This window comes from Streptomyces camponoticapitis (genome assembly GCF_014646115.1).
Taxonomy (GTDB): Bacteria; Actinomycetota; Actinomycetes; order Streptomycetales; family Streptomycetaceae; genus Streptomyces; species Streptomyces camponoticapitis.
Map to the genome: position 1 here is coordinate 1 of NZ_BMMV01000013.1, position 222,658 is coordinate 222,658.

Genomic DNA, 222,658 nt, shown 5'->3' on the forward strand with positions numbered 1-222,658 from the left:
GCCGAGGGCTTGTCCTCAGTTGCTCGCGTCCACTGTGTTAGTTCTGAGACAACGAACATCCGTGAAGTCATCCGGCTGTTCCAGTGTTTCATAGTGTTTCGGTGGTCATTGCGTTAGGGAAACGCCCGGTTACATTCCGAACCCGGAAGCTAAGCCTTTCAGCGCCGATGGTACTGCAGGGGGGACCCTGTGGGAGAGTAGGACGCCGCCGAACAATCTTTGTGGGAGTGCCCCGCACCGTTTATGGTGCGGGGCATTTCTGCGTTCAAGACCCTTGTGTCGACGGTTTCCAGCGCCCGGCACTTCGGGTATGATCTCTCTCGTTGCCGCGCCCCAATAGCTCAGTCGGTAGAGCGTCTCCATGGTAAGGAGAAGGTCTACGGTTCGATTCCGTATTGGGGCTCCAGCACAAAAGAAGGGCCCCGCCAGCCGGCGGGGCCCTTCTTTCGTTCAGTTCTTCTGCGGCTCGGGCACCCGCATCGCCAGAATCGCCATGTCGTCCGACGCCGGCTCCGCCGCGAACCTCTCCACCGCCCGTAGCACCCGCGACGCCACCGCTCCGGCCGTGAGGCCCGTACAGCCCGTCAGAACGTCCACGAGGCCGTCGTCGCCCAACATCCGTGTTCCCTCCCGGCGTTCGGTGACGCCGTCGGTGACACAGAGGAGGACGTCGCCCGGGTCGAGCGTGACCATCTGCTCGTACAGCTCCAGGTCGTCCATCACGCCGAGCAGCGGCTGCGGGTCCGCCGCGGCCTCCACCGTGCCGTCCTGGCGCAGACGAAGCGGCAGCGGGTGTCCGGCGCAGACGACCTTGAGGACGGCACTCCCGTCCTCCTGGGGCCACAACTCCCCGTACAGCAGCGTCAGGAAGCGGCTGCGGGCGCCCTCGTCGAGGATCGCCGCGTTCAGGCGCTCCAGCACCGCCGGGCCGCTGAAGCCCTCGCGGGCGAGGAGGCGGAGCGCGTGCCGGGCGAGTCCCGTCACCGCCGCGGCTTCCGGGCCCGTGCCGCAGACGTCGCCGATGGCGAAGCCGTACGCGCCGTCGCGGATCGGGAAGAGGTCGTAGAAGTCACCGCCCACCTCGTTGCCCTCGCCGGCCGCGCGGTAGATGACCTCGACCTCGACGTTGGGCACCTGGGGCAGTTCCGGCGGCAGCAGGCTGCGCTGGAGGGACTGGCTGATCGCCATGCGCTCCGAGTAGAGGCGCGCGTTGTCGAGGGCGAGTGCCGCACGGCGGGACAGGTCCTCGGCCAACTCCAGGATCTCCTGGCGGAAGTGGTCGTCCGACGGCTTGCCGAGGGTGAGCATCCCGATCACGCGGTTACGGGCGACCAGAGGCAGTACGACGGTCTCTCCGCCGACGGCGGCGGCCGTGGCGAGCGTTGTGCCGATTCCGGAGGAGACGGGCGTGGAGGCCCCTCCCAGCTCCCTCATGGACGTACGGAGCGCCGCCTGGTGCGCGGCGTCCGCCGGGCCGGTCCAGACGCGGGCGCCCGGGGTGGGGACCGGGTCGGGCGGATCGATCTTGGAGAGCAGGGCCTTCAGACCGTCGATGCGCTCCTCGTCCTCGTGCAGTACGTAGGAGAGGTACGGGTCCGACGTCTGGTCGGCGATGGTGTAGACGGCGCACCAGGTGGCGAGCGTCGGCACCGTCATCTGTGCCATGAGTGCGAGCGTCTGGTCCCGGTCGAGGGTGCCGGCCAGCAGGTCGGAGGCTTCGACGAGGAAGGAGAGCGAGCCACGGCGGAGGCGTTCGAGCTCGCCGAGTCGGGCCGACTCGACGGCCAGCGCGATCCGGTCGGCGGCGAACTGGAGGCGCAGCGCCTCCTCGTTGGAATACCGGCCCGCCGATTCGGCCGCGACGCCGAGTGAACCGGTCAGCCGGCCCTCGACCTTGAGCGGGACGGTGACGACGGAGCGCATACCGGTGCCGTTGAGCAGCGGGACGGCGCCGGGGACGATGGCCAAGTCTTCGTGGACCGCGGGCATACGGGCGGAGCCGTACCGCCCCGTGCCGGCCTCCACCGGGACGCGGGCGAAGCGCTGCCGGGCCGACGGGAGGCCGGTGGTGGCCCGTACCTCCAGCTCCGTCTCGTCGTCCGTGGCGAGCAGGAGGAACGCGGAGTCGCCTTCGAGCATGTCGCGGGCGCGCTCCACGGTGCGCTGGAGCAGGCCGTCGAGGTCCTCGGGGGCCGGTGAGCCGATGAAGACCTCGAAGGGGTCCACGGTTCGGCTCTCGGCGCCGGCCTCGGTCACGGGGGCGCGCTGCGGGGTCTGGATCACGGCGCGTTCGTCGTCACGTACGAGAAGGCACACGGTGGACGGTTCGCCGTTGGTGTCCCGTACGCGGAGGTGGGAGGCGTACACGGGGATGACCCGGCCGTCGCTGCCCCGGATCCCGTAGCTGCCCTCCCAGCGCGACAGCAGCAGCGCCTCGACGATGCCCGTGCCGATGCCCGGGGTGTGCGGCCAGGCCGCGAAGTCGGTGAGGGGCTTGCCGATGACCTGGTCGGCGGGGTAGCCGAAGAGGTGCTCCGCGTCCTCGTTCCATGTCGAGACCGCGCCGGATCTGTCGATCTGTACGACGGCGACCCTGACGCGTTCGTCGGTGACGGGGAGGAGCGCGTTCGGGATGACGGGGCCCGCGGACCGGGCGCCCACGGCGCGGTCGGGCAGGTCGAGCTGGAACCAGACCTGCTTGTGCGTCGGGGTGTAGTCGACTCCCCAGCGCGAGGCCAGGGCCGCGCAGAGGAGCAGTCCGCGGCCGTTCTCCCGGTCGGGGCTGCCCAGCGACAGGCCCGTGCCCTGCATGGGGATCTCACGCTCGGGATAGCGGTCGGACACCTCGACGCGGACGCCGCCCTCCGTACGGAGGCAGAGCACGTCCGCCGATGTGCCGGCGTGGATCACGGCATTGGTGACGAGTTCGCTGGTCAGGACCACGGCGTCGTCGACGACGTCGGCGTAGCCCCAGCCCTGGAGCGTGTCACGGACAAAGGCGCGGGCGGTCGCGACGGACCGCCCGACAGGGTCGAAGCTGGCAGCCGCCCGCGCGGTGATCACAGAACTCCTCGTACGCGTCTCGACGCCCGGCTCTGCCATGATGCGGCCCCGCCCTCCAGGTGCCCGGTGGTAGTACGTTCGCCACACCGCCCCTGCCGGGCAGACCGGGACGGTTGGACAGCCGGATGCCAGGTTACTTACCTTCGCTGCGATGGCGGATGCAGGTCACCACTGTTTCCGCCTACTGGGGGTGGGGACGCTATGCGAAGCTGCCGAACTGTTATCGCCAGGTTCGGCCGTGGTGAAACACTGGGCAGGATTCCAGAGACAGTCTGAGTAACTTCTGAGCAGTACGGTCAACCCCCGCGGGAGGGACACGGTGGAGTCTGGCGTGGCGGCGCGTGGCAACAGCACGCGCGCGAAGGGCGGACGGTCCCGGAACAACGGGGCCACCGAGGTCGATGCGGCGGCTCTGAACAGACTGCTGACGGCCCTGGTGGCGATGCGGGACGGCAACTTCCGTAAACGCCTGACCGTCTCTGGTGACGATGTGATGGCGGAGATTGCCGCCGTGTTCAACGAGGTGGCGGACCGGAATCTGCACCTCACGGGCGAGCTGGCCCGCGTACGGCGCATGGTCGGGCGCGAGGGAAAGCTCACGGAGCGGCTGGAGACGGGCGCCTGCGAGGGGTCCTGGGCCGCGGCCATCGACGCGTCGAACGCGCTGGTGGACGACTTGGCGCGCCCCGTGTCCGAGGTCGGACGGGTGCTGTCGGCGGTCGCCGAGGGTGACCTGGAGCAGCGGATGGAGCTGCGTTCGCACTTCGCCGAGGGTTCGGCGGGGACCGAGCGCCCGCTGCGCGGCGAGTTCCTGAAGGTCGCGAGGACCGTCAACAACCTGGTCGACCAGCTGTCCGCGTTCACCGACGAGGTGACGCGTGTGGCGCTTGAGGTCGGTACCGAGGGCAAGCTCGGCGGCCAGGCCAAAGTGCGTGGAATGTCGGGTTCGTGGAAAGATCTCACGGATTCCGTCAACACGATGGCGTACCGGCTCACCGCTCAGGTACGTGATATTGCTCTCGTTACGACGGCCGTCGCCAAGGGTGATCTGTCGCGCAAGGTCACCGTCCATGTGGCCGGCGAGATGCTTCAGCTGAAGAACACCGTGAACACGATGGTGGACCAGCTGTCGTCGTTCTCGTCAGAGGTGACGAGGGTGGCCCGCGAGGTCGGCACCGAGGGTGAACTGGGCGGCCAGGCGACCGTGCCGGGCGTGGCCGGTGTGTGGAAGGACCTCACCGACTCGGTGAACACGATGGCCGGCAACCTGACCAGTCAGGTGCGTGGCATCGCGGAGGTCACCACCGCCGTCGCCAACGGCGATCTTTCCCAGAAGGTCACGGTGAGCGCGCGCGGCGAGGTCGCGCAGCTCGCCGAGACGATCAACCAGATGACCGAGACGCTGCGTACGTTCGCCGACGAGGTCACGCGTGTGGCGAGCGAGGTCGGCGGCTCCGGTGTGCTGGGCGGCCAGGCGCAGGTGCCCGGCGCCGCGGGCACCTGGAAGGACCTGACGGACTCGGTCAACACCGTCTTCCGCAATCTGACCACCCAGGTGCGGGACATCGCCCAGGTGACGACGGCCGTCGCGAACGGTGACCTTTCCCAGAAGGTCACCGTCGACGTGGCCGGCGAGATGCTCGAACTGAAGAACACCGTCAACACGATGGTGCGGCAGCTCAATTCGTTCGGTTCCGAGGTGACGCGCGTCGCCCGCGAGGTCGGTGTCGAGGGTCAACTGGGCGGCCAGGCCGAGGTGCCCGGCGCCGCGGGTACGTGGAAGGACCTCACCGACTCGGTCAACACCGCTTTCCGTAACCTCACCGGCCAGGTGCGGGACATCGCGCAGGTGACGACTGCGGTCGCGAACGGCGATCTCTCCCAGAAGGTCACTGTCGACGTCGCGGGCGAGATGCTCGAACTGAAGAACACGGTCAACACGATGGTGGCGCAGCTGTCGTCGTTCGCCGACCAGGTGACGCGGATGGCGCGTGACGTGGGTACGGAGGGCAGGCTGGGCGGCCAGGCGCGGGTCGACGGCGTCTCCGGTACGTGGAAGGAACTGACCGACTCCGTCAACTTCATGGCCGGCAACCTGACGGACCAGGTGCGGCAGATCGCCCAGGTGACCACGGCCGTGGCGCGCGGTGACCTGTCGCAGAAGATCGACGTGGACGCGCGCGGCGAGATCCTGGAGCTGAAGAACACCATCAACACGATGGTCGACCAGCTCTCGGCCTTCGCCGAGCAGGTGACGCGGGTCGCCCGCGAGGTGGGCACGGACGGCAGGCTCGGCGGTCAGGCCCAGGTGCCGGGCGTCGCCGGTGTCTGGCGCGATCTGACCGACTCCGTGAACGGCATGGCGGGGAACCTGACCTCCCAGGTCCGGAACATCGCCCAGGTCGCCACGGCCGTGGCGCGCGGTGACCTGTCGCAGAAGATCGACGTGGACGCGCGCGGCGAGATCCTGGAGCTGAAGAACACCCTCAACACGATGGTGGACCAGCTGTCGAACTTCGCGGAGCAGGTCACCAGGGTCGCCCGCGAGGTCGGTACGGAGGGCATGCTCGGCGGTCAGGCCGAGGTGCAGGGTGTCTCGGGCACCTGGAAGGACCTCACCCAGTCCGTCAACTTCATGGCGAACAACCTGACCTCCCAGGTGCGCAACATCGCCGAGGTCACGACGGCGGTCGCCAAGGGCGATCTGTCGAAGAAGATCACCGTCGACGCCAAGGGCGAGATCCTCGACCTCGTCACGACCGTGAACACGATGGTCGACCAGCTGTCGAACTTCGCCGACGAGGTGACCCGTGTGGCCCGCGAGGTGGGCACCGAGGGCATCCTCGGCGGCCAGGCGCGGGTGCGCGGCGTCACCGGCATCTGGAAGGACCTCAGCGACAACGTCAACACGATGGCCAACAACCTGACCAGTCAGGTGCGGAACATCTCCCGTGTCTCGTCGGCCGTCGCCAACGGCGACCTGACGAAGAAGGTCACCGTCGAGGCGCGCGGTGAGGTCGCCGAGCTCGCCGACACCGTCAACATCATGGTGACGACGCTGTCGTCCTTCGCGGACGAGGTGACGCGAGTCGCCCGCGAGGTGGGCACCGAGGGCGAGTTGGGCGGCCAGGCGCGTGTCCCGGGGGTCTCCGGTACGTGGAAGGACCTCACCGAGTCGGTGAACTCGATGGCGTCCAACCTGACCGGTCAGGTGCGCCAGATCGCCACGGTCACCACCGCCATCGCCAAGGGCGATCTCACCAAGAAGATCGACATCGACGCCCGCGGTGAGATCCAGGAGCTCAAGAACACCATCAACACGATGGTCGACCAGCTCTCCTCGTTCGCCGAGCAGGTCACGCGAGTGGCCCGCGAGGTGGGCACGGACGGGCAGCTGGGCGGCCAGGCGCGGGTCAGGGACGTCGACGGCACCTGGCGCGACCTCACCGAGTCGGTGAATGAGATGGCCGGCAACCTGACGCGTCAGGTGCGGGCGATCGCCGCCGTCGCCACCGCGGTGACCCGCGGCGATCTGAACCTGAAGATCGACGTCGACGCCGCAGGCGAGATCCAGGTCCTCCAGGACAACATCAACACCATGATCGCCAACCTGCGCGACACCACCCTCGCCAATGAGGAGCAGGACTGGCTCAAGGGCAACCTGGCCCGTATCTCCGGTCTGATGCAGGGCCGCCGCGATCTGGACGACGTGGCCTCGCTGATCATGAGCGAGCTCACGCCGGTGGTCTCGGCCCAGCACGGCGCCTTCTTCCTCGCGATGCCGACGGGCACCGTCTCCGAGCTGGGGACGGCCGGCGGCCGGGACGGCTCGTACGAGCTGTGCATGCGGGGCAGTTACGGGTACTCGGCGGGCTCGATGCCGACCTCCTTCCGGCCGGGTGAGACCCTCATCGGAACGGCCGCCGAGGAGAAGCGCACGATCCAGGTCAATGTGCCGCCGGGTTATCTGAAGATCTCCTCGGGGCTCGGCGAGGCGTCACCGGCGTACGTGATCGTGCTGCCGGTGCTGTTCGAGGGCAAGGTCCTCGGTGTGATCGAGCTGGCGTCGTTCCAGCCCTTCACCCAGATCCAGCGGGACTTCCTCAACCAGATCGCCGAGATGATCGCGACGAGTGTCAACACGATCAGCGTCAACACCAAGACCGAGGTGCTGCTCAAGCAGTCGCAGGAGCTCACGGAACAGCTGCGGGAGCGCTCGGCGGAGCTGGAGAACCGGCAGAAGGCCCTTCAGTCCTCCAACGCGGAGCTGGAGGAGAAGGCGGAGCTGCTGGCCCGTCAGAACCGCGACATCGAGGTGAAGAACACCGAGATCGAAGAGGCGCGGCAGGTGCTGGAGGAGCGCGCCGAGCAGCTCGCGGTGTCGATGCGCTACAAGTCCGAGTTCCTGGCGAACATGTCGCACGAGTTGCGTACGCCGCTGAACTCGCTGCTCATCCTGGCGAAGCTGCTCGCCGACAACGCGGAGATGAATCTCTCGCCGAAGCAGGTGGAGTTCGCCGAGACGATCCACGGTGCGGGCTCCGACCTGCTCCAGCTCATCAACGACATCCTCGACCTGTCGAAGGTCGAGGCGGGCAAGATGGACGTCAGCCCGACGCGCATCGCGCTCGTACAGCTCGTCGACTATGTCGAGGCGACCTTCCGCCCGCTGACGGCGGAGAAGGGGCTCGACTTCTCCGTACGGGTCTCGCCGGAGCTGCCGGCGACCCTGCACACCGACGAGCAGCGGCTGCTCCAGGTGCTGCGCAACCTGCTGTCCAACGCGGTGAAGTTCACCGACACCGGCGCCGTGGAGCTGGTGATCCGGCCGGCCGGGGCGGATGTGCCCAACGCGATCAGGGAGCAGCTTCTGGAGGCCGGTTCGCTGCGTGACGCGGACGCGGATCTGATCGCCTTCTCGGTCACCGACACCGGTATCGGGATCGCGGCCAGTAAGATGCGGGTGATCTTCGAGGCGTTCAAGCAGGCGGACGGTACGACGAGCCGTAAGTACGGAGGTACGGGTCTGGGCCTGTCCATCAGCCGGGAGATCGCCCGGCTGCTCGGCGGCGAGATCCACGCGGCGAGCGAGCCGGGCCGCGGCTCGACGTTCACGCTGTACCTGCCGCTGCACGCCAGCGAGCTGCCCCCGCAGGGCTATCCGCAGTTGACGCCCGGCATCGAGCCGCAGCGCGCCGGCAGCGGCTCCGCGGGGCTGTCGCCGGAGCAGGCGCGGCGGGACCGGCCCGCGGGCGCGTCGGAGGCCCGTACGGGGCCCGCCGCGCTCTTCAGGCGCCGTCGCAAGGCCCTGGGCGGCCCCGAGCAGATGAACTCGCTGTCCGGGCGCACCGGTGGCTCGTCGGGCCCGTCGGCGGGGACGCCGACGAGCGGGAACGGTTCCGCGGGCGCGGCCAACGGGTCGCGGCTGGCGGGTGGTTCGGGGGCCGAGGAGTCCTGGACGGGGGAGATGCCCGAGGCTCCGGAGGAGCGGCGTACGTTCTCGTTCGGCGGCGAGAAGGTGCTGATCGTGGACGACGACATCCGGAACGTCTTCGCGCTGACCAGCGTCCTCGAACAGCACGGTCTGTCGGTGCTGTACGCGGAGAACGGCCGTGAGGGCATCGAGGTGCTGGAGCAGCACGACGATGTGACGCTGGTTCTGATGGACATCATGATGCCGGAGATGGACGGATACGCGACGACGACGGCGATCCGCAGGATGCCGCAGTTCGCCGGGCTGCCGATCATCGCGCTCACCGCGAAGGCGATGAAGGGCGACCGGGAGAAGGCGATCGACTCCGGCGCATCGGACTATGTGACAAAGCCGGTCGATCCCGATCATCTGCTGTCGGTGATGGAGCAGTGGATGCACCAGAAGTGACATGAAAGGGACATCGGGCGGCTGCTTCAGAAGTGACCGGCGGCTGTGCGAACCTGTAGGAGAAGGTGAGTTCCTGTGGCGGAAGACGTGTGAGCCACAGGTAATCGGGGAACTTTCCGAGCTCCTGTGACGTTTTTGCTACGTGCACAGTGACATCGCGGTGACAGGGTGTGGCGACAGGCGGGGTGCGGCTACCATGACCGGCACAAGGACGGACGGCGTAAGGGAGTCGTCCCCTGGGGCGGCGCCCGGTGCACAGCCGGGGCGAGGAGGGCGGGCCATGGTGCAGAAGGCCAAGATCCTCCTGGTCGATGACCGGCCGGAGAATCTGCTGGCGCTGGAGGCCATCCTCTCCGCGCTCGATCAGACGCTGGTGCGGGCATCGTCAGGGGAGGAAGCGCTGAAGGCGCTGCTGACGGACGACTTCGCGGTCATTCTGCTGGACGTCCAGATGCCGGGGATGGACGGTTTCGAGACCGCCGCGCACATCAAGAGGCGCGAGCGGACACGCGACATCCCGATCATCTTCCTCACGGCCATCAACCACGGTCCGCACCACACCTTCCGGGGATACGCCGCCGGCGCGGTGGACTACATCTCCAAGCCGTTCGACCCCTGGGTGCTGCGTGCGAAGGTCTCGGTCTTCGTCGAGCTGTACATGAAGAACTGTCAGTTGAAGGAGCAGGCCGAAGCGCTCTCCAAACAGCTGGACGACGAGTCCGCGGACGCGGCGGCGGTCGCCACGGCCGCACATCTGGAGCGCAAACTGACCGGGCTCCGCAGAGCGCTGGACGCCCTGGAGCCGGGCAGCGGAGGCGGCTCCCCGCTTCCCTCGCCGAACTGACGGGCACGCCCCGGGCTCCAACAGGCCCGTGGGCGGCCCGTATCCGTCTGCCCGGAGGCCTGCGGAACGCCCCGTGGAGGGCACTGACGGCACGTCAGTTCCGCGCCCGGGACGGGCGACACGAACGGGTGAAGCGGTGGGCACACGTGTCCGCCGCCGTTCACACCGGTAACCTCACCCCCATGGCCTCACGTACGTCCGGCAAGGGTTCCCAGGGCACGGCGGGCACCGCGAAACCGCGTGCCGGCCGTGCGAGCGGTGCCGCGAAGAAGGCGGCCCCCGCCGCCAAGGCCGCGGCGAAGAAGACAGCACCCACGAAGAAGGCGCCAGCCAAGAAGGCCCCCGCGAAGAAGTCCGCGGCCAAACCGGCACCCAGGCCCGCACCGTCGCCGACGAACGGCGTCTACCGCCTCGTACGCCTCATGTGGCTGGGACTCGCCCACGCGGTCGGCGCGACGTTCCGCGGTATAGGACGGGGCGCGAAGGGGCTCGACCCGGCGCACCGCAAGGACGGCAGCGCTCTCCTGCTGCTCGCCCTCGGTCTGATCGTCGCCGCCGGCACGTGGTCGAATCTGCGGGGGCCCGTCGGCGACCTCGTCGAGATGCTCATCACCGGCGCCTTCGGCCGGCTCGACCTGCTCGTCCCCATACTGCTGGCCGTCATCGCCGTCCGGCTCATCCTCTATCCGCAGCGCCCCGACGCCAACGGACGCATCGTGATCGGCCTCTCGGCGCTGGTGATCGGTGTCCTCGGACTCGTACACATCGCGTGCGGCTCCCCGGGCAGGGACGCGGGCACCGAGGCCATGCAGGACGCCGGCGGGCTCATCGGCTGGGCCGCCTCCAAGCCGCTGATCTTCACCATGGGCGAGGTCCTGGCCGTACCGCTGCTGGTCCTGCTCACCGTCTTCGGGCTGCTCGTCGTCACCGCGACGCCCGTCAACGCCATCCCGCAGCGGCTGCGTGGGCTCGGTGTCCGGCTCGGCATCCTCGACCCTGCCCCGGCAGGGCGCGAGGAGGAGGACGGGGAGCGGGAGTACGACAGCGACGACGAACGGTACGACGACCAGTGGCGTGAGGCCCTGCCCCCGCGGGGGCGCCGCTCGTCCGCACGGCGCGGCGAGGCGCCCGACGACTACGACCCCGACCAGGCCGAGGTGGAGGCGCTGGCCCGCCGTCGGCGCCCGCGCCGGCGGTCGGTGCAGCCCGAGGCCGGCCGGCCCATGGACGCCGTCGACGTGGCCGCCGCGGCTGCCGCCGCCCTGGACGGAGCCGTACTCAACGGTATGCCGCCCTCGCCCATCGTCGCCGACCTCACCCAGGGCGTCTCGGCGGACCGTACGCGGGACGCGGCGAAGGCACGGCCGGGGGAGCGCTCCGTACCCCCGGCGCGCGAGCCCGAGCCGCACGGCACCACCGCCGCGCAGTCCCTGTCCGGCGCCGTGGCCGACCTGACCAAGCCCCCGCCCGCGCAGGACCGCCCGCTGCCCCCGCGGGCCGAGCAGCTTCAGCTCTCCGGCGACATCACCTACTCCCTGCCGTCGCTGGACCTGCTGGAACGGGGCGGCCCCGGCAAGACCCGCAGTGCCGCCAACGACGCGGTCGTCGACTCGCTGACCAACGTCTTCATGGAGTTCAAGGTCGACGCGACCGTCACCGGGTTCACCCGGGGGCCCACCGTCACCCGCTACGAGGTGCAGCTCGGCCCCGCCGTGAAGGTCGAGCGCATCACCGCGCTCACCAAGAACATCGCCTACGCGGTGGCCAGCCCCGACGTCCGGATCATCAGCCCCATCCCCGGCAAGTCCGCCGTCGGCATCGAGATCCCGAACTCCGACCGCGAGATGGTCGTGCTCGGGGACGTCCTGCGGCTGGCCGACGCCGCCGAGGACGACCACCCGATGCTGGTCGCGCTCGGCAAGAACGTCGAGGGCGGCTACGAGATGGCCAACCTCGCCAAGATGCCGCACCTGCTGGTCGCCGGCGCCACCGGATCCGGCAAGTCCTCCTGCATCAACTGCCTGATCACCTCGGTGATGGTCAGGGCGACCCCGGAGGACGTCCGGATGGTCCTCGTCGACCCCAAGCGGGTCGAGCTCACGGCGTACGAGGGCATCCCGCACCTGATCACGCCCATCATCACCAACCCCAAGCGGGCCGCCGAGGCGCTCCAGTGGGTCGTGCGGGAGATGGACCTGCGCTACGACGACCTCGCGGCGTACGGCTACCGCCACATCGACGACTTCAACCGGGCCGTACGCAAGGGCAAGGTCAAGGCCCCCGAGGGCAGCGAGCGCGAGCTGACGCCCTATCCGTATCTGCTGGTGATCGTGGACGAGCTGGCCGACCTGATGATGGTCGCGCCGCGCGACGTCGAGGACGCGATCGTGCGCATCACCCAGTTGGCCCGCGCCGCCGGTATCCATCTGGTGCTCGCCACCCAGCGACCGTCGGTCGACGTCGTCACCGGTCTGATCAAGGCGAACGTGCCGTCCAGGCTCGCCTTCGCGACCTCCTCGCTCGCCGACAGCCGGGTCATCCTCGACCAGCCGGGCGCCGAGAAGCTGATCGGCAAGGGCGACGGGCTCTTCCTCCCCATGGGGGCCAGCAAGCCGACCCGTATGCAGGGCGCCTTCGTCACGGAGGAGGAGGTCGCGGCCGTCGTCCAGCACTGCAAGGATCAGATGGCGCCGGTCTTCCGGGAGGACGTCGTCGTCGGCACGGCCAAGAAGAAGGAGATCGACGAGGACATCGGCGACGATCTCGATCTGCTGTGCCAGGCCGCCGAGTTGGTGGTCTCCACGCAATTCGGCTCGACATCGATGCTTCAACGGAAGTTGCGCGTGGGTTTCGCCAAAGCGGGCAGGCTTATGGACCTGATGGAATCACGGAACATCGTCGGTCCGAGCGAGGGTTCCAAGGCGCGTGATGTGCTGGTGAAGGCAGACGAGCTTGACGGAGTGCTCGCTGTGATCCGCGGTGTGCCCGCTCCCGAAGGAGCTGACGGAAATTGACGGAGCCTGAGGCGATCCGACGGATACCCGGAGCAACTTTTCCCCTCGGTCGGGCGTCAACGTGGAAGGGGAGACACGCCGTGTCCCGCCGACACGCCGTCCGGCCATTCTGATGGCGTACAAAGTCCATCCGCCCGGTTGCCCCACCCTTTCGTACCACCCATAGACTGAACGTCCAGCAGGTGGCTACACGCTCGAAAGGCACTCCCGTGTCCATCGGCAACTCTCCCGAAGACGACCAGCCTTCCGCCGTCGAACCCGCTGAGGACGTGCGGGCCGCGCCCGAAGACGACAAGCCTTCGGTCGGTCACGTCCTCCAGCAAGCACGCTCCGCCGCAGGTCTGACGCTCGAAGACGTCAGTGCATCCACTCGGGTGCGTCTTCCCATCGTGCAGGCGATCGAGGAGGACGACTTCTCGCGCTCCGGCGGTGACGTCTACGCCCGCGGCCATATCCGCATGATCGCGCGCGTCGTCGGCATCGACCCCGAACCGCTTGTCACGCAGTACGACTCCGAGCACGGCGGGCGCCCGTCGCCGACGCCCGCGGCCCCGCTGTTCGAGGCCGAACGGATCCGCCCGGAGCGTCGCCGTCCCAACTGGACGGCGGCCATGGTCGCCGCGATCGTCGCGGTGATCGGCTTCGTCGGCTTCACCATGTTCAACAGTGGTGACGAGGACGGCCCGGGCAAGCAGGTCGCCGAGGGCCCGGCGCCGGAGAAGACGACGTCCGAGCCGAGCACCACCAAGCCCGCCGACCCGAAGCCCGACCCCTCGGACAGCGCCATCGCCGCGGCTCCTGCCGACAAGGTGACGGTCAAGCTCTCCGCGGTCGAGGACAAGAGCTGGATCTCCGCCAAGTCCCCCAACGGTGAACTGATCTTCGACGGACTGCTCCTCAAGGGGGAGTCCAAGACCTTCCAGGACGACGAGCAGATCGACTTCATCCTCGGCAACGCCGGAGTGATCGACATCTTCGTCAACGGCAAGCAGGTCGACGAGGACTTCAAGCCGGGCCAGGTCGAGCGGCCTTCGTACACGAAGGGCGACCCGGAGGCGGGCTGATACCGAGCCGGCGCCCAGGGTCTGTTCGCGAGGCGGAACCCGGCGGCGCCGGCGGTATCGGGGAGAGCGACCGGGCGGTGTGCTGGAGCCGCCCCGGGAGCGGCCCGTACTCACCTGACCGGCCTGACAGCCCTGCACGGCGGGAGGGCGGCCAGGACAAAGTAGTCTTGAGCCCATGCCCGAACGCCGTACCGTCGCCCTTGTCACGCTTGGCTGCGCCCGTAACGAGGTGGACTCGGAGGAGCTTGCAGGCCGCTTGGCAGCGGACGGCTGGGAGCTCGTCGAGGAAGCCGCCGACGCGGACGTCGCCGTCGTCAATACCTGTGGCTTCGTCGAAGCCGCCAAGAAGGACTCCGTCGACGCCCTGCTGGAAGCCAACGATCTGAAGGATCACGGCCGGACGCAGGCCGTCGTCGCCGTCGGCTGCATGGCCGAGCGCTACGGCAAGGAACTCGCGGAATCGCTCCCCGAAGCGGACGGTGTGCTCGGGTTCGACGACTACGCCGACATCTCCGACCGCCTTCAGACCATCCTCAACGGCGGTATCCACGCCTCGCACACGCCCCGCGACCGGCGCAAGCTGCTCCCGCTCAGCCCTGCGGACCGGCAGGGCGCCACCGGTGTGGCGCTGCCCGGACACGGCTCCGAGGCCGCGTCGGCGCACTCTCCCGCAGAGGCCGTCATTCCCGCCCCCGCGGACCTGCCGAAGGGACTCGCGCCGGCCTCCGGCCCGCGCGCCCCGCTGCGCCGGCGTCTCGACAACAGCCCCGTCGCCTCGGTGAAGCTGGCCTCCGGCTGCGACCGGCGCTGCTCCTTCTGCGCCATCCCCTCCTTCAGAGGCTCCTTCATCTCGCGCCGCCCGTCGGATGTACTGGGCGAGACGCGCTGGCTGGCCGAGCAGGGCGTCAAGGAGGTCATGCTCGTCTCCGAGAACAACACCTCCTACGGCAAGGACCTCGGCGACATCCGCCTCCTGGAGACGCTGCTGCCCGAACTCGCCGCGGTCGACGGGATCGAGCGGGTGAGAGTCAGCTATCTCCAGCCCGCCGAGATGCGCCCCGGGCTCATCGACGTACTGACGTCCACGCCGGGAGTCGCCCCGTACTTCGATCTGTCCTTCCAGCACTCCGCACCGACCGTGCTACGCGCGATGCGCCGCTTCGGGGACACCGACCGCTTCCTCGATCTCCTCGAGACGATCCGGGGCAAGGCCCCGCAGGCCGGTGTGCGCTCCAACTTCATCGTGGGCTTCCCCGGCGAGACGGAGGCCGACTTCGCCGAGCTGGAACGCTTCCTCACGAGCGCGCGGCTCGACGCCATCGGTGTGTTCGGCTACTCGGACGAGGACGGCACCGAGGCGGCGACGTACGACCACAAGCTGGACGAGGACGTCGTGGCCGAGCGGCTGGCGCATCTGTCGCGGCTGGCCGACGAACTGACGGCGCAGCGGGCCGAGGAGCGCCTGGGGGAGACCCTCACGGTGCTCGTGGAGTCCCTTGAGTCGGAGGACGCCGAGGACGGCGCCGGGGAGGCTGCCGTGGGCCGGGCGGCACACCAGGCGCCCGAGACCGACGGCCAGGTGATCTTCACATCGGGCGAGGGTCTGCGTCCCGGCCGTATGGTCGAGGCGAAGGTGGTCGGTACACAGGGTGTCGACCTGGTGGCCGAGTACTGCGGCTTCACCGGGGACGAGCCCCGGAGCCCCGGCGAGGAGGCAGCCAGATGACCGGAGTCCCGGCATCGGCCGAGGGCGGCCAGGGTAGGCCGGCGCCCGGTGGCAAGCTGGGGGCTGCGGCCGTCAATCAGGCCAGCGTGTGGAACATCGCCAACATCCTCACCATGATGCGGCTGGTGCTCGTGCCGGCCTTCGTGGTGCTGCTGTTCCAGGACGGCGGGTTCGACCCGGCCTGGCGCGCCTGGGCGTGGGCCGCGTTCGCCGTGGCCATGATCACCGACATCTTCGACGGGCATCTGGCCCGTACGTACAACCTGGTCACCGACTTCGGGAAGATCGCCGACCCGATCGCCGACAAGGCGATCATGGCGGCGGGGCTGATCAGCCTCTCCGTCCTCGGAGATCTTCCGTGGTGGGTGACCGGGGTCATCCTCTTCCGTGAGCTCGGGATCACGCTGATGCGGTTCTGGGTGATCAGGCACGGGGTGATTCCGGCCAGCCGCGGCGGCAAGATGAAGACGCTCGCGCAGGGAGTGGCCGTCGGCATGTATGTGCTGGCGCTGACGGGGCCGCTCGCGACGCTGCGGTTCTGGGTGATGGCGCTCGCCGTCGTACTGACCGTGCTGACCGGCCTGGACTACGTACGCCAGGCGATCGTCCTGCGCAGGGCGGGTATCACCGCGGAACGTGAGCGGGCGGGGAGCGCTCCGTGACGGCCGCGGGGAAGGACGCGGCGGCCGGAGACGTTCTTCCTGGTGACCTGCCACTGAGGGATCTGGCGGCCCGGGTACTGGACCTGCTCGTGCGGGACGGTACGACGCTGGCCGTCGCCGAGTCCCTGACCGGCGGTCTCGTGGCCGCGGAACTCACTTCGGTCCCCGGCGCCTCCCGGGCGCTCCGCGGGGGCGTCACGGCCTACGCGACGGACGTCAAGCGCGATGTCCTGGGCGTGGACGGAACACTTCTGGCCGAGCGGGGCGCGGTGGATCCCGACGTCGCACGGCAGATGGCCACCGGCATACGGCGCGTACTGGCCGCCGGCTGGGGCATCGCGACCACGGGGGTCGCGGGTCCGGACCCGCAGGACGGGCAGCCCGTGGGCACCGTCTACGTGGCGGTGAGCGGTCCGCACGGTGCCGGGAAAGTGGCCGCACTGCGGTTGAACGGTGACCGGGAGGAAATCCGTAGAGAGAGTGTACGGAGCGTGCTGGAACTGCTCTCCGGCGAACTGACCGGGAACGGGCGGACACAGGATACGGAACGGAACGGGGGGACTTGATGTTTGCAGCCCTGAGTGAACACGACATCGCTCCCCGCACGGCCGCAGCGCGAGGCGGTACGGTGGGGCGAGAAGGATGCGGCTACGCGGTCCGAGGAGGGAGCCACCGATGATTCTGCTCCGTCGCCTGCTTGGTGACGTGCTGCGTCGGCAGCGCCAGCGCCAGGGCCGTACTCTGCGCGAAGTCTCCTCGTCCGCCCGAGTCTCGCTCGGCTATCTCTCCGAGGTGGAGCGGGGGCAGAAGGAGGCTTCTTCCGAGCTGCTCTCCGCTATCTGCGACGCGCTTGACGTACGGATGTCCGAGCTCATGCGCGAAGTGAGCGACGAACTGTCGCTGGCCGAGCTGGCTGCGTCCGCAGCGGCGAGCGAGCCTGTGCCCGCAGCGGTACGTCCGATGCTCAATTCCGTCTCCGTGACGTCGGTGGCAGGTGTGCCGACCGAGCGGGTGACCATCAAGGCGCCAACGGAAGCGGTGGATGTCGTCGCCGCTTGATCTGTACGGCGTGACCGAGGCCTGAGCCCCGGACGGTCCTGAGGACCGGCCGGGGCTTCTGCTTTGCCGTCCTGGGGGCTGGGGGGGTGTGAGGGCGTCGGGCTCGGGTGGTGAGGGCGCCGGGCTCAGGTCGCGCATTCTTCCGAAATGACCCTTTTGGAGTCTTGTGCCATGGTGGGCGTACGTGTGAATGAGTATCTGTACGTACGTGCGAACCGGAACTGGAGAACCGCCATGGCTGTTGTCAAGAGCTCACTGCCCGAGGCGGATCTGAAGCTGGTCGGCGAAGCCCTGCAGGGCGCGCTCGTCGAACTGCTCGATCTTTCGCTGGTGGCCAAGCAGGTGCACTGGAACATCGTCGGGCCGCGCTTCCGCTCCGTCCACCTCCAGCTGGACGAGGTCGTCGCCACCGCCCGGAAGCACGCGGACACGGTGGCGGAACGCGCCTCGGCGCTCGGCGTGACCCCGGACGGCCGTGCGGCGACGGTGGCGACGCAGAGCTCGATCGCCAACGTCCCCGACGGCTGGATCAAGGACACGGACGCCGTACGGACGCTGGTGGACGCCCTCGGTGTGGTGATCGTCCGTATGCGGGAGCGGATCGTCGCGACCGACGAACCCGACCCGGTCACGCAGGACCTCCTCATCGGCCTGACGGCCGAGCTCGAGAAGCACGCGTGGATGTTCCAGGCGGAGAGCGCGTAGGGCGCGCCGGTGAGCCAGATGCGGGTGCTTCGGGGCGTGTGCCTCCTCCGAGGTCGGCCGTGCGCCTCGCACGCCTCCGATGCGCCCTTTTGCCGGATACGCGGGCCGGTTTAGCTTCGGTCTGAGGAGGCGGCCATGGCACGGCGACGGATCCTTCTGCCGGTTCTCGCTCTGGGCGGGCTCTGGTGGTGGGCCGTACTGCGGCTCGCCTTGGCGCCCGAGCACGCCGGGGTCATCGAGGGGGCGGTGGCCGCAGGTGGCTGGGGGCTGAGCCTGCTGCCGGTCCATGCGGCGGCCCGTCCGTCCGCGCGGCCAGGGAAGGGCGCCGACGTGGCCGTGGAGGCGGAGGAGCCGGTGGGGGGTCACTGGCCGGTGGCAGGCCACTCGGAAGGCCGTGAGGGGTGGGACGACGGGGGCGGGCGGGGTTACCCGGGTCGCCGGCACGGGCCGGACGGCCACTGGGACGGGCCCGACGGTCCTCAGGGGACGGGGCCGAGCTGGCAGCGTGGACACCAGTAGACGGGGCGCTCGTTGTCACTCGTCTTGCTGATGGGGGTGCCGCAGCGCCGGCAGGGGAGGCCGGAGCGGCCGTATACGAACAAATGACGGCGCGAGCGCTCCCGGTTGGCCTCCAGGAGCTTCTTCGCGGCCGTCACGAGCCGCTCGGGCGCCGGCAGGTCCCCGATGGGCAGCCAGGAGGTGGTGCGGGTGAGGAAACAGATCTCGCACCGGAAGACGTTGCCGACGCCCGCGAGATTCCGCTGGTCCAGCAGCGCCTCCCCGACAGTGAGCGCCGGGTCGGTGAGCAGATTGCGCAGGGCGGTGGCCGGGTCCCAGTCGGGCCCGAGGATGTCCGGACCCAGATGGCCCACCACGCTGTGCTCGTCCGCGGTGCGGATGAGTTCGAGCACGGGGAGCCGGTAGCCCACGGCGGTGCGCTGTGCGTTGCCGAGGATCGCCCGGATCTGGTGGCCGGGGCCGCCGCGCCAGCGCTCGTCGGCGCCGTACACCCGCCAGGCCCCGTCCATCCGCAGATGGGAGTGGAGGGTGAGACCGCCCTCCACGCGGGTCAGGAGATGCTTGCCGCGCGGAGTGACGTCGAGGACCGTCCGGCCGGTGAGGTCGGAGGTCGCGAACCGGGGGACGCGGAGGTCGGACCGGGTCAGGGGCCGCCCGGCAAGGGCGGTGTGCAGGCGCCGGGCGGTCTGCAGGACGGTGTCACCTTCGGGCATGCCTCCATCATGCGCGAGAGGGCCCCCGTGACGGGCGGCGTACGGGGTGTGGCGTGCGGAGATGTACGGCGACGGGGTCCGGGGTCCGAGGGCGGGCAGAGGTACGGGCCTTTGTGGGGCGGGGGCGCAGGCGGGTCCCGGGCCCTGAGGCCGGGCGGCGGTTCAGGCTCGCAGGCGCAGCCCTCTCGGGGTGGCGTGGAAGCCCGCCGACTCAAGGACACGGCCCACGGGTGAGGACAGCGCCTGCTCCCCGTTGGCACGCTCCACGGTGACCGTGCCGAGCGCGCCCGCGCGGGCGGCGGCCGCGAGGGCCTCGGCCGCCGCACGCAGCGACGCGTCGTCGGCGGGGTCCGGATGCGCCGGGTCGGACTGGGCGGCCGGGTCGCCGGGCCAGGCGAGGAGGGTCTTGCCGCCGCGCTCCATGTAGAGCGTCAGCGCGCCGTCGACCAGGACGACGAGGGAGCCCGCCTTGCGACCCGGTTTGTGGCCGGCGCCCGTCGGCGGGTCCGGCCAGGGGAGGGCCGCCCCGTAGGCGTTGGCGGGGTCGGCGGCGGCCAGGACCACGGCGCGGGGCGAGGGGTCGGACGCGGCGCGGTCGCGGGCCGTGGAGGCCGCGCGGAGGCGGTCCACCGCGCCGTCCATGGCGAACTGGGCGGCGCCGAGGCCCTCGACGACATAGCCGCGGCGTGCTTGTCCGCTGTCCTCGAAGACCGACAGCACCCGGTAGACGGCTGAGAAGCCGCCCTCGATGCCTTCGGAGGCGACGGCACCACGGGTCACCACTCCGTGCCGGTCGAGGAGGGTGCGGGCCAGGGCGTGGGCGCGGCGCGTGGTGTCCGGGTCGGCGGCCGGGAGCAGGGACCAGCGTCCGCTCACGGTCGGCGGCCCCGTACGGGAGGCGGGCCGGGCGGCGGCGGTGAGGGTGCCGTAACGCCCCCGTGGGACGGCCCGTTTGGCGCGGTGGGCCGTCGAGCCCGCCGTACGTCCGGAGCCGAGGAGGGAGCGCAGCGGTGCCAGGGTGTCGTTGGTCAGCCGCCCCGACCAGGCCAGATCCCAGACGGCGTCGGCCAGTTGGGGATCGGTGACGTCGGGGTGGGTGGTGGCCCGTACCTGGTCGGCGATCTGACGGAAGAACAGGCCGTACCCGCCGGAGAGGGTGGTGAGCACCGATTGGTGCAGCGCCGTCAGCTCCAGGGGATGCGGCGGCGGGAGCAACAGCGGCGCGGAGTCGGCCAGATAGAGCGAGACCCAGCCGTCCTTGCCGGGGAGGGAGCCCGCGCCGGCCCAGAGGACCTCGCCGGTGGTGGTCAGTTCGTCCAGGAGCGTCGGGGCGTACCCCGTGACCCGGGAGGGGAGCGCCAGCTTCTCCAGGGCGGAGGCGGGGATGGGCGCGCCCTGCAACTGCTCGATCGCGCGGGCCAGTCCGTCGATGCCGCGCAGGCTGTGATTGCCCAGATGCTGCCACTGGGGCAGGAACGTGGCGAGCGCGGCGGGCGGTACGGGCTCCAGCTCGTGGCGCAGCGCGGCGAGCGACCTGCGGCGCAGTCGGCGAAGGACGGTGGCGTCGCACCACTCCTGGCCGATCCCGGACGGATGGAACTCGCCCTGCACGACACGGCCGCTCGCGGCGAGGCGCTGCAGGGCTCCTTCGGTGACGGCGGGGCCGAGACCGAATCGCCCGGCCGCCGCGGACGAGGTGAACGGGCCGTGCGTGCGCCCGTAACGCGCCAGGAGATCACCGAGGGGGTCCTTGACGGGCTCGGTGAACGCCTCGGGGACCCCGACGGGCAGGGCCGTGCCGAGCGCGTCACGCAACCGCCCCGCGTCCTCGATCGCGGCCCAGTACTCGGCGCCGCCGATCCGCACCTGGATGGCGCGGCGGGACGCGGCGAGGTCGGCCGGCCACCGCGGCTCGGACCCACGCGCCGTCAACTCGGCGTCGGTGAGCGGCCCGAGGACGCGCAGCAGGTCGGCGACGCCCTCCACGTCCTTGATGCGGCGGTCGTCGGTGAGCCACTGGAGCTCGCGCTCCAGCTCCTCCAGGACGTCGGCGTCCAGCAGCTCGCGCAGTTCCGCCTGGCCGAGCAGCTCGGCCAGCAGGCGGGAGTCGAGGGAGAGGGCCGCGGCGCGTCGCTCGGCGAGCGGGGAGTCGCCCTCGTACAGGAACTGCGCGACATACCCGAAGAGGAGCGAGCGGGCGAACGGGGACGGCTCGGTGGTCGTGACCTCGACCAGCCGGACCCTGCGGGATTCGATGTCGCCCATCAGCTCGGTGAGACCGGGCACGTCGAAGACGTCCTGAAGACACTCCCTCACGGCCTCCAGGACGATGGGGAAGGAGCCGAACTCGCTCGCCACCTGGAGCAGTTGGGAGGCCCGCTGGCGCTGCTGCCAGAGCGGTGTGCGCTTGCCCGGACTGCGCCGGGGCAGCAGCAGGGCGCGCGCCGCGCACTCACGGAAGCGGGCGGCGAACAGCGCGGAGCCGCCGACCTGGTCGGTGACGATCTGTCCGATCTCGCCCTTGTCGAACGCGACATCACCGGCGCCGACCGGTGCCTGCTCGTTGTCGTACGTCGTGCCGAGCGACACCGGGTCCTGGTCGAGGAGGTCCATGCTCATCAGATCGGCGTCGGGCAGCCGGAGCACTATGCCGTCGTCGGCGTGCATGACCTGGGCGTCCATGCCGTACCGCTCGGACAGACGGGCGCCGAGGGCAAGCGCCCACGGTGCGTGCACCTGGGCGCCGAACGGGGAGTGGATGACGACCCGCCAGTCGCCCAGCTCGTCCCGGAACCTCTCCACGAGGATTGTCCGGTCGTCCGGGACATGACCGCACGCGCGGCGCTGCTCGTCCAGATACGCCAGGACGTTGTTCGCCGCCCAGGCGTCGAGCCCGGCGGCCACCAGCCGCAGCCGGCCGTCCTCCGGGGACAGGGCACCCACCTCGCGCAGGAACGCCCCCACCGCGCGCCCCAGTTCGAGCGGACGCCCCAACTGGTCGCCCTTCCAGAAGGGGAGCCGGCCGGGGACCCCGGGGGCGGGGGTGACGAGCACCTGGTCGCGGGTGATGTCCTCGATACGCCACGAGGTCGTGCCGAGCGTGAAGACGTCGCCGACCCGCGACTCGTACACCATCTCCTCGTCCAGCTCGCCCACCCGGCCGCCGCCCCTGCGGCCCTTGCTCTCGTCCGAGCCGGCACCGGAGGACCCGGCGAGGAACACACCGAAGAGGCCGCGGTCGGGGATCGTGCCGCCCGAGGTGACGGCCAGACGCTGGGCGCCGGGGCGGCCCGTGACCGTCCCCGTCACCCGGTCCCAGACCACACGGGGCCGCAGCTCGGCGAACGCGTCGGACGGATAGCGGCCCGCGAGCATGTCGAGGACGGCGGTGAACGCGGACTCGGGGAGCGAGGCGAACGGCGCCGCGCGGCGGACCAGGGCGAGCAGGTCGTCCGCCTGCCAGGTGTCGAGCGCGACCGTCGCGACGAGCTGCTGGGCCAGGACGTCCAGGGGGTTGGCGGGGACCCGCAGAGCCTCGATGGAGCCGGAGCGCATCCGTTCGGTGACGACGGCGGCCTGCACCAGATCACCCCGGTACTTGGGGAAGACGACGCCTGTGGAGACCGCGCCCACCTGGTGGCCGGCCCGGCCCACGCGCTGGAGGCCGGAGGCCACCGACGGGGGTGACTCGACCTGGATGACGAGATCCACCGCGCCCATGTCGATGCCCAGCTCCAGGCTGGAGGTGGCCACGACGGCGGGCAGGCGGCCCGCCTTGAGGTCCTCCTCGACCTGGGCGCGCTGCTCCTTGGAGACCGAACCGTGGTGGGCACGGGCGAGGAGCGGCGGGGCGCCCTTGGCGGCGCCCGACTCGGCCATGATCTCGGCGGGGGAGTGGGCCTCGGGCATGGCCTCACCCGTGGCCCGTTCGTACGCGATCTCGTTGAGCCTGTTGCACAGGCGCTCCGCGAGGCGGCGGGAGTTGGCGAAGACGATCGTCGAACGGTGCGCCTGGACGAGATCGGCGATCCGCTCCTCGACGTGCGGCCAGATGGAGGGCCTGTCGCCGTCACCGGCGTCGCTCCCGGTGTCGGCCGCCGGGGAGCCTCCCAGCTCGCCCAGATCCTCGACGGGGACGACGACGGAGAGATCGAACTCCTTCCCGGAAGGAGGCTGCACGATCTCGACCCGGCGCTGGGGGGAGAGATAGCGGGCGACCTCGTCCACCGGGCGCACCGTGGCCGAGAGGCCGATACGGCGGGCCGGACGCGGCAGCAGCTCGTCGAGCCGTTCCAGGGAGACCGCGAGATGCGCACCGCGCTTGGTGCCCGCCACGGCGTGCACCTCGTCCAGGATCACCGTCTCGATCCCGGCCAGCGCGTCCCGCGCCGAGGACGTGAGCATCAGGAAGAGCGACTCGGGGGTCGTGATCAGGATGTCCGGCGGTCTGGTCGCCATCGAGCGGCGCTCGGCGGCCGGGGTGTCGCCGGAACGGATGCCGACCCGGATCTCCGGCTCGGGCTGTCCCAGGCGCACGGACTCCTGCCGGATGCCCGTGAGCGGGCTGCGCAGATTGCGCTCCACGTCGACCGCCAGGGCCTTGAGCGGAGACACGTACAGCACCCGGCAGCGCTTCCTGGCCTCGGCCGGCGGGGGCACGGAGGCCAGCCGGTCGAGCGCGGCGAGAAAGGCGGCCAGGGTCTTGCCGGAGCCGGTCGGGGCCACGACCAGCACGTCCGAACCCTGGGCGATGGCGTTCCAGGCCCCCTCCTGCGCGGCGGTGGGCGCGGAGAAGGCCCCGGAGAACCAGCTGCGGGTCGCGGGGGAGAACGAGTCGAGTGCACTGCCGGACATCTCCCCATCGTGCACCCCGCCACTGACAATCGCCCGGACCTGCGGAAACGGGAGAGCCGACGTGGCGGGAAAGGCGCCGGCGGGCCGGGGGCGCACGACGGTGCCCGGGGAGGAAAGGGGAGGTCGGGCGCTGAGCGGCCGGTGCAAACTGGGGCCCATGGCGGCTCGGGAGCAGGCACGGCACTGGCGCTACCCGGAGCTGCCCGGCGTCGACCTCCTGCGGGCCCGGTACATCAGCAAGACGTTCATCAGGCACACCCACGAGACGTTCGTCATCGCCGCGATCACCGACGGCGTGGAGGTGTTCCACCACGGCGGCAGCGACCGGTACGCGGGCCCCGGCTCCCTGGCACTGGTCAACCCCGACACCCCGCACACCGGCCACGCGCAGGGGCCCGAGGGCTGGCGGTACGGGGCCGTCTATCCCTCCCCCGGCCTCGTCGCGGAGATCGCGGCCGAGACGACGCGGATCAGCGGTACGCCGGGCTTCGTCGAGCCCGTCGTCGACGACCCGTACGCCGTCCGCCTCGTCCACCGGGTCCTGCGCGCCGCCGACGAGGGGAACGCCCTCGCCGCCGACACGCTGCTGCGGGTCGCCGTCACCCGCCTCCTGCGGCTGAACGGGGCCGCGCTGCCGCGACGGACGGCGCGGGGCGCAGGCGCCAGGACGGCGGCACGCGCGCGTGCCGTGCTGGAGCGGCGGCTCGCCGACCCGCCGTCGCTGGAGCGGCTCGCGGCCGAACTGGGCACCGGCCCGTTCGCCCTGCTGCGGGCATTCAAGGACGCGTACGGCATGCCTCCGCACACCTGGCTCACCGACGCGCGCGTGCGCAGGGCCCGCCATCTGCTGGACGCGGGGACGGCCCCCGCCGAGGTGGCCGGCCTCGTCGGTTTCACCGACCAGCCGCACCTGAACCGGCATTTCACCCGGATCGTGGGGGTGCCGCCCGGCGCGTACCGCAAGGAGCGGGCGCCGGGCGGCAGCTGAGTACGCGGGAGAGGCGCGGGGCCGTTACGAGGGCCACCACGGGCTGCGCGCGCGCAGCTTCTCCTGGGCCGTGCTGATGACGCCCGGGTAGCTCTTGCCCGGGTACCACGGCACCGTGGCGATGCGGCCGAAGGCGGGGATCGTCTCCATATGGCGCACCATCCGCTCACGGGTGTCCGGGTCGGGCAGCGGTCCGCGCATGGCCGCGTGGTTCTCCAGGACATGTTCACGATTGGACGTCGCGGGCAGAGCGACGGTGACGGCGGGGTGCGAGACGACCCACTTCAGGAAGAAGGCCGACCAGGTCTCGATCCCGAAGTCCGCGGCGAACGCGGGCAGCCGGTGCCCCTCCACGGCATGGTGCAGCCGCGCCTTCTCAAGAGGCATGTTCACCAGGACCGCCACGCCGCGCTCGGCGGCGGCCCGCAGGACGGTGTTCTCGGCAGCCCTGGTGTGGATGGAGTAGTGCACCTGGACGAAGTCCGGTTCGCCGCGCTCGACCCCAGCTCGTCATGAGGTCGTAGTAGGCGGGGTCGTGATGCGAGATCCCGAGGTGGCGGATCGTGCCCTCCTTCTTCAGGGCGTGCAGGAGGGGCAGCACGACATCGATGTTGACCAGGCTGTGGCACTGGAGGACGTCGATCGGCCGCTCGCGGCGCAGGCGCCGCTGGGAGCGCTTGAGGATGTCCTCGGCCTGGCGGGTCTCCCAGAGGTACTCGCCCGTCGTCCAGATCTTGTCCGTGATGAACATCCGCTCGCCGATACCGAGCGACTCGGTGGCGCCACCGAGGGTCGACTCGGCCATGCCGTACAGCGGGGAGCAGTCGAAGACCCGGCCGCCGCCCTCCCAGTGCGTACGGACCACGTCGCGCACCGCGCGGGGTGTGCGCGGCGTGTGGGAGTCGAACGTCATGAAGGAGCCGAGCCCGATCGCCGGCAGCCGCTCGCCCGTGCGGGGCACCGTCTTGAGAACGAGGTCGCCGGGGGCCGAATCGGGGGACGGGCCGGGAGGCGTACCGGCGGCTGTGCCCGGCGACGTACCGGCGCCCTTCCCGCGTCCGTGCGCGGCGGCGGTGGCCGACGGCCCGGTCGCCGACAGGAGGCCCGCCGCGCCGGCCACGGCCCCCGCGACGACGGTGCGGCGGCTCGGCGCCGACGGTGAGCCCTTCGAGTGCTGGTGGTCCATGGAGAACTCCGTCCTGCTCGGCGCGTGCCGCTTCGGCCGCGCTTCTTCACGGATGCGGTCTTTCCGGTTCATTTCGGGTGCGCCGATGGGTCGTCGGCAGGCGCGTCGGCGCGCGTGGGCACCGACGCGTTCGTCTGTCCATGGGGGCGTGGGGGCACGTGAGCCGTGGCTGGTGCGAGACCGGCCCGGGGCCCTTGATCACACCCTGACAGCCGGGCCCCGGGGATGTCGACGGACTGCCCTCACCCGTTGGGAATGCTCGGATACCCTCCGGGTATGTCCGTCGACCTGCGGCTCATGCGGTACGTGATCGCGATCGCCGACGCGGGGGGTTTCGAGGGCGCGGCCGAGGCGCTCCATATGACGCAGCCGCCGTTGAGCCGTCAGATCAGCTCTCTCGAAAGGGAGTTGGGGGTTCAGCTGTTCCACCGGCGGCCCACCAGGCCGACCGAGGCGGGCCTGGTGTTCGTCGAGTCGTGCCGCCGGATCCTGCGGGAGACGGAACAGGCCGTCGAGCGGGTACGGCTGATCGGCGGCGTCGGCAAGGGCACCGTCAGGATCGGCTACACGGTCACGACGGCGTTCGACGAGATGCCCAAGCTCTTCGCCGCGATGCGCGAGCACCACCCCGGGATCGACGTGGACGCCAGAGAAGCCTGGGACACCGAGCTCACCGCCGCCCTGCGCGACCGCGAGATCGATGTGCTTCTCGGCCGACTGGTGCAGATACCGTCCGGTCACCGCACCGCGACGATCCGGCGCGATCCGCTGACCGCCGTGCTCGACGTCGGACATCCCCTCGCGGGCCGACCCGCGGTGGCCCTCCGGGAACTACGGGGCGAGACACTCCGGTTCTTCCCACGCGCCGTCGCGCCGCGCTACTACGACGGGGTCCTGGCCGCCCTGGGCACGTCGGGGGAGACCTTCGACGTCTGGGAGAACCGGCTGCCGGGGCTGCGCACTCTGGGGTCGGCCCTCAGCGGGCGGGACTTCATGATCCTGCCGAGCCCGCTGCGCGAGCATCTGCCCCCGAGCATGGTCGCCGTGCCGCTGCTCGACGAACTGCCGGCCGTCGAACTCCAACTGGCCTGGCCGTGCGACGCCCCGGAGGCGGTGGCCGCGCTCGTACACATGGCACGTCGGCTCGCCCGGGACGAAGGCTGGCTGCCGGCGCGCGGGACGGGGCGCGGGACGGCGCGTGGAACGGCAACGGGGCGCGCAAGAACGTACAAGACGGGGCCCGCGCCCGCCCCGTAGCGTCCGTGACGTGGCAGAAGACGTGGCAGAACAGACAGCATCGGCGCCGGGTCCGGAACCGACGGGGACATCCGCCGGGCCGGGCCCGGAGGCGAGCGGCGAAGCCGCGAACGACAGTGGGAGCGGTACGGGGGCAGGTGTCGCGGGCGGCACGGTTGCCCGTACGGCGCCGGAGGCCGGGCCCAGCGGTGAGCCGAGGGACGATCCGCGCGGGGAGCCGAAGCCGGATTCGGCCGTCGTCCGCGACGCGCTCGGCGTCGGCATCGCCGTCGGCCTCTCCGGCTTCGCCTTCGGCGTGACCTCCGCCGGGGCGGGCCTCACCCTCCTACAGAGCTGCGCGCTCAGCCTGCTGGTCTTCACCGGGGCCTCGCAGTTCGCGCTCGTCGGCGCGCTGGCGGCGGGCGGCAATCCCCTCACCGCCGCCGCCGGTGCCTTCTTCCTCGGCGTACGCAACACCTTCTACGGACTGCGTCTGTCTCAACTGCTGGCACTGCCACGGTTCATACGCCCCTTCGCCGCCCAGTGGGTCATCGACGAGACGGCGGCCGTCGCACTCGCGCAGCCCACCCGGCGCGGCGCGCGACTCGGCTTCACCGTCACCGGCCTCACCCTCTACGTGCTGTGGAACCTCACCACCCTGCTCGGGGCGCTCGGGGCCGAGGCCATCGGTGACACCGACGCGTGGGGGCTCGACGCGGCCGGGCCCGCCGTCTTCCTGGCCCTGCTCGCCCCCATGCTGCGGACGACGACGGAGCGCGCCGTCGCGGCCGTCGCCGTCGTCCTCGGGCTCGGTTTCCTGCCGCTGCTCCCCGCCGGCGTGCCGGTGCTCGTCGCCGCGCTCGCCGCCCCCGCCGTGCTCTGGTTCGAGGGCCGCGGGACCACCGACCGGAAGGGGACGGACCGTTGAGTATCTGGATCGCCGTCGCACTGACCGCTGTCGGCTGCTACCTCGTCAAACTGCTCGGGCTGCTCGTACCGGCGGGCGTCCTGGAGCGCCCAATCGTCCAGCGGCTCTCCGCACTGCTGCCCGTGGCGCTGCTGGCGGCTCTCACGGCGCAGCAGGCCTTCGGCGGCCCCGACGGCGCCCTGGTCGTGGACGCCAGGGTGGCCGGGCTCACGGCGGCGGGGCTCGCGCTGGTGCTGCGTGCCCCGTTCCTGGTCGTCATCGCGGCGGCGGTCGCGGTGACGGCCGCTGTACGCGCTCTCGGCGGCTGACCGGGAGCCGCGCGGCCACCGGGCGCGTTTCACCGACCGTGGGACGCCCGGCGCCCCGTGCGGGGCGGACGGCCCCGGCCGCACTCTCGGGAGCGGGATAATGGAGGCATGCGGTTGACGATTTTCTGGGAACGGATGGCGGACCACTTCGGCCCCGCGTACGCGGACTCCTTCGCCCGCGACCATGTGATGGCGGAGCTGGGCGGCCGTACGGTGCACGAGGCGCTCGACGCCGGCTGGGAGGCCAAGGACGTCTGGAGGGCGGTCTGCGCCGCCATGGGAGTGCCCGCCGAGAAACGGTGACGTACGCGTACGCGACACTGACCCTGTGCCGCTGACCGACGAAACAGCCCAGGACCCCCAGCCGTCATCTCCGCCCCCGCCCCCGCCCGCGGCGGGAGGTGTGGACGGGGCGGCCCGCATGCCCCGCTGGCTGCCTCGGGCCATGGTGCTCGCGCTGACCCTCGTCGCCTGTTTCCAGCTGGGCAGTTGGGCCTTCCACCAGCTCCTCTCGCTGCTGATCAACATCCTGATCGCCTTCTTCCTGGCGCTGGCGGTCGAGCCGGCCGTCAGCCGGATGGCTTCGCACGGTGTGCGGCGCGGACTCGCCACGTTCCTGGTGTTCTTCGCCGTACTGATCGCCAGCGTCGGCTTCGTCGTCCTGCTCGGCTCGATGCTCGCCGGGCAGATCATCGAGATCGTCGAGGACTTCCCCAAGTACCTCGACTCCCTCATCAACTGGACCAACCAGAACTTCCGCACCGAGCTGTCGCGCGTGGCCGTCCAGGACAGCCTGCTCCACTCCGACTGGCTGCAGAGATACGTCCAGAACAGCGCGAGCGGTGTTCTCGACATCTCGACCACCGTGCTCGGCGGTCTCTTCCGGCTCCTGACGATCTTCCTGTTCTCGTTCTACTTCGCCGCCGACGGGCCGCGGCTGCGACGCACCGTGTGCTCCGTCCTGCCGCCGGCCAAGCAGGCCGAGGTGCTGCGCGCCTGGGAGATCGCTGTCGACAAGACCGGCGGCTACATCTACTCGCGCGGGCTGATGGCCCTCATCTCCGGCGTCGCGCACTACATCCTGCTGGAGATCCTCGGGATCCCGTACGCGCCGGTGCTCGCGGTCTGGGTGGGCCTCGTCTCGCAGTTCCTGCCGACCATCGGCACCTATCTGGCCGGCGCCCTGCCGTTCCTGATCGCCTTCACGGTGGCCCCGTGGTACGCGCTGTGGGTGCTCGGATTCGTCGTGATCTACCAGCAGTTCGAGAACTACGTCCTCCAGCCCAAACTCACCGCCAGGACCGTCGACATCCACCCCGCCGTGGCCTTCGGCTCGGTCGTCGCCGGTACGGCGCTGCTCGGCGCGGTCGGCGCGCTGATCGCCATCCCCGCCGTGGCGACGCTGCAGGCCTTCCTCGGGGCGTACGTGAAGCGTTACGACGTGACGGACGACCCGCGTGTGCACGGGCACCGGCGCCGTGGCGCCGGGCGCACACTGGCGCGGATGCGCCGGGCACTGCGCCGCGGCCCGCTGCGACGTGGCGGCCCGCGCGTGCCGCCGCCCCGCGCGGACAGCGGCGCCTGAGCCCCCAGGAGGCCTTCGGCCTCTCCCGGCGGGGCTCAGCCGCGCAGATAGGCGAGCACGGCCAGGACGCGGCGGTTCGTCGCGTCCGTCAGTGAGAGGTCGAGTTTGGTGAGGATGCTGCCGAAGTGCTTGCTCACCGTTCCCTCGCTGACGTGCAGCGCCGCGCCGACAGCCGCGTTGGACCTGCCCTCCGCCATCAGCGCCAGTACTTCCTGTTCGCGCGGCGTCAGCCTCGACAGAGGGGCGCGCCGGTGCCTGAGCAGCTGTCGTACGACCTCGGGGTCAACCACCGTGGCCCCCTCGGCGACACGGCGGACGGCGTCGACGAACTCCTCGACGTGCCCGATCCGTTCCTTGAGGAGATAGCCGACACTGGTGCCGTCCGAGGAGTCGAGCAACTCCTCGGCGTACGCGCGCTGCACGTACTGGCTCAGTACGAGGATGGGCAGCTCCGGCTGCCGCTCACGCAACTCCAGCGCCGCGCGAAGCCCTTCGTCGGAGAACCCCGGCGGCATGCGTACGTCCGTCACCACGATGTCGGGCCGGTGCTCCGCCACCGCGGCGGTCAGCTCGCCGGCGGTCCCGGCCTCGGCGACGACCTGGTGCCCGAAGCGTTCGAGCAGGCCCTTCAGGCCGTCCCGCAGGAGCACGCTGTCCTCGGCCAGCACGATGCGCGACATCAGGTCCTCGTCCGGGTGGGAGTGGTGGTGGGGGTGGCCGGTTCGGCGGTCGCGGCGGTGTGGGCGAGTATGCAGGGGATCCGTACACGGAACACGGTGGGGCCGCCGGCGGGGCTGGAGATCCGCAGCCGGCCGTCGAGCACCGAGATGCGGTCCGCGACCCCCTGGAGGCCGCTGCCGCCGGAGAAGTCCGCGCCGCCCGCCCCGTCGTCCTTGACCTCCACGACCAGTTCGCCGTCGGCGATTTCGCCACGTACCTCCGCGCGGGCGGCCCCGCTGTGCTTCGCGACGTTCGCGAGCGCCTCGGAGACCGCGAAGTACGCCGCCGTCTCGACCGGTTCGGGCAACCGCCCCGGCAGCTCGAACCGTACGTCGACCGGCACCGTCGACCGGTCGGCGACGTCCTCGACGGCGTCCTTCAGCCCCCGGTCGGTGAGTACTTGGGGATGGATGCCCCGGATCAGCTCCCTGATCTCCACCAGCGCGGTGCCCGCCTCGTCGTGTGCTTTGGCCAGGAGGCCGCCCAGCGGCTCACCGGGGTTCTCCAGCCTCGCCAGGCCGAGCGTCATCGACAGGGCCACCAGGCGCTGCTGCGCGCCGTCGTGGAGGTCGCGCTCGATCCGGCGGCGCTCCGCCTCGAAGGCGTCCACCAGCCGCATCCGGGAACGGCCCAGCTCCTGGATCCGGGAATCCACGGCGGCCTCACGGGGCGACAGCAGCTGTCTGGTCAGCGCCGCACGCCCGGCGGCCACCACACCCAGCGGATAGGCGAGCAGGGGCAGCACGAGCGCACCGACCAGCGCCGCCGCGAACGCCTGCGGGTACGAGTGGGCCAGCCAGATCTTCAGTACGCGGACTTCCTCGCCCCCGCCGACCGTGGCCATGACGACCGGCGTGGCCAGCAGGCCGCCGCAGACGACGAGCACCGTTCCGACGACCAGCGCCTCCAGCGGCCACAGCACGAAGGCGAACAGCAGGGCGTAGCCCAACTCCCGCCACGTGGCCCGCTCCTTGAGGCGGACCCGTACCCACGCGGCGAGGCCGGGGCCGTCCGGCTCGCGGTGCGGATCGGCCAGTACGGCGGGGTCGATCAGCCGCAGCCGGCGACGCTCCAGCGCGGCCAGCGGGATGCCCGCGAGGGCGAACATCAGCAGCAGCGGAAGTCCGATCAGGACCACCGCCAGCGCGCCGCCGGTGACCGCCAGCAGGAGCAGCGAGACCAGGGTCGCGACACCGACGAGCACGCCGCTCAGCAGGTACGCCGCGGAGCGCCACGGCCACCCGCCGAGGAGGTAACGGGGCGCCCGGAGCGCCCGCCAGAGGCTGGGGGAGTGCATGGACGCACGGTAGGCGGGTGCCGGACGGGGCGACCACCCAGCTGGCTCCACCTTTCGCCCCGTACGTAGCCCCACCTGCCTCGCGTGGCGCCTCGCGGGGGCGTCGCGCGGGTTGGAGCGCGGGTGGAGACAGCTCCACCACCGGCGTGGCGTCCTGCTGTGATGTGCCCGGCGCCCGGCGCGGCTTGAGTGATCGCCATGAACGACATGACCAACACCGCCGCCCACGACAACGCCCGGGACGGCATCCTTACGAAGGACGTCACGAAGGACGTCGCGGTCCGGCTCCGTTCGCTCACGCGGTCCTACGGGAAGGGCGCCGCGGCGGTGACGGCGCTCGACCGGGTCACCCTCGACATACCCAAGGGCACCTTCACCGCCGTCATGGGACCTTCCGGCTCCGGCAAGTCCACCCTGCTCCAGTGCACGGCCGGACTGGACCGGCCCACCAGCGGGACCGTGCTTCTCGGGGGCCGCGACCTGACCTCGCTCAGCGAGAACAAGCTGACCCTGCTGCGGCGCGAACGCGTCGGCTTCGTCTTCCAGGCGTTCAACCTGCTCCCCTCGCTGACCGCCGAACAGAATGTCGCGCTCCCGCTGCGCCTGGCCGGCCGGCGGCCGAAACGGGGCGCCGTTCTCGACGTGCTGGAGCGGGTGGGGCTGCGCGACCGCGCGGGGCACCGGCCGAGCGAGCTCTCCGGCGGCCAGCAGCAGCGGGTGGCGCTCGCCAGGGCGCTCGTCACCCGCCCCGACGTCCTCTTCGGCGACGAGCCGACGGGGGCGCTGGACTCCCGGACGGGCCAGGAGGTCCTCGCCCTGCTGCGCGGCATGGTCGACGGCGGCCAGACGGTGATCATGGTGACGCACGACCCGATGGCCGCGTCGTACGCGGACCGGGTGCTCTTCCTGGCGGACGGCCGCGTGCGGGGCGCTCTCGACTCCCCGACCGCGGACCGGATCGCCGAGCGGATGACCGCCCTGGCGGTGGCCCCGTGCTGAGGCTGACGCTCCAGGGCATGAGGGCCCGCTGGGTCACCTTCACCGGGTCGTTCGTCGCGCTCGCCCTCGGCGTGGGGCTCATCGCCGCCACCGGGCTCGCGCTTGCGGCCACGTTCCAGGCACCGCACCGGGGACCTGAGCGCTTCGCCGCCGCCCCGGTGGTCGTCAGGGCATCCGACACCCTGCGGGTCTCCACGCCGGCCGGCGAGCGCACGCAGCGACTCACCGATCCGCGGCCGGTGCCGGACGGTCTGGCCGCAGCACTCGCACGGCTCGGCCCTACCGTCGAGGACCGGACGTTCCCGGTGTCCCTCGCCGACGCCTCCCTGGGAGGTGGCATAGACAGCGGGGACGGGGCGGGCGCGGTCGGGCATCCGTGGTCGGTCGCGGCGGCCACGCCGTACCGGCTCACGGACGGACGCGCGCCCGCGACGGCCGAGGAGATCGTCGTCGCCGTTGCGCCGGCCACGCGGGCCCGCTCCGGCGGTGGCGTGGAGGTCGGCGACCGCGTGCGAGTCAGGACCCCGGCCGGGACCGGCAGCCGCACCGTCGTCGGCACCGTCGGCGCGACGGACTTCGAGAACCCCATGTTCTTCACCGACGCGGAGGCGGCCCAACTCTCGCCCCGTATAGACGCGTTGGTGGTGCACGTGGACGCGACGGCGGTACGGAAGGCCGTACGGGCGACCGCCGGCACCCAGGCGTCCGACACTCCGGCCGGCAGCGGGCCCGGGTTCGAGGTCCTGACCGGTGGCGAACGGCGCAGGGCCGACCCCGACCCGGACCGCGACAGCGAGGCCCTGGTCGCCGTCAACGCCCTGCTGGGCACGGCGGCGGGCATCACCTGCTTCGTCTCCGTCTTCGTGGTCGCGTCGACCTTCGCCTTCGCCGTGGCCCAGCGCAGACGCGAGTTCGGTCTGCTCCGTACGGCGGGCGCCACTCCCCGGCAGATACGGCGGACGGTGTTCGCCGAGGCGGTCCTCGTCGCCGTACCGGCCTCGGCCGCGGGCTGCCTGCTCGGCGACATGGGCGCGCCGCCGCTCGCCGCGTGGCTGGTCGACAACGCTATCGCACCGCCTTGGTTCGCGATCGGCGACCAGACCTGGCCGCTGCACACAGCCTTCTGGACGGGCCTGTGCGTGGCGATGGCCGGCGTGCTGACGTCCTCCTGGCGGGCGGGACGGATCAAGCCCACCGAGGCGCTGCGGGAGGCCGCGGTCGACAGCGGGGCGATGCCCCCGAGCCGCCGGCTGCTCGGAGCCCTCGTCCTGCTGGCGGGCCTGGGACTGCTCGTATGGTCGCTGGCCACCGATCCCGGCGAGGCCCTCAAAAGGAAGACCTACATCACCCGGCCGATGCTGCTGATCGTCGGCTTCGCCCTGTACGCGCCCGTGCTCGTGCCGCCGGTGGTCAGGCTCGTCACGTGGCTGCCGGCCCGGCTGCCCGGCGCCACCGGTCTGCTGGCGCGGCAGAACGCGGCCACCGGGGTGCGCCGCACAGCGGCCGTCGCCGCTCCCGTACTGATCACCGTCGCGCTCGCCGCCTCCCTCCTGGGTACGACGGCGACGATCAGCGAGGCCAAGTCCACCGAGGCCGCGGCTCAGACGAGCGCCGACTACGTGGTGACGGCGCCGGGCGAGGAGGGCGCACTGCCCGACGCGTTCGTGACGCGCGCGCGGAGCATCCCCGGCACGGCCGTGAGCGCCTCCCGGGCCACCGCCGTGACCGTCCTCGAAGAGGACGTGGCTCTCGTGACGACCGAGGCCAGAGCCGTGGACCCGGCCGATCTCGCCGCGGTGGCCCGGCTGCCGGTGGCATCAGGCCGGGTGGCCGATCTCGACGACGGCGGCATCGTCGTCAACGAGGAGTGGCTGGAGGGGACCGTCGGGCAGCGGGTCAGGGTCTGGCTGGGCGACGGCCGCGAGGCGACCCTGCGGATCGTGGCGGTGCTCCGTACCGGCACCGGCGACAACGGGGTGTACGTGACCCCGCGCAACGCCCCCGGCGCCACGGTCGACCGCGTCGACATCAAGCTGCGGGACGGCGCGGACGGCGCGGACGGCGCGGACGTCGCCGCCGTCGACGCCGCGCTGCGCGAGGCTGGCAGGGCGACGGGAACGGCCGTCCTCACGAAGGACGCGTGGGTGCAGCGGAGCCACCCCCGCTCCAGCGAGAGCACCCGTCTGGGGATGCTGCTGATTCTGGGGATCGCCCTGCTCTACACCGGGATCGCGCTGGTGAACACCCTGGTCATGGCGACCTCCGACCGGGTCGGCGACCTCGCGGTTCTCCGGCTGACCGGCGCGACCAAGCCTCAGGTGCTCCGGCTCGTCGCGGCCGAGGCCCTGGTGGTCGTGGCTGTGGGCTCTCTCCTCGGCGCCGCCGTGGCCGGACTGAATCTCCTCGGCCTGCGAGGCGCCCTCGCGCTGCTCTCCGTCCGGTCGCCCCTGGTCGTGCCCTGGGGGAGTCTGGGAGCGATGGTGGCGGCGAGCGCCGTACTGGCGGTGGTGGCCGCCGTCGTACCGGCACTGGCGGCGCTGCGCACGAGGCCGGTCGAGGTCGCGGGGACGCGCGAGTAGCCGCACCGTCGCGACGAGTTCGGCCGGGTGCGGGGGTCGTCCGTGACCGACGGCAACCGACGAGGCGGAGGTCCGTGCGTGCGCGATTCTCTCATTACCGAGAACATCACCGTCGACGGTGTCATCGACGCGGCGGGCGGCTGGTTCGCCCCGGCGGAGGGGACGGAGGACCAGTCCGACATCAACGAGGAACTCCGGAGGCAGATGACCGCCGCCGACGCCTTCCTCGTCGGGCGGGTGACCTTCGAGGAGATGCGGGGCTACTGGCCCCGGCGGACCGACGACACCACCGGCGTCGGCGACTACCTCAACTCCGTGTCGCAATACGTGATCTCCCGCACGCTGGGCGACCCCGGCTGGGAGCACACCACCGTGCTGCGGGGTGACGTCCGCGCCGAGGTCCGGGAGTTGAAGGCCGGGGCGGGCGGAGACATCGTGACCACGGGCAGCGTGAGGCTGGCCCGGGAACTCGTCGCGGCCGGACTGGTCGACGAGTACCGGCTGTTCGTGTATCCGGTGGTCCTCGGGCACGGCCGGCGGCTGTTCGCCGGCGCCGGCGCCGCCGACGTGCCGGGGCTGCGGCTGGTCCAGAGCCTGCCGTTCACCTCGGGTGTCGTGCTGCTGCGCTACCGGACGGTGTAGGTCACGGAGCGGCGGCGCGGTCGGTTGCGGCCCGTGCCGGTCTCTCCGTGCCCGTACTCGTGCGCCCGCCCCGGCTCCGGCCGCTCCGCGACACGCCCGCGAGAGGTGCTTGACACCAAAATCGAACAGACGTTCTCATGGGTTGTGGCCGGTTGGTCGGGGTTCCGGGAGCCGGGAGTTATCCACAGGCCGGGAGGACGTCGAGGCCCATTGTCAGTGGCAGGGGATAGCGTCTTCGATGTGAAGCGATCAACACAAGCAAATCGGGTGGAACCCATGGCAGGATCCGACCGCGAGAAGGCGCTGGACGCCGCTCTCGCCCAAATTGAACGGCAATTCGGCAAGGGCGCGGTAATGCGCCTCGGCGAGCGGCCGAACGAGCCCATCGAGGTCATCCCCACCGGGTCGACCGCACTCGACGTCGCGCTCGGCGTCGGCGGCATCCCGCGTGGCCGAGTGGTGGAGGTGTACGGGCCGGAGTCCTCCGGCAAGACGACGCTGACGCTGCACGCGGTGGCGAACGCCCAGCGGGCGGGCGGCACGGTCGCCTTCGTGGACGCGGAGCACGCTCTCGACCCGGAGTACGCGAAGAAGCTCGGCGTCGACATCGACAGCCTGCTGCTGTCCCAGCCGGACAACGGCGAGCAGGCCCTGGAGATCGTGGACATGCTGGTCCGCTCAGGGGCGCTCGATCTCATCGTCATCGACTCCGTCGCGGCCCTCGTGCCGCGCGCGGAGATCGAGGGCGAGATGGGCGACTCGCACGTGGGTCTGCAGGCGCGGCTGATGAGCCAGGCGCTCCGGAAGATCACCAGTGCGCTCAACCAGTCCAAGACCACGGCCATCTTCATCAACCAGCTCCGCGAGAAGATCGGCGTGATGTTCGGCTCGCCGGAGACCACCACGGGTGGCCGGGCGCTGAAGTTCTACGCCTCGGTGCGGCTCGACATCCGTCGTATCGAGACGCTGAAGGACGGCACCGACGCCGTCGGCAACCGCACCCGCGTCAAGGTCGTCAAGAACAAGGTCGCGCCGCCCTTCAAGCAGGCCGAGTTCGACATCCTGTACGGCCACGGGATCAGCCGTGAGGGCGGTCTGATCGACATGGGCGTGGAGGAGGGCTTCGTCCGCAAGGCCGGTGCCTGGTACACGTACGAGGGCGACCAGCTCGGCCAGGGCAAGGAGAACGCCCGCAACTTCCTCAAGGACAACCCCGATCTCGCCGACGAGATCGAGAAGAAGATCCTGGAGAAGCTGGGTGTCGGCGTCAAGCCGGAGGAGCCGGCGGCCGAGCCCGGAGCTGCCGCGGCCGGTGGCCCTGCCGCCGCCGGAGCCCCGGCCGGCGACACGGCCAAGACGGTGCCCGCTCCCGCCACCAAGGCCAAGTCGGCCAAGGCGGCGGCGGTAAAGAGCTAGTTCGGCGCAGTGCCTTATGCGAAGAGGCGGCGAACTGAACAGCCGGGCGGCAGCCCCGACTCGTCGAGGGCCGAGAAGGAGCTGCCGCCCCAGGATCCGGCGGAGCGGGCGCGGGGGATCTGTCTGCGCCTGCTCACCGGGACCCCTCGCACCCGGAAACAGCTGGCGGACGCGTTGGAGAAGCGCGACATCCCCGCGGATGTCGCGGCGGAGGTCCTCTCCCGCTTCGAAGACGTGGGACTGATCAACGACGCGGCGTTCGCCGACGCGTGGGTGGAGTCCCGGCACCACGGCCGGGGCCTGGCCCGGCGTGCCCTGGCGCGTGAACTGCGCACCAAGGGGGTGGACTCCGACCTGATCGACGAGGCGGTGGGACAGCTCGACTCCGACCAGGAGGAGGCGACCGCACGGGAGTTGGTCGCCCGCAGACTCCGCTCCACCCGCTGCATGGAGCGGGACAGGAGGGTGCGCAGACTCGCGGGCATGCTGGCCCGCAAGGGATACCCGCAGGGTCTCGCGCTGCGGGTGGTCAAGCAGGCGCTGGAGGCGGAGGGTGAGGACACCGAGGGACTGGACGAGGAGAGCATCTACTGAGGTTTACGGGGGGCCCGCAGCACAGGGCAGCCGGACGAACGATGAACACCAGACCCGGTCCGCACGGGGGCGGCCGGGGCCCGGCCCAGACCCGCTCAGTGCGAGACCGGCATGCCTTCCGCCTTCCACGCCTGGAAGCCGCCGACGAGGTCCGTCGCGCGGTGCAGCCCCAGCTGGCGCAGTGAGACAGCCGCGAGACTCGACGCGTAACCCTCGTCGCAGATCACCACGACGCGCAGATCGTGACTGGTGGCCTGCGCCGCCCGGTGGCTTCCCTGCGGGTCGAGGCGCCACTCCAGCTCGTTGCGCTCCACGACCAGCGCACCGGGGATCAGCCCGTCGCGCTCCCGCAGCTCCGCGTACCTGATGTCGACCAGCAGCGCGCCGTCCTCGGCGGCGGCGAAGGCCTCGCGCGGTTCGACCCGGTCGAGTCCCTCACGGACCCGGTCGAGCAGTTCGTCGATCCCCACCGGCGCCGCGGGTATGCCTGCCCCGCCCCGCGCCGGCTGCTCGCTCGGCCCGCCGCTCACTGCCACTCCTGCGGACGCTCGACCTGCTCAAGACGGAGCACCGCGCCGGTGCGGCTGTAGCGGCGCATCAGCGGCAACGGCGGGTAGTAGGCGTGCACCGAAACGGCGTGCTCCGAGTCCGACTCGTTGCGCACCTCGTGCACATGATGGCTGCCGAAAGCGCGGGCGTCGCCCTTCGTCAACTTCCGCGCCCGGTCGACCCCTTCGGCCAGCTCCAGCGTCTTCCAGCCCTCGGTCGGCAGCCGGGCGGCCAGCGAGTCCTCCTGGAGCGCTCCTCCCGCCGTGGCGAAGGCGCCGAACGAGCCGCCGTGGTCGTGCCAGCCGGTCCCCGTGCCGGGCGGCCAGCCGATGATCCACGCCTCGCTGCCGGCGGGGCCTTCGAGGCGGATCCAGGTACGGCCCTCGGGGTCGAGGGGGAGGGTGGAGACGAGCTCGGCGTCGGCCGCCGTACGCCGGACGAAGGCCAGCAGTTCGGCCTGCGTGGGAGCGCCCGGGGCCGCGGGCACCGGAGCGGGGGAGCCGGCCGGGGAGGCGACTGCCCTTGGAGCTACGGCAGTTGACGCCGGGGCAGCGGACGCGGGGATGTCGGGAGAGGGAGACATGATGACCGTCCTGGAAGTTCGCGGATGCGCGACGTCGTGTACCGATGCACGACGAGCGCCATGAGAGGGGGCGAATTCAGCAGGACGGACGACACACACAGCCCGCATAGCGGACCAGGTCCATATGGACCCTCCGCCACAGGCGCACATCGGTGTCAGTCACGCTCCGGAGTACACCATGTGATCACGACGACGGTCAATTGATGTTCGCGGTCCGGTCCGTACGGGCGGAGTGATCTTTCGCCGGAGAGGGCTCAGGCACACCCCCACGTGCGGCGTCGGCCGCCGCGTACAGCTCGCCGGGACGCACTCCGCCGAAGGCCGCGACCAGATGCCCGTCGGGCCGTACGAGCAGCACGGAGTGCGCGGACGCCCCGGGATAGCTCTCGGTGACCAGCAGCTCGGCCGGTGCCGGCAGCGCCGCCACGGCCTCGGCGAGCCGCGGCATCACCCCCGCCGTCAGCCAGTGCCGCCGGTCCCACACACCCGTTCCCGGTGCGACCAGCACCACCAGCATGCTGCCCCTGCCGAGCCGGTCCCGCAGTCGTACCGTCATGCCGTCGGGCGCCGTCACCAGCACGTCGTCGACGGGCGCCCCCGTCCGGGTGTCGACCGTCGTGTGCGCCTCGGCGTACGGAGGCGCCAGGGGGGAGTGCGGGTACGCGGGGGGCGCGCCCAGCGGCCCGTGCCCCAGATGCCCGTCGGCGAGCAGGGCGTCGTGGCCGCGCGAGCTGCCCAGATACGTACGCAGCCCTCCGCCGCCGCGAAGTATCGTCAGCGACTGGTCCGCCGCGCGCAGCCGGGCGGCGACCGCGGTCCGGCGTTCCGCCTGGTAGCTGTCCAGCAGCGTCTCCGACGCCCCGTGGTGCCAGGCGTGCGCCAGCTTCCAGGCCAGGTTGTCGGCGTCCCGCAGCCCCTCGTCGAGCCCCTGCGTGCCGAGCGCGCCCAGCAGATGCGCGGCGTCACCCGCGAGGAAGGCCCTCCCGACGCGCCAGCGCCGGGCGAGCCGGTGGTGCAGCGTGTACACACCGGTGTCGAGCAGGTCGTACGGCGGCGTCTCGCCGCACCACCCGGCCAGGGTGTCCCGTACCCGCGTCACCAGCGCCTCCGGCGTGACCAGCTCGCCCCGGGCGGGCAGCAGCCAGTCCAGCCGCCACACACCGCCCGCGAGCGGCCTGGCGGACACCTCCTGGCCACCGCCCCGCCACGGCGGCTGACGGTGCAGCACGGCCTCGCCGGGCCAGGGCAGTTCGACGCGGAGCGCGGCGACCGCGTGCCGCTCCACCGCTGTACGGCCCGGGAAACGGACGCCCAGGAGCTTGCGGACGGTCGACCTGGCGCCGTCGCAGCCCACCACATGGCTTCCCCGCCACCAGGTCGCCCCGGGGCCACGCGTGTGCACCGTGACGCCCCGCGCGTCCTGCTCCAGCGAGTCGAGCCGGCTGTCCGCCACCAGCCGTACGAGGTCGTGGCGCGCCACGGCGTCCCTGAGGCCGCGCGTGAGGGCGTGCTGGGGGAGGTGTAACGGGGAGGGGAACACCGCGTCGGCGCGTTCTCCGTCACCGGCGCCGGCCGAACCGGCGCCGCCCGGGCCGGCACCCGCAACAGCCGCCCCGCTCGCGCCACCCACCTCGTCCGCGTCACCGAGCGGCAGCTGCCGCATCTGCTGCTTGCGCCTCAACTGGCGCCAACCGACCCACCAGGCGCCTTCGTCACGGAGCGTGGAACAGCCCAGCCGCGCCATCAGCGCGGCGGTGTCGGGCCGCAGCACCGCCGTACGGGCCGGACGCGGATCGTCCTTGCCCGTCCCCTCGTCCAGCACGACGACGGGAACGCCCTGGGTGGCGAGGCAGAGCGAGAGCGCGAGCCCCACGGGGCCCGCGCCGACAACGATCACCGGGTCCACGGCGCGACCCCTCCGGCCCGTACGGTCAGGTGGCGATTGGCGGTTGGAACCCGGAGAGCGATCACAGAACGTATGCAACCTACTGCGGGTGCTTGCGTCAAGTGACGGAGGCAGCGACGCCGCGCGCCGCTGCCTCCGTCGAGTCCGTCGGCCCCGTTTCCGGGGACCGTCACGGCTAGGGAACCGCGCCGCCGCCACCCGGGCCGCTCCCGCCGTCCGTCTTGCGGATGTCCGAGAGCCTTTCCGGTGTACCCGTGGCGGTCAGGTCCTCCATCGCCTCGCCGGTCAGCACCGCACCGGTGCTCCTCTTGGCCCGGCGCAGCCGCTTCTCCAGCCAGGACGCGAACGTCGTCAGCAGGAGGTTCAGCACGATGAAGATCACCGCGACGACGATGAAGCTCGGGATGACGTTCGAGTAGTTCGCGGCGAGCGTCTTCCGGGCATTGAGCAGCTCCGTGAAGCTGAGCAGCGCGCCGCCGAGCGCGGTGTCCTTCACGATCACGACGAGCTGGCTCACGAGCGCGGGCAGCATCGCGGTCACCGACTGCGGCAGCAGGATGCTCCGCATCGTCTGGCCCTTGCGCAGACCGATCGCCTTGGCGGCCTCCGTCTGCCCCTTGGGCAGCGACAGGATGCCCGCGCGGACGACCTCGGCCAGGACGGACGCGTTGTACAGCACGAGGCCCGTGACGACCGCGTACAGCGGACGCATCTCCGTACTGATGTCGGTGGACGTCGCGTAGAACTGGTTCGCGAACACCATGAGGATCAGCACCGGGATCGCGCGGAAGAACTCGACGACCACACCGGCCGGGACCCTGACCCACCGGTGGTCGGAGAGCCGGGCGATACCGAAGAGAGCGCCGAGCGGCAGTGCGATGACCAGAGCGAGGGCCGCGGCTTTGACGGTGTTGGCGAGCCCCGGCAGCAGGTACGTCGTCCACGCCTGGGACTCGGTGAAGGGGCTCCACTTCGCCCACTCCAGCTGCCCCTTGTCGTCCATGGCGGAGTAGATCCACCAGACGCCGAGGCCCAGGACTATCAGGAACAGCACCGTGTACACGATGTTGCGCCGCTTGGCTCCGGGGCCCGGCGCGTCGTACAGAACGGAAGTCATCGCTTAACCGCCACTCGCTTGGCGACCCAGCCGAGGATGAGACCGGTCGGCAGAGTCAGGACCACGAACCCGAAGGCGAAGATCGCCGAGATGAGGATGAGTTGCGACTCGTTCTCGATCATCTCCTTCATCAGGAGGGCCGCTTCGGCCACACCGATGGCCGCGGCCACGGTCGTGTTCTTCGTCAGGGCGATCAGTACGTTCGTGAGGGGCCCGATGACGGAGCGGAACGCCTGGGGAAGGACTATGAGCGACAGGACCTGGGTGAAGTTCAGCCCGATGGCCCGCGCGGCCTCCGCCTGCCCGACCGGCACCGTGTTGATGCCCGACCGGATGGCCTCACAGACGAACGCGGCCGTATAGACGGTCAGTCCGAGAATGGCCAGCCGGAAACTCAGGGCGTCGAAGTCGTCGGCCGCCCCCAGCGTGATGCCGAAGATGTCGGCGAGACCGAGGGAGGAGAAGACGATGATGACGGTGAGCGGAATGTTCCGGACGACGTTGACGTACACCGTGCCGAATCCGCGCATCAGCGGAACCGGGCTCACCCGCATCGCGGCAAGTATGGTGCCCAGGACGAGGGAGCCGATTCCGGAGAAGACGGCGAGCTGCACCGTTACCCAGAACGCCCCGAGCAGGTCGTAACCTTCAAGAAAGTCGAACACGATCTCCCGCGCTCTCGCGTTTGTTGATGGCGTGGCGCGCCACCCTCAGGGGGCGGCGCGCCACATCTGCGCCGTACGAGCTGACGGCCGTGCCGATTCAGCTGACGATGTTGCCGATCTTCGGGGCGGGCTCGTTCTTGTACTCGGCCGGGCCGAAGTTGTCCGTCACGGCCTTGTCCCAGGCCTTGTCGGTCACCATCTTCTCGAGGGCGGCGTTGATGTCGTCGACCATCTTGGCGTCGCCCTTCTTGACGCCGATGCCGTAGTTCTCGTTGCTCAGGCTCAGGCCGGCGAGCTTGAACTTGCCCTTGTTCTGGTCCTGCGAGGCGTAGCCGGCGAGGATCGAGTCGTCCGTGGTCAGCGCGTCGACGGCGCCGCTGGCGAGTGCGTCGATGCACTCCGAGTACGTGCCGTACTCCTTCAGCTGAGCCTTGGGAGCCAGCTCGTCACTCACGTTCTGCGCGGAGGTGGAGCCCGCCACGGAGCAGAGCTTCTTGCCGTTCAGGTCCGCGCCCTTGGCGATGTTGTCGTCGGAGCGGATCAACAGGTCCTGGTGGGCCAGGAGATACGGCCCGGCGAAGTCGACCTTCGCCTTGCGCTCGTCGGTGATCGAGTAGGAGGCCACGATGAAGTCGACGTCGCCGCGCTCAAGAGCGGTCTCGCGGTCGGCGCTCGGGGTCTCCTTCCACGTGATGTCCTTCTCGGCGTAACCGAGTTCCTTCGCCACGTACGTCGCGACATCGACGTCGAAGCCGGTGTAGGAGCCGTCCGGGGTCTTCAGGCCGATACCGGGCTGGTCGAACTTGATACCGACGGTGATCTTCTTGCCACCACCTTCGCCCTCGCTCGACGAGTCGCTGTCGTCGGAACCGCAGGCGGTCGCGGTCAGGGAAAGGGCCAGTACGGCGGCGGCAGCAGCGCTAGCTTTACGGAGATTCATGGTCAACATCCTTCGTTGTCTCGAAAGTTACGGGCAGCTCAGTGGTGCAGGATCTTCGAAAGGAAGTCCTTGGCCCGGTCGCTGCGAGGGTTGGTGAAGAACTGCTCCGGCGTCGCCTCTTCGACGATCTGGCCGTCCGCCATGAAGACGACCCGATTCGCGGCGGACCGCGCGAAGCCCATCTCGTGGGTGACTACGACCATGGTCATGCCGTCACGTGCGAGCTGCTGCATGACTTCGAGCACCTCGTTGATCATTTCCGGGTCGAGCGCCGAGGTCGGCTCGTCGAAGAGCATGACCTTGGGCTCCATGGCCAGCGCGCGGGCGATCGCGACGCGCTGCTGCTGACCACCGGAGAGCTGCGCGGGGTACTTGTCCGCCTGGTTGGCCACACCGACGCGGTCCAGCAGGGTCCGTGCGAACTCGTCCGCGGCCCGCTTGTCCTTCTTGCGGACCTTGATCTGCCCCAGAGTGACGTTCTCCAGGACGGTCTTGTGCGCGAAGAGGTTGAAGGACTGGAAGACCATGCCGACGTCGGCGCGCAGTCGGGCCAGCTCCTTGCCTTCGGCGGGCAGCGGCTTCCCGTCGAGCGAAATGCTGCCGGAGTCGATCGGCTCCAGACGGTTGATGGCGCGGCACAGTGTGGACTTGCCGGACCCCGAGGGCCCGATCACGACGACGACCTCGCCACGGGCGATGGTCAGATCGATGTCCTGGAGCACATGCAGCGCGCCGAAGTGCTTGTTGACGTTGCTCAGCACGACCAGGTCGCCCGACGCCGGCCCGGCGCCCTCGGTTTCCTTGGTCACTGAAACTCCGCTCATCGGCTTCTTGCTCCGTCCTCCTCGGTTGGGAGGACCTTAGTCACGCACTGCGACCAGCGTCATTACATCTGAGGGGAAATTGAGCATAACGATCCGGCCGCAACCGGACACACCGTGTGAAGCTGGCCGGTTCGGAGTACCGGGTGGGTAACGGAAACCGTCCCTTAACGGGAAGTGGCTTGACTGGTGAGGCAGCCATGGGCGTGGATGCCCTGGTACGTACTGTGACCGCCACACCACGGAGGAGGGCCATGAGGCTGCTGCTCGTCGAGGACGACGATCATGTCGCCGCGGCCCTCGCCGCGGTACTGGCGAGGCACGGCTTCGACGTCACGCACGCGCGCAGCGGCGAAGAGGCGTTGCAGGCACTGCTCCCGGTGACCGACGGGACGAAGTCTCCTTACGGAGTCGTACTCCTCGACCTGGGCCTGCCCGACCAGGACGGCTACGCGGTCTGCGGCAAGATCCGCAAACTCTGCTCGACCCCGGTGATCATGGTGACGGCGCGGGCCGATGTCCGTTCCCGGATCCACGGGTTGAACCTCGGCGCGGACGACTACGTCACCAAGCCCTACGACACCGGGGAGTTGCTGGCCCGGATCCACGCCGTCAGCCGGCGCAGCGTCGGCGGCGAGGAGGCCGGGACGGGCGGCGGGGACTCGCTGCGCCTCGGGCCGGTCAGCATCGAACTGTCCACGCGCCGCGTCACCGTGGACGAGGCCTCCATCCAGCTGACCCGCAAGGAGTTCGACCTCCTCGCGCTCCTCGCGCAACGTCCCGGCGTCGTCTTCCGGCGGGAGCAGATCATCAGCGAGGTGTGGCGCACGAGCTGGGAGGGGACCGGCCGCACCCTCGAAGTGCATGTGGCGTCCCTGCGCTCCAAGCTCCGGATGCCGGCACTGATCGAGACCGTGCGCGGCGTCGGCTACCGCCTCGTCGCCCCCGCCGCTCATCAAGGACCGTAGAATCCGGTGAGTACCCGACTTCTCCCCCTGCTGATCGTCCTCATGGCGGGCGTGCTCCTCGCGCTCGGCTTTCCGCTGGCCGTGAGTCTGGCGTCGGCGCAGCAGCAGGACGTCGTCGTCGACCGGATCGACGACACCGCTCGCGTCGCGGCCCTCGCTCAGTTCGTCAGCGAGGGCGACGTGGGGGTCGCGGGATCCGGCGCGGCGACCGGTTCCGACGAGCGCGGCACGATGCTGGAGGAGGAGCTCAGGCGCTACTTCGAGGTGTACGGCATCCGGGCGGGCGTCTTCTACCGCGACGGAGAGGCCATGGCGCGGGCTCCTGAGGGCTGGACGGTGCCCCGGACGGGGGAGGGCCGCCTGGCCTTCCAGGAGGCCCTCCTGGGGCGGCGCAGCGATGATCCGCAGCAGGTCTGGCCCTGGCAGCGGCACGGCCGGCTGATAGTCGCGTCGCCGGTGGTGCGGGACGGGGACGTCGTCGCCGTCGTCGTGACCGATTCGCCCACGGGGCAGATGCGGTCCCGGATCCTCGAGGGCTGGACGTACATCGCCGCCGGCGAGGCCGCGGCGATGCTGCTGGCCGTGGGGGCGGCGTTCCGGCTGACGGGCTGGGTGCTGCGTCCGGTACGTGTCCTGGACGCCGCCACGCACGACATCGCCACCGGGCGGATGAAATCCCGCGTCGCCGCCGCCGGCGGCCCGCCCGAACTGCGGCGGCTCGCCCACTCCTTCAACGAGATGGCGGACAACGTCGAGGACGTGCTCGAACAGCAGCGTGCCTTCGTCGCCGACGCCTCCCACCAGTTGCGCAACCCGCTTGCCGCGCTGCTGCTGCGGATCGAGCTGCTCGCCCTCGAACTGCCCGCGGGGAACGAGGAGATCGCCTCCGTCCGTACGGAGGGCAAGCGGCTGGGGCAGGTCCTCGACGACCTGCTGGACCTGGCGCTCGCCGAACACGCCCCGGCCGATCTTCGGCTCACCGACGTCGGGGCGCTGGTGTCCGAGCGCGTGGCGGCATGGCGGGCGTACGCGGAGGAGAAGGGCGTACGGCTGACCGAGAGCACCGGCGCCCTCACCGGCTGGGCGGACCCGGTCGCGCTCTCCAGCGCGCTCGACGCGGTCGTGGACAACGCCCTGAAGTTCACGCCGGAGGGCGGCGAGGTGGACGTCACCGTGGCACGCGCCGGCAGCGACCGCACCACGATCACCGTCACCGACGGCGGGCCCGGACTGTCCGACGACGAGATGGACCGGATCGGCGACCGCTTCTGGCGCAGCAACCGGCACCAGAACGTCAAGGGGTCGGGGCTCGGGCTGTCCATCTCGCGGGCGCTGCTCGCGGCGGGCGGCGGGACGATCGCGTACGAGCAGGCGGAGCCGCGCGGGCTGCGGGTGACGCTCGCGGTGCCGAGGTCGTCACCGGGCTCTTCCTGATCTCTCCCGCGTGGGTCGCTCCTCGGTGACCGGCGCGTGACGAGGTGACGGCGTGAACGACAGACCCTAGGGCTTGACCGACCGGTAGTAGCGCAGCGCGCCGTCGTGCAGCCTCAGCGGATCGGTGTAGATCGCCGTCCGCAGATCCACGAGCTGGGCCGGGTGGACCTTCTTGCCGATCCGGTCGCGGCTCTTGATCACGGTGCGGGTGAAACCCTCGGTCAGCTCCGCATCGATCCGGTCCGTGGTGACCAGCAGATTCGCCACGGCCACCGTCGGCACCGCCGTACCGTCCTGCGCCTTCTTGTACGCGTCGGCCGGCATCATCGCCGAGCGGTAGTAGCGGGTGTCCACCGGAGCCGTGTCGTGCAGCTTGTCGACGAGGGGATCGTCGAGGGGCACCAGCTTGATGTCGAAACGCTCCGACAGCTGCTGTACGGCGAGGGTGGGCAGCCCGCCGGACCAGAAGAAGGCGTCGAGTTCCCCCGACTCCAGAAGGCCGGGCATGGTGTCGATGCCTGCCGAGACCGGCGTGACGTCCTTCTTGGGATGCAGCCCGGCGGCGGACAGCAGGCGGTCGGCTATCAGCCGCACACCCGAGCCTTCCTGACCGACGCCGACCCGCTTGCCGCGCAGCCCCTGGGCCGACTCGATGCCCGAATCCTTCGCCGCTATCAGCTGTACGTAGTCGTCGTAGAGCCGTGCGCAACCCCGCAGCCGGTCCGCGCCGGGTCCGTCGTCCCGCCGGTACTTCGCGACCGCGTCGGCCGTGGCGATCGTGAAGTCGGCCTTCCCGGCGGCCACACGCGAGATGTTCTCCTGCGAGCCCTCGCTGGTCAGCAGCTCTATCGACACGTTGGGCAGATCTTTGGCGAGATCCTCTTTCAGGAGGTACCCGTAGCGTTCGTAGACGCCGCTCGTCGCACCCGTACTGAACTTGACGGAGCCGCTCGGTGACTTCTCCCCGAGCGGCACGAGCCACCACGCCAGCAGTCCGGCCATCACCAGCGCGGCCACGCCTCCTACGAAGGCGGTGCGACGGCTCATACGGGGCGGAAGCGGGAACATGCGGCGATCCTGCCAGCTCACTCGCCGTAAAGGCACAGACCTGATGTCCCGGCTTGATTACGGCCCGACGAGGAGCTGACGGGGAGCCGACGAGGCGATGGCCGGGATGGACTGCGCCCCGGTCCACGTCCTTCGCAGGTCCGAGGACCGGGTTGACCAGCGCCTCAGACCTCCCCAGGCCCGGCGCCGGGCGCAGCCCAGAGCCGGTACCCACGACCACGGAGGTCAAACCACTCCGGACCCGGCTGACTTGATCAGGCCGGACCCGAGGCGGTGCGCGTCAGGCGCGCTCGTCCCACGCGTTGCTGCGCGTGTAGTGGTTGTCGTACCTCTCGGAGGAGTCCTTGATGTCCTGCACGGTCGCCTCCCCGGCGTGTACGCGGCCGAGCAGCCGGTAGTAGTCGAACCGGTCCATGCCCGGTGTGAAGCCGACCAGAACCTCGGCGGTCGCGTCCGGGGCGGGAGCGAAGGCGTGCGGCGTGTGCGGCGGCACGGCGAGGAAGTCGCCCCTCCTCAGAAGGTGTATCTCCTCGCCGGCCAGCACCTGGAGCGTCCCGTCGAGCACGAAGAAGAACTCGGTGGCCCGGGTGTGGAAGTGCACGGGAGCCCCGGCAGCGCCCTTCTTGAAGCGCGCGGTGTTGACCGTGAGCGCGCCGCCCGTCGTGTCCGAGTCGGCGAACAGCGTGATGAGGCTGCCCGGGGCGTCGCTCAGGGCCTCGGCGGCGCCCCCACGGGTGAGAAGCGGCTGGTGGGTGGGGTTCGCGGGGTTCGTCGTCGTGTTCATGAGGACGAATCTACGTAGATGAGTGACCGCTCGGCGGGTGCATTCCGTGACCGATTCGATGGGCCAATGCGCTCCTCACCGGTCCTTGGAGAGGGCGAGGAGCTCGGCGAAGGTGCCGCCCGCGTGAACGAGGTCGCCGTAACAGCCCTGTTCGGTGATGCGGCCCCCGTCCATCACCACGATGTGGTCGGCGATCCTCGTGTTCTCCAGACGGTGCGTCACCACGATGGTGATGCGGTCCGCGGCGATCGCCTTGATCTCCTCGAAGATCTGGTGCTCGCCGCGCGGATCCATCTGCGAGGTGGGCTCGTCCAGGATCAGCAGCGACGGCCGCCGGTACAGAGCCCTGGAACAGGCCAGGCGCTGCCACTGCCCACCGGACAGCTCCGCCCCGCCGAACACCTCCCGGGCGAGGAGGGTGTCGAGACCGTTCGACAGATCCTCGACGGCGTCCCGCATGCCGACCGCGTCGACCGCCTCCCACACCGGTCCGTCGTCGAAGGTACGGGGCTGACCCAACGTCACGTTCTCGCGCACCCGCAGCGGCCACTGCGCGAAGATCTGCGGCACCAGTCCCGTGCACCGCCACACCGTGGTCCGGTCCACGGAGGCGAGGTCCGAGCCGTTCCACAGCACCCTGCCCTTGTCGGCCAGATAGATCCCGGTGATCAGGCGGGTCAGGGTCGATTTGCCGGAGCCGTTCACGCCGACGATCGCCAGGATCTCCCCGCGCCGCATCGTCAAGGAGAGGGCCTCCACGGCCGGCTTCTCCTTGCCCGGGTACTGATAGCTGACCTCCTCCAGCCGGATCTCGTCCACCGGAGCACTCACCGACAGCCCGCGGCGCTGCGGCGCCCGCTTCTCCGCGTCATCGAGGAAGGCCTGCATGTCGCTCAGATACAGGCTCGTGTGGAAAACCGCCGCGCCGTTGACGATCACCTGTGACAGGGCCGCCAGCGTGGTCTGTACGGCGACGACGGCCGTGGCCGCGACGGCGAGCGGGACCCGGCCCGTCCCGGCCAGCCAGGCGAGGGCGGCCCAGGTGGCGACCAGGAACACCCCGCCCACGAGTGAGGACAGCAGCGCGATGCGCAGCGTTCGCGGGGCTCCGGCGAGCGTACGACGGTCGACCCGTTCGGAGAGGGAGCGGTACCAGAACAGCAGGTAGTCGGTCATTCCGTTGGCGCGGACCTCGTCGCCGTACTTGGGCGTCGTCGACCACCACCGCATCATCCCGCGCACGTTGCGGTCGGCGACGTTCGCGTAGTGGATCTCGTAGTCGACCCGGGCGGTGAGCACCGCCCCGACACCCGCCGGGAGCACCGCGAGGAGCAGCAGCGGCAGCATCAGAACGTTCAGCAGCGACAGGACCGCGGTCGCGGTGACCATCCTTACGAGGGCCGACATGAACCGCTGGGCGTCGGTGACCATCACATGCGTACGTGCCACGCCCATCTCCGCGGCCTCCTGGCGGTCCGCGAAGCCGTCCACCGCGTACGCCGCCGCCTCGACGCGGCACACCGCCTCCACCAGGGCGGTGTCCGTCGCGGTCGTCAGCCTGGGTGTGAGACGCCGCGACGCGTACATTCCCACGGAGGACGCACCACGGGTCAGGGCCGTCGCGGTCCCCACGACGAGCAGGGCAGGCAGGGCCTGCTCCAGCCGGTCGGCGACCGCGCCGCCGCCGAGGATCGGGCGCATGGCGGCGGCCGTCGCGGTCAGCAGGACCGCGGCGGCCGCGCCCGTCACCAGCTGACAGGCCAGGAGAAGCACGACGGCCCGCCGGTCCATGGCCCAGGACATCGCGGCGATGCGTCGCAGCACCGAGGGGAGCTGCGCGCACAGCTTGCCGAAGGAGACCTCACCGAGCGGATTCACGGAGTACTCGCCCGAGTAGACGATCTCGGCGGGAGGTGGCGGCGGAGGTGTCACGGATCGCTTGTACCGGCTGTCTGTCGAGGTCAACTGGTCTCCCCCTGCGGGTGCGTCGCCTACGTCCGGGTGTCGTGTCCGGTCGATGTCACCCGGGTCAACGACGGCTGCCGCCATATCGAACACACGTGTTTGAGACGGAGCGGATTCCGTACGGGGCCGGGTGGGCGCGGGGTGCGGAACTCGTCCGGCCTTGGGGCGCGCGGAGAGGCTCCCGGCCCGGCGGTGGCCGAAACGCCGAGGGCGATACGCCAGTGACGGACGTGATTTGCCGGGCCCAGGGCTCCGGAGGGGGCCACGGGATGCCGCTGGCGGGGCCACCTCGGGCACCCCCTTACCCTTGACGGGTGACCATCAGCAGTGACCTGGCCGAAGCAGTGGGCGAAGTGGGCGTCGAGCGGACGTACGAGGTACGCACCTACGGGTGTCAGATGAACGTCCACGATTCCGAACGATTGTCCGGTCTGCTGGAGGACGCGGGCTACGTCCGGGCCCCCGAGGGCGCCGACGGCGACGCCGACGTCGTCGTCTTCAACACCTGCGCCGTACGCGAGAACGCCGACAACAAGCTGTACGGCAATCTCGGCCGGCTCGCCCCGATGAAGACCCGGCGCCCCGGCATGCAGATCGCCGTCGGCGGCTGCCTGGCCCAGAAGGACCGCGACACCATCGTCAAGAAGGCGCCCTGGGTCGACGTCGTCTTCGGTACGCACAACATCGGCAAGCTCCCCGTACTGCTGGAGCGTGCCCGCGTACAGGAGGAGGCGCAGGTCGAGATCGCCGAGTCGCTGGAGGCGTTCCCCTCCACACTGCCGACGCGCCGCGAGTCCGCCTACGCCGCGTGGGTCTCGATCTCCGTGGGCTGCAACAACACCTGCACCTTCTGCATCGTCCCGGCCCTGCGCGGCAAGGAGAAGGACCGCCGGCCCGGCGACGTACTCGCCGAGGTCGAGGCGCTCGTCGCGGAAGGCGTCTCGGAGATCACACTCCTCGGTCAGAACGTCAACGCGTACGGCTCCGACATCGGCGACCGCGAGGCCTTCTCCAAGCTCCTGCGCGCCTGCGGGAAGATCGAGGGCCTGGAGCGCGTCCGCTTCACCTCGCCGCACCCGCGCGACTTCACCGACGACGTCATCGCCGCGATGGCCGAGACGCCCAACGTCATGCCGCAACTGCACATGCCCCTCCAGTCCGGCTCGGACACCGTCCTGAAGGCGATGCGCCGCTCGTACCGGCAGGAGCGATTCCTCGGAATCATCGACAAGGTCCGCGCGGCCATCCCGCACGCCGCCATCTCCACCGACATCATCGTGGGCTTCCCCGGCGAGACCGAGGAGGACTTCCAGCAGACGCTGCACACGGTGCGCGAGGCGCGCTTCGCGAACGCCTTCACCTTCCAGTACTCCAAGCGCCCCGGAACGCCCGCCGCCGACATGGACGGGCAGATTCCCAAGGAGGTCGTGCAGGAGCGCTACCTGCGCCTCGTCGCCCTTCAGGAGGAGATCTCCTGGGACGAGAACAAGACGCAGGTCGGCCGCACGCTCGATGTCATGGTCGCCGAAGGCGAAGGCCGCAAGGACGGGGCCACCCACCGGCTCTCCGGGCGCGCGCCCGACAACCGCCTGGTGCACTTCACCGCGCCCTCCGAGGAGGTGCGGCCCGGCGACGTGGTGACAGTCGACATCACCTACGCGGCTCCGCACCATCTGCTCGCCGAGGGACCCACGACGCGGATACGGCGTACCCGCGCGGGCGACGCGTGGGAGAGGCGCAACGCGGCCCCGCCCGAGCCCGCCGGTGTCCTGCTCGGCCTGCCCTCCATCGGCGTCCCGCCGCCACTGCCGGCGCCGACAGGCGGCTGCTCGGCGCCGTGACGCGCCGGTCCTGAGCCTGGCCAGGCCCTCAGGGCTGTCCCGTTGATCCCCTGCGGGCGCGCGACGTCGACTATTGCACCTCGCGATGCACCGCGTCCGACGCCGTGTGCTGATCCACCGGGGATTACGGGACAGCCCTTAGTCTGCGCAGCATGCTCGTATCCGCTGCCGTGTGCCCCTGTCCGCCCATGCTCGTTCCCGCCGTGGCCGCCGGTGCCGCGGCGGAACTCGACGCCGCGCGGGACGCGTGCGCCGACGCTCTCGGCGTCCTCGCCGCATCCCGGCCCGACCGGCTGATCGTCGTCGGCCCGGCAGCGGGCCCACAGGACGTGCGGCCCTACCCACAAGGTGCGTACGGCTCCTTCCGGGGCTACGGGGTCGACGTCGACGTGACGCTCGACGGAACGCCGACGGTGCCCGGTGACCGTGCGGCGCGATCCCCGGACGACGAACTGCCCACCTCGCTGGCCGTCGCCGCCTGGCTCCTCGCACAGGTCGCCTGGTCCGCCTCCCCGATCGAGGGTCTGGGCGTTCGGGAACCGCTCGACGCCGACCGGTGTATCAAAACCGGTAAGGACATCACGACGGGCGACGACCGGGTGGCACTGCTGGTGATGGGCGACGCCAGCGCGTGCCGCACGCTCAAGGCCCCCGGCTACCTGGACGAGCGCGCCGCCGCGTTCGACGCCGAGGTCGCACGGGCGCTTGCCACGGCGGACGTCGCGACGCTCGCGGGCCTGGACGCGGCGCTCGCGACCGACCTGAAGGCAGCGGGCCGCCCCTGCTGGCAGGTGCTCGCGGGAGCGGCCGAGGGGGCAGGCCTGAACGGCGCCCTGCTCTACGAGGACGCCCCGTACGGCGTGGGCTACCTGGTGGCGGCCTGGTCATAACGGGGGCAGGAAGGACGGGGCGGGGGAGGGGGGAGGGGGCCCCACCCACACTCCCACGCACAGCGACGGCCCACGCCGAGCCGGCGCGGCGGGCTCATGCCTCAGGAGGCCGCCGGCGGCTGTGGGGGAGGGGAGGAAGGCGGAGTGCCCGTGTCGTCACCGTCCTTGTGGGACAGGCGCTCCAGAGCGTTCTTGGCCTTGCCCGTCCCGGACTCGATCTTGTCGCTGTACTTGCCCTTGGTCTTCTGATCGACCGTTTTCGCGGCCTTGTCCAGGCCGTCCCCGATCTTTCCCCCGTGCTGCTGCGCGAGGTCGGAGACTTTGTCCTTGGCCGGGGAGAGCTTGGCCTTCAGTGAGTCACGGAAGCTCATGGGTCACCTTCCCTCGGGCCCCGATGGGGCGATCGGCTCTGAGCCGCTGTTACTTGTGGGCGTCTTCGCCGGCTTCGTTGTCGGCCGCCTCGTCGGCAGTCTGCTGCTTCGGGATGTCCACGGCCCGCTCGACGGTCGCGCCATCCCCATCAACGCTGTCCGCACTCGCGCAACCCCCGGGCGCGGCCTCCGCCCCGCCTGGATCGCCGTCCGCGGCGACAACGTCCTCCGGAGAAGCCGACCCGGCCTCCTCCGCCATCCCCTTGGGCTTCCGCCGAAGCCGTGCAAAAACACCCATATCCACTCCATATGCTACTCGTGCGGGCGAAATTCCGCGCCGCCCGCAGCGTCCCGCTGCCCCGCGCACTGGCACCGGCCCGAAACCGGCAGCCGGAATCTCGCAACGGCCAACGACCCCGCACAGGCGCCGTCACCTAACTCGTTCGGGAACCTGCCACCGGGTTTGCGAGACTGGGGCCGTGAGAGATGCAGCGAGCGCACCGCGGGTCATCGCCGTCGTCGGTCCCACCGCGGCCGGCAAGTCCGACCTGGGCGTCTTTCTCGCCCGGCAACTCGACGGCGAGGTCGTCAACGCCGACTCCATGCAGCTCTACCGGGGGATGGACATCGGAACCGCCAAGCTGACGACCGAGGAGCGCCGCGGCGTCCCGCACCGCCTCCTCGACATCTGGGAGGTCACCGAGGCGGCCAACGTCGCGGAGTACCAGCGGCTGGCCAGGATCGAGATCGACCGGTTGCTCGCCGAAGGCCGTACTCCCGTCCTCGTCGGCGGTTCCGGTCTCTACGTACGGGGCGCCATCGACGCCCTCGAATTCCCCGGCACCGACCCCGAGGTACGCGCCCGGCTGGAGGACGAACTCAAGCTGCGCGGCTCCGGCGCCCTGCACGCCAGGCTCGCCGCGGCCGACCCGCCGGCCGGCCGCGCGATCCTCCCCAGCAACGGCCGCCGTATCGTCCGCGCGCTTGAGGTGTTCGAGATCACGGGGAAGCCGTTCACCGCCAATCTGCCGGGTCATGACGCCGTGTACGAAACGGTGCAGATCGGCGTCGACGTGGAGCGCCCCGAACTCGACGAGCGCATCGCGCTGCGCGTGGACCGTATGTGGGAGGCCGGCCTCGTTGACGAGGTGCGTGAGTTGGAGGCGCGCGGCCTTCGCGAGGGGCGCACCGCCTCGCGTGCGCTCGGCTACCAGCAGGTGCTCTCTGCCCTCGCCGGAGACCGCACCGAGGAGGAGGCGCGCGCCGAGACCGTACGCGCCACGAAGCGCTTCGCGCGCCGCCAGGACTCGTGGTTCCGCCGCGACCCGCGCGTGCACTGGCTGAGCGGCGCGGCCACCGACCGGGAGGAACTCCCGCACCTCGCGCTGAGGTTGGTCGAACGAGCGGTCACAGCCTGATCACGTGATGGCATCGGGACGCTCAGGCCGTCAATCCGGTGCCCGGGGCCGTGCCATCATCGAGCATCGATCGACCAGTGGAGTCCGAGTTGGGAGGGCGCGTGGCGATGGAGGCCGGCCCTCGCAACACGGATCAGGGGACGCAGGACCCACAGGACGAAGCTCCGCGGCTGAGTCCTGACGGACCCGACGAAGACGCGGTCACTCCCGAGGTGGAGGTCGAGCTGCGTCCGCAGCGACGTCTGCGGATCTGGCAGCTCGCGCCCATCGTGATGCTCGCCGCGATCGGCTCGCTGATGTTCGCCTTCCCCCTCGCCTTCGGGACCGGTGACGGCGGCGCCGTCGTCGCCATGCTGGGCCTGCTGATCAGCTGCTGCGCCGCGGGCTGGGGCATGATGGCCGCGCGCCGCGTGGGCCACACCTGGCCCGGTCTGCCGGCCCGTGGGTCGGGCGAGCGCCCGGACTGGCGGGTGCTCGCGCTGTACGTGGCCGGGGGTGCCGCGCTCGTGGCGCTGGCCGTCTGGCGCGTCGCCCGCCTCCGCTGAGTCGACGCCGCCCCGGCTCTGCCCCGCCCGATCCGCCCGTCCCGCCCCGATCCACTCACGGAGCACGCTCGCGCCCGGCATCCCGCCCCGCCCGCGCCCCGGCCGCCTCCGCGTTCGCGCTGTCGGTCCCACCTCGTACGATTGACCTCGTGAGTACCTACCGGCCCGCCGCGCAGTCGTCACCGATCCCTTTCCTCAAGGGCCACGGGACCGAGAACGACTTCGTGATCATTCCCGACCCGGACAACGCCCTCGCCCTGTCCGCCTCCGCCGTCGTGAAGCTGTGCGACCGCCGGGCCGGCATCGGTGGCGACGGGCTGCTGCACGTCGTCAGGTCCGCCGCGCACCCCGACGCCCGGTCCATGGCCGACCGCGCCGAGTGGTTCATGGACTACCGCAACGCGGACGGATCCGTGGCCGAGATGTGCGGCAACGGCCTCCGGGTCTTCGCGCGGTATCTCCGCCGCGCCGGTCTGGTGGACGCGGGTGACCTCGCCGTGGCCACGCGGGGCGGCGTCAAGCGGGTGCACATCGCCAAGGACTCCGAGACCGGCGGCGGCACGGCAGGCCCGGGAGCGATCACGAGCCACATGGGACGCGCCGTCCTTCCCGAAGACGACGTCACCGTCATTGTGGGGGAGCGAGGTTGGCCCGCCCGCAACGTCAACATGGGCAATCCGCACGCCGTCGCCTTCGTGGACGATCTCGACCACGCGGGGAAGTTGTCCACCGCTCCGTCCGTCACCCCCGAGTCGGTCTATCCGGAGGGTGTGAACGTCGAGTTCGTCGTCGGTCGCGGCCCGCGCCACGTCGCCATGCGCGTCCACGAGCGCGGCTCCGGCGAGACACGCTCCTGCGGTACGGGCGCGTGCGCCGTCGCCGTCGCGGCGGCCCGCAGGGACGGTGTCGACCCCGCCGTCACCGGAGAGCCCGTCACCTACACGGTGGACGTGCCCGGCGGACGGCTCGTCATCACCGAACGTCCCGACGGCGAGATCGAGATGACCGGCCCGGCCGTCATCGTCGCCGAGGGCGTGCTCGACGCCGAGTGGGCGGAGCGGCTCGACACGCTCTGAACTCCTCCGAACTCCCCCTCAGGTTCGCTCGAATGGGTGATCCGCTTCACGCTGGGGGAGAGGTGGACCGAGGCACGTGGTGGGGTCGGTAGCATCAAGCACCGGCCGGGAGGGCGCTCCTGTCCCTCCCACCGCCGGTCGAAGATGCCGGAGGTGCCCCATGAGCCCGGAGGCGAACAGCCCTGGTGCCCGGAGCCGCAGGCGCGGCCGTACAAGTATCGACCTGCGCCGGCTCGGCAAGGCCGCGCTGCTGGGGCCCGCGGCCAGAGACCGGCTGCCGGACGCGATCGGCCACGTCGCCGAGGCCCACCGCGCGCACCACCCCGACGCCGACCTGCTCGTGCTGGGCAAGGCGTACGTGCTGGCCGAGATGTCGCACCGCGGCCAGTTCCGCAAGAGCGGCGAGCCGTACATCACGCATCCGCTGGCAGTGACCCTGATCCTCGCCGAACTCGGCGCGGAGACCACGACATTGACGGCCTCTCTCCTCCACGACACCGTCGAGGACACGGACGTGACGCTCGATCAGGTGCGCGCGGAGTTCGGCGACGAGGTCTGCTATCTGGTCGACGGTGTGACGAAGCTGGAGAAGGTGGACTACGGCGCCGCCGCCGAGCCCGAGACCTTCCGCAAGATGCTGGTCGCCACCGGCAACGACGTCCGGGTGATGTCGATCAAACTCGCCGACCGGCTGCACAACATGCGCACGCTCGGTGTGATGAGGCCGGAGAAACAGGTCCGTATCGCCAAGGTCACCCACGACGTGCTCATCCCCCTCGCGGAACGGCTCGGCGTTCAGGCGCTCAAGACCGAGCTGGAGGATCTGGTCTTCGCGATCCTCCAGCCGGAGGAGTACGAGCGCACGCGCGCCGTCATCGCCGACAAGGCCGCCACGGGGCCGAGCCTGGACACCATCGCCGTGGAGGTGCGCAGGACACTCCGGGAGGCCGGCATCACGGCCGAGGTCGTCATCAGGCCACGGCACTTCGTCTCCGTGCACCGCGCCCGTCTGAAACGCGGGGAGATGCGCGGCACGGACTTCGGACGCCTCCTCGTCCTGGTCGGGGAGGACGCGGACTGCTACGCCGTACTGGGGGAGTTGCACACCTGCTTCACCCCGGTGATCTCCGAGTTCAAGGACTTCATCGCCGCCCCCAAGTACAACCTGTACCAGTCGCTGCACACGGCGGTCGCGGGCCCCGACGGGGCGGTTGTCGAAGTCCTCATCCGTACGCGCCAGATGCACAAGGTCGCCGAAGCGGGGGTCGTCGCGCTGGGCAACCCGTACGCGCCCGTCGACGGGGCCGAACCGGCCGACGGCGAACGCGCCGACCCGACCAGGCCCGGCTGGCTGTCCCGCCTCCTGGAGTGGCAGGAGTCGGCCACGGACCCCGACACGTTCTGGACGACGCTGCGCGCCGATCTCGCCCAGGACCGCGAGATCAGTGTCTTCCTCGCCGACGGGGGGATGCTGGGGCTGCCGGCGGGCGCGACCTGTGTGGACGCGGCGTACGCGCAGTACGGCGACGGCGCGCACGGCTGCATCGGGGCACGCGTCAACGGCCGTCTGGCAACGCTGAGTACGGTCCTGGTGGACGGCGACACGGTGCAACTGCTCCTGGCCGACGGACCCGTACAGGCGAAGGGCGACGACCTCACGGGGGCGTCGGCCCACCAGACACAGGAGGCCGCTCCCGGGCCGTCTCCGGAGTGGCTGGACCACGCCCGTACCCCCGCGGCGCGGATCGCGATCGCCGGGTGGCTCGCCGCCAACCCCGAGAGTCTGACGGTGCCCGAGTCCGAGCCCCGCGCGCCCGGCGCCGTGACAGCGGGACGGCGTGGGGTCGCCAACGTGGTCGTGGACGCGCCGGAGGCGAGCGTACGGCTCGCGGGCTGCTGCACGCCGGTACCGCCCGACGCCGTCACCGGCTTCACGGTGCGCGGCGGCACGGTCACGGTGCACCGCGCCGAGTGTTCCGCCGTCGGCAGGATGACCGCGCTCGGCCGCGCGCCGGTGGCCGTGAGCTGGGGCGACGAGGCGGAGTGCCGGGTCACCCTGTACGCGGAGTCCTTCGGCCGCCCCCGGCTGCTCGCCGATCTGACCGAAGCCATCGCCACGGCGGGCGCGGCGATCGTCTCGGCCAACGTGGAGCCGCCGAGTGAGCAGCGGGTGCGTCACACGTACACGCTTCAGCTGCCCGACGCGGCGGGGCTGCCCGGTCTGATGCGCGCGATGCGGGACGTGCCGGGCGTCTTCGACGTACGCCGCGCCCAGCACGAGCCGGCCTCCTGAAAACGGACGCGTCGAACGGCGCCCGGCGCCCCCGCCCCGCCCGTCTCTTTCGGGTGGGCGTGAAGCGCGCCGCCGCCGTAGGCCCATGGCGCCCTGGTAGCGGTGGTTCATGCTGCTCACCTCCCGCCGGCTGCGCGCCGCCCTGCTGGCCACCGCGTCGGCCACCCTCGTCGCCGCGACGCTCCCCGCCTCCGCCCCGGAACCGCTCGGTATCGGCGATCCGCTCTTCCCGCACCTGGGCAACCCCGGATACGACGTCCTCGCCTACGACATCGGCTTCACCTATCGCGGTGACAACACCAAGCCCCTCGACGCCGTCACCAAGATCGACGCGCGCTCGACCCGGCGCCTGGACCGGATCAACCTGGACTTCACCCAGGGCGTCGTCCGCTCTGTCGAGGTCGACGGCGCACGCGCCGCCTTCGCGACCGCCGGTGAGGACCTCGTGGTCACGCCGCGCGAGTCCCTCGGGGCGGGCTCACCCGTCCGCGTCACCGTCACCCACACGAGCGACCCGACAGGCGGTAAGGGCGGCTGGGTACGGACCAAGGACGGTCTCGCGATGGCCAACCAGGCCGACGCCGCGCACCGTGTCTTCCCGGGCAACGACCACCCCGCCGACAAGGCCGCCTTCACCTTCCGGGTCACCGCCCCCAGCAGGCTGACCGTCGTCGCCAACGGTCTGCCGGTGGCGAAGTCCCGCGCCGGTGCCACCACCACCTGGACGTACCGCACCCGTCACCCCATGGCCACCGAACTGGCACAGGTGTCCATCGGTGACTCGGCAATGGTGCACCGGAAGGGGCCGCACGGCCTGCCCGTACGCGACGTGGTCCCGAAGGCCGACCGTACGAGGCTCGAGCCGTGGCTGGCGAAGACGCCGGGGCAGTTGGAGTGGATGGAGCGGCAGGTCGGGCGGTATCCGTTCGAGACGTACGGCGTCCTGATCGCCGGCGCGGACACCGGCTTCGAGCTGGAGACGCAGACGCTGTCGCTCTTCGAGCGGTCGCTGTTCACGCGGCCCGAGTACCCCGAGTGGTACGTCGACTCGGTCATGGTCCACGAGCTGGCGCATCAGTGGTTCGGCGACAGCGTCTCGCCTCTTCTCTGGTCCGACCTGTGGCTGAGCGAGGGCCACGCGAGCTGGTACGAGGCCCTGTACGCGCAGGAGCACGCCGACAAGCCGCTGGAGAAGCGGATGCGCGAGGCCTACCGGCTGTCCGACGGCTGGCGCGCGGCGGGCGGCCCCCCGGCCGCGCCGGAGCCGCCTGCGCCCGGCAAGCAGCTCAGCCTCTTCCGGCCGGTGGTGTACGACGGCAGCGCGCTGGTGCTGTACGCGCTGCGCCAGGAGATCGGCGCGGGGGAGTTCCGGCGGCTGCAGCGTGACTGGGTGCGGGACCACCGGGACGGGACGGCGGGCACGGCGGACTTCACCCGGCTGGCGTCGGCCGTCGCGGGGCGTGATCTGTCGGACTTCTTCGAGGCGTGGCTGTACGGGCGTAGGACGCCGCCCATGCCCGGTCACCCGGACTGGAAGAGCGAGGCCGCGAAGTAGCGCGGGGACGGGCGGGGGACAACCGGCCGGGGAAAACCGGCGGGGAAACCATATGACGGTCCCGGCGGTGACGTGCCACCATCAAGGGGTCGACGGCGCTGCCGGGACCGGGACTCCGGGACCCGGGGGCAGGGGCCTGTGACGTCGGGAATCAATCCGGGCCGTCACGCGTTGTGACCGATGTGGATGGGCAGTCTGTCCATCGGCAGAACTTTCTCTTCGACGTAAGGATCCAATGACCTCCTCTTCTTCCCCTTCCCAGGACGAGCAGATCTTCGCGGACCCCCGCACGGAAAGCCTTCGGGCCGATGCCCTGATGGAAGAGGACGTCGCCTGGAGCCAAGAGATCGACGGAGCACGGGACGGCGACCAGTTCGACCGCTCCGACCGCGCGGCGCTACGGCGCGTGGCGGGCCTCTCCACCGAGCTCGAAGACGTCACCGAGGTCGAGTACCGGCAGCTGCGCCTGGAGCGCGTGGTCCTGGTCGGCGTCTGGGTCTCGGGGACCGTGCAGGAAGCCGAGAATTCGCTCGCGGAGCTCGCGGCGCTGGCCGAAACGGCCGGCGCGCTCGTGCTGGACGGTGTGATCCAGCGCCGTGACAAGCCCGACCCGGCCACGTACATCGGCTCGGGCAAGGCACGCGAGCTGTACGACCTGGTGCTGGAGACCGGTGCGGACACGGTCGTCTGCGACGGTGAGCTCAGCCCCGGCCAGCTGATCCATCTTGAGGACGTCGTCAAGGTCAAGGTCGTGGACCGTACGGCCCTGATCCTCGACATCTTCGCCCAGCACGCCAAGTCCCGGGAGGGCAAGGCGCAGGTCGCGCTGGCCCAGATGCAGTACATGCTGCCGAGGCTGCGCGGCTGGGGTCAGTCGCTGTCCCGGCAGATGGGTGGCGGCGGCGGTGGCGGCATGGCCACGCGTGGTCCTGGTGAGACCAAGATCGAGACGGACCGGCGCCGGATCCGCGAGAAGATGGCGAAGATGCGCCGGGAGATCGCGGAGATGAAGACCGGCCGCGAGATCAAGCGGCAGGAGCGCAGGCGCCACAGGGTGCCGTCGGTCGCGATCGCGGGATATACGAACGCGGGGAAGTCCTCGCTGCTCAACCGCCTCACCGGCGCCGGAGTCCTGGTGGAGAACGCGCTCTTCGCCACTCTGGACCCGACCGTGCGCCGGGCCGAGACACCGAGCGGCAGGATCTACACGCTGGCGGACACCGTCGGATTCGTCCGGCATCTGCCGCACCACCTCGTGGAGGCGTTCCGCTCGACCATGGAGGAGGTCGGGGACTCCGATCTGATCCTGCATGTGGTCGACGGGTCGCACCCCGCTCCGGAGGAGCAGCTGGCCGCCGTGCGTGAGGTGATCCGCGACGTGGGCGCGGTGGACGTCCGCGAGATCGTGGTGATCAACAAGGCCGACGCGGCGGACCCCGAGGTCCTCCAGCGGCTGCTGCGGATGGAGCGGCACGCGATCGCCGTGTCGGCGCGTACCGGCGCCGGTATGGCCGAGCTGCTGGCGCTCATCGACACCGAGCTGCCCAGGCCCGAGATCACGGTCGAGGCCCTGGTGCCGTACACCTCCGGCGGCCTGGTCTCGCGGGTGCACGCCGAGGGTGAGGTGCTGTCCGAGGAGCACACCCCGGAGGGCACGCTGCTGAAGGCGCAGGTCCACGAGGAACTGGCCGCGGCGCTCGCCGTGTACGTGCCGGTTCCCGCGGTCGGCTGACCGAGGCACCACGGCACGCGCACCGCTCGCCCACCGCGATGTGGCCGGCGTCAGGTGCGGACGTAGTACGGCGGAAGGCCCGCCCCCTCTTCCCGAGGGGGCGGGCCTTCCGGCGTACCGACTGCTTAACGCGATTGCCTACTGGCCCGCGAACTTGTCACTCATCATCGTGTAGAGCTGCTCGGCGCCCTCACCGAACCGGGGACCGGCCAGCCAGCCCGCGGTGACCGGGCCGATCGAGGTGTTGGAGACCAGCACCGACTCACCGTCAGGCCCGGCCGCGATCCAGCCGCCGCCGGAGGAACCACCGGTCATGGTGCAGCCGATGCGCCACATCGTGGGCGTACCGGGGGCGATCGAGAGCCGGCCGGCCGCGTCCACGCACTTGTGCATGATCAGCCCGTCGTACGGCGGGGCAGCGGGGTAACCCCACGCGCCCAGATTGCCGATGCCGCTCGCCTCCGGGGCGTCGAAGTCCACGTCCAGGGCCGCGCCGACGGTCTCCTCCAGCGACTTGCCGCCGTTCTCCGGGGTGACGTGCATGACCGAGTAGTCGTACGCCGCTCCGTCGCCGCCGGTCGGGCCACCCTGGCTGATCCACTCGTTGGAGGTCGCGACCCAGTCGGCCCAGTATTGCCCGTACGGCGCGACCTCCTGCGGCTGCGCGTTCTGCAGCGCGTCGGCGGACTTGCCCGTGTTGTTGTAGGCGGGGACGAACATGATGTTCCGGTACCAGCCGCCGCCGGCGCCTGCGTGCACGCAGTGGCCGGCGGTCCACACCAGGTTGGACTTGCCGGGGTTCTTCGGGTCCTTGACGACGGTGGCCGAGCAGACCATGGAGCCCTGGGGGGAGTCGAAGAAGACCTTGCCGACCGGCGCCGCGTGGTCGGTGTACGGGGTCTTCTCGGGCTCGGCCTGGACGGGCTGCGGCTCGGGGTCGGTGACGTCCTGGTCGCCGGAGATGTCACCGGCGGCGAGGGTCTTCGTCGGCGACTTCGCCGCCTTCATCCGCTCGGGCTTCCACAGGTCCTTGATGACCGGGTTGACGAAGTCCTTCGCGCTGCGCAGCCACTTGTCCTTGTCCCAGTTCTTCCACTCACCGTCCTTCCACTTCTCCGGGTCGACACCGTGCTCCTTGAGCCGGTCGGCCAGATCCGCGGGAATCCCGCCGCCTGCCTCGTCGGCGGGAGTTGACGCGGCGGGCTTGTCGGACGCGCTGTCGTCGGTGTCACCGCCGCAGGCCGTCGCCGTCAGCGCGAGGGCCGCGACGAGGCTGGTGGCAGCCAGCAGCGGACGTATCGATCGCATGAAAAACGTTCCCCCTGAAAGTACTTGAGTCACTTGCCATGAGCGTGTCACGCAAAAAGGTGGCCCTCAGGCGGACCACCTTGCGGTGACCTCACTCTATGCGGCCCGTTTCCGGGCTCGCCAAGGAGGGATTGCCTGCGGGCGGTCCGCGTGTCCCGGGTGTGCGTCGGGCACCCGGACCGCCCGCCGGATCCCGCTTACCGGTCGGCGTACTTCTTGCTGACCGCCTCGTAGATGCCCTTGGCCTCGTCACCGAGACGCGGGCCCGCGAGCCAGCCCGCGGTCACCGGGCCGATGGAGGTGTTCGACACCAGGGCGGGCTGACCGTCCTGGCCGTTCGCGATCCAGCCGCCCCCGGACGAACCGCCGGTCATCGTGCATCCGATGCGGTGCATCGTCGGGTCCTGGGCGTTGATGGACAGTCGGCCGGGCTTGTCCTCGCACCGGAAGAGCTTCTGGCCGTCGTAAGGCGGCGCCGCCGGATAGCCGGTCGCCGTCATGGAATCGATCTCCGGCGTGGCCGGTGCGTTGAACTCGACCGGCAGCGCGGCACCGACGGTCTCCTCCAGCGACTTGCCGTCACTGCCCTTCTCGGGCGTCACATGGATCACCGCGAAGTCGAACGGAGCACCCAGACCGCCCGTCGGCGCTCCCTCCGAGATCCACTCCTCGGAGGTCTGCGCCCACTCGCCCCACCAGATGCCGTGTGGTGCGATCTCCTCCTTGGGCGCGCTCTCCAACTCCGAGATCGCCATGGCGCCGTTGTTGTACGAGGGGACGAAGGCGATGTTCCGGTACCAGCCGCCGCTCTTGCCCGCGTGCACACAATGGCCCGCAGTCCACACCATGTTGGACTTACCGGGGTTGGCGGGGTCCCTCACCACCGTCGCCGAGCAGACCATCGAACCTTCCGGCCCGTCGAAGAACAGCTTGCCCGCCTCGGGCGCGTCCCCGTCGTACGGCGCGTTCACCGCCGCCGCGTCGACCGCCCGCGGAGTCGGGTCGGTGACACCCGCGTCGCCGGAGATGTCCTCCTCCTCGACCGGCCTGTCGGGCTCTTCGGCGTCCCGCATCCGGTCGGGGTCCCAGAGGTCCTCGATGATCGGGTTGACGTAGTCCCGTGCCTCACGGAGCCACTTGTCCTTGTCCCAGTTCTTCCACTCGCCGTCCTTCCACTTGTCCAGGTCGATCCCGCGCTCCTTGAGGCGGTCCTGAAGATCGGCCGGGACGGTGATCCTGTCGTCGGAGGACTCCCCGGCCGAACCGCTCGGCTTGTCCGCCGAGTTCGTCTCCTCGGTGGGCCCGCAGGCGGTGGCCGTGAGTGCCAGGATCGCCGCGAACGAGGCGACCGCGACCGCGGAAGAGCTTCTACGCCGCGCGCTCCTCCCACGGCGAGTGGTGAACGGTGGGCGAATGGCTCGCATGTCGGGATCCCCCTGGGACTTCGGAACTGTTCCGCACTGACGAATCAACTGGACCGAACCGGATGAATCGACCCGGTCCTGGGGACCGGCACGGGAATTCGGCCCCACTATGCCGGTGCCGTTGGGGACGGCGCGGAGCAGGGCCGTGGTTCCGCCGCCGAAGGATCTTCCGATCGGCCGTGCTCCCGGACGCCTCCCGTCGTTGGTACCTTCGGGGGACTCGACGCCGGCGTTCACCACGCGCACCGCGGCGCTCGACCCGCCGCGTCGACGCGTGACGTAACCGTTCCGGCGGGAGGACCGACAGCTGTGGCCGTGACCGAACTCCTTGCACCGATGCCACTCGTCGCACCCGCCGGCGACGCCTCCACCCGGTCCGGGGACCACCGCTGTGACGACCAGCGGAAAGACCACCGACACCACCGGCCGGCGACCGCACCGGTCCGCTGACCCGGCCCCCCTCACAAGGAAGTCCTCCCGTGAACTCCACCCCCACGCCCGACGCACCCGAGATCGTCGGCCACCCCGCCATCCAGGACCCCCGCCCGGGCGATCCGAACCACACGGTGACCGCCGCGCCCGTGACGATCGCCGCCGCCACGGTGCCCCGCCAAGTGCCCGCCGTCGAAGGGGCGGACGCCGATCTCCGCACTCCGGCCGCACCCGCCGCGGATCCGGCCGCCGCCCGGACGACGGCGGCAACGGTCGCCGGCCCCCCGGACCACCTCGACGACCCCGACGCGGGGAAGGCCGCCGACGCCGCGTCCGTGGAGAACCTGCTGCGGTGCTGGGTCAGGGAGAGCGAGGTCGCCCGGCCCGACGGAGACATCCTCAGGATCCCGCTCGACGCGAGCGGCACCGCCCTGCTCGTCCCCGTGCGCTACTGGTCGGCCACCGGCTGGCACCGCTTCGGCATGCCGCTCCTGGAGAGCGCGGGGCCCCACTCCGCTCCCGTCGACGCCGTCACCGTCGCCGCGCTCCTCAGCCGCGAGTCGGGTGGGAGCGAAGGCGCCCAACTGGTCGCCAGGGTCGCCGACTCCGTCCGTCGCACGGCCGACTTCCTCACCGACCGACGAGCAACCCCCGGCCCCACGGGCACCGACCTCTTCCTCACCGGCGAACAGTCCCTCGTCCTCGGTCACCCCCTCCACCCCACACCCAAGAGCCGCGAAGGGCTCTCCGACACCGAACACCGCCACTTCTCACCCGAGTTGCGAGGCTCCTTCCCCCTCCACTGGTTCGCCGTCGACCGGTCCGTGCTCGCCACCGACTCGGCCTGGACCGAACAGGGCCGCGCCGTCCACGCGGAGCAGCTCACCACCCGTCTCGCGGGAGATCTGGCACTGCCCGACCACACCGTCCCGCTGCCTCTCCACCCCTGGCAGGCACGTGAGTTGACGCACCGCCCCGCCGTACGTGCGCTCCTCGACGCCGGCCTCCTCCACGATCTCGGGCCGCACGGCGACCCCTGGCACCCCACCTCCTCCGTCCGGACGGTGCACCGGACCGGCGCACCCGCCATGCTCAAGCTGTCCCTCGGCGTACGCATCACCAACTCCCGCCGGGAGAACCTCCGCAAGGAACTCCACCGCGGGGTCGAGGTCCACCGGCTGCTGCGCGGCGGCCTCGCCCAGCAGTGGCGCGCCGAGCACCCCGGGTTCGACATCGTGCGCGACCCCGCCTGGCTCGCCGTCGACACTCCCGACGGCGAACCGGTCGCCGGGCTCGACGTGATGCTGCGCCACAACCCGTTCCGCCCCGAGAACGACGCCGTATGCGTCGCCGGACTCGTCACCCCCCGCCCCTGGCCCGGCCGCCCGGACACGCACTCCCGTCTCGCCGACATCGTGAACCGCCTGGTCGCCCGCACCGGCCGGCCCGCCGGCGCCGTCTCGGCGGAGTGGTTCCTTCGCTATCTCGACCAGGTCGTACGCCCGGTGCTCTGGCTCGACGGCACGGCGGGCGTCGCGCTGGAAGCCCACCAGCAGAACACTCTGGTGGTCCTCGACCCCGACGGCTGGCCCGTCGGCGGTCGCTACCGCGACAACCAGGGCTACTACTTCCGCGAGTCCCACCGCGAAGCGCTCGACCGCCGCCTCCCCGACATCGGCAAGGTCAGCGACACCTTCGTCCCCGACCACATCACCGACGAACGTTTCGCCTACTACCTCGGCATCAACAACGTCCTCGGTCTCATCGGGGCTTTCGGCTCCCAGCGTCTCGCCGACGAACGCGTACTCATCGCCGCCTTCCGTCAGTTCCTCACCCGCGCCGCGGCACTCGGCTCACCTCTGCCCGGTCAACTCCTAGAGGCGGCAACCCTGAGCTGCAAGGCCAACCTGCTGACCCGACTGCACGGCCTGGACGAACTCGTCGGCCCGGTCGACACCCAGTCCGTCTACGTCACCATCGCCAACCCCCTTCGCTCCTGACCGAACACATCCGCCGGAACTGCCGAGAGGAGACCGCCACCGTGCCTCCCAGCGACGCGAGCCCCGGCACCGGGACCAGCACCGGAGCCGGAGCCGGTCCGGGACCGCAGCCGGCCGCGGACGCCCAGGACACCCTCGACCTGCGGCTGACCGAGGACCTCGTCGCGGTGTTCGGAGAGGATGAACAGGTGCCCGCCGAGACACCGCCGTCGGCCGGTGCCGGCGAGTCCGCGCTGCTCGATTTCCCCTCCAGGTGGGGCGCGGCGGGCACCGCCGCCGGTGTCTTCCAGCTCGTCCCCGTACGGCTTGAACGCGATCTGACCATCATCAGCCGCTGGATGAACGACCCCGCCGTCGCCGCCTTCTGGGAACTGGCAGGACCCGAAGCCGTCACCGCCGACCACCTGCGCACCCAACTGCGCGGCGACGGACGCAGCGTCCCCTGCCTGGGCGTGCTCGACGGCGTCCCCATGAGCTATTGGGAGCTCTACCGCGCCGATCTCGATCCCCTCGCCCGCCATTACCCCGCCCGCCTCCATGACACAGGAATCCACCTGCTTATCGGTGGTGTGGCCAACCGCGGCCGCGGTGTCGGCACCACCCTCCTCAGAGCCGTCTCCGACCTTGTTCTCGACCACCGCCCGCACTGCGGCCGCGTCATCGCCGAACCGGACATGCGCAACACCCCCTCCGTCTCCGCCCTTCTCACCGCAGGCTTCCGCTTCTCGGCAGAGCTCGACCTCCCCGACAAACGAGCCGCGCTCATGATTCGCGAACGAGCGCTGCGGGACCTGCTGTGAACGACCCGCTGCTTTCCATACACCGCACGATCCACATCGGTTCCGTCCCGAGGAGTCCCCTTGCCGACATCCCCGACCGCACGCGCCTCCGCGACCACCGGCAGCGGTTCCGCGACCAGCCCGATATCCGGTGACCCCGGTACGGACATCACCAGCACCACCGGCAACTCCATACCCTCCGCCCCCGGCAACCCCCTCACCACCACCCCGCTTTTCACCCCGCCCGAGCTGACCCCGCAGCTCTGGGCCGGGGCCGCCGCCCGCCTCCTCGCCAAGCTCCTCGGCGAATTCGCGTACGAGGAGATCATCGAGCCGGTCGCACGGGCCGGCGCCAACGGCGAAGCCCCCGACCGGTACACGCTCGCCCTCGACGACGGCACCCCCCTCACCTTCACCGCCCGACGCGGCGCCTACGGCAGCTGGCGCGTCGACCCCGACTCCGTCGAACACGCCGGAGAGCCCTTCCGGGACCCCCTCCGCTTCCTCGTCCTCGCGCGCCGCACCCTCGCGATCGACGGGGCCACTCTCGGCCATCTCGTCCGCGAACTGAACGCCACCCTCGTCGCCGACGCCAGGATCGACGGCACCGCGTTCACCGCGGCCCAGCTCGCCGACCTCGACTACGCGGAACTCGAAGGCCACCAGACCGGCCACCCCTGGCTCATCCTCAACAAGGGCCGCACGGGCTTCTCGGCCACCGACGCCACCCGCTGGGCACCCGAGTCCCGCACCCCCTCCAGGCTCCCCTGGATAGCGGTCAGCACCGACCTCGCGGCCTACCGGGGCGTCCCCTCGCTCGCCTCTCCCGAGCAGCTCTACGGCTCCGAACTCGACCCCGCGACACGTGACGGCTTCGCCTCCGTGCTCCGCTCCCGCGGCCTCGACCCGGACACGTACCTCTATCTCCCCGTACACCCCTGGCAGTGGGACGAAGTGCTCCTGCCGCTCTACGCCGCCGAGATAGCCGGCGGAGCGATCGTCCCGCTCCCCGCCGACGGGGACGTCAGACTGCCGCAGCAGTCCATCCGTACGTTCCTCAACACCACCCGGCCGGACCGGCACACGGTGAAACTGCCGCTGTCCATCCTGAACACCCTCGTCTGGCGCGGACTGCCCACCGAACGCACACTCGCCGCTCCGGCCGTCACCGCCTGGATGCGAGGGCTGTACGAGTCGGACCCCTTCCTCCACGACGAATGCGGAGTGATCCTGCTCGGCGAAGTGGCGTCGGTGACGGTGACCCACCCGCTCTACGACCACCTTCCGGAAGTCCCCTACCAGTACAAGGAACTGCTCGGCGCGATCTGGCGGGAGCCCCTTTCCACCCGTCTCGCCCCCGGCGAGCGCGCGCGGACTCTCGCGTCCCTCCTGCACACCGACCCGCAGGGCCGCGCCTTCACCGCCGAGCTCGTCGAACGGTCCGGGCTCCCCGCCGAGGTCTGGCTCCGCCACCTCTTCGCGGCGCTGCTGCCGCCCCTGCTGCGCTTCCTCTACCGCTACGGCACCGTCTTCTCGCCGCACGGGGAGAACGCCGTCGTCGTCTTCGACGAGAGGGACGTTCCGGTGCGCCTCGCGATCAAGGACTTCGTGGACGACGTGAACGTCAGCGCCCAGCCGCTGCCGGAGCACGACGCGATGCCCCAGGAGGTGAGAGACACCCTCCTTACCGAAGAGCCGGGGTTCCTGACCCAGTTCATCCACTCCGGGCTCTTCATCGGCGTCTTCCGCTTTCTCGCACCGTTGTGCCAGGAGCAACTGGACGTACCGGAGCGGACGTTCTGGTCACTCGTACGGGCCGAGATCCTCCGGCACCAGGCCCGGTTCCCGGAACTCAAGGACCGCTTCGACACGTTCGACCTGCTCACGCCCCGTATCGCGCGGCTCTGCCTCAACCGCAACCGGCTGCATGTCGACGGATACCGCGACCGCGCGGAGCGCCCGCACGCAGCCGTGCACGGGACGGTGCCCAACCCCCTCGCCCGCCCGGCGGGCGATGCGGGCGGGACGTGATCGTCGTTGTCAGTGGCGAGCCGTAGGGTGGTCGAGCTATGACGAAGCCATCTCTCTCCGAGCTCCTCCATGCCGCCGTCACCGCAGTCGGCGGTGTGGAACGCCCAGGCCAGGTCACCATGGCCGAGGCCGTCGCGGAGGTCATCGACGACAACTCCCATCTGCTCGTGCAGGCCGGCACCGGCACCGGAAAGTCACTCGGCTATCTGGTGCCCGCGCTGGCGCACGGCGAGCGTGTCGTGGTGGCCACCGCGACCCTGGCCCTGCAGCGCCAGCTCGTGGAGCGTGACCTTCCGCGCACGGTCGACGCGCTGAGCCCCCTGCTGGGGCGGCGGCCCGAGTACGCCATGCTCAAGGGCCGCTCCAACTACCTCTGTCTGCACCGTCTCAACGAGGGTGTGCCGCAGGAGGAGGAGGACGGGCTCTTCGACCAGTTCGAGGCGGCGGCGCCCACGAGCAAGCTCGGCCAGGACCTGCTGAGGATGCGGGACTGGGCGGACAAGACGGAGACGGGTGACCGGGACAATCTCACGCCGGGTGTCTCGGACCGGGCGTGGGCGCAGATCTCCGTGTCGTCCCGTGAGTGTCTGGGTGCGGCGAAGTGCGCGTACGGCGCGGAGTGCTTCGCCGAGATGGCACGCGAGCGGGCCAAGCTCGCCGATGTCGTGATCACCAACCACGCGCTCCTCGCCATCGACGCGATCGAGGGCGCACCCGTCGTCCCGAAGCACGAGGTGCTGATCGTCGACGAGGCCCACGAGCTGGTGTCACGGGTGACCGGGGTCGCCACCGGCGAGCTCACCCCCGGCCAGGTGAACCGCGCGGTGCGCCGAGCGGCCAAGCTGGTCAACGAGAAGGCGGCCGACTCGCTCCAGACGGCCGCCGAGACCTTCGAGCGGCTGATGGAGCTGGCGCTCCCCGGCCGGCTCGAAGAGATCCCCGAAGACCTCGGCTACGCGCTGATGGCCTTGCGTGACGCCGCGCGTACGGTGATCTCGGCGATGGGAGCCACCCGCGACAAGTCCGTGCAGGACGAGGACGCCGTACGCAAGCAGGCTCTGGCGTCCGTCGAGTCCGTCCACAGCGTCGCGGAGCGGATCGCCAACGGCAGTGAATGGGACGTGGTCTGGTACGAACGCCACGACCGTTTCGGGGCGTCTCTGCGGGTCGCCCCGCTCTCGGTCTCCGGCCTGCTGAGGGAGAAGCTTTTCAACGAGCGTTCGGTGGTCCTGACCTCGGCCACGCTGAAGCTCGGCGGCGACTTCAACGGCGTCGGCGCGTCGCTGGGGCTGGCACCGGAGGGGACGGAGGGGGAAGACGTCCCGCAGTGGAAGGGCATCGACGTCGGCTCGCCCTTCGACTATCCCAAGCAGGGCATCCTCTATGTCGCGCGTCATCTCTCCCCTCCCAGCCGGGAGCCGTCGCGCGGCGACATGATGGACGAGCTCGCCGAGCTGGTCGAGGCGGCCGGCGGCCGTACGCTCGGACTGTTCTCGTCCATGCGGGCCGCCCAGGCGGCCGCCGAGGAGCTGCGCGGCCGGCTCGACACACCGATCCTCCTCCAAGGGGAGGAAACCCTGGGCGAGTTGATCAAGGCTTTCGCGGCCGACCCCGCGACATGTCTGTTCGGCACGCTGTCGCTCTGGCAGGGCGTGGACGTCCCCGGGCCGAGTTCACAGCTGGTGGTGATGGACCGGATTCCGTTCCCGCGCCCGGACGATCCGCTGATGAGCGCGCGCCAGAAGGCGGTGGAAGAGGCAGGTGGCAACGGCTTCATGGCCGTGGCGGCCACCCATGCCGCCCTGCTGATGGCGCAGGGCGCGGGCCGCCTCGTGCGGGCCTCGGGGGACCGTGGTGTCGTGGCCGTACTGGACTCGCGGCTGGCGAACGCGCGGTACAGCAGCTATCTACGGGCCTCGATGCCCGATTTCTGGTACACGACGGACCGCAACCAGGCCCGTCGCTCGCTGGCCGCGATCGACGCGCGGGCCAAGGCGGACGGCCGGTAGCCGGAAGGCCTGAAGGACCCAGAAGAGCCGGAGCGGGCCCGGATCACGGAACGGGCCCGACCGGCCGCGGGCCCGCGACGTACCTGGGGCGGGCACAGCGAGGCCCCGGGACCGGCGCAGTAGGTCCCGGGGCCGGCCTGAGCCGGCGAGCCCTCACACCCGCCGCAGGACCGCCACGACCTTGCCGAGGATCGTCGCGTCGTCGCCGGGAATCGGCTGGTACGCCGCGTTGTGCGGGAGCAGCCAGACATGGCCGTCCTCGCGCCGGAAGCGCTTGACGGTGGCCTCACCGTCCAGCATGGCGGCCACGATGTCCCCGTTCTCCGCCACCGGCTGGCGGCGGACCGTCACCCAGTCGCCGTCACAGATCGCCGCTTCGATCATCGAGTCTCCGACGACCTTGAGGACGAACAGCTCACCGTCACCGACCAGTTGGCGGGGGAGCGGGAACACGTCCTCGACCGACTCCTCGGCGAGGATCGGCCCGCCCGCCGCGATCCGGCCCACCAACGGCACGTACGACGCGGCGGGTTTGCCGGTGGTGTCCGTCTGCTGGGTACTCGGCTGGTCCGACCCCCGGACCTCGTACGCCCTCGGCCGGTGCGGATCCCTGCGCAGGAATCCCTTGCGCTCCAGAGCCATCAACTGATGGGCGACGGAGGATGTGCTGGACAGGCCGACGGCCTGGCCGATCTCCCGCATCGACGGGGGATATCCCCGCCGCTGCACGGAGTCGCGGATGACTTCGATGACCCGCCGCTGCCGGTCCGTGAGACCGGAGCTGTCCGCCCGGATTCCAGGAGGTCGGCCGGGCAGCGAACGGGTGGGCTTTACGCCCTCCGGATTTGCGGCTGCGTCATTCATGGCATGCACCGGCTCGAGTCGGCTCTGGGAGCGGTCCTGGGCGGTAATGGTGGCGCTGTCTGCTGCGGTGGTCACGTCGGCCCCTCTCGAAATGTTCTCCCTAGCTGGACAACGGTAGTTGCTTTCGAAAGGTTGCGCCAAACACACGTTCGAGTGAAAATCCCCGGAAGCGCTGACGCGGCAATTTCAGCGGTGTATGTGGCGCCTATTCGACACCCCTCCGCACCGCCCGCGGACCGCCCGTCCAAGGCCCGTCCACGACGTGTCCATGGGTCGCCGAGGGCCCGAAGCGGTCATGCCCGACGCCCTGGCGGCACGGCCGACGGCGCCCCCAGTGTCTCATCGGGCGGCCCGGGACCACGGGACCTTCCGGGCTCCCGTACTCTCGTGCCGGGCATCCTCGCGCCGAGCGCCGCAGGGCCGCCGATCCCTCGTCCACCGCGACACGCGCGATCGCTCCGAAGCGTGCGCGATCCCCACATGTAGTGGTTGGATTGGCTCAGTCGCCCAGAAGTAGTGGTCCCGGGTCTTTCCTCGCCGAGGCCATCGCCTATGCTGGAGACCGCTTCGTACGGCCCGTCCAGGGCCCGTCGGGGCTTCTCAGTCGTGCTGTGAAGGAGGGTCGGAAGCCATGCACTGCCCCTTCTGCAGGCATCCCGACAGCCGTGTCGTCGACAGTCGCACCACCGACGACGGGACGTCCATCCGACGCCGCCGTCAGTGTCCCGACTGCTCGCGCCGTTTCACGACGGTGGAGACCGCCTCGCTGATGGTGATCAAGCGCAGCGGAGTCACGGAGCCTTTCAGCCGCACCAAGGTCATCTCCGGTGTGCGCAAGGCATGTCAGGGACGACCGGTCACCGAGGACGCTCTCGCCCAACTCGGCCAGCGGGTCGAGGAGGCGCTGCGCGCCACCGGCAGCGCCGAACTGACCACCCACGATGTAGGGCTGGCCATACTCGGCCCCTTGCAGGAACTCGACCTCGTCGCGTACCTGCGCTTCGCATCCGTATACAGGGCGTTCGACTCGCCCGAAGACTTCGAGGCCGCCGTGGCGGAGCTCCGCAAGCGGCCTCCTGGAGAGAAAGGCGGGTCCGGCGCGACCCCCGGGGTCCCCGAGCCCGTCACCGCTGCCGACTGACCGGACACCGGCAGCGGCACCGGCACCGGTCACACCGACGTGTCGGTGACGACCGATCGGTCATCGATGGATCATCGATCGGTTACCGACCTATCGCGACAGCTCAGCGACCGATTATTGTCGATCGGGCGCCCGGCGGCGATGAGACCCGCCACGAGCGCCCCACGAGGCGCCCGTGGCATCGGACACATCACTGTGCCAAGGGAAGAACGTGGCACTTCAGGGCGTTTTCGCCTGTATATGGGAGGCGGCATGACAGAGACGGCGAGCGGTCCGACGGCGCGAGGTTCCCGGAGCAAGGGAGCCAAGACCGGCAAGGGCCTGCGTATCGAGCGAATCCACACGACCCCCGGCGTGCATCCGTACGACGAGGTGGTCTGGGAGCGCCGGGACGTCGTCATGACCAATTGGCGCGACGGGTCGGTCAACTTCGACCAGCGTGGCGTCGAGTTCCCCGGCTTCTGGTCGGTGAACGCGGTCAACATCGTCACCAGCAAGTACTTCCGCGGGGCCGTCGGCACGCCCCAGCGTGAGACGAGCCTCAGGCAGCTCATCGACCGGATCGTGAAGACGTACCGCAAGGCGGGCGAGGAGAACGCCTACTTCGCCTCGCCCGCGGACGCCGAGATCTTCGAGCACGAGCTGGCGTACGCCCTCCTGCACCAGATCTTCAGCTTCAACTCGCCGGTGTGGTTCAACGTCGGGACGCCTCAGCCCCAGCAGGTCTCGGCCTGCTTCATCCTGGCCGTCGACGACTCCATGGAGTCGATCCTCGACTGGTACAAGGAAGAGGGCATGATCTTCAAGGGCGGCTCCGGCGCCGGCCTGAACCTCTCGCGGATCCGTTCTTCCAAGGAGCTTCTCTCCTCGGGCGGCAACGCCTCGGGTCCCGTCTCCTTCATGCGCGGTGCCGACGCCTCCGCCGGGACGATCAAGTCCGGCGGCGCCACGCGCCGTGCGGCCAAGATGGTCATCCTCGACGTCGACCACCCCGACATCGAGAACTTCATCGAGACCAAGGTGAAGGAAGAGGAGAAGATTCGCGCCCTTCGTGACGCGGGCTTCGACATGGACCTGGGCGGCGACGACATCACGTCCGTCCAGTACCAGAACGCCAACAACTCGGTCCGGGTGAACGACGAGTTCATGAAGGCCGTCGAGGCGGGGGGGAAGTTCGGACTTCGCGCCCGGATGACCGGTGAAGTCATCGAAGAGGTCGAGGCGAAGTCCCTCTTCCGCAAGATGGCCGAGGCCGCCTGGGCCTGCGCCGACCCCGGCATTCAGTACGACGACACGATCAACCAGTGGCACACCTGCCCGGAATCCGGCCGGATCAACGGCTCGAACCCGTGCAGCGAGTACATGCACCTGGACAACACGTCATGCAATCTCGCCTCGTTGAACCTCATGAAGTTCCTCAAGGACGACACCAAGGGAAACCAGTCCTTCGAGATCGACCGTTTCTCCAAGGTCGTCGAACTGGTCATCACGGCGATGGACATCTCCATCTGCTTCGCGGACTTCCCGACCCAGAAGATCGGCGAGAACACCCGCGCCTTCCGTCAGTTGGGTATCGGCTACGCCAACCTCGGCGCCCTGCTGATGGCGACCGGTCACGCGTACGACAGTGACGGCGGGCGCGCGCTCGCCGGCGCGATCACCTCCCTGATGACGAGCACCTCGTACAAGCGCTCCGCCGAACTGGCCGCGGTCGTCGGTCCGTACGACGGCTACGCGCGCAACGCCGTGCCGCACCAGCGCGTCATGAAGCAGCACGCGGACGCCAACGGCGCGGCCGTGCACGTCGACGACCTGGACAGCCCGATCTGGGCCGCGGCCACGGAGGCCTGGCAGGACGTCATCCGTCTCGGCGCCAAGAACGGCTTCCGCAACGCGCAGGCCTCGGTCATCGCGCCCACCGGCACCATCGGTCTCGCGATGTCCTGCGACACGACGGGCCTTGAGCCCGACCTCGCGCTGGTCAAGTTCAAGAAGCTCGTCGGCGGCGGCTCGATGCAGATCGTGAACGGCACGGTGCCGCAGGCCCTGCGCCGCCTGGGCTACCAGGAGGAGCAGATCGAGGCGGTCGTCGCCCACATCGCCGAGAACGGCAACGTGATCGACGCGCCCGGCCTCAAGCCCGAGCACTACTCGGTCTTCGACTGCGCGATGGGCGAGCGTTCCATCTCCGCGATGGGCCACGTCCGGATGATGGCGGCGATCCAGCCGTGGATCTCCGGCGCGCTCTCCAAGACGGTGAACCTGCCGGAGACGGCCACCGTCGAGGACGTCGAGGAGGTCTACTTCCAGGCGTGGAAGCTCGGCGTCAAGGCGCTGGCGATCTACCGCGACAACTGCAAGGTCGGCCAGCCGCTCTCCGCGAAGAAGAAGGAACAGGTCGCGGAGAAGGCCGAGGACACGATCCGCCAGGCGGTCGAGAAGGTCGTCGAGTACCGCCCCGTACGGATGCGCCTGCCCAAGGGGCGCCCCGGCATCACCACGTCCTTCACGGTGGGCGGCGCCGAGGGTTACATGACGGCGAACTCCTACCCGGACGACGGGCTCGGCGAGGTCTTCCTGAAGATGTCCAAGCAGGGGTCGACCCTCGCGGGCATGATGGACGCCTTCTCGATCGCGGTGTCGGTGGGACTTCAGTACGGCGTCCCGCTGGAGACGTACGTCTCGAAGTTCACGAACATGCGCTTCGAGCCGGCCGGTATGACGGACGACCCGGACGTGCGGCTCGCCCAGTCGATCGTGGACTACATTTTCCGTCGGCTGGCGCTGGACTTCCTCCCGTTCGAGACGCGTTCGGCCCTCGGGATCCACTCGGCGGACGAGCGCCAGCGTCACCTGGAGACCGGCTCGTACGAGCCCTCCCTGGAGGACGAGGGACTGGACGCGGACAGCCTGGTGCAGTCCACCCCGCGCCCGGTGGAGCCGCTGAAGTCGGTGGGCCCGAGGGTGACGTCGAACGCGGGGGAGGCGCCGGCTCCCAAGCAGGCGCACACCTCGGCCGAACTGGTCGAGATGCAACTCGGTATCAGCGCCGACGCGCCGCTCTGCTTCTCGTGCGGCACCAAGATGCAGCGGGCGGGGTCCTGCTACATCTGCGAGGGCTGCGGGTCGACGAGCGGCTGCAGCTGAGACTGAGCGCAATCGCGTCGAGTGCACCACTCGGCAGACGCTCATCTGACGAGTAACCCCTGATGGAAAGGGCGTCGGCTTCGCGCCGGCGCCCTTTTCGCGTAGCGGCCCGCGCGTCACCGGCGCTTCCCGGCCGGCGGGTCCGGTCCGGAGCGGCCCAGAATGCCCCCACTCGGAGAAGGGCTTCGGCCTGACCGCGAAAAGGTGTATTTTAGTGTTGACTATAAAAATAGGGGCGGGGATCGGAGGCGATCATGGCTGGGGGAAGGCCGCGCAGTTTCGACAGTGACACGGCCCTTGACCGGGCCCTGGAGGTGTTCTGGCGCCAGGGTTATGAAGGCACCGGGATCACCGAGCTGACAAAGGTGATGGGCATCAACAACGCCCCCAGCCTGTACAACGCCTTCGGAAGCAAGGAGCAGCTGTTCCGGAAGGTGCTGGACCGGTACGCCGAGGGGCCGGCGCGGTATATCGGTGAGGCATTCGACCAGCCGACGGCTCGGGCGACCGTGGAGGCGCTCCTGCACGGCGCGGCGGACGCCACGACGCGGCCCGACAGTCCACGTGGCTGCATCACGGTGCAGGGGGCCCTGGCGTGCTCGCCGGACGCGGAGCCCGCACGCGAGGAGCTGACCGCACGCCGGGCCGCCGGTGAGGTCGCCCTGCGCGGACGCCTGGAGCAGGCGGCCAGTGGCGGGGAGCTTCCGGCAGGTGCTGACGCCGATGTTCTCGCGCGCTACTTCACCACCATTTACCAGGGCATCGCCGTACAGGCCGCCGGTGGAGCGACCCGGGAGCAGCTGCATCAGGTCGTGGACACGGCCATGACCGTCTGGCCGCGACCGACCGACGCCTGACCGCGCACTCCGCGCCCGCCCCACCCCGCGCGCGCCGGGGTGGGGCCCGCCTGTCCGGTCGGCGGCGCCTTCGACCGGGGACCCGCAACTCGATTCAGTTGACATGGGCCCTCTGGCGTCATAGTTTTTTAGTGACCACTAAAAAACGCGTAGGCGGGTCTGCGTGGACGGCTGTCGGCCGTCCGCCGGACCTCGCCCGCATCTCACCGAGGAGCACACCCGCCATGGGACAACTGGAAGGCAAGACAGCCGTCGTGACCGGAGGCACCAGCGGGATCGGCCTGGCCGCCGCTGAGCGTTTCGCCGCGGAGGGCGCGCACGTCTTCGTCACCGGCCGCCGCCAGGACGCGCTCGACGCCGCGGTGGCCAGGATCGGCCCCAACGCCACAGGCGTCCGCGGCGACGTGGCCGTCCTGGCCGACCTGGACCGGCTCTACGAGGCCGTGGAGCGGCAGAACCGACGTATAGACGTGCTGTACGCCAACGCGGGCGGCGGCGAGTTCGCCACCCTGGAGCAGGTCACCGAGAAGCACTTCGACGAGACCTTCGCCGGCAACACCAAGGGCATGCTGTTCACGGTCCAGAAGGCTCTGCCACTGCTCAACGACGGCGCCTCCGTCATCCTGCAGTCCTCCAACGCCGCCACCCTCGGCAACGAGGCGTTCGGCGTCTACGCGGCCTCCAAAGCGGCCGTGCGTTCCTTCGCCCGCACCTGGGCCGCCGAACTCAAGGGCCGCTCGATCCGGGTCAACGCCATCAGCCCCGGCACCATCGACACCCCCGGCATCGACGGCCTCGCCCCCGACCAGGAGCAGGCCGACCAGCTCAAGTCCTTCATGGCGGGCACCATCCCGATGGGACGCATCGGGGCCCCCGACGAGGTGGCAAGCGCCGCGCTTTTCCTCGCCTCGGACCAGAGCACCTACATCACCGGCATCGACCTCTTCGTCGACGGCGGCCGCAACCAGATCTAGGCACCGCGCGCCCCCTCCCCGGACCGGAAGCCGAGCACCCGGCCAGGGAGGGGGGCGGGCGGCCCCGACCTCACCGACAGGACACACGCAATGCAGCTGGGACAGACGGGCGTCTGGAGCATCGAACTGCGGACGGCGGACCCGCACGAGATCACCGACGCCGCGACCGAACTCGACGAACTGGGCTGGGGAGCCCTGTGGATCCCGGGTCTGGGAGGCGGCGACATCCTCGCCGACTCGCAACGGCTCCTGCGGGCCACGCGCGTGGCGAAGGTGGCCGTGGGCGTCGCGAGCATCTGGCGCCACCGGGCGGCGGACATGGCAGCAGGCCATACGCGCCTCCAGAACACCTACGGCCGCAGGCACATGCCGGGTCTCGGTGTCAGTGACCCCGCCGCCGCGCGAGATGCCGGGCGCCCGTACCGTCCGCTGGCCGACATGGGCGCGTACCTCGACCAACTCGACACCGCGCCCGCACCGGTACCGCCGACGGAACGGCTGATGGCCGCACTCGGCCCCAGGATGACCGACCTCGCGGGACGACGCACCGCCGGCGTCCATCCCTTCATGGTCACCCCGGAATACACCGCCGCGGCGCGGGACCAACTGGGCGAGGGCCCTCTCATCGCGCCCTACCAGGCGGTCGTCCTCGAACGCGACCCCGACAAGGCGCGCACAGCGGCACGCGAGTTCCTCCAGGTGTTCCTCGGCATGGACCACTACGCCCGGAGCCTGCTCCGCCAGGGGTTCACCGAGGAAGACCTCACCCACGGGGGAAGCGACCGCCTCATCGACACCGTCGTGGCCTGGGGAGACACGGAGGCCATCGGCGCACGCGTACGCGCCCACCACCGGGCCGGCGCCGACCACGTCTGCCTGCACGTCGTGGGAGCGGGCCCGGCCATGCCCCTCGCGCAATGGCGAGAGCTCGCCACGCTCAACTCCTGACGCCAGGGGCAGCTCCACCGGACGAGGCCGGGGCGGGGCCCGCCCCGCCCCGGCGCCCACCGTCGCCCTCAGATTCCGCCCATCTCTTCGGTGAACTCCTGCGGGTCGGCGTCGAAGGCCCGGAACGCCGGATGGAAGTCCCACTTCCCCAGCTCGTCCCTGGTGAACTCGGCGATCGTCGCCGCCGTCGAGCCGGGGGCCTCGGTGAAGTCGCTCGCCGTCAGCTCCGCGAGACCTTCGAGGACGCGGACCGTCGGGCGCGATATGTCGGCGAATGTGCGGCGCCCCTCGCGCTGCTGGATGACGACTCCGACGATCACGCGTACGTAGTCCGCGTTCAGCCGGTCGAGCTCCAGCTTCATCACCTCGTCGGCGCCGAAGCCCTGGCCCGTGCGGCTCTCCCTCTCCAGGATGATCGTCCCGTCGGGGGAGCGGCTGTCGAAGTGCACCAGATACGCAGGTCGGTTGCTCGGGCTGTCCGCCTTGTACGTGGCGGCCACGATGTCCAGGTCGTGCGGTGGCCGGCCCAGTTCGCTGGGATCCCATTTGAGGACGACCTCGATTTTCTGGACCCCCCTGTTGAGACTTCTGCTCACTGGTCATCCCTCCGTACGTCCAACATCACTGGCCGCAAGGCTAGTCGGCGGGACCGACAACGCACCTCCGGTAATGGCGAGTTGACGCCACTTGGCCATGATTCGCCACCCGGCACCCGCCGACGGTCCTCGGCCTGCGGACTCAGTGAGGGATGCGGCGGGGCGCCCGCGTGCGGACCTCCTCGCGGAAGAGCTCGATGGCACTGCTCACCTGACGGATCAGATGCGTGTTCTCGATACGGTCGAGATACAGGCAGCGACGCGCGACGCCCTCCAGTTCGAAGGCGAAACAGAGCGACATCAGCGGATTGACGAACAGCTCGCTGCCCCGGGTGCGGGAGGTGAACTGGACGTTCCCGAAAGAGCCCTGGACCGCCGCCGCTATGGACCCGTTCACGATGCTCGGATGCTCCGGCGTGCACTCCTGCGCGTGCGCCACCGCGTCCACGAACAGCGCGCCCTCGCGCGTCGATCGGGGCACGGAGAAGGCGCCGAGATACGCGCCGTCCCGTTCGAGCGCGGCGATGTTCTCCAGTACGAGCCCATGGCTCACCCCGTGATACGCGTCGACCCCGAAGCCCACCGAGACGATCAGCCGCTCCGGTCCGTCGATCCCGGCCAGCGCGGCGACGCTGGTCAGATCCTCCTCCGGCGTCCCCAGCCCCGACTCGTCTCCGCGCATGAGGATGTCCGTGCCGCCGTCGACCAGCACCACGGCGTCGACGTCGTACCGCTCGATCAGCGCCCGGTAGGCCGCCCGCAGCGGCTGCACGCCGACACGGCCGAAAGCGTGCACCGTGCTCGGGTACCGGTGCAGCGCCAGCCACTGCGCGAGGGTGCGCTCGGGGAAGTACGCCTGGTGCGGCGCCGTCTCCGGCGTGACGACCGCGACGTCGGGGGCGAGCCAGGAGTCCGGCGGCAGCCCTTCGACGGCGCTGAACGACAGGTTGGCGAGCTGTACCCGCTTGCCCTGGTGGAGGAGGGACAGCGCCACCGGCAGCCCCGCGTAGATGTCGAATCCGCCGCCCGCCCCCGCCACGAGCACGCTCTCGGCGGACTCCAGACGGGTGAAGAGCGGGTTGGCGTGCAGGGCTGTCATGTCGATCATTGTGCGGCTCGGACCAGGCTGCCCGGAGCGTGACCTGGGCCACGTTCGGCCCCGTACGATGGCGCGGTGCTGGTCAAGTGGATTCGCTGCACGGTGACAGACCGACGTGGTTTCGAACGGGGGCAGCGCAAGTGGGCGGGGCTGCTCGGTGAGCCGGGATTCCGGGGGCAGGGCGGGGGGTGGAGCAGAGGGCGGCCGGGGGTGGCGCACATCTTCGCCTTCTGGGAGAGCCGGGCCTTCTACGACTCCTTCATGGCGCGCTCCCACGACCGGCTGGCGGCGGCACAGTCGGGCACGTTCAGGGACGCCCAGGCCAAGCTCTTCGACTACCGCTTCGATGTGAAGACGGGTTTCGAGCCGAAGTTCACCGACGCCGACGTGGTCCGGATCGCGCACTGCAAGGTGCGCGAGGAGCGTGTCGAGCACTTCGCGCTGATGCAGGAGAAGGTCTGGAATCCGGCGATGGCCGGCTCGCCGGGGATGGTGCGCGGGGTGTTCGGGGACGCCCCGGGCAACGAGTTCCTGGTGCTCTCGATGTGGCAGTCGGCCGCCGAACACGGCAAGTACCGGATCGAGCGCGTCGAGCGGCTGTCGCTCCGCGCTCAGACCGCCGCCGACGTCGCGGCGCTGGCGGGCGATGTCGTCCAGCTCGAACCTGGCTGGACGGTCTAGGTGTATTGACCCGGAGGGTTGTTGACGCGGGCGGCCGGTGCCCGCACGGCGCGCGTACGGCGTGACGCAGGGGGTCGTCGCCCCGTCCGGAACCGCGCGATCTAGGGTCGAGCCATGGTGAGACCGCGACGTATCGTCCTAGTCCGGCACGGCGAGTCGGAAGGCAACTCCGACGACACGGTGTACGAACGGGAGCCCGACCACTCCCTGAGGCTCACCGACAACGGACGGCGCCAGGCCGAGGAGGCGGGCGCACGGCTGCGCGAGGAGTTCGGCCAGGAGCGGGTGAGCGTGTACGTGTCGCCCTACCGCCGAACCCACGAGACGTTCCGCGCCTTCGGCCTCGACCCGGATCTGGTGCGGGTACGCGAGGAGCCCCGGCTGCGCGAACAGGACTGGGGCAACTGGCAGGACCCCGAGGACGTACGGCTCCAGAAGGCGTACCGCGACGCGTACGGGCACTTCTTCTACCGCTTCGCCCAGGGCGAGTCCGGCGCCGACGTGTACGACCGGGTCGACGCCTTCCTGGAGAGCCTGCACCGCAGCTTCGAGGCCGCCGACCATCCCCCCAACGTTCTGCTGATCACCCACGGTCTGACCATGCGCCTCTTCTGCATGCGCTGGTTCCACTGGTCCGTCGCCGAGTTCGAGTCGCTGTCCAATCCCGGCAACGGGGAGTCCCGGACACTGCTGCTCGGCGAGGACGGGCGGTACACCCTGGACCGCCCTTTCGAGCGCTGGCGGACCCCGAAGCCGTACGGCGTCACCGGTTAGAGTGAGGGGGCGATGACCGCTGACACCACACCCCCTCCCCCCGACCCGCGCTTCCGGCGCGCAATGGCAAGCCTGCGCGGGCTCTCCGTAGGAGACGCGCTCGGCTCACAGTTCTTCGTCCCCGTGAACCATCCGCTGCTCAAGCGGCGCGAACTGCCGCCCGGCCCGTGGCAGTGGACGGACGACGCCGAGATGGCCACCTCGGTCCTGGCCGTCCTCGCCGTCCACGGACGCGTCGACCAGGACGCGCTCGCGCACTCCTTCGCCACGCACCACGACTTCGACCGTGGTTACGGCCCCGCGGTGAACCGCATGCTCCGGCTGGTCAGGGAGGGCGGCGACTGGCGGGAACTGGCCGCCGGACTCTTCAACGGCCAGGGCTCCTGGGGCAACGGCGCCGCCATGCGGATCGCGCCGCTCGGTGCCTGGTACGCCGGCGACCCCGAGCAGGCCACGCACCAGGCCGAGATCTCCGCGTACACGACACATCAGCACCGCGAGGCCGTGGCCGGTGCGATGGCGGTGGCCGCGGCGACCGCCATCGCCGCCGGGCCGGCCGGACCGCCCGCCCCGGGGGACCTGCTCGACGGCGTCATCGCGCTCGTGCCCCGCAGCGCCGTCGGCGCCGGGCTCCGACGGGCGCGGGACATGCTCGACTACGAGGACGCCGGTACGGTCGCCGCGGTGCTCGGCAGCGGACGGCGTACGACAGCGCACGACACCGTCCCCTTCGCGCTCTGGTCGGCGGCCCGTTCGCTCGGCGACTTCGAGCAGGCCTTCTGGAACACGGCGCAGGTGGGCGGCGACGTCGACACGAACTGCGCCATCGTCGGGGGAGTGGTCGCGGCGGTGGACGCCGGCGCCCCACCGGACCTGTGGGTCCAGCAGACGGAAGCGCTGCCCGACTGGCTGCCGGCAGGGCCGCGCTGACGACGTCGCCCGAGGGTGTCCTCCACCGTAGGAGGCGCTCCCTGAAGAGGCAGTTCCGCGCGTCCTCTTGAAGAGGCGCACTCGGCGCGACTGTCACGGTCCCGCCACAGACTCCCTCCGGAACGGGCGCTGCCGCCGCCTGGCGCTAGCCTCGGCCCATCGCCGCCTCGTTGATCATCCACGGGGTGTGCGCCTACGTGAGCCCGGGACCCACGCACCGACCTGTCGGCCTGCGCATGGCACCCGGGCGGGGAGGGGGGCCAGTGTCAGACACGCCATCGAATGCGAACGAGGCATCGGAACCGGCAGCGGGTGGGGAGCCGGGGGAGCGGCGGGAGTCGCCGCGGCCGCGTGAGGCCGCCGCGGAGCAGGACATCCAGGACGCGGTGCCGCGCGCGCGGACCGTACCGGCGACGACGGGCGCCCCGGCGCGGGCCGGCGCCGAGGCGGGAACCCGCACCGCGCCCCACCGGCCCGCCTCGACGCACAGCGGACGCCGGCCGCAGTCGCCGCATCCCACCAACTGGCAGCAGTGGCAGCCCACCAGAAACGATCCTCCCGCCTGGATCGGCGAGATCAGCTCCGACGAACCCGCCCGCGTCGGCGTCGCCACCCTCTGGTGCGTCGCCGTCACCGGCCTGCTCAGCGCGCTGCTTCTCGGTGAAGGGCTCGGGCTCAACCTGCTGATCGTGAGCGTGCCCGCCGCGCTCGCCGCGTACTTCGCCGCCCGGGAGGCCGGACGGCGGCTGCGCCCCTGGACCCTGGTCTGGGCCGTCGGCGGCGTCGCGCTGCTCTCGGTCCCCGCCCTGCGCGACGCGGGCTGGCCGACGTTCCTCGCCGTGACGTCGGCGCTCGCGCTCGGTTCCCTCGCCCTGCACGGCTGCCGCACCTGGCCGGGCGTCGTCCTCGGCCCGTTCGGGCTGTTCGGCTCGCTCGGCACCGGCCTGTTCTGGGGTGTCAAGGGCGTGCGCGAGCGCGCCGAGGGCTCGCGGGGCCGGTGGGCACCCGTCGTCCGTACGGCGGCGGCCGCGGTCCTCCTGCTCATCGTCTTCGGCGCGCTCTTCGCGAGCGCCGACGCCGCTTTCGCCGATCTGCTCGGCGGGCTCACGCCCGATGTCTCCGTCGCCGACGGACCGTGGCGCACGCTGCTCTTCGTCCTCGGCGTCGTGGGCGCCCTGGCTGCCGCGCACACGGCGGCGGCGCCACTGCGCTGGGACCGGATCACCGTACGGCCGGGGACCGCGCGGAACCGGATCGAGTGGGCCCTGCCGCTGATCGTGCTCAACCTGCTCTTCGCCGTCTTCATCGGCGTGCAGCTCACCGTGCTGTTCGGCGGCTACGACAAGGTCCTGAGCGAGACCGGTCTGACCTACTCCGAGTACGCCACGCAGGGCTTCTGGCAACTGCTCGGCGCCACCCTGCTCACCCTGCTGGTGATAGGTCTCGCGCGGCGCTGGGCACCGCGCGACGGAGCCAGGGACCGCACGCTCGTGAACGCCGTCCTCGGGGTTCTGTGCGCTCTCACACTGGTCGTCGTCGCGTCCGCGCTGCGCCGCATGGACCTGTACGTGGACGCGTACGGGCTGACGCGACTGCGTGTCTCGGTGGCCGCGATGGAGCTCTGGCTCGGGGTCGTGATCGTCCTGATCATGGCCGCCGGTGTGTTCGGCGGGCGCTGGCTGCCGCGTGCCGTCGCCGTCAGCGGTGCGGCGGGCGTTCTGATCTTCGGACTGATGTCGCCGGACGCGCTCGTCGCCGAGCGGAACGTCGACCGCTACCGGACCGCCGACAAGATCGACATCGGATACTTCCAGCAGCTCTCGGCCGACGCCGTACCGGCACTCGACACCCTTCCCGAGCCGCTGCGCTCCTGCGCGCTGGAGGGCATCGCGCGAGGACTGGGCGGGTCGGACGAGCCGTGGTACGCGACGAGTTGGGGCGAGTCGAAGGCGAGGGAGATCCTTCGCGACCGGCCGATCGAGCCTCGTTGGGAGGACTGCTCGGCGCTGAGCGCGACGAACGATTCGGTCGGCGGGCGCGACTCGTACGTGGACGGACACACCGGCGACGGTTACTGAGGGCGCTTCGCCCGGCGGGCCTCGCGGGCCGGCCGGGCGCCGTCACCTCCTGCGTACGGGACGTCCTCCCCCTCGGGACGTCCCGTACGGTTCTACGCGACCGGCCCGGCGGCACCCGCCTTGCCGCTCAGCGCCTCCAGGTCGCTCTTGCGTACGCGTACCACCAGCGTCGCCGTCAGCAGCGCCAGGAGCACCATGCCCACGGCGGCCATGAAGGCGGTCGAGATGCCCTGCGTCAGTACCTCGTGACCCCAGCGCCCCGGCATCTCGTGGGTCTGGGCGAACTGCGCCTTCTCGGCCGGTGACGCCTCCGCCATGAACGACGGCAGCTGCTTCTCGGCCTCGTTGCGGCTCGCCGTGCCGAAGACGGTGACCAGGATGGACAGTCCGAGCGAACCGCCCACCTGCTGGCTCGCGTTGAGCAGGCCCGACGCGGCGCCGGCCTCGTGCTGCGCGACCCCGGAGACGGCGGTCAGCGTGAGGGTCACGAAGTTGAGCCCCATGCCGAAGCCGAAGAGGACCATCGGACCGAGCACACCGCTCGCGTACGAACTCTCGGGAGTGATCAGCGTCTGCCAGAAGAGTCCGAGACCCGTGATCGTCGAGCCGACGACCATGAACGGCTTCGGGCCGAGCACCGGCAGCAGCCGCTGCGAGAGTCCGGCTCCCAGGCCGATCGCGAGGGTCACGGGCAGGAACGCGAGGCCGGACTCGATCGGGCTGTAGTCGAGCACGTTCTGCACGAACAGCACGATGAAGAAGAACATCCCGAACATGGCCGCGGCCAGGCTCAGCATGATGACGTAGGTGCCCGATCTGTTCCGGTCGGCGAACATCCTCAGTGGAGTGATCGGTTCCTTCGCCCGCGACTCGACGAGGGCGAAGGCGGCGAGCAGGATGACGGCCGCCGCGAACGACCCGATGGTGACCGAGTCGCGCCAGCCCTCCTCCGAGGCCCGGATGAATCCGTAGACGAGCGAGGCCATGCCGAGGGTGGACGTCGCGGCGCCGGAGAGGTCGAAACGGCCCGGATGCCGCTTGGACTCGCTGATGTACATGGGCGCCAGTACGGCGATCAGCACGCCGATCGGCACGTTGACGAAGAACACCCAGCGCCAGTCGAGCCACTCGGTGAGCATGCCGCCGGCCAGCAGGCCGAGCGCGCCACCGCCCGCCGAGACCGCGGCGAAGACTCCGAAGGCCCTGTTCCGTGCGGGTCCTTCGGGGAACGTGGTGGTGATGAGGGCGAGCGAGGTGGGTGAGGCGATGGCGCCGCCGACCCCCTGGAGCGCCCGGGCGGCGAGGAGCTGCCACGGCTCCTGGGCGAAACCGCCGAGGAGCGAGGCGAAGGTGAAGAGCAGGATGCCGGTCATGAAGACGCGGCGGCGGCCGAGGATGTCGCCGGCGCGGCCGCCGAGCAGCAGCAGACCACCGAAGGTGAGCGTGTAGGCGCTCAGGACCCAGGAGAGGTCCGTGGTGGAGAAACTGAGGGCATCCTGGATGTGCGGGAGCGCGATATTCACAATCGTCGCGTCGAGTACGACCATGAGTTGGCAGGCCGCGATGACGGTCAGCGCGATCCCGGGCCGCCCTTCCCGGCGGGCCGCACCCGGCTCGCGTTCTGCTTCGAGTTGAGAGGTTGTCACTACGAGTCCCCCAAGTGAATTAGTGAACGGATGCGTTCACTGTGTCGTCCACGGTAGTGAGTCCCCATCAGTGAACGCAACCGTTCACTGAAGCTGCCGTCTGAATCTTTGCCTCATGGAGATCTGCTGATGGTTACTTCACGCTCGTCGACCACCGCTCGGTCGCGGACAGTGGTGCCACGACGTCGCGGACCGGTGCTTGAACGCGCGATCCTCGACGCCGCGTTGGAGCAATTGAGCACGGTGGGCTGGAACGGGCTGACCATGGAGGGCGTCGCCGCCGAGGCGCAGACCGGCAAGGCCGCGGTCTACCGGCGCTGGCCTTCCAAGGAGGACCTCGTCGCCGACGCGCTGGCGTCCGGGCTCCCTTCGCTCGACGACGCCCCCGACCTCGGCGGAATCCGCGACGACCTCTACGAGTTGACGCGGCTGGTGCGGGAGGCGATGTACTCGCGGCCGGGCTGGGCGCTCCGCGCCGTCCTCCACGAGTGCGACCAGTCGGCGTCCGAGCGTTTCCACGCGCTGATCATGAGCGGCGTGATCGAACCGTCGGCCAAGCTGTTCGGGGAAGTCGTCCACCGGGGTATCCGGCGGGGTGACGTACGGCCCGACGCCACCGGCTCGCTGGTCTTCGACGTCATCCCGGCCGTACTGATGTACCGGTCGAAGGTGTGCGCCAGCGAGTGGCCCGACACGGAGATCGCGGAGCTCATCGACCAGGTCATGCTGCCGCTGCTGCGGTCGTCGTCGGACTGAGGCCCGGCTCCACCGCGAGCCCGGCGGTGCGGCGAAGTCCCGTGCGGCCGGGCCCGCGTCGTACGGCCCCGCGCCGAGGGCGTGTTGGGGCGTACGGCGCTTCGCGGCGAGGAGTGGGGCAGGTGGCCGCGTGCGGCCGGGGGAACCCGGGGTGACGCGCGGGCGGGCCGCGGCGTAACCTTGCAGACGTCATGCCGTACGAACCACCCACCCACGCCGTAGAGCGATCGCTCCGCGCCACCACCGGTGCCAAGATCATCGCTGGTGTCGACGAGGTCGGACGCGGAGCGTGGGCGGGACCGGTGACGGTCTGCGCGGCCGTCACGGGCCTGCGCCGGGCCCCCGTCGGACTCACCGACTCCAAACTGATCACTCCCAAGCGCCGTGCCGACATGGCGCTGGAGCTCCAGTCGTGGGTGACCTCCCACGCGATAGGGCACGCCTCGCCGGAGGAGATCGACGAGCGGGGGATGACGGCGGCGCTGCGGCTCGCCGCCGAACGCGCCCTGAACGCACTGCCGGTGCGGCCCGACGCCGTGATCCTGGACGGCAAACACGACTACCTCGGCAAGCCCTGGCAGGTCCGGACGGTCATCAAGGGTGACATCTCCTGTGTCTCGGTGGCCGCCGCCTCGGTGCTGGCCAAGGTCCGCAGGGACACGATGATGGCCGAACTGGCCGCCACGTCGGAGGAATGCGAGGGTTTCGCCTTCCACGACAACGCCGGATATCCCTCGCCGGTGCACAAGGCGGCGCTGCTGGAACGGGGGCCGACCTCGCACCACCGGCTCTCGTGGGCGTATCTCGACGCGCTGCCCCGGTGGCGCCATCTCAAGAAGGTCAGGATCTCCGCCGAGGCGGAGCTGCTGGAGAGCGAGGGTCAGCTCGGCTTCGACTTCTGACCCGGACGACCTGACGTCGAGCGCCCCGGCGCTGTCCGGTTCCGGCGAGTACGGCCGTCGCACCGCCCCGGCCCTGCTCGGCGAGCGATACATATGGCGCGGATGTGCCCACCCGCCGGTGACTTGCGCGTCTGCGTTTGATAGACATCCACTCATGCCTCTCATCCCCGAGGAGCCTCAGATTCACGAGAGTGCCCAGGGTCCGCGCGCCACTCCGGCCACCGGCCGCACCGCGTCGAACCCCCGTCCCGTTCCCGGTCCGCGTCCCGTACCCGGCCCGCGTGCCGTCCCGGGGCCGCGGTCCGCGTCCACACCGCGTCCCGGACATCCCGGTCGCGGTCCCGCGAGGCCCGCGCCGCCGGAGCGCTCGCAGACTCCCGCCGAACGGCCCGCCGCCGTCCCGCAGGAGACCCGTTCCGAACCTCAGATCCAACTGATCCCCGCCTCGGTGGACGGTGCGCTGGACGCCGCCGAGGAGGCGGTCGACCTGCTGCTGGACTCCGGCCGCGCGCCGGGCGACATCCTCGTGCTCACCACGGGCGAACAGCACCCGTGGGCCGCCCACGAGCTGTCCTTCGGTGAGAGCTCCTACTGGGAGCAGCACGACACGGGCGGGGACGTCTTCTTCGCCGACGCGTCGGCGCTGGACCGCGCGAAGGCGCGGCCCGTGGTCGTCGTGGCGCTCAACGGCGGCGACGACACCGCCGCGCGCGTACTGCCGGCGGCCAGGGAGCGGGCCGCCGCGCTGCTCGTCGTGTGCGGTGACCCCCAGCGGGTCAACTCCGCGCTCGGCGCCGGCGTCTGACGGCGATCCCACCCGGCCGAGGGCCGAGGCCGGAGCACGCGGCCCCGGTCCGGGCCGGGCACGACCCGGCTGCCCGCGTGGGCGGCCGGGCCTGAGGCGATGACGCGAGCGGTCAGCGGGCCGCCGCGTGGCGTAGCGCCTCCACCGCGCCTCCACCGGAACGTACCGGTGCGGGAGACGCGTCGGACACCGTCTCGGCGAGACTCTCGGGCACCGACTCGGAGCTGGGCCGTCGGCCGCCCCGTCCCTCGCCCAGCACCTGCCAGCCGCCACGCGTCAGGGTGATGTACGCGCCGCAGCGCAGGCCATGCAGGGTGCAGGCGTCCCGCAGCCCCCACATCCACGCGCCGTCCTCCTCGGTCCAACGCTCGTCGCCGTCGCGGCAGTAGAGGAGTACGGCGGTGCGCACCGGTGTGCGGCGGCGCAGATCGTGCGGGATGACCCGGCGCAGGTGCGCCAGCAGGGAGTTCCGGAACTCCCAGCCGTCGACCGGCACCGCCCGCGGGGCGAACGAGGCGCTGGCCGAGAGACGTTCCTCATGGTCGAGCACGGCGACGATCGCGGTCGCGGGGGTCGGCCGGTGCCGGGAGTGCAGGCCGCTGACGACCTCGCGGGGGTTACGGAGCAGGGGTATGCCGGCGGCCGCCCACTCGGCGGGCTCCAGCATCCTGGCGAGGCGGGTGACGGAATCGGCTGTCGTGATCGATGAGGCTGCGGACGGAGCGAATCCGAAGGTCACGTTCCTCCCTTCGCATACGCGCCCACAGTGCGGGCAGGGTCGGGTGAGGCACGCCGCGGCACAGTCCCTCCGGACCGCGAACAGTCCGACCGTGCGGGGGGCTTCTCCAATTCTTGCGGGCACTTGGGCGGGCGGCAACGAGCAATTGGCGCCGCTGACCGGAATGGGCGGGAATGGCGCTCATATCCCTGCCTTGAACCTTCCCCTTCGGGGGCCTTCTGATACGTGGTCACGTCTGGACCGCGAGGACCAGCGGGAACACTCCTTCGGCTCCGGCCCTGCGCAGCAGTCGTGTGGCCACCGCCAACGTCCATCCTGTGTCGGAGAGATCGTCGACGAGAAGAACCGGACCCGCCGCCGAGGTGAGGGCCTCGGCCAACTCCGGTGACACGGTGAACGCCTCGTGCAGCGCCCGTACCCGCTGGGCGCTGTTGGTGCGGGAGATGTGGGTGTCCTGCGCGCCCGGCGCGTACTCGACGGTGCCCAGCAGCGGCATCCGGCCCACCTCGGAGATCCGGCTGCCCAGCGACCCCACGAGCTGCGGCTTGCTCCGCGAGGCAACGGTCACGACACCCACGGGACGCGGCGGTGCGTCGTCGAGCCCGGACGCCCAACCGCCGGGCCCCTTCGCCCAGTCGGCGAGGACGCTCACCACGGCGTCCACCACGTCGTCGGGGACCGGGCCGTCCGGCGACTGCGGCGCCAGCATCGGGCGCAGTCTGTTGCCCCACCCGATGTCCGAGAGCCGGCCGAGCGCCCGGCCGGGGAGACTCCGCTCGTCGGCGGGGACACGGCCCCTCAGGTCGACGCCCACCGCGGTCAGCCCGGTCGGCCACATCTTGCGCGGCTCCACATCCACGCCGGGCCTGCCCAACTCGCCCCGGGCCGCGTCCAGGGCGGCGCCGGAGACCTTGTCCGCGAACCGCGCCCCCGCGCAGTTGTCGCAGCGCCCGCAGGGAGCCGCGTCCTCGTCGTCCAACTGGAGCCGCAGGAACTCCATCCGGCAGGCCGTCGTCGTCGCGTAGTCCCGCATCGCCTGCTGCTCGCTCTGCCGCTGGCGCGCCACCCACGCGTACCGCTCCGCGTCGTACACCCAGGGCCGGCCGGTGCTGGTCCAGCCGCCCTTGACCCGGTGCACCGCGCCGTCCACGTCGAGCACCTTGAGCATCGTCTCCAGCCGGGTCCGCCGCAGCTCGACCAGCGGTTCGAGAGCGGGCAGGGACAGGGGCCTGTCCGCATGCGCCAGGACGTCGAGGGTGCGCCGGACGAGCTCCTCCGGCGGGAAGGCCACCGAGGCGAAGTACTGCCAGATCGCCTCGTCCTCCTTGCCGGGGAGCAGCAGCACCTCCGCGTGCTCCACCCCGCGCCCGGCACGGCCCACCTGCTGGTAGTAGGCGATGGGGGAGGAGGGAGAGCCGAGATGGACGACGAAGCCGAGGTCGGGCTTGTCGAATCCCATGCCCAGCGCGGACGTGGCGACCAGCGCCTTGACGCGGTTGGCGAGCAGGTCCTCCTCGGCCTGCTGGCGGTCCGCGTTCTCCGTACGGCCCGTGTACGAGGTGACGGTGTGGCCGCACTGGCGGAGATAAGCGGTGACCTCCTCGGCCGCCGCGACGGTGAGGGTGTAGATGATCCCGGAGCCCGGAAGCTCGGCCAGATGATCGGCGAGCCAGCCCAGACGGTGCGCGGCGTCCGGCAGTCTGAGCACGCTGAGACTCAGGCTCTCCCTGTCCAGCGCACCGCGCAGCACGAGCGCGTCCGTGCCCGCTCCCGTGCCCAGCTGCTCCGCGACGTCGGCCGTCACGCGTGCGTTCGCCGTGGCGGTGGTGGCCAGCACCGGGACGCCCGACGGCAGCTCGGCGAGCATCGTGCGCAGCCGGCGGTAGTCGGGGCGGAAGTCGTGCCCCCAGTCGGAGATGCAGTGCGCCTCGTCCACCACCAGCAGGCCCGTGGCCGCCGACAGGGCGGGCAGGACCTGGTCGCGGAAGTCGGGATTGTTGAGCCGCTCGGGGCTGACCAGCAGGACGTCGACCTCGCCGGCCGCCACCTCGGCCTGGATCGTCTCCCACTCCTCCGAATTGGACGAGTTGATCGTGCGCGCGCTGATCCCGGCGCGGGCGGCGGCCTCCACCTGGTTGCGCATGAGCGCCAGCAGCGGGGAGACGATCACGGTCGGGCCGCTGCCCCGGGCGCGAAGCAGGGACGTGGCGACGAAATACACCGCGGACTTGCCCCAGCCCGTCCGCTGCACGACCAGCGCCCTGCGTTTGTCGGCGACGAGCGCTTCGATCGCCCGCCACTGGTCCTCGCGCAGGCGGGCAGCGCCGGTGGCGTCACCGACAAGACGGGCGAGGACGGAGTCGGCCGAGGCCCGGAGAGCTGCGCGTTCTGCGTTGGTCATGCCCCCATGCAACCTGATGGCGCGGACAAAGCGCGAATGCCGGAGCCCGCCTGTGGATAACGTTATCCACAGGGGTCGCGGGATTCTGGCTTCCGCGGGACCGTCGAGTCATGAACAAGCACAGCGAACCGACCCGTCCCGCCGACGAGCAGCAGGTCACCCTGCGCAGCCCTGCCGAACTCGCCGATGCCCTGCCATTTCTGATGGGCTTCCATCCCTCCGACTCGATCGTGCTCGTCGCGCTGCACGGCGACGAGGGCCGCTTCGGCGGGCGGCTGAGGCTCGGCATCCCGCGCTCGCCCCGCGAATGGGCGCCCGTCTCCGAGCAGTTGGCCGCGTGCCTGGTGGAGGGGAGTTATCGGCGGGGGTCCCGGCCGGACGGGATTGTGGCCTTCCTCTGCCAGGACCCGGAGGACGGTGCCACGGGCCGTCGCGTACGCGACCGCCTGCATCCCCTCGCGCAGCTGATCCGCACGAGCTTCGGCAGCCTCGACATCCCCGTGCACGAGGTGCTGTGCATCTCCGACGGCCGGTTCTGGTCCTACTGCTGCCCGGACACGCGCTGCTGCCCACCGGAAGGCACCCCGCTGGCGCTGCCCGGCACATCCGTGATGGCCGCGGCGTCCATCTACGCGGGGATCCAAGTGCGCGGATCCCTGCGGGAGATGGAGGCGCGACTGGAGCCGTGGCGCGGTTCGGCCGCCCGGACGGTGAAGCAGGAAGAGGCGCTGGACGAGGCCGCGGGCGCGCTGGTGCCGATGATTCTGGGCGGTGGGAATCGCGAGGAGGTCGGCGCGTCGACGCTCCGGGCGGCCCGCGGACTGATGGACCGCCTGGCCCGGACACCACCCGCGCCGCCGAGCAGGCCGGACAGCGGGCGGGCCGCCGGGGGTATCGGCGAGGGCCCCGACACCGCGGACGACCGGCTCATCGCGGACGATGAAGCGGCGGCGGTCATCATCGGCCTGCAGGACAGGGAGGTCCGCGACCGGGCGGCGCAGTGGATGGAGGGCCCGGACGCCGAGCCGGCGCTGCGGCTCTGGCGGGCCCTGGCACGTCGATGCGTCGGCTCCTATGCCGAGCACGCGGTCGCACCGCTCACCCTGGCCGGGTGGGTGGCCTGGTCCTGCGGAGACGAACCGTCGGCCCGGGTCGCCCTCGGACTGGCCCTGCGCCTCGACCCCTCGTACACCTTCGCCCAGCTCCTTCATCAGGCCTTCAACGAAGGGCTCGACCCGGAGACCCTGCGGCGCTGCATGTGCGCCGAGCGCATCGCCACCGCGAGCCCAGAGCCTCGCCAGGTGCGGCAGTCCCCGACGAAGCAGGCCAGGAAGACGATGAAGAGGGTGGTGAAGAGAGCGACGATCAAGAAGGCGGCGAGCAGGAAGGAGGCACCCGGGACGGTGCCGTCACCGAGGTCCCGTCCCGGCGCGCCGGCGGCACGCGGCCGGGCCGCCGGCCGCGGTGGGCGGCGGGACACGAAGAGCGGCAGGTGAGGGCGGGGCCCGCCGCACGCGCCGCGTGCCCGGTGAGGTGAGCGGGGGTGTGACAGCGCCCCGCACCCCAGCCCCTCACCCGACGCCCCTCACGGGCCGTACGGACGTCGCTTCCGACGCCCTGCCGGAAGCCGAACGGACGAGTGGGCGGCCACCGGGTCCGGGCGCCGTGGAGCCCGGCACAGGGGCGGCGAAGAAGTCGGCGGACCTGAGCGGAACGGGTGTTTATCGTCAGGCAGACGACTAAGATCACCGCCATGTCGCCCTACGACCCGTCGGCTTACCCCCCATTCGCAGTCACCGTCGACCTGGTCGTGCTCACCGTGCGCCGCCACGCCCTGTGTGCCCTGGTCGTGCGGCGTGGTGAGGCCCCTTTCCAGGGGCGCTGGGCGCTGCCCGGCGGCTTCGTCAAGGGCGATGAGGATCTTGGTGCGGCGGCCGCGCGCGAGCTGGCGGAGGAGACGGGGCTGTGCGCCCACGACCCGGCGTCGCCCGCGGCGAACGGAGCCCATCTCGAACAGCTCGCCACCTACGGCGCCCCGGAGCGCGACCCGCGGATGAGGGTCGTCAGCGTGGCCCATCTGGCACTCGCGCCCGACCTTCCCGCGCCCCGCGCGGGCGGTGACGCCAACAGCGCCCGCTGGGCACCCGTGGACGCGCTGCTTGACCACGACGGCGGCTTCGGCCGCGACGGCGAACAGCCCGCGCCACTCGCCTTCGACCACGCGCGCATCCTCGGGGACGGGGTGGAGCGGGCCCGTTCCAAGATCGAGTACTCCTCCCTGGCCACCGCCTTCTGCCCGGCGGAGTTCACGGTCGGCGAGCTGCGCAGGGTGTACGAGGCGGTGTGGGGTGTCGCGCTCGATCCCCGGAACTTCCACCGCAAGGTGACCGGCACCCCCGGTTTCCTGGTGCCTTCCGGCGGCACCACCACACGGCAGGGCGGGCGGCCCGCCCAGCTGTTCCGGGCCGGCGGGGCCACGGTCCTCAACCCGCCGATGCTGCGTCCCGAGGTCTGAGCCCGCCGCCCGACACCCCTGGGGTCGGTCTTCCGGATCCTGCCGGGCAGCGCGCCCAGTCATGCCCGCTGCCTGATCCGGCCTGATCCAAAAGACAGACCCTGGTCGCCACCCTGCGCAACAAGTCGGACATGTCGCGTTATCGTGCTGCGGTACCCATACTGCCGCCGAGCGGTCTCACCTCCCCGCGAGAGAAGCGATGCTCCAGGCCATCGGACTCACCAGCACCCCCCACCGCGACCTTCCGCCCGCCGTGGACGATCTGACCTTCGAGGCCGCGTCCGGCAGCGTCACGGCGCTGCTCGGCGCCGAGGGCGCCGGCAAGACCACCGCGCTGCGGCTGATGCTCGAACTCGAATCCGGCCGCGGAATCACATACTTCCGTGGTCGCCCCCTCCACCGCATCGCCCACCCGGCCCGTGAGGTCGGCGTCCTGCTCGGCGACGTGCCCGGCCACCCCGCGCGCACCACCAAGGGCCAGCTCCGTATGCTCTGCGCCGCCGCCGGCGTGCCCGCCGCGCGTGCCGACGCCCTGCTCGACCTGGTCGGTATCGGCGCGCTGCGCGACGAACCGCTGGGCACCCTCTCCCTCGGCATGGACCGCCGACTCGGCCTCGCCGCCGCCCTGTTGGGCGACCCGCACACGCTCGTCCTCGACGAACCGGCCGCCGGTCTCTCCCCCCGCGAGATCAACTGGCTGCACGGACTGCTGCGGACGCACGCGGCCCAGGGCGGCACTGTTCTCTACACGACCAGTGATCCCAAGGAGGCGGCCCGCACCGCCGATCGCGTCGTCACCGTCCACGAAGGCCGGCTCGTCGCCGACCAGGAGGCCGCCGACTTCGCACGGACCCGGCTGCGCCCGCGCGTCGTCATCCGTACCCCGCACGCGGCCAGGCTCGCCGACGCCGTGAACCGCGAGGCGCGCGCAGACCGGCGCTCCGTCGAGGTCGTCACCGACTCCGGCGGGCGGCTGACCGTCTTCGGCAGCAACTGCGCCGAGTTGGGTGAGACGGCCTTCCGGCACCACATCCTCGTCCACCAACTCGCCGACGAGACAGGAGACACCGGCCCGGCGCCCCCGGTGGTCCCGGTGCAGGCCTCAGAGGTACGGCGGACACCCGCGGAGCCCGGTACCGGCCCCCTGTCGCCTCCGCTGCCCGCGCGGCCCGTGCGCAGCCCTCTGCGCCCCTTCCGCTACGAGCTCCGCCGCTTCCTCGGCGTACGGACCCCCTGGCTGGTCGCCGCCGCCGTCCTGGTCGCCTCCGTCGCCCTGACCCTGCCGCTCGCCCGTACCGGCAACACGCCGCTGCCCGGCCTCCTCGCGGCCTGGCCATCGTTCCTCCCGCTGCCACCCGCCGCCCTGGGGGCGGGTCTGCTCGGCGCGTTCGCCTTCGGCGACGAATACCGCTACCCGGCGCTCGCCGCGGGACGGGGCACGGTTCCGCGCCGCATCGGCCTGCTGCTGGCCAAACTCACCGTCACCGGCGCGGCGGCCCTGCTGCTCGCCGCCCTCACCGTCGTCGTCGACTCGGGGGCCATGAGACTGGTGTACGGCGGCGGAACGGACGTTGTGCCCCCGGACTGGCCCCCGCTCGCGGCGAGTTGGGCGGGACTGACCGTCGGCTGCGCCTGGGCGGGTCTGCTGGGGGCCGGCATCTTCCGGGTCACCGGCGCGGGAGTCGCCGCCGTGCTCGCCGTCCCCGTCGTGGTCGTCCCCCTCCTGCAGAAGGGGCTTGCCGTCCCGTCAGCGCGTTCGATCGTCGGACTGCCGGCCAGGCTGCGTGAACTGGCGTGGCCCCAATGGCCGGAGGCCGCCGACCGTTGGCTGGTGGCGACCGGCCGGGTGCTTTCCCAGCCCGTCGGGGCGGCGCTGACGCTGTCGTTGTCCGCCCTGCTCTGCGCGTATCTGTTCACGAGCCTTCGCCGCAGGGCCCGTTGGTGATCGCCGGGTGACCGGAGCTGTCGCACCTGCCCATAACTCCCTGATTCCGCCCGCTTCTTTACGATAAGTCGTCAATCGAAGGGCGGGCGCCGATCACCCTTTCGTGTGCTTTTCACCAAAGACCTCAAGGGGCCGACGAGCGGAGCCGACAAAGGATGCGTGAGTACCCTTGCGCACACCATGATGACCGCCGCCCGCTCCGTCGACTCCGGCCTCCCGGCCCCGGGCGGAATCGACCGCTACCCCTACGCGGAGGCGCCCGGCGCCGACCGCGTTCCCACCCCCGCCTGGGAAGGCGCGGACAACGAGTTGGGCCGGGTGGGCCGACGCTCGGCGGGCAGCCGGGGCCGTGGACTGCACGGCCAACTCGTCCAGCAGCTCGGCCAGATGATCGTCTCCGGCGATCTGGGCGCCGACCGGCCGCTCGTGCCGGAGGAGATCGGCCAGCGCTTCGAGGTCTCCCGCACGGTGGTCCGCGAGTCGCTGCGCGTCCTGGAGGCCAAGGGCCTCGTCAGCGCCCGCCCCAACGTCGGCACCCGCGTCCGGCCGGTCAGCGACTGGAATCTGCTGGACGCCGACATCATCGAGTGGCGGGCGTTCGGGCCGCAACGTGACGACCAGCGCCGCGAGCTGACCGAGCTGCGCTGGACGATCGAGCCGCTCGCGGCCCGTCTCGCCGCCGGCCACGGCCGGGAGGACGTCCAGCAGCGGCTGGGCGACATGGTCGAGATCATGGGCCACGCCATCGCCCAGGGCGACTCGATCACGTTCTCGCGCGCCGACGCCGAGTTCCACTCCCTGCTGATCCAGCTCGCGGGCAACCGGATGCTGGAGCACCTCTCGGGGATCGTCTCGGCGGCCCTCCAGGTCTCCGGCGGCCCCGTCACCGGCTGTGACCGCCCCACCGACGCGTCTCTCGCGCACCACGCGCGGATCGTCGAGGCCCTCGCGGCGGGCGACTCCCAGGGGGCCGAAGCCGCCATGCGGCAGCTTCTGATGGTCCACCCTGAAGTGGAACGAGTCGTTCCCGCGCCGCGCGAGCACTGACCGCGTCACCGGGGTACCGAGGGCGAGTCCCGCGGTGCCGAGCAGGAAGAGAGAGGTCAGGACGGACGGGGGCGTACGCGTCACGTGCCGCCGGACCCCAGGGCCCGGCGGCACGAATGCGCGATAAATTCCTTCTGGCTGCTTTGCCGTAAATGAGGTGTGACTCGGGCCACGTGGATTGGGCGTAACACTCCGCGAGGCAGGGCGATGACCTAAGAGGTGACAGCCACGGAGGGAACAGCGCCACGAGGAGTGGCGTTGTACGCAGCCTCCGAGGTCCAGCCCGCGCCGTCGGCGCATCCCCAGTCGACGGTCGTCGGCTCCGCCCCGATCCTTGGGGGGAGCCGGAAGCCGTTTCCATCGTTCCGAGAGGTTGTTCGTGTCGGCCAGCACATCCCGTACGCTCCCGCCGGAGATCGCCGAGTCCGAGTCTGTGATGGCGCTCATCGAGCGGGGAAAGGCTGATGGGCAGATCGCCGGCGACGACGTGCGTCGGGCCTTCGAGGCTGACCAGATTCCGCCAACCCAGTGGAAGAATGTTCTGCGCAGCCTCAACCAGATCCTCGAGGAAGAGGGTGTGACGCTGATGGTCAGTGCCGCGGAGTCGCCGAAGCGCGCCCGCAAGAGCGTCGCTGCGAAGAGCCCGGCGAAGCGCACCGCCACCAAGACAGTCGCCGCCAAGACCGTTCATACGAAGACCGTCGCGGCCACCGCCGCCCCGGTCGCCGAGACCGTCGAGACGCCCGCCGACGAGAGTGCCGCGCCCGCCAAGAAGGCGGCCGCGAAGAAGACCGTGGCCAAGAAGGCGGCGGCCAAGAAGACCGCCGTCAAGAAGGTCGCGGCGAAGAAGACCGCGGGCAAGAAGGACGCCGACGAGGCCGCCGAGGGCGAGGAGACCGCCGAGGAGGTCCAGGCGGGCAAGGGCGAGGAGGAGGAGACCGAGGGCGAGAGCAAGGGCTTCGTCCTCTCCGACGACGACGAGGACGACGCGCCCGCCCAGCAGGTCGCCGTCGCGGGCGCCACCGCCGACCCGGTCAAGGACTACCTCAAGCAGATCGGCAAGGTCCCCCTCCTCAACGCCGAGCAGGAGGTCGAGCTCGCCAAGCGCATCGAGGCGGGTCTGTTCGCCGAGGACAAGCTGGCGAACGCCGACAAGCTCGCCCCCAAGCTCAAGCGCGAGCTGGAGATCATCGCCGAGGACGGGCGCCGCGCCAAGAACCACCTGCTGGAGGCCAACCTCCGTCTGGTGGTCTCGCTGGCCAAGCGCTACACCGGCCGCGGCATGCTCTTCCTGGACCTGATCCAGGAGGGCAACCTGGGTCTGATCCGCGCGGTCGAGAAGTTCGACTACACCAAGGGCTACAAGTTCTCCACGTACGCCACCTGGTGGATCCGGCAGGCGATCACCCGTGCCATGGCCGACCAGGCCCGCACCATCCGTATCCCGGTGCACATGGTCGAGGTCATCAACAAGCTCGCGCGCGTGCAGCGCCAGATGCTCCAGGACCTGGGCCGCGAGCCCACCCCGGAGGAGCTGGCCAAGGAGCTCGACATGACCCCTGAGAAGGTCATCGAGGTCCAGAAGTACGGTCGCGAGCCGATCTCCCTGCACACCCCGCTGGGTGAGGACGGGGACAGCGAGTTCGGTGACCTCATCGAGGACTCCGAGGCGGTCGTCCCGGCCGACGCGGTCAGCTTCACGCTTCTCCAGGAGCAGCTGCACTCGGTGCTCGACACGCTCTCCGAGCGTGAGGCCGGTGTGGTCTCCATGCGCTTCGGTCTCACCGACGGCCAGCCCAAGACGCTGGACGAGATCGGCAAGGTCTACGGCGTGACGCGTGAGCGCATTCGTCAGATCGAGTCCAAGACGATGTCCAAGCTCCGCCACCCGTCGCGTTCGCAGGTTCTGCGCGACTACCTGGACTAGGCCGGTTCTCCGTACCCGGCACAGCCCCTTCTGAGGGCCCGCGATCCCGACCGGGATGCGGGCCCTCAGGTGTTGCGGGGATGCGTTTGTCGGCTCAATGGGTGACTCTGTGTCAGTAGGAGTCACCGGAGAGTCAGGAGCCAGTATGCGTCGCCCTATTGCCCGAGTGCTCACGGGAGGACTGGCCACGATCGCCGCGGGGGCGGTGCTGCCGCTCGTGTCCCCCACGCCGGCCGCCGCGGACCGGGTGGTCGTGGGAGGGGAGCCGGCGCCGGCCGCGGAGAGTCCCTGGGTCGTGGCCCTGTCCAGCCGCGAGAGGTTCGGGGACACCCGCGCGGGCCAGTTCTGCGGTGGCGCGGTCGTGGCGCCGACGAAGGTGCTCACGGCCGCGCACTGCATGGGCAGGGACGTGCTCGGGGTGAAGCCCGAGGACGTGAGCGATCTGCGGGTCATCGCGGGCCGGGAGGAGCTGCGGGGCAAGGGCGGCAGGGAGGTCCGGGTCGGTTCCGTACGGATCGACCCGGCGTACGACCCGGCGAGCCACGCCTCGGACCTCGCGGTGCTGACGCTGGCGGAGCCGCTGCCCGCGCGGTACACCGTCCGTCCGGCCGATCCGGGCTCGGAGGCGTTGGCTCCGGGCACCCCGGCGAAGGTGTTCGGCTGGGGCGACACGACCGGTCAGGGCAGATACGCCTCCGCGCTGCGCTCCGCCCCGGTGACGGTCCTGACCGACTCCGAGTGCCGGCGGGCCTACCCCGGGGGCTCAGGGGGCCGCTACGAGGCCGCCACGATGCTCTGCGCCGGCGATCCCAGGGGCGGGCACGACGCCTGCCAGGGCGACAGCGGAGGGCCGCTGGTGGCCCGTGGGCGCCTCATCGGGCTGGTCTCGTGGGGCAGCGGCTGTGGGAAGGCCGGAAGCCCGGGGGTCTACACCCGGATCACCTCGGCGGTGGAGCAGGTGGCCGGGGCCGTCGGCACACGCCGTAAGGGCTGAGGAGGCGGGCCTGAGGGGCCGCGGCCCCGCTGATTCAACGAGAACGGACCGCCTTCCCGGTGTCTACCGGGGTGGCGGCCCGTCGGCCGGTCCTGGATCGGCCCTTGGCTCGTCGTGGATGCGAGGGATCAGTGTTCCTCTTCACCGGCGGCGGCCTGTACGGCCGTCAGTCGGTCTGTCTCATCCTGTATTTCCGCGGCGATCTTCTTGAGTTCCGGCTCGAACTTGCGTCCGTGGTGGGCGCAGAAGAGCAGTTCACCACCGCTGGTCAGGACGACGCGCAGATATGCCTGGGCGCCGCAGCGGTCGCAGCGGTCAGCGGCCGTCAGCGGGCTCGCGGGGGTCAGAACAGTAGTCACGTCGCCTCTTCTCTAGCTCGACGAGCTGTCGTACCAGGGTCAACATCCAACCAGGCCGAAAACGTTCCCGCTCGCGGCCTTTCCTCGAAACTTCTTCCCGAGGCGGCTGTCTGTTGCCGGTTGGCGGCGAATGAGCCGTATTGCTTAGCTTTACGGTTTCGCGTTGCTTGTCAGGGGGTCGATCCTCCCGGCCGGCTTGCCGGTTGTTGATGAGGACGTGCCCGGAGCCTAAATGGTTCATGCCTGGAAGGGAACGTGATGTGTGCTTCACTCCATCGAGGGATCGAACACCCATGCGAGCCTCGGCTAGCATGAGAATTCAATAGGGTGGCGCTACAACGGCTCTACCAGGCCTCTGTACCCTCTGAGCGGCGACCGATGCCGGGCCCTTACCCATCGGGCCACATTTCAAATTCAGCGAGGAGCGAACCGCGTGACCGCCGAGACGTCCGTGCCGTCCAGTGCGCTGCTGACCGCAGATCGTGACGGTTCCAACTACACCGCGCGGCACCTGCTCGTCCTTGAGGGGCTCGAAGCGGTCCGGAAGCGACCCGGTATGTACATCGGGTCCACCGACAGCCGCGGCCTGATGCATTGCCTGTGGGAAATCATCGACAACTCCGTCGACGAGGCCCTGGGGGGCTACTGCGACCGTATCGACGTCACTCTGCACGAGGACGGCTCCGTCGAGGTCAAGGACAACGGCCGGGGCATCCCCGTCGACGTCGAGCCCAAGACCGGCCTCTCCGGCATCGAGGTCGTCCTGACGAAGCTGCACGCGGGCGGAAAGTTCGGCGGCGGCTCGTACGCGGCCTCCGGCGGTCTGCATGGCGTGGGCGCCTCCGTCGTCAACGCGCTCTCCGCCCGGCTGGACGTCGAGGTCGACCGCAACAGCGCCACGCACGCGATCAGCTTCCGCCGCGGCGTCCCCGGCATGTTCACCGAATCGGGCCCCGACGCGCCCTTCGACCCCGCGAACGGACTCCTCAAGGGCAAGCGGGTGCCCAAGACGCGCACCGGCACCCGTATCCGGTACTGGGCCGACCGGCAGATCTTCCTCAAGGACGCCAGGCTCTCGCTGGAGACGCTGCACCAGCGGGCCCGGCAGACCGCCTTCCTCGTGCCGGGCCTCACCATCGTCGTACGCGACGAGCGGGCGGCCGGCGAGAGCGAGGGCGGCGACACGATAGAGGAGACGTTCCGCTACGACGGCGGGATCAGCGAGTTCTGCGAGTACCTGGCGCAGGACAAGGCCGTCTGCGACGTGCTGCGGCTGACCGGCCAGGGCGTCTTCAAGGAGACCGTGCCCGTTCTGGACGACCGCGGTCACATGACGCCCACCGAGGTCACCCGCGAGCTGGGCGTCGACATCGCGCTGCGCTGGGGCACCGGCTACGACACCACGATGCGCTCGTACGTCAACATCATCGCCACGCCCAAGGGCGGCACGCACATGACCGGCTTCGAGCGCTCGGTGACCAAGACGGTCAACGAGGCGCTGCGCTCGTCGAAGCTCCTGCGCGTCGCCGAGGACGACGTCGTCAAGGACGACGCCCTGGAGGGCCTCACCGCCGTGGTCACGGTGCGTCTGGCCGAGCCGCAGTTCGAGGGACAGACCAAGGAGATCCTGGGGACGTCGGCGGCCAACCGGATCGTCGCCAATGTCGTCTCCAAGGAGCTCAAGGAGTTCCTGACGTCGACCAAGCGCGATGCCAAGGCGCAGGCGCGGTCCGTGCTGGAGAAGGTCGTCGCCGCCGCCCGTACGCGTATCGCCGCCCGTCAGCACAAGGAGGCACAGCGCAGGAAGACGGCGCTGGAGACCTCCTCGCTGCCGGCCAAGCTGGCCGACTGCCGCAGCGACGACGTGGAGCGCAGCGAGCTGTTCATCGTCGAGGGGGACTCGGCGCTCGGTACGGCCAAGCTCGCCCGGAACAGTGAGTTCCAGGCACTGCTGCCGATCCGGGGCAAGATCCTCAACGTTCAGAAGTCCTCGGTGTCCGACATGCTGAAGAACACCGAGTGCGGCGCGATCATCCAGGTCATAGGGGCCGGGTCGGGCAGGACCTTCGACATCGACGCCGCGCGCTACGGCAAGATCGTGCTGCTGGTCGACGCCGATGTCGACGGGGCCCACATCCGCTGTCTGCTGCTGACGCTGTTCCAGCGCTACATGCGGCCGATGGTCGAGGCGGGGCGGGTGTTCGCGGCGGTTCCGCCCCTGCACCGGGTGGAGCTCGTGCAGCCCAAGAAGGGCCAGGACAAGTACGTCTACACGTACTCGGACAACGAGCTGCGGCAGACGCTCCTGGAGTTCCAGCGCAAGAACGTGCGCTACAAGGACTCCATCCAGCGCTACAAGGGCCTCGGCGAGATGGACGCCGACCAGCTCGCGGAGACCACGATGGACCCGCGCCACCGCACCCTGCGACGGATCAACATCGGGGACCTCGAATCGTCCGAGCAGGTCTTCGATCTGCTCATGGGCAACGAGGTCGCGCCGCGCAAGGAGTTCATCACCAGCTCGGCCGCGACGCTGGACCGCGCGCGGATCGACGTCTGACCCGGGCGGCTCCACCCACGGGTGGAGCCCGCCGCCCCTCCCCGCTCCACCCCGGAGAGGATTCCGCGAGCCGTCGCGCTCCGTAGCATCGGAGCCGAGAGAGAGGGCTTCGGGATGCCGATCGGTGCGGGGACCGCATGGCCGAGCAGGGAGGCGCTGACCCGGGTGGGGGTGCCTCCCATCAGGACGGCGCTGGACTATCTGCTGGCCGGTGCGATGGCCTGCTGGCTGGTCGTGACCGCGTACGCCGCGGATGTCTTCCACGGCTGGCAGGCGGTGCTGCCCGTGCTGGGCCTGCTCTGCTTCGTGGCGGCCGTGCTGCTCTTCTACCGGTGGACCGTCGCGGGGCGGCTGCTCCCCTCGCTGGGCCTCCTTCTCCTGGTCGCGCTCCTCGGGGTCGGCGCGGACGCGGCGGGGGCCGAGGCGACGGCCGGGCTGCTCTGGATCCTGGGCGCCGTCCTCGCGATGGACCGACTGCCCCTCGCGCCGGCCCTCGGTGTCTGGACGGCGCTGTTCGTGACCGTCGCGGTGGCGAACAGCGAGGGGCTCCCGGCCGTGGTGGCGACCATGAGCGCCGTCCTGCTCGGCGGCTACACGCTGCGGCTCGACGCACAGGCGCACGCCGCCGGATTCCGGCTGCTGGCGGAGGAGCGTGCCGCGCGGGCCGCCGAGGCCGAGTCGGCCGCGCTCGCCGAGCGGGCCAGGATCGCCCGCGAGATCCATGACGTGCTGGCCCACAGTCTCTCCGCCCAGCTCGTGCATCTTGAGGCGGCCCGGCTCCAGATCGAGGGCGGATACGACCGTGAACAGGTGCTGCGCAGGGTCGTCGAGGCGCGGGGCATGGCGAGGCAGGGACTGGCCGAGACGCGTCAGGCGCTCTCGGCGCTCCGCGGCCAGATGGTGCCCGTCGAGGACTACCTGCGCGAGCTGGCGGTCGACGGGGTGCGGACCGAGGTCGTGGGGGAGCCCCGGCTGCTGCCCGTGGAGGCCTCGCAGGCGGTACGCCGCGTCGCGCAGGAGGCCGTCACGAACGCGCGCAAGCACGCTCCGGGGGCCGACGTGACGATGCGGCTGGAGTACGGGGAGGGCGTGGTGACGCTGGAGGTACGGGACGACGGAACGGACGTGGCGGGCAGCGAACTGGCCGCCTCCGGCTCCGGGTTCGGTCTCCTGGGGATGCGGGAGCGGGCCGAACTGCTCGGCGGCAGTCTGGAGGCCGGACCCTCGGCCTCCGTAGGAGGCGGAGCCGGGGCGCGCGATTCCGCGTCCGGCGGCGATTCCGGCGGCGGGGACGCGAACGGCTCCGCCCGGCGTACCCGGTCCGAGGGCGCGGGCGAGGGCTTCACCGTGCGCCTGCGGGTGCCCGCATGACGGCCCGGGTGATCGTCGTCGACGACCAGGCCGTGGTGCGCGAGGGCATCGTCATGCTGCTCGGGCTGATGCCGGGCATCGATGTCGTCGGCGCCGCGAAGGACGGCCTGGAGGCGGTGACCCTTGTCGGTGAACTCGCAACGGACGTCGTCCTGATGGACCTGCGCATGCCCCGCTGCGACGGGGTCGAGGCGACCCGCTTGATCCGCGAGCGGTACCCGGCGACCCAGGTCGTGGTGCTCACCACCTACGACGACGACGATTCGCTGTTCCCCGCCCTCCGGGCCGGCGCGCGCGGCTATCTGACGAAGGACGCCGGCGGTGACGAGATCGTCAAGGCCGTCCAGGACGTGATGGCCGGGGACGCCGGGCTCGCCCCGGGGGCCCAGCGGCGGCTGCTGGAGCGGGTCAGCGCGGTCCCCGCCGTGACGGAGCGCGAGGCGGCCCCCGACGGGCTCACCGCCCGCGAGACCGAGGTGCTGTCCCTGGTCGCCGAGGGGCTCTCCAACCATGACATCGCCCGGCGGCTGCACATCGGCGCGGCCACGGTGAAGACCCATATCAACAACATCTTCGCCAAGGCGGGGGTACGCGACCGCGCGCAGGCGGTGCGTTACGCCTATCAGCACGGTCTTATCCGGCCACCCGGGACAAACGTCACCTGATGGGGTGAAGTCGGGGAGAGAAGAGTCCGGGATCTTCCCGATCTGCCCATCCTTGGGGCGCGGCCGAAACGGCTCGCTGACAAGGAGAGTTGACCGGTGGAGAAGCAGGAAGGGCGCGACGCCGCAGCAGTGCGGACCGACGACCCCTGGTACGACGCACTGGCCTCCGGCTGGGGCGAACTGGACGGTACGGGCACGCCGACGACGCCCGTCGCACCGGCTCCCGTCGCGGCGACGGAGCACGAACCCCGCGCGGCCGAGATCTATCTGGAGGTCCAGCGGAGCGCGGCTTTTCAGGAGGTACGCAGCCGCTACCGCCGGTTCGTCGTGCCGGCCACGCTCGCCTTCCTGGCCTGGTACCTGGCGTATGTCGTCGCCGCGACCACGGCGCCCGAGCTGATGGCGCGCCCGGTGGCGGGGGCCGTGAACGTGGCGATGGTCGCCGGGCTCGGCCAGTTCCTCAGCACCTTCCTGCTGACCTGGGCGTACTCGCGCCATGCCCGGCTGCACCGGGACCGGGACGCGCTCGACCTGCGCTGGAGCGTCTTCGACCGCACGAGGGCACAGGAACAGCACAGGACGCGGGAACACGACAGGACGCGGGAACAGCACGGGCCCCCGGAGCGCCGCGAGACACAGCACCGGCACACGGCGCGGGCGGGGGAGCGGCGATGAGCGGCGACCACCAGACCCTGGCACTACTGCTGTTCAGCGCCTTCGTCGCCGTCACCCTCGGCATCACCACATGGGTGGGCCGCGACCGGCACGGCTCGGCGGAGGAGTTCTACACCGGCGGACGGCTCTTCTCTCCCATGGAGAATGGTTTCGCCATCGCCGGTGACTACATGTCCGCCGCCTCCTTCCTCGGTATCTCCGGCCTCATCGCCCTCTTCGGCTACGACGGCATGCTCTACTCTGTCGGCTTCCTCGTCGCCTGGCTCGTCGTCCTGCTGCTCGTGGCCGAACTCGTACGCAACTGCGGCCGGTTCACGCTGGCCGACGTCGTCGCCGCGCGGATGCGGGAGCGCCCGGTCAGGATCGCGGCGGGAACTTCCTCCGTCGCCGTCTCCGTTCTGTATCTGGTCGCGCAGATGGTCGGGGCGGGCAGCCTGGTCGCGCTGCTGCTGGGCGGTACGAGCGAGGCGGCGCGCTCGTGGACGGTGATCGGCGTGGGCGCGCTGATGGTCGTCTACGTGACGCTGGGCGGGATGCGGGCCACCACCTGGATCCAGATCGTCAAGGCCGTGCTGCTGATGGCCGGCACGGTCGCGCTGACAGTTTTCGTACTGCTCCGTTTCCACGGCGACTTCAACGCGCTGCTCACCACCGCGGCCGAACGGAGCGGCCACGGAAAGGAGTTCCTGTCGCCGGGGCTCGCCTACGGCGGGGGCTGGACCGCGCGCTTCGACTTCATCAGTCTGGGGCTCGCCCTGGTGCTCGGTACGGCCGGACTGCCGCACATCCTCTCCCGCTTCTACACCGTGCCGACCGCCCGCGCCGCGCGCCGCTCGGTCGTCTGGTCCATCGGGCTGATCGGCGGCTTCTATCTGATGACGATCGTGCTCGGCTTCGGCGCCGCCGCCGTGGTCGGCACCGACGAGGTGCGCGCGTCCAGCGCGGCGGGGAACACGGCGGTGCCGCTGCTCGCGCTGGACCTCGGCGGCGGCGCGGGTTCCACCGGCGGCACGGTCCTCTTCGCGGTGGTCGCGGCGGTCGCCTTCGCGACGATCCTCGCCGTCGTCGCGGGCATCACGCTCGCCTCGTCGGCCTCCGTCGCGCACGACCTCTACGCCTCGCTCAAGCGGCCCCGGCGCGCGGGAAAGCCGCACGCCAGGTCCCACGCCACGCCTCATCCCAAGCCCAGCGCGAAGTCCCGCGCCAAGCCGCGCGGCGAGGTCGCCGTGGCCAGGTTCGCGGCGGCCGGAATCGGTGCCGTGGCCATCGCGCTCGGGCTGCTCGCCCGCGACCTCAATGTGGCTTTCCTCGTCGGACTCGCCTTCGCCGTCGCGGCCTCGGCCAATCTGCCCGTCCTGCTCTACTCGCTGTTCTGGCGGAACTTCACCACGCGCGGTGCCGTCTGGTCGGTCTACGGAGGCCTGGTGCCGGCCGTGCTGCTCGTGGTGTTCTCACCGGTCGTCTCCGGGAGCCCCGGGGCGATGTTCCCCGGCGTGGACTTCCATGTCTTCCCGCTCCAGAATCCGGGCCTGGTCTCGATCCCGCTAGGCTTCCTGGCGGGCTGGATCGGCACGGTCCTCTCCCGCGAACCCGCGGACGAGGCCAAGCACGCGGAGTCCGAGGTGCGTTCGCTCACCGGTGCGGGCGCCGTCTGACGGGCGCCCCGGGTCAGCCGCTCGCCGCCCACGCGTACCGGTGCTCGGGGCGGCCCGTCTCGCCGTACCGGAGGCTGAGCCGTACCCGCCCCGCCCGCTCCAGCAGTTTGAGATACCGCTGCGCCGTCTGCCGGCTCATGCCCGCGCTCTCGGCGATCTCGTGCGCCGAGAGCGGGCCTTCGGCGCCGAGCAGCACCTGGCGTACCACCTCGGCGGTGCTCGGCGAGTGGCCCTTGGGCAGTTGGGGCGGCGCCGCGGACGCCGACAGTGCCCCGAACATCCGGTCCACATCGGCCTGTTCGGCCTCACCGCCGCCCTCCACCGCGCGTCGCAGCGTCGCGTACGCCTCCAGTTTGGTGCGCAGCCCGGCGAAGCCGAACGGTTTGACCAGGTACTGGAGCGCCCCGTGGCGCATCGCCGACTGGACCGTGGCGACGTCGCGCGCCGCCGTCACCATGATCACGTCGGTCCGGTGGCCGAGCCCGCGCAGTTCGCGTACCACCGAGAGGCCGTTGCGGTCGGGCAGATAATGGTCGAGAAGGATCAGGTCGACGGGCCGCTCGGCGAGCCGGGTGAGCGCCTCCGTCCCCGAATGCGCCTTGGCGACGACCCGGAATCCGGCAACTTTCGCCACATAGGCGGTGTTGATGTCGGCGACCCGGATGTCGTCGTCCACGACCAGTACGTCGATCATCGTGTCTCTCCTGTGGTGACGGGCCCGCCCGGATCGCGCAGGGGACCACCGTCCGGCGGCGCGCCGTCCCCCGCCGCGTCGCGTACGTCGCCCCCCGCCGCACCCGTCTCCTCGGCCAGTGCCTCGGGCAGTACGACGGTGAACTCCGCTCCGCCGTCGGCGGATTCGGTGACCCGCGCGCTGCCGCCCTGACGCTCGGCGAGCCGGCGCACCATGGCGAGGCCGAGCCCGCGCCTCCCGTGGGAGGGCGGGTCCTTCGTCGTCCAGCCCTCGGTGAAGACCAGTTCGCGCCGGTCCGGCGGGACCCCGGGGCCGCTGTCGGAGATCCGCAGGACGACCGTACGGCCCTCGGCCCGTACCTCCACCTCGATGCGCGCGTCCTCGGAGCCGGCCGCCGCGTCCAGCGCGTTGTCCACGAGATTGCCCAGCACGGTGACCAGCCCCTGCGGGTCGACGACCCGGTCCGGCAGCAGGGTGGCGGGCGAGATGCGCAGCGAGACACCCCGCTCGGCGGCGACGGTGGCCTTGCCGACCAGCAGCGCCGCCGGCAGCGGGTCGTGGATCCGCTCGGTGACCTGCTCGGCGGTGGCCCGGTGGACCCCGACGACCTCGGTCACGAACTCCACCGCCTCCTCGTGCATCTCCAGCTCCAGCAGCCCCATCAGTGTGTGCATCCGGTTGGCGTGCTCGTGGTCCTGGGCCCGCAGCGCGTCGATGAGACCACGTGTGGCGTCCAGCTCCCGGCCCAGCTGTTCCAGCTCCGTACGGTCACGGAGTGTGGCGACCGCGCCGCCGTCGTCCGTCGGCATCCGGTTGGCGATGAGGACCCGTCCGCCGCTCACGGTCAGCAGGTCCTCGCCGGCCACCCGGCCCGCCAGCACGTCGGTGGTACGGCCGGGGCCGAGCACCGCGTCGAGGGGTTGTCCGGTGGCCTCGGACCCGAGGCCCAGCAGCCGCTGCGCCTCGTCGTTCATCAGCCGGATCCGGCCGGTCCCGTCGAGGGCGATCACTCCCTCGCGCAGGCTGTGCAGCATGGCCTCACGTTCCGCGAGCAGCGCCGAGATGTCGGAGAAGGCCAGGTCGTGGGTCTGGCGCTGAAGCCGTCTGGAGATCAGATAGGCGGCCAGCGCGCCGACGGCCAGGGCCCCGCCCGCGTACGCGAGGAGTCCGGGGATCGTCGCCAGCAGACGCGTCCGGACGCTGTCGTAGGCGATGCCCACCGAGACGGCGCCGATGATCTTCCCCGACTCGTCGCGGAGCGGGACCTTGCCGCGCGCCGAGCGGCCGAGGGTGCCGCTGTCGATCTCCATGACGTCCTTGCCGGCGATCGCCTCGCTGGGGTCCGTGGAGACGACCCGGCCGATCTGCCCGGTGTCGGTGTGTGACCAGCGGACGCCGCGTCTGTCCATGATCACGACATACTCGGCGCCGGTGGCCCGCCTGATGCGCTCGGCCTCCGCCTGCACCGGCCCGTCGACCGAGGGCCGCGACCCCAGCAGCGCGTCCGCGACCGGTTCGGACGCGGTCGTCTCGGCGATCGCCAGCGCCCTGCGCATGGCCTGGTCGTCGAGCTGATCGCTCAGCGGTCTGAGGAAGAGTCCCGTGGCGAGCACGGCGGTGCCGGCGGCGATGGCCAGCTGCATCAGCAGCACCTGCGAGAAGACGCGCCGTGGCCAGCCGAATCGCCGCCGTCGCTGCGGGGTCGTCGGTCCGGCGCTCATGCGTAGGAACGGTAGACCGCGCAGGTGCCTTTCTGAAATTTTCAGAATCACGCAAATGACTTACGTGTTTTGCGGCTCGCTTGCGGCCTGTCGAAACTTCCCTGGAAAGCTGACTGATAGGGCCTGGTGGGTCCGTCTTGGGCGTTTTCGAGCCAGAGAACGGCCGACTTGGTTCTGTCGGACTGGTGGACGCTCTCGCATTTCTCTGCAACTCTCTGACCGCACAACGCAAAAGATCCCTCTCGTCAGTGCAGAAACGCTTGTCGCACCAGCCAGGTGGCACCAGCCATGCAGACAGAGCCGCGCCTCGCCGCCCCCGCGCCGAGGCCGAAGATCGGGGATACATGAGATCTCACCGATGGAGATGGCGGGCGATCGCCGCCGCCGTCAGCACCAGTCTCCTGATGGTCGGCGTGCCGTCACTCACCGCTTCGGCGGCCGACGGCCCCAACATCGCCGCGGGCAGTACCGCGGCGGCGAGCAGCGCATCGAGCGACCACTCCGCCCGGATGGCCGCGGACGGCAACCAGTCGACGTACTGGCAGGGCTCCGGCAAGAGCCTCCCCCAGTGGGTCCAGACCGATCTGGGCTCCGCCGCCCGGATCGACCAGGTCACCCTGAAGCTCCCCGCGGACTGGAAGACCAGAAGGCAGACCCTCGCCGTCCAGGGCAGCGCCGACGGCACCAGCTTCGCGACCCTGAAGACCTCCGCCTCGTACACATTCAGTCCGGGCGAGGCCAACGAGGTCAGCATCTCGTTCCCCGCCACCCGGGCGCGTTTCGTCCGCGTGAACATCACCAAGAACTCCGTGGCGTCCGCGGGCCAGCTCGCCGAGCTCCAGGTCCACAAGGCCGCCGCGGCTTCGGTGAATCTGGCCGCCGGCCGGACGCTCACCGAGAGCAGCCACACCGAGGTGTACGCGGCGGCCAACGCCAACGACGGCAACAAGGGAAGCTACTGGGAGAGCCGTAACGGCGCCTTCCCGCAGTGGCTCCAGGCCGACCTCGGCTCCTCCGTGCGCGTCAACAGCGTCGTCCTGAAGCTCCCCGACGGCTGGGGCGCCAGAAGCCAGACCCTCAAGCTCCAGGGCAGCGCCAACGGCACGACGTTCACCGACCTGACCTCCTCGCAGGCGTACCAGTTCGCGCCCGGCTCCGGAAACACGGTGACGATCCCCTTCGACGCCACCACCACGCGCTACGTACGGGTCCTGGTCACCGCCAACTCCGTGCAGCCCGCCGCCCAGGTGTCCGAGCTGGAGATCTACGGCCCCGAGACGGGTGACACCCAGGCACCGACGGCGCCCGCCGAACTGGCGTACACCGAGCCCGCCTCCGGCCAGATCAGGCTGACCTGGAAGGCGTCGACCGACGACACCGCGGTCACCGGCTACGACATCTACGCCAACAACGTGCTGCGCACCAGCGTCGCCGGGAACGTCACCACCTTCACCGACACCCAGCCCGGCAACGCCGAGGTCTCGTACTACGTACGGGCCAAGGACGCGGCGGGCAACCAGTCGGGCAACAGCAACACCGTCACCCGCGGGCCGGCGGGCGGTGACACCCAGGCACCGACGGCGCCCACCGGTCTCGCCCACACCTCGCCCTCGCCCACCCAGGTCAGGCTGACCTGGCAGGCGTCGAGCGACAACACGGCGGTCACCGGGTACGAGATCTACGCCAACAACGTGCTGCGCGACACCGTCGCGGGCAACGTCCTGACCTTCACCGACACCCAGCCGGCCAGCACCACGGTCTCGTACTTCGTACGGGCCAGGGACGCGGCGGGCAACCGGTCGGGCAACAGCAACACGGTCGTACGCACCGGCAGCACCGGCTCGGTCTCCAACCTCGCCGTCGGCAAGCCGATCAGCGCCTCCTCCGTGGTCCACACGTTCGTCGCGGCCAACGCCAACGACAACTCGACGTCGACCTACTGGGAAGGCGCCGGGGGCAGTTACCCCAACACGCTGACCGTGAAGCTGGGCTCCAACGCCTCCACCGAGAGCGTCGTCGTCAAGCTCAACCCGGACAGCAGCTGGGGACCGCGTACCCAGAACATCCAGGTGCTGGGGCGCGAGCAGAGCGCCACGGGCTTCACCAGCCTGGCCGCCGCGAAGGACTACGCGTTCAGCCCGGCCTCCGGGAACCAGGTGACGATCCCGGTCTCCGGCAACGTCGCGGACGTCCAGCTCAGGTTCACCTCCAACACCGGTTCCGGTGCGGGCCAGGTGGCGGAGTTCCAGGTGCTCGGTGAGCCGGCACCCAACCCGGACCTCCAGGTCACGGCCGTGACCGCGGCCCCCGCCGAGCCGGTCGAGTCCAACCCGATCACGCTGTCGGCGACGGTACGCAACAACGGCACGGTCGCCGCCGCGGCGAGCTCGCTGGAATTCCGCCTCGGTGACTCCAAGGTCGGCACGGCGGCGGTGGGCACCCTCGCCCCCGGCGCGTCGGCGAACGTCAGCGCCGCGATCGGTCCGCGCGACGCCGGCAGCTACGAACTCAGCGCGGTCGCCGACGTGGCGGAAGCGGTCATCGAGCAGAACGAGACCAACAACACCTTCACCGCCGCGTCCCCGCTGGTGGTGAAGCCGGTCGCCAGCTCCGACCTGGTGGCGACCCTGGGCTCGTCCCCGTCCGCCCCGGCGGCCGGTGACACGGTCAACTTCTCCGTCACGGTCAAGAACCAGGGCACCGTCGCCTCCGCGGGCGGCAGCCACGGCATCACCCTGACCGTGCTCAACTCCGAGGGCGCCACGGTACGGACCCTCACCGGCGCGCACACCGGAGCCATCGCGGCGGGTGCCACCGCGGCGCCGGTCTCGCTCGGGACCTGGACCGCCGCCAACGGCTCGTACACCGTGAGGGTCGTCCTCGCGGACGACGCCAACGAGGTGCCGGTCAAGCGCGAGAACAACACCAGCACCCAGCCGCTCTTCGTCGGCCGAGGCGCCAACATGCCGTTCGACATGTACGAGGCCGAGGACGGCACGACCGGCGGCGGCGCGACGAAGGTCGGTCCCAACCGGACGATCGGCGACATCGCGGGCGAGGCATCGGGCCGCAGGGCCGTCAACCTCGACGCGACCGGCGAGTTCGTGGAGTTCACCACCCGGGCCAGCACCAACACCCTGGTGACCCGGTTCTCCATCCCCGACTCGGCGGGCGGCGGGGGCATCAACTCCACGCTCAACGTCTATGTGGACGGCGTCTTCCTCAAGGCGATCGACCTCACGTCCAAGTACGCCTGGCTGTACGGCGCCGAGGCGGGACCGGGCAACTCCCCGGGCCAGGGCGCGCCCCGTCACATCTACGACGAGGCGAACGTGATGCTGGGCAAGACCGTCCCGGCGGGCAGCAAGATCAAGCTGCAGAAGGACGCGGCCAACAACACCACCTACGCGATCGACTTCATCAACCTGGAGCAGGTCGCGCCGACCGCCAACCCGGACCCCGCCACGTACACGGTCCCGGCCGGCTTCACCCACCAGGACGTGCAGAACGCCCTGGACCGGGTCCGGATGGACAACACGGGCACCCTGAAGGGTGTCTACCTGCCCGCCGGTGACTACCAGACGGCCAGCAAGTTCCAGGTGTACGGCAAGCCCGTGCAGGTGATCGGCGCCGGTCCCTGGTACACCAAGTTCCACGCCCCGTCGACGCAGGACAACACCGACATCGGCTTCCGGGCCGAGGCCGCGGCCGCGGGTTCCTCGTTCAAGAACTTCGCGTACTTCGGCAACTACACCTCGCGCATCGACGGTCCGGGCAAGGTGTTCGACTTCTCGAACGTGCGCGACATCGAGATCGACAACATCTGGAACGAGCACATGGTGTGCCTCTACTGGGGCGCGAACACCGATGACATGACCATCAAGAACTCCCGTATCCGCAACATGTTCGCCGACGGCATCAACATGACCAACGGCAGCACCGGCAACCTCGTGACCAACAACGAGGCCCGGGCCACGGGAGACGACAGCTTCGCGCTCTTCTCGGCGATCGACGCCGGCGGCGCGGACATGAAGGACAACGTCTACGAGAATCTGACGTCGATCCTGACCTGGCGCGCGGCGGGTGTGGCCGTCTACGGCGGCTTCAACAACACCTTCCGCAACATCCACATCGCGGACACGCTCGTGTACTCGGGCATCACGGTCAGCTCCCTGGACTTCGGCTACCCGATGAACGGCTTCGGGACCGAGCCCACGACGATCGAGAACGTGTCGATCGTCAGAGCCGGCGGCCACTTCTGGGGCGGGCAGACATTCCCCGGAATCTGGCTGTTCTCCGCGTCCAAGGTGTTCCAGGGCATCCGGATCAACAACGTGGACATCGTCGACCCGACGTACAGCGGGGTCATGTTCCAGACCAACTACGTAGGAGGACAGCCGCAGTTCCCGATCAAGGACACCATCCTCAGTGACATCTCGATCACCGGTGCGAAGAAGAGCGGTGACGCCTACGATGCCAAGTCGGGCTTCGGGCTGTGGGCGAACGAGATGCCGGAGGCGGGGCAGGGTCCCGCGGTCGGTGAGGTCACGTTCAACGGTCTGAGGCTGAGCGGCAACGCTCTGGACGTGAAGAACACCACGCCCAACTTCAAGATCCATATCAACCCGTAGGACAGCGGCACACGGCGCGCGGCACCGCGCATCACAGGTGCGGGCGTCGGCATGGTGCCGCCCGGGGCTCCCGGGTGGCACCATGGCTGTGCTGGGACTTTACGCTGAGAAGTAAGTAGCTTGCATTGTTTGCGCTAGTCTTGCGTGTATGACGCGACGACTTGCTCAGGTGGCGAAGAAGGTTGGGGTCAGCGAGGCCACGGTCAGCCGGGTGCTCAACGGTAAGCCGGGAGTTTCCCAGGCCACACGCCAGTCCGTGCTGACCGCCCTGGACGTGCTGGGGTACGAGCGGCCCACGCAGCTGCGCGGCGAGCGTGCCAGACTGGTCGGCCTGGTCCTGCCCGAGCTGCAGAACCCGATCTTTCCCGCCTTCGCCGAGGTGATCGGCGGCGCGCTGGCGCAGCAGGGCCTGACGCCGGTCCTGTGCACACAGACCAAGGGCGGCGTCTCCGAGGCGGACTACGTCGAGCTGCTGCTCCAGCAGCAGGTGTCCGGGGTCGTCTTCGCCGGTGGTCTCTTCGCCCAGGCCGACGCTCCCCACGAGCACTACCGCCAGCTCCACGAGCGCAAGATCCCGGTCGTGCTCATCAACGCGCCCATAGAGAACCTGGACTTCCCCACGATCTCCTGCGACGACGCCGTCGCCGTCGAGCAGGCGTGGCGGCATCTGGCATCACTGGGCCACAAGCGCATCGGGCTCGTCCTCGGCCCTGCCGACCACGTCCCGTCGCGGCGCAAGCTCGCCGCCGCCCTCGCGGCCGTGAAGGCGGCGGGGGAGTCCCTGCCGGACGAGTTCATCGAGCGGTCGATGTTCTCCCTGGAAGGCGGACAGGCCGCCGCCGCGCGGCTGTTGGACCGCGGCGTCACCGGCATCATCTGCGCGAGTGACCCGCTGGCGCTCGGAGCCGTACGGGCGGCCCGCCGGCGCGGTCTGGACGTCCCGGGGGAGGTCTCCGTCGTCGGGTACGACGACTCGGCCTTCATGAACTGCACCGAGCCCCCGCTGACGACGGTCCGTCAGCCCATCGAGGCCATGGGGCGGGCGGCGGTCGAGTTGCTGTGCGCCCAGATCCAGGGTGGCGCCGTGCCGCCCGGCGAGCTGCTGTTCGAGCCGGAGCTGGTCGTACGCGGCTCCACGGCGCAGTCGCCGCGTTAGGCCTCCTCCACGTGCCCGGCGGGCGCCGCACCGGCCCCGTACGGCCCTTGCAAGCCCCTTCCAGGGCCCCCTCGGGGGCCCTGTGGCAGTCCTGAGGGCCCTGTCTGACAAATCCCGCCCTGTCCAACTCCGGGCCCCCGCACGGGTCGTGGCCGATGCGGAAGGCTGTCAAACTTTTACGAAAACGGCGCGAGATCTTGCGGTCCCCTGTCGACGGTGGTTGAGTGTGCCGCGCCCCGGCAGAGTTTCAGCCGTGGGCCTTCCACGCTCATGCCCGAAGGGGACCATCGATGAGAAGTGCTGGGTTCCGCCGTAATCGCCGTATCGACCGCACCGCCGCGGCCGCCATTGTCACCGTGCTCGCCCTGACTCTCGCCGCCTGCGGCACGAGCAGCAGCAGCAGCGACGACGACGGCGACTCCGGCGGCGGGTCGTCAGACCCGTCAGCGCCGTTGGACCCGAAGGCGAAGGTGACGCTCTCGATCGACTGCATGCCGCCCGCCGCGAAAGCCGCGGAGCTGAAGGAGTGGAACGAGGACGTCAAGGAGTTCAACAAGACGTACCCGAACGTCAAGATCAACGGGAAGTCCACGCCGGGCCAGTGTCTGGAGCCGCCGCGCTTCACCGCGATGCTCAAGGCGAAGTCCCAGCCCGACGTCTACTACACCTACTTCACCGACCTCCAGCAGGTGCTCGACAACGACGGCGCCGAGGACATCTCGGCCTACGTCAACGACAAGTCCGTGCCCGCGCTGAAGGACATCGACCCCAACGTCCTGGACGTGCTGAAGCAGGACGGCAAGCTCTACGGTCTGCCGACCAGCAACTACACCATGGGTCTGCTGATCAACCGGAAGCTCTTCGAGGAGGCCGGGCTGGACCCCAACTCGCCTCCCACCACCTGGGAAGAGGTCCGTACGGCCTCCGACAAGATCGCCGAGCTCGGCGGCGGGGTCTCCGGCTTCGGCGAGTACAGCGCCGGCAACAACGGCGGCTGGCACTTCACCGCCTCGATCTACGGCCTCGGCGGCGATGTCGTCGACTCCACCGGCAAGAAGGCGGCGTTCAACACCCCGCTGGGCAAGCAGGTCCTGGAGAACCTCCGCGCGATGCGCTGGGACGACGACAGCATGGGCAAGACCCAGCTGCTCAAGTGGGGCGACCTGCAGAAGCAGATAGCCACCGACAAGCTGGGCATGTTCCTCGCGGCGCCCGACGACATCACGTACATGGTCCAGCAACTCGGCGCCAAGTACGAGAACTTCGGCATGGGCCCGATCCCCGGCGCCAAGGCGACCCTCTTCGGCGGCAACAACTACATGATCAAGAAGGGCAGTTCGCCCGACAAGATCAAGGCCGGCATCGCCTGGCAGAACTTCAAGTTCCTCACGCCGGGCAAGGGCCAGTTCGAGTGGGAGCGCAGCAAGGCCGACAAGCTCCCCGTCGGACTGCCGCAGCCGAACTTCTGGCTCGGTGAGTCCAAGGCCAAGGACGACGCGCAGCGCAGCGAGCACGCCACGATGCCGGTCGAGAACTTCAAGCCCTTCATGGACAACCCGGTCAAGGGCAAGGCCGAGCCGCCGAAGGCGCAGGAGATCTACAAGATCCTCGACGTCGCGATGTCGGGAGTGCTGACCAACGAGGACGCGGACATCGACAAGCTCCTGTCGACCGCCGAGCAGCAGGTCAACCAAGTCCTGGCGACTCAGTAACGGACGTGCGGGGCCGGGTCACGCGGACCCGGTCCCGCGACGGGCCTGCCCTTCCGGCCGGCCCCGTACCCCAACTCCGTCCGTCTGCGAGCCAACGAGTCTGCGCACCGGCACCGAGGAGAGACCATGTCGGCCCCCACCCTGTCCAAGAGCGAGGCGACCCCGTCCCGCACCGGACGCCCCGGCTCCAACCGGACGGACTCCGCCCGCGAGGAGTTCATGCGGTCCGTACGCCGCAATCTCTCGGCGCACGGGTTCCTGATCGGAGCCGTACTCTGCTTCTCGTTCTTCTCCTGGTATCCGATGGTCAGGGAATTCATCCTGGCCTTCCAGAAGAACGAGAACGGAAAGACCACCTGGGCCGGCTGGTCCAACCTCACGTACATCTTCAACGACCCCGCCTTCTGGCAGGCCTGGCGCAACACGCTGCTCTTCACCGCACTCGCGCTGCTCCTCGGATTCGTCGTCCCGTTCGTCATCGCCGTCGTACTCAACGAATTCCGGCACGGCCAGGGATATCTGCGGCTGCTCGTCTATCTCCCGGTGATGCTTCCGCCGGTCGCCTCCGTGCTGCTCTTCAAGTACTTCTACGACCCCGGATACGGCCTGTTCAACCGCATCCTGGAAGTCTTCGGCCTGCCCGCCCAACAGTGGCTCCAGGACACCGACACGGCCATGCTCTCCGTGGTCATCGCGGCGACCTGGATGAACATGGGCGGCGCGACCCTGATCTATCTCGCCGCTCTCCAGGGAATTCCGGGTGAGCTGTACGAGGCGGCCGAACTCGACGGCGCGGGAATCCTCCGCAAGATCTGGCACGTCACCATCCCGCAGACCAAGCTCATCCTCTCGCTGATGCTGCTCATGCAGATCATCGCGACGATGCAGGTCTTCACCGAACCGTTCCTGCTCACCAACGGGGCGGGGCCGGAGGGATCGACGACGACGGTCGTCTATCTCATCTACCAGTACGCGTTCAACTTCAACAACTACGGCAGTGCGGCGGCACTGGGACTCGTCCTGCTCGTACTCCTCGCGGGTTTCTCCGCGGTGTACGTACGGCTCAGCCGCAGCAGCGAAGACTAGGAGGGGAGAGTAGGCATGACAGCGAACACGCTCATACCCCGGCGCAAGCGGGAAGCCACCGTCGAAGTGGCCCGCCCGCGGACCCTGATCTCACCGGCCCAACTCGGCAGATCGCGCGGCAGGACGGTCTACTGGATCGTCTTCGCCCTGGTGGTCCTCCTCTTCACCCTGGTCTTCCTCGGGCCGCTCTACTGGATGGTCACCGGCGGACTCAAGACCACCCAGGAAGTGGTGCAGAGCCCGCCGACGGCCTTCCCCACCTCCATGCATCCGGAGAACTACGAGCAGGCCTGGAAGGTCATGGACCTGGCCAAACTGCTCTTCAACACCCTGTACTACGCGTTCGGCGCGCTCGCCTTCCAGCTGATCTTCGACGTGGCCGCCGCCTACTCGCTCTCCAAGCTGCGGCCGATCTTCGGCAAGGCCATCCTCGGGCTGATGCTGATGACGCTGATGATCCCGGCCACCGTCCTCGTCGTACCCCAGTACCTGACGGTGCTCGACGTACCGATCGTCGAACGGAATCTGCTCAACTCGCCCTGGGCGATCTGGCTGCCGTCCGTCACCAACGCCTTCAACATCTTCCTGCTCAAGAGATTCTTCGACTCGATCCCGCGGGAGCTGCTGGACGCGGCGGCCATCGACGGGGCGTCGGCGATGCGCACCCTGAGATCCGTGGTGCTGCCGATCTCCCGGCCGATCCTCGGAGTCGTGTCGATCTTCGCGGTCGTGGGCGTCTGGAAGGACTTCCTCTGGCCCATGCTCACGCTGCCCGACCCGAGCAAACAGACCCTGAACGTGGGCATCTACTCGCTCGCGAGCGGGGTACCGGAGAACGTCCTGATCGCCGCGCTCACCATCGCGTCGGTCCCGACGCTGCTCATCTTCCTGCTGTTCCAGCGCAACATCATGAGCGGTCTGACCGCGGGCGGCCTCAAGGGCTGATCGTCCTCTCCGCTCCCTGTCTCACTCCCCACCAGCACTCCGCCGCCGGCCCACTCACCCAGCGCCCCGTTGTCCGGGGGCCGGCGGCGGAGTCCCACCTGCCCGAAAGGACCGTCACGTGGCAGCCAACCAGCCGGCCGAGGCCACCGTCGAATGGTGGCGCGACGCCGCCATCTACCAGGTCTATGTACGCAGCTTCGCCGACGGCGACGGCGACGGCACCGGTGATCTCGCCGGCGTGCGGTCCAGGCTGCCGTATCTCGTGGAACTGGGCGTGGACGCACTGTGGTTCACGCCCTGGTATCTCTCGCCCCTCGCCGACGGCGGCTACGACGTGGCCGACTACCGGACCATCGACCCGGCCTTCGGTACCCTCGCCGAGGCGGAGAAACTGATCGCCGAGGCCCGTGAGCTGGGCATCCGCACGATCGTCGACATCGTTCCCAACCATGTGTCCGACCAGCACGTCTGGTTCAAGGCCGCGCTGGCCGCCGGTCCCGGCAGCCCCGAGCGCGAGCTCTTCCACTTCCGGAAGGGACGCGGGGCGGACGGCGAACTCCCCCCGAACAACTGGGTGTCCGAGTTCGGCGGCGTCCCCTGGACCCGGCTGGACGACGGCGACTGGTATCTCCACCTCTTCGCCACCGGGCAGCCCGACCTCAACTGGGCCCACCCGGCGGTGCGCCAGGAGCACGAGGACGTGCTGCGCTTCTGGTTCGACCGGGGTGTGACCGGTGTACGGATCGACTCGGCCGTCCTGCCCGCCAAGGACCCAGGACTGCCCGACTTCACGCCGGGCGTCGACGCCCACCCGTTCGTGGACCGCGACGAACTCCACGACATCTACCGCTCCTGGCGCGCCATCGCCGACGAGTACGGCGGCATCTTCGTCGGCGAGGTCTGGCTCCCCGACGCCGAGCGCTTCGCCCGCTATCTGCGCCCCGACGAGCTGCACACCGCCTTCAACCTCAGCTTCATGTCCTGTCCCTGGGACGCGGACCTGCTGCGGACCGCCATCGACGACACCCTCGCCGAGCACGCCCCGGTCGGCGCGCCGGCCACCTGGGTGCTCTGCAACCACGACGTCACCCGCACGGTGACCCGCTACGGGCGCGAGGACACCGGATTCGACTTCGCGGCGAAGGCCTTCGGCACCCCGACCGACCTGGAGCTGGGCACCAGACGGGCCCGCGCGGCGGCGCTGCTCTCGCTGGCGCTCCCCGGCGCCGTCTACGTCTACCAGGGCGAGGAACTCGGCCTGCCCGAGGCCGAGATCCCGCGTGACCGCATCGAGGATCCGATGCACTTCCGCTCCGGCGGGACGGATCCGGGCCGCGACGGCTGCCGCGTACCGCTGCCCTGGACGGCCGACGCGCCGTACGCCGGCTTCGGGGGAGACACCGAGCCGTGGCTGCCGCAGCCGGAGTCCTGGCCGAAGTACGCCGCCGACCTCCAGGCGGGTGACCCGCGGTCGATGCTCAGCCTCTACCGGCAGGCCCTGCGGCTGCGCCGTACGGAGCCCGGATTCGCGGTGGTCCGGGGGTCCGGGGACGCGGGCGTGCGGGACGCCGCCGGCGCGCAGCTGACCTGGCTGCCGTCCGGTCCCGGCGTGCTGTCCTTCACCCGTACCGACGGTCTGATCTGCGTCGTCAATCTCGCCGGGCCCCCCACGGAGCTCCCCGGCCACACAAGCGTTCTGCTGACCAGCGGCCCCCTGGACGACGAGGGGAGGCTGCCGCAGGACACCGCGGCCTGGCTGCGGAGCTGACTCCGCGGCCGAACCGTCCGCCCCTGTCCGTCCGCGAAGTGCCGCGGCCGGACGGGGTGGGCGGGAGGCGTAGGCCACCTGTCATCCCTCCGCCCCACAGGAAGGTGCAGGACCCGCACATGAACGCATATGTCAAGAACATGACAGCAAGGAACGCGGTGGTATCCGTCGCCACCGCCGTGGCCGTCGCGGCCACCGGACTCACCCTCGTCGCCCCCACGGCGACGGCCGAGCCCGCGGCCGGCCCCGCCCCGGCGGCCGTCGCCGCGGCCGGCGCGGCGCTCCCCTTCACCTCCGTCGAGGCGGAGAGCGCCACCACGAACGGAACGGCGATCGGCCCCGATTACACCCAGGGCACGCTCGCCTCGGAGTCGTCCGGCCGGCGCGCCGTCCAACTGGCCGCGGGCCAGAGCGTGGAGTTCACGCTCCCCGCCGCCGCGAACGCGGTGAACCTCGCGTACAGCGTCCCGGACGGCCGGTCCGGCACCCTTGCCGTGTACGTCGACGGCGAGAAGACCGACACGACGCTCGCGGTCACGTCCAAGTACTCCTACATCGACACCCCCTGGATCGCCGGCTCCAAGACGCACCACCTCCTCGACAACACCCGCGCGCTGCTCGGCCGGGACCTGTCCGCGGGCGCGAAGGTGAGGTTCGAGGCGAGCGTCCCGACCACGATCGACGTCGCCGACTTCGAGCAGGTCGCCGGGCCCGCCGGGGCCCCGTCCGGCGCGGTCTCGGTCGTCGACAAGGGCGCGGACCCGAGCGGTCAGGGGGACTCCACCCAGGCGTTCCGCGAGGCGATCGCCGCCGCGAGGGGAGGCGTCGTGTGGATCCCGCCGGGCGAGTTCAAGCTGACCCAGTCGCTCAGCGGCGTGGACGACGTCGAGCTACGGGGCGCGGGCAACTGGCACTCCGTGGTGCGCAGTTCGCGCTTCATCGACCAGTCGAGCGCCCCGGCCGGCAACGTGGGGCTGCACGACTTCGCCGTCATCGGCGAGGTCACCGAGCGCGTCGACAGCAACCCGGACAACTTCGTCAACGGCTCGCTCGGCCCGAACTCCCGTGTCTCCGGGATGTGGCTCCAGCACCTCAAGGTCGGCCTCTGGCTCACCGGGAACAACGACAACCTCGTCGTGGAGAGGAACCGCGTCCTGGACATGACGGCCGACGGGCTCAACCTGAACGGCACGGCCAACGGCGTACAGGTACGCGAGAACTTCCTGCGCAACACCGGCGACGACTCGCTCGCGATGTGGTCGCTCAACACCACCAACAGCTCCAGCACCTTCGCCAACAACACCATCTCGCAGCCCAACCTGGCGAACGGCATCGCGATCTACGGTGGCCGCGACATCACCGTCAAGGACAACCTGGTGCTCGACACCAACGCCCTGGGCAGCGGGATCGCGATCTCCAACCAGAAGTTCATGGACCCGTTCTTCCCGCTGGCCGGCACCATCACGGTCGCCGGGAACACCCTCGTACGCACCGGAGCGATGAACCCCAACTGGCAGCACCCCATGGGTGCGCTCCGGGTCGACGCGTACGACAGCGCCATCGAGGCGAATGTCAGCATCACCGGCACCACCGTCACCGACAGCCCCTACAGCGCCTTCGAGTTCGTCTCCGGCAGCGGAACGGGCAAGGCCGTCCGTAACGTGACCGTCGACGGCGCGACCGTCGACGGCGTCGGCACGGTCGTGGTACAGGCCGAGACACCCGGCGCGGTCACCTTCCGCGGCGTCACGGCGACGGACGTGGGCGCCGCCGGTAGTTACAACTGCCCGTACCCGGCGGGCAGCGGCACCTTCGAGATCACCGACGGCGGTGGCAACTCCGGCTGGGACACGGTCTGGGACGACTGCGCCACCTGGCCCGAGCCCGCCGAGTAGAGGACACCGCCGAACGCCCCGTGGCGGAGGCGCGCCTGCCCGCTCCTATCCTGGAGGGGGCAGGCGCACCGCTCTGCCCGGACCTCCCGAGGAAGACGGAGCGCGGTCTTGGATCCGAGCACGGCCGGCAGACAGATTCCGGTGGTCGTCCTCGCGGGCTTCCTCGGCTCCGGCAAGACGACCCTGCTCAACCACCTCCTGCGGCGCCGGGCCGGCAACCGCGTCGCGGTCGTCGTCAACGACTTCGGGGCCGTCGAGATCGACGCCATGACCGTCGCGGGCCAGGTCGGGTCCACGGTCTCCTTGGGCAACGGGTGTCTGTGCTGCGCCGTGGACGCGAGCGAACTGGACGGCTATCTGGAGCGGCTCAGCCGCCCCGCCGCCCGGATCGACATCATCGTCATCGAGGCGAGCGGCCTCGCCGAGCCGCAGGAACTCGTCCGGATGATCCTCGCCGGCGACAGCCCCCGCACGGTGTACGGCGGGCTCGTCGAGGTCGTGGACGCGGCCGAGTTCGACGCCACCCGCGAGCGCCACCCCGAGACCGACCGGCACCTCGCCATCGCCGACCTGGTCGTCCTGAACAAGACCGACCGCGTGACACCGGCCGAACACGAGCGCGTCCTCGGGGTGATCGGGGAGCTCGGGCCGGGGGCCGCGGTCGTCTCCGCGTCGTACGGGAGGATCGACCCGGGGCTGCTCTTCGACCCGGCCACGCGCCCCGCGGAGGAGGAGAAGGTCCGCCAGCTCTCCTTCGAGGACCTGTCGGCGGACGACGAGCCGGACCCCGCGCACCGTGCCGACCACGCGCACCATCCGCACGCCGCCTACGAGAGCGTGTCGTTCGACGAACCGGCCGCCATGGATCCGCGCCGGCTCATGACCTTCCTCGACTCACGGCCGGAAGGGCTCTACCGCGTCAAGGGCTTCGTGGACTTCGGCGCGGCCGACCCGGACAACCGGTACGCCGTCCACGCTGTCGGCCGCTTCCTGCGCTTCTACCCGGAGCCCTGGCCACGCGGCGCCGAGCGCCGCACACAGCTCGTGCTCATCGGGACAGGTATCGACCCCGACGCCCTGGCCAAGGAGCTGGCGGTCTGCGCCGTCAGCGGCACCGACGCCGGGACGGATCCGGGCGAGACCGCCATGTGGGGCGTCCTGCGTTACGTACGGTCGGAGCCGGCGGCCGATGAGGCCGCCGACCCGTTCTGACCCGCCGCGCTCCCGCGTCAGCTCGCCGGCCCCGCCAGGGACGCGACGACCGACGGCGGCGGCGTGCCCGAACCGTCCCTGCGCGGATCCGGCTCCGGCAGCTCGGCCGGTGAACCGTTCTTCAGCGCCGCCCGCGCCGGGGCCGCGCCCGCCCAGGCGAAGACCAGCACGTCCTCGCCCTTGAGGAAGCGCTGGCAGCGCACCCCGCCGGTGGCCCGGCCCTTGCGCGGGTACTGGTCGAACGGGGTGAGCTTCGCCGTCGTCTCCGAGTCGTCCAGCGTGCCCTGCGAACCCGCGACCGTGTAGACGACCCCGTCGCCCGCCGGGTCGACCGCCGTGAAGGAGATCACCGAGGCGCCGTCGGCCAGCTTGACGCCCGCCATGCCTCCGGCGGGCCGGCCCTGCGGCCTGACCTGCGAAGCCTGGTAGCGCAGCAGCTGGGCGTCGGAGGTGATGAAGACCAGATCCTCCTCGCCCGTACGCAGCTCGGCCGCGCCCACCACCCGGTCACCCTCCTTGAGGCTGATGACCTCCAACTCGTCCTTGTTGGACGGGTAGTCGGGGACGACGCGCTTGACGACACCCTGGAGCGTGCCCAGCGCGAGACCCGGCGAGGACTCGTCCAGCGTCGTCAGCGTGACCAGGTCCTCGTCCGGCTCCAGCGTCAGGAACTCCGCGAGCGGCGCCCCGCCCGCCAGATTCGGCGCCGACGCGGTGTCCGGCAGCTGCGGCAGGTCGATCACGTTGATCCGCAGCAGCCGTCCGGTCGAGGTGACCGCTCCGACCTCGCCGCGCGCCGTCGCCGGCACCGCCGAGATGATCACGTCGTGCTTGACCCGCCTGCCGTCGCCGCTGCCCAGCGGCCCGCCGTTGGCCGTACGCGCCAGCAGCCCCGTGGACGACATCAGCACCCGGCACGGGTCGTCGGCCACCTCCAGCGGCACCGCGGCGACCGGCGAACTGCCCGACTCCAGCAGGACCGTGCGCCGGTCGGTGCCGAACTTCTTGGCGACCGTGGCCAGTTCGGAGGAGACGAGCTTGCGCAGCTCGCCGTCCGACTCCAGGATCCCGGTCAGCTCGTCGATCTCGCCGTTCAGCCGGTCGCGCTCGCTCTCCAGCTCGATCCGGTCGAAGCGGGTGAGCCGGCGCAGCGGCGTGTCCAGGATGTACTGCGTCTGCACGTCGCTCAGCGAGAAGCGCTCGATCAGCCGCTCCTTGGCCTGCGCCGAGTTGTCGCTGGAGCGGATGAGGCGGATGACCTCGTCGATGTCGAGGAGCGCGACGAGCAGACCCTCGACCAGATGCAGCCGGTCGCGCCGCTTGGTCCTGCGGAACTCGCTGCGCCTTCGTACGACGGTGAACCGGTGGTCGAGATAGACCTCCAGCAGCTCCTTGAGCCCCAGCGTCAGCGGCTGGCCGTCCACCAGCGCCACGTTGTTGATGCCGAAGGTCTCCTCCATCGGCGTCAGCTTGTAGAGCTGCTCCAGCACGGCCTCGGGGATGAACCCGTTCTTGATCTCGATGACCAGGCGCAGCCCGTGCGCCCGGTCCGTGAGGTCCTTGACGTCGGCGATCCCCATGAGCTTCTTCGCCGAGACCAGGTCCTTGATCTTGGCGATCACCTTCTCCGGGCCGACCGTGAACGGCAGTTCCGTGACGACCAGGCCCTTGCGCCGCGCGGTGACGTCCTCCACGGCGACCGTCGCGCGGATCTTGAACGTCCCGCGCCCGTTCTCGTACGCGTCCTTGATGCCCTGGAGACCCACGATCCGGCCACCGGTGGGCAGGTCGGGCCCCGGCACGTACCGCATCAGCGTTTCCAGGTCGGCGCCCGGGTGCTTGATCAGATGCCGCGCGGCGGCGATGACCTCGCCCAGATTGTGCGGCGCCATGTTCGTCGCCATGCCGACGGCGATGCCGGAGGCGCCGTTGACCAGAAGATTCGGATACGCGGCCGGCAGCGTGACCGGTTCCTGCTCCTGGCCGTCGTAATTCGACTGGAAATCGACGGTGTCCTCGTCGATCGACTCCGTCATCAGTGACGTGGCGTCAGCCATCCGGCACTCCGTGTACCGCATGGCGGCCGGCGGGTCGTCGTTGCCGAGGGAGCCGAAGTTCCCGTGGCCGTCGACCAGCGGCAGCCGCATCGAGAACGGCTGCGCCATCCGGACGAGGGCGTCGTAGATCGACGCGTCCCCGTGCGGGTGCAATTTACCCATCACCTCGCCGACGACCCGGGCGCACTTCACATAGCCGCGGTCGGGGCGCAGGCCCATCTCGTTCATCTGGTACACGATGCGGCGGTGCACCGGCTTCATGCCGTCGCGGGCGTCCGGCAGGGCCCGGGAGTAGATCACCGAATACGCGTACTCAAGGAAGGAGCCCTGCATTTCATCGACCACGTCGATGTCGAGGATCTTCTCCTCGAAGTCCTCCGGCGGCGGGGTCTTCGTGCTGCGGCGGGCCATCGCTGCTGCGGCTCCTTCACAGGTCTGTGCGGGTCTGGGCGGGCAACTTCAGGAACTGACGCGGACCATTGTGGCCCGCCGGACCGACAACGCGGACCTCGACCCGTCGTTGAACCCTCCGGGACGCCCGTTCCGGCGGCGTCGGGTGAGTCGGCGAGGAGGCGGCGGTGAGCGGCGGACGGGCAGGTGGCGAGCCCTTTCGCAAGCCGTTGGCGAGTCGACGCCGCCTCCCCGGACACGGGAACTTCGCCACGGGTCGGCACGCTTGCATACAGTGGCAGGACTTCTCCACATCGCGATCGAAGGGACGTACATGCCCATGGGTCACACGGCCACAGCGCAGGCCGGTTCCGGCGGCCTGACAGCGACCGAGCACCGGCTCGCCAACGGACTGCGCGTGGTGCTCTCCGAGGACCACCTGACCCCGGTCGCCGCGGTCTGCCTCTGGTACGACGTCGGCTCACGCCACGAGGTCAAGGGCCGTACGGGCCTCGCCCACCTCTTCGAGCACCTGATGTTCCAGGGCTCGGAGCAGGTCAAGGGCAACGGTCACTTCGAGCTGGTGCAGGGCGCCGGCGGCTCCCTCAACGGCACCACCAGCTTCGAGCGCACCAACTACTTCGAGACCATGCCCACCCACCAGCTGGAGCTCGCCCTCTGGCTGGAGGCCGACCGCATGGGCTCGCTGCTCTCCTCCCTGGACGACGAGGGGATGGAGAATCAGCGCGACGTGGTGAAGAACGAACGCCGCCAGCGTTACGACAACGTGCCCTACGGCACCGCCTTCGAGCGCCTGACCGCGCTCTCCTACCCCGAGGGCCACCCCTACCACCACACCCCGATCGGCTCGATGGCCGATCTGGACGCGGCGACCCTCGACGACGCGCGGCAGTTCTTCCGTACGTACTACGCGCCGAACAACGCGGTGCTCTCCGTCGTCGGCGACATCGACCCCGAGCAGACCCTCGCCTGGGTGGAGAAGTACTTCGGCTCGATCCCCGGGCACGACGGCAAGCAGGCGCCGCGCGACGGCTCGCTGCCCGACATCATCGGGGAGCAGCTGCGCGAGGAGATCCACGAGGAGGTCCCGGCGCGCGCGCTGATGGCCGCCTACCGGCTGCCGCAGGACGGCACCCGCGAGGCCGACGCCGCCGACCTGGCGCTCACCGTCCTCGGCGGGGGCGAGTCCTCCCGTCTCCACAACCGCCTGGTGCGCCGCGACCGTACGGCCGTCGCCGCCGGATTCGGACTGCTGCGCCTGGCGGGCGCGCCCTCGCTCGGCTGGCTGGACGTGAAGACGTCCGGTGGCGTCGAGGTGCCCCAGATCGAGGCCGCGGTCGACGAGGAGCTGGCCCGGTTCGCGGCCGAAGGCCCCACGGGCGAGGAAATGGAGCGCGCCCAGGCCCAGTTGGAGCGCGAATGGCTCGACCGGCTCGGTACGGTCGCGGGCCGCGCGGACGAACTGTGCCGGTACGCGGTGCTGTTCGGCGACCCGCAGCTGGCACTGACCGCCGTCCAGCGGGTGCTGGACGTCACGGCCGACGAGGTACGCGCGGTGGCCGAGGCCCGGCTGCGCCCGGACAACAGGGCGGTGCTGGTCTACGAGCCGATCACCTCCGACGACGAGGACGCCGCCGACGAGACCACCGACGAGCACGAGGGGGCGGACCAGTGACCGACGCTGCCGTGACCATGGAGTTCCACCCGCAGCCGACGGCCGGAGAGGCCAGGCCCTGGGCGTTCCCCGCGCCCGAGCGCGGCGCGTTGCCCAACGGCCTGACGGTGCTGCGCTGTCACCGCCCCGGCCAGCAGGTGGTGGCCGTCGAGATCTCCCTCGCCGCCCCGCTGGAGGCCGAGCCCGAAGGCCTGGACGGCGTGGCCACGATCATGGCCCGCGCCCTGTCCGAGGGAACCGACAAGCACACCGCCGAGGAGTTCGCCGCCGAGCTGGAGCGCTGCGGCGCCACGCTCGACGCGCACGCCGACCACCCCGGCGTCCGGGTCTCCTTGGAGGTCCCGGTCTCCCGGCTGCCCAAGGCGCTCGGCCTGCTCGCCGACGCCCTGCGCGCACCGCTGTTCTCGGAGAGCGAGGTCGGCCGGCTCGTCACCAACAGGCTGGACGAGATCCCGCACGAGCAGGCCAACCCGGCCCGCCGCGCGGCGAAGCAGCTCTCCAAGGAGCTGTTCCCGGCCACCTCGCGCATGTCGCGCCCCCGCCAGGGCACCGAGGAGACCGTCGGACGCATCGACGCCAAGGGCGTCCGCGCCTTCTACGACGCGCATGTCCGCCCCGCCACCGCCACCGCGGTGATCGTCGGCGACCTCACCGGTGTCGACGTCGACGCCCTGCTCGCCGAGACCCTCGGCGACTGGACGGGCGACACCTCCGAGCCGCGTCCCGTGCCGCCGGTGACCGCCGACGACACCGGCCGTGTGGTGATCGTGGACCGGCCCGGAGCCGTACAGACCCAGCTCCTGATCGGCCGCGTCGGCCCCGACCGGCACGACCGCGTCTGGCCGGCCCAGGTGCTCGGCACGTACTGCCTGGGCGGCACGCTCACCTCCCGGCTCGACCGGGTGCTGCGCGAGGAGAAGGGCTACACGTACGGCGTGCGGGCCTTCGCGCAGGTGCTGCGCTCCGACCCGGACGGCACGGGTGCCTCCATGCTCGCCATCAGCGGCTCCGTGGACACGGAGTCGACCGGGCCCGCGCTGGACGACCTGTGGAAGGTCCTGCGTACGCTCGCGGCCGAAGGCCTGACGGACGCCGAGCGCGAGACGGCCGTGCAGAATCTGGTCGGGGTCGCCCCGCTGAAGTACGAGACGGCCGCGTCCGTCGCGGACACGCTCGCCGACCAGGTCGAGCAGCACCTCCCCGACGACTTCCAGGCGCGGCTGTACGCGCGCCTGGCCGAGACCGGCACGGTCGAGGCGACGGCCGCCGTCGTCAGCGCCTTCCCGGGCGACCGGCTCGTCACGGTGCTCGTCGGGGACGCGTCGGTGATCCGGGAGCCGATCGAGGCGCTGGGCATCGGCGAGGTGAAGGTCGTCACCGGCTGAGACGGAGCGCCCCGCAATACGGATAAAGGGAACCCCGGTGACGAACCCGTCACCGGGGTTCCCCCCTATGTCCGTATTCATGGGCGAGTTGCCCGAATGCCCTGTGGCGTGCGCTACAAAAGGGCCTGTCCGTTTGGTGATTGAAAGATGAACGCCTAGCGTCGGTCCGGCTGTTCGCCAGAGCCCGCCGCATTCGCGGCACCGGACAGCCATCGCCGAGTCCCCGTCAGGCGCGAGCCTGGGGAGCCGGGGACCCAATCGATGTCCCTGGGGTGAATCGGGGGCCTTCGCGCGATCCGCGGAGGAGCCCGTAGGAGACCTTCCTGCTCCGAACCCGTCAGCTAACCCGGTAGGCGAGAAGGAAGGAAAGGACCAGCCACTTCATGGCGTTCACCCGTGCCCCCGGGAAGCACCGTGCCCCGAGCCGAACGACGCGCCGACGCGCGAACTTCGCCGGGGCCGCGTCCCTCACCGCGGCCGGTGTCATCGGCACCCTCGCATCCCCGGCGCTCGCCGCCGACACGGAGACGACCCTCGCCCAGGAGGCCGCCCCGGCGGCCCCGGCCCGCGCCATCGTCATCGACGACTCGCTCGCCGCGACGATCGACGCCCAGGCCGCAGCCCAGGAGGCGGCGGCCGAGAAGGCCGCGGAAGCGAAGGCGGAGGCGAAGGCCGCCGCCCGCGCCAAGGCCGAGGCGAAGCGCGAGGCGCGGGCCCGTGCCAAGGAGCTCCGCGCGGAGAAGGAGCGCGCGGCACGCGCCGCGGAGCGCGAGCGCCTGGGCTCCTACCGGCTCCCGGTGGCCGGCTCCCCGGTCACCACCGGCTACCGGACCGGCGGCGCGCTCTGGTCCTCCGGCAGCCACTCCGGCGTCGACTTCCGTGCCGCGTCCGGCACTTCGGTCGTCGCCGTCGGCGCGGGCACCGTCGTCGAGGCCGGCTGGGGCGGCGCGTACGGGAACAACATCGTCATCCGCATGAACGACGGCACGTACACCCAGTACGGACACCTCTCGTCGATCGGCGTCCAGATCGGCCGGAGCGTGGCCCCCGGCGAGCCGATCGGCCTCTCGGGCTCGACCGGCAACTCCACCGGCCCGCACCTGCACTTCGAGGCGCGGACGACGGCGGAGTACGGCTCCGACATCGACCCGGTCGCGTATCTGCGCCAGCACGGCGTGAGCGTCTAGGGCGAGTCGGCGAAGTAGCGCAGTCCGCCCGCAGGGCGTGGTGCGGTGCGTCGCATGGCGGAGAATCGGCCTCGTACCGGGCGTACTCGGCCGACGTCGACAACGCGGCGGGGCGCCGCACCAGGCACCCCGTACCAGACGGGACTGGGCGGAACGCCCTAGGGCGTGTCCGCGACATGGCGAAGGCCCCGGCGTCCTGCCGGGGCCTTCGCCATGCGCGGTGAAACGTTCACCCGGACTCAGACGGTCTCGGGCAGCTCGTCCAGACCCTCGGCCACCAGCTTCGCCAGCCGGTCCAGCGCGGCCTCCGCGCCCTCCGCGTCCGAGAACAGGACGATCTCGTCGCCGCCCTGCGCGCCCAGCCCCAGCACGGCGAGCATCGACGCCGCGTTGACCGGGCTGCCGTCGGCCTTGGCGATCGTCACCGGAACGCCGGACGCCGTGGTGGCCCGGACGAAGATGGAAGCGGGGCGGGCGTGCAGGCCCTCGGCCCAGCCGACATTGACGCGGCGCTCAGCCATGGTGTTGCCCTTCAAGTCACAGTTGTTGTCTAGACCAGTGTCTCATGTGCCCCGGAACGGGCCGGTGCGGCACCCTCAGCCTGCCCCGGCCGGGTAACCGCCGCTACCGATGCGCGCGCCGTAGGCTCTCCCCATGACGCCGCCGTCGCAGCACGCGTACCCCGCTCACTGGGAAGCAGACGTGGTGCTGCGCGACGGGGGCACCGCCCGCGTCCGGCCCATCACCACCGACGACGCCGAGCGGCTGGTCAACTTCTACGAGCAGGTCTCCGACGAGTCGAAGTACTACCGCTTCTTCGCGCCCTACCCCCGGCTCTCCGACAAGGACGTCTACCGGTTCACCCACCACGACTACGTGGACCGGGTGGGCCTCGCGGTGACCGTCGGCGGCGAGTTCGTCGCCACCGTCCGCTACGACCGCATCGACAGCCGGGGCATGGCGGCGTCGGCCCCCGCCGACGAGGCGGAGGTCGCCTTCCTCGTCCAGGACGCGCACCAGGGGCGCGGGATCGCCTCCGCGCTGCTCGAACACATCGCCGCGGTGGCGCGCGAGCGCGGGATCCGGCGCTTCGCCGCGGAGGTGCTGCCCGCCAACAACAAGATGATCAAGGTGTTCCGGGACGCCGGGTTCACCCAGAAACGCAGCTTCGAGGACGGCGCGGTCCGGCTCGTCCTCGACCTCGAACCGACCGCCGAGTCCCTCGCCGTCCAGCGCGGCCGCGAGCAGCGCGCCGAGGCGCACTCCGTGCAACGGCTTCTCGGCCCGTCGTCGGTGGCCGTCGTCGGCGCCGGACGCGCGTCGGGCGGTGTCGGGCGGGCCGTCCTGCGCAATCTGCTGGACGGCGGTTTCACGGGGCGCACCTACGCGGTGAACCTGGCTCTGCCCCCGGAACTCACCAAGCTCGACGGCGTCCCGGCTGTACGCTCCCTCGCGGAGATCGAGGAGCCCGTCGACCTCGCGGTCGTCGCCGTCCCCGCCGAGCGGGTGCCCGAGGTCGTCGCCGACTGCGGCGAACACGGCGTCCAGGGCCTGGTCGTCCTGTCCGCCGGTTACGGCGAGAGCGGGCCCAGGGGCCTGGACCGACAGCGCGAACTGGTGCGGCAGGCCCGTTCGTACGGCATGCGCGTCATCGGGCCCAACGCGTTCGGCGTCATCAACACCTCGCCGCCCGTCCGGCTGAACGCCTCACTCGCGCCGGAGCCGCCCGACCGGGGGCGGATCGGTCTCTTCACCCAGTCCGGCGCGATCGGCATCGCGCTGCTCGCCGGGCTGGTCCGGCGCGGCGCCGGCCTGTCCACCTTCATCTCGGCGGGCAACCGCGCCGACGTCTCGGGCAACGACTTCCTCCAGTACTGGCACGACGACCCGGACACCGACGTCGTCCTGCTGTATCTCGAAACGATCGGCAACCCACGCAAGTTCACACGGCTGGCCAGGCGTACGGGGGCGGTGAAGCCGGTCGTCGTCGCGAAGGGCGCGCGGCACAGCGGCAGCGCTCCGCCGGGGCACGCGGTACCGGTCGGCACCATCCCGGACGCGACGGTCTCGGCGCTGCTCAGCCAGGCGGGGGTGATCCGCGTGGACACCGTCACGGAGCTGGTGGACGCGGGTGTCCTGCTCGCGTCCCAGCCACTGCCGGCGGGACCGCACGTGGCGATCCTCGGCAACTCCGAGTCGCTGGGGCTCCTCACGTACGACGCCTGCCTGACGGAGGGCCTTCGCCCACTGCCCCCGCTCGACCTCACCACCTCGGCCCGCCCGGAGGACTTCCGTACGGCCCTGGCCTCGGCGCTGGCGGACCCGGGCTGCGACGCGGTCGTCGTCACGGCGATCCCCTGGGTGGGGGAGAGCGGCGTGAGGGAGTCGGGCGACGGCGAGGTCCTGGCGACGGCGCTGCGCGAGGCGGCCTCGACGTCGCCGGCGAAGCCGGTGGCCGTGGTCCATGTGGAGATCGGCGGCCTGGCGAAGGCGCTCTCGGCGGCCACCACGACGGCCCCGCGCCCGGGACCGATGCCGGGACCGGGCGGCACGCCGCCGCCCGTCGCGGAACAGGACCGACCCACCCGCGCTCCGGAGGACGCCCCGGCCGCCCGGCAGGTGTCGCTCCCCGGCACGGTCGCCGAGCCGCCCCGCCCGTCCGCCACCGGCGACGACTCCACGCCCGAAGGACCTGACGACAGGGCCGGGGACCGGCCGGAGAGCCGTGGCGAAGGGTCCGAGGGTGCGACGGCGGACGCCGAACCGGGCCCGGGGGGCCGGCCGGGCCCCGTACCCGGCGGCGTGGCCGAGCCGTCCCCCACACCGCTCACCGCCCCCGGCCGGATCCCCGCCTACCCGGCCGCCGAGCGTGCCGTGCGCGCGCTCGGCCAGGCGTTCACCTACGGGCAGTGGCGACAGCAGGCCGCCGAGCCCGGCAGGGTGCCCGAGTACGACGACATCGACGAGAGCCGCGCCGCCGGGCTCATCGCCCGGGTCCTCGGCGACGCCCCCGCCGACCCGCACGGCACGTGCCTCGGCGACGACGACACCCGGGAACTGCTCGGGCGCTACGGGATCGCCGTACGGCCCACCCTCCCCGCGCCCGGACCCGACGACGCCGTCGAGGCCGCCGCGCGACTCGGCTATCCCGTCGCGCTCAAGACCACCGCGCCGCGTCTGCGCCACCGCGCCGACCTCGGCGGTGTACGGCTCGATCTCGCCGACGAGGCTCGGCTGCGGGCGGCGTACCGCGAACTCACCGAACTGCTCGGCGAGCCCGCCGAGCTGCGTCCCGTCGTCCAGTCGATGGCGCCGCGAGGGGTGGACACCGTCGTGCGCGCGGTCATCGACCCGGCCGCGGGCCCGGTGCTCTCGTTCGGGCTGGCGGGCGTGGCCTCCGAACTGCTGGGTGATCTGGCGCACCGGCTCGTGCCCGTCACCGACCGCGAGGCCGCCGAACTGCTCCGGTCCATCCGGACGGCGCCGCTCCTCTTCGGCTGGCGGGGCTCCGCGCCCGTCGACACCGCCGCCCTCGAAGAGCTGCTGCTCCGGGTGTCCCGGCTCGTCGACGACCACCCGGAGATCGTCTCCGCCGCGCTCGAACCGGTGGTGGTCGCGTCGCACGGCCTCTCCGTGCTCGGCGCGAGCGTCCGCCTCGCCCCGCCCCCGTCCCGCGGCGACCTCGGCCCCCGCCGGCTGCCCAGCTACTGAGCAGGTCCGCACGGTCCTGGCCACGCATCGCGCCCCCGTAGGATGGGGCCATGGCGAAGACCGGTACGACGACCCAGGGGCTGCGCACGGCGATCGAGCGCAGTGGCTACTACCCGGCTCTCGTGGCCGAAGCGGTGGAGGCCGCTGTCGGAGGCGAACCCATCGCCTCGTATCTGGTGCACCAGGAGACGACGTTCGACTCCAACGAGGTCCGCCGGCATGTCACCGTCCTCGTCCTCACCGCGCACCGTTTCATCGTCAGCCACACCGACGAGCAGGCCGCCGACACCAGTTCGCCGACGCCGTACGCCACCACCTCGACCGAGTCGGTCAAGCTGGACCGGATCTCGTCCGTCGTGGTCAGCCGCGTCGTCGCGAACCCCGAGTCGTACACCCCCGGCACCCTGCCCCGCGAGGTCGTCCTCACCATCGGCTGGGGCGCCGTCGCCCGGATCGACCTGGAGCCGGCCGCCTGCGGCGACCCCAACTGCGAGGCCGACCACGGCTACACCGGGAACTCCACCGCCGACGACCTGAGCCTGCGCGTCAGCGAGGCCGGTGACGGGCCCGACACCGTACGGCAGACCCTCGTCTTCGCCCAGGCGCTCTCCGAGGCCACCGCGGCCACCCCGTCGACCGGCCGTTGATGGCCGCCCCGCCGCCCGCCTGGCAGGACCCGGAGCCGCTCGCCCTGCACACCGCGCCCGTCCCGGAGTACGGCGGCGGCTCGCTCGCCGACCTGCTGCCCACCCTCGTCTCGGGACAGGGCGTCTCCGTGGCGGGCGGTGCCGTCATCCCCGAACTCACTCCGGCCGACCGCAACTGCGTCTTCCTGATCGACGGTCTCGGCTGGCAGCAGATCAAGGACCACCCGGACGAGGCGCCGTATCTGACGTCGCTGCTGGGCACCTCACGCGGCGGCACCGGCCGGCCGATCACCGTCGGTTTCCCCGCCACCACCGCGACGTCGCTCGCCTCCGTCGGCACGGGCCTGCCGCCCGGCGCCCACGGCCTGCCCGGCTACACCGTCCGAGACCCGGCCACCGGCGCCCTGATGAACCAGTTGCGCTGGCGCCCGTGGACCGACCCGCACGTCTGGCAGCCGTATCCCACGCTCTTCCAGCTCGCCCACGCGGCCGGGGTGCACACGGCGCAGGTGTCGTCCCCGACCTTCGAACGCACCCCGCTCACCGAGATCGCCCTGAGCGGCGGTACCTTCCACGGCCGGCTCTCCGGCGAGGAGCGGATGGACCTCGCCGCCGCCCAACTGGCCGCGGGGGACAGGTCGCTGGTCTACACGTACTACAGCGAGGTCGACGGCAAGGGCCACAAGTTCGGCATGGACTCCGACGCCTGGCGCGGCCAGGTGATGTACGTGGACCGGCTCGCCCAGCGCCTCGCCGAACAACTGCCGCCGCGGGCAGCCCTGTACATCACCGCCGACCACGGCATGATCGACATCCCCTTCGACGAGCAGTCCCGTATCGACTTCGACGAGGACTGGGAACTGCGCGCCGGTGTCGCCCTCCTCGGCGGTGAGGGCCGCGCCCGCCACGTCTACGCGGTTCCGGGTGCCCAGGCCGACGTCCTCACGGTCTGGCGCGAGGTCCTGGGGGAGCAGTTCTGGGTCGCGAGCCGCGACGAGGCCCTGGCGGCGGGCTGGTTCGGCCCGCCCGAGAGGGTCGACGAGCGGGTGTACGGCAGGATCGGCGACGTCGTGGCCGCCGCCCACGACGACGTGGTGATCACCGCGTCCGTCCAGGAACCGCGCGAGTCCGCGATGGTGGGGATGCACGGCTCGATGACCCCCGTCGAGCAGTTGGTACCACTGCTCGAAGTACGCTCGTAGCCGCCCGCCCCGGGTGTCGCCGGGACCGGCCCGACACCGTCCGTATCCGAAAGGCCGTCACATCCTCATGCCCGAGCTGGTGTTCTTCTCCGGAACCATGGACTGCGGAAAGAGCACCCTGGCTCTTCAGATCGAGCACAACCGCTCGGCCCGCGGTCTCCTCGGCATGATCTTCACCCGCGACGACCGCGCGGGCGAGGGCAAGCTCTCCTCCCGCCTCGGCCTGGTCACCGACGCCGTCGAGGCGGCCGAGGGCTTCGACTTCTACGCGTACATCGTCGACCGCCTCTCCCAGGGCGGCCGTTGCGACTACGTCATCGCCGACGAGGCGCAGTTCCTCGCACCCGAGCAGGTCGACCAGCTCGCCCGGATCGTGGACGATCTCGACCTGGACGTCTTCGCCTTCGGCATCACCACCGACTTCCGCACCAGGCTCTTCCCCGGCTCGCGGCGGCTGGTGGAACTCGCCGACCGCGTCGAGGTCCTCCAGGTCGAGGCGCTGTGCTGGTGCGGGGCACGGGCCACGCACAACGCCCGCTCCGTCGGCGGGGTGATGGTGATCGAGGGCGCGCAGGTCGTCGTCGGCGACGTGCACCAGTCCGAGGACGAGATCGGCTACGAGGTCCTGTGCCGTCGCCACCACCGCCGCCGTATGACGGCGGCCACGGCGAGGGCCGCCGCACTGTCCCCGGACGTCCTGCCCATCACCTGAGGACGACGGCGCGGATCACTCCGTGCGAGGAGTCCGGCGGGTCGCGACATCCGAAGATCCGTAGTACTCAGCGCACCGTCGACCGCACCACGCCGAACACCGCGCCCTCCGGGTCCGCCACCGTCGCGACGCGGCCCGCCGGTGTGTCCCACGGCGGGTCGATCACATGGCCGCCCAACTCGGTGACGAGCAGCGCCGCCGCGTCAGTGTCGTCCACCTCGAAGTACGTCATCCAGTGCGCGCCGCGGACCGGGCGGGGGCCCTCGCCCACGCCGTGCAGCGTCGCCACCGCCCGGCCGTCCAGGCGCAGTGTCAGTGTGTCGTCGTCTCTCCCGCCGGCCGACTCCACGTCGTAGCCGAAGACCGACCGGTAGAACGCGTCCACCCACGAGGTCTCGCGGATCAGCAACTCGTTGCGGACCGGCGTTCCGTGCGCCCCCGCCACCGCGGTGCCCGTGTGCGCCTGGGCCTGCCAGATGCCGAAGACCGCGCCGGCCGGATCGGACACCAGGGCGAGGCGCCCGTCCCCGCCCGCGTCCAGCGGCCCCACCCCGACGGTGCCGCCGCAGCGCCTGATCGCTGCGGCCGTCGCGTCCGCGTCGTCCGTCGCCAGATACGTCGTCCACGAGAGCGGCATCCGTCTCTCCGGCGCCAGTTGACCGATGCCGGCGACCTCCTTGCCGTCGAGGACGCCACGCACGTACGGGCCCAACTGCTCGGGCCCCGGCACCCGGACGAACTTCCAGCCGAACAACGCCCCGTAGAAGTCCTGCGTCGCGCCGAGGCCGTGCACCATCAGACTCACCCAGCAAGGCGTGCCGGGCGTGTGCCGGATCGTTTCCTCGGTCATCGTCGCTCTCTTCTCGAATGGTTCGCGGACTGCCGTGATGAGGACGGGCAGGCGGGGGAGGGGGGCGCACGCGCCTCGAACTGCGCGGTGGGGGGCCCGAACAGATGGTTCCATTTCTCGCCGGAAGCCGCGCCCCGGCCGCGCCGCTTTTGGCGCGATCCAGTAAGAGGATGACCGTTTTGGCATTGACGCAACGTCGTCGGGCCATCACCCACCGGGTCGAGGCCGAACGCCCTTGCCGGTAGGCGAGGATGGCGGGCATGACAGTCATCATCTCCGCGTCCGGACTCGCCGACGAGCTCGCCGGACCCCGGCCGCCCGTCCTGCTCGACGTCCGCTACGCGCCCGGCGCCCCTCCCGGCCGCCCCGAGTACGACGCGGGCCATCTGCCGGGCGCCGTTTTCGTCGACCTCGAAGCGGAGTTGTCCGGCCCGCCCGGCGCCGGAGGCCGCCATCCGCTGCCCGACGTGGCGGCGTTCGGCGCGGTGATGCGCCGCGCGGGTGTCTCGGCCGGTACGCCCGTCGTCGTCTACGACGGAGGCCAGGGGTGGGCCGCGGCCCGCGCCTGGTGGATGCTGCGCTGGACCGGCCACCAGGACGTACGGGTGCTGGACGGCGGACTCGCGGGCTGGGACCGCCCGTTGACCACCGAGATCCCGACGCCCGACGAGGGCGACTTCAGCCCCGTACCCGATTCGCTGCCACGCCTCGACGCGGACAGCGCCGCCGCGCTGGCCCGTGACGGGCTGCTGCTGGACGCGCGGGCGGCGGAGCGCTACCGGGGCGATGTCGAACCGCTGGACCGCGTCGGCGGGCACATTCCGGGCGCGGTCTCGGCGCCGACCGCCGAGAACGTCGGCCCGGACGGCCGCTTCCTCCCGGCCGAGAAGCTCGTCGCCCGGTTCGACGCGCTGGGTGCGAAGGGCGACGGCAGCGGCCCCGAGGTCGGGGTCTACTGCGGCTCCGGGGTGTCGGCGGCGCACGAGTTGCTGGCGCTGGAGATCGCGGGCATCCCCGCCGCGCTGTACGCCGGCTCCTGGTCGGAGTGGACGGCGGACACGGAGCGCCCGGTGGCGACGGGCCCGGACCCTCAGTGACGCGGGCCGGCGCCTGACGTCAGGGACCGGGGCCGTACGCCCGCTTCGCGTACGGCCCTGGCCCACTGACGACCCGTCCTGCTCAGTCCTGCTTCTTGCGACGGGTGCCGAACACGATCTCGTCCCAGCTCGGCACGGCGGCACGGCGGTTGGGCCGTACTCCGTCGGCCTCCGCCTGACGGTCGGTCGTACCGGTCAGCCGGTCACGGTGGCCCGCCACCGAACGCGGCATCAGAACGTCCGCGTACGCCGACCCCGCGCCCGCCGAGGCGGCCGGAGCCACCGGCTCCTCCTCCTCGGGCGCCTGACCGGGCTCGATCGCCGGCGGCTCGGGCTGGGACGGCCGCTCCGGGACCACCATGTCGCCACGGAAGCTCGGCACCGCCTCCAGCAGGCTCGTCAGGGTGTCGCGCTCGCTGGTGTCCTCGTCCGGGTCCGTCGTCGGCCGGTCCGTCTGCCGTTCCAGGGCGCGGTCGAGGGGCCGTTCGCGATCCCTCGGCAGCCGCGCGATGCGCGGGACGAACGGGAAGCTCGGCTCCTTCGTGGCGACGGCGAGCGAGTCGTCCGTCTCCCCGATCAGCGAGCGCGCCTCGTCGTCGACGGCCTGGACGAGCCGCCGCGGCGGGTCGTACGTCCAACTCGCCGAGTGCGGTTCACCCGCCACCCGGTAGACGAGCAGGACCTCCCACGTGCCGTCGTCGCGGCGCCACGAGTCCCACTGCGCGGTCTCCTTCTCGGCGCCGCGCATGAGCAGCCGCTCGTGCACCGCCTCGCCCAGCTGGGGACCAGTGTTCTCGCCGGGGCGGCGCACCGCCGTCTTCCGGGCGCGCTCGGCCATGAAGGCGCGCTCGGCCAGCACGGGGCCCTCGAAGCGCCGGACCCGGTCGACCGGGATCCCGGCCATCTGGGCGACCTCTTCGGCGGAGGCTCCGGAACGTATCCGCGCCTGGATGTCACGGGGTCTGAGGTGGCTCTCCACCTCGATCTCGATCTGGCCGAGACGGGCACGGTCGTTACGTACGGCCGCGCGCAGCCGCTCGTCGATGGGGAGCGTGTACTCCGTGCTGTCGGCAGCCTTGAGCACCAGTCGTGTGCCGTCGTTGGAGACGGCCACGACACGCAGTTCGGGCATGGGGACCTCCCGGGTGGTGCCTGCCGACGTCACGTGCGTCGCTGCTTCCGCTAGTCGAGTGTGACTTGCCCGGGTGCAGCCTGCCACAACCTTGCCGAGTTGCCCGGCGTGTCGGGCATGGGCCCTGGAACGCCGTCATGACACGGTTACCTATTGCGACGCAGAGTGACAGACCTGGTCACGCTGTGTAGCAGGCGCCCGTGCGGTGCCATCGCGCCGCCGGATCGAGTGCCACTTCGGCCCCCTCCCGTAGACCCGGACACCTGTGAGGGAATCCGGCCCCAGGGCTCGCCACAGTACTCCATTCGGACCATCGGGGTGGACTGCCACGCCACCCAACTTCTTCGGGGGCGGGGGAGTTGAGAGGGTGTCCGTATCCCGCACGGGTGTCCCAATTCACATAATCTCCCGAAGCGGAACCATCGGATTCGCCCAGATGCCCCTTCTTGGTGCACGGTGGCACAGATGGTCGAGCAGAGGTCGGAGATGGATCAGAGTCAGAAGCCGGACAGCCGGACCGGCGAGCGGACCGCCCCCGGGCGGCTCGAACTGAGCGTGCCGCAGGTCGCGGGCAGCGCGCTCGCCGCGGTCGCGGCGGCCGTGTTCGCCTCCAAGCTCGGGGTGTACGGCACGATCATCGGCGCCGGCGTCGTCAGCGTGATCGCCACCAGTGGGGGTCCGCTCTTCCAGCATCTGTTCCGGCGCACCGGTGACCAGCTACGCGAGGTCACGGTCCAGGTGAAGCCCAGGGCGCGCCAGGTGTACGACTCCGAGCCACCGTCTCCGGCCGCCGGGGTTCCGGTTCCTGATCCGCATCCGTCTGCGCATCCGGATCCGTCTGCGCATGCGCAGGAGCCTTCCGCGCGGGGTGAGTTTGGGGGAGCCACCACGTACGGCACGCGGATACGGGGCCGGAAGCGGTCCGTCGTCGCGGCCGTCGTCGTCTTCACCGTCGCGATGCTCGCCATCACCGGCTACGAGCTGGCCGCCGGCCAGGACCTGAGCGGCGGCAAGGGAACGACCTTCAGCTCCGTCGTACGCGGCGGGGACACCGGCCGGGACTCCCCACCCGACCGGCCGGCCGGCCCGAAGGACGGCGGAACGACCCCCTCCGACGACGGCACCGACCCGGGGACGGACACCGGCCCGGGTACCGGCCCCACCGACACCCCGACCCCGACCCCGTCCGCACCGGGCGGCGGCCAGAGCCCGGACGCCCCGGAGAGCCCGGACACCCCCGAGACCGGCGGCCCTTCGACCGTGCCCTCGCCCGGCACCTCGCAGCCGGACGGCGGTACCGCCGGATCCGGTCACCCCGAGGGCGGCACCGCCCCGCCCCCGCCCGCCGTCGCGCCGTCGGGCTGAGGCCGGGCCGGGCTATCCGCCGACGACCCGCCGCAGATACGGATTGCCGAACAGCCGCTCCGGGTCCAGCCGGTCGCGTACCGCCGTGAACTCCTCGAAGCGCGGATAGACCCCGGCCAGATACGCCGCGTCCCGCGTGTGCACCTTGCCCCAGTGCGGCCGGCCGCCGTGCGCGGTCATGATCCGCTCCACCGCCGTGAAGTACGAGCGGTAGGGCGTGCCCCGGTACAGATGCACCGCGATGTACGCCGTCTCCCGGCCGGACGCCGTCGACAGCGGGATGTCGTCGGCGGGCGCGGTCCGCACCTCGACCGGGAAACTCACCCGAAGTGGTGAGCGCTCGATCATGGCCTTGACCTCGCGCAGCGCGTCCACCGCCACCTCGCGCGGCAGCGCGTACTCCATCTCCACGAAGCGCACCCGGCGCGGGGTCGTGAAGACTTTGTAAGGAATGTCCGTGTACGTACGGGCCGAGAGCGCGCGGCTGGAGATTCTGGCGATCGAGGGGATGACCCGGGGCACCGCGCGGCCGACCGAACAGGCCACCTGGAAGAGGCCGTTGGAGAGGAGTTCGTCCTCGATCCAGCCGCTGACCGTACCGGCCGGGGCCGCCGGGCCCGCGCTGCGATTGTTGCGCTTGGTGTTGCAGTTGCCGGTGTGCGGGAACCAGTAGAACTCGAAGTGCTCGTTCTCCGCGACGAGCCCGTCGAAGTCCGCCGTCACCCGGTCGAAGGACATCGGCTCCTCGCGCGCCCTCAGCAGGAAGAGCGGTTCCACGGCGAAGGTGACCGCCGTGATGATCCCGAGCGCGCCGAGTCCGACCCGGGCACTGGCGAAGATCTCCGGATTCTCCGAAGGGGAGCAGGTGAGGACCGAGCCGTCCGCGGTGACGAGTTCCAGAGCCCGGATCTGTGCGGCTGTCGAGGCCGAGTCGCGGCCGGTGCCGTGCGTGCCCGTGGACGTCGCGCCCGCGACGGTCTGATCCATGATGTCGCCCATGTTCGTGAGCGACAGGCCCTCCCTGGCGAGGGCCTCGTTCAGCCGCCTCAGCGGGGTGCCCGCCGCCACGGTGACGGTGCCGGCCTTCCGGTCGATCTCACGGATGCCGGTGAGCAGTTCGGGCCGTATCAGCAGACCGTCGGTGGCCGCCGCGGAGGTGAACGAGTGCCCCGTGCCGACCGCCTTGACCCGGAGCCCGTCCGCGGCCGCCGCGCGGACCGCCTCGGCGAGCTCCTCCACGGAGGCGGGGGAGAACACGCGGGAGGGACGTGCGCTCACGTTCCCCGCCCAGTTACGCCAGGTGTGTGCCGGGTACCTCGTCGTCGCCCCGCCCGTACCGGTGTTGGTCATCAGCCCCGTACCCCTCCCGATCCGTTGGCCGCTCCCGCAGCCGGCGGTGGCCCACCAGCGCGACCAGGGCCGCGGCCACTCCCGACACGACGGGCACAGCGAACCCCGTCCGCGCTCCGGCGGCGTCGACCGCCCATCCCGCGGCGGAGGAGCCGAGCGCCACCCCGACGGCGAGTCCGGTGCTGACCCAGGTCATGCCTTCGGTGAGGTTGGTACGAGGTACGTGCGCTTCGACGAGGGCCATGGTCGTCACCATCGTGGGTGCGACCGAGAGGCCGGCGACGAAGAGCGCCACGGCCAGGATCGGCAGATTCCCGGCCAGTTGGAGGGGGATCATACTCACGGCCATCGCGCAGACTCCCACCAGCCACCTCCCGGACGCGCTGCCGCGCGGACGCAGCAGCCCGAAGACGAGTCCGGCAAGGCAGGAACCGAGCGCGTACACCGCGAGCACGAGGCTCGCCGCCGTCTTGTTGCCCCGTTCCTCCGCGAACGCCACGGTCACCACGTCGACGGAGCCGAAGATCGCGCCGGTCGCCACGAACGTCACCACCAGGACCTGAAGGGCGGGGGAGCGCAGCGCGGTGCCCCCGGTGTGGTGCTCACGCGGCTGCGGCACGGGCTCGGTGGCCCGCTGCGCCGTCAGCCAGAAGACGCCGGTCACCAGGAAGAGCGCGGCCAGCGTCGGCCCCGCCGCGGGGAACCAGGCCGTGGACAGACCGATCGCGATGATCGGGCCGAAGATGAAGCACAGCTCGTCGACGATCGACTCCCAGGAGTACGCGGCGTGCAGCTCGCGCGGCGACCCCCGGTAGAGCTCCGCCCAGCGCGCCCGGACCATCGACCCCACGCTCGGCACAGAGCCCGCGCCCGCAGCGAAGACGAAGAGCGTCCACTCCGGGGCCGACCGCTCGGCGCACACCAGCAGTCCGGTGACGGCCGTCACGGCGGTCAGCGCGGCGGGCCGCAGCACCCGCCGCTGGCCGTGCCGGTCCACGAGCCGGGAGATCAGCGGACCCAACCCGGCGGCCGACATCGCCAGCGTCGCCGCCAGCGCGCCCGCCAGCCCGTAACGCCCGGTGAGCTGGGAGATCATCGTCACGATGCCGATGCCCATCATCGACAGCGGCATCCGGCCGACCAGACCGGCCGCGCTGAATCTCCCGGCTCCGGGCGCGGCGAATATCGCGCGGTAGGGACTGGCCACGTGTCGCTCCGGTGTGCGCTGTCGCGAGTGACGGCGGATACGGCCGCGGGGCACTGGCGGTAAGGAATGAACGAGCCAAGACAGCTTACGGTCCGGGGGTCCGCGAGCGTGCCGCGGTTCACGGCCCGTCAGTGGCGGATGGCAGGATCGAGGCATGCCCGAACAGCGTGCCACTTCTCCCTACGACGCCCTTCTCCTGCTGTCCTTCGGTGGTCCTGAGGGCCCCGACGACGTGGTCCCGTTCCTGGAGAACGTGACGCGGGGCCGGGGCATCCCGAAGGAACGGCTCAAAGAGGTCGGCCGGCACTACTTCCTGTTCGGCGGCGTCAGCCCGATCAACGAACAGAACCGCGCCCTGCTCGGGGCCCTGCGCAAGGACTTCGCGGAGCACGGTCTGGATCTGCCCGTCTACTGGGGCAACCGCAACTGGACGCCCTGTCTGACCGACACCCTGCGGGAGATGACGAGGGACGGCAGGCGCCGTATCGCCGTGCTCGCCACCAGCGCGTACGCCTCGTACTCCGGCTGCCGCCAGTACCGCGAGAACCTCGCGGACGCGCTCGCGGCGCTGGTCGAGGAGGGCCTGGAGCCGCCCCGTGTCGACAAGCTGCGGCACTACTTCAACCACCCCGGCTTCGTACGGCCCATGGTCGACAGCGTGCTCACCTCCCTCGCCGACCTTCCCGAGGAGGTCCGCGCGGGGGCGCGTCTCGCCTTCACGACCCACTCCGTCCCGGTGGCCGCCGCCGACACCTCCGGCCCCGTCGAGGACCACGGGGACGGCGGCGCGTACGTCGCCCAGCACCTCGACGTTGCGCGGCTGATCGCCGACGCCGTGCGCGAGGAGACCGGTGTCGAGCACCCCTGGCAGCTCGTCTACCAGTCGCGCAGCGGGGCCCCGCACATCCCGTGGCTGGAGCCCGACATCTGCGACCACCTGGAGGCCGTGTACGGCGACGGGGCCCCGGCGGTCGTCATGGTGCCCATCGGGTTCGTCTCGGACCACATGGAGGTGCTGTACGACCTCGACACCGAGGCCACGGCCAAGGCCGCCGAACTGGGCCTGCCGGTCCGGCGTTCGGCCACGGTGGGGGCCGACGAGAGGTTCGTCGGCGCCGTACGCGATCTGCTCCTGGAGCGCGCGGCGACCGAGCGCGGGCGCGCGGCGGAGCGGTGCGCGCTCGGGGCGCTCGGGCCGAGCCACGACGTCTGCCCGGTCGGCTGCTGCCCGGCGAGAACGCCCCGCCCGGCCGCCGCGGGCGCCGACAGCCCGTACTCCTGACGCCGCGCCCGCCCGAGTGTCCGGCTCCCGCGTGTCCGGCAGCCGTACGCCCGACTTCCCGGGTCTCTGACCCCCGTACGCCCGCTCCGCCCGCCCGACGCCTCGTACGCCCGACGCCCGTCGCATCGCCCGGTGCCCTCCCGAGGAGTGACCTGCCAGTGACCGACCCCCTCATCCCCGAACTGCTCTCCCTCGCCCTGGAGGCCGCTCGCCGGGCCGGGGCGCTCCTGCGCGACGGCCGCCCCGCCGACCTGGGCGTGGCCGCGACGAAGTCCAGCCCGATCGACGTCGTCACGGAGATGGACATCGCCGCCGAGAAGCTGATCACGGGCTTCCTGGCCGGGAACCGCCCCGACGACGGCTTCCTCGGTGAGGAGGGCGCGAGTTCGCCGGGCAGCAGCGGTGTCCGCTGGGTGATCGACCCGCTGGACGGCACGGTCAACTATCTGTACGGGCTCCCGACCTGGGCCGTCTCCATCGCCGCCGAACGCGACGGCGAGACCCTCGTCGGCGTCGTCGAGGCCCCGATGCGCCGCGAGACCTTCCGGGCCGTGCTCGGCGGCGGCGCGTTCCTCAACGATCACCCGGTGACCTGCCGTCCGGCGCCGCCCCTCGACCAGGCTCTGGTCTCGACCGGCTTCAACTACGTCACCGCCGTCCGCACCAACCAGGCGGCGCTGGCGGCCCGGCTCATCCCCCAGCTGCGGGACATCCGGCGCGGCGGCTCCGCGGCCGTCGACCTCTGCGACGTCGCCGCGGGCCGGCTCGACGGCTACTACGAGCGGGGGCTGCACCCCTGGGACCTCGCGGCCGGCGATCTCGTCGCACGCGAGGCGGGCGCGCTCACCGGCGGCCGTCCCGGCGCCCCGGCCGACGGCGACCTCGCCGTGGCGGCCTCCCCGGGCGTCTTCGAACCGCTCCAGGCGCTGCTGGAGGAGTACGGCGCCTGGCACGACTGACCGGCCACCCCCGGGCCCGTACCGGCAGGAAAGGACCCCGGCACCGTCCCATGGCGCCGGGGTCCTTCCCGTACGGGTCACACGTTCGCGGCGCCGAACTGAACGCCGTGCTCCGCGGCGAGGCGGTGCAGGTCCTCGAGCTCTTCCTGCTCGACCTCCGCGAGGAAGTCGTCGCCCGTCTCACGAGCCCGTGTGAGATCGGATTCCGTGGCCCTTATACGCTGCAGAAGACCTGCGGTGAATGCGTCCATTGCGCCCCCTTGGCGTGGGTCGATGGCACGGGGGTGTGCCGGCGTCTGATCAAGTGGCACCTGGAAGTGCCGACGGCGGTCGATCACGCACCACTCCCTCTGGGGGACAGAGCGGGTAGTGGCATGCCACGTGAAGGGCGTGATCTCGGGCGTGCACTCGTCATCCCCAGGGCGACTCCGGGAGAAACCTCCCCACATTCAATAATCTTGCGTATTCCTTCCGTATGCCGGGCGGTCGGCATTGTCTTACCGCCGGTTTATGCGCGTAGCGGGCAGGATGGGCCCGCACAGCCAGTGCTACGACCTGCCCGGTTCCCCGGTACTCCGGCAATGGGCCCTTGAGGAAGGAACAGCGACGTGCGCGTACTCGTCGTCGAGGACGAGCAGCTGCTCGCCGATGCGGTGGCCACCGGGCTGCGCCGGGAGGCCATGGCGGTCGACGTCGTGTACGACGGCGCCGCGGCACTGGAGCGGATCGGGGTCAACGACTACGACGTCGTCGTGCTCGACCGCGACCTCCCCCTGATCCACGGTGACGACGTCTGCCGCAGGATCGTCGAGCTGGGCATGCCCACCCGGGTGCTCATGCTGACGGCCTCCGGCGATGTCAGCGACCGGGTCGAGGGCCTGGAGCTGGGCGCCGACGACTACCTTCCCAAGCCCTTCGCCTTCACCGAGCTGACCGCCCGCGTCCGGGCCCTCGGCCGCCGTACGACCGTCCCGCTGCCGCCGGTCCTGGAACGGTCGGGCATCAAGCTCGACCCGAACCGCCGCGAGGTCTTCCGGGACGGCAAGGAGATCCAGCTCGCGCCCAAGGAGTTCGCCGTCCTCGAAGTGCTGATGCGCAGCGAGGGCGCCGTGGTCTCCGCGGAGCAGCTGCTGGAGAAGGCCTGGGATGAGAACACCGACCCCTTCACCAATGTCGTGCGCGTCACGGTCATGACGCTGCGCCGCAAGCTCGGCGAGCCGCCCGTGATCGTCACCGTGCCCGGCTCCGGTTACCGGATCTGATGCCCGTGGCAACCACTCCGGCGCCGCCCACGGCGCCCCCGAAACCGACCTGGGACCCCAGACGGCCCGACCAGGCGCTGCCCTGGGTCCGGCCGACGATCCGGATACGTCTGACGCTGCTGTACGGCGGGATGTTCCTGATCGCCGGGATCCTGCTGCTCTCGATCATCTATCTGCTGGCGGCGCAGGCCATCAACGAGGGCAGCGAGCTGGCCCTGAAGGTGACCGGCGTCAATGTCCAGTTGACGAGCCCCACCTGTCCCAGCCTCAATCAGGTGGTCGACAACGACCAGCTGAACAATTCACTCAAGGCGTGCATGTCGGCCCAGCGCCAGCAGGCGCTCGACGACCTGCTCACCCGCTCGCTGTTCGCGCTGACGGGGCTCTCCATCATCGCTTTCGCGTTCGGTTACGCGATGGCCGGACGGGTCCTGGCGCCGCTCGGGCGGATCACCCGTACCGCCCGCCGCGTGGTCGGTTCCGACCTGGCCCGCCGGATCGAACTGGACGGCCCGGACGACGAGCTGAAGGAGCTCGCCGACACCTTCGACGAGATGCTGGAACGCCTGGAGCGGGCCTTCACGGCGCAGCAGCGCTTCGTCGCGAACGCCTCGCACGAGCTGCGTACGCCCCTGGCGATCAACCGCACCCTCCTGGAGGTCCAGCTCTCCGACCCGGCGGCGCCCATGGAGCTCCAGCAGCTCGGCAGGACGCTGCTGGCCACCAACGAACGCAGCGAACAGCTGGTGGAGGGCCTGCTGCTGCTCGCCCGCAGTGACAACCAGCTCATCGAGCGCAAGCCCGTCGACCTCGCCGAGGTCGCCACCCGCGCCGTCGACCAGACGCGCGGTGAGGCCGAGGCGAAGGGCGTCGAGATCCGCGGCGAGCGCGCGCCGGTGGTCGTCCAGGGCAACGGCGTCCTGCTGGAGCGGATCGCGCTCAACCTCGTACAGAACGCCGTCCGGTACAACGTCAAGGAGGAGGGCTGGGTCGAGGTCACGACCACGGTGGAGCACGGTGAGGCGGTGCTGCTGGTGTCGAACACGGGACCGGTCGTTCCCGCGTACGAGATCGACAACATCTTCGAGCCGTTCCGCCGCCTCCGTACGGAGCGGACCGGCAGCGACAAGGGCGTGGGCCTCGGCCTGTCGATCGCCCGCTCGGTCGCGCGGGCCCACGGGGGCCGTATCATCGCGGAGCCCCGCGAGGGAGGCGGGCTCGTGATGCGTGTCACTCTGCCCGTCTGAACTTTCGCTCCTGATCGGAGCGAAGTTCGCTTTGCGCGGAATTTTCGGGACCCGTTCCCGGTTGGGCCGTGTGTGATCGATCACAGGGGCGAATTCAAGCCTCGCACTCTCTGTGATCAAGCCCCTGACGGAAAGCCGGGAAAATCCGGGTTTCCAGGGGTCGGGATCACGGGAAGTACACGGGGTGGCGCCCGTGAAGTACGACATTCGGACCGTGTACGGTCCGGTTCGCCACCCAAAGCCGATCACTCGGGAAGAGTCCGGTTGGGTGTCGATTGAGTAACAGACCTTGATGTGAGGCAAAATCTCCGCCTCAGGTCGGGCACAAGTCCGGCCTCTCACGCGTTACGTGCGCTGAGACACCGATAAAACCCAGAGGGGGAGAAGCGACATGGCAACGGATTACGACACCCCACGCAAGACCGATGACGACGTCGATTCCGACAGCCTTGAGGAACTGAAGGCCCGTCGGAACGACAAGTCGACGTCGGCGGTCGACGTGGACGAGTTCGAGCAGGCCGAGGGACTGGAGCTGCCCGGGGCCGACCTCTCCAACGAGGAGCTGTCGGTTCGTGTACTGCCCAGGCAGGCCGACGAGTTCACCTGCATGAGCTGCTTCCTCGTCCACCACCGCAGTCAGCTGTCCCGGGAGAAGAACGGTCAGCCGATCTGCCGCGACTGCGACTGAGGAGCGGTCGGTCGTGGCAGGTGACACACCGTCCAGGAAACGGCGCTTCCGGCGCGGAGACGCACCGGAGACGCACCGGAGCGGCTCGGGCCCGGCAGAAGGCACCACGCCCGCTGCCGAGCACTCCGCTCTCCTGCCCCACCCCGGCGCATCCGGCGACCACGGGCGGGGCCTCCAGGCCTCGCTCGCAGCCGCCCAGGGTGACCAGGACGGGCCCGTGACCGGGGTCCGCCGCCTGGGCAAGGTACGCCGAGGCATCCAGAAAGGCGGCGCGAGCGCCAAGGCCGGGCTCGCGCATCTCGCCGACCGGATCATCGACAACGCGCCACGCGTTCCCGTCCGTGATCTGGCCACACTCCGCAAGCAGTTCCCGGGCCTCGGGCCCGAAGAACTCGCGGACAAACTCGTCGCGGGCGCGGCGAACAGCAGCTCCACGGTCGGCGCCGGAATCGGCGCCGTCGCGATGATGCCCGTACCGCCCGCGATGCCGGCCGAGCTGGCCGCGGAGATCACGGCGGTCGCCGCGATCGAGCTCAAGCTCATCGCCGAGCTGCACGAGGTCTACGGCCTGCGTCCGCCCGGCAATCTCAAGCAGCGCAGCACCGCGTATCTGACCGCGTGGACCGAGGAGCGCGGCGTCGACATAACGAAACCCGCGACACTCAACTCCGCGCTCACCGGCCGGATGAAGCGCGAACTGCGCCAGCAGATCATGAAGCGCACCATCCGCAGTCTGCCGAACCTGGTGCCGTTCATGATCGGAGCGGCCGTCGGCGCGATGATGAACCGGCGCGACACCCAGAAGGTCGCCGAGCGCATCCGAAAGGACCTGCGCGCCCGCCAGATCTCCTGGGACGCCCTGCCCGCGCTGCCGCCCCTGGAGCAGCCGAAGGTGCTGCCTCCCGAGCTCCCCAAGGAACTGGGCCACTGACCGCGGCTTCCGGCGCCCGCCGCTCGGGCCGCCGGATCCGCTAGACCACGTCCCGCGTCCCGCCCTCGGCCTCCGCCTTGCGCACGGCCTCCAGCGCCGCCGCGAGCGCCCTCGGATTCCGGGTCGACACATAGACGTACGGTGTCGGGTCCGCCGTGTCGGTGATCTTGACCCGCAGTGCCGTCGGGATGTAGCTGCGCAGCAGCATGAAGGCGCGTGGATCGGCCTTGTGCATGCGCCAGGCGCGCGCCTCCTCACCGGCCAGCACCTCCGCGTCGCCCAGAGCCGCCACCGGGATCCGGGCATCGCCCACGACCAGCGAACCGGCCACCACGCGAACGCGCGCGGAGCCGTACGAACTGACCGCCAGAGCCGCCAGCAGCCCCGCCACCACCACCGCCCCCAGCATCGGCACGGTGCCCAGCGGCAGCAGGACGAGACCGCCTGAGAGAGCGACGAGAGCGGTGATCACCCACCAGGAACCCGGTGCGGTGAGACGTTCGTCGTAAGGCGCGGCTGAATGCTCCATGGAGGCAAGCTTGGCACGGTGCGACCGGCGGGTAGCCGCGCGGGTAAGGTCTGCGGCTGTGAGTACTGTGCCCTCCGGGGGAAACCGCCCCCGTTCCGCCGCCCGGTCACCGGCCCTGACGCCTCCGGCCGACGCCATAGCGCCGGTACGGCACCCGGACGCTCCGGCCCCGGGAGAGCTGCTCGGTTCGCACTACGCGCACTGCTTCGGCTGCGGCGACGAGCAGCCCCACGGTCTCCATCTCCAGGCCAGGGCCGGCGAGGGTGTCTCGATCACCGCCGAGTTCACCGTCCGGCCCTCCCACCAGGGCGCCCCGGGCCTCGCGCACGGCGGGGTGCTCGCCACCGCGCTCGACGAGTCGCTCGGCGCGCTCAGCTGGCTGCTGCGCGTGGTCGCCGTGACCGGGAAGCTGGAGACGGACTTCGTCCGCCCCGTCCCCGTGGACTCGGTGCTCTTCCTGGCGGCCGAGGCGACCGCCGTGAGCGGCCGCAAGATCTTCTGCTCCGCGACCGGCCGGCTCGGCAGCCCGGAGGGACCCCTCGCGCTGCGCGCCGACGCCCTCTTCGTCGAGGTCAAGGTCGACCACTTCATCGACAACGGCCGCCCGGAGGAGATCCGGGCGGCGATGGCCGATCCCGACCAGGTCAGGCGCGCCCGCGCCTTCGAGGTGAACCCATGAGCCGTAACCCCGTCGACGTGCTGATCCGCCGGACCGACCCGGAGGTGCCGCTCCCCTCGTACGCGCACCCGGGCGACGCCGGCGTCGATCTGGTGACCACCGAGGCCGCCGATCTCGCTCCGGGCGAACGCGCTGTGCTGCCCACCGGGGTTTCCCTCGCGCTGCCCGACGGGTACGCCGCCTTCGTGCACCCGCGATCCGGGCTGGCCGCCCGCTGCGGAGTGGCCTTGGTGAATGCCCCGGGGACGGTGGATGCCGGGTACCGTGGGGAGATCAAGGTGATCGTGGTCAATCTCGATCCGCGCGGGACGGTGCGGTTCGAGCGGTTCGACCGGATTGCTCAACTGGTCGTCCAGCAGGTCGAGAAGGTGCGCTTCCACGAGGTGGCGGAGCTTCCCGGCTCGGCACGGGCCGAGGGGGGCTTCGGGTCCACCGGAGGTCATGCCGCGGTGGGCGGTTCACAGGGCGGGAATCGATACGCGTCGGTCGTATCCGACCGGGAAGGACAGTGACGTGTTCGGACGTCGCAAGAAGAGCGGTACCGCCGAGGACACGGCGGGCGAGGCCGAGCAGGTCGTCGACGGCATCGACGCCGATGACACGGAGGAAGGGGCCGAGAAGCCCCGCCGGGTGAATCTTCCCCCGGCCCCCAGGCCCGACGGGCCGTGGGACATCTCCGAGGTCTCCAAGCCCGACGAGGGCCGGGTCGATCTGGGCGGCATCTTCGTGCCCGGGGTCGACGGAATGGAGCTTCGTGTAGAGGTGGCGGGCGACGCGATCGTCGCGGCGACCGTCGTCGTACGCGACAGCGCCGTCCAGCTCCAGGCCTTCGCCGCTCCCAAGAAGGAGGGCATCTGGAGTGAGGTGCGCGAGGAGATCGCCTCGGGCATCACACAGCAGGGCGGCATCATCGACGAGGTCGAGGGCCCGCTCGGCTGGGAGCTGCGGGCCCAGGTGCCGGTGCAGCTCCCGGACGGCACCGGTGGCGTACAGCTCGTGCGCTTCATCGGGGTCGACGGGCCGCGCTGGTTCCTGCGCGGAGTGATCTCCGGACAGGGCGCGGTGCAGCCCGACGCCGCCGGGCTGCTGGAGCAGATCTTCCGGGACACCGTCGTCGTACGCGGCGAGGGCCCGATGGCGCCCCGCGACCCGATCGTCCTGAAGCTGCCGGACGACGCGCAGATGGTGGCCGAGGGCGTCCAGCAGGCCGAGGAGCAGGAAGGTTCCCGCTTCGCCGGTGGCATGGGACAGCTCCAGCGGGGCCCCGAGATCACCGAGGGGCGACACGCGCCGTGGGCCGTACTCCCCTGACGGGAGCGCGGCCCACCGCTGTTCTCGCCGGTGTCCCTGACCGTTGCCCGGTCGCGTGCACCGTGCACATACTGACGCCCGGCAGACCGGAACAGCACGGGGGAAGACTCATGACCGAGAGCGTCAGCACCGGCACGGCGGTCGTCGCCGGGACGGCGGAGCCCATGGTGCGGGTGACGGACCTGCACCGCTCGTACGGCGCCGGCGCCGCGGCGGTGCACGCGCTGCGCGGGGTGTCCTTCACCGTGCCGCGCGGGGAGTTGATCGCGCTCAAGGGCCGCTCGGGATCGGGCAAGACCACCCTGCTCAACCTGGTCGGCGGGCTGGACTCCCCGGACGAGGGCCGGATCGTCGTCGACGGCACGGACCTCGCCACGCTCGGCGAGAGCGGTCTGCTCGCCATGCGCCGTGACCGTATCGGTTTCATCTTCCAGTCCTTCGGACTGCTTCCCGTTCTCACCGCCGCCGAGAACGTCGGGGTGCCCCTGCGGCTGCGCAGGGCGGACCCGCGCGAGCGCGAGGAGCGGGTGGCCTTGCTGCTCGCTCTCGTGGGGCTCGGCGACCACGCCGCGCAACGGCCCGGGGAGCTCTCCGGCGGCCAGCGGCAGCGCGTGGCCATCGCCCGCGCCCTCGCGAACCGGCCGGCCCTGCTGATCGCCGACGAGCCCACCGGGCAGCTCGACGCGGAGACCGGACTCGCGGTGATGGAACTGCTGCGCGCCGTCGTACGCAGCGAGGGCGTCACCGCGCTCGTCGCCACCCACGACGCCCAGCTCCTCGGCCTCGCCGACCGCGTGCTCGAACTGGCCGACGGCCACCTCGTGGAACACGGGCCGACCCGCCAGGGCGTGTTTCAGAAGTAGCGTCGTCCGCCCGCAGGGCCGGGGCCGCGCCCGCCGCGAAGCGGCTGATGGCTCGTCGGTGCGTGCGCTCGCAAGGCGAAGGGCCGGCATTGTGGACGGCCCGGCCGTACTTGGACGACTCCGACAACGCAGGGGGCACCTCCGTGCCCGAAGGGCTACGGGGAATGCGTGTGGGCCGGACGGGAACACGTCCTGGGGCCTGTCCCGCGGGATCTACGCGGATCAGCCAGGCGTTCCGGGCCCGGAGAGATCCGCGGGACAGGGCTGGAGGCAGCCCCGTCAGAATCGTGTCAAGACGGACCCCTCCGCCGGCCCATGTCCGTTTTGGCGGCATCCTTGGCTGTAGCTTCGGACGGGAGCCGCGACGGGACGCAGCGGCCCGGTGAGAAGACAATGGGGCCATGGGACGCGGCAAGCTGAGGATCTACCTGGGCGCGGCACCGGGCGTCGGCAAGACGTACGCGATGCTGTCCGAGGCGCACCGGCGCGTCGAGCGCGGCACCGACTGCGTCGTGGCGTTCGTGGAGCACCACAACCGGCCACGCACCGAGGTCATGCTCCAGGGACTGGAACAGATCCACCGCCGGGAGCTGCCGCACCGCGGCACCGTCTTCACCGAGATGGACGTCGACGCGGTCATCGACCGCCGTCCCGCCGTCGCCCTGGTGGACGAACTGGCCCACACCAATGTGCCGGGCTCCCGCAACGCCAAGCGCTGGCAGGACGTCGAGGAACTGCTCCAGGCCGGCATCGACGTCGTCTCGACCGTCAACATCCAGCACCTGGAGTCACTCGGCGATGTCGTCGAGTCGATAACCGGCGTACGGCAGCGCGAGACCGTTCCGGACGAGATGGTCAGACGGGCGGATCAGATCGAGCTTGTCGACATGTCACCCCAGGCGCTGCGCCGCCGTATGGCACACGGCAACATCTACCAGCCCGACAAGGTCAACGCCGCGCTCTCACACTACTTCCGCCCCGGCAACCTCACCGCCCTGCGTGAGCTCGCCCTGCTGTGGACGGCCGACCGCGTCGACGAGTACCTCCAGCAGTACCGCGGAGAGCACAACATCCGCACCACCTGGCAGGCCCGCGAGCGCATCGCCGTCGGCCTCACCGGCGGCCCCGAGGGCCGTACCCTCATCCGCCGCGCCGCCCGTATGGCCGCCAAGGGATCCGGCAGCGAGATCCTCGCCGTCTACATCGCCCGCAGCGACGGCCTCACCTCCGCATCGCCCAAGGAACTGGCCGTCCAGCGCAAGCTGGTCGAAGACCTCGGCGGCACCTTCCACCACGTCATCGGGGACGACGTGCCCTCGGCGCTGCTGGAGTTCGCACGCGGCGTCAACGCCTCCCAGATCGTGCTCGGCTCCAGCCGCCGCAAGGCCTGGCAGTACATCTTCGGGCCCGGCGTCGGCGCCACCGTCGCCCGCGAGTCCGGCCCCGATCTCGACGTCCACATCGTCACCCACGAAGAGGTCGCCAAGGGCCGCGGACTGCCCGTCGCGCACGGCGCCCGCCTCGGCCGCTCCCGGATCATCTCCGGCTGGCTGGCCGGCGTCGTGGCCCCCGTCCTGCTGACGCTGCTGCTCACCGCGGTGGACGACACGCTGGGCCTGGCCAACGACGTCCTGCTCTTCCTCTTCCTGACCGTCCTCGCCGCGCTCCTGGGCGGGCTGCGCCCGGCACTCGCGTCGGCCGCCGTGGGCTCGCTCCTGCTGAACTTCTACTTCACCCCGCCGACCCACAACCTCACCATCCAGGACCCCAGGAACATCGTCGCGATCGTGATCTTCTTCGCCGTCGCGGTCTCCGTGGCGTCCGTGGTCGACCTCGCGGCCCGCCGCACCCATCAGGCGGCCAGACTCCGGGCGGAGTCCGAGATCCTGTCCTTCCTGGCGGGCAGCGTGCTACGGGGCGAGACCACCCTGGACGCCCTGCTGGAACGCGTACGCGAGACCTTCTCCATGGAGTCAGTCGCGCTGCTGGAGCGCGACAGCGACGTCGACCCGTGGACCCGCGCGGGCAGCGTCGGGCCCCGCCCCGTCGACCGCCCCGACGAGGCCGACGTCGACATGCCCGTCGGCGACCACATGGCGCTGGCGCTCTCCGGCCGGGTGCTGCCCGCCGAGGACCGCCGGGTGCTCTCCGCCTTCGCCGCCCAGGCCGCCGTCGTACTGGACCGCCAGCGACTCGTGGGCGAGGCCGAGGGCGCCCGCAGGCTGGCCGAGGGCAACCGGATACGCACGGCCCTGCTCGCCGCCGTCAGCCACGACCTGCGCACCCCGCTGGCCGCCATCAAGGCCGCCGTCACCTCGCTCCGCTCCGACGACGTCGAATGGTCCGAGGAGGACCACGCCGAACTCCTCGAAGGCATCGAGAACGGCGCCGACCGTCTCGACCATCTCGTGGGCAACCTCCTCGACATGTCGCGGCTCCAGACCGGCACCGTCACCCCGCTCATCCGCGAGATCGACCTCGACGAGGTCGTCCCGATGGCCCTCGGCGGCGTTCCCGAGGGCAGCGTCGTCCTGGACATCCCGGAGTCCCTGCCGATGGTCGCCGTCGACCCCGGCCTGCTGGAGCGCGCGGTGGCCAACATCGTCGAGAACGCCGTCAAGTACAGCCCCGACGGCACCCGCGTCACCGTCGCGGCCAGCTCGCTCGGCGCCCGCGTACAGGTACGCGTCGTGGACCGCGGCCCCGGCGTCCCCGACGAGGCCAAGGAACGCATCTTCGAACCCTTCCAGCGCCACGGGGACGCCCCGCGCGGCGCGGGCGTGGGCCTCGGCCTCGCCGTCGCCCGCGGTTTCGTGGACGCCATGGACGGCACCCTCACCGCCGAGGACACCCCCGGCGGCGGACTCACCATGGTCCTCGATCTCACGGCCGTACCGGGCCTCGCGTCCACCGGCCCCGAACTACCCGCCCACGTCCTCTCGTGACCGGCGGCACAGCAGAAAGGCAGGCCACCATGGCGCCTCCCGCGACGGGAGACTCCCGAGGGCCCGTGAGGGTGCTCGTGGTCGACGACGAGCCCCAGATCGTGCGCGCGCTCGTGATCAACCTGAAGGCCCGCAAGTACGAGGTCGACGCCGCCGCCGACGGCGCGAGCGCCCTGGAGCTCGCCGCCGCCCGCCACCCGGACGTCGTCGTGCTTGACCTCGGGCTGCCCGACATGGACGGCGTCGAGGTCATCAGAGGCCTGCGCGGCTGGACCCGGGTGCCGATCCTGGTGCTCTCCGCGCGCCAGACCTCCGACGAGAAGGTCGAGGCGCTGGACGCCGGCGCCGACGACTACGTCACCAAGCCCTTCGGCATGGACGAACTCCTCGCCCGGCTGCGCGCCGCGGTCCGCCGCGCCGAGCCCGTCGGCTCCGGCGACGACGACAGTGTCGCGATGGTCGAGACGGAGGGCTTCACCGTCGATCTGGTGGCCAAGAAGGTGAACCGGGAGGGCCGCGACGTACGGCTCACCCCGACCGAGTGGCACCTGCTGGAGGTCCTCGTACGCAACACCGGCCGCCTCGTCAGCCAGAAACAGCTCCTCCAGGAGGTCTGGGGGCCCTCCTACGGCACGGAGACCAACTATCTGCGGGTCTACATGGCCCAGCTCCGCCGCAAGCTGGAGGCGGACCCCTCGCACCCCAGGCACTTCGTCACCGAGCCCGGCATGGGCTACCGGTTCGACCGATGATCCGGGGCGCCCGGACCCCGGTACGCTTCTTCCATGAGTGCTGAGAAGCCGACCGGCCGCTTCCGCCGGATGCTCGACCGGCTCTCCAGCTCCCAGGAGGATCTGGAGTCCGAGGAGCTGCGGGAGGACGCGCAGGCCTCGGGCTGCACACGGATCAGTGACTGTGGCGACCGCCAGATTGTCAAAGTGACTGGTACGTTGCGGACGGTCACCCTGCGTCCGAGGGCCGGCGTGCCCGCGCTGGAGGCGGAGCTGTTCGACGGCACCGCGCCGCTGGACGTCGTGTGGCTGGGACGGCGCTCCATCGCGGGCATAGAACCTGGCCGCAAGCTCATCGCATCCGGCCGGATCTCCATGAGCCACGGCCGTAGGGTGCTGTTCAACCCCAAATACGAACTCCGACCGCTCGGACAGGAGTAGCCGGTGACGTCAATCGACAAGCCCGCGACGACAGACCCCAACGCGCCTCAGGGCACCGACCCGCAGAACGACGCCGAGGCGAGGGCCGTGACCGAGGCCGCGCTCTTCGAGGCGTTCGGCGGGGTGCGGGGGATGGTGGAGACGGTCGTCCCCGGACTGCTCTTCGTCACGATCTACACGATCAACAAGGACCTGCACGCCTCGGCGATCGCCGCGGTCGCGGTCTCGCTGCTCCTGGTCGCGGTCCGGCTGATCCGCCGCGACACCGTGAAGCACGCCTTCAGCGGCGTCTTCGGGGTCGCCTTCGGCGTGGTCTTCGCGATGATGACCGGCGATGCGAAGGACTTCTATCTGCCGGGCATGGTCTACACGCTGGGGCTGGCCGTCGCGTACATCGGCACCAGCGTCGCGGGAGTGCCGCTGATCGGGCTGATCCTGGGGCCGGTCTTCAAGGAGAACCTGTCCTGGCGTACGCGGAACCCGGGGCGCAAGTCGGCGTACACGAAGGCGAGTTACGCGTGGGGGTTCATCCTTCTCGCGAAGTGCGCGATCCTCTTCCCGCTGTACTGGTGGGCGGACACGACGCAGCTGGGCTGGGTGCTGGTGTCGCTGAAGATCCCGCCGTTCCTGCTGGCGGTCTATCTGACGTGGGTGTTCCTGGCGAAGGCGCCGGCGCCGATCGACGTCTTCGCCGAGATGGAGGCGGAGGAAGCTTCGCGGGAGCGGGAGCGGGAGCGGGAGCAGGAGCAGCGGTAGTCGGTCGCGGTTGTCGGTTGCGGTTGTCGGGCGGGGTTCGGGGTCTCCGGAGGGGTATGTCCGGACTGCGTGATTTACGGCGCGCGCACCGCTCGTTGGACCCGAGGAGACGTTCTTGTTCCCGCGCCACAAATCAGCCTGAGTGTCCGAACACACCCCTCCTGCGACACCGCCCCCCTCACGCCGTCACGTGGCGCCGTTAATGCCACGCTCCGGTCCGCGGGTTGGAAGGGGGACGCGCAGTGGTCGTGTCCGGACACTTGGGCTGATTTGTGTCGCGTGGACGACCCGGTTCCCCCGGGTCCAACGAGCCTTGCACGCGCCGTAAATCACGCTGTCCGGGCATGACCCCGGAGCGGCACCCGGCAACCACCGCAACCCCGGCCGCGCCGCAGACGCGAACGCCCCCGGCAACGAGACAGCAACCGAGCCCCGCAACCACGCCGGAACGGCGACCCCGCGCCGGAGGCCACCCCGCAACCGCACAGCGCAAGCGTTACGCGTCCTCCCGGCGGACCGACAGCAGGTCCTCCAGTTGTTCCTCGCGTGCCTGCGCGGCCACGAACAGCAGCTCGTCCCCCGCCTCCAGCGTCTCCTCCGCGTGCGGCGTCAGCACCCGTGAGCCCCGGATGATCGTCACCAGCGACGTGTCCTCCGGCCAGGTCACGTCCCCGACCTGCGTCCCCGTCACCGCCGACTCCGGCGGCAGCGTCAGCTCCACCAGGTTCGCGTCGCCGTGGCTGAAGCGCAGCAGCCGTACGAGATCGCCGACGCTCACCGCCTCCTCCACCAGCGCCGACATCAGACGCGGTGTCGAGACCGCGACGTCGACGCCCCACGACTCGTTGAACAGCCACTCGTTCTTCGGGTTGTTGACGCGGGCGACCACCCTCGGTACGCCGTACTCCGTCTTGGCGAGCAGCGAGACGACCAGGTTGACCTTGTCGTCTCCCGTCGCCGCGATCACGACGTTGCAGCGCTGCAGCGCCGCCTCGTCGAGCGAGGTGATCTCGCACGCGTCGGCCAGCAGCCATTCCGCCATCGGCACCCGCTCGACCGAGATGGCGGTGGGCGCCTTGTCGATCAGCAGGACCTCGTGGCCGTTCTCCAGCAGTTCGCCCGCGATGGAACGACCCACCGCGCCTGCTCCGGCAATCGCGACGCGCATCAGTGACCGCCCTCCTCAGGGCCCTCGGCGAAAACCGCCTCGACCTTCTGGATGTCGTCCGTACGCATCATCACGTGGACGAGATCGCCCTCCTGGAGCACTGTCTGCGACGTGGGCAGTATGGCCTCGCCGAGCCGGGTGAGGAACGCGACGCGGACGCCCGTCTCCTCCTGGAGGGTGCTGATCTTGTGGCCGATCCAGGCGGCCGACGCGTGGACCTCGGCGAGCTGTACGCCACCGCTCGGGTCGCGCCACAGCGGCTCCGCCCCGGACGGCAGCAGCCGCCGGAGCATCTGGTCGGCGGTCCAGCGGACGGTCGCCACGGTGGGGATACCGAGCCGTTGGTAGACCTCCGCGCGCCGGGGGTCGTAGATGCGCGCGGCCACGTTCTCGATGCCGAACATCTCGCGGGCCACCCGGGCGGCGATGATGTTCGAGTTGTCGCCGCTGCTGACCGCGGCGAACGCGCCCGCGTCCTCGATGCCCGCGTCGCGCAGGGTGTCCTGGTCGAAGCCGACGCCGTTGACGCGCCGTCCGCCGAAGCCGGAGCCGAGCCGGCGGAACGCCGTGGGGTCCTGGTCGATGACGGCGACCGTGTGCCCCTGCCTCTCCAGGCTGGTGGCGAGTGCGGCTCCCACTCGGCCGCAGCCCATGATGACGATGTGCACGTCCTCTTTACCCCGCAGTCCTGTTCGCCGAGCTGACCTGCGTAAACACCTGGTTCACTCTTTCTTCTCCGTGCGCCGGGCCACGGACGGGACAACCGTACGGGGCGCCGCCCGGGGATGAGCTTATGCGTCCGCGCCCTGCCTGCCGTCACCCGTGTCGGGGAGGCGTCGGGGGACACCCTGAGACGACCCTGAGTTCCCCTCAGCACACCCTGATATGTGTCAGGTTTCTTTGACAGGTCCGAACGCCTACTGTCAGTCTTCTCTGACAGGTGCTGATGAAGGGGGCTGCGATGCAAGAGGTCCCGACCGGCGACGAGTTGCTGAAAGTGCTCGGCGCGCTCGGCAATCCGCACCGTATGCGGATCGTCGGCGCGCTCCTGGAAGGCCGTAACTACGTCAGCAGGCTCGCCCGCGAACTGGGCATCGGCCGCCCGCTGCTGCACATGCATCTGCAGCGGCTGGAGGCGGCCGGGCTCGTCGTCGGGACGCTGGAGCTGTCCGAGAGCGGCAAGTCGATGAAGTACTTCGAACTGACGCCTTTCTGTTTCGCCCTGACCCCGCAGTCCGTCGCAACGGCGGCTCTGACGCTTCCCGAAGAAGAGAGAACGACCGTGAAGGAGTCCGCGAAATGAACGATTCGGGCTGGACGGATCTGGCCGGGGCCATCGGCGCCGGCGGTGTGTTCCTGTTCCTCATCGTGGTCGTCTGGCAGGTCGCGGCGACCTGGCGCGCCCGGATGCTCGCGGCGCGCGAGGAGCAGTACAAGCAACTCGCGGTGAAATACGCGCAGTTGCTGGAGGACAACGTCGAGCTGCACCGCCGCACGCTCGACGAACTCACGCAGGCCCGCGGCTCCATCGCGTCGATGGAGAAGATGATGCGCGAGATCGAGTAGCCGCCCCGCGGGGCGCCGACTGAAGCCGTACGGCCGGGAGTTCCAGCTCCCGGCCGTACTCATGGAGATCCATCGCTCAGGGCACCACCCCCGTGCGCCGCGGCAGGTCGGCAAACCATCACGCCGCGGTGCGGGAGGAGTGTGCCCTCCACTCCATACCGAGGAGATTACTCATGACCACCTTGCCGAAGCGGCTCGCCGGCGCACCCGGCGGCAGCCGCGGGAAGTGGTTCGTCCTGGTCGCCTGGCTGATCCTCACCGTCGCGCTCGGCCCGCTCGCCGGGAAGCTCGGCGAGGTCGAGGAGACCGGGGCGAACGCCTTCCTGCCCCGTGGCGCGGAATCCGCCGAGGTCAACACCGAGCTGGAGAAGTTCCGCACCGACGCGCTGATGCCGGCCGTCGTCGTCTACACCGGCGAGGGAGCCCCGGCGAAGGCCGAGGCGGACCGGGCGCGCTTCGCGCCGTACGTCGCCGAGGGCGAGCAACTGCCGCCCGCCGCACGGTCCGACGACGGCGAGGCCCTGATGGCCGTCGTACCCCTGTCGCGCGAGGACGAGATCACCGACACGGTCGACAAGCTCCGCGACATCGCCGACGCCAACGCGCCACCGGGCGTCGAGGCCGAGGTCGGCGGCCCCGCCGCCTCGCTGACCGACTCCGTCGCCGTGTTCGGCACCCTCGACTCGACCCTGATGATCGCGACCGGTCTCGTCGTGGCCGTCCTGCTGCTGATCATCTACCGCAGCCCGCTGCTGTGGCTTTTCCCGCTGCTGTCCGTCGGCTTCGCCGCCGTCATCACGCAGGTCGGTACCTATCTGCTCGCCAAGTACGGCCATCTGCCCGTCGATCCGCAGAGCGCGGGCATCCTGATGGTGCTCGTCTTCGGCGTCGGTACGGACTACGCGCTGCTGCTCATCGCCCGCTACCGCGAAGAGCTGCACCGTCAGGAGGACCGGCACGAGGCCATGAGGACCGCGCTGCGGCGCTCCGGCCCGGCGATCCTCGCCTCGGCCGGCACCGTCGCCGTCGGACTGGCCTGTCTGGCGTTCGCCGACATCAACTCCTCGCGCTCCATGGGCCTTGTCGGCGCCGTCGGCGTGGTCTGTGCCTTTCTCGCGATGATCACAATCCTGCCCGCGCTGCTGGTGATCGCCGGGCGCTGGGTCTTCTGGCCGTTCGTCCCGCGCTTCGGCACCCCCGCCCGCAAGGAGTCCACCGTCTGGTCCCGGGCCGGCGCCCTGGTGGCCCGGCGCCCGCGCTGGTCCTGGCTGATGTCGGCCGGCGTCACCGGCGTACTCGCCCTCAGCGCCTTCGGCATCGACATGGGGCTGCGGCAGTCGGAGATGTTCCAGGAGAAGCCCGAGTCGGTCGTGGCGCAGGAGCTGATCTCCGCGCACTATCCGTCGGGCGCGTCGGACCCGGCGAAGATCGTCACCCGCGCCGACCGGGCCGCCGACGTCGAGTCGGCCGTACGGGACGTGAAGGGCGTCGCGCGCGTGGAGGACGGCGACCGTACGCCCGACGGGCGGCTCGCCACGCTCTCGGTGGTCCTCACCGACGTCCCCGACAGCGCCGCGGCCAAGGACACCGTCGACCGGCTCCGGGACGCGGTACGGACCGTCGACGGGGCCGACGCACTGGTCGGCGGCGCCACCGCGCAGACCCTGGACACCCAGCGGGCCGCCGACCGCGATCTGCGGACCGTCATCCCGGTGGTGCTGGTGGTGGTGCTGGTCGTCCTGATCCTGCTGCTGCGCGCCCTGGTGGCCCCGCTGCTGCTGCTCGCGACGGTCGTCCTGTCGTACTTCGCCGCGCTCGGCGCCTCGAACCTGCTGTTCGAGAGCGTCTTCGGGTTCGCCGGCGTCGACTGGTCGATCCCCCTGATGGGGTTCGTCTTCCTGGTCGCCCTCGGGATCGACTACAACATCTTCCTGATGCACCGGGTCCGCGAGGAGGCGCTGCGGATCGGCCGCACACGCGGTGTCCTGGAGGGCCTGACCAGCACCGGCGGTGTCATCACGTCGGCGGGCGTCGTGCTGGCGGCGACCTTCGCCGTCTTCGCGGTGCTGCCGCTGGTGACGATGGCGCAGATGGGCGTGATCGTCGGCATCGGCGTCCTGCTGGACACCTTCCTGGTCCGTACGGTGCTGGTGCCCGCGCTCGCGCTGGATCTGGGGCGCCGGTTCTGGTGGCCGGGGCGGCTCTCCGCGGGCGGCGACGGGCCGGCGGGGCGGACCCCGGAAGTGCCTGCGGAAGGTCCCGCGGAAGGGCGCGCTCCGGAGCGTGTCTGACGTCTGAACGGAGTCCCGGCGTCGCCGACGGTGACACAGGAGGGGCGCCGGGGCCCCTGCCCTGCCCAGGCGGGGTGGTGCTTGCTACGCCGCACGTCGGACGGCTTACGATCCTCAACGTGCCGAAACTGACCGACGTGCCCAAACGGATCCTGATCGGCAGGGCGCTGCGTAGCGACAGGCTGGGGGAAACACTCCTCCCCAAACGCATCGCGCTGCCTGTCTTCGCCTCCGACCCGCTTTCCTCGGTGGCGTACGCGCCGGGGGAAGTCCTCCTGGTGCTCTCCATCGCGGGCGCGTCGGCCTACCACTTCAGCCCGTGGATCGCGGCGGCCGTCGTGGTCCTGATGTTCACCGTCGTCGCCTCCTACCGGCAGAACGTGCACGCCTACCCGAGCGGCGGCGGCGACTACGAGGTCGCCAACACCAACCTCGGCCCCAAGGCCGGTCTGACCGTCGCGAGCGCGCTGCTCGTCGACTACGTCCTGACCGTGGCCGTCTCCATCTCCTCCGGCGTGGAGAATCTCGGCTCGGCGATCCCCTTCGTGATCGAGAACAAGATCATGTGCGCGATCGGGATAATCGTCATCCTGACGCTGATGAATCTGCGCGGCGTCAGGGAATCGGGCAAGCTCTTCGCCATCCCCACGTACATCTTCGTCACCGGCGTCTTCATCATGATCGTGTGGGGCGCCTACCGCGGGCTCGTGCTCAACGACAGCATGCGGGCGCCCACGGCCAACTTCGAGATCAAGCCCGAGGAGGGCGATCTCGCCGGTTTCGCGCTGGTCTTCCTGCTGCTGCGCGCGTTCTCCTCCGGCTGTGCGGCCCTCACCGGCGTCGAGGCCATCAGCAACGGCGTCCCCGCCTTCCGCAAGCCCAAGAGCAGGAACGCCGCGACGACCCTCGCGCTGATGGGCACCCTGGCCGTCACCATGTTCTGCGGCATCATCGGCCTGGCCATGGCCACCGATGTGAAGATGGCCGAGTTCCCGGGCCGGGACCTGCTCCGCGACGGGGTGCCGGTCGGCGACGGCTACGTCCAGAACCCGGTCATCACCCAGGTCGCCGCCGCCGTCTTCGGCTCGGACACCTTCTTCTTCGTCCTGCTCGCCGGGGCCACCGCGCTCGTGCTGTTCCTGGCCGCCAACACCGCGTACAACGGCTTCCCGCTCCTCGGCTCGATCCTCGCGCAGGACCGCTACCTGCCGCGTCAGCTCCACACCCGCGGCGACCGCCTCGCCTTCTCCAACGGCATCGTGCTGCTGGCCGGCGCCGCCATCCTGCTGGTCTGGCTGTACGGGGCCGACTCGACCAAGCTGATCCAGCTCTACATCGTCGGCGTCTTCGTCTCCTTCACCCTCAGCCAGACGGGCATGGTCCGGCACTGGAACCGCCATCTGCGCACCGAGCGCGACAAGGCCAAGCGCCGCCACATGATCCGCTCCCGCGCGATCAACACCTTCGGCGCCTTCTTCACCGGGCTCGTCCTGATCGTCGTCCTGGCCACCAAGTTCACGCACGGCGCGTGGGTCGCGCTGCTCGGCATGGTGATCTTCTACGGGACGATGACCGCGATCCGCCGGCACTACGACCATGTGGCCCGGGAGATCGCGGCGGCGGAGAGCCCCGGCGAGGACGGCGTACGCCCGTCCCGCGTACACACCATCGTGCTGGTCTCCAAACTCCACAAGCCGACGCTGCGCGCCCTCGCGTTCGCCAAGCTGACCCGGTCGGACCGGCTGGAGGCACTCAGCATCAATGTCGACCCCGCCGAGACGAAGCAGCTCAGGGACGAGTGGGAACGGCGCGGTATCAACGTGCCGCTGAAGATCCTCGACTCCCCGTACCGGGAGATCACCCGGCCGGTCATCGAGTACGTACGGGGCCTGCGCACCGAGAATCCGCGCGACGTGATCAGCATCTTCATCCCCGAGTACGTGGTCGGCCGCTGGTTCGAGCAGGTGCTGCACAACCAGAGCGCGCTACGGCTCAAGGGGCGGCTGCTCTTCACACCGGGCGTGATGGTGACCTCGGTGCCGTACCAGCTGGAGTCCTCGGAGGTCGCGAAGAAGAGGGCGAGGCGGCGCGCGGAGTGGAACGCGCCGGGCGCGGTGCGGCGGGGGCCGGTGGACACACGGACGAAGAAGGAGCCGACGGAGAAGCCCTGAGGCCTCGGTGTGGCGATGGCCGGTGCCGCCCGCACGTAGACTGGCTGGCTGCCGTCCGTCCGTCGCTTCCAGCCCCCTTTGACCTTTTGGAGCCCAGCCCCTCATGCAGACAGAACCGCAGCCTTCGGAGCAGGCTCCAGCTCCCGAGCGGGCCACAGCTCCAGCTCCGGAGCGGGCCTCGCTGGTCGGGGAGGAGTACGAGGTCGAGGTCGGCCCCGTCGCGCACGGCGGCCACTGCATCGCCCGCACCGACGAGGGCCGGGTGCTCTTCGTACGGCACACGTTGCCCGGCGAGAAGATCATCGCCCGCGTGACGGACGGCGACGAGGGCTCGCGCTATCTGCGCGCCGACGCCGTCGAGATCCTGGACGCCTCCAAGGACCGCGTCGAGGCCCCCTGCCCGTACGCGGGCCCGGGCATGTGCGGCGGGTGCGACTGGCAGCACGCCAAGCCGGGCGCGCAGCGGCGCCTCAAGGGCGAGGTCATCACCGAGCAGCTCCAGCGGCTGGCCGGGCTCACTCCCGAGGAGGCGGGCTGGGACGGCACGGTCATGCCCGCGCCGGGCGACAAGGTGCCCGCCGGCGAGGTGCCCCAGTGGCGTACGCGCGTGCAGTACGCCGTCGACGCCGACGGCCGGGCCGGACTGCGCAAGCACCGCTCGCACGAGGTGCAGCCCGTCGACCACTGCATGATCGCCTCCGCCGGCGTCAGCGAACTGGGCGTCGAGAAGCGCGAATGGCCGCAGATGGCCTCGGTCGAGGCGATCGCCGCCTCCGGCTCGGGCGACCGTCAGGTGATCCTCGCGCCCGTCAAGGGCGGCCGGCTCCCGCTGGTCGAGCTGGACAAGCCGGTGTCCGTCCTGCGCGTGGAGGAGCACGACGGGGGAGTGCACCGGGTCCACGGCCGCGCCTTCGTCCGCGAACGCGCCGACGACCGCACCTGGCGCATCGGCATGGGCGGCTTCTGGCAGGTCCACCCGAAGGCCCCCGAGGTCCTGGTGGAGGCCGTGATGCAGGGCCTGATGCCGCGCAAGGGCGAGACGGCCCTGGACCTCTACTGCGGGGTGGGGCTGTTCGCGGGGGCGATCGCCCAACGGGTCGGCGAGACGGGCGCGGTGCTGGGCATCGAATCCGGCAGGCGCGCGGCGGAGGACGCCCAGTACAACCTCCAGGACCTCCCCCGCGTCCGCATCGAGCACGGCAAGGTCGACACGGTCCTGCCCCGCACCCAGATCACCGAGACGGACCTGATCGTCCTGGACCCCCCACGCGCGGGCGCCGGCAAACAGGTCGTCAACCACCTCGCGGGCCTGGGCGCCCGCCGCATCGCCTACGTGGCCTGCGACCCGGCGGCACTCGCCCGCGACCTGGCGTATTTCCACGAGGCGGGCTACAAACCGCGCACGCTGCGCGCGTTCGACCTGTTCCCGATGACGCACCACGTGGAGTGCGTGGCGATCCTGGAGCCGGTGAAGAAGGACGGCTGACCCGCGGGTTCAGGCGAGGCAGGCCTCGGCGACCTCGGTGTCCTGGGGGACCCGGCCGCCGGAGACGCCGACCGCGCCGATGACGCGGCCGTCGCGGACGATGGGCAGGCCGCCGCCGAAGGTCACCAGGCCGCCGTTGGTGACCTCGATGTTGTACAGCTCGCCGCCGGGCTGGGAGAGCCCGCCGATGTCGGCGGTCGGCATCTTGAAGTAGACCGCGGTCCTGGCCTTGGTGATCGCGATGTCGATCGAGCCCAGCCAGGCGTCCTCCATCCGGGAGAAGTGCAGAAGGTGACCCGCGTCGTCCACCACGGCGACGTTCATGGGCACGCCCATCTCGGTGGCTTTGGCGATGCCGGCCACAGTCCGGTCCATCGCTTCCTGCAGCGTCAGTGCGGTCACTGTTCCTGGTCCTTCCCGGCGTTCGCCCCTCTGGCGGGGCGCGCGAGCTGAGAGTGCATAGGCGGATTTGTGGCGGAACCTACCGTATTCGGGCGCTGTGGACCGGGAGGCCGCGAGGCTCTGTCACGGGAGGTCGGAGACGTCCTGTCGTCAAGAAGGCGGCCTCGACGGTGACGACGACGCATGGAGGCCGCTCTTCACCGGCCCGTCGGGCCCGCCTTGCTGTGGCAGCAGGGCGGTCGTCGGGGGGCCCTCGGGTGAGGGGCTCGCGGGCTTCGACGGGCTCGTGGGGCGGAGTTCGCGGCGTGCCAGGCGCCGGCACAAGTGCCCCAGTGCGAGGTAGAAGCGGTCGGGGAGGAAGATCAGGTCCGCGACGATCATCGCGCCGGAGAAGAGCGGCAGGCCCATGAGTACCGCGATTCCGATGTGCATGCCCAACAGCATCGTGAGAACGGGGTACTTGAGCCTGCCGAACAGGACGAACGGGAACGCGACCTGGAGGAGCACCGTCGCGTATCCGGTGATCGCGAGCAGTACGGTCTGCTCGTCCGCGATCTGTGAGAGCGCGGGCCAGGGCCGGAAGAGGTCGAGATTCAGTACGTAGTGCAGGGCGGTGCCGCCGCCCCACGTACCGCCCTGCACCTTGTAGAGGCCGGCCGATCCGTAGAGGAAACAGACCTGGACGGCGATGACGATCAGTCCGCAGTTGTGCAGCACCGTGACCAACGTGGTGCGTGCCCAGCGGAGTTGACCGGTCGGCGCCGTCGTACGGCCGTCGCCCGCCGCTCCGTGCCGGGCCGCCCTGCGCGCGTCCAGGGACCAGCGCCGCCCGCAGGCGGTGAGCACGAGGTAGAAGGCCATCAGCAGGATGAGGTTGTCGCCGCCGTCCGTCATGAAGATCGACCGGGAGTGGAACGAGGCCACGAGGAGGGCGAAGAGGACGGACATGGCGCGAGTTCGCCAGCCGAGCGCGAACAGCGCGGAGACGACGACCGCCAGCGCGTAGCAGAGCTCGAAGTAGGTCCGGCTGTCCGACAGGGCGAGGATGCTGGCCCAGCCGGTCTGGTCGTAGAGCTCGGCCGCGAGCTCCGGGGTCCACGGCGAACCGGGCCCCCAGATCTCGTCGCGATGCGGGAACTCCCTCAGCAGGAAGCCCAGATAGAGCAGGCCGTAGCCGATGCGCAGCACCGCCGTGGCGTACAGCGAGAGCGGCCGTTCGGTGAGCAGGGCGTACAGACGCCTGCTCCGGTCGCGGACGGAGAGCCGTTCAGTTGCCATCGGAGGTCACCTTCCACCAGGGCAGGAGCCGGGTCTCGAGGTTTTTCGGCGGGCTCTGGGCCGTACGCGTACCGTCCGGCCTCAGGGCCGTGACGGGCACGGTGACGACCCGGAGCTGGATGAACGGGGCGGCTTTGCCGAAGTGGTCACTCGTCCGCGCCACCGCGATGTTGCGCAGGTACTTCTGCATCATCACGGCGCGCGCCGAAGGCGACTCGTCGCTCCCGCCGTGCAGTTCGAGGTACGACGTCCATGCCCGGCGCAACTCGTTCTGCGCGGTGTGGCTGGGGAAGGGGCTGTGCTCGACGGCCGCCTTGTCCACGGCCGTCAGGTCGAACCACTCGCTCACCTGGACCGTTCCGTCGGCCGCGGTGCGTGCCGTGCGCGCGGAGATCTGCCGGTTGACGGAGTCCGGGTCGGGGGCGAAGAGCCGCCAGTTCTGCTCGAAGAGCGGATAGACCCAGGCATTGATCTGCCGGCTGTAGCGCTGTGAGACGGCGTTGGAAGGCGCGATGTGCAGGAACACCAATACCGCGTGGGTCAGCACGGTCGCCAGGCAGAGGAATACGACGGTACGCAATCCCACCCGCAGTACGCGGGAGGTGGCCCGTACTCCCGGGGGGCCGGATTCCCGTACCTCCGCCGAATCCGGTCTCTGTTCCGTATCGGTTGTTCCAGCGGATTCAACCGACTCAACTGATTCCAACGAATCAATTCCGCCCGGCACCGACACCCACCCTGTCTTTTTCATATCAGCTACTCACGCCCGGAGTTCTCGCGGGATTTCCTGGGACGCCGCGCGGCGGAATCGATGAGATTCCACCGCGCGGCGAGATCCGTGGTTCGGTCTCGTCAGGCCAGGTGCTCGGGCTTGTCGCCGTAGCCGCCGTGCTCCGAGGGCCTGTCGCCCTCGTCGCCCTCGTCGTCGCCGTAGCCCGGCTGCTCATCACCGTGGTCCGGCTTTCCGTGGTCCGGCTTCCCATGATCGTGGTCGGGCCGTCCGTGGTCGGGCTTGCCGTGGCCGTGGTGCGGCTTCCCCGGCTTGCCGCCGTGGCCGCCGCCGATGTTGCCCGCCGTGTTGCCCACCGTGTTGCCGGTCGTGTTGCCCGAGATGACTCCGCCCGAGGACCCGCCGGTCGTAGCACCGGTCGTACCGCCCGAGGTGCCGCCCGTGGTGCCGCCGGTCACGACGCCGCCGAGTACGCCACCCAGCACGCCGCCGGTCGTGGCGCCGGTGGTCCCGCCGCCCAGCACACCGCCGAGTACGCCGCCGAGCACACTGCCGGTGGTTCCGGTGGTGGTGCCGGTCGTCGTTCCGGTCGTCGTTCCGGTGGTGGTGCCGGTGGTGGTACCGGTGGTGGTTCCCGTAGTGGTACCGGTGGTGGTGCCGGTCGTGGTCCCCGTGGTGGTGCTGGCGCAGCTGGGGCGGGTGATCCGGTTGGTGTCCAGGGTCACCGAGCCTTCACGGGCGAGCGCACGTCCGTCGATGCTCGCCCCGGTCGTGGCGCTGATCGAGGTCAGGGCCAGGATGTTGCCCACGAACGTCGAGTTGGTGCCCAGGGTGGCCGAACTGCCGATCTGCCAGAACACGTTGCACGCCGACGCGCCGTTGATCAGCGAGACCTGGCTGGCGGATGCGGTCGTCAGGGCGGAGCCGACCTGGAAGACCCAGACGGTGTTGGGGTTGTTCTGCGCGTCGAGGGTGAGGGTGCCGGTCAGGCCCAGGGTGGAGGGGGCGGTGTAGACGCCGCCGACCAGCGTCAGGCCGCCGGCGTCCGGCGGGAGCACCGCGTCCGTGGCCTGTCCCGCGGCGTTGTTGTACGCGGTGACGAGGTCGGTCTTGGCCTGCAGGGCCACCGCGTCCGCGGAGTGCTGGACACCGAGGACAAGGCCGGGCGGGAAGCCGGTGATGGACGTTCCGGGGCTCACGCCGATGTCGCCGGTGATGACCGAGGGGCCGGTGTTGGTGATCGACTGACCGGCCAGGACGGCGAACGATTCGGTCGTGCCGAGGGGGACGGGCGTGGCGACGGCGAGGGCCTGGGTCGGCGTCACGGCCACCATCGCGGCGGCGACGGTCGCCGTGAGCGCGGTGGTGAGCCAGCCGGAAATGGATCGTTGTCTGGCCTTGCCACGGATGTTGAGCTTCATCGAGACCATTTCTCTGGGGAGACGGGGGCCGGCCGGGCCACTGCCGATCGCCCGGAAAGCCTTCATTCTGTCGCGGGCAGATTACGCATGAAATTTTCCTCCACAGCAATACACGCAGAGGAGTCCCGATGTATTCAGTTTCAATATAGTGAGAAGAATCTGGCGGGCATTACAACGCCGTACGCCGAACGGTTCGGCCCTTTCCGGGCAGGTGGAATTAACTCTTATGCGGGATTATTAAAGACACGCACGACCGTTTTCCACACCCATGCGGGGGAGTTGCTCCGTCGCGGCTCGTGTCGGCTCGTCGGTTCCCGGTGGGGCCGGAGATCTCCGCATGGCCGGTGCTCCGGCGCTACTCCGATCGGGTGATGCCGTTACCTGGGGCTTGTGGCATATGCCGGATTCCTGCGTTACTGAACCTATTCCAACCGATGGGCAGCCCGTACCGCTCGGGTTGCGTGGTGCCGGGGTGGGCTGTTCCTCCACACGTGGGGAGGGTGCAGGTCCGCCGGGATCGCGATGGGCATCCCGGGTGGGTTGGATCGCCAGTCGGTGCCGCTTACGCGGTGCCGACTGGTCTTTTTTTATGTGCCGGCTTGGTGGAGACCGATGGCGTACGCCGGTGGTACGCAGGCGCTCGCGGTGGCCCACTCGACCAACCGCCCGCCGTCCCTGGCGTCTTGTCAGGGGTTGGTCCGTATGGGGTACTTGGAACAGCGAACCGGTGGGCCGCCCATCCCATTACCGGGGATCACGACAAAGGGCGGTGTCTGCCGGTTCTTCCTTTGTGTGCCTACGAGGGAACTCCGTAACTCCGGCGGCACGGTTCAGCCGTTCGTCCTCCCGTGGGCCCTCCTTGAAGGTCGGCCCGGCGGTTTCCCGGTCCCGCTGTGTCCTCTGAGTCTGTCCTGTCCCGTCAGCGAGGAGTCTCCCCATGCCCATCTCTCCGAACCAGGGGTCCACCGGTGGTGGCACTCCGGTGACCATCACCGGTACGAACCTGTCCGGCACCACCGCCGTAACCTTCGGCACCAAGCCGGCCACCGCCGTCACCAACGTTTCACCGACCCAGGTCACGGCCGTGTCGCCCTCGGGCGCCGGCAGTGTCGGGGTCACCGTGACGACACCGGGCGGCACAAGCAACCCGATCCCGTTCTTCTACGTCGGAGCACCGTTCAAGTCCTCCCTCGCACCGACGTCCGGCACCCTGACCGGCGGCAACACGGTCACGATCAACGGTGTCGGGCTGTCGACGGCCACCGGTGTGTCCTTCGGCGCCAACACCGCGACGCCGACGGTCATCTCCGACACCCAGATCACCGTCGTCGTGCCGGCCGGCGCCGCGGCAGGCCCTGTCGGAGTGAGCGTGACCACCGCGGGCGGGACGAACAACGGTTTCTCCTACACCTACGTGGACGCACCGACCGTGACCACCGTCGCGCCGACCTCCGGCCCGACGTCCGGCGGTACCGGTGTCACCATCACCGGCACCAACCTCGGCACCACCGAGTCGGTCACCTTCGGCGGCACCCCGGCACCGTTCTCCGTGGTGAACTCCACCACGGTCTCGGCGGTGACCCCGCCCGGCGCCGCCGGTCCGGCCGACGTCGAGGTGACCAACCCGGCCGGCTCCGACACGGCCGTCGGCGCGTTCACCTACGTCGCGGGTCCCGGTATCTGACCCCCGATCACGCTGCCGCCCGGCTCCCACCGGGCGGCAGCGTACCTGAACTACCGCTCCCCGAGCGGTAGTTCCAGCCTTTCCCCGCCGTCCGACCACGTGATCCCCGGTGGTCGGACGGCCCCATCCGCCGACGCTCCAGACTCGGCGGTTCCCCCGTGCCCGGACAGGCACCCGCGTCACCCCGGGCTCAGCCCAGGCTGCCATAGGAGCATCCTCATGCCGCCCACGATCAACACCATCAATCCTTCGCAAGGGCCCACCACCGGGGGGACCACCGTCACTCTCACCGGCATCGGGATGACGGGGTCCACCGGAGTACGGTTCGGCAGCACCAACGCCACCTCCTTCACCCTCAACTCGGACACCCAGATCACCGCTGTGAGCCCGCCCCGTGCCGCGGGTCCGGTGGCGGTGATCGTTCTTCATCCGACCGGCAACAGCAACTCGGTGACGTTCACCTATGTCGTGGCGCAGGTGCCGGTGGTCACCAGCGTGGCGCCCAGCAACGGCCCGACGGCGGGTGGCACCAGTGTCGTCCTCACCGGAACCGGGTTCACCTCGGCCACGTCCGTCACCTTCGGCGGGGTCCCGGCGGCATCGTTCACGGTGAACTCGGCCACCCAGATCACCGCCGTGACACCATCCGGAAATCCCGGGGCCGCCGTGATCACCGTCACGACACCGGGGGGCACCAGCGCCCCGGGCGCCTACTTCTTCTACGCCGGACCCCCCGTCCTCAACAGTGCCGCCCCCGCCCAGAGCCCGGCTGCCGGAGGCGTGGTGGTCACACTGACCGGCAGCAACCTGCTCAACGCCAGCGCCGTGCGGTTCGGCGTCACCAACGCTTCCTCTTTCACCGTGGTGTCGGCGACGCAGATCACGGCCACCGCCCCGCCGGGCACCGGCAGTTCACCGATCACGGTGGTCACCCCGGGCGGCACGAGCAACCCCGTCGCCTTCACCTATGCCGCCACACCCACCCTGACCGCACTGGTGCCCAGCAGCGGTCCGACGTCAGCGGGCACCGTGATCACCCTCACCGGCACGAACCTGGCCAACGCCTCGGCCGTCACCATCGGGGGCACGGCAGCCTCGTTCACCGTCGTGTCGGACACCCAGATCACGGCGGTCGTGCCGGCGGGACCCGCGGGTCCGGTGAACGTGACCGTCACCACGGCGGGCGGCACCAGCAATCCGTTGTCCTACACCCGGGCGGGTGTGCCCGGCATCTGACACCTCGACGTGACGAGCGGTTCAGGATGATGATCCAACCAGGCTACTTGTGGGCGCCGCCTCCCTGGAAGGCAAAAGAGATCGCCATAGCGTGCGTCCCACGGGCCCGCAACCCGCGGACCCGGCGACAGAACAGGGAGCCGAACCGGTGAGAATCACACCACGCAGAGGGCGACTGGTCGTCGCCGCAGCCTTGGCCGCCGTGCTGGGGCTGGCGACGCCCGCTTGGGCCGTACCGTCGACCACGACGGTGACGGCCACTCCGCAGACCGCTGCGGTGGGCGATCAGGTGCAACTGGCGGCCACGGTCGACTGTCCCGCCGACCCCACCGGCGGGCTCGGCGTCACGTTCTTCGACGGAAGCACCCTGCTCGACACCGTGCCCGTGGACGCCAACGGTCTGGCAGGCCTCACCACCACGTTCTCCACCGTCGGCTCGCACACCATCACCGCCGCCTACAACGGCAGCGCGGAGTGCGACGCCTCCAACAGCACCACGGCTGTCCAGGTCACGTCCGCCCCGACGCCGCCGAATCCCCCGACCCCCGGCTTCTGTCTCCTCGCCTGCGGCGGACTGCTCACCTTCTCCGTCGGAGACATCAACAACACCGTCAACATCGGCAACCGCACATACGGGTAAAGGACCCACGACCAGCGGTCACCCACGCCAGGCGTACTGCTCACGAGTTGCCGGCGATCGCCGGGTTCTTCTCGGAGCGAAGGCCTCCGGTGCGGTGCGGTTCTCCACGACCGCACCGCACCGGAGGTCTCCGTTTTCCACCGCCCTGTGCGGCTGATCATCCGGCGGAGGGTCGTCCCGCTGGATCCCGGTCTTCCTGGCCGCCGACCATTCGCTGGCTGGTATGACCTGTCTTAGGATCGTATGTTGAGTATGGGTACATTCGACGCGAACCTGAGCCGGGGAGGGCACCCGCTCCGGAAGGCACTGGATGACGTTTGCACAGGGTCCGAGCGACGGTGCGACCGCGGCGATGGCCGAGGCCGCCGTGGCCGTTCTCGACAAAGCGGGTGCCATTACGGGGTGGTCCGGGCACGCACGGCGTCTGCTGGGCTACTCGGCGAGCGAGGTCGTCGGCCGCCCGGGGGCCCTTCTGCTGGACGCGTCCGAGGACGGCGTGGCCGTGATGGCGGACGTGGTGGAGCGGAGCCGTACGACGGGCGGGGACTGGTCGGGGCGGTTGAAGTTCCGCCACCGGGAGGGCGGCACCCTCTCCCTGGAGGTCCGGGTCTCACCGCTGACCGGGCTCGGCGAGGGCCGCCCGAGCGGATGGCTGGTCGTCGCCGCGAACGCGGAGACGACCGCCCAGGCGGCCTGGAACGCGGCGGTGTCCGCCGCGGTCGTCACGTACTCACCGGTGGCCACCGTCATCTGGGACACGGGACTGCGCTACCTCTGGGTCAACGACGCGCTCCAGACCGAGAGCGGGATCCCCCAGGACCAGTGGGTGGGACGGAGCATCGAGGAGGTCCTGGGTGAGGCCCTCGACGTGTCGGCCTTCGAGTCGGTGATGAGAGAGGTCCTGCGGACCGGCCGTCCGGTCCTCGACTACGAGTACACCAGGCGCATACCGAGCGATCTGGACCGGAGTCACACGTACTCCATCTCGCTGTACCGCCTGGAGAGGGGTGACGGCACCCCGCTCGGCATCTGCGGTCTGCGCTCCGATGTCACCGGCGCCCGGCGTAACCGCGAGCACCTGGACACCCTCAGCGAGGCCGGCAAGACGATCGGCACCACGCTGGACGTGATGCGCACCGCGCAGGAGTTCGCCGATTTCGCGGTCTCCCGGCTTGCCGACTACGTCACCGTCGACCTCGTCGACACCGTGCCTCTGGGCGGCGAGCCGCTGGAACGGCTCGGAATGGACGACGGCCGCATACCCGTCTTCCGCCGCGCCGGTGTGGCCTCGATCCACCAGGGAACCCCGGAATCGCTCTTCGACCGGAGCAAACCCGTATTCGTTCCCCCGTCGTCCCCCTTCACGAAAGCCCTGTCGTCCGGCCGCCCCATCATGGAACGCGTCCTGGACATGACGCCCGGCAACTGGCTCGAACAGGACCCGGAGCGGGCCAAGGTCATCCGTGAGACGGGCATGCACTCCCTGATCATCGTGCCGATCGAAGCGCGCGGCGCCGTGCTCGGCGTCGCCGTGTTCGTCCGCAACGACAATCCCGCGCCGTTCGACGCGGACGACCTCTGGCTGGCGAACGAACTGGTCTCACGCGCGTCGCTGAGCCTGGACAACGCCCGCAGATACGCCCGTGAGGCGGACGCGGCCCTTGCCCTGCAACGGCATCTGCTCCCGCAGCGCCTCGTGGGAAGCAGCACCATGGAGGTCGACGCGCGGTACCTGCCGGCGGACATGGCCAGCAAGGTCGGGGGCGACTGGTTCGACGTGATCCACCTGAGCGGCGCCCGGACCGCCCTGGTCATCGGCGACGTGGTCGGGCACGGGATCAACGCCGCCGCCACCATGGGCCGCCTCCGTACGGCGGTGCAGACCCTCGCGGAGATGGACCTGCCGCCGAGCGAGCTGCTGTCACGGCTGGACCGTACCGTCGTACGCCTCAACCAGGAGGGCGCGGAGGGTCTCGGCCCGAGCGCCATCGGAGCCACCTGCCTGTACGCCGTCCACGACCCGATCAGCCGCCGGCTGGACATCGCCAGCGCCGGGCACCCGCCTCCGGTGGTCCTCCATCCGACGGCGGGTGCCGCATTCCCCGACATCCCCACGGGCACGCCCCTGGGACTGGGAGTGAACTCCTTCGAGTCGGCGGAGCTCGAATTCCCCGAGGGGAGCACCATCGTCTTCTACACCGACGGCCTGGTGGAGACGCGCGACGACGACATCGACGTCGGGATGAACCGCCTCGCGGGCTCCCTCACACCGCCCCTGGCCCCGCTGCGGGAGCTCTGCGATGCCGCGCTGGGAAGCGCTGACACCAGCACGCTCACCGACGACGCCACCCTCCTGGTGGCCCGGTGCAGCGACGTGAGCCCCGACCACGTGATCTCCTGGGACATTCCGAACGACCCCGCGGCCGTCCCCAGGGCCCGCTCGACAGTCGCGTCCCAGCTGCGGACCTGGGGGCTGAGCGACCTGGTGGCGACGACCGGGCTGATCGTCGACGAACTGCTCACCAACGCGCTCACACACGCCGCGCCGCCCATCGTTCTGCGCCTGGTCCTCCACGACGTCCTGCTCTGCGAGGTCGCCGACTCGGGGGCCGGTTCACCCGGTCCACGCCAGGCCGGGACCCCGTACGAGAACGGATTCGGGCTGCTGCTCGTCGCTCGCTCCGCCGACAGCTGGGGATTTCGCCGTACGACGAACGGAAAGGTCGTCTGGGCGGCCCAGCGCACACGAAGAGGTGTCAAGAATGACGCCGCGTGAGAGGACGGAAATGGGAACTCCGGCGGTCGTCGCGATCCGTCGCGACGGTCTGATCTTCTGGTGCTCGTCGGCAGCCACGGAACTCATCGGCCGGGCCGGGCAGGATATTCGTGGCCACTCGATCGATGAATTTCTGACAGGGGAATCCGGGTATGACCTGAACACAAGGGAAAAGGCGCGCACCCCTGGGGTGCACACGGCATATCTGCGGCAACGCGACAGCCGCCCGGTGGAGGTCGCCTTCCGGGTCGTTCCGGTGGAAGGCGTCGCGAAGTACGTGGTGGTGGTGACCCGGACCGCGTCGACGAGGAGCCGGGAAGAGATCGAGACCATGCTGGAAGGGCCGCAGGCGCAGAGGGAGATCGACGCCGCCGTCGCCGACCTCGCCGCACATACGACGAGTGGACCCGAATCCCGGAGACGGCAGGACAGGCGTCGGCGTCTCAGCAGGGTTCACGATGCCTCTGTTCGCATCGGATCGTCCCTGGAAGTGAACGACACCGCACAGGAGTTGGCGGATCTCCTGGTGCCCGATCTGGGCGACCTCGTGACCGTCGACCTCGCCGAAGCCGTGGTCGTCGGCGACGAACCGACGCGCATGGTGGGCGGCGGCAGGCCGCATCTGCTGCGGTCGGCCATCTCCTCGGCGTCGGGAGCCTGGCTGGGCAAGGTCCTGATGCCGGGGGCACCGTATCCGGTACTGCCCGACAGCACGCCACTGCGTGAGATTCAGATGGGTGAGGTCATCACCCTGGACCGCGCCTCCGTCGTGTCGGCTCTCGGCGACGGTGACCTCGTGGAGCAGCTCGTCCCGCCCTTCGCGTACTCGGTGACGGTGGCGCCGCTGATCGCGCGGGATCTCGTCCTGGGCCACCTCACCGTATGGCGCGACGAACAGCCGGAGGCCTTCCAGGAGGACGAGAGGAAACTCCTGGCGGAGATCGCCTCCAGGGCGGCTCTGGGCATCGACAACGCCCGCCGCCACAACCGTGAACTGCGAGCGGCGGTCACGCTTCAGGAGCGGCTGCTGCCCAGCGCGACGACGTCCTCCGACGCGGTGTCGACCGTGGGTATCTACCGGCCGGCAGGCAAGGGGGCCGGTATCCGCGGCGACTGGTTCGACGTGATCACGCTGCCCTCTCTGCGAGTCGCCCTGGTGATCGGCGATGTCGTCGGCCACGGCCTCTCCGCCACCGCCACCATGGGACGCCTGCGCACGGCCATACAGACTCTCGCGGATCTGGAACTGGACCCCGCCGAACTCCTGGCCCACGTCGACGAACTCGTCCAGCGCCTGGGCGCGGAAGCACCCACCGAAGAGAACCCGGTCGGCGCCACCTGCCTCTACGCCATCTACGACCCGCTCACCCGCCAGTGCACTCTCGCGAGCGCGGGCCAGCTGCCCGCGGTCGCGATGCATCCCGGCGGCTCGACGGAGTTCATCGATGTGCTGCCCGGCCCGCCGCTCGGTGTGGGAGGTGTGCCCTTCGAATCCAAGACCGTGGAGCTCGAACCGGGCAGCGTGCTCGTGCTCTACACGAACGGCCTGCTGGCGCCCGACCACGAGGATTCCGAGACCGGCCTGGACCGTCTCCGCGCGCGGCTCGACTCACTCAACGACCCGGGCCGCTCGCTGGAGGCGATGGGCAATTCACTCCTCAGCGATCTGGGCTCCAAGCCCACGGGCGACGACATCGCCTTCCTGCTCGCCCGGACCCGCGCCGTCGCCTCGGACTCCGTGGCGAACTGGGAGTATCCGGCCGAACCGGACTCGGTGGCGCTCGCCCGGAGGGACATCATGGAACAACTGAGGGTGTGGGGACTGGAGGACGAGGCGCTGGACACCGAACTCGTGATCAGCGAACTCGTCACCAACGCGGTCAGGTACACGGGTGGCCCCGTCGGTGTGCGGCTGATCCGTGACAACGTCCTCATCTGCGAGGTCACCGATTCCAGCAACACCCAGCCGCGGCTGATCCGGGCGAACGCCACGGACGAGGGAGGCCGGGGCCTCTTCATCGTCGCCCAGTGCACGACGCGCTGGGGCAGCCGTTACGGCCTGCGCGGGAAAACGATCTGGACCGAGCAGCCCATCACCTGACCGGCGGCGCGGCCGTACACGTACGAAGGTGACTCACGTACGAATGTCACTCACATACGGACGTGAGTGACGTACGACTGGGTCCTCGGTACGACCGCGACTCACGTACGGAGGACAGCGATGTCCCAGTCCCCCCGCCCGTTCCGCTTCGGCGTCAGTTTCCTCACCGTCGGCTCACGGACCTCCTGGCACGCCCGGGTCCGCGAGGCGGCGGACCTGGGATACGACGTGCTCCAGGTCGCGGACCATCTGGGCACGGCCGCGCCCTTCCCGGCGCTGGTGTCGGCGGCCGAGGTCACGAGAATGCGGCTGGGTACGTTCGTGCTCAACGCCGGCGTCCTCACCCCCGCCTATCTCGCCCGGGACGTCGCCGACGTGCAGCGTCTGACCGACGGCCGTCTCGAACTGGGGCTCGGCGCCGGCTACGTCCCGGCCGAGTTCGAGGCCGTCGGGCTGCCCTTCGGCACGGGCGGCGAGCGGCTGGGCAAACTGGCGGAGACCCTCGCGGCGACACGCGCCCTGCTCGCGGCCGAGGCCGACGCGCCCCGGCCGCCGATCCTGCTGGGCGGCGCCGGTGACCGGATGCTGCGCTTCGCCGGCCGGGAGGCGGACATCTTCAGCTTCTCGATCATGGCCGGGGTGACGGCGAACATGGCCCCGGAGGACGCGCTGGCCCGCCGCGTCGGGATCCTGCGCGAGGGAGCCGGCGAGCGGTTCTCCGACATCGAGCTGAACCTCTTCGTCGCCGCGGTGGCCGGCAGCCCGGCCACCGCCGACCTCACGATCGTCCGCCAGGCCAGCGGCTTCCCGGACGACGAGCTCACCAAGCTGCCCGGTGTGCTGGTCGGACCGCCGCGGGAGCTCGCGGACCGGCTCGAACGGTATCGCGAGCGGTTCGGCATCACATACATCAGCGTGCTGGAGCCGCACATGGCCGTTTTCGCGGAGGTCATCAAGCTCCTGCGCTGACATCGGTCCCTTGCAGAGTCTTCGATCCAGACCTAGGCTCTCCGAATGGCTCTGTCCGGGAATGAAGTGAACGAATCGCGGGGCGAGGCGCCGGTCGCCATAACGAACTGCACGGTCGCTCGCACCCTTGTCGCGCTCGGGGAGAAGTGGACATTCCTTATCCTCCGGGACGCGTTTCGAGGCGCTCGGCGATTTGAGGAGTTCCTGTCCCAGACCGCGATTCCGCGACAGGTGCTGTCCAACAGGCTGGCGGCCCTGACGGAACAGGGGATCCTCTCGAAAAGGATGTACCGCGAGCCCGGTGAGCGCGCCAGGGCGGAATACGTCCTCACGGAGAAAGGGCTGGACACCTTTCCCATCATCGCGGCCATCCGGCAGTGGGGTGACCGTTACGAGGCGGACGCCGACGGGCCTCCGACGGAGGCCCTGCATCGCGACTGCGCCGCGACGGTCTCGGTGCATCTGCGCTGCTCGGAAGGGCACGAGGTGACGTCGAGCAAGGACATCGTCCACCGGCTCGGGCCGGGCGCCAGGACGAGGACCGAGGGTTAGGCGCTGCTGCGGTCCGCCGCGGAAGCGGTTGCGGTCACCTCCGGTGCTTGGGAAAGTGATGCCGCGGTGCGATCAAATCGCTGACCCAATCGGTGAAACGCTCAGCCTTCGAGAAGATGAAGAGGACTCGTCCATGTACCAGTTTCTCGTTTCCTTCACCGTCCAGCCCGCGCATCGCGACGACTTCATTCGGGCCGCGCGGAAGGTGGCCCGTGACTCCATGGCGAACGAACCCGGGTCCGCCCGGTTCGAACTTCTCCAGGACGAGAAGGATGCGCATACTCTCTACCTGAACGAGGTCTACACGGACGCCTTGGCCTTCGAGACCCACGCCGGTGGCCCGTATTTCGGTGAGTTCTTCGCCGAGGTCAGCGACTACGCCGAAGGCCCCACCTGGCTCATGCGGGGGAACCTCATCGAGGGGGAGACAGCCGCCTGACCCGACTCCCGTCGGGAGTACGGCTTCGAGGTGACGGCTGCGGTCGCTTCAGCGGGCGGGTGAGCGCAGGGCCAGTACCGCGTTGTGGCCGCCGAAGCCGAAGGAGTTGTTCAGCGCCGCGATCGTGCCCTCCGGCAGCGGGCGTGGCGTGCCGGAGACGATGTCCGCGTCGACGTCCGGGTCCCGGTTCAGAAGGTTGATCGTCGGTGGGGCCAGCCGGTGGTGCAGGGCGAGCACGGTGGCGACGGTCTCGATACCGCCGGCGCCCCCCAGCAGATGGCCGGTCATCGACTTGGTGGCGCTGACCGCCATATGGCCGACGTCGTCGCCGAAGACCTCTCGCAGCGCCTTGATCTCGGCGATGTCACCCGGCGGGGTCGAAGTGGCGTGCGCGTTGATGTGCGCGATCTCCGCGGGCTTGAGGTCCGAGGTGTCCAGCAGTTGCCGGAGGGCCGCCGCGATACCGCGACCGGAAGGCTCCGGCCGCACGATGTGGTGCGCGTCGGAGGAGAGCCCCTGGCCGACCGCCTCCGCGTAGACCCGGGCACCCCGCGCCGCCGCGTGCTCCGCCGACTCCAGGACCACGACCCCCGCGCCCTCGCCGAGGACGAAACCGTCGCGGCCCGTGTCGAACGGGCGTGAGGCACCCCGCGGGTCGTCGTTGTTCTTGGACATCGCCATCATGTTGGCGAACGCGGCCATCGGGAGTGGGTGGATCGCCGCCTCCGTGCCGCCGGCCACGACCACGTCGGCACGGCCGCCGTGGATCATCTCGATCGCGTGGCCGACCGCCTCGGCACCGGACGCGCACGCGCTGACCAGGGTGTGCGCACCGGCCTGGGCGTTGATGTCGATACTGACGTTCGCCGAGGGGCCGTTGGGCATCAGCATCGGCACCGTGTGCGGCGAGACCTTGCGAAAGCCCTGGCTCATCAGGACCGAGTACTGGTCGAGGAGCGTGGTGACGCCCCCGATGCCCGAGGCGATCACGGTGCCCAGCCGCTCGGGTGCGACCGAGCCGTCCTCGCCGGCCTTCGCGGTGAAGCCCGCGTCCGCCCACGCCTCACGCGCCGCGATCAGCGCGAACTGGGCGCTCCGGTCGAGTTTGCGGGCCAACGGCCGCGGCAGCACCTCGGCCGGCTCGACGGCCACCCGCGCACCGATCCGTACCGGCAGGTCCGCCGCCCACTCCTCGGTGAGGGTACGGACTCCGGACCGCCCGGCGAGCAGTGCTTCCCACGTCGAAGCGCTGTCGCCGCCCAGCGGTGTGGTCGCTCCGACACCGGTGACGACGACGGTCTGACTGATTGGGCGCAAGGGACTCTCCACGTCGTGCGGGGGGGACGGGCGACGGACATGTCGGCCCGGGGAAAGCCGGCGGAGGCGGGCAGGTCTGCTCACCGGGGGGCCGTTTCTCCGCACGTAGCGTGGGCTTCCAACCCTGAGTCTGTCAAATAGACCTAGCTGTGGACGTCGGCGCATGGGCGTGAGACGCGCACGCATGTTCCGCTCCCGGGACCGCTGTTGTACTCGAGCACATGACATACGACACCCAGCACCGGCCGCGCACCGAGAGCGATGTCCTGAGAACCGTGACGCTGATTCTGGCGATCATGACGACCGGGCTGATCGCGGGTGTTTTCGCGAGTTGGTCGAACGCGATCATGCCGGGGCTCGGCGAGGTCGGCGACCGAACCTTCGTCCCGGCGTTCCAGGCGCTCGACGAGGCGATCAACAACCCGTTGTTTCTCGGGGGGTTCACCCTCGCGCTGCCGCTCATCGCGCTGTCCGCCGCCCTCCATCGACGAGCGGAGCAGCGGGCGGTGCTGATGTGGGTCGGGGCGGCGCTGGTGTTCTATCTGGTGGCGGTCGTGATCACGTTCGGCGTGCACGAGCCCCTCAACGGGGATTTCAGGACGGCAGCCGAACCCGGCAGCGGCGCGGACCTCGCCGCCGCGCGTGCGCGGCTCGACGAGGCGAAGTGGACGGCCTGGAACACCGCGAGGGCGGTGACGTCGACGGTCGCGTTCGGCTGTCTCGCGTGGGCGCTGGTGATCCGCGGCCGGCTGGACCGGACCGTCGGCCGACGGGCGGCGCGATGAGTTGCGGTGGGGTCCGGGTCGCTGAGGGGCGGCGCCCTTCCCGCCTCGTTTCACCCGTCTGCCGCCGCACGCTGTCGCGCCTGGTGCGGGTGGCTCGGGCACCGTAGCCCGTAGTGCCCGACGGACGGACACGGGCGGACGGGGAAGGCGTGAGTGGATGAACGGCTTTACGGCCGCGCTGTCCCTGCTGGCCCTGGCCCTGCTCGTGGTGGCCGGTGTCCACGGCGCCGCGCGGGCCCTGCGCGTCTCGCACGAGCCCTTGGCCGCCCAGCCGTTCGGGTCCGGGCACGAGCCCGTCGAGCACGCGGTCAGCCGCTTTCACATGCGCTGGTACACGGTCACGATGCTCTTCCTCGCCTTCGACATGGAGATGGTCTTCATGTATCCGTGGACGCTTGTCATCTCCGTGATGGGGCCCACGGCGGTGATCGAGATGTTCGTCTTCCTCGGCGTCCTGCTCAGCGGGGTCCTCTACGCCTGGCGTGAGGGGGCGTTGCGATGGGCCTGACGGACTTCCTCGTACGCGCTGCGGCCCGCCGGCCGAGCGTGCTGCTGGTGACGATGCCCGGTGGTACACCGGTGCGACTGGCCGCCGAGAGGGAACTGCGGTGCCGGGGCTGGGCGGAGGCGTCGACGCCGGCCGGAGCCGACCTGTTGCTCGTGGCGGGCCCCGACTGCCCGGCGCTGCGATCCGGACCGGACCGGCTGTGGGACGACATGTCCCGTCCGCGCGTACGCCTGCGGGCGGAGACGGCCGAGGCGGTGGCACCGGTCCTCGACGAGGGGCGTGCGCGGCTGGGGGAGACGGAGCGCGGGCCGTACGGGGCGGTCGACCCGCGGGGGCACGGCGGCCCGCCCATGGCCGGACCGGGTGAGGACCGCGACGGGCTGACCCTGGACCGGCTGCACCTGTCGCTCGGGCCGTTCCTCGCCGACTGGCCGGCCGGACTGGTCGTCCGCGTGGTGCTGCAGGGCGACGTCATCCGGCGGGCCCGGCTCGGCGAGCCGTACGAGACCGGACCTGCCGACCCGTTCTGGAGCCGGCCGTGGATCCGGGCCTCGGCGGGCGAGCCGGTGCCCGTGGCGGAGGCCGCCCGGCGGCGCGCGGCGGCCCATCTGGACAGTCTGGGCCGGTTGTCGGCGGTGGCGGGCTGGCCCGCCGAGGCCGTGGCGGCCCGGCGGCTGCGCGACGACCTTCTGGAGGGGGCGCCCGCGGATGCCGTTCTGCCCCGGACGATGCGCCTCGCACGGCGCGTCGGACGGTCACGGAGCCTGTACCGGCTGACCTGGGGCATCGGCCCGCTGACCGCCGCCGACGCACACGCGGCGGGCGTGAGCGGACCCGCCGCGCGGGCGGGCGGCGACGTACCGGCCCGCTACCGGCAGTGGCTCTCGGACACCCTGGACGACATGCGGCGGCTGGACGACACCACCACCCTTCTCGACCCCGTGGCGGAGGAGAGCCCGCGCGGCCGTTGGGACACGCAACGGCCGCCGTCGGCAGCCCTGGCCGGCCTGCTGCCCCGGCTGCTGGAGGGCACCGAGCTGGCCGCCGCGCGTCTGGTCGTCGCGAGCCTCGACCCGGACCCGGACGAACCGGCCGTCAGGCGCCAAGAGGTGGCGCGTGGTTGACGCGGGGAAGTGGTGGACGCTGCCGGTGGCACCGGCCCTCCTGCTCGGCTTCGCCGTACTGGCCGTGGCCGGCAAGACGGCACTGGACGACCGGGGCGCCGGACGGAGCGTCACCCCCGTCGGTGTGCTGCGGCCGCTGCTCGCCGTGCCGCGTGCTCTGGTCGCGCAGCCCCGGCGGCTCCCCGCGTCGGACCGGCTGCTGTGGCGCCTGGGTGTGGTCACCGTGCCGGTGGCCGCGGTGCTGTCGACGCTGGTGATCCCGTTCGGTAACCACGTGGTCGCCGATCTCTCGGTGGGGGTGGTGTGGTTCAACGCCATGGAGGTGCTGACCTGGGCCGGGCTGTGGCTGGCCGGCTGGGGCCCGAACGCGGCGTTCTCGCTGGTCGGCGGGTACCGCTTCCTCGCGCAGGGGCTGGCGTACGAACTGCCGCTGATGTTCGCGCTGATCTCGGCCGCCACCGGCGCACAGTCCCTGCGCGTCACCGACATCGCCGGTGCGCAGCACGGCCTGTGGTACGCGGTGTGGATGCCGTTCGCCTTCGCCGTCCATCTGACGGGCGTGCTGGCCTTCAGCTTCCTCGGCCCGTTCGCGTATCCGGCCGGCCGCGACATCGCCGACGGTGTGCTGGGCGAGACCTCCGGGGTGGACCGGCTGCTGCTCCGGGCCGGGCGGTGGCTGTGGCTGGCGGCCGGGGCCGCGATGGCGGTGCCGCTGTTCCTCGGTGGCGGCGCCGGTCCGGGGCTGCCCGCCTGGGCGTGGTCGCTGGTCAAGACGGTGCTGGTGCTGGGGCTGTTGGTGTGGGTGCTGCGGCGGCTGCCGGCGCTGCGTGCCGACCGGTACGTGGAGCTGGCCTGGGTGGTGCTCCTGCCTGCGGCGATCGTGCAGGTGCTCGTACCGGCCCTTGTCGACCTCGGCCCGTAGCCGCTCGTACGGAAGACCCCCCGACCAACCCGGCCTGTGGAGAAGGAGCGCGTGATGGGTGTGACGAACACCGTGCTGCTGTGGGTTCTCGGCGTCCTCGCCCTGACCGGTGGCGTTCTGGTGTTCACGCTCAACTCCATGGCCCGGGTCGCCTTCTCCCTGCTGGGCTGTCTGGTGTGCGTCGGCGGTGTGGTGACGGTGCTGGGGCTGCCGTACCTCGGTGTGGTGATCGTGCTGATGATGGTCATGGAGATGGTGATCATGGCCGTGTTCATGATCGCGTACATGATGAATCCGGCCGGTCTGATGCCGATGTCGATGGTGCACAACACCCGTGGCGCGCTGGTCATCAGCGGCGCCGTCCTCGCCGCGCTGGTGGCCGGGATCTTCCTGGTCCCCTGGCCCGGCCGTACGGGGGCGCGGCCCAAGGACAGCACCTTCCAGTTGGGCATGTCCCTCATGGCGGACCAGATGCTCACCATGGTCACCCTCGGGTTCGTCCTGCTGGCCACCATGGTCGGTGCCACCGTGCTCGCCACCCGGCGCGGCCGTTACGACCGGTTCGGCGACGAACTCGACCGGCGGCCCGCCGAGGACCCGGCCGGCGGGGGAGTGGGCCGATGACGTTCGAGCTTCTGCTGGTCCTCGCCGCCGGACTCTTCTCGACCGGGCTGTACGGCGCCCTCTCCCAGCAGTCCATCGTCATGATCATGATGGGGATCGAGCTGATGACCGGCGGGGTCGTCGTCGCCGCCGCGGTGTTCTGGTCCTTCCTCTCCCCGGGCGCCTCCGGCGGACAGGTGCTCGTCGTGGCGGCCGTGCTGGCGATGGCCGTGGAGATGGCGATGGGCTTCGCCGTCACCACCGCGATCTACCGGGCCCGGCGTGTCGACATGGCCGACATGGCCGAGGACCTCAAGGGATGAGCGCGGTCCTCTGGCCGCTGGTCGCGCTGCCCCTCGGTGTGGGGGCGGTGCTCGCCGTGACGGAGCCGCGGTACGACCGGCGGATCCCGGCCGTCGCCGCGACGGCGGCCCTGGCGACGCTCGGTCTGGCGATCGCCGCCGCGGTGACCCGCCCGGCCGTGAGCGTGCCGCTGTTCGCCGGGATGGACGCGGGGCTGGCGGTGGACGGTCTGTCCGCCGTCATGGTGGTCACCGTCGCCGCGGTCACCACCGCCGTACTGGCCTTCGCGGTGGGGGAGTTCGGCCCCGACGAGGACCGCGGCCGGTTCTTCGGGCTGATGCTCGTCTTCTCCGGAGCCATGCTCGTCACCGTCACGGCGACCACGCTGCCGCTGCTGCTGATGGCCTGGGAGGTGATGGGCGCCTCCAGCTGGGCGCTCATCGGGTACGGGTGGCGGCGGCCCGGGAAGGCGGCTGCCGCCGATGTCGCGTTCCTGACCACCCGTACGGCGGACCTCGGTATGTATGTGGCGGCGGGCGCCGCCCTGGCCGGGGGCGTCGCCACTCTCCGTCTCGACCGTCTGGCGCAGGCCACGTCTCCTTGGCTGCATGTGATCACCGTCGGCATCGTCCTGGCCGCGCTCGGCAAATCCGCCCAACTGCCCTTCTCCTTCTGGTTGTCCCGGGCCATGGAGGGCCCCAGCCCGGTGTCGGCACTGCTGCACTCGGCGACCATGGTCGCCGCCGGTGCCTATCTGCTGCTGCGCCTCGAACCACTGCTCGCCGCGACCGCCTGGGCCGGGCCCCTGGTCGCCTGGTTCGGCGCGGTGACCGCCTTGGCCCTCGGGGTGGTCGCCGTCGCCCAGACCGACCTCAAGCAGCTGCTCGCGGCCTCCACCTCCGCCCAGATCGGCTTCATCGTGCTGGCGGCGGGCAGCCACGGCGTGGCCGGGGGCACCACCCAGCTCGTCGCCCACGCCGCCACGAAGTCGGGCCTCTTTCTGGCCGCCGGAGCGTGGCTGACGGCGCTGGGCACCAAGCGACTGGGGGCCCTGCGCGGCGCGGCCCGTACCTACCCGCTGGTCGGAGGGGCCTTCACCGTCGGCGCACTCACGCTGGCCGGGCTGCCGCCCCTGTCCCTGTGGGCGGCCAAGGACGAAGTGCTCGCCGCCGCCCGGGCGGAGGGGACGGGCCTGTACGTGGTGGGGCTCGCGGCGGCGGCCGTCGCCGCCGTCTACAGCCTCAAGGCCCTCTGGTACGTGACCCGCCCGCTTCCCCCGGGCCCGGCCTCCGGATACGACACCGAGCGGCGCGGCATCCGGCGCACCGCCCGTACGACTCCGCTCCCCCTCCTCGCGCTCACCTTCGCCGCCGCCGTTCTCGGCGTCCTGGCCCTGCCCGGGCCGGCCTCCTGGCTCAGGAGCCTGCTCGGCGCCGGGGGCGAGCCGTCCCCCGAGGCGTGGGAGTTCGCCCTCTCGGCCGGTGTCGCGCTCGCTGTCGCGGGGCTGGTCCCGTGGTGGGCGTCCCGCCCGGCGCCCGTCCCGCGCACCGTCGTGCGATGGGCCCGGAACTGGCTGTTCCTGGAACGGACCGCGCGACTCACCGTGGTCCGGCCCGTGCTCGCCCTGGCCAGGGCGCTCGCCGTCTTCGACGACCGCGTCATCGACGGCGCCGTACGACAGACCGCCCGGGGCGGCCTCGCGGCGGCCCGCCTCGCCCGCCGCCTGGACGACGGCGGTGTCGACGCGGCCGTCCGCGCTGTCGCGTCCGGAGCCCGGAGCCTGGGCCGCGCGGCACGCCGCCCCCAGACCGGACTGCTGCACCAGTACTACGCGCAGGCCGCCGCCGGCTTCGCCGTGCTCGTCCTGATCATCCTGTCGGTGAGGTAACCCCTGTGCTGAGCGTCGTCACGTTCCTGCCGCTGCTGGTCTGCGCGGTGCTGCTGCTCCTGCCGCGCACCCTCCCCGACAGGGCGTACCTCTGGATCTGGACCGGCACCGCCGCCGCCGATCTGGCCCTGGTCGTCGCGCTGTGGGCGGGGTTCGACACCGGCGAGGGGCCGCGGTACGAGGAGCGGGTGCGCTGGATCCCCAGCGCCGGCGTCGGCTACCACGTGGGTGTGGACGGCCTGTCCCTGCCGCTGGTGGCGCTGACCTGTCTGCTGTTCCTTGCGGTCGCCGTGTTCTCGCTGCGCGAGCGGCGGCGGGTGCGCGCCTACGTCTGCCTCTTCCTCTTCCTCCAGACCGTCTGCGTCGGCCTGTTCGTCGCCCTCGATCTGATCCTGTTCTTCGTCTACTTCGACCTGTCGATCGTCGCCATGTTCTTCGTGATCGCCGGCTGGGGCCACGGTGAACGCGCCCGCGCCGCCGCGCTGAAGTTCTTCCTCTACACCTTCACCGGCTCCCTCGCCCTCCTGCTCGGCTTCATCGGGCTGTATCTGGCGGCGGACCCGCACACCTTCGACATCGTCGACCTCACCCGGGCCAACCCGCTCGCCGGCCGCGGGACTTACGCGGGTCTGGTGCTGCTGGCCATCGGTGTCGGGCTCGCGGTCAAGACCCCCACCGTGCCGTTCCACACCTGGCTGCCCCCCGCCCACACCGACGCCCCCGCCACGGGCTCGGCGATCCTGGCCGGGGTGCTGCTGAAGATGGGCACGTACGGATTCGTACGCATCGCGATGCCGTTGCTGCCGGGGAGCTGGCGCCATTACGCGCTGGTCATCGTCGTCGTCGGAGCGGTGTCGGTCGTGTACGGGGCGCTGGTGGCACTGGCGCAGACCGACTTCAAGCGCATGATCGCGTACACGTCCGTCAACCACATGGGGTACGTCGTCCTCGCCGTCGGCGCCGCCGGGACGCTGGCCGGCACGGACGCCCAGGCCCGCTCACTCGCGGTGACCGGGGCGGTCACCCAGATGGTCAGCCACGGCCTGATCACCGGCGCCCTGTTCCTGCTCACCGGTGTCCTGTACGACCGCGGCCGTACGTACGCGATGGACGCCTACTCGGGTCTGGCCGCGCACACGCCCCGCTTCGCGGCGGTCACGGCCGTCGCCGCGTTCGCCGCGCTCGGCATCCCCGGCTTCTCCGGATTCATCGCCGAGTTCCAGATCCTCACCGGCAGCCTGGCCTCCCAGACGATCGCCACCGCCGTCGCGCTGACCGGCATCGTGATCACCGCGGCGCTCTTCCTGACCGCGCTGCGGCGCGTGTTCCTCGGTACCCCGCGACTGCCGGACACCATGCCGGCCGGCGGCGTCGCGGACCTCCGAGGCACCGAGGCGTGGCCGACGGTGATCCTGCTCGCCGTCGCCCTGGTGATCGGCGTCGCGCCGCGCTGGCTGCTCGACGTCATCGAACCGGCGGGCCGCGCCCTGACCGGACTGGTCGCGCGGTGAACCAGAACCTCACCGCCCTCATCCCCGAACTCGCCCTGCTCGGCGCCGCCGTCATCGGCCTCGTCACCGGCTCCTGGCTGCCCCGCCGGCGCCAGTGGATCGTCGCGGCGCTCGCGGCCACCGCCTGTACGGCCGGTCTGACCGCCACCGCCGTCACCATGGCGACCGGCGGCGAACAGACCGTGTTCTCCGCCTCGTTCGCCGTCGACACCGCCACCGGGATCGGCCGGCTGATCGTCCTCGCCGCGCTGCTGCTGGTCATCGGCATGTCCGTGGAGACCGTGCGGAACCACCGGCGTGAGACCGAGTACTGGGTCCTGCTGCTGATGTCGGGCGGTGGCACGCTCGCCATGGTCGGCGCCAACGATCTGCTGATGCTGTTCGCCGGCTATCTGCTGGCCGGTCTGCCCGCGTACGCGCTCGCCGCCTTCGCGAAGGACGCCCGCGGCACCGAAGCCGCCCTGAAGTACTACCTGTTGGGGGCCCTGCTCGGCACCACCATGCTCGCCGGCACGGCGCTTCTGTACGGCGCCGGGCACGCGACCGACTACGCCGGGCTGAGCAAGGCCCTGCCCGACGCCCCCTACGGTCCCGTCGCCGTCGGACTCGTCGGCGTCCTGGCCGGTCTCTTCTTCAAGATCGGTGCGGTACCGGCCCACTTCTGGGTGCCCGACGTCAGTGACGGAGCCCTCGCGCCGGTCGCCGCCTACGTCACCACCCTCCCCAAGATCGGTGGCCTGATCGCCGCGTACCGCCTTCTCCACCAGGCACTCGCCGGCGGTGACGTCAACTGGCCGCTGCTGCTGGCGATCGTCGCCGCGGTCACCATGACCCTGGGAAACCTGGCGGCGTTCTTCCAGACCTCCGTCAAACGCCTGCTCGCCTACTCCACCGTCAGCCAGGTCGGCTACCTCCTGATGGCTCCCGCCGTCGCCACCCGCAGCGAACTCGCCCAGAAGAGCCTGCTGTTCTACCTCGCCGCCTACACCGTCACCAACCTCGGCGCCTTCGCCGTCGTCACCGAACTTCCCCGGGCCCGTGCCCTCACCGACTACCGCGGCCTCGCACGCTCGCACCCCGGCCTCGCGGCCGTGCTCGTCGTCTGTCTCCTCGGTCTGGTCGGCACCCCGCCCACCGGTGTCTTCCTCGGCAAACTGGAGATCTTCAGCGCGACGGTCGACGGCGGCTTCACCTGGCTCGCCGCCCTCGCCGTCGCCAACACCGTCGCGTCCCTCTTCTACTACCTGCGCTGGCTCGGCCCGCTGTTCGCCACCACCGGCGCCGCGCCCGCCGCCGCGCCCGCCGCCGCGCACGCGGTACTGGGGCGGTCCGCGGCCGTCACCGCCTACGCGGCGGCGGCTCTCTCACTGGCGCTCGGTATCGCGGGGCAGGCCGTCCTCACGCTCGCCGACGAGCCACTGCTGCCGTGAAGTCCCGGGGGCGACGGACCACTTGACCCATCATGTTCATGGTTATAACCTGTATTCTCATACATAGACAACATTCATAGGGGAAGCAGGGCCGGAGCGATGGCAGGGCTGGGTGCGGAGACCGAGGTTGTGACGCGGCGGTTGCGTGAGGCGATGGCGGGCGGCGTTCTCTCCTTCCCCCTGACGAGTTTCCAGGAGGACGGCGCTCTCGACGTGGCGGCCCACCGGGCCTACCTGACGGCCCAGTTGGCCACCGAACCAGGCGCGGTCTTCCCCGCCTGCGGGACCGGCGAATTCAGCGGGCTGAATGAGGACGAGTACCGCGCGGTCGTCACAGCCACGGTGGAGGTGGCCGACGGGCGGCTGCCCGTGGTCGCCGGCACCGGCTACGGCTGGGCGCAGGCGCTGCGGTTCGCCCGGATCGCCGAGGAGGCGGGCGCCGACGCCCTGTTGGTGATGCCGCACTATCTGGTCGAGGCGACGCAGGACGGTCTGGTGGAGCAGTTGCGCCGCATCGCCGACGGCACCCGGCTGCCGCTCGTCGCCTACCAGCGCGGCCCGGTCACCCTCACCCCCGAGGGCCTGCGCCGGATCGCGGACATCCCCACGGTCATCGGCCTCAAGGACGGCCACAGCGATCTCGACCGGCTCCAGCGCCTCACCCTCGCGGCGCCCGACGGCTTCCTCTTCTTCAACGGCGCCGCCACCGCCGAGATCCAGGCACGCGCGTACGCCACCGTCGGCGTCCCCGCCTACTCCTCCGCCGTCCACGCCTTCGCGCCCGAGATCGCCGACGCCTTCTTCGCGGCGCTGCGGGACGGCGACGAGGCGACCGTGAACAATCTCCTGCGCGACTTCTACGTACCGTTCGTCGAACTGCGCGACCGCGTGCCCGGCTACGCCGTCGCCCTGGTCAAGGCAGCCGCCCGGCTGCGCGGCCTGCCCGTCGGTCCCGTACGCGCTCCGCTCACCGACCCGGGCCCGGCCGACCTCGCCGACCTGGCGAAGATCCTCGACGAGGGCCTGAGCCTGGTCGGCGCCGCCGGACGACGCCCCTGAACGGCCGTCCGAAGTCACCGACAGGCCCCCAGACCCTGGTGCCCGGGCACCCTCGTCGTGAAGGATTCCCAGACCATGAACACCAGCCTGAGCACGAGCGCCAGCCCGAGAAGCCGGCCGACCGTCACCGCGTTCTCCGTCTACCCGGTCGCCGGCCGGGACAGCATGGAGCTGAACCTCTCCGGCGCGCACGGGCCCTACTTCACCCGTAACGTCGTGATCATCGAGGACTCCGAGGGACGCACCGGGCTCGGCGAGGTGCCGGGCGGGGAGAAGATCACGCGGACGCTGCGGGACGCCGAATCCCTCGTGGTCGGCGCGAAGGTCGGCGACTTCAAGCGGGTCCTGCGGGAGATCGGGGAACGGTTCGCGGGCCGGGACTCAGGAGGCAGGGGCGGTCAGACCTTCGACCTGCGTACGACGGTCCACGCCGTCACCGCGGTCGAGTCGGCGCTCCTGGATCTCCTGGGGCAGCACCTGGACGTACCCGTCGCGGCGCTGCTCGGCGACGGGCAGCAGCGCGACTCCGTGCGGGTGCTCGGCTACCTCTTCTACGTCGGTGACCCCGACCGGACCGACCTGGAGTACGTCCGGGAACCCGGCGCGGCCGAGGAGTGGTACCGCATCCGGCACGAGGAGGCCCTGACGCCCGAGGCGATCGTGCGCCAGGCCGAGGCCACCCACGCTCTGTACGGCTTCCGGGACTTCAAGCTCAAGGGCGGTGTCCTTCAGGGCGCGGAGGAGGTCAAGGCCGTACGCGCCCTCAAAGAACGCTTCCCCGAGGCCCGGATCACCCTCGACCCGAACGGCGCGTGGTCGCTGCGCGAGGCGGTCGAGCTGTGCTCGCCGCTGGTCGGTACGCTCGCCTACGCGGAGGACCCGTGCGGCGCCGAGGACGGCTACTCCGGGCGCGAGATCCTGGCCGAGTTCCGCCGCGCCACCGGTCTCCCGACGGCCACGAACATGGTCGCGACCGACTGGCGCCAGCTGACCCAGGCGCTGGCCCTTCAGTCGGTGTCCATCCCGCTCGCCGACCCGCACTTCTGGACCATGCAGGGCTCGGTCCGCGTCGCCCAGCTCTGTCAGGCGAGCGGTCTGACCTGGGGATGTCACTCCAACAACCACTTCGACATCTCCCTGGCCATGGTGACCCACTGCGGCGCCGCCGCTCCCGGCGACTACAACGCCCTGGACACCCACTGGATCTGGCAGGAAGGTCTGGAGCGGCTCACCACGGCTCCACCGCGCATCGTCGGGGGCGAGATCGCCGTCCCCGACGCTCCCGGCCTCGGGGTGCGGATCGACATGGAGCGGCTCCTCGCGGCCCACGAGCTCTACCGGGAGAAGGCGCTGGGCGCGCGCGACGACGCCACCGGGATGCGGTATCTCGTCCCCGACTGGGAGTTCGACGCGAAGCGGCCCTGCCTGGTGCGCTGAGGCCGCGGGCGGTGGGCAGATAATAGACAAGTAACTTGGCAAAGTTTCTTGCGTGGTTCTACGGTGGGGCCATGACCACGAATCCCGGACCGCCGCGGTCCGTCGCGACCGCCCAGCGCCTCAACGACGCGATCAAGCGGCTGCGCGCACGCCTGCGCAGCGAGTCCGGGCATCACGCGATCGGCCTGACCACCACGCAGCTCGCCGTGCTGGGGAGCGTCGTACGGGAAGGCCCGGTCACCGCCGCCCGGCTCGCCTCGCTGGAGCACGTCAGCCCGCAGTCCATCGCGCAGAGCCTGGCCGTGCTCAAGGCCGCCGGACTGATCCACGGCGAACCTGACGCGCGGGACGGCCGCAGGAAGCTCATGAGCCCCGATCCGTCCGCGACCGAACTGATCGGCACACTGCTCGCGGGACGCGCCTCGTTCCTGTCGCGGGCCATCGACCATGTCGTCGCCCCCGACGAACTCGGCGAACTGGAGAAGGCCGTCGAACTGCTGGAGCGACTGGCCGCGGCGGACCTGGGCGACGGCGGCATATGAGCACGGGCACCACCGGCACCCCCGGCACCCCCGAGGACGGCGCCCCCGCCCACACCCCGAGAACCACCAACCCCCCACCCGGTACCGGGAACCACGGCAAGGAGAACACCCCATGAGCGCCCCCACCCCGCCCGCCATCGTCCCCGAGCGGACCGCCCTGCTGGCGATGGACTTCCAGAACGGGATCCTCCCGCTCGCCCCCGACCCCGACGCCCTGATCGACCGGGTCAAGGGCGCCATCGCCGACGTCCGCGCGGCCGGCGGCACCATCGGCTACGTCCGCGTCGCCTTCACCGAGGACGACTGGGCGGCGGTTCCCGAGACGAACAAGTCCTTCGCGCCGGCCGCCGCCTCGAAGAGCCTGCACCACGAGGACGCCGGTACCCGGATCGACGAGCGGATCGCCCCCGAGGACGGCGACATCGTCGTACGCAAGATCCGCATCGGCGCGGGCTCGACCACCGATCTCCACGAGCGGTTGCGTTCGCGCGGTGTCGACACGCTGATCCTCACCGGGATCAGCACCAGCGGTGTGGTCCTGTCCACGCTCATCGACGCCGCCGACCGCGACTACCGCGTCTACGTCCTGTCCGACGGCGTCGCCGACCGTGACCCCGAGGTCCACCGGGTGCTGGTCGACAAGGTGTTCCGGTCCCGGGCCCATGTCATCGACACCGCCACGCTGCGCGAGCTCCTGCCGTCCGCCTGACGCCCCGGCAACGCGGGCACAGATCCCGTACGTCTCCCACGACGACGAGCCGCACGCGACGGCGCCGCCGGTCCCGTCAGCCGATTGGCTGATCCGGGGCCCGGCAGCGCCGTCGTCGATCGGTGTGCGGGTCAGACACCCACGCCGAAGTCGGTGGCGATGCCCGAGAGGCCGGAGGCGTAACCCTGGCCCACCGCGCGGAACTTCCACTCCGCGCCGTTGCGGTACAGCTCGCCGAAGACCATCGCGGTCTCGGTGGACGCGTCCTCCGTGAGGTCGTAGCGCGCGAGTTCGGCGCCGCCGTCCTGGTTCACCACGCGGATGAACGCGTTGCGGACCTGGCCGAAGCTCTGGCCGCGCGACTCCGCCTCGTGGATCGAGACCGGGAAGACGATCTTGTCGACCTCGGCCGGGACGCCCGCGAGGTTGACCTTCACCGACTCGTCGTCGCCCTCGCCCTCACCGGTGAGGTTGTCGCCGGTGTGCTCGACCGAACCGTCGGGGCTCTTCAGGTTGTTGTAGAAGATGAAGTGCTGGTCGGAGGGGACCTTGCCGTCCGCCTTGACGAGCAGCGCGCTCGCGTCGAGGTCGAAGTCGGCGCCGGTCGTGCTGCGCGCGTCCCAGCCCAGGCCGATGAGCACCGCCGTCAGGCCCGGGGCCTCCTTGCTGAGCGAAACGTTGCCGCCTTTGGAGAGGGAAACTCCCACGATCTTCTCCTGGTGCTCGATGGTGTGCTCACAGTGTGGACCGCTCAAAATCTACAACACTGTAGAAGTCGATGGGACAGGTGCGTCAGGCATCCACGCGGCCGACGACCGACCGGCCCGGAGGCCCAACTCGCCTGCCCCGCACGGGAGAAAGGGCTTGCTTCCGGTGTACTGCGGGCGGCCTGAGGGCAACTTCGCCATGAAAGTAGACGGCGTTGTCGGGTTTGTGTCGTCGTCTGTCACGCCGGCGAACGGGACCGACGCGAACGAGACCGGGCCGAGCGGGACCTGGTCGAGCGAGAGAAGTCAACAAGTCGATGAGGGGACACCGCAGATGACCATCGCGCCGGAGAGAGAGGCCGCGCCGGGCAGCCCCGGTCCCGGCGGCCCCGGTCCGGTCGGGCGCACGCAGTCGGTGGGGGAGCGGCGGCGCTCACCGAGCCGGCTGCGGGCCACCGACGTGTACGCGCTGCTGGGCGCCGCTGCCGCTGCCCTGTCCCTCACCGGGCTGATGTTCACCCGGCTGCTGCCCTTCAGCGGTGTCGTCGGTTTCCTGGTCGTCGAGCACGGAACGACCGACGCCATGTTCAACTTCCCCCAGGACAGCAGGACTTCGGACTATGTGAACGACCGCTTCGGATGACGGGAGGCGGGCGCCGACGCGGGGGCGCGGCGGCCTGGTGCACACTGCTCCTCGCGCTCACCGCGTGCGGTACGGTCCCCGGCCCCGGCCCCGGCCCGCGCCGCCCACGCACCGGCCGGCGCCCGCCTCCGCGCCTCCCTCTCCGCGTACGACGGCAGCGGACCCGATCTCGCCGAAGCTCCCCTCCCGCACGCCCGGGACGGTGGCGCCCGGCGCCCCGGCCCCGCCGACCGTCGGCCCGAGCACCCCGGAGTCCCCCTCCACGAAGCCCTCCGGCAGCCCGAGCACGACCGCACGGCCCACCGGGACCACGCTGCGGATCGGATCGTGGTCCGCCCGGATCGTCCGCGGTGGCCAGGAGCCGTCGACGCCTGCCGCGACGCCGTCCGGTGGGCGGGCCCCGACCTCGGCACCGAGGACGGCTACGCGATGCGTACGGCGGTCGTCGTCGGGCACGACTTCTGCGGCTTCGGACAGCTCGCGACGCCGGCGGTCTCCACGGTAGTCACCGTGGAGACGCCACGCGAGGTGCTGCGCTACCGCGTGTACGCCCGCCACCTCACCCCGGGCCGCGGCGCCCCGGCCCACGGCCTCTACTGGGGCGACCTGACCCTCCAGTCCTGCGTGGGCCCGGACACGGGCTTCAGCTATCTTCAGCGGCTGTGACGACGACGGTCCGGGCCCTCACGGGCCGTCCGATTCGTTCAAGACCCGCACCGGGCGGCCTGCCTACCGTGGCCCCATGAGCACAGACACGGACCCGCGGCTGGGACTGAACAGGGCCGTCGAGTCCCGGCCCGCCCAGGTGGTCGAAGCCGCCGGTGAGCGGGAAGTGGTCGCCGCGGTCGGGCTGGCCGCCCGGCGGAAGCGGGCCGTCGGGGTCATGGCCACCGGTCATGGGCCGAGCCTGAGCGCCGACGGCGCCGTACTCGTCAACACCCGGCGGATGGACGGCGTACGCGTCGACCCCGCCCGTGGGACGGCGTGGATCGAGGCCGGCGCGCGCTGGCGGCATGTACTGGCGCGTACCACCCCGCACGGACTCGCCCCGCTGAACGGCTCCAGCCCCGACGTGGGCGCCGTCGGCTATCTGGTCGGCGGCGGGGCCGGGCTGCTGGGGCGGCGCTACGGATTCGCCGCCGATCACGTACGGCGGCTGCGCCTCGTCACCGCCGACGGCCGGCTCCGGGAGGTGACCGCCGATGCGGAACCCGACCTCTTCTGGGCCGTGCGCGGCGGCAAGGACAACTTCGGCCTGGTCGTCGGTATGGAGGTCGACCTGTTCCCGGTCGCGCGGCTGTACGGCGGCGGGCTCTACTTCCCGGGTGAGGCGTCCGCCGAGGTGCTGCACGCCTACGCCGACTGGGTCCGCTCCGTGCCGGAGACCATGGCCTCCTCGGTGCTGCTGGTCCGGAACCCCGACCTGCCCGACGTCCCCGAGCCCCTGCGCGGGCGGTTCGTCACCCACCTCCGTATCGCCCACAGCGGCGACCCGGCGGAGGGCGAGCGACTGGTGCGACCGCTGCGGGGGCTCGGGCCGGTCCTGCTCGACACCGTGCGGAAGATGCCGTACGCCGACGTCGGCACGATCCACCACGAGCCCACGTCCGCGCCGTACGTCGCCCACGACCGCGGTCTGCTGCTGGGGGAGCTGACCGGCGGCACGGTCGACGCTCTGGTGGCCCTGGCAGGACCGGACGCGGGCGGGACGTTCGTCACCGAGCTGCGGCACTTCGGCGGCGCCTACGCCCGCCCGCCGAAGGTCCCCAACTGTGTCGGCGGACGCGACGCGGCCTTCTCGCTCTTCACCGGTGCCGTCCCGGACCCCGAGACCCTGCGACGGCGCGACGGCCTGCTGACGGGGCTGCGCCCCTGGAGCACCGGCGGAATCACCCTCAACTTCGCGGGCGTCGAGGACACCGCCCCGGACCGCGTGCGCGCCGCCTACACCCCGGCCGACTTCGACCGGCTGAGGACCCTCAAGTCCCGCCACGACCCCGGCAACATGTTCCGGATCAACTTCAACATCCCGCCGAAGGAGGGGGCCTGATGACCTCGCAGGACGGATCCGACCTCACCCGGCTGGCCAACGTCGGCCGCTCCGTGGCCGGCCACTTCGAAACCATCGGCATCACCAGGATCGCGCAACTGGTGGACCAGGACCCGGTCGAGCTGTACGAGCGGATGTCGGCCGCCGCGGGCCGCAGGCACGACCCGTGTCTGCTCGATACGGTGATGTCCGCGGTGGACCAGGCTGAGGGCCGCCCCGCCCGCCCGTGGTGGCACTACACCCCCGAGCGCAGACGACTCCAGGCGCGACAGGAAGGCTGAGATGGCGACGTGGAAGAGGTTCGAGAGCGAGGAACCGGAGTTCGCCTCGAAGGTCAGGGCCCGGTTCGAGGCTGCCGAGACCCACGTACTGGCGACGCTGCGGAAGGACGGCTCACCCCGGGTGAGCGGCAGCGAGGTCGCCTTCCTTGGGCCGGATCTGTCGTTCGGGTCGATGCCGGACGCGGTCAAGGCACGTGATCTGCGACGCGACGGCCGGTGCGCGATTCACGCGCACCCGAGCGCCGACGGCGACGCCAAGGTCACCGGGGTCGCGACCGAGGTGACCGACCCGGAGGAGAAGCGCCGTTACACCACCGGGTCGGAGCCGCCGGGGGACTTTCACGCGTTCCGTCTGGATCTCGCGGAGGTCGTGCTCACCGGGGTCGAGGGCGACGAACTCGTCATCCGGCTCTGGCGCCCCGGCCGGCCTCTGGAGACCGTCCGGCGCAAGTGAACACCCGCTGAAACGTGTGGGTTCGAGCTCGACGGCGCGGTCATCCGCCGGTGTTCGGGACAGGCGCGGCGAGGGTGTCGAAGAGGAGTTTCTTGAAGCCGGACTCGTTTACGCGCCGTACGAGGGTCATGTTGGGCGCGGGCGCCGAGAGCCGGCGGTCGATGATCATCTGCCCGCGTGTCTCGTCGCCGACGGCGATCTCGACGTACGCCTCCTCCAACTCGGTGACCAGTTCCGGATTGAGCGCGACCGCCATCGCGACGGGGTCCGGAAGGTCGTAACCGGCGAGCCCGGTGACGTCGCGGGCCCACTCGGCGGCGGTCCGGTTGACGCGATGCGCGAAGAGGGCCATGGGGGTGCCGGCCCGCCCCAGGCGCTCCTGGTCGGCGGGGGTGATGACGGCGTCCTGGCGGGAGACGTCCCAGCCGATCCAGGTGACCTTGTCCGGTGTGGCGTACTGGGTGACCATCCGTGCGGCCTCCGGGTCCGCCCAGACGTTGTACTCGGCCGTGGGCGAGACGTTGCCCCGTACGTCGGTGGCGCCTGCCATGCAGTACACGTGCCGGTAGCGGCTGAACAGCCGCGGGTCGCGGAGCAGGGCGCCGGCGATGTTGGTGAGCGGTGCGAGGGTGACGAGCGTCAGCTCGCCGGGGTGATCCCTCGGATACGACAGGAGAGCGTCGATCGCGTGGGTCCTCTCGGGGGCCCGTGCCGGATCGGCGAGGCCGGTGTCGCCCATGCCGTCCTCGCCGTGCACACGCTGCGCGGTGGACAGCGCCCGCGTCATCGGGCGCTCGCAGCCCGGGTGGACGGGGATGTCGGCGCGGCCCGCGGTCTCCAGGGAGATGAGCGCGTTGCGGGTGCCGGTCGCGAGCGGCACGTTGCCCGCGACGGTGGTCACGGCGCGGACGTCGCCGAGCCCGCTCGCCGCGGCGAGGAGCAGCGCCACCGCGTCGTCGGATCCGGTGTCGGTGTCGACCACCAGGGGGAGAGCGGGCATGGCCGTGATCCTTCCGCGCGGGAGGGTCCGGAGGCTCGCCGAGCGTCCGGGGGCAGGGGGCTTCCTGTCCGAGCGTGCCGGTCGAACGGTCAGCCCGCCGCTCCGGCCGCGCCTTCGGCCGCTGCCCCGGCCGCTGCCCCGGCCGCCGTCCCGGCCGCCGCTCCCTCCGCCGTCCCGGGCTCGGCCCACGGCCCGAAGGCGCGCCGCACGGCGAGCGCGAGCGCCGTGCGGCGGCGGTCGTGGTCGGACTCCGGGTCGTCCCTGCTCGCGGTGAACATCACGCTGGCCGGGGACCAGGTCATCGACATGGCCGTGACGACGGCGAGTACCTCCGGCGCCGGGATCGTCGGATCGACGAGGCCCGCCTCCTGCGCGTCGGTGATCGAGCGCAGCTTCTCGGTGTCGTGCCCCGGCATGAAGTGGTACAGGTCCCCGGTCGGGGTGCGCTCCAGACGGGCCCAGGTCGCCAGCCGGACGAGTTCGGGATGGGCGAGATGCGCGTCGTAGAGCCGGACCGCGTAACCGGGCAGATCGTCGCCGGTGACCGGGACCGTACCGACGATCATCTCCAGATGCTCCGCGAAGACGGCGTCGAACAGCTTGTCCTTGTTGCCGAAGTACGCGTACAGCTGGGCCTTGTTGACCTGCGCGGCGGCGGAGATCCGGTCCACGCGGGCGCCCGCGATGCCGTACGTGGCGAACTCCGCCGTCGCGGCGTCGAGCAGCCGCCGCCGGGACGCCTGCCCCGCGCTGGTGATCTGTCCCGTCTTCATGCCCTCAGGCTAAACCAACTGGTTTGTCGCTTCACGTGCCTCACCGTGCTCAGGCCGCTCACTCCGCCCAGTCCGCTCACTTGGCCGTTTCGTCGGCACCGCCGCCGTCGCCCGTCGTCATGTCCAGGACGAAGCGGTAGCGGACGTCGTTGCGCGCGAGCCGGTCCAGGGCCACGTTGACCTCGTCGGGGCGCATGATCTCCACATCGGCGACGATCCCGTGCTCGGCGCAGAAGTCGAGCATCTCCCGCGTCTCGACGGTCCCGCCGCTCCCCGCGCCCGCCAGGGTCTTCGCGCCCTGGATCAGGCTGAACGGGCTGACCGTGAAGTCCTCCGGGGGCACGCCCACGACGCACAGCGTGCCGTCCATCGCCAGCGCGGACAGATATGGCTCCAGCGAGTGCGCGGCGCCGACCGTGTCGAGTATGAGATCGAAGCGGCCTCGCTGCCCGGCCATCTGCTTCTCGTCCGTGGACAGGACCACCTCGTCCGCGCCGAGCGCGCGTGCCTCGTCCGCCTTGCCGGCCGTCCGCGTGAACTGGACGACCTCCGCGCCGAGATGATGGGCGATCTTCAGCGCGAGATGCCCGAGCCCGCCCATTCCGACGATGCCGACCCTGCGGCCGGGTCCCGCGCCCCACCGCTTCAGCGGTACGTACGTGGTGATGCCCGCGCACATCAGCGGCGCGACACCGGCCGGGTCGAGCCCCTCGGGCAGGTGGTAGGTGAACTTCTCGGGCAGGACGTACTCCGAGGGGTAGCCGCCGCGCGTCGGCATGCCGTCCTTCGGGTCGGTGTTGCCGTAGGTCAGCGTGGGGAACCGCAGGCACCAGTTCTCCCGGCCGCCGAGGCGCGGCGGGCCTGACCGCACGAGTCGATGATGTTGCCCACCGCCACCTTGTCGCCCACGGCGAACCGGGTCACGGCCTCGCCGACAGCGGTGATCTCGCCGACCATCTCGTGGCCGGGCACGACGGGGAAGGCGCTGCCGTGGTCGATCGCGGCGTTGTCGCTGGCGCAGACGCCGCAGTACTCCACCCGAACGGCCACGTCGTCGCCGCGCAGGTCACGGCGGGTGAAGTCCCAGGGTTCCAGCGGTCCGCCCTGTCGGTGCGCGGCCCATCCGGTGACGTTCCTCATGGGGGTGGTTCCTTTCGTGCCGCCGCGAGCAGGGCGGCTCCCGAGCGGGCTCACGGAAAACTAACTAGTTTGTTGACTTGGAGGGAAACGTACCCGCACGCGCGCTCGGTCGTCAAACAAACTAGTTTGTTTATCCGTCGCGGGGCCCGCTCAGCGCAGGATCCCCGCCTGCTTCGCGTCCCTCAGCCATGACGGGAACTCCGACAGGAGCCGGTCGTACAGCTCCGGATCGGAGACGCTCTCGATGTCGTCGACGGCGAAGAAGCCGACGTTGTCGACGCGGCGGCCCGCCATGGTGTCGAAGCGTTGCAGCACGCCGTAGTTGGCCCGGCCGAGCCCCACGAACTGCCAGAAGATCGGCTCCTCGACGGCCGTGCGCAATTGCTGCTCGATCTCGCTGTCGCGGTACACACCGCCGTCGGAGAAGAAGAGGACCAGCGTCGGCGCGGGCACGGGATTCCCGCGTACGTAAGCGCGCACCTCCGCGATGACCTTCTGTTCCTCGTTCTGGAAACCGACCGCCCGCATGTCGACCTGCCCGGCCACCAGCCCCTTGGGCGGCTTCTTGCGGCCGAAGAGGCTCATCTGCCCCACCCGCACATGCAGATTCAGCCACTCGGGCAGCTCGCCGATCACCAGGTCGGGCAGCCGGGCGGGATTGGTGGCGAACGTCCACGCCTGCATCTCGCCGTCGTCGTCGAGCTGCGCCGCGACGGCCGCCATCCGCTCGGCGACGTTCTTCACCACGCCACGCGAGTAGAGGGTGGTCATCGATCCCGACGCGTCGAGGACGAGGATGACGCGCGCGACGACCCCGGAGACACCGTGCTTGTCCAGGCTGACGGCGACCTGTTCCTTGCGGAGCGAGAGGCGCTTGCGCATGTCGACGGGAAGCCGCTCCTCACCCTTGGTGAGCCGGGCGGCGGGCCGGCCACCCGCGGCTGCGGGCCGGGCGGGCGGCGGAGCCGCGGGAGCGGCCTGAGCCCGGCGCGGCGCCGGAGCCGGCGGCCGTACGGGCGTGGGAGGTCGTACGGGCGTGGGCTCCGGCTCGGCGTCGACCGTGATGCCGAAGTCCGTCGCCAGCCCCGCCAGCCCGCTCGCGTACCCCTGCCCGACCGCCCGGAACTTCCACCCGCCACCCCGCCGGTACAGCTCCCCGCTGACGTACGCCGTCTCCGAACCGGCCGCCATGTCGAAGCGGGCCAGCTCCCGGCCGGACGCGGCATCCAGCACCAGCAGCCGCAGACCGGGCACCTGCCCGAACGTGCCCCCGTCGGCGGACGCGCACAGCGCCACGCGGTCGATGCCCGGCTCCAGCCCGGCCAGATTCACCTCCACCGAGTCGGCGCCGGGCTGCTTGCCGAGATGGCGTACGGCGTTGGAGGCGTGCCGGGGCTGGTTGTAGAAGACGAAGTCGCCGTCGGAGCGGACCTGCCCGGCCGGGTCGAGCAGCAGCGCGGAGGCGTCCACGTCCGGGACGCCGGGCCCTGCCGACCAGCTGAGGACGGCCCGGACAGCGGGGACCGTTATCGGAAGATTGGCACCTTTGCTCAGTGTCGTCACGGCAGCCAGTGTGCCTGTCGACGCAGCGTAAGTCTGCGGTCTTCACGGAGTTCGCCGGCTCCTCGCGAGCCTGCCCCGCCGGGACCGCGAACCGCTCGTACATCCGTTCTCCACCGCGCTGCGGGCCGCCCGTCGCAGTACCCTCGCGGTATGGGTACATGTACAGATCTCGCCAACGCGAATGCTGACGTGGCGCCCCTCTCGCCCGCCGACGAGTGCGTCGACTGCGTCGCACTCGACCGCCGGGACTGGGTGCATCTGCGCCTCTGTCTCACCTGCGGTCATGTCGGTTGCTGCGACAGCTCGCCGCTCCGGCACGCTTCCGAGCACTTCACGCAGACCGGTCACCCCGTCATGCGCTCCCTGGAGCCGGGCGAGGACTGGCGCTGGTGCTTCACCCATCAGCTGCTGGGCTGACCGTTCCCGGACCTCTGGCCGGGCGCCTCGGGCGCCTGGCCCGTCGACCCCTGCTCCGGGGCCCCCCGCCCGGACGACCCCTGCTCCGCCACCTGGCCGCTCGACTCCTGCTCGATCGGCAGGCAGACCTGGAAGCGGGTGTCCCCCGGGCGTGAGCTGACCCTGAGATCACCGTGGTGCTTGTTGACCACGATGCGGTACGAGATGTCCAGGCCCAGCCCCGTCCCCTCACCCACCTGCTTCGTCGTGAAGAACGGCTCGAAGATCCGTGGCCGCACCTCGTCCGAGATCCCCACCCCGTTGTCCGCGATCTCGACCAGCAGCCGCTCGTCCTCCCGCCACGTGGTCAGCGTCAGCGTGCCGCCGTCGGGCATCGCGTCCAGCGCGTTGACGATCAGATTCGTCCACACCTGGTTCAGCTCCGCCCCGTACGCCGGGATCGACGGCAGGCCCCGGTCGAACTCCCGGACCACCCGCACCGACTTGGGGATCTTCGCCTGGAGCATCGTCAGCGTGGCGTCGAGCAGGGCGTGCACATCGACGATCTGCAGCGGCGAGCGGTCGAGCTGCGAGTACTGCCGCGCCGCCCCGATCAGATCCGAGATCCGCTCCACCGAATCGTCGATCTCGCCCATCATCAGCTCGGTGTCGATGGTGTACGTGATCCAGCGCACCGCCGCGTCGAGATGCTCCGAACCGACCGTCCTGGCCGCCCCCTCCAGCCACTCGACCCCGATGCCCGCGGCCACCAGCGACGGCGCCAGGTCCCACGCCCGCGCGACATCGTGCTCCTCCAGCCAGTCGCTGACGGTGTCCTCGGCGTCGGCGGCCTCCATCGCGGTCATGCTGACACCCGCCGCGGCCTTCGTCACGGCGTCGTCCTGGAGCCCCACCAGACGGTGCAGACCGGCCCCGTCGACGCGGCCGTCCGCGATCATGGCCAGCTTGTGCCGCATACCGGTGACCCGCTCGCGCAGCCCGGCCGTCGCGCGCAGCGCCGCCGCGGCGGGATTGTTCAGCTCATGGGTGAGACCGGCGGAGAGCGACGCCAGGGCCAGCAGCCGCTCCCGCTCGTTGACGATCGCGTTGGCCGCCCGTGTACCGAAGAACAGGCCCTCCAGCAGATGCAGCGCCATCGGGAACCAGGTGCGGACCGCCCACGCGAACTCGTCGGCCGGCAGGATGAAGAACTCGGCGTCGCTGACGGCCCGCATGGTGTGCGGATAGGTCTGCTCGACCCGGTCGCCCAGATACGCGCGTGTGGCGCCGCTGTACACGCCCCGCTGGTCGGTCCTGTTGACCTCGACGTCGTCGCCGTGGAGGACGCGGTGGAGCGAGAGGGCCCCGCTGAGCAGGACGTAGAAGCAGGTGGCCGGCTCGCCCTCCCGGTAGACCACCTCACCGGCGTCGCGCCGCTCGACCCGGCCTCGGTCGGCCAGCCAGTCGAGCTGTTCGAGGCTGAGCGCCTCGAACAGGAAGAGCGTCCGCAGCTGGTCCGGTGTCAGCCGGTCCTCCGAGGATGTGGTCACTGTGCCTCCAGATATCGGTGCACCAGGGAGACGGCCATGGCGCCCTCGCCGACGGCCGAGGCGACGCGCTTGACCGAGGCCGCGCGTACGTCACCGGCGGCGAAGACGCCCGGGACGCTCGTCTCCAGGTGATAGGGGTCGCGTGGCAGCTGCCAGCCCGCCGGGCGCTGCCCGCTCGTCATGAGGTCCGTCCCCGTCAGGACGAATCCGCGGTCGTCGCGGGTGACACATCCGTCCAGCCAGTCCGTACGGGGCTCGGCGCCGATGAAGACGAACAGCCACGACGTGGGGACGGACCAGCTCTCCCCGGAACGGCTGTCGCGCAGGGTCAGGCTCTGCAGATGCCCCTCGCCCTCCGCGCAGGTCACCTCGGTCCACGGATGGACCTCGATGCTGGGGATGCCGTTGAGCTGGTCGATCAGATAGCTCGACATGGAACGCGTCAGATCGCCCTGGCGGATCAGCATGTGGACGCGGCGCGCGTAGCGGGAGAAGTAGACGGCCGCCTGCCCCGCCGAGTTGGCGCCACCGACGATGTAGACGTCCTGGTCGGAGCAGTTGATCGCCTCGGTGACGGTGGACCCGTAGAAGACACCCGTGCCGGTCAGCTCCGCCACACCGGCCGCGCCCAGCCGACGGTAGGAGACGCCGGTGGCGAGGACCACGGTGTGCGCGGTGACGGAGTTCGACTCGCCCAGACGCAGCACCCGGCCGGAGCCCGCCGCGTCCAGCGCGACGGCCCGCTGGGTGCTGAGGATCTCCGCCCCGAACTTGAGCGCCTGACGGCGGGCCCGCTCCGTCAGCTGCTGCCCCGAGACACCGTCCGGGAAGCCCAGATAGTTCTCGATCCTGCTGCTCTGGCCGGCCTGCCCGCCGGTGGCCTGCTGCTCCACCAGCAGCGTACGGAGCCCTTCGGACGCGCCGTAGACGGCCGCGCCGAGCCCCGCGGGGCCGCCCCCGACGACGACCAGGTCGTAGAAGTCGGAGGCCGGTACGGTGCTCAGCCCGACGTGCGCCGCGAGTTCCCGCTCGGAGGGGTTCACCAGCGTCTTGCCGTCGGAGGTGACCACCATCGGCACGTCCGTCCCGGTGAGTCCCGCGGCGCTCAGCAGCCGGGTGCCCTCCGGCTCGTCGGAGAGCAGCCACCGGAAGGGCACCAGGTTGCGGGCGAGGAAGTCGCGTACGGCGAAGGACGGCGCCGACCACCGGTGGCCGACCACGCGGGTCTCGGTGGCGACCGGGTCCGGCGTGGCGAGCCACAGTTCCAGGAGCGAGTCGATCACCGGGTAGAGGTTCTGCTCCGGCGGGCTCCACGGCTTGAGCAGATAGTGGTCGAGGTCCACGACGTTGATGGCGTCGATCGCGGCCTCGGTGTCGGCGTACGCGGTCAGCAGCACCCGGCGGGCCAGGGGGAAGAGGTCCATGGCGGCCTCAAGGAACTCCAGGCCGTTCATATGGGGCATCCGGTAGTCCGCCAGCATGATCGCGAGCTGGTCCCCACGCAGCTTGATCTCCCGCAGTGCCCCGAGCGCCTCCTCGCCCGACACGGCGCGTACCACTCGGTAGCTCTCGCCGTAGTGCCGCCGGATGTCTCGGGCGACGGCACGTGAGACGGCCGGATCGTCATCGACGGTCAGGATTGTCGGATTCGCCATACCTCCATCATCGCCCCTGACGGCGCGGGGTGTGGGGTGCGGTGGACGGCGGTTGGGGGGCCGCCGCCCACCGCGGTACGGGGTGCCGGTTTCACTACTCGCAGTAATCAATGCTGGCCGTGTTCGAGAGGAAAGGTCCAGAAAACCAAGTGATGTTGGCCCTATGGAGGTAACAGGCAGTTCATAGGGTTCGCGCTCCGCGCGTGCGCCAGGCGTAGCCCCGCGCCAAGTCGGCCTCTGACGCGGGCTGTTGACAAACCCGTGACATGCTTGAAAACTCTCACTGCCCAGCCGCAGGACCTGAACTGCCAAGCTCAATTATTTGCGGTTCTCTTGCAAGATCGGGGCAGGTGTTCTGTCCTGTTTGATCGCGTCCTGCCGTCCACCCCCACCACGGACCGGCATTTCTCACTCTGTCGACCCCACGGAAACAGAGGACACCATGAAGTCGAAGCATCTGCGACGACGACTGATCACCGGCATGTCCATGACCGGCCTGCTCGTCGTCGGACTCCTGCCCGCCGCGTCCGCGTCGGCCGCCGGAGGGCCCACGAAGGCCGACGGCACATCGGCTCGACCGGCCGCGGCCGAGCGCGGGGCCACCCTCCCGTACGTCGAGTACGAGGCCGAAGCCGCCGACTACGAGGGCACGTTGCTGGAGGCGGATCCGAAGCGCACCTTCGGGCACACCAACTTCGGCAGCGAGTCGTCCGGCCGTGAATCGGTACGCCTCGACAACTCGGGGCAGTTCGTGGAGTTCACCTCCACCAACGCCGCCAACTCGATCGTCGTACGCAACTCGATTCCCGACGCACCGGGCGGCGGCGGTATCGACGCCACCCTCAGCCTCTACGCCGACGGCGCCTTCGTGCAGAAGCTGGACCTGTCGTCCAAGCACAGCTGGCTGTACGGCAACACCGACGATCCCGAGTCGCTGACCAACACGCCCCAGGCGGACGCCCGCAGGCTGTTCGACGAGTCGCACGCACTGCTGGAGAAGAGCTATCCGGCGGGCACGAAGTTCAGGCTCCAGCGCGACGCGGACGACTCCGCGTCGTTCTACATCGTCGACCTGATCGACCTGGAGCAGGTGGCGCCGCCCGTGAGCAAGCCGGCCGAGTGCACGTCGATCACCGACTTCGGGGCGGTCCCGGACGACGGCGCCGACGACACCAAGGCAATCCAGGACGCGGTGACCGCCGACCAGAACGGCGAGATCGGCTGTGTCTGGATCCCGCCGGGCCAGTGGCGCCAGGAACAGAAGATCCTGACCGACGACCCGCAGAACCAGGGCCAGTACAACCAGATCGGGATCAGCGACGTCACGATCCGTGGCGCCGGTATGTGGCACTCACAGCTCTACACCCTCACCGAGCCGCAGAACGCGGGCGGGATCAACCACCCGCACGAGGGCAACTTCGGCTTCGACATCGACGACAACACCCAGATCTCCGACATCGCGATCTTCGGCTCCGGCCGCATCCGCGGCGGCGGGGGAGCCGAGGGCGGCGTGGGCCTGAACGGGCGCTTCGGGCAGAACACCAAGATCTCGAACGTGTGGATCGAGCACGCCAACGTGGGTGTCTGGGTCGGCCGCGACTACGACAACATCCCGTCCCTCTGGGGTCCCGCCGACGGCCTTGAGTTCAGTGGGATGCGCATCCGCAACACCTACGCCGACGGCATCAACTTCACGAACGGCACCCGGAATTCGGTGGTGGACAATTCGTCCTTCCGCACCACGGGCGACGATTCGCTCGCCATCTGGGCCAACCGGTACGTGAAGGACCCGGCGGTCGACATCGCGCACGACAACTCGTTCACCGACAACACGATCCAGCTGCCGTGGCGCGCCAACGGCGTCGCGATATACGGCGGTTACGGCAACAAGGTGCAGAACAACCTGATCGCCGACACCGCCAACTATCCCGGCATCATGCTGGCGACCGACCACGATCCGCTGCCGTTCTCGGGCGAGACCCTGCTCACCGGAAACGCCCTCCACCGCACGGGCGGCGCCTTCTGGAACGAGGGCCAGGAGTTCGGGGCGATCACCATTTTCCCGGCGAGCCGGGACATCACCGGAGTGAAGATCAGGGACACCGAGATCTCCGACTCGACGTATGACGGCATTCAGTTCAAGAACGGTGGCGGCAACGTACCGGACGTCGAGATCAGCGGTGTGACGATCGACAAGTCCAACAACGGTTCCGGCATCCTCGCGATGGGCGGTGCCCGCGGCAGCGCGACGCTGACGGACGTGACCATCACGAACTCGGCCGAGGGCGATGTCCTCATAGAGCCCGGGTCGGGATTTGTCATCAACGGCGGCCCCGGCACGCGGCGGACCGCGAACTGAGACAAACGGCCGGGACAAACGACCGACACAAGCGTGGGACAAGCGACTGAAACGGGCAATTGAGATGCACTGACCGCTTTCCCGCCCGAAAAGACCGATCGACGAGTCCGCTCAACCGGCCCGTTCGACGCCTTCCGTACCGCTCCCGAGTGAGGGGCACCCGGAAGGCGTCGAGTCTTTTTGGGACTAAACGGGCGACTCATAAAACAGATTGGTCGGTTTTATTTCTCCTGGAGGGCCTCGATCTCCGCGTAGATGCGCTCGCCCCGGTCCGGTGCCATGTCCAGTCTCGCCAGCACGGCCGGCACGGCGATGCTCGGCAGGACATGGCTGAGAAGCACCGAGATCCGGTGGTCGAGGTCCGCGCGGTCGCACAGTACGTGGGACATCGTCTGCACTCCGGCGAAGGCGCCGGTGAACAGCTCGGCGGTCTCCCTGAGGTTCACATGGGGCAGGAGCTCCCCCTGCTCCTTCGCCTGGCGCAGCATGTCCTCGTTCTGCGCGACCCATGACTCGAACGGTGTGCCGCGGTTGATGCCGAGAGCGCCCTGGTCGAGCGCCAGGCCGGTACTGGCCCGCACCAGCGGGTCGTGGCGCAGCCGGTGCGCGAGGACCATGCCCTGGTCCACCAGCACCTGGAGTTTGCTGCTCTGGTCGGGGAACGGTCCGACCGCCAGTTGGGCGTCGAGGACCCCGAGCGCGAGGTCTTCCTTCGAGGTGAAGTGGAAGTACAGGGCGCCCTTGGTCACCCCCGCCCGCGTGAGGATCTCGCCGACGGTGGCCGAGTTGTAGCCGCGCTCGTCGAAGACGGCCGCCGCCGCTTCGAGGATCGACCGGCGGGTCCGGATTGCACGGTCTTGCTGCGCCATCAGGCTCCCTCCTGTCTTACGTAGATTTGTAGTCGGTCTGTGACGACAGGTATTGAAAAAAAAACCGCTTCGTACGTATCTTATGCGGAGGTGGGCAGCACCACCTACTCCTTTGCCGGACGACTTTCAGGCGGAATCAATGATTCAGGCACAGTTGGCCAGCACCGAAGCAGTCCAGGCCGATCAGGCGACGGTCCTCACCGAGACCGGCACTCACCTCTCCATGACGGCGGAAGAACAGCCCGTCAAGGTCGCCAAGGAGTGGGTGCACCGCTCCGAGGCGGCCGATGTCCTCCCCACCGGTTGGACACGGCTCGCCGACAACCGATTCTCCATCACCGCACGGTGGCCTCTCGCCCACCGGTCGTTCACCCCGGTGGGCGGAGCGCACCACGACCCCGTGCTGGTCGCCGAGACCATGCGGCAGGCAACCATGCTGCTGGCCCACGCCGAGTTCGGCGTGCCGGTCGGTGACCACTTCGTGATGGCGGAGATGCGGTACGCCGCCGAACTGGCGGGCCTCGCCCTGGGGCCCTGCCCCGCCGACATAGACATGGACGTCATCTGCTCGGAGATACGCCGCCGGGGACAGGGCCTGCGCTCCATGCGGGTCGCCTACACCCTCAGCAGAGGGAGACGCGTCTTCGCGACGGGCGGGGGACACATCCACTGCACCTCCGCCAGCGCCTACCGCCGGCTCCGCGGCGAGCACATGGCGGCCGTCGGCAGGCCCGTACCGCTCCTGCCCGGCGTCCCCCCGCAGGAAGTGGCGCGGGCCAGTCCGGACGACGTGGTCCTCTCCGCCGGCGACCGGCCCGGAAGCTGGCTGCTGCGGGTCGACACCACACACCCGGCCCTCTTCGGACGTCCCAACGACCACATCCCCGGGATGCTGCTGGTCGAGGCGGTACGACAGGCCGCCGCGGCGGCCACCCGGACCGGACCGCTGCTCCTCACCGGCCTCGACATGCGCTACACCCGCTACGCGGAGCTGGACACCCCCTGTGTCATCCAGGCGGAGGTGATCCCCTCCGACGACCGTGACACGGTCGACGTCCGTGTCACCGGCAGCCAGGACGGTCACCCGGTCTTCGAGGGCACCATCAGCGCCCCCCGCGCCCGCGCCAAGGTCTTCATTCCCCGGCCCCGGTCGAGTTCCGGCCCGCGCTGAGTTCTCACATTCTTCACGCGCCACGCATTTCCCGCGCGCTCCGTACTCTCCACGCTCTCCGCGTCGTCTGAGTCTTCCGCGCCATCCGCGCCATGCGCCATCCGCGCCATCCGCGTTCCTCGCATTCTTCGGCCCCTTCGGGCTTCTCGCGTACTTCGCGCTTCCTGCTTTCCTCGCGGCGGATCTCACGATCCGCACGCGGTTCGTGCGTCCTATGGGGGGACAGCGACCATGACATCGACGTTTCTCATCACCGGAGCGAGCGGCTTCGTAGGAAGCCATGTCACCAAAGCGGCACGGGCCGACCCGGGGGTCCGGTTACGACTGCTGACGCACCGCCGCCCGCCCGCAGGCGCCCCGGGCGGCGCGACGGCGGAGGAAACGATCCGGCGGGACCTCACCACCGCCGGCTCACTGCACGGCGTCTGCGACGGCGTGGACGCCGTCATCCACTGCGCCACGTACATCGGCGGCGACGACCGGACCGCCGAGTCGGTGAACGACCACGGCACCCGGGCCCTGGTGGCGGAGGCCGCACGGTGCTCCGTCCCCGTCGTGCAGGCGAGCACGGCCGCTGTCTACGGCCGCGGCCCGTTCCGAGAAGCGCCGCCCGGAACGCTGCCGCTCGCGCCCATCTCCTCCACCAGCCGTACGCGCGCCGCGGGAGAGCGTCACGTACTGGAGGCCGGGGGAGTGGTCCTGCGCCCGCACCTCGTCTACGGCACGGGCGACAGATGGCTGGTGGGCGGGCTCCTGGCGCTGCTGCGCCAACTGTCCGCCACCGTCACCGGATGCGACTCGCTGCACTCGATGATCGACGCGGACACCCTGGGCCGCGCCGCTCTGGCCGCCGCGCACCGGGCGCGGGGCCTGGCCGGCGTGCACCATCTCAACCACCCGGAGCCGGTGACCGGTTCGGACATCCTGGCCGCACTCGGCCGCTACGCGGGCGAGGCGGTCGCCTCGCGGGCGGTGGACCTGGCCACCGCCCGGGGACGGGTCGCCGGCGACCCACGCGCCCTGCACCACCTTCAACTGCTCGCGGTGGACCACTGGTTCGCCGAGGACGGGCTCTGGGAACGGCTCGGGTGCGGCCCCGGGGCGGGCTTCGCCGCCTGTTTCCCGCTCCACGACGGCTGGTACCGGGGGCAGTCGCGTACGGCCTCCTGGCCGTCCGCGCCGCCCCCGTCACCTTCCGCCCACGCCCCGTGGGCACCGCCTCCGGTCAGTGCACGGAGGCCGGTTCGGACGCCGCCGTGACGGGACCGTGCAGCAGGACGGGGAGTTCCCGCTGGCCGTTGGAGATGAACGACTCCAGCGGCGCCGGGACCCGCCCGGGGTCGGCCAGCACCAGGTCCGGGAATCGTCCGAACAGCGCCTCCAGCGCCAACGAGCCCTCCAGCAGGGCCAGTTGCCGACCGAGACAGTGGTGGGTCCCGAAGCCGAACGCCATGTGGTCGCCCCGGTTCTCGCGGGTCAGGTCGTAGCGGTCGGCGTCCGGGCCGTGCCGGTGCGGATCACGGCCGGCCGCCGCGAACGAGATGACGATGGGGTCACCCTTCGGGATGGTCACCGGACCGATCGCGATGTCCTCGACCGCGTAGCGCAGTACGGCGTTCGCGCCCGGCGCCTCGTGGCGCAGCGACTCCTCGACGGCGTCGTCCCACGTCGCGCCGCCGGACTTGACCAGGAAGAGCTGCCGGGGATGGGTGAGGAGCGCGTACACCGCGTTGCCGATGAGGTTGACGGTCGTCTCGTACCCGGCGGTGAACAGCAGGATCAGGGTGTCGATGAGCTCCTTCTCGCTGAGGACCGTGCCGTCATCCTCGTCCCGTGCGGCGACGAGTGCGCTGGTCAGGTCCTCGCCCGGCGACTGCCGCTTGGCCGCGAGGAGCTCGGCCATCGTCACGTACAGCCGGCGTCCGTTGGCCTCGGCCTCCTCCGGCGTGCACGAGGTGTGGAAGAAGCCCTTGATGATGGCGTGCAGATCGGCGCGGGTGCCCTCCGGGATCCCGAACAGCTCGCACACCACCTCGCTGGGCAGCAGATCGGCGAACTCGGCCCGCAGATCGACCGGCTGACCGGGCGGAAGGCTCGCGAGCCGGTCCAGCAGCCCGCCGATCAGGGCCTCGATCCGAGGGCGCAGAGCGGCTACGCGGCGCCTGGTGAAGGCCGCGGCCACGGGCTTGCGGAGCCGGGCGTGGTCGGTGCCGTACGCCGTGACCATGTTCTGTACGGAGACCCAGATCGCGAGCGGCCAGCCGGGGGAGATCTTCCCGTCGATCCAGTCCGGCCAGTGGCGGTAGGCGTCCTTGGAGACCCGGGGATCGACGAGCAGTTCCTTCATCACGTCGTAACTCGTGACCGACCAGGCCATGACTCCGCCGGGAAGTTCGATACGGGCCACCGGACCGTGTTCACGCAGTGCGGATATCTCTCCTTGTATATCGCTTCCTGTGGGATCCAGTGCGAGAAAAGGGCATGCCTGAGCGTCCAACATGAGTCCCATCGCTTGACCGGCACTCCGGCCGGTGGAACGGTCTCTGGAAAAGCTGCCGGGCACGAATATCGCGCTCACCGGAAACATGATGCCGTATTTCCTCCCAACAAGGCGAGAGTTGAGCGCCACAATAATGCGGGATTGCCGTGGTGTGCTGTCACGGCCCGCGTCCCGACATGGCTCGCAGGGCTTGCCTGGACGCCTGTCAGGACTCGCGTACCGGTCTTTGTCGGGATTTCTTGTCGGTGCGCCGCGTTACGGCGCGATTAAACTGATCGGACGCCATTGGCAAGGGGACGGCGAAAGTGCGAAGCCGCATTCCGCTTAAAGTCCCTCGAACATCCGCCCGATGGTCGGATAAACTCCGGCCGAGACCTTCGGGGAGGTGTTCCTCTGAGCGTTCCGCTCTGATCCAATTTCATTGCCTGATGGGGTAACAGGGGGGATTTCCGCATGCGAATACTAACGGGGAAGACCGCGCTCGTGACCGGCGGGAGCCGGGGAATCGGGAGGGGTATCGCGGAACGGCTGGCCCGGGACGGGGCGCTGGTCGGTGTGCACTACGGCTCCGGCGAGGCCGCCGCGCTGGAGACGGTCGCCGCGATCAGGGCGAACGGCGGCCGGGCCTTCCCGGTCGGCTGTGAGCTGGGAGTGCCGGGCGACGCCGGGACGCTGTACGGCGCGTTCGACGCCGGCATGCGCGACGAGGACGCCGAGCCGGGCCTCGACATACTCGTCAACAACGCCGCGGTCAGCGGCTCCGGCCGCGTCGACGACATAGCGCCGGACAACTTCGACCGCCTGATGGCCGTCAACGTCAAGGCCCCGCTCTTCCTGGTGCAGCAGGGGCTCAAGCGGCTGCGCGACGGAGGCCGCATCATCAACGTCTCGTCGGTCGTGGTGAAGCACGCGTTCCCGGAGTCCGTGACGTACGCGATGACCAAGGGCGCGCTGGAAACGATGACCCTGACCCTCGCCAAGGGCCTCGGCGCGCGGGGCATCACGGTCAACGCCGTCGCACCCGGCTTCGTCGCGACGGACATGAACATGCGCCGCAGACAGACGGCCGAAGCACGCTCGGCGCTGGCCGCCCACTCGGTCTTCAACCGGGTCGGCAGACCCGCCGACATCGCCGACGTCGTCGCGTTCCTGGCCTCCGACGACTCGCGCTGGATCACCGGCCAGTGCATCGACGTCAGCGGGGGGACGGGTCTCTGACCCCCGGTTCGGGCGGCCCCGGCGAAGAGGGGGCGACCCCCGAGGGTGCGAGCGGGGCCACCGGGACGAGCGTGTCGAGCGACGGGGTGCCGGCGGCCGCGAGGCTCCCCAGCGTCTCCGGCGTCACCAGCCGCGGCAGCATCAACTGCCAGAAGCTGGTGAGCGTGTAGCGCGACAGCCAGTCCTCGTTGAGGCGGCCGAGCCGTTCCAGCCCGGTGGTCGCGGCCACGATGGTCGTGACCACCGCGCGCTGCGCGATATTCGGCGCGAGCAGGCCCTCACGGCCCGCCCTGTCGAGCAGCCGCTGGACGCAGCGGTACCACTCGTCGCTGAGATTCACCTCGGTGTGCCGGCCGATCTCGCAGTTCAACTGGTAGCCGGCACGCACCACGTCGTCCTGGAGCAGCAGCCGCGCCAGGGCGTGCGAGACGTCGGCGATCGCCTGAAGCGCGTTCTTGGTGTCGCGCTGCGCCGCGAGCGTCGTACGCCGCAGTGCGTGCACCGCCGACAGCTCGATCGCCTGCGCCACGGCCGACTTGTTGTCGAAGTGGAAGTGCAGCGCCCCGCTGCTCACTCCGGCATGGCGGCAGATGTCGCTCAGCGTCGTGCTCGCGAAGCCGTGCTGTTTGAAAATGATGGCGGCGGAGCGGATCAGGTCGCCCCGTGTGCGCGCCGCCCGTTCTTGCTTCGTCACGGCTCGTCCTCCTTGGCTGTAGGACCGTCGGCACCGCGGGCGTGAACCGCCCCGGGAGGGGGCGTCCCGCCCGTCGTCCAGTATTAAACCGACTTCCTGGTATCTTATCAAGGAGTGCAGCCCCCTTCGACGGAGCGTGACTGGGGGCGCACGGGTCAACTGGCTTGATGTGTCAGTTGGCCGACGCGCCGGGAGGCCGCCCGCGGCTCCGCGCGCAGAGGTGTGTGGATGTCGATACGGGTCCCCTGACCAGGGGCGCTGGTGAGTGTGAGGCGGCCCCCGAGCGCACGGATCCGTTCCCCCATGACGGGCAGCCCGTGCCTGCCGCCGCGCTGTCGGGCGGCGGACTCCGGGTCGAATCCGACCCCGTCGTCCTCGACCCTCGCATGCGCCCACCAGCGGGTCACCCGCGCCGTGACCGTGATCCGGCGCGCGCCGGAGTGGGCGAAGGCGTTCTTCAGGCACTCGCGCACGACGAGGAACAGCTCGCGGCGCCGCGCGTCGGACAGCAGTTGCTCGTTGCCGGTCGTGGCGATGTCCACCGTGAGCGAGGCCGGAGCCATCTCCTGGACGAAGGCCCGCAGCGCGTCCTTCATCGGCGGCACGGCTGACTCCTCGCGCAGCCCGCCGATGAGCGCGCGGGTGTGGCCGACCGCGTCGCGTACGGATTGTTCGGCGGCGGCCAGATGCGGGTCGGCGGCCCCGCCGCCCGCACCCCGACGGCTCGCGTGCAGCTCCAGATGACGCAGCGTCAGGGTGAGGGCGGTGCCCAGCCCGTCGTGCATCTCCCGGGCCAGCCGGCGCCGCTCGCGCCACACCGCCTCGGCGGTGTCGCCGCCCGCTTCCGCGGTGTCGTCGGCGCCGCGCTCGCGTATCGCGCGACCGACCGCCTCGGCGACCGCCGCCGCGCGCCGGGGCGACGGTGTGTGCCGGCCGTCCCCCTGTGCCACCTGGACCATCGCGCACTCCAGGAGCAGGACGCCCCCGGACGCCGCGAACCCGGGTCCTGGATCCGGCCCGCTCCCGGGAGCGTCGTCCGCGGACACGCCGTCCGCGGCGAGCAGGATCCGCCGGGCGTGGTGACACAGGGCGGACCTCAACGCCGGGCCGTCGGGGGACCGTTCGTCGAGTATGGCTGGAAGCCGGTCCTCGAAGCGCTCCAGGATCGCGGTCAATTCCCCCGCAGGGAACAGCCCTCCCCGCGATCGCTTCGGCACGGTCCTGTCGGCCTCCGCCGGCGGGGTGGCGGCGGTCGGCCGTTCGGACCGGACGGCCGCCGAACGGCTCAGGCCGTCCCGTAGGGCGGCCGTGAACCCCTCGCCCATGAATGCCTCCAGCAAGCCGAAGTCCGGCTTGCCCATCTGTTCGACGGACGTGTCCACAGTGCCTCCTGATCGGGAGCGTGCTGACGTCATAGAGACGTTAACAAACCGGGAAGACTGTTTGTCAAGTCCGTTTCCTGCTCCTGGAAGGGCTCCTTGGTGATGGCCGTGTGGCGTGGCGGGGGCTTCGAAGTGTTGGCAGTTCGCGTACTTCACGCCTATTCGTCACCTTAAGGCGACGGTGAAATATAGGTAATTGGTGGATTTCCCCTGATCGGTCGAGTTGACTCCATGTCGTGATGCGCCTGACCGGAGGGGCTTTGACAAACCAGGCGAGCGGTTTGTATGTTCATCACGGTCCAGCTGGCCTGAATCGGATCTTGTGTTCGACTCGCTAGGGGGAGATCAAATGAGTCAGCGTGCGACAAATCTGTTGAGTCATCGCAAACCGGCTCCACGTGCCCCGGGGCGGTCCCTGCCCACCGAGGTGGGCCACGGCCGCGCGGCACGGGCGGACATACAACTGTCCGCCGCCTGGCGGATCCTCGTCGTGGAGAGCGACGCCGGCGACGCCGAGTCGCTGGCCAAGGGCCTCCAGCGACAGGGCCACCAGGTCGAGTGCGTCACGACGGGCGGCGCGGCCCTCCAGACCTACGAAGACGTGGATCTGGTCCTTCTCGACCTCGAACTCCCCGACCTGGACGGCCTGGACGTCTGCCGGGGGATCCGTACGGTCTGCGACATCCCGGTGATCGCGGTGACGGCCAGGGGCAGCGAACTCGACCGTGTACTCGGCCTCCAGGCCGGCGCGGACGACTATCTGGTCAAGCCGTACGGCTTCCGGGAGTTGATGGCCCGGATGGACGCCGTGATGCGCCGTTCGCAGCCCCGGCCCACCGTCGCCAAGGTCATCTCGCAGGGGATACTCCGCATAGACGCGAGCCTGCGGGAGGTGAGTCTGGCCGGGCGGAGCGTGGAGGTGACGCGCAAGGAGTTCGACCTCCTGTACCTGCTCGCCTCACACCCCGACACGGTCATCTCGCGCAAACGTCTGATGCGGGAGGTCTGGGGCGACTCCTGGTCCCGCCGCACCATCGACACGCATGTGAGCAGCCTGCGGAACAAGCTCGGTGCGAGCGACTGGATCATCACCGTGCGCGGAGTCGGTTTCCGGCTCGGCGCGGGCTGAGCACGACCCACCGCGCATGTGCGCGGACGGGAGAGCGAGAGGCCGAAACCGCCGACCGACAACCGCCGACCGCCGACCGCCGACCGAGCCGAGCGAACAGTCCCGGAGCCGTATCACCACGGCGCCGGGACTGTCGCGTTCCCGGTTGCCCGTGGCCCGGCGGCCGGACCCCGACGGTCCGGCGGCACCACGACCGCCGCGCGCGGCAACAACGACGGCGCTGGAAAAGGCTCTTTGACGGTCGTCTGACACTCCCGTGGCCGTTTACCGGCACAGTTGCCGCACCTCTGAGGAATCTGACCGAGTCCTGAATTCGAATGTCTTGAACGGCGGTCGGCGACCGAAGAGGCTGGGCGAATATCCGGTGCGCCGTCGCCGGGATACCGATTCTTCCGGCCCGGTGAATCGGCGTTTTCCGTGCGAGCGAGTCAGGAGAAGTCCATCGTGCGCAAGGTGCTCATCGCCAATCGTGGCGAAATCGCTGTCCGTGTTGCTCGTGCGTGCCGG

General features: G+C 70.6%; 186 protein-coding genes, 1 tRNA gene, 1 rRNA gene and 1 riboswitch. Of the genes, 129 read left to right on the forward strand and 59 right to left on the reverse strand.

The features are described from left to right. Positions 1 to 97 precede the first annotated feature (97 nt). A 5S ribosomal RNA gene (gene rrf / locus IEY79_RS20245) occupies positions 98 to 214 on the forward strand. A gap of 116 nt (positions 215 to 330) precedes the next feature. Next, a tRNA-Thr gene (locus tag IEY79_RS20250) sits at positions 331 to 406 on the forward strand. A gap of 44 nt (positions 407 to 450) precedes the next feature. Here IEY79_RS20250 and IEY79_RS20255 read toward each other — a convergent pair. After that, positions 451 to 3,102, reverse strand: a complete 2,652-nt coding sequence (locus tag IEY79_RS20255) for a SpoIIE family protein phosphatase (RefSeq protein WP_189108961.1) — start codon at positions 3,100 to 3,102, stop codon at positions 451 to 453. Positions 3,103 to 3,382: 280 nt separating this feature from the next. Between IEY79_RS20255 and IEY79_RS20260 the strand changes: the two genes are divergently transcribed. The 10 genes from IEY79_RS20260 to IEY79_RS20305 all read left to right on the forward strand — a co-directional run bounded on the left by IEY79_RS20260 (position 3,383) and on the right by IEY79_RS20305 (position 18,537). After that, positions 3,383 to 8,944 (forward strand): HAMP domain-containing protein, encoded by a 5,562-nt coding sequence (locus IEY79_RS20260; protein ID WP_189108962.1) that lies wholly within the window; start codon positions 3,383 to 3,385, stop codon positions 8,942 to 8,944. Between the two features lie 280 nt (positions 8,945 to 9,224). After that, positions 9,225 to 9,788 carry a response regulator gene (locus tag IEY79_RS20265; RefSeq protein ID WP_189108963.1) on the forward strand — a complete coding sequence of 188 codons (564 nt, stop codon included), beginning with the start codon at positions 9,225 to 9,227 and terminating at the stop codon, positions 9,786 to 9,788. A 182-nt stretch (positions 9,789 to 9,970) separates the two neighbouring features. Next, entirely contained in the window at positions 9,971 to 12,802 is a 2,832-nt protein-coding gene (locus IEY79_RS20270) for a DNA translocase FtsK (RefSeq protein ID WP_189108964.1), read from the forward strand. Between the two features lie 209 nt (positions 12,803 to 13,011). Next, positions 13,012 to 13,866: a helix-turn-helix domain-containing protein gene (locus tag IEY79_RS20275; protein WP_189108965.1), complete on the forward strand. Its 855-nt coding sequence runs from the start codon at positions 13,012 to 13,014 to the stop codon at positions 13,864 to 13,866. A 175-nt stretch (positions 13,867 to 14,041) separates the two neighbouring features. After that, positions 14,042 to 15,592, forward strand: coding sequence for a 30S ribosomal protein S12 methylthiotransferase RimO (rimO, locus tag IEY79_RS20280; protein WP_189108966.1), 1,551 nt, complete (start codon positions 14,042 to 14,044; stop codon positions 15,590 to 15,592). After that, a complete protein-coding gene (pgsA, locus tag IEY79_RS20285) occupies positions 15,589 to 16,254 on the forward strand; it encodes a CDP-diacylglycerol--glycerol-3-phosphate 3-phosphatidyltransferase (RefSeq protein ID WP_189108967.1) in 666 nt (221 codons plus the stop codon). The genes rimO and pgsA overlap by 4 nt, the downstream gene beginning before the upstream one ends. A 53-nt stretch (positions 16,255 to 16,307) precedes the next feature. Next, the gene (locus IEY79_RS20290) at positions 16,308 to 16,820 is read left to right on the forward strand and encodes a CinA family protein (protein ID WP_373292589.1); all 513 of its coding nucleotides are present in this window, start codon (positions 16,308 to 16,310) and stop codon (positions 16,818 to 16,820) included. Between the two features lie 109 nt (positions 16,821 to 16,929). Then, a complete protein-coding gene (locus tag IEY79_RS20295) occupies positions 16,930 to 17,313 on the forward strand; it encodes a helix-turn-helix domain-containing protein (protein WP_189108968.1) in 384 nt (127 codons plus the stop codon). A 234-nt stretch (positions 17,314 to 17,547) separates the two neighbouring features. Further along, positions 17,548 to 18,018, forward strand: a complete 471-nt coding sequence (locus IEY79_RS20300) for a Dps family protein (RefSeq protein WP_189108969.1) — start codon at positions 17,548 to 17,550, stop codon at positions 18,016 to 18,018. Positions 18,019 to 18,153: 135 nt separating this feature from the next. Further along, the gene (locus tag IEY79_RS20305; protein ID WP_189109136.1) at positions 18,154 to 18,537 is read left to right on the forward strand and encodes a hypothetical protein; all 384 of its coding nucleotides are present in this window, start codon (positions 18,154 to 18,156) and stop codon (positions 18,535 to 18,537) included. On the opposite strand, the gene IEY79_RS20310 is transcribed toward IEY79_RS20305, so the two are convergent. Together IEY79_RS20310 and IEY79_RS20315 are read right to left on the reverse strand one after the other, a co-directional pair. After that, a complete protein-coding gene (locus IEY79_RS20310; protein ID WP_189108970.1) occupies positions 18,498 to 19,250 on the reverse strand; it encodes a DNA-formamidopyrimidine glycosylase family protein in 753 nt (250 codons plus the stop codon). The genes IEY79_RS20305 and IEY79_RS20310 overlap by 40 nt on opposite strands. 162 nt (positions 19,251 to 19,412) lie before the next feature. Then, on the reverse strand, positions 19,413 to 24,104 hold the full coding sequence (locus IEY79_RS20315; RefSeq protein WP_189108971.1) for an ATP-dependent helicase: 4,692 nt from the start codon (positions 24,102 to 24,104) through the stop codon (positions 19,413 to 19,415). A 157-nt stretch (positions 24,105 to 24,261) separates the two neighbouring features. Here IEY79_RS20315 and IEY79_RS20320 point away from each other — a divergent pair, with 157 nt between their 5' ends. After that, complete coding sequence (locus IEY79_RS20320; RefSeq protein ID WP_189108972.1) at positions 24,262 to 25,092, forward strand: AraC family transcriptional regulator; 831 nt, start codon at positions 24,262 to 24,264, stop codon at positions 25,090 to 25,092. 24 nt (positions 25,093 to 25,116) lie between these two features. Here IEY79_RS20320 and IEY79_RS38030 read toward each other — a convergent pair whose 3' ends face one another. Together IEY79_RS38030 and IEY79_RS38035 are read right to left on the reverse strand one after the other, a co-directional pair. Next, a complete protein-coding gene (locus IEY79_RS38030) occupies positions 25,117 to 25,563 on the reverse strand; it encodes an aldo-keto reductase family protein (protein WP_189108973.1) in 447 nt (148 codons plus the stop codon). After that, the gene (locus tag IEY79_RS38035; protein WP_189108974.1) at positions 25,469 to 26,278 is read right to left on the reverse strand and encodes an aldo/keto reductase; all 810 of its coding nucleotides are present in this window, start codon (positions 26,276 to 26,278) and stop codon (positions 25,469 to 25,471) included. Before IEY79_RS38035 ends, IEY79_RS38030 begins: the two co-directional genes overlap by 95 nt. A 276-nt stretch (positions 26,279 to 26,554) precedes the next feature. On the opposite strand from IEY79_RS38035, the gene IEY79_RS20335 reads away from it, so the two are divergent. From IEY79_RS20335 to IEY79_RS20355, 5 genes are all read left to right on the forward strand, one after another. Then, on the forward strand, positions 26,555 to 27,535 hold the full coding sequence (locus IEY79_RS20335) for a LysR family transcriptional regulator (RefSeq protein WP_189108975.1): 981 nt from the start codon (positions 26,555 to 26,557) through the stop codon (positions 27,533 to 27,535). 10 nt (positions 27,536 to 27,545) lie between these two features. Further along, positions 27,546 to 28,442 (forward strand): AzlC family ABC transporter permease, encoded by an 897-nt coding sequence (locus IEY79_RS20340; RefSeq protein WP_229700992.1) that lies wholly within the window; start codon positions 27,546 to 27,548, stop codon positions 28,440 to 28,442. Further along, positions 28,439 to 28,750, forward strand: a complete 312-nt coding sequence (locus tag IEY79_RS20345; protein ID WP_189108976.1) for an AzlD domain-containing protein — start codon at positions 28,439 to 28,441, stop codon at positions 28,748 to 28,750. The genes IEY79_RS20340 and IEY79_RS20345 overlap by 4 nt, the downstream gene beginning before the upstream one ends. A gap of 108 nt (positions 28,751 to 28,858) precedes the next feature. Then, positions 28,859 to 29,053: a DUF3046 domain-containing protein gene (locus tag IEY79_RS20350; protein WP_189108977.1), complete on the forward strand. Its 195-nt coding sequence runs from the start codon at positions 28,859 to 28,861 to the stop codon at positions 29,051 to 29,053. 25 nt (positions 29,054 to 29,078) lie between these two features. Continuing rightward, positions 29,079 to 30,335, forward strand: coding sequence for an AI-2E family transporter (locus IEY79_RS20355; RefSeq protein WP_373292587.1), 1,257 nt, complete (start codon positions 29,079 to 29,081; stop codon positions 30,333 to 30,335). Positions 30,336 to 30,370: 35 nt separating this feature from the next. On the opposite strand, the gene IEY79_RS20360 is transcribed toward IEY79_RS20355, so the two are convergent. Together IEY79_RS20360 and IEY79_RS20365 are read right to left on the reverse strand one after the other, a co-directional pair. Then, positions 30,371 to 31,015: a response regulator gene (locus IEY79_RS20360; protein ID WP_189108978.1), complete on the reverse strand. Its 645-nt coding sequence runs from the start codon at positions 31,013 to 31,015 to the stop codon at positions 30,371 to 30,373. Continuing rightward, the gene (locus IEY79_RS20365; RefSeq protein ID WP_189108979.1) at positions 31,015 to 32,352 is read right to left on the reverse strand and encodes a sensor histidine kinase; all 1,338 of its coding nucleotides are present in this window, start codon (positions 32,350 to 32,352) and stop codon (positions 31,015 to 31,017) included. The genes IEY79_RS20360 and IEY79_RS20365 overlap by 1 nt, the downstream gene beginning before the upstream one ends. A gap of 207 nt (positions 32,353 to 32,559) precedes the next feature. Between IEY79_RS20365 and IEY79_RS20370 the strand changes: the two genes are divergently transcribed. The 5 genes from IEY79_RS20370 to recX all read left to right on the forward strand — a co-directional run bounded on the left by IEY79_RS20370 (position 32,560) and on the right by recX (position 38,582). Further along, the gene (locus tag IEY79_RS20370) at positions 32,560 to 33,351 is read left to right on the forward strand and encodes an ABC transporter ATP-binding protein (RefSeq protein ID WP_189109122.1); all 792 of its coding nucleotides are present in this window, start codon (positions 32,560 to 32,562) and stop codon (positions 33,349 to 33,351) included. After that, positions 33,345 to 35,930, forward strand: coding sequence for an FtsX-like permease family protein (locus tag IEY79_RS20375; protein ID WP_189108980.1), 2,586 nt, complete (start codon positions 33,345 to 33,347; stop codon positions 35,928 to 35,930). Before IEY79_RS20370 ends, IEY79_RS20375 begins: the two co-directional genes overlap by 7 nt. Before the next feature lie 78 nt (positions 35,931 to 36,008). After that, positions 36,009 to 36,572, forward strand: a complete 564-nt coding sequence (locus IEY79_RS20380) for a dihydrofolate reductase family protein (RefSeq protein ID WP_189108981.1) — start codon at positions 36,009 to 36,011, stop codon at positions 36,570 to 36,572. 276 nt (positions 36,573 to 36,848) lie between these two features. Then, positions 36,849 to 37,988 carry a recombinase RecA gene (recA, locus tag IEY79_RS20385; RefSeq protein ID WP_189108982.1) on the forward strand — a complete coding sequence of 380 codons (1,140 nt, stop codon included), beginning with the start codon at positions 36,849 to 36,851 and terminating at the stop codon, positions 37,986 to 37,988. 9 nt (positions 37,989 to 37,997) lie between these two features. Then, positions 37,998 to 38,582 carry a recombination regulator RecX gene (recX, locus tag IEY79_RS20390; protein WP_189108983.1) on the forward strand — a complete coding sequence of 195 codons (585 nt, stop codon included), beginning with the start codon at positions 37,998 to 38,000 and terminating at the stop codon, positions 38,580 to 38,582. Between the two features lie 95 nt (positions 38,583 to 38,677). On the opposite strand, the gene IEY79_RS20395 is transcribed toward recX, so the two are convergent. The 8 genes from IEY79_RS20395 to IEY79_RS20425 form a co-directional block, all read right to left on the reverse strand. Further along, on the reverse strand, positions 38,678 to 39,112 hold the full coding sequence (locus IEY79_RS20395) for a rhodanese-like domain-containing protein (protein WP_229700993.1): 435 nt from the start codon (positions 39,110 to 39,112) through the stop codon (positions 38,678 to 38,680). Continuing rightward, a complete protein-coding gene (locus IEY79_RS20400; protein WP_189108985.1) occupies positions 39,109 to 39,714 on the reverse strand; it encodes a cupin domain-containing protein in 606 nt (201 codons plus the stop codon). Before IEY79_RS20400 ends, IEY79_RS20395 begins: the two co-directional genes overlap by 4 nt. Before the next feature lie 76 nt (positions 39,715 to 39,790). Next, on the reverse strand, positions 39,791 to 39,877 hold the full coding sequence (locus IEY79_RS38420) for a putative leader peptide (protein WP_311605579.1): 87 nt from the start codon (positions 39,875 to 39,877) through the stop codon (positions 39,791 to 39,793). A 33-nt stretch (positions 39,878 to 39,910) separates the two neighbouring features. Continuing rightward, complete coding sequence (locus tag IEY79_RS20405) at positions 39,911 to 41,620, reverse strand: FAD-dependent monooxygenase (protein ID WP_189108986.1); 1,710 nt, start codon at positions 41,618 to 41,620, stop codon at positions 39,911 to 39,913. Positions 41,621 to 41,795: 175 nt separating this feature from the next. Further along, positions 41,796 to 42,737: an amino acid ABC transporter permease gene (locus IEY79_RS20410; RefSeq protein WP_189108987.1), complete on the reverse strand. Its 942-nt coding sequence runs from the start codon at positions 42,735 to 42,737 to the stop codon at positions 41,796 to 41,798. Continuing rightward, positions 42,734 to 43,402 (reverse strand): amino acid ABC transporter permease, encoded by a 669-nt coding sequence (locus IEY79_RS20415; RefSeq protein WP_189108988.1) that lies wholly within the window; start codon positions 43,400 to 43,402, stop codon positions 42,734 to 42,736. Before IEY79_RS20415 ends, IEY79_RS20410 begins: the two co-directional genes overlap by 4 nt. Before the next feature lie 97 nt (positions 43,403 to 43,499). Continuing rightward, positions 43,500 to 44,342: a glutamate ABC transporter substrate-binding protein gene (locus tag IEY79_RS20420; RefSeq protein WP_189108989.1), complete on the reverse strand. Its 843-nt coding sequence runs from the start codon at positions 44,340 to 44,342 to the stop codon at positions 43,500 to 43,502. Between the two features lie 38 nt (positions 44,343 to 44,380). Further along, positions 44,381 to 45,166: an amino acid ABC transporter ATP-binding protein gene (locus IEY79_RS20425; protein WP_189108990.1), complete on the reverse strand. Its 786-nt coding sequence runs from the start codon at positions 45,164 to 45,166 to the stop codon at positions 44,381 to 44,383. 251 nt (positions 45,167 to 45,417) lie between these two features. Between IEY79_RS20425 and IEY79_RS20430 the strand changes: the two genes are divergently transcribed. Beyond that, positions 45,418 to 46,131, forward strand: coding sequence for a response regulator transcription factor (locus IEY79_RS20430; protein ID WP_189108991.1), 714 nt, complete (start codon positions 45,418 to 45,420; stop codon positions 46,129 to 46,131). A 6-nt stretch (positions 46,132 to 46,137) separates the two neighbouring features. Next, a complete protein-coding gene (locus tag IEY79_RS20435) occupies positions 46,138 to 47,565 on the forward strand; it encodes a sensor histidine kinase (RefSeq protein WP_189108992.1) in 1,428 nt (475 codons plus the stop codon). A 66-nt stretch (positions 47,566 to 47,631) separates the two neighbouring features. On the opposite strand, the gene IEY79_RS20440 is transcribed toward IEY79_RS20435, so the two are convergent. From IEY79_RS20440 to IEY79_RS20450, 3 genes are all read right to left on the reverse strand, one after another. After that, on the reverse strand, positions 47,632 to 48,633 hold the full coding sequence (locus IEY79_RS20440) for a TAXI family TRAP transporter solute-binding subunit (RefSeq protein WP_189108993.1): 1,002 nt from the start codon (positions 48,631 to 48,633) through the stop codon (positions 47,632 to 47,634). A 280-nt stretch (positions 48,634 to 48,913) separates the two neighbouring features. Next, positions 48,914 to 49,417: a cupin domain-containing protein gene (locus IEY79_RS20445; RefSeq protein ID WP_189108994.1), complete on the reverse strand. Its 504-nt coding sequence runs from the start codon at positions 49,415 to 49,417 to the stop codon at positions 48,914 to 48,916. A gap of 75 nt (positions 49,418 to 49,492) precedes the next feature. Continuing rightward, the gene (locus tag IEY79_RS20450) at positions 49,493 to 51,382 is read right to left on the reverse strand and encodes an ATP-binding cassette domain-containing protein (protein ID WP_229700994.1); all 1,890 of its coding nucleotides are present in this window, start codon (positions 51,380 to 51,382) and stop codon (positions 49,493 to 49,495) included. Positions 51,383 to 51,696: 314 nt separating this feature from the next. Between IEY79_RS20450 and miaB the strand changes: the two genes are divergently transcribed. After that, positions 51,697 to 53,223 (forward strand): tRNA (N6-isopentenyl adenosine(37)-C2)-methylthiotransferase MiaB, encoded by a 1,527-nt coding sequence (miaB, locus tag IEY79_RS20455; protein WP_189108996.1) that lies wholly within the window; start codon positions 51,697 to 51,699, stop codon positions 53,221 to 53,223. 152 nt (positions 53,224 to 53,375) lie between these two features. Then, positions 53,376 to 54,113 (forward strand): class III extradiol dioxygenase subunit B-like domain-containing protein, encoded by a 738-nt coding sequence (locus IEY79_RS20460; RefSeq protein WP_189108997.1) that lies wholly within the window; start codon positions 53,376 to 53,378, stop codon positions 54,111 to 54,113. A 101-nt stretch (positions 54,114 to 54,214) separates the two neighbouring features. Here IEY79_RS20460 and IEY79_RS20465 read toward each other — a convergent pair whose 3' ends face one another. Both IEY79_RS20465 and IEY79_RS20470 read right to left on the reverse strand, forming a co-directional pair. Further along, positions 54,215 to 54,484, reverse strand: a complete 270-nt coding sequence (locus IEY79_RS20465; RefSeq protein ID WP_189108998.1) for an antitoxin — start codon at positions 54,482 to 54,484, stop codon at positions 54,215 to 54,217. Between the two features lie 49 nt (positions 54,485 to 54,533). Then, positions 54,534 to 54,782 (reverse strand): hypothetical protein, encoded by a 249-nt coding sequence (locus IEY79_RS20470; RefSeq protein ID WP_189108999.1) that lies wholly within the window; start codon positions 54,780 to 54,782, stop codon positions 54,534 to 54,536. A gap of 181 nt (positions 54,783 to 54,963) precedes the next feature. Between IEY79_RS20470 and miaA the strand changes: the two genes are divergently transcribed. The 6 genes from miaA (at position 54,964) to hflX (ending at position 63,103) form a co-directional block, all read left to right on the forward strand. Continuing rightward, positions 54,964 to 55,902, forward strand: coding sequence for a tRNA (adenosine(37)-N6)-dimethylallyltransferase MiaA (miaA, locus tag IEY79_RS20475; RefSeq protein ID WP_189109000.1), 939 nt, complete (start codon positions 54,964 to 54,966; stop codon positions 55,900 to 55,902). 107 nt (positions 55,903 to 56,009) lie between these two features. Continuing rightward, a complete protein-coding gene (locus IEY79_RS20480; RefSeq protein ID WP_189109001.1) occupies positions 56,010 to 56,447 on the forward strand; it encodes a hypothetical protein in 438 nt (145 codons plus the stop codon). 140 nt (positions 56,448 to 56,587) lie between these two features. Continuing rightward, positions 56,588 to 57,523, forward strand: a complete 936-nt coding sequence (gene dapF / locus IEY79_RS20485) for a diaminopimelate epimerase (protein WP_189109123.1) — start codon at positions 56,588 to 56,590, stop codon at positions 57,521 to 57,523. Positions 57,524 to 57,683: 160 nt separating this feature from the next. Beyond that, a complete protein-coding gene (locus IEY79_RS20490) occupies positions 57,684 to 59,816 on the forward strand; it encodes a RelA/SpoT family protein (RefSeq protein WP_189109002.1) in 2,133 nt (710 codons plus the stop codon). 109 nt (positions 59,817 to 59,925) lie between these two features. Further along, on the forward strand, positions 59,926 to 61,371 hold the full coding sequence (locus IEY79_RS20495; protein WP_189109003.1) for a M1 family metallopeptidase: 1,446 nt from the start codon (positions 59,926 to 59,928) through the stop codon (positions 61,369 to 61,371). Between the two features lie 235 nt (positions 61,372 to 61,606). Beyond that, a complete protein-coding gene (gene hflX, locus IEY79_RS20500; RefSeq protein ID WP_189109004.1) occupies positions 61,607 to 63,103 on the forward strand; it encodes a GTPase HflX in 1,497 nt (498 codons plus the stop codon). A gap of 138 nt (positions 63,104 to 63,241) precedes the next feature. Here the strand turns inward: hflX and IEY79_RS20505 are convergent, their stop codons facing one another. Together IEY79_RS20505 and IEY79_RS20510 are read right to left on the reverse strand one after the other, a co-directional pair. Then, positions 63,242 to 64,411, reverse strand: a complete 1,170-nt coding sequence (locus IEY79_RS20505) for a trypsin-like serine peptidase (protein ID WP_189109005.1) — start codon at positions 64,409 to 64,411, stop codon at positions 63,242 to 63,244. A gap of 197 nt (positions 64,412 to 64,608) precedes the next feature. Then, positions 64,609 to 65,835, reverse strand: a complete 1,227-nt coding sequence (locus IEY79_RS20510) for a trypsin-like serine peptidase (RefSeq protein ID WP_189109006.1) — start codon at positions 65,833 to 65,835, stop codon at positions 64,609 to 64,611. Positions 65,836 to 66,314: 479 nt separating this feature from the next. On the opposite strand from IEY79_RS20510, the gene IEY79_RS20515 reads away from it, so the two are divergent. The 4 genes from IEY79_RS20515 (at position 66,315) to IEY79_RS20530 (ending at position 73,086) form a co-directional block, all read left to right on the forward strand. Further along, complete coding sequence (locus IEY79_RS20515) at positions 66,315 to 68,267, forward strand: IucA/IucC family protein (protein WP_229700995.1); 1,953 nt, start codon at positions 66,315 to 66,317, stop codon at positions 68,265 to 68,267. 41 nt (positions 68,268 to 68,308) lie between these two features. Continuing rightward, positions 68,309 to 69,067: a GNAT family N-acetyltransferase gene (locus tag IEY79_RS20520; protein WP_189109007.1), complete on the forward strand. Its 759-nt coding sequence runs from the start codon at positions 68,309 to 68,311 to the stop codon at positions 69,065 to 69,067. A gap of 171 nt (positions 69,068 to 69,238) precedes the next feature. Next, positions 69,239 to 71,077 carry an IucA/IucC family protein gene (locus tag IEY79_RS20525; protein ID WP_189109125.1) on the forward strand — a complete coding sequence of 613 codons (1,839 nt, stop codon included), beginning with the start codon at positions 69,239 to 69,241 and terminating at the stop codon, positions 71,075 to 71,077. Between the two features lie 38 nt (positions 71,078 to 71,115). Further along, the gene (locus IEY79_RS20530) at positions 71,116 to 73,086 is read left to right on the forward strand and encodes an ATP-dependent DNA helicase (RefSeq protein WP_189109008.1); all 1,971 of its coding nucleotides are present in this window, start codon (positions 71,116 to 71,118) and stop codon (positions 73,084 to 73,086) included. Positions 73,087 to 73,239: 153 nt separating this feature from the next. Here the strand turns inward: IEY79_RS20530 and lexA are convergent, their stop codons facing one another. Further along, entirely contained in the window at positions 73,240 to 74,025 is a 786-nt protein-coding gene (gene lexA, locus IEY79_RS20535) for a transcriptional repressor LexA (RefSeq protein ID WP_189109009.1), read from the reverse strand. A 556-nt stretch (positions 74,026 to 74,581) separates the two neighbouring features. On the opposite strand from lexA, the gene nrdR reads away from it, so the two are divergent. The 5 genes from nrdR to IEY79_RS20560 all read left to right on the forward strand — a co-directional run bounded on the left by nrdR (position 74,582) and on the right by IEY79_RS20560 (position 81,017). Further along, entirely contained in the window at positions 74,582 to 75,091 is a 510-nt protein-coding gene (gene nrdR, locus IEY79_RS20540) for a transcriptional regulator NrdR (RefSeq protein WP_189109010.1), read from the forward strand. 252 nt (positions 75,092 to 75,343) lie between these two features. Continuing rightward, entirely contained in the window at positions 75,344 to 78,238 is a 2,895-nt protein-coding gene (locus IEY79_RS20545; protein ID WP_189109011.1) for a vitamin B12-dependent ribonucleotide reductase, read from the forward strand. A gap of 254 nt (positions 78,239 to 78,492) precedes the next feature. Next, on the forward strand, positions 78,493 to 79,095 hold the full coding sequence (locus IEY79_RS20550) for a TetR/AcrR family transcriptional regulator (RefSeq protein WP_189109012.1): 603 nt from the start codon (positions 78,493 to 78,495) through the stop codon (positions 79,093 to 79,095). Positions 79,096 to 79,319: 224 nt separating this feature from the next. Continuing rightward, positions 79,320 to 80,069, forward strand: coding sequence for an SDR family oxidoreductase (locus IEY79_RS20555; RefSeq protein WP_189109013.1), 750 nt, complete (start codon positions 79,320 to 79,322; stop codon positions 80,067 to 80,069). A 90-nt stretch (positions 80,070 to 80,159) separates the two neighbouring features. Continuing rightward, on the forward strand, positions 80,160 to 81,017 hold the full coding sequence (locus tag IEY79_RS20560; protein ID WP_189109014.1) for a TIGR03620 family F420-dependent LLM class oxidoreductase: 858 nt from the start codon (positions 80,160 to 80,162) through the stop codon (positions 81,015 to 81,017). Between the two features lie 68 nt (positions 81,018 to 81,085). Here IEY79_RS20560 and IEY79_RS20565 read toward each other — a convergent pair whose 3' ends face one another. Both IEY79_RS20565 and IEY79_RS20570 read right to left on the reverse strand, forming a co-directional pair. Beyond that, on the reverse strand, positions 81,086 to 81,613 hold the full coding sequence (locus IEY79_RS20565; protein WP_189109015.1) for a TerD family protein: 528 nt from the start codon (positions 81,611 to 81,613) through the stop codon (positions 81,086 to 81,088). Positions 81,614 to 81,755: 142 nt separating this feature from the next. Continuing rightward, a complete protein-coding gene (locus IEY79_RS20570) occupies positions 81,756 to 82,712 on the reverse strand; it encodes a DUF1152 domain-containing protein (protein WP_189109016.1) in 957 nt (318 codons plus the stop codon). 75 nt (positions 82,713 to 82,787) lie between these two features. Between IEY79_RS20570 and IEY79_RS20575 the strand changes: the two genes are divergently transcribed. From IEY79_RS20575 to IEY79_RS20590, 4 genes are all read left to right on the forward strand, one after another. After that, positions 82,788 to 83,393 (forward strand): YdbC family protein, encoded by a 606-nt coding sequence (locus tag IEY79_RS20575; RefSeq protein ID WP_189109017.1) that lies wholly within the window; start codon positions 82,788 to 82,790, stop codon positions 83,391 to 83,393. Positions 83,394 to 83,507: 114 nt separating this feature from the next. Continuing rightward, positions 83,508 to 84,167 carry a histidine phosphatase family protein gene (locus tag IEY79_RS20580; protein ID WP_189109018.1) on the forward strand — a complete coding sequence of 220 codons (660 nt, stop codon included), beginning with the start codon at positions 83,508 to 83,510 and terminating at the stop codon, positions 84,165 to 84,167. A 12-nt stretch (positions 84,168 to 84,179) separates the two neighbouring features. Further along, positions 84,180 to 85,097, forward strand: a complete 918-nt coding sequence (locus IEY79_RS20585) for an ADP-ribosylglycohydrolase family protein (protein WP_189109019.1) — start codon at positions 84,180 to 84,182, stop codon at positions 85,095 to 85,097. A 263-nt stretch (positions 85,098 to 85,360) separates the two neighbouring features. Next, positions 85,361 to 87,175 carry a DUF4153 domain-containing protein gene (locus IEY79_RS20590; RefSeq protein WP_229700996.1) on the forward strand — a complete coding sequence of 605 codons (1,815 nt, stop codon included), beginning with the start codon at positions 85,361 to 85,363 and terminating at the stop codon, positions 87,173 to 87,175. A gap of 92 nt (positions 87,176 to 87,267) precedes the next feature. Here the strand turns inward: IEY79_RS20590 and IEY79_RS20595 are convergent, their stop codons facing one another. Then, entirely contained in the window at positions 87,268 to 88,821 is a 1,554-nt protein-coding gene (locus tag IEY79_RS20595) for an MFS transporter (RefSeq protein WP_189109020.1), read from the reverse strand. 129 nt (positions 88,822 to 88,950) lie between these two features. Between IEY79_RS20595 and IEY79_RS20600 the strand changes: the two genes are divergently transcribed. The 3 genes from IEY79_RS20600 (at position 88,951) to IEY79_RS20610 (ending at position 91,284) form a co-directional block, all read left to right on the forward strand. Further along, entirely contained in the window at positions 88,951 to 89,577 is a 627-nt protein-coding gene (locus IEY79_RS20600) for a TetR/AcrR family transcriptional regulator (protein ID WP_189109021.1), read from the forward strand. Between the two features lie 191 nt (positions 89,578 to 89,768). Further along, complete coding sequence (rnhB, locus tag IEY79_RS20605) at positions 89,769 to 90,479, forward strand: ribonuclease HII (RefSeq protein ID WP_189109022.1); 711 nt, start codon at positions 89,769 to 89,771, stop codon at positions 90,477 to 90,479. A gap of 154 nt (positions 90,480 to 90,633) precedes the next feature. Continuing rightward, on the forward strand, positions 90,634 to 91,284 hold the full coding sequence (locus IEY79_RS20610; RefSeq protein WP_189109023.1) for a hypothetical protein: 651 nt from the start codon (positions 90,634 to 90,636) through the stop codon (positions 91,282 to 91,284). Between the two features lie 112 nt (positions 91,285 to 91,396). On the opposite strand, the gene IEY79_RS20615 is transcribed toward IEY79_RS20610, so the two are convergent. Together IEY79_RS20615 and IEY79_RS20620 are read right to left on the reverse strand one after the other, a co-directional pair. Further along, the gene (locus tag IEY79_RS20615; RefSeq protein ID WP_189109024.1) at positions 91,397 to 92,023 is read right to left on the reverse strand and encodes a hypothetical protein; all 627 of its coding nucleotides are present in this window, start codon (positions 92,021 to 92,023) and stop codon (positions 91,397 to 91,399) included. A 229-nt stretch (positions 92,024 to 92,252) separates the two neighbouring features. After that, the gene (locus IEY79_RS20620; RefSeq protein ID WP_189109025.1) at positions 92,253 to 94,424 is read right to left on the reverse strand and encodes a RecQ family ATP-dependent DNA helicase; all 2,172 of its coding nucleotides are present in this window, start codon (positions 94,422 to 94,424) and stop codon (positions 92,253 to 92,255) included. 110 nt (positions 94,425 to 94,534) lie between these two features. On the opposite strand from IEY79_RS20620, the gene IEY79_RS20625 reads away from it, so the two are divergent. From IEY79_RS20625 to IEY79_RS20650, 6 genes are all read left to right on the forward strand, one after another. Continuing rightward, positions 94,535 to 95,920, forward strand: a complete 1,386-nt coding sequence (locus IEY79_RS20625) for a DUF4192 domain-containing protein (protein WP_189109026.1) — start codon at positions 94,535 to 94,537, stop codon at positions 95,918 to 95,920. Between the two features lie 257 nt (positions 95,921 to 96,177). Next, on the forward strand, positions 96,178 to 96,939 hold the full coding sequence (locus tag IEY79_RS20630; RefSeq protein ID WP_189109027.1) for an NUDIX hydrolase: 762 nt from the start codon (positions 96,178 to 96,180) through the stop codon (positions 96,937 to 96,939). A gap of 199 nt (positions 96,940 to 97,138) precedes the next feature. Beyond that, entirely contained in the window at positions 97,139 to 98,884 is a 1,746-nt protein-coding gene (locus IEY79_RS20635) for an ATP-binding cassette domain-containing protein (RefSeq protein WP_189109028.1), read from the forward strand. A gap of 159 nt (positions 98,885 to 99,043) precedes the next feature. Continuing rightward, positions 99,044 to 99,931: a FadR/GntR family transcriptional regulator gene (locus tag IEY79_RS20640; RefSeq protein ID WP_189109029.1), complete on the forward strand. Its 888-nt coding sequence runs from the start codon at positions 99,044 to 99,046 to the stop codon at positions 99,929 to 99,931. A 379-nt stretch (positions 99,932 to 100,310) separates the two neighbouring features. After that, complete coding sequence (locus IEY79_RS20645) at positions 100,311 to 101,858, forward strand: RNA polymerase sigma factor (RefSeq protein WP_189109030.1); 1,548 nt, start codon at positions 100,311 to 100,313, stop codon at positions 101,856 to 101,858. Positions 101,859 to 102,003: 145 nt separating this feature from the next. Then, the gene (locus IEY79_RS20650) at positions 102,004 to 102,852 is read left to right on the forward strand and encodes a S1 family peptidase (RefSeq protein WP_189109031.1); all 849 of its coding nucleotides are present in this window, start codon (positions 102,004 to 102,006) and stop codon (positions 102,850 to 102,852) included. Positions 102,853 to 102,980: 128 nt separating this feature from the next. Here IEY79_RS20650 and IEY79_RS20655 read toward each other — a convergent pair whose 3' ends face one another. Further along, positions 102,981 to 103,211: a DUF7455 domain-containing protein gene (locus IEY79_RS20655; protein WP_023538184.1), complete on the reverse strand. Its 231-nt coding sequence runs from the start codon at positions 103,209 to 103,211 to the stop codon at positions 102,981 to 102,983. Between the two features lie 433 nt (positions 103,212 to 103,644). On the opposite strand from IEY79_RS20655, the gene IEY79_RS20660 reads away from it, so the two are divergent. The 5 genes from IEY79_RS20660 (at position 103,645) to IEY79_RS20680 (ending at position 110,137) form a co-directional block, all read left to right on the forward strand. Further along, the gene (locus IEY79_RS20660; protein WP_189109032.1) at positions 103,645 to 105,771 is read left to right on the forward strand and encodes a DNA gyrase/topoisomerase IV subunit B; all 2,127 of its coding nucleotides are present in this window, start codon (positions 103,645 to 103,647) and stop codon (positions 105,769 to 105,771) included. A 114-nt stretch (positions 105,772 to 105,885) separates the two neighbouring features. Then, positions 105,886 to 107,142: a sensor histidine kinase gene (locus tag IEY79_RS20665; RefSeq protein ID WP_189109033.1), complete on the forward strand. Its 1,257-nt coding sequence runs from the start codon at positions 105,886 to 105,888 to the stop codon at positions 107,140 to 107,142. Further along, positions 107,139 to 107,807, forward strand: a complete 669-nt coding sequence (locus tag IEY79_RS20670) for a response regulator transcription factor (RefSeq protein WP_189109034.1) — start codon at positions 107,139 to 107,141, stop codon at positions 107,805 to 107,807. The genes IEY79_RS20665 and IEY79_RS20670 overlap by 4 nt, the downstream gene beginning before the upstream one ends. A gap of 96 nt (positions 107,808 to 107,903) precedes the next feature. Continuing rightward, positions 107,904 to 108,482, forward strand: coding sequence for a DUF485 domain-containing protein (locus IEY79_RS20675; protein ID WP_189109035.1), 579 nt, complete (start codon positions 107,904 to 107,906; stop codon positions 108,480 to 108,482). Beyond that, positions 108,479 to 110,137 (forward strand): solute symporter family protein, encoded by a 1,659-nt coding sequence (locus tag IEY79_RS20680; RefSeq protein ID WP_189109036.1) that lies wholly within the window; start codon positions 108,479 to 108,481, stop codon positions 110,135 to 110,137. The genes IEY79_RS20675 and IEY79_RS20680 overlap by 4 nt, the downstream gene beginning before the upstream one ends. A 13-nt stretch (positions 110,138 to 110,150) precedes the next feature. On the opposite strand, the gene IEY79_RS20685 is transcribed toward IEY79_RS20680, so the two are convergent. Together IEY79_RS20685 and IEY79_RS20690 are read right to left on the reverse strand one after the other, a co-directional pair. Next, the gene (locus tag IEY79_RS20685; RefSeq protein ID WP_189109037.1) at positions 110,151 to 110,831 is read right to left on the reverse strand and encodes a response regulator; all 681 of its coding nucleotides are present in this window, start codon (positions 110,829 to 110,831) and stop codon (positions 110,151 to 110,153) included. Next, entirely contained in the window at positions 110,828 to 112,552 is a 1,725-nt protein-coding gene (locus tag IEY79_RS20690; RefSeq protein WP_189109038.1) for a sensor histidine kinase, read from the reverse strand. The genes IEY79_RS20685 and IEY79_RS20690 overlap by 4 nt, the downstream gene beginning before the upstream one ends. Positions 112,553 to 112,896: 344 nt before the next feature. Between IEY79_RS20690 and IEY79_RS20695 the strand changes: the two genes are divergently transcribed. The 8 genes from IEY79_RS20695 (at position 112,897) to IEY79_RS20730 (ending at position 126,957) form a co-directional block, all read left to right on the forward strand. Continuing rightward, positions 112,897 to 117,183, forward strand: coding sequence for a discoidin domain-containing protein (locus IEY79_RS20695; protein ID WP_189109039.1), 4,287 nt, complete (start codon positions 112,897 to 112,899; stop codon positions 117,181 to 117,183). Between the two features lie 148 nt (positions 117,184 to 117,331). Further along, positions 117,332 to 118,339, forward strand: a complete 1,008-nt coding sequence (locus IEY79_RS20700; RefSeq protein ID WP_189109040.1) for a LacI family DNA-binding transcriptional regulator — start codon at positions 117,332 to 117,334, stop codon at positions 118,337 to 118,339. A gap of 290 nt (positions 118,340 to 118,629) precedes the next feature. Next, positions 118,630 to 120,051: an ABC transporter substrate-binding protein gene (locus tag IEY79_RS20705; RefSeq protein ID WP_189109041.1), complete on the forward strand. Its 1,422-nt coding sequence runs from the start codon at positions 118,630 to 118,632 to the stop codon at positions 120,049 to 120,051. A 126-nt stretch (positions 120,052 to 120,177) separates the two neighbouring features. After that, positions 120,178 to 121,137, forward strand: coding sequence for a carbohydrate ABC transporter permease (locus IEY79_RS20710; RefSeq protein WP_189109042.1), 960 nt, complete (start codon positions 120,178 to 120,180; stop codon positions 121,135 to 121,137). Positions 121,138 to 121,152: 15 nt separating this feature from the next. Continuing rightward, on the forward strand, positions 121,153 to 122,082 hold the full coding sequence (locus IEY79_RS20715) for a carbohydrate ABC transporter permease (RefSeq protein WP_189109043.1): 930 nt from the start codon (positions 121,153 to 121,155) through the stop codon (positions 122,080 to 122,082). 118 nt (positions 122,083 to 122,200) lie between these two features. Next, the gene (locus IEY79_RS20720) at positions 122,201 to 123,850 is read left to right on the forward strand and encodes a glycoside hydrolase family 13 protein (RefSeq protein WP_189109044.1); all 1,650 of its coding nucleotides are present in this window, start codon (positions 122,201 to 122,203) and stop codon (positions 123,848 to 123,850) included. Positions 123,851 to 123,969: 119 nt separating this feature from the next. Next, a complete protein-coding gene (locus IEY79_RS20725) occupies positions 123,970 to 125,745 on the forward strand; it encodes a glycosyl hydrolase family 28-related protein (protein WP_229700997.1) in 1,776 nt (591 codons plus the stop codon). Positions 125,746 to 125,853: 108 nt separating this feature from the next. Next, on the forward strand, positions 125,854 to 126,957 hold the full coding sequence (locus IEY79_RS20730; RefSeq protein ID WP_189109045.1) for a CobW family GTP-binding protein: 1,104 nt from the start codon (positions 125,854 to 125,856) through the stop codon (positions 126,955 to 126,957). A gap of 17 nt (positions 126,958 to 126,974) precedes the next feature. Here the strand turns inward: IEY79_RS20730 and IEY79_RS20735 are convergent, their stop codons facing one another. Continuing rightward, a complete protein-coding gene (locus IEY79_RS20735; protein ID WP_189109046.1) occupies positions 126,975 to 129,425 on the reverse strand; it encodes a DNA gyrase/topoisomerase IV subunit A in 2,451 nt (816 codons plus the stop codon). A gap of 313 nt (positions 129,426 to 129,738) precedes the next feature. On the opposite strand from IEY79_RS20735, the gene IEY79_RS20740 reads away from it, so the two are divergent. From IEY79_RS20740 to IEY79_RS20750, 3 genes are all read left to right on the forward strand, one after another. Continuing rightward, the gene (locus IEY79_RS20740) at positions 129,739 to 131,100 is read left to right on the forward strand and encodes a M16 family metallopeptidase (protein ID WP_189109128.1); all 1,362 of its coding nucleotides are present in this window, start codon (positions 129,739 to 129,741) and stop codon (positions 131,098 to 131,100) included. Between the two features lie 17 nt (positions 131,101 to 131,117). Beyond that, positions 131,118 to 132,485: a M16 family metallopeptidase gene (locus IEY79_RS20745; RefSeq protein ID WP_189109129.1), complete on the forward strand. Its 1,368-nt coding sequence runs from the start codon at positions 131,118 to 131,120 to the stop codon at positions 132,483 to 132,485. A gap of 203 nt (positions 132,486 to 132,688) precedes the next feature. Continuing rightward, positions 132,689 to 132,855: riboswitch (cyclic di-AMP (ydaO/yuaA leader) on the forward strand. A 13-nt stretch (positions 132,856 to 132,868) separates the two neighbouring features. Continuing rightward, positions 132,869 to 133,672, forward strand: coding sequence for a M23 family metallopeptidase (locus tag IEY79_RS20750; RefSeq protein WP_189109047.1), 804 nt, complete (start codon positions 132,869 to 132,871; stop codon positions 133,670 to 133,672). Between the two features lie 239 nt (positions 133,673 to 133,911). Here the strand turns inward: IEY79_RS20750 and IEY79_RS20755 are convergent, their stop codons facing one another. After that, complete coding sequence (locus tag IEY79_RS20755) at positions 133,912 to 134,193, reverse strand: HPr family phosphocarrier protein (RefSeq protein WP_189109048.1); 282 nt, start codon at positions 134,191 to 134,193, stop codon at positions 133,912 to 133,914. 133 nt (positions 134,194 to 134,326) lie between these two features. On the opposite strand from IEY79_RS20755, the gene IEY79_RS20760 reads away from it, so the two are divergent. The 4 genes from IEY79_RS20760 (at position 134,327) to IEY79_RS20775 (ending at position 139,944) form a co-directional block, all read left to right on the forward strand. Continuing rightward, complete coding sequence (locus IEY79_RS20760; protein WP_189109049.1) at positions 134,327 to 137,383, forward strand: bifunctional acetate--CoA ligase family protein/GNAT family N-acetyltransferase; 3,057 nt, start codon at positions 134,327 to 134,329, stop codon at positions 137,381 to 137,383. 50 nt (positions 137,384 to 137,433) lie between these two features. Continuing rightward, on the forward strand, positions 137,434 to 138,030 hold the full coding sequence (locus IEY79_RS20765) for a DUF5998 family protein (protein WP_189109050.1): 597 nt from the start codon (positions 137,434 to 137,436) through the stop codon (positions 138,028 to 138,030). After that, positions 138,030 to 139,232 carry an alkaline phosphatase family protein gene (locus IEY79_RS20770; protein ID WP_189109051.1) on the forward strand — a complete coding sequence of 401 codons (1,203 nt, stop codon included), beginning with the start codon at positions 138,030 to 138,032 and terminating at the stop codon, positions 139,230 to 139,232. The genes IEY79_RS20765 and IEY79_RS20770 overlap by 1 nt, the downstream gene beginning before the upstream one ends. Before the next feature lie 67 nt (positions 139,233 to 139,299). Beyond that, complete coding sequence (locus tag IEY79_RS20775) at positions 139,300 to 139,944, forward strand: thymidine kinase (protein ID WP_189109052.1); 645 nt, start codon at positions 139,300 to 139,302, stop codon at positions 139,942 to 139,944. Between the two features lie 67 nt (positions 139,945 to 140,011). Here the strand turns inward: IEY79_RS20775 and IEY79_RS20780 are convergent, their stop codons facing one another. Further along, the gene (locus IEY79_RS20780; RefSeq protein WP_189109053.1) at positions 140,012 to 140,794 is read right to left on the reverse strand and encodes a VOC family protein; all 783 of its coding nucleotides are present in this window, start codon (positions 140,792 to 140,794) and stop codon (positions 140,012 to 140,014) included. Between the two features lie 260 nt (positions 140,795 to 141,054). Between IEY79_RS20780 and IEY79_RS20785 the strand changes: the two genes are divergently transcribed. Next, positions 141,055 to 141,891, forward strand: coding sequence for a sulfurtransferase (locus tag IEY79_RS20785; RefSeq protein WP_189109054.1), 837 nt, complete (start codon positions 141,055 to 141,057; stop codon positions 141,889 to 141,891). 82 nt (positions 141,892 to 141,973) lie between these two features. Here IEY79_RS20785 and sepH read toward each other — a convergent pair whose 3' ends face one another. Continuing rightward, positions 141,974 to 143,023 carry a septation protein SepH gene (gene sepH / locus IEY79_RS20790; RefSeq protein ID WP_189109055.1) on the reverse strand — a complete coding sequence of 350 codons (1,050 nt, stop codon included), beginning with the start codon at positions 143,021 to 143,023 and terminating at the stop codon, positions 141,974 to 141,976. Between the two features lie 486 nt (positions 143,024 to 143,509). Between sepH and IEY79_RS20795 the strand changes: the two genes are divergently transcribed. Beyond that, the gene (locus tag IEY79_RS20795) at positions 143,510 to 144,388 is read left to right on the forward strand and encodes a hypothetical protein (protein WP_444544901.1); all 879 of its coding nucleotides are present in this window, start codon (positions 143,510 to 143,512) and stop codon (positions 144,386 to 144,388) included. Positions 144,389 to 144,400: 12 nt separating this feature from the next. Here IEY79_RS20795 and IEY79_RS20800 read toward each other — a convergent pair whose 3' ends face one another. Continuing rightward, the gene (locus IEY79_RS20800; RefSeq protein ID WP_189109056.1) at positions 144,401 to 145,738 is read right to left on the reverse strand and encodes a D-arabinono-1,4-lactone oxidase; all 1,338 of its coding nucleotides are present in this window, start codon (positions 145,736 to 145,738) and stop codon (positions 144,401 to 144,403) included. After that, positions 145,680 to 146,945, reverse strand: coding sequence for an MFS transporter (locus tag IEY79_RS20805; RefSeq protein WP_189109057.1), 1,266 nt, complete (start codon positions 146,943 to 146,945; stop codon positions 145,680 to 145,682). Before IEY79_RS20805 ends, IEY79_RS20800 begins: the two co-directional genes overlap by 59 nt. A gap of 154 nt (positions 146,946 to 147,099) precedes the next feature. On the opposite strand from IEY79_RS20805, the gene IEY79_RS20810 reads away from it, so the two are divergent. Together IEY79_RS20810 and IEY79_RS20815 are read left to right on the forward strand one after the other, a co-directional pair. Beyond that, positions 147,100 to 148,227, forward strand: coding sequence for a ferrochelatase (locus tag IEY79_RS20810; protein WP_189109058.1), 1,128 nt, complete (start codon positions 147,100 to 147,102; stop codon positions 148,225 to 148,227). A gap of 158 nt (positions 148,228 to 148,385) precedes the next feature. After that, entirely contained in the window at positions 148,386 to 149,186 is an 801-nt protein-coding gene (locus IEY79_RS20815) for an inositol monophosphatase family protein (protein ID WP_189109059.1), read from the forward strand. A gap of 77 nt (positions 149,187 to 149,263) precedes the next feature. Here IEY79_RS20815 and IEY79_RS20820 read toward each other — a convergent pair whose 3' ends face one another. Then, a complete protein-coding gene (locus IEY79_RS20820) occupies positions 149,264 to 149,437 on the reverse strand; it encodes a hypothetical protein (protein ID WP_187280419.1) in 174 nt (57 codons plus the stop codon). A 357-nt stretch (positions 149,438 to 149,794) separates the two neighbouring features. Here IEY79_RS20820 and IEY79_RS20825 point away from each other — a divergent pair, with 357 nt between their 5' ends. From IEY79_RS20825 to IEY79_RS20840, 4 genes are all read left to right on the forward strand, one after another. After that, positions 149,795 to 150,448 carry a response regulator transcription factor gene (locus IEY79_RS20825; protein WP_189109060.1) on the forward strand — a complete coding sequence of 218 codons (654 nt, stop codon included), beginning with the start codon at positions 149,795 to 149,797 and terminating at the stop codon, positions 150,446 to 150,448. Between the two features lie 5 nt (positions 150,449 to 150,453). Continuing rightward, on the forward strand, positions 150,454 to 151,695 hold the full coding sequence (locus tag IEY79_RS20830) for a sensor histidine kinase (protein ID WP_189109061.1): 1,242 nt from the start codon (positions 150,454 to 150,456) through the stop codon (positions 151,693 to 151,695). A 391-nt stretch (positions 151,696 to 152,086) separates the two neighbouring features. Continuing rightward, positions 152,087 to 152,383: a DUF4193 domain-containing protein gene (locus IEY79_RS20835; protein ID WP_023538148.1), complete on the forward strand. Its 297-nt coding sequence runs from the start codon at positions 152,087 to 152,089 to the stop codon at positions 152,381 to 152,383. Positions 152,384 to 152,396: 13 nt separating this feature from the next. Then, entirely contained in the window at positions 152,397 to 153,314 is a 918-nt protein-coding gene (locus IEY79_RS20840; protein WP_189109062.1) for a hypothetical protein, read from the forward strand. A 40-nt stretch (positions 153,315 to 153,354) separates the two neighbouring features. Here the strand turns inward: IEY79_RS20840 and IEY79_RS20845 are convergent, their stop codons facing one another. Further along, the gene (locus IEY79_RS20845) at positions 153,355 to 153,843 is read right to left on the reverse strand and encodes a DUF3093 domain-containing protein (RefSeq protein ID WP_189109063.1); all 489 of its coding nucleotides are present in this window, start codon (positions 153,841 to 153,843) and stop codon (positions 153,355 to 153,357) included. A gap of 58 nt (positions 153,844 to 153,901) precedes the next feature. Between IEY79_RS20845 and IEY79_RS20850 the strand changes: the two genes are divergently transcribed. From IEY79_RS20850 to IEY79_RS20885, 8 genes are all read left to right on the forward strand, one after another. Further along, the gene (locus IEY79_RS20850; protein ID WP_229700999.1) at positions 153,902 to 154,522 is read left to right on the forward strand and encodes a PaaI family thioesterase; all 621 of its coding nucleotides are present in this window, start codon (positions 153,902 to 153,904) and stop codon (positions 154,520 to 154,522) included. Next, positions 154,519 to 155,034, forward strand: a complete 516-nt coding sequence (dut, locus tag IEY79_RS20855; RefSeq protein WP_189109065.1) for a dUTP diphosphatase — start codon at positions 154,519 to 154,521, stop codon at positions 155,032 to 155,034. The genes IEY79_RS20850 and dut overlap by 4 nt, the downstream gene beginning before the upstream one ends. A 1-nt stretch (position 155,035) precedes the next feature. Continuing rightward, positions 155,036 to 155,833, forward strand: a complete 798-nt coding sequence (locus tag IEY79_RS20860) for a DUF3710 domain-containing protein (RefSeq protein WP_189109066.1) — start codon at positions 155,036 to 155,038, stop codon at positions 155,831 to 155,833. Positions 155,834 to 155,943: 110 nt separating this feature from the next. Beyond that, entirely contained in the window at positions 155,944 to 156,696 is a 753-nt protein-coding gene (locus IEY79_RS20865; protein ID WP_189109067.1) for an ABC transporter ATP-binding protein, read from the forward strand. Between the two features lie 401 nt (positions 156,697 to 157,097). Then, positions 157,098 to 159,641 carry a DUF4118 domain-containing protein gene (locus IEY79_RS20870; RefSeq protein ID WP_189109068.1) on the forward strand — a complete coding sequence of 848 codons (2,544 nt, stop codon included), beginning with the start codon at positions 157,098 to 157,100 and terminating at the stop codon, positions 159,639 to 159,641. 29 nt (positions 159,642 to 159,670) lie between these two features. Further along, complete coding sequence (locus IEY79_RS20875) at positions 159,671 to 160,393, forward strand: response regulator (protein WP_189109069.1); 723 nt, start codon at positions 159,671 to 159,673, stop codon at positions 160,391 to 160,393. A gap of 33 nt (positions 160,394 to 160,426) precedes the next feature. Then, the gene (locus IEY79_RS20880; protein WP_189109070.1) at positions 160,427 to 160,813 is read left to right on the forward strand and encodes an OB-fold nucleic acid binding domain-containing protein; all 387 of its coding nucleotides are present in this window, start codon (positions 160,427 to 160,429) and stop codon (positions 160,811 to 160,813) included. A gap of 3 nt (positions 160,814 to 160,816) precedes the next feature. Next, the gene (locus tag IEY79_RS20885) at positions 160,817 to 161,569 is read left to right on the forward strand and encodes a DUF3159 domain-containing protein (RefSeq protein WP_189109071.1); all 753 of its coding nucleotides are present in this window, start codon (positions 160,817 to 160,819) and stop codon (positions 161,567 to 161,569) included. Between the two features lie 496 nt (positions 161,570 to 162,065). Here IEY79_RS20885 and IEY79_RS20890 read toward each other — a convergent pair whose 3' ends face one another. Together IEY79_RS20890 and IEY79_RS20895 are read right to left on the reverse strand one after the other, a co-directional pair. Further along, entirely contained in the window at positions 162,066 to 162,737 is a 672-nt protein-coding gene (locus tag IEY79_RS20890) for a potassium channel family protein (protein WP_023538137.1), read from the reverse strand. After that, positions 162,737 to 163,405, reverse strand: coding sequence for a potassium channel family protein (locus IEY79_RS20895; protein WP_189109072.1), 669 nt, complete (start codon positions 163,403 to 163,405; stop codon positions 162,737 to 162,739). The genes IEY79_RS20890 and IEY79_RS20895 overlap by 1 nt, the downstream gene beginning before the upstream one ends. Before the next feature lie 293 nt (positions 163,406 to 163,698). Here IEY79_RS20895 and IEY79_RS20900 point away from each other — a divergent pair, with 293 nt between their 5' ends. From IEY79_RS20900 to IEY79_RS20920, 5 genes are all read left to right on the forward strand, one after another. Continuing rightward, entirely contained in the window at positions 163,699 to 164,040 is a 342-nt protein-coding gene (locus tag IEY79_RS20900) for an ArsR/SmtB family transcription factor (protein WP_189109073.1), read from the forward strand. After that, on the forward strand, positions 164,037 to 164,303 hold the full coding sequence (locus IEY79_RS20905; protein ID WP_189109074.1) for a hypothetical protein: 267 nt from the start codon (positions 164,037 to 164,039) through the stop codon (positions 164,301 to 164,303). Before IEY79_RS20900 ends, IEY79_RS20905 begins: the two co-directional genes overlap by 4 nt. Positions 164,304 to 164,476: 173 nt before the next feature. Next, entirely contained in the window at positions 164,477 to 166,594 is a 2,118-nt protein-coding gene (locus tag IEY79_RS20910; RefSeq protein ID WP_189109075.1) for an MMPL family transporter, read from the forward strand. A gap of 119 nt (positions 166,595 to 166,713) precedes the next feature. Further along, positions 166,714 to 168,765 (forward strand): APC family permease, encoded by a 2,052-nt coding sequence (locus IEY79_RS20915; RefSeq protein WP_189109076.1) that lies wholly within the window; start codon positions 166,714 to 166,716, stop codon positions 168,763 to 168,765. Positions 168,766 to 168,868: 103 nt separating this feature from the next. Further along, entirely contained in the window at positions 168,869 to 170,251 is a 1,383-nt protein-coding gene (locus IEY79_RS20920) for a class I SAM-dependent RNA methyltransferase (protein ID WP_189109077.1), read from the forward strand. Between the two features lie 9 nt (positions 170,252 to 170,260). Here the strand turns inward: IEY79_RS20920 and IEY79_RS20925 are convergent, their stop codons facing one another. The 4 genes from IEY79_RS20925 to IEY79_RS20940 form a co-directional block, all read right to left on the reverse strand. Continuing rightward, positions 170,261 to 170,653 (reverse strand): GlcG/HbpS family heme-binding protein, encoded by a 393-nt coding sequence (locus tag IEY79_RS20925; protein WP_189109078.1) that lies wholly within the window; start codon positions 170,651 to 170,653, stop codon positions 170,261 to 170,263. Between the two features lie 150 nt (positions 170,654 to 170,803). Next, positions 170,804 to 171,931 (reverse strand): HTTM domain-containing protein, encoded by a 1,128-nt coding sequence (locus IEY79_RS20930; protein WP_189109079.1) that lies wholly within the window; start codon positions 171,929 to 171,931, stop codon positions 170,804 to 170,806. After that, positions 171,921 to 172,517 carry a DUF5819 family protein gene (locus IEY79_RS20935; RefSeq protein WP_308426682.1) on the reverse strand — a complete coding sequence of 199 codons (597 nt, stop codon included), beginning with the start codon at positions 172,515 to 172,517 and terminating at the stop codon, positions 171,921 to 171,923. Before IEY79_RS20935 ends, IEY79_RS20930 begins: the two co-directional genes overlap by 11 nt. 266 nt (positions 172,518 to 172,783) lie before the next feature. Further along, complete coding sequence (locus IEY79_RS20940; protein ID WP_189109081.1) at positions 172,784 to 174,082, reverse strand: ice-binding family protein; 1,299 nt, start codon at positions 174,080 to 174,082, stop codon at positions 172,784 to 172,786. 937 nt (positions 174,083 to 175,019) lie between these two features. On the opposite strand from IEY79_RS20940, the gene IEY79_RS20945 reads away from it, so the two are divergent. The 8 genes from IEY79_RS20945 to IEY79_RS20980 all read left to right on the forward strand — a co-directional run bounded on the left by IEY79_RS20945 (position 175,020) and on the right by IEY79_RS20980 (position 184,479). Next, the gene (locus IEY79_RS20945; RefSeq protein ID WP_189109082.1) at positions 175,020 to 175,766 is read left to right on the forward strand and encodes an IPT/TIG domain-containing protein; all 747 of its coding nucleotides are present in this window, start codon (positions 175,020 to 175,022) and stop codon (positions 175,764 to 175,766) included. A 219-nt stretch (positions 175,767 to 175,985) separates the two neighbouring features. Continuing rightward, positions 175,986 to 177,002 (forward strand): IPT/TIG domain-containing protein, encoded by a 1,017-nt coding sequence (locus IEY79_RS20950; protein ID WP_189109083.1) that lies wholly within the window; start codon positions 175,986 to 175,988, stop codon positions 177,000 to 177,002. 148 nt (positions 177,003 to 177,150) lie between these two features. Continuing rightward, complete coding sequence (locus IEY79_RS20955; RefSeq protein ID WP_189109084.1) at positions 177,151 to 177,642, forward strand: Ig-like domain-containing protein; 492 nt, start codon at positions 177,151 to 177,153, stop codon at positions 177,640 to 177,642. Between the two features lie 310 nt (positions 177,643 to 177,952). Then, positions 177,953 to 180,418, forward strand: coding sequence for a SpoIIE family protein phosphatase (locus IEY79_RS20960; RefSeq protein ID WP_229701000.1), 2,466 nt, complete (start codon positions 177,953 to 177,955; stop codon positions 180,416 to 180,418). Positions 180,419 to 180,608: 190 nt separating this feature from the next. Further along, on the forward strand, positions 180,609 to 182,519 hold the full coding sequence (locus IEY79_RS20965) for an ATP-binding SpoIIE family protein phosphatase (protein WP_189109085.1): 1,911 nt from the start codon (positions 180,609 to 180,611) through the stop codon (positions 182,517 to 182,519). A gap of 120 nt (positions 182,520 to 182,639) precedes the next feature. Beyond that, a complete protein-coding gene (locus tag IEY79_RS20970; protein ID WP_189109086.1) occupies positions 182,640 to 183,488 on the forward strand; it encodes a TIGR03621 family F420-dependent LLM class oxidoreductase in 849 nt (282 codons plus the stop codon). 45 nt (positions 183,489 to 183,533) lie between these two features. Beyond that, entirely contained in the window at positions 183,534 to 184,040 is a 507-nt protein-coding gene (locus tag IEY79_RS20975; RefSeq protein ID WP_189109087.1) for a winged helix-turn-helix transcriptional regulator, read from the forward strand. A gap of 133 nt (positions 184,041 to 184,173) precedes the next feature. Further along, positions 184,174 to 184,479 carry a putative quinol monooxygenase gene (locus IEY79_RS20980; protein ID WP_189109088.1) on the forward strand — a complete coding sequence of 102 codons (306 nt, stop codon included), beginning with the start codon at positions 184,174 to 184,176 and terminating at the stop codon, positions 184,477 to 184,479. A 48-nt stretch (positions 184,480 to 184,527) separates the two neighbouring features. Here the strand turns inward: IEY79_RS20980 and fabF are convergent, their stop codons facing one another. Further along, complete coding sequence (gene fabF, locus IEY79_RS20985) at positions 184,528 to 185,796, reverse strand: beta-ketoacyl-ACP synthase II (protein ID WP_189109089.1); 1,269 nt, start codon at positions 185,794 to 185,796, stop codon at positions 184,528 to 184,530. 221 nt (positions 185,797 to 186,017) lie between these two features. Between fabF and IEY79_RS20990 the strand changes: the two genes are divergently transcribed. The 13 genes from IEY79_RS20990 to IEY79_RS21050 all read left to right on the forward strand — a co-directional run bounded on the left by IEY79_RS20990 (position 186,018) and on the right by IEY79_RS21050 (position 198,617). Continuing rightward, on the forward strand, positions 186,018 to 186,581 hold the full coding sequence (locus tag IEY79_RS20990; RefSeq protein ID WP_229701001.1) for an anthrone oxygenase family protein: 564 nt from the start codon (positions 186,018 to 186,020) through the stop codon (positions 186,579 to 186,581). Between the two features lie 157 nt (positions 186,582 to 186,738). Beyond that, positions 186,739 to 187,089, forward strand: coding sequence for an NADH-quinone oxidoreductase subunit A (locus IEY79_RS20995; protein WP_189109090.1), 351 nt, complete (start codon positions 186,739 to 186,741; stop codon positions 187,087 to 187,089). Further along, positions 187,080 to 188,213, forward strand: a complete 1,134-nt coding sequence (locus IEY79_RS21000) for a hypothetical protein (protein ID WP_189109091.1) — start codon at positions 187,080 to 187,082, stop codon at positions 188,211 to 188,213. The genes IEY79_RS20995 and IEY79_RS21000 overlap by 10 nt, the downstream gene beginning before the upstream one ends. Continuing rightward, complete coding sequence (locus tag IEY79_RS21005) at positions 188,206 to 189,135, forward strand: NADH-quinone oxidoreductase subunit H (RefSeq protein WP_189109092.1); 930 nt, start codon at positions 188,206 to 188,208, stop codon at positions 189,133 to 189,135. The genes IEY79_RS21000 and IEY79_RS21005 overlap by 8 nt, the downstream gene beginning before the upstream one ends. Positions 189,136 to 189,189: 54 nt before the next feature. After that, the gene (locus IEY79_RS21010) at positions 189,190 to 189,759 is read left to right on the forward strand and encodes an NADH-quinone oxidoreductase subunit J family protein (RefSeq protein WP_189109093.1); all 570 of its coding nucleotides are present in this window, start codon (positions 189,190 to 189,192) and stop codon (positions 189,757 to 189,759) included. After that, entirely contained in the window at positions 189,756 to 190,061 is a 306-nt protein-coding gene (locus tag IEY79_RS21015; protein WP_189109094.1) for an NADH-quinone oxidoreductase subunit NuoK, read from the forward strand. The genes IEY79_RS21010 and IEY79_RS21015 overlap by 4 nt, the downstream gene beginning before the upstream one ends. Next, on the forward strand, positions 190,058 to 191,929 hold the full coding sequence (locus tag IEY79_RS21020) for an NADH-quinone oxidoreductase subunit 5 family protein (protein WP_189109095.1): 1,872 nt from the start codon (positions 190,058 to 190,060) through the stop codon (positions 191,927 to 191,929). The genes IEY79_RS21015 and IEY79_RS21020 overlap by 4 nt, the downstream gene beginning before the upstream one ends. 5 nt (positions 191,930 to 191,934) lie before the next feature. Then, positions 191,935 to 193,440, forward strand: a complete 1,506-nt coding sequence (locus IEY79_RS21025) for a complex I subunit 4 family protein (RefSeq protein ID WP_189109096.1) — start codon at positions 191,935 to 191,937, stop codon at positions 193,438 to 193,440. Further along, positions 193,437 to 194,870, forward strand: a complete 1,434-nt coding sequence (locus IEY79_RS21030; RefSeq protein WP_189109097.1) for an NADH-quinone oxidoreductase subunit N — start codon at positions 193,437 to 193,439, stop codon at positions 194,868 to 194,870. Before IEY79_RS21025 ends, IEY79_RS21030 begins: the two co-directional genes overlap by 4 nt. A 99-nt stretch (positions 194,871 to 194,969) precedes the next feature. Next, positions 194,970 to 195,929 (forward strand): 5-dehydro-4-deoxyglucarate dehydratase, encoded by a 960-nt coding sequence (locus tag IEY79_RS21035; protein ID WP_189109098.1) that lies wholly within the window; start codon positions 194,970 to 194,972, stop codon positions 195,927 to 195,929. 75 nt (positions 195,930 to 196,004) lie between these two features. Then, on the forward strand, positions 196,005 to 197,366 hold the full coding sequence (locus IEY79_RS21040) for an enolase C-terminal domain-like protein (RefSeq protein ID WP_189109099.1): 1,362 nt from the start codon (positions 196,005 to 196,007) through the stop codon (positions 197,364 to 197,366). Positions 197,367 to 197,437: 71 nt separating this feature from the next. Continuing rightward, the gene (locus IEY79_RS21045; RefSeq protein ID WP_189109100.1) at positions 197,438 to 197,908 is read left to right on the forward strand and encodes a MarR family winged helix-turn-helix transcriptional regulator; all 471 of its coding nucleotides are present in this window, start codon (positions 197,438 to 197,440) and stop codon (positions 197,906 to 197,908) included. A gap of 112 nt (positions 197,909 to 198,020) precedes the next feature. Then, a complete protein-coding gene (locus IEY79_RS21050; RefSeq protein WP_189109101.1) occupies positions 198,021 to 198,617 on the forward strand; it encodes a cysteine hydrolase family protein in 597 nt (198 codons plus the stop codon). A gap of 131 nt (positions 198,618 to 198,748) precedes the next feature. Here IEY79_RS21050 and IEY79_RS21055 read toward each other — a convergent pair whose 3' ends face one another. After that, positions 198,749 to 199,324 carry a TerD family protein gene (locus IEY79_RS21055; RefSeq protein WP_189109133.1) on the reverse strand — a complete coding sequence of 192 codons (576 nt, stop codon included), beginning with the start codon at positions 199,322 to 199,324 and terminating at the stop codon, positions 198,749 to 198,751. A 334-nt stretch (positions 199,325 to 199,658) separates the two neighbouring features. On the opposite strand from IEY79_RS21055, the gene IEY79_RS37425 reads away from it, so the two are divergent. Beyond that, positions 199,659 to 199,967, forward strand: coding sequence for a hypothetical protein (locus IEY79_RS37425; protein WP_229701002.1), 309 nt, complete (start codon positions 199,659 to 199,661; stop codon positions 199,965 to 199,967). 57 nt (positions 199,968 to 200,024) lie between these two features. Here IEY79_RS37425 and IEY79_RS21065 read toward each other — a convergent pair whose 3' ends face one another. Next, positions 200,025 to 200,270, reverse strand: a complete 246-nt coding sequence (locus IEY79_RS21065) for a hypothetical protein (RefSeq protein WP_189109102.1) — start codon at positions 200,268 to 200,270, stop codon at positions 200,025 to 200,027. A 24-nt stretch (positions 200,271 to 200,294) separates the two neighbouring features. On the opposite strand from IEY79_RS21065, the gene IEY79_RS21070 reads away from it, so the two are divergent. The 4 genes from IEY79_RS21070 (at position 200,295) to IEY79_RS21085 (ending at position 202,752) form a co-directional block, all read left to right on the forward strand. Beyond that, positions 200,295 to 200,633: a hypothetical protein gene (locus IEY79_RS21070; protein WP_189109103.1), complete on the forward strand. Its 339-nt coding sequence runs from the start codon at positions 200,295 to 200,297 to the stop codon at positions 200,631 to 200,633. Between the two features lie 76 nt (positions 200,634 to 200,709). Then, entirely contained in the window at positions 200,710 to 202,017 is a 1,308-nt protein-coding gene (locus IEY79_RS21075) for an FAD-binding oxidoreductase (protein ID WP_189109104.1), read from the forward strand. Next, complete coding sequence (locus tag IEY79_RS21080; RefSeq protein WP_189109105.1) at positions 202,017 to 202,298, forward strand: helix-hairpin-helix domain-containing protein; 282 nt, start codon at positions 202,017 to 202,019, stop codon at positions 202,296 to 202,298. Before IEY79_RS21075 ends, IEY79_RS21080 begins: the two co-directional genes overlap by 1 nt. A 1-nt stretch (position 202,299) precedes the next feature. Further along, positions 202,300 to 202,752: a pyridoxamine 5'-phosphate oxidase family protein gene (locus IEY79_RS21085; protein ID WP_189109106.1), complete on the forward strand. Its 453-nt coding sequence runs from the start codon at positions 202,300 to 202,302 to the stop codon at positions 202,750 to 202,752. 40 nt (positions 202,753 to 202,792) lie between these two features. Here IEY79_RS21085 and IEY79_RS21090 read toward each other — a convergent pair whose 3' ends face one another. The 5 genes from IEY79_RS21090 to IEY79_RS21105 all read right to left on the reverse strand — a co-directional run bounded on the left by IEY79_RS21090 (position 202,793) and on the right by IEY79_RS21105 (position 207,228). Next, positions 202,793 to 203,752: a nucleoside hydrolase gene (locus tag IEY79_RS21090; protein WP_189109107.1), complete on the reverse strand. Its 960-nt coding sequence runs from the start codon at positions 203,750 to 203,752 to the stop codon at positions 202,793 to 202,795. A gap of 89 nt (positions 203,753 to 203,841) precedes the next feature. Then, the gene (locus tag IEY79_RS21095; RefSeq protein ID WP_189109108.1) at positions 203,842 to 204,525 is read right to left on the reverse strand and encodes a TetR/AcrR family transcriptional regulator; all 684 of its coding nucleotides are present in this window, start codon (positions 204,523 to 204,525) and stop codon (positions 203,842 to 203,844) included. Positions 204,526 to 204,601: 76 nt separating this feature from the next. Next, the gene (locus tag IEY79_RS21100) at positions 204,602 to 205,396 is read right to left on the reverse strand and encodes an NAD(P)-dependent alcohol dehydrogenase (protein WP_229701003.1); all 795 of its coding nucleotides are present in this window, start codon (positions 205,394 to 205,396) and stop codon (positions 204,602 to 204,604) included. Continuing rightward, the gene (locus IEY79_RS37430) at positions 205,333 to 205,665 is read right to left on the reverse strand and encodes an alcohol dehydrogenase catalytic domain-containing protein (protein ID WP_229701004.1); all 333 of its coding nucleotides are present in this window, start codon (positions 205,663 to 205,665) and stop codon (positions 205,333 to 205,335) included. Before IEY79_RS37430 ends, IEY79_RS21100 begins: the two co-directional genes overlap by 64 nt. A gap of 150 nt (positions 205,666 to 205,815) precedes the next feature. After that, on the reverse strand, positions 205,816 to 207,228 hold the full coding sequence (locus IEY79_RS21105; RefSeq protein WP_189109109.1) for a VWA domain-containing protein: 1,413 nt from the start codon (positions 207,226 to 207,228) through the stop codon (positions 205,816 to 205,818). A 150-nt stretch (positions 207,229 to 207,378) separates the two neighbouring features. Between IEY79_RS21105 and IEY79_RS21110 the strand changes: the two genes are divergently transcribed. Next, the gene (locus IEY79_RS21110; RefSeq protein WP_189109110.1) at positions 207,379 to 207,645 is read left to right on the forward strand and encodes a UBP-type zinc finger domain-containing protein; all 267 of its coding nucleotides are present in this window, start codon (positions 207,379 to 207,381) and stop codon (positions 207,643 to 207,645) included. Here IEY79_RS21110 and IEY79_RS21115 read toward each other — a convergent pair. Both IEY79_RS21115 and IEY79_RS21120 read right to left on the reverse strand, forming a co-directional pair. Beyond that, positions 207,630 to 209,174 (reverse strand): ATP-binding protein, encoded by a 1,545-nt coding sequence (locus tag IEY79_RS21115; protein ID WP_189109111.1) that lies wholly within the window; start codon positions 209,172 to 209,174, stop codon positions 207,630 to 207,632. The genes IEY79_RS21110 and IEY79_RS21115 overlap by 16 nt on opposite strands. Beyond that, complete coding sequence (locus IEY79_RS21120; RefSeq protein WP_189109112.1) at positions 209,171 to 210,829, reverse strand: NAD(P)/FAD-dependent oxidoreductase; 1,659 nt, start codon at positions 210,827 to 210,829, stop codon at positions 209,171 to 209,173. Before IEY79_RS21120 ends, IEY79_RS21115 begins: the two co-directional genes overlap by 4 nt. A 442-nt stretch (positions 210,830 to 211,271) precedes the next feature. Here IEY79_RS21120 and IEY79_RS21125 point away from each other — a divergent pair, with 442 nt between their 5' ends. Next, positions 211,272 to 213,188, forward strand: a complete 1,917-nt coding sequence (locus IEY79_RS21125) for a glycosyl hydrolase family 28-related protein (protein WP_189109113.1) — start codon at positions 211,272 to 211,274, stop codon at positions 213,186 to 213,188. 221 nt (positions 213,189 to 213,409) lie between these two features. Here IEY79_RS21125 and IEY79_RS21130 read toward each other — a convergent pair whose 3' ends face one another. Beyond that, positions 213,410 to 214,057 (reverse strand): ScbR family autoregulator-binding transcription factor, encoded by a 648-nt coding sequence (locus IEY79_RS21130; RefSeq protein WP_189109114.1) that lies wholly within the window; start codon positions 214,055 to 214,057, stop codon positions 213,410 to 213,412. A 139-nt stretch (positions 214,058 to 214,196) separates the two neighbouring features. Between IEY79_RS21130 and IEY79_RS21135 the strand changes: the two genes are divergently transcribed. Both IEY79_RS21135 and IEY79_RS21140 read left to right on the forward strand, forming a co-directional pair. After that, entirely contained in the window at positions 214,197 to 215,228 is a 1,032-nt protein-coding gene (locus IEY79_RS21135; RefSeq protein ID WP_229701005.1) for a ScbA/BarX family gamma-butyrolactone biosynthesis protein, read from the forward strand. Positions 215,229 to 215,459: 231 nt separating this feature from the next. Beyond that, positions 215,460 to 216,488 carry an NAD-dependent epimerase/dehydratase family protein gene (locus IEY79_RS21140; protein ID WP_189109115.1) on the forward strand — a complete coding sequence of 343 codons (1,029 nt, stop codon included), beginning with the start codon at positions 215,460 to 215,462 and terminating at the stop codon, positions 216,486 to 216,488. On the opposite strand, the gene IEY79_RS21145 is transcribed toward IEY79_RS21140, so the two are convergent. Further along, a complete protein-coding gene (locus IEY79_RS21145) occupies positions 216,454 to 217,635 on the reverse strand; it encodes a cytochrome P450 family protein (protein WP_308426683.1) in 1,182 nt (393 codons plus the stop codon). The genes IEY79_RS21140 and IEY79_RS21145 overlap by 35 nt on opposite strands. 546 nt (positions 217,636 to 218,181) lie before the next feature. On the opposite strand from IEY79_RS21145, the gene IEY79_RS21150 reads away from it, so the two are divergent. After that, positions 218,182 to 218,946, forward strand: coding sequence for an SDR family oxidoreductase (locus IEY79_RS21150; protein WP_189109116.1), 765 nt, complete (start codon positions 218,182 to 218,184; stop codon positions 218,944 to 218,946). Here IEY79_RS21150 and IEY79_RS21155 read toward each other — a convergent pair. Then, complete coding sequence (locus tag IEY79_RS21155; protein WP_189109117.1) at positions 218,924 to 219,640, reverse strand: ScbR family autoregulator-binding transcription factor; 717 nt, start codon at positions 219,638 to 219,640, stop codon at positions 218,924 to 218,926. The genes IEY79_RS21150 and IEY79_RS21155 overlap by 23 nt on opposite strands. A gap of 155 nt (positions 219,641 to 219,795) precedes the next feature. Further along, on the reverse strand, positions 219,796 to 221,022 hold the full coding sequence (locus tag IEY79_RS21160; protein ID WP_189109118.1) for a sensor histidine kinase: 1,227 nt from the start codon (positions 221,020 to 221,022) through the stop codon (positions 219,796 to 219,798). A gap of 349 nt (positions 221,023 to 221,371) precedes the next feature. Here IEY79_RS21160 and IEY79_RS21165 point away from each other — a divergent pair, with 349 nt between their 5' ends. Beyond that, positions 221,372 to 222,151, forward strand: a complete 780-nt coding sequence (locus IEY79_RS21165) for a response regulator transcription factor (RefSeq protein WP_189109119.1) — start codon at positions 221,372 to 221,374, stop codon at positions 222,149 to 222,151. Between the two features lie 444 nt (positions 222,152 to 222,595). Further along, positions 222,596 to 222,658 (forward strand): biotin carboxylase N-terminal domain-containing protein (locus IEY79_RS38425; RefSeq protein WP_344069737.1); only part of this gene is annotated, 63 nt, incomplete at its 3' end.

What these genes read in the sequence shown, in the direction of transcription:
- IEY79_RS20800 (WP_189109056.1), bottom strand. Translation starts at nt 145,738, where the DNA reads ATGACCAACACCGGTACGGGCGGGGCGACGACGAGGTACCCGGCACAC.
- pgsA (WP_189108967.1), top strand. Translation starts at nt 15,589, where the DNA reads ATGACCGGAGTCCCGGCATCGGCCGAGGGCGGCCAGGGTAGGCCGGCG.
- IEY79_RS20845 (WP_189109063.1), bottom strand. Translation starts at nt 153,843, where the DNA reads ATGGAGCATTCAGCCGCGCCTTACGACGAACGTCTCACCGCACCGGGT.
- IEY79_RS21010 (WP_189109093.1), top strand. Translation starts at nt 189,190, where the DNA reads ATGGGTGTGACGAACACCGTGCTGCTGTGGGTTCTCGGCGTCCTCGCC.
- hflX (WP_189109004.1), top strand. Translation starts at nt 61,607, where the DNA reads ATGACCTCCTCTTCTTCCCCTTCCCAGGACGAGCAGATCTTCGCGGAC.
- IEY79_RS21000 (WP_189109091.1), top strand. Translation starts at nt 187,080, where the DNA reads ATGGGCCTGACGGACTTCCTCGTACGCGCTGCGGCCCGCCGGCCGAGC.
- dut (WP_189109065.1), top strand. Translation starts at nt 154,519, where the DNA reads ATGAGCCGTAACCCCGTCGACGTGCTGATCCGCCGGACCGACCCGGAG.
- IEY79_RS20560 (WP_189109014.1), top strand. Translation starts at nt 80,160, where the DNA reads ATGCAGCTGGGACAGACGGGCGTCTGGAGCATCGAACTGCGGACGGCG.
- IEY79_RS20365 (WP_189108979.1), bottom strand. Translation starts at nt 32,352, where the DNA reads ATGCACTCCCCCAGCCTCTGGCGGGCGCTCCGGGCGCCCCGTTACCTC.
- IEY79_RS20320 (WP_189108972.1), top strand. Translation starts at nt 24,262, where the DNA reads ATGGCGGCTCGGGAGCAGGCACGGCACTGGCGCTACCCGGAGCTGCCC.
- IEY79_RS20265 (WP_189108963.1), top strand. Translation starts at nt 9,225, where the DNA reads ATGGTGCAGAAGGCCAAGATCCTCCTGGTCGATGACCGGCCGGAGAAT.
- IEY79_RS20960 (WP_229701000.1), top strand. Translation starts at nt 177,953, where the DNA reads ATGACGTTTGCACAGGGTCCGAGCGACGGTGCGACCGCGGCGATGGCC.
- IEY79_RS20685 (WP_189109037.1), bottom strand. Translation starts at nt 110,831, where the DNA reads ATGATCGACGTACTGGTCGTGGACGACGACATCCGGGTCGCCGACATC.
- nrdR (WP_189109010.1), top strand. Translation starts at nt 74,582, where the DNA reads ATGCACTGCCCCTTCTGCAGGCATCCCGACAGCCGTGTCGTCGACAGT.
- IEY79_RS20350 (WP_189108977.1), top strand. Translation starts at nt 28,859, where the DNA reads ATGCGGTTGACGATTTTCTGGGAACGGATGGCGGACCACTTCGGCCCC.
- IEY79_RS21090 (WP_189109107.1), bottom strand. Translation starts at nt 203,752, where the DNA reads ATGCCCGCTCTCCCCCTGGTGGTCGACACCGACACCGGATCCGACGAC.
- IEY79_RS20580 (WP_189109018.1), top strand. Translation starts at nt 83,508, where the DNA reads ATGGTGAGACCGCGACGTATCGTCCTAGTCCGGCACGGCGAGTCGGAA.
- IEY79_RS21035 (WP_189109098.1), top strand. Translation starts at nt 194,970, where the DNA reads ATGGCAGGGCTGGGTGCGGAGACCGAGGTTGTGACGCGGCGGTTGCGT.
- IEY79_RS38035 (WP_189108974.1), bottom strand. Translation starts at nt 26,278, where the DNA reads ATGGACCACCAGCACTCGAAGGGCTCACCGTCGGCGCCGAGCCGCCGC.
- IEY79_RS20945 (WP_189109082.1), top strand. Translation starts at nt 175,020, where the DNA reads ATGCCCATCTCTCCGAACCAGGGGTCCACCGGTGGTGGCACTCCGGTG.
- IEY79_RS20930 (WP_189109079.1), bottom strand. Translation starts at nt 171,931, where the DNA reads ATGGCAACTGAACGGCTCTCCGTCCGCGACCGGAGCAGGCGTCTGTAC.
- recA (WP_189108982.1), top strand. Translation starts at nt 36,849, where the DNA reads ATGGCAGGATCCGACCGCGAGAAGGCGCTGGACGCCGCTCTCGCCCAA.
- IEY79_RS20665 (WP_189109033.1), top strand. Translation starts at nt 105,886, where the DNA reads ATGCCGATCGGTGCGGGGACCGCATGGCCGAGCAGGGAGGCGCTGACC.
- IEY79_RS20465 (WP_189108998.1), bottom strand. Translation starts at nt 54,484, where the DNA reads ATGAGCTTCCGTGACTCACTGAAGGCCAAGCTCTCCCCGGCCAAGGAC.
- IEY79_RS21015 (WP_189109094.1), top strand. Translation starts at nt 189,756, where the DNA reads ATGACGTTCGAGCTTCTGCTGGTCCTCGCCGCCGGACTCTTCTCGACC.
- IEY79_RS21040 (WP_189109099.1), top strand. Translation starts at nt 196,005, where the DNA reads ATGAACACCAGCCTGAGCACGAGCGCCAGCCCGAGAAGCCGGCCGACC.
- IEY79_RS20710 (WP_189109042.1), top strand. Translation starts at nt 120,178, where the DNA reads ATGTCGGCCCCCACCCTGTCCAAGAGCGAGGCGACCCCGTCCCGCACC.
- IEY79_RS20810 (WP_189109058.1), top strand. Translation starts at nt 147,100, where the DNA reads ATGCCCGAACAGCGTGCCACTTCTCCCTACGACGCCCTTCTCCTGCTG.
- IEY79_RS20760 (WP_189109049.1), top strand. Translation starts at nt 134,327, where the DNA reads ATGACGCCGCCGTCGCAGCACGCGTACCCCGCTCACTGGGAAGCAGAC.
- IEY79_RS20440 (WP_189108993.1), bottom strand. Translation starts at nt 48,633, where the DNA reads ATGTTCCCGCTTCCGCCCCGTATGAGCCGTCGCACCGCCTTCGTAGGA.
- IEY79_RS20490 (WP_189109002.1), top strand. Translation starts at nt 57,684, where the DNA reads ATGAGCCCGGAGGCGAACAGCCCTGGTGCCCGGAGCCGCAGGCGCGGC.
- IEY79_RS20270 (WP_189108964.1), top strand. Translation starts at nt 9,971, where the DNA reads ATGGCCTCACGTACGTCCGGCAAGGGTTCCCAGGGCACGGCGGGCACC.
- IEY79_RS21050 (WP_189109101.1), top strand. Translation starts at nt 198,021, where the DNA reads ATGAGCGCCCCCACCCCGCCCGCCATCGTCCCCGAGCGGACCGCCCTG.
- rimO (WP_189108966.1), top strand. Translation starts at nt 14,042, where the DNA reads ATGCCCGAACGCCGTACCGTCGCCCTTGTCACGCTTGGCTGCGCCCGT.
- IEY79_RS20880 (WP_189109070.1), top strand. Translation starts at nt 160,427, where the DNA reads ATGAGTGCTGAGAAGCCGACCGGCCGCTTCCGCCGGATGCTCGACCGG.
- IEY79_RS20315 (WP_189108971.1), bottom strand. Translation starts at nt 24,104, where the DNA reads ATGTCCGGCAGTGCACTCGACTCGTTCTCCCCCGCGACCCGCAGCTGG.
- IEY79_RS20940 (WP_189109081.1), bottom strand. Translation starts at nt 174,082, where the DNA reads ATGAAGCTCAACATCCGTGGCAAGGCCAGACAACGATCCATTTCCGGC.
- IEY79_RS20650 (WP_189109031.1), top strand. Translation starts at nt 102,004, where the DNA reads ATGCGTCGCCCTATTGCCCGAGTGCTCACGGGAGGACTGGCCACGATC.
- IEY79_RS20835 (WP_023538148.1), top strand. Translation starts at nt 152,087, where the DNA reads ATGGCAACGGATTACGACACCCCACGCAAGACCGATGACGACGTCGAT.
- IEY79_RS21075 (WP_189109104.1), top strand. Translation starts at nt 200,710, where the DNA reads ATGAGCACAGACACGGACCCGCGGCTGGGACTGAACAGGGCCGTCGAG.
- IEY79_RS21095 (WP_189109108.1), bottom strand. Translation starts at nt 204,525, where the DNA reads ATGAAGACGGGACAGATCACCAGCGCGGGGCAGGCGTCCCGGCGGCGG.
- IEY79_RS20905 (WP_189109074.1), top strand. Translation starts at nt 164,037, where the DNA reads ATGAACGATTCGGGCTGGACGGATCTGGCCGGGGCCATCGGCGCCGGC.
- IEY79_RS20480 (WP_189109001.1), top strand. Translation starts at nt 56,010, where the DNA reads ATGGAGGCCGGCCCTCGCAACACGGATCAGGGGACGCAGGACCCACAG.
- IEY79_RS21110 (WP_189109110.1), top strand. Translation starts at nt 207,379, where the DNA reads ATGGGTACATGTACAGATCTCGCCAACGCGAATGCTGACGTGGCGCCC.
- IEY79_RS20775 (WP_189109052.1), top strand. Translation starts at nt 139,300, where the DNA reads ATGCCCGAGCTGGTGTTCTTCTCCGGAACCATGGACTGCGGAAAGAGC.
- IEY79_RS20820 (WP_187280419.1), bottom strand. Translation starts at nt 149,437, where the DNA reads ATGGACGCATTCACCGCAGGTCTTCTGCAGCGTATAAGGGCCACGGAA.
- IEY79_RS20995 (WP_189109090.1), top strand. Translation starts at nt 186,739, where the DNA reads ATGAACGGCTTTACGGCCGCGCTGTCCCTGCTGGCCCTGGCCCTGCTC.
- IEY79_RS20695 (WP_189109039.1), top strand. Translation starts at nt 112,897, where the DNA reads ATGAGATCTCACCGATGGAGATGGCGGGCGATCGCCGCCGCCGTCAGC.
- IEY79_RS20310 (WP_189108970.1), bottom strand. Translation starts at nt 19,250, where the DNA reads ATGCCCGAAGGTGACACCGTCCTGCAGACCGCCCGGCGCCTGCACACC.
- IEY79_RS20725 (WP_229700997.1), top strand. Translation starts at nt 123,970, where the DNA reads ATGAACGCATATGTCAAGAACATGACAGCAAGGAACGCGGTGGTATCC.
- IEY79_RS20460 (WP_189108997.1), top strand. Translation starts at nt 53,376, where the DNA reads ATGCTCGTATCCGCTGCCGTGTGCCCCTGTCCGCCCATGCTCGTTCCC.
- IEY79_RS20360 (WP_189108978.1), bottom strand. Translation starts at nt 31,015, where the DNA reads ATGTCGCGCATCGTGCTGGCCGAGGACAGCGTGCTCCTGCGGGACGGC.
- IEY79_RS20555 (WP_189109013.1), top strand. Translation starts at nt 79,320, where the DNA reads ATGGGACAACTGGAAGGCAAGACAGCCGTCGTGACCGGAGGCACCAGC.
- rnhB (WP_189109022.1), top strand. Translation starts at nt 89,769, where the DNA reads ATGCCGTACGAACCACCCACCCACGCCGTAGAGCGATCGCTCCGCGCC.
- IEY79_RS20785 (WP_189109054.1), top strand. Translation starts at nt 141,055, where the DNA reads ATGACAGTCATCATCTCCGCGTCCGGACTCGCCGACGAGCTCGCCGGA.
- IEY79_RS21120 (WP_189109112.1), bottom strand. Translation starts at nt 210,829, where the DNA reads ATGGCGAATCCGACAATCCTGACCGTCGATGACGATCCGGCCGTCTCA.
- IEY79_RS20750 (WP_189109047.1), top strand. Translation starts at nt 132,869, where the DNA reads ATGGCGTTCACCCGTGCCCCCGGGAAGCACCGTGCCCCGAGCCGAACG.
- IEY79_RS21135 (WP_229701005.1), top strand. Translation starts at nt 214,197, where the DNA reads ATGATTCAGGCACAGTTGGCCAGCACCGAAGCAGTCCAGGCCGATCAG.
- IEY79_RS20430 (WP_189108991.1), top strand. Translation starts at nt 45,418, where the DNA reads ATGAGGCTGCTGCTCGTCGAGGACGACGATCATGTCGCCGCGGCCCTC.
- IEY79_RS20875 (WP_189109069.1), top strand. Translation starts at nt 159,671, where the DNA reads ATGGCGCCTCCCGCGACGGGAGACTCCCGAGGGCCCGTGAGGGTGCTC.
- IEY79_RS20690 (WP_189109038.1), bottom strand. Translation starts at nt 112,552, where the DNA reads ATGAGCGCCGGACCGACGACCCCGCAGCGACGGCGGCGATTCGGCTGG.
- IEY79_RS20970 (WP_189109086.1), top strand. Translation starts at nt 182,640, where the DNA reads ATGTCCCAGTCCCCCCGCCCGTTCCGCTTCGGCGTCAGTTTCCTCACC.
- IEY79_RS20920 (WP_189109077.1), top strand. Translation starts at nt 168,869, where the DNA reads ATGCAGACAGAACCGCAGCCTTCGGAGCAGGCTCCAGCTCCCGAGCGG.
- IEY79_RS20335 (WP_189108975.1), top strand. Translation starts at nt 26,555, where the DNA reads ATGTCCGTCGACCTGCGGCTCATGCGGTACGTGATCGCGATCGCCGAC.
- IEY79_RS20635 (WP_189109028.1), top strand. Translation starts at nt 97,139, where the DNA reads ATGCTCCAGGCCATCGGACTCACCAGCACCCCCCACCGCGACCTTCCG.
- IEY79_RS20420 (WP_189108989.1), bottom strand. Translation starts at nt 44,342, where the DNA reads ATGAATCTCCGTAAAGCTAGCGCTGCTGCCGCCGCCGTACTGGCCCTT.
- IEY79_RS20765 (WP_189109050.1), top strand. Translation starts at nt 137,434, where the DNA reads ATGGCGAAGACCGGTACGACGACCCAGGGGCTGCGCACGGCGATCGAG.
- IEY79_RS21080 (WP_189109105.1), top strand. Translation starts at nt 202,017, where the DNA reads ATGACCTCGCAGGACGGATCCGACCTCACCCGGCTGGCCAACGTCGGC.
- IEY79_RS20370 (WP_189109122.1), top strand. Translation starts at nt 32,560, where the DNA reads ATGACCAACACCGCCGCCCACGACAACGCCCGGGACGGCATCCTTACG.
- IEY79_RS37430 (WP_229701004.1), bottom strand. Translation starts at nt 205,665, where the DNA reads ATGAGGAACGTCACCGGATGGGCCGCGCACCGACAGGGCGGACCGCTG.
- IEY79_RS21045 (WP_189109100.1), top strand. Translation starts at nt 197,438, where the DNA reads ATGACCACGAATCCCGGACCGCCGCGGTCCGTCGCGACCGCCCAGCGC.
- IEY79_RS20295 (WP_189108968.1), top strand. Translation starts at nt 16,930, where the DNA reads ATGATTCTGCTCCGTCGCCTGCTTGGTGACGTGCTGCGTCGGCAGCGC.
- IEY79_RS21150 (WP_189109116.1), top strand. Translation starts at nt 218,182, where the DNA reads ATGCGAATACTAACGGGGAAGACCGCGCTCGTGACCGGCGGGAGCCGG.
- IEY79_RS20770 (WP_189109051.1), top strand. Translation starts at nt 138,030, where the DNA reads ATGGCCGCCCCGCCGCCCGCCTGGCAGGACCCGGAGCCGCTCGCCCTG.
- IEY79_RS20620 (WP_189109025.1), bottom strand. Translation starts at nt 94,424, where the DNA reads ATGACCAACGCAGAACGCGCAGCTCTCCGGGCCTCGGCCGACTCCGTC.
- IEY79_RS20410 (WP_189108987.1), bottom strand. Translation starts at nt 42,737, where the DNA reads ATGACTTCCGTTCTGTACGACGCGCCGGGCCCCGGAGCCAAGCGGCGC.
- IEY79_RS20300 (WP_189108969.1), top strand. Translation starts at nt 17,548, where the DNA reads ATGGCTGTTGTCAAGAGCTCACTGCCCGAGGCGGATCTGAAGCTGGTC.
- IEY79_RS20585 (WP_189109019.1), top strand. Translation starts at nt 84,180, where the DNA reads ATGACCGCTGACACCACACCCCCTCCCCCCGACCCGCGCTTCCGGCGC.
- IEY79_RS20445 (WP_189108994.1), bottom strand. Translation starts at nt 49,417, where the DNA reads ATGAACACGACGACGAACCCCGCGAACCCCACCCACCAGCCGCTTCTC.
- IEY79_RS20740 (WP_189109128.1), top strand. Translation starts at nt 129,739, where the DNA reads ATGCCCATGGGTCACACGGCCACAGCGCAGGCCGGTTCCGGCGGCCTG.
- IEY79_RS20735 (WP_189109046.1), bottom strand. Translation starts at nt 129,425, where the DNA reads ATGGCCCGCCGCAGCACGAAGACCCCGCCGCCGGAGGACTTCGAGGAG.
- IEY79_RS21020 (WP_189109095.1), top strand. Translation starts at nt 190,058, where the DNA reads ATGAGCGCGGTCCTCTGGCCGCTGGTCGCGCTGCCCCTCGGTGTGGGG.
- IEY79_RS20700 (WP_189109040.1), top strand. Translation starts at nt 117,332, where the DNA reads ATGACGCGACGACTTGCTCAGGTGGCGAAGAAGGTTGGGGTCAGCGAG.
- IEY79_RS20910 (WP_189109075.1), top strand. Translation starts at nt 164,477, where the DNA reads ATGACCACCTTGCCGAAGCGGCTCGCCGGCGCACCCGGCGGCAGCCGC.
- IEY79_RS20610 (WP_189109023.1), top strand. Translation starts at nt 90,634, where the DNA reads ATGCCTCTCATCCCCGAGGAGCCTCAGATTCACGAGAGTGCCCAGGGT.
- IEY79_RS20870 (WP_189109068.1), top strand. Translation starts at nt 157,098, where the DNA reads ATGGGACGCGGCAAGCTGAGGATCTACCTGGGCGCGGCACCGGGCGTC.
- IEY79_RS21140 (WP_189109115.1), top strand. Translation starts at nt 215,460, where the DNA reads ATGACATCGACGTTTCTCATCACCGGAGCGAGCGGCTTCGTAGGAAGC.
- IEY79_RS20715 (WP_189109043.1), top strand. Translation starts at nt 121,153, where the DNA reads ATGACAGCGAACACGCTCATACCCCGGCGCAAGCGGGAAGCCACCGTC.
- IEY79_RS20425 (WP_189108990.1), bottom strand. Translation starts at nt 45,166, where the DNA reads ATGAGCGGAGTTTCAGTGACCAAGGAAACCGAGGGCGCCGGGCCGGCG.
- IEY79_RS20980 (WP_189109088.1), top strand. Translation starts at nt 184,174, where the DNA reads ATGTACCAGTTTCTCGTTTCCTTCACCGTCCAGCCCGCGCATCGCGAC.
- IEY79_RS20990 (WP_229701001.1), top strand. Translation starts at nt 186,018, where the DNA reads ATGACATACGACACCCAGCACCGGCCGCGCACCGAGAGCGATGTCCTG.
- IEY79_RS20975 (WP_189109087.1), top strand. Translation starts at nt 183,534, where the DNA reads ATGGCTCTGTCCGGGAATGAAGTGAACGAATCGCGGGGCGAGGCGCCG.
- IEY79_RS20755 (WP_189109048.1), bottom strand. Translation starts at nt 134,193, where the DNA reads ATGGCTGAGCGCCGCGTCAATGTCGGCTGGGCCGAGGGCCTGCACGCC.
- IEY79_RS20865 (WP_189109067.1), top strand. Translation starts at nt 155,944, where the DNA reads ATGACCGAGAGCGTCAGCACCGGCACGGCGGTCGTCGCCGGGACGGCG.
- IEY79_RS20795 (WP_444544901.1), top strand. Translation starts at nt 143,510, where the DNA reads ATGGATCAGAGTCAGAAGCCGGACAGCCGGACCGGCGAGCGGACCGCC.
- IEY79_RS21125 (WP_189109113.1), top strand. Translation starts at nt 211,272, where the DNA reads ATGAAGTCGAAGCATCTGCGACGACGACTGATCACCGGCATGTCCATG.
- IEY79_RS20255 (WP_189108961.1), bottom strand. Translation starts at nt 3,102, where the DNA reads ATGGCAGAGCCGGGCGTCGAGACGCGTACGAGGAGTTCTGTGATCACC.
- IEY79_RS20495 (WP_189109003.1), top strand. Translation starts at nt 59,926, where the DNA reads ATGCTGCTCACCTCCCGCCGGCTGCGCGCCGCCCTGCTGGCCACCGCG.
- IEY79_RS20890 (WP_023538137.1), bottom strand. Translation starts at nt 162,737, where the DNA reads ATGCGCGTCGCGATTGCCGGAGCAGGCGCGGTGGGTCGTTCCATCGCG.
- IEY79_RS20670 (WP_189109034.1), top strand. Translation starts at nt 107,139, where the DNA reads ATGACGGCCCGGGTGATCGTCGTCGACGACCAGGCCGTGGTGCGCGAG.
- IEY79_RS20545 (WP_189109011.1), top strand. Translation starts at nt 75,344, where the DNA reads ATGACAGAGACGGCGAGCGGTCCGACGGCGCGAGGTTCCCGGAGCAAG.
- IEY79_RS20625 (WP_189109026.1), top strand. Translation starts at nt 94,535, where the DNA reads ATGAACAAGCACAGCGAACCGACCCGTCCCGCCGACGAGCAGCAGGTC.
- IEY79_RS20630 (WP_189109027.1), top strand. Translation starts at nt 96,178, where the DNA reads ATGTCGCCCTACGACCCGTCGGCTTACCCCCCATTCGCAGTCACCGTC.
- IEY79_RS20550 (WP_189109012.1), top strand. Translation starts at nt 78,493, where the DNA reads ATGGCTGGGGGAAGGCCGCGCAGTTTCGACAGTGACACGGCCCTTGAC.
- IEY79_RS21130 (WP_189109114.1), bottom strand. Translation starts at nt 214,057, where the DNA reads ATGGCGCAGCAAGACCGTGCAATCCGGACCCGCCGGTCGATCCTCGAA.
- IEY79_RS20950 (WP_189109083.1), top strand. Translation starts at nt 175,986, where the DNA reads ATGCCGCCCACGATCAACACCATCAATCCTTCGCAAGGGCCCACCACC.
- IEY79_RS20900 (WP_189109073.1), top strand. Translation starts at nt 163,699, where the DNA reads ATGCAAGAGGTCCCGACCGGCGACGAGTTGCTGAAAGTGCTCGGCGCG.
- IEY79_RS20400 (WP_189108985.1), bottom strand. Translation starts at nt 39,714, where the DNA reads ATGTCTCCCTCTCCCGACATCCCCGCGTCCGCTGCCCCGGCGTCAACT.
- IEY79_RS20680 (WP_189109036.1), top strand. Translation starts at nt 108,479, where the DNA reads ATGAGCGGCGACCACCAGACCCTGGCACTACTGCTGTTCAGCGCCTTC.
- IEY79_RS20780 (WP_189109053.1), bottom strand. Translation starts at nt 140,794, where the DNA reads ATGACCGAGGAAACGATCCGGCACACGCCCGGCACGCCTTGCTGGGTG.
- IEY79_RS20600 (WP_189109021.1), top strand. Translation starts at nt 88,951, where the DNA reads ATGGTTACTTCACGCTCGTCGACCACCGCTCGGTCGCGGACAGTGGTG.
- IEY79_RS20745 (WP_189109129.1), top strand. Translation starts at nt 131,118, where the DNA reads ATGGAGTTCCACCCGCAGCCGACGGCCGGAGAGGCCAGGCCCTGGGCG.
- IEY79_RS21085 (WP_189109106.1), top strand. Translation starts at nt 202,300, where the DNA reads ATGGCGACGTGGAAGAGGTTCGAGAGCGAGGAACCGGAGTTCGCCTCG.
- IEY79_RS20505 (WP_189109005.1), bottom strand. Translation starts at nt 64,411, where the DNA reads ATGCGATCGATACGTCCGCTGCTGGCTGCCACCAGCCTCGTCGCGGCC.
- IEY79_RS37425 (WP_229701002.1), top strand. Translation starts at nt 199,659, where the DNA reads ATGACCATCGCGCCGGAGAGAGAGGCCGCGCCGGGCAGCCCCGGTCCC.
- IEY79_RS21165 (WP_189109119.1), top strand. Translation starts at nt 221,372, where the DNA reads ATGAGTCAGCGTGCGACAAATCTGTTGAGTCATCGCAAACCGGCTCCA.
- IEY79_RS20530 (WP_189109008.1), top strand. Translation starts at nt 71,116, where the DNA reads ATGACGAAGCCATCTCTCTCCGAGCTCCTCCATGCCGCCGTCACCGCA.
- IEY79_RS20470 (WP_189108999.1), bottom strand. Translation starts at nt 54,782, where the DNA reads ATGGGTGTTTTTGCACGGCTTCGGCGGAAGCCCAAGGGGATGGCGGAG.
- IEY79_RS20705 (WP_189109041.1), top strand. Translation starts at nt 118,630, where the DNA reads ATGAGAAGTGCTGGGTTCCGCCGTAATCGCCGTATCGACCGCACCGCC.
- IEY79_RS20305 (WP_189109136.1), top strand. Translation starts at nt 18,154, where the DNA reads ATGGCACGGCGACGGATCCTTCTGCCGGTTCTCGCTCTGGGCGGGCTC.
- IEY79_RS20510 (WP_189109006.1), bottom strand. Translation starts at nt 65,835, where the DNA reads ATGCGAGCCATTCGCCCACCGTTCACCACTCGCCGTGGGAGGAGCGCG.
- sepH (WP_189109055.1), bottom strand. Translation starts at nt 143,023, where the DNA reads ATGCCCGAACTGCGTGTCGTGGCCGTCTCCAACGACGGCACACGACTG.
- IEY79_RS20570 (WP_189109016.1), bottom strand. Translation starts at nt 82,712, where the DNA reads ATGACAGCCCTGCACGCCAACCCGCTCTTCACCCGTCTGGAGTCCGCC.